206 protein-coding genes and 1 tRNA gene (2 of these 207 only partly in view) are annotated in these 228,754 nt (G+C 67.1%); 115 read left to right on the top strand and 92 right to left on the bottom strand.

Going from position 1 to position 228,754, the window contains the following annotated elements; genetic code table 11:
- From ATO3_RS09530 to ATO3_RS09485, 10 genes are all read left to right on the top strand, one after another.
- On the top strand, positions 1-1,542 hold the 3' portion of the coding sequence (locus ATO3_RS09530) for an ABC transporter substrate-binding protein (RefSeq protein ID WP_088649614.1). The gene continues 27 nt to the left of window position 1, outside the view; the window shows 1,542 of its 1,569 coding nt (coding positions 28-1,569); its start codon lies beyond the left edge, outside the window; it ends in the stop codon at positions 1,540-1,542.
- An 85-nt stretch (positions 1,543-1,627) separates the two neighbouring features.
- A complete protein-coding gene (locus tag ATO3_RS09525; RefSeq protein WP_269845406.1) occupies positions 1,628-2,575 on the top strand; it encodes an ABC transporter permease in 948 nt (315 codons plus the stop codon).
- Positions 2,572-3,471 carry an ABC transporter permease gene (locus tag ATO3_RS09520; RefSeq protein ID WP_088649613.1) on the top strand — a complete coding sequence of 300 codons (900 nt, stop codon included), beginning with the start codon at positions 2,572-2,574 and terminating at the stop codon, positions 3,469-3,471. Before ATO3_RS09525 ends, ATO3_RS09520 begins: the two co-directional genes overlap by 4 nt.
- A gap of 220 nt (positions 3,472-3,691) precedes the next feature.
- A complete protein-coding gene (locus ATO3_RS09515) occupies positions 3,692-4,948 on the top strand; it encodes an ABC transporter substrate-binding protein (protein ID WP_088649612.1) in 1,257 nt (418 codons plus the stop codon).
- A gap of 1 nt (position 4,949) precedes the next feature.
- Positions 4,950-5,882, top strand: a complete 933-nt coding sequence (locus ATO3_RS09510; RefSeq protein WP_233152092.1) for a carbohydrate ABC transporter permease — start codon at positions 4,950-4,952, stop codon at positions 5,880-5,882.
- The gene (locus ATO3_RS09505; RefSeq protein ID WP_088649611.1) at positions 5,872-6,681 is read left to right on the top strand and encodes a carbohydrate ABC transporter permease; all 810 of its coding nucleotides are present in this window, start codon (positions 5,872-5,874) and stop codon (positions 6,679-6,681) included. The genes ATO3_RS09510 and ATO3_RS09505 overlap by 11 nt, the downstream gene beginning before the upstream one ends.
- A gap of 28 nt (positions 6,682-6,709) precedes the next feature.
- A complete protein-coding gene (locus ATO3_RS09500) occupies positions 6,710-7,465 on the top strand; it encodes a glycerophosphodiester phosphodiesterase family protein (RefSeq protein WP_088649610.1) in 756 nt (251 codons plus the stop codon).
- Positions 7,462-8,505 carry an ABC transporter ATP-binding protein gene (locus ATO3_RS09495; RefSeq protein ID WP_088649609.1) on the top strand — a complete coding sequence of 348 codons (1,044 nt, stop codon included), beginning with the start codon at positions 7,462-7,464 and terminating at the stop codon, positions 8,503-8,505. The genes ATO3_RS09500 and ATO3_RS09495 overlap by 4 nt, the downstream gene beginning before the upstream one ends.
- 70 nt (positions 8,506-8,575) lie before the next feature.
- Positions 8,576-9,472 (top strand): MurR/RpiR family transcriptional regulator, encoded by an 897-nt coding sequence (locus ATO3_RS09490; protein WP_233152091.1) that lies wholly within the window; start codon positions 8,576-8,578, stop codon positions 9,470-9,472.
- 236 nt (positions 9,473-9,708) lie between these two features.
- On the top strand, positions 9,709-10,326 hold the full coding sequence (locus ATO3_RS09485; RefSeq protein ID WP_143747251.1) for a hypothetical protein: 618 nt from the start codon (positions 9,709-9,711) through the stop codon (positions 10,324-10,326).
- A 157-nt stretch (positions 10,327-10,483) separates the two neighbouring features.
- On the opposite strand, the gene rpe is transcribed toward ATO3_RS09485, so the two are convergent.
- Positions 10,484-11,176: a ribulose-phosphate 3-epimerase gene (gene rpe, locus ATO3_RS09480; protein ID WP_088649607.1), complete on the bottom strand. Its 693-nt coding sequence runs from the start codon at positions 11,174-11,176 to the stop codon at positions 10,484-10,486.
- 132 nt (positions 11,177-11,308) lie between these two features.
- The gene (gene katG, locus ATO3_RS09475; RefSeq protein ID WP_088649606.1) at positions 11,309-13,477 is read right to left on the bottom strand and encodes a catalase/peroxidase HPI; all 2,169 of its coding nucleotides are present in this window, start codon (positions 13,475-13,477) and stop codon (positions 11,309-11,311) included.
- A gap of 201 nt (positions 13,478-13,678) precedes the next feature.
- Between katG and ATO3_RS09470 the strand changes: the two genes are divergently transcribed.
- From ATO3_RS09470 to ATO3_RS09450, 5 genes are all read left to right on the top strand, one after another.
- Positions 13,679-14,629 carry a hydrogen peroxide-inducible genes activator gene (locus ATO3_RS09470; protein WP_088649605.1) on the top strand — a complete coding sequence of 317 codons (951 nt, stop codon included), beginning with the start codon at positions 13,679-13,681 and terminating at the stop codon, positions 14,627-14,629.
- Between the two features lie 93 nt (positions 14,630-14,722).
- A complete protein-coding gene (locus ATO3_RS09465; RefSeq protein WP_088649604.1) occupies positions 14,723-15,565 on the top strand; it encodes a GNAT family N-acetyltransferase in 843 nt (280 codons plus the stop codon).
- A 353-nt stretch (positions 15,566-15,918) separates the two neighbouring features.
- Positions 15,919-16,932, top strand: coding sequence for a TRAP transporter substrate-binding protein (locus ATO3_RS09460; protein ID WP_088649603.1), 1,014 nt, complete (start codon positions 15,919-15,921; stop codon positions 16,930-16,932).
- Positions 16,929-17,459 carry a TRAP transporter small permease gene (locus ATO3_RS09455; RefSeq protein WP_233152090.1) on the top strand — a complete coding sequence of 177 codons (531 nt, stop codon included), beginning with the start codon at positions 16,929-16,931 and terminating at the stop codon, positions 17,457-17,459. The genes ATO3_RS09460 and ATO3_RS09455 overlap by 4 nt, the downstream gene beginning before the upstream one ends.
- 4 nt (positions 17,460-17,463) lie before the next feature.
- Positions 17,464-18,744, top strand: a complete 1,281-nt coding sequence (locus ATO3_RS09450; protein ID WP_088649601.1) for a TRAP transporter large permease — start codon at positions 17,464-17,466, stop codon at positions 18,742-18,744.
- A gap of 240 nt (positions 18,745-18,984) precedes the next feature.
- Here the strand turns inward: ATO3_RS09450 and ATO3_RS09445 are convergent, their stop codons facing one another.
- Both ATO3_RS09445 and ATO3_RS09440 read right to left on the bottom strand, forming a co-directional pair.
- On the bottom strand, positions 18,985-19,179 hold the full coding sequence (locus tag ATO3_RS09445; RefSeq protein WP_088649600.1) for a hypothetical protein: 195 nt from the start codon (positions 19,177-19,179) through the stop codon (positions 18,985-18,987).
- A gap of 53 nt (positions 19,180-19,232) precedes the next feature.
- On the bottom strand, positions 19,233-19,748 hold the full coding sequence (locus ATO3_RS09440) for a hypothetical protein (RefSeq protein WP_088649599.1): 516 nt from the start codon (positions 19,746-19,748) through the stop codon (positions 19,233-19,235).
- 241 nt (positions 19,749-19,989) lie between these two features.
- Here ATO3_RS09440 and ATO3_RS09435 point away from each other — a divergent pair, with 241 nt between their 5' ends.
- Together ATO3_RS09435 and ATO3_RS09430 are read left to right on the top strand one after the other, a co-directional pair.
- Complete coding sequence (locus ATO3_RS09435; protein ID WP_088649598.1) at positions 19,990-22,356, top strand: Tex family protein; 2,367 nt, start codon at positions 19,990-19,992, stop codon at positions 22,354-22,356.
- 200 nt (positions 22,357-22,556) lie between these two features.
- A complete protein-coding gene (locus ATO3_RS09430; protein WP_233152089.1) occupies positions 22,557-23,789 on the top strand; it encodes a diaminopropionate ammonia-lyase in 1,233 nt (410 codons plus the stop codon).
- A 62-nt stretch (positions 23,790-23,851) separates the two neighbouring features.
- Here ATO3_RS09430 and tviB read toward each other — a convergent pair whose 3' ends face one another.
- Together tviB and ATO3_RS09420 are read right to left on the bottom strand one after the other, a co-directional pair.
- Positions 23,852-25,120: a Vi polysaccharide biosynthesis UDP-N-acetylglucosamine C-6 dehydrogenase TviB gene (gene tviB, locus ATO3_RS09425; RefSeq protein WP_088649596.1), complete on the bottom strand. Its 1,269-nt coding sequence runs from the start codon at positions 25,118-25,120 to the stop codon at positions 23,852-23,854.
- 195 nt (positions 25,121-25,315) lie between these two features.
- Entirely contained in the window at positions 25,316-26,116 is an 801-nt protein-coding gene (locus ATO3_RS09420) for a YdcF family protein (protein ID WP_088649595.1), read from the bottom strand.
- Between the two features lie 289 nt (positions 26,117-26,405).
- Here ATO3_RS09420 and glnT (ATO3_RS09415) point away from each other — a divergent pair, with 289 nt between their 5' ends.
- Positions 26,406-27,743: a type III glutamate--ammonia ligase gene (gene glnT / locus ATO3_RS09415; protein WP_088649594.1), complete on the top strand. Its 1,338-nt coding sequence runs from the start codon at positions 26,406-26,408 to the stop codon at positions 27,741-27,743.
- A gap of 214 nt (positions 27,744-27,957) precedes the next feature.
- Here glnT (ATO3_RS09415) and ATO3_RS09410 read toward each other — a convergent pair whose 3' ends face one another.
- From ATO3_RS09410 to ATO3_RS09405, 3 genes are all read right to left on the bottom strand, one after another.
- Entirely contained in the window at positions 27,958-29,601 is a 1,644-nt protein-coding gene (locus ATO3_RS09410; protein ID WP_088649593.1) for a hypothetical protein, read from the bottom strand.
- Between the two features lie 186 nt (positions 29,602-29,787).
- On the bottom strand, positions 29,788-29,955 hold the full coding sequence (locus ATO3_RS28995) for a hypothetical protein (RefSeq protein ID WP_198963233.1): 168 nt from the start codon (positions 29,953-29,955) through the stop codon (positions 29,788-29,790).
- A gap of 15 nt (positions 29,956-29,970) precedes the next feature.
- Positions 29,971-31,323, bottom strand: a complete 1,353-nt coding sequence (locus ATO3_RS09405) for an ammonium transporter (RefSeq protein WP_088649592.1) — start codon at positions 31,321-31,323, stop codon at positions 29,971-29,973.
- A gap of 359 nt (positions 31,324-31,682) precedes the next feature.
- On the opposite strand from ATO3_RS09405, the gene ATO3_RS09400 reads away from it, so the two are divergent.
- Both ATO3_RS09400 and ATO3_RS09395 read left to right on the top strand, forming a co-directional pair.
- On the top strand, positions 31,683-33,152 hold the full coding sequence (locus ATO3_RS09400; RefSeq protein ID WP_088649591.1) for a glutamine synthetase family protein: 1,470 nt from the start codon (positions 31,683-31,685) through the stop codon (positions 33,150-33,152).
- Complete coding sequence (locus ATO3_RS09395) at positions 33,152-34,348, top strand: cytochrome P450 (protein WP_233152107.1); 1,197 nt, start codon at positions 33,152-33,154, stop codon at positions 34,346-34,348. The genes ATO3_RS09400 and ATO3_RS09395 overlap by 1 nt, the downstream gene beginning before the upstream one ends.
- 382 nt (positions 34,349-34,730) lie before the next feature.
- Here ATO3_RS09395 and ATO3_RS09390 read toward each other — a convergent pair whose 3' ends face one another.
- The 3 genes from ATO3_RS09390 to ATO3_RS09380 are packed head-to-tail and all read right to left on the bottom strand — an operon-like array spanning position 34,731 to position 37,977.
- Positions 34,731-36,254, bottom strand: a complete 1,524-nt coding sequence (locus ATO3_RS09390; RefSeq protein WP_088649590.1) for a GMC family oxidoreductase — start codon at positions 36,252-36,254, stop codon at positions 34,731-34,733.
- A complete protein-coding gene (locus tag ATO3_RS09385) occupies positions 36,251-37,258 on the bottom strand; it encodes an alpha/beta fold hydrolase (protein ID WP_088649589.1) in 1,008 nt (335 codons plus the stop codon). The genes ATO3_RS09390 and ATO3_RS09385 overlap by 4 nt, the downstream gene beginning before the upstream one ends.
- The gene (locus tag ATO3_RS09380; protein WP_158217929.1) at positions 37,255-37,977 is read right to left on the bottom strand and encodes a type 1 glutamine amidotransferase; all 723 of its coding nucleotides are present in this window, start codon (positions 37,975-37,977) and stop codon (positions 37,255-37,257) included. The genes ATO3_RS09385 and ATO3_RS09380 overlap by 4 nt, the downstream gene beginning before the upstream one ends.
- 181 nt (positions 37,978-38,158) lie before the next feature.
- Here ATO3_RS09380 and ATO3_RS09375 point away from each other — a divergent pair, with 181 nt between their 5' ends.
- The 16 genes from ATO3_RS09375 (at position 38,159) to ATO3_RS09300 (ending at position 59,684) form a co-directional block, all read left to right on the top strand.
- The gene (locus ATO3_RS09375; protein ID WP_198963254.1) at positions 38,159-39,505 is read left to right on the top strand and encodes an NAD(P)-binding domain-containing protein; all 1,347 of its coding nucleotides are present in this window, start codon (positions 38,159-38,161) and stop codon (positions 39,503-39,505) included.
- Positions 39,505-41,859, top strand: coding sequence for a DUF1989 domain-containing protein (locus ATO3_RS09370; protein ID WP_088649586.1), 2,355 nt, complete (start codon positions 39,505-39,507; stop codon positions 41,857-41,859). Before ATO3_RS09375 ends, ATO3_RS09370 begins: the two co-directional genes overlap by 1 nt.
- Positions 41,852-42,733, top strand: coding sequence for a phosphotransferase (locus ATO3_RS09365; protein ID WP_088649585.1), 882 nt, complete (start codon positions 41,852-41,854; stop codon positions 42,731-42,733). Before ATO3_RS09370 ends, ATO3_RS09365 begins: the two co-directional genes overlap by 8 nt.
- Positions 42,730-45,162, top strand: a complete 2,433-nt coding sequence (locus ATO3_RS09360) for a GcvT family protein (RefSeq protein WP_088649584.1) — start codon at positions 42,730-42,732, stop codon at positions 45,160-45,162. The genes ATO3_RS09365 and ATO3_RS09360 overlap by 4 nt, the downstream gene beginning before the upstream one ends.
- 25 nt (positions 45,163-45,187) lie before the next feature.
- Positions 45,188-46,552, top strand: coding sequence for a glutamine synthetase family protein (locus ATO3_RS09355; RefSeq protein ID WP_088649583.1), 1,365 nt, complete (start codon positions 45,188-45,190; stop codon positions 46,550-46,552).
- Complete coding sequence (locus ATO3_RS09350) at positions 46,549-47,925, top strand: aldehyde dehydrogenase family protein (protein WP_088649582.1); 1,377 nt, start codon at positions 46,549-46,551, stop codon at positions 47,923-47,925. Before ATO3_RS09355 ends, ATO3_RS09350 begins: the two co-directional genes overlap by 4 nt.
- Entirely contained in the window at positions 47,922-49,073 is a 1,152-nt protein-coding gene (locus ATO3_RS09345; RefSeq protein WP_088649581.1) for an iron-containing alcohol dehydrogenase, read from the top strand. Before ATO3_RS09350 ends, ATO3_RS09345 begins: the two co-directional genes overlap by 4 nt.
- 211 nt (positions 49,074-49,284) lie before the next feature.
- Entirely contained in the window at positions 49,285-49,932 is a 648-nt protein-coding gene (locus tag ATO3_RS09340; protein ID WP_088649580.1) for a helix-turn-helix domain-containing protein, read from the top strand.
- 204 nt (positions 49,933-50,136) lie between these two features.
- Complete coding sequence (locus tag ATO3_RS09335; protein WP_088649579.1) at positions 50,137-51,021, top strand: class II glutamine amidotransferase; 885 nt, start codon at positions 50,137-50,139, stop codon at positions 51,019-51,021.
- Between the two features lies 1 nt (position 51,022).
- A complete protein-coding gene (locus tag ATO3_RS09330; protein WP_408630805.1) occupies positions 51,023-51,733 on the top strand; it encodes a GltB/FmdC/FwdC-like GXGXG domain-containing protein in 711 nt (236 codons plus the stop codon).
- A 4-nt stretch (positions 51,734-51,737) separates the two neighbouring features.
- Positions 51,738-53,060, top strand: a complete 1,323-nt coding sequence (locus tag ATO3_RS09325) for an FMN-binding glutamate synthase family protein (protein WP_088649578.1) — start codon at positions 51,738-51,740, stop codon at positions 53,058-53,060.
- 245 nt (positions 53,061-53,305) lie between these two features.
- The gene (gene glnT, locus ATO3_RS09320) at positions 53,306-54,610 is read left to right on the top strand and encodes a type III glutamate--ammonia ligase (RefSeq protein WP_088649897.1); all 1,305 of its coding nucleotides are present in this window, start codon (positions 53,306-53,308) and stop codon (positions 54,608-54,610) included.
- 3 nt (positions 54,611-54,613) lie between these two features.
- Positions 54,614-55,864 carry a sarcosine oxidase subunit beta family protein gene (locus ATO3_RS09315; RefSeq protein WP_088649577.1) on the top strand — a complete coding sequence of 417 codons (1,251 nt, stop codon included), beginning with the start codon at positions 54,614-54,616 and terminating at the stop codon, positions 55,862-55,864.
- Positions 55,865-55,949: 85 nt separating this feature from the next.
- On the top strand, positions 55,950-56,219 hold the full coding sequence (locus tag ATO3_RS09310; protein ID WP_088649576.1) for a sarcosine oxidase subunit delta: 270 nt from the start codon (positions 55,950-55,952) through the stop codon (positions 56,217-56,219).
- Complete coding sequence (locus tag ATO3_RS09305; protein WP_088649575.1) at positions 56,216-59,149, top strand: sarcosine oxidase subunit alpha family protein; 2,934 nt, start codon at positions 56,216-56,218, stop codon at positions 59,147-59,149. The genes ATO3_RS09310 and ATO3_RS09305 overlap by 4 nt, the downstream gene beginning before the upstream one ends.
- On the top strand, positions 59,142-59,684 hold the full coding sequence (locus tag ATO3_RS09300) for a sarcosine oxidase subunit gamma (RefSeq protein WP_198963232.1): 543 nt from the start codon (positions 59,142-59,144) through the stop codon (positions 59,682-59,684). Before ATO3_RS09305 ends, ATO3_RS09300 begins: the two co-directional genes overlap by 8 nt.
- 80 nt (positions 59,685-59,764) lie before the next feature.
- Here the strand turns inward: ATO3_RS09300 and ATO3_RS09295 are convergent, their stop codons facing one another.
- Both ATO3_RS09295 and ATO3_RS09290 read right to left on the bottom strand, forming a co-directional pair.
- On the bottom strand, positions 59,765-61,033 hold the full coding sequence (locus tag ATO3_RS09295) for an aspartate aminotransferase family protein (protein WP_088649895.1): 1,269 nt from the start codon (positions 61,031-61,033) through the stop codon (positions 59,765-59,767).
- Positions 61,034-61,059: 26 nt separating this feature from the next.
- Positions 61,060-62,061 carry a phosphotransferase enzyme family protein gene (locus ATO3_RS09290; protein WP_088649574.1) on the bottom strand — a complete coding sequence of 334 codons (1,002 nt, stop codon included), beginning with the start codon at positions 62,059-62,061 and terminating at the stop codon, positions 61,060-61,062.
- 194 nt (positions 62,062-62,255) lie between these two features.
- Between ATO3_RS09290 and fabG the strand changes: the two genes are divergently transcribed.
- Entirely contained in the window at positions 62,256-63,035 is a 780-nt protein-coding gene (gene fabG / locus ATO3_RS09285) for a 3-oxoacyl-ACP reductase FabG (RefSeq protein WP_088649573.1), read from the top strand.
- A 254-nt stretch (positions 63,036-63,289) separates the two neighbouring features.
- Positions 63,290-65,239, top strand: coding sequence for a putative bifunctional diguanylate cyclase/phosphodiesterase (locus ATO3_RS09280; protein WP_088649572.1), 1,950 nt, complete (start codon positions 63,290-63,292; stop codon positions 65,237-65,239).
- Between the two features lie 470 nt (positions 65,240-65,709).
- On the opposite strand, the gene ATO3_RS09275 is transcribed toward ATO3_RS09280, so the two are convergent.
- The 3 genes from ATO3_RS09275 to tsaA all read right to left on the bottom strand — a co-directional run bounded on the left by ATO3_RS09275 (position 65,710) and on the right by tsaA (position 70,222).
- Positions 65,710-66,207, bottom strand: coding sequence for a hypothetical protein (locus tag ATO3_RS09275; RefSeq protein WP_088649571.1), 498 nt, complete (start codon positions 66,205-66,207; stop codon positions 65,710-65,712).
- Positions 66,208-66,319: 112 nt separating this feature from the next.
- Positions 66,320-69,562 carry a chemotaxis protein CheB gene (locus ATO3_RS09270; protein WP_158217928.1) on the bottom strand — a complete coding sequence of 1,081 codons (3,243 nt, stop codon included), beginning with the start codon at positions 69,560-69,562 and terminating at the stop codon, positions 66,320-66,322.
- Positions 69,563-69,745: 183 nt separating this feature from the next.
- Positions 69,746-70,222 (bottom strand): tRNA (N6-threonylcarbamoyladenosine(37)-N6)-methyltransferase TrmO, encoded by a 477-nt coding sequence (gene tsaA / locus ATO3_RS09265; protein ID WP_088649569.1) that lies wholly within the window; start codon positions 70,220-70,222, stop codon positions 69,746-69,748.
- A 238-nt stretch (positions 70,223-70,460) separates the two neighbouring features.
- Here tsaA and ATO3_RS09260 point away from each other — a divergent pair, with 238 nt between their 5' ends.
- Genes ATO3_RS09260 through ATO3_RS09250 form a run of 3 tightly spaced genes read left to right on the top strand, consistent with a single transcriptional unit; the run spans position 70,461 to position 72,800 of the window.
- Entirely contained in the window at positions 70,461-71,168 is a 708-nt protein-coding gene (locus ATO3_RS09260; RefSeq protein WP_088649568.1) for an ABC transporter permease, read from the top strand.
- Entirely contained in the window at positions 71,161-71,943 is a 783-nt protein-coding gene (locus ATO3_RS09255; RefSeq protein WP_233152087.1) for an ATP-binding cassette domain-containing protein, read from the top strand. The genes ATO3_RS09260 and ATO3_RS09255 overlap by 8 nt, the downstream gene beginning before the upstream one ends.
- A 26-nt stretch (positions 71,944-71,969) precedes the next feature.
- Positions 71,970-72,800, top strand: coding sequence for a substrate-binding domain-containing protein (locus ATO3_RS09250; protein ID WP_088649566.1), 831 nt, complete (start codon positions 71,970-71,972; stop codon positions 72,798-72,800).
- 60 nt (positions 72,801-72,860) lie between these two features.
- Here ATO3_RS09250 and ATO3_RS09245 read toward each other — a convergent pair whose 3' ends face one another.
- Positions 72,861-73,751 carry a helix-turn-helix transcriptional regulator gene (locus ATO3_RS09245; protein WP_088649565.1) on the bottom strand — a complete coding sequence of 297 codons (891 nt, stop codon included), beginning with the start codon at positions 73,749-73,751 and terminating at the stop codon, positions 72,861-72,863.
- A gap of 166 nt (positions 73,752-73,917) precedes the next feature.
- Between ATO3_RS09245 and ATO3_RS09240 the strand changes: the two genes are divergently transcribed.
- Positions 73,918-75,624, top strand: a complete 1,707-nt coding sequence (locus ATO3_RS09240) for a thiamine pyrophosphate-requiring protein (RefSeq protein WP_088649564.1) — start codon at positions 73,918-73,920, stop codon at positions 75,622-75,624.
- 270 nt (positions 75,625-75,894) lie between these two features.
- Here ATO3_RS09240 and pcaG read toward each other — a convergent pair whose 3' ends face one another.
- The 7 genes from pcaG to ATO3_RS09205 form a co-directional block, all read right to left on the bottom strand.
- Positions 75,895-76,494: a protocatechuate 3,4-dioxygenase subunit alpha gene (gene pcaG, locus ATO3_RS09235; RefSeq protein ID WP_088649563.1), complete on the bottom strand. Its 600-nt coding sequence runs from the start codon at positions 76,492-76,494 to the stop codon at positions 75,895-75,897.
- Between the two features lies 1 nt (position 76,495).
- On the bottom strand, positions 76,496-77,260 hold the full coding sequence (gene pcaH / locus ATO3_RS09230; RefSeq protein ID WP_198963230.1) for a protocatechuate 3,4-dioxygenase subunit beta: 765 nt from the start codon (positions 77,258-77,260) through the stop codon (positions 76,496-76,498).
- Complete coding sequence (gene pcaC / locus ATO3_RS09225) at positions 77,253-77,639, bottom strand: 4-carboxymuconolactone decarboxylase (RefSeq protein WP_088649562.1); 387 nt, start codon at positions 77,637-77,639, stop codon at positions 77,253-77,255. Before pcaC ends, pcaH begins: the two co-directional genes overlap by 8 nt.
- A 201-nt stretch (positions 77,640-77,840) precedes the next feature.
- Entirely contained in the window at positions 77,841-78,320 is a 480-nt protein-coding gene (locus tag ATO3_RS09220) for a DUF6505 family protein (RefSeq protein WP_088649561.1), read from the bottom strand.
- Positions 78,317-79,015, bottom strand: coding sequence for a biotin/lipoate--protein ligase family protein (locus tag ATO3_RS09215; RefSeq protein ID WP_088649560.1), 699 nt, complete (start codon positions 79,013-79,015; stop codon positions 78,317-78,319). Before ATO3_RS09215 ends, ATO3_RS09220 begins: the two co-directional genes overlap by 4 nt.
- Complete coding sequence (locus ATO3_RS09210) at positions 79,012-80,064, bottom strand: Mrp/NBP35 family ATP-binding protein (protein WP_088649559.1); 1,053 nt, start codon at positions 80,062-80,064, stop codon at positions 79,012-79,014. Before ATO3_RS09210 ends, ATO3_RS09215 begins: the two co-directional genes overlap by 4 nt.
- Positions 80,065-80,068: 4 nt before the next feature.
- Positions 80,069-80,257 (bottom strand): DUF6494 family protein, encoded by a 189-nt coding sequence (locus ATO3_RS09205; protein ID WP_088649558.1) that lies wholly within the window; start codon positions 80,255-80,257, stop codon positions 80,069-80,071.
- 86 nt (positions 80,258-80,343) lie between these two features.
- On the opposite strand from ATO3_RS09205, the gene ATO3_RS09200 reads away from it, so the two are divergent.
- Complete coding sequence (locus ATO3_RS09200) at positions 80,344-81,093, top strand: hypothetical protein (protein WP_088649557.1); 750 nt, start codon at positions 80,344-80,346, stop codon at positions 81,091-81,093.
- A gap of 62 nt (positions 81,094-81,155) precedes the next feature.
- Here ATO3_RS09200 and ATO3_RS09195 read toward each other — a convergent pair whose 3' ends face one another.
- Positions 81,156-83,102 carry a 4Fe-4S binding protein gene (locus ATO3_RS09195; RefSeq protein WP_088649893.1) on the bottom strand — a complete coding sequence of 649 codons (1,947 nt, stop codon included), beginning with the start codon at positions 83,100-83,102 and terminating at the stop codon, positions 81,156-81,158.
- 392 nt (positions 83,103-83,494) lie between these two features.
- Here ATO3_RS09195 and ATO3_RS09190 point away from each other — a divergent pair, with 392 nt between their 5' ends.
- The 10 genes from ATO3_RS09190 to ATO3_RS09150 all read left to right on the top strand — a co-directional run bounded on the left by ATO3_RS09190 (position 83,495) and on the right by ATO3_RS09150 (position 93,461).
- Entirely contained in the window at positions 83,495-84,031 is a 537-nt protein-coding gene (locus tag ATO3_RS09190; RefSeq protein WP_088649556.1) for a DUF3305 domain-containing protein, read from the top strand.
- On the top strand, positions 84,028-84,678 hold the full coding sequence (locus ATO3_RS09185) for a DUF3306 domain-containing protein (protein ID WP_088649555.1): 651 nt from the start codon (positions 84,028-84,030) through the stop codon (positions 84,676-84,678). Before ATO3_RS09190 ends, ATO3_RS09185 begins: the two co-directional genes overlap by 4 nt.
- Positions 84,675-85,283 (top strand): TorD/DmsD family molecular chaperone, encoded by a 609-nt coding sequence (locus ATO3_RS09180; protein WP_088649554.1) that lies wholly within the window; start codon positions 84,675-84,677, stop codon positions 85,281-85,283. Before ATO3_RS09185 ends, ATO3_RS09180 begins: the two co-directional genes overlap by 4 nt.
- A gap of 56 nt (positions 85,284-85,339) precedes the next feature.
- Positions 85,340-85,531, top strand: a complete 192-nt coding sequence (locus tag ATO3_RS09175; protein ID WP_088649553.1) for a twin-arginine translocation pathway signal protein — start codon at positions 85,340-85,342, stop codon at positions 85,529-85,531.
- 121 nt (positions 85,532-85,652) lie between these two features.
- On the top strand, positions 85,653-88,622 hold the full coding sequence (locus ATO3_RS09170) for a formate dehydrogenase subunit alpha (protein WP_088649552.1): 2,970 nt from the start codon (positions 85,653-85,655) through the stop codon (positions 88,620-88,622).
- 14 nt (positions 88,623-88,636) lie between these two features.
- A complete protein-coding gene (fdh3B, locus tag ATO3_RS09165; RefSeq protein WP_088649551.1) occupies positions 88,637-89,230 on the top strand; it encodes a formate dehydrogenase FDH3 subunit beta in 594 nt (197 codons plus the stop codon).
- Between the two features lie 215 nt (positions 89,231-89,445).
- The gene (locus tag ATO3_RS09160; RefSeq protein ID WP_088649550.1) at positions 89,446-90,684 is read left to right on the top strand and encodes a formate dehydrogenase subunit gamma; all 1,239 of its coding nucleotides are present in this window, start codon (positions 89,446-89,448) and stop codon (positions 90,682-90,684) included.
- Positions 90,685-91,977: a c-type cytochrome gene (locus ATO3_RS09155; protein ID WP_088649549.1), complete on the top strand. Its 1,293-nt coding sequence runs from the start codon at positions 90,685-90,687 to the stop codon at positions 91,975-91,977.
- Positions 91,974-92,099 carry a hypothetical protein gene (locus ATO3_RS29455; RefSeq protein WP_269845405.1) on the top strand — a complete coding sequence of 42 codons (126 nt, stop codon included), beginning with the start codon at positions 91,974-91,976 and terminating at the stop codon, positions 92,097-92,099. The genes ATO3_RS09155 and ATO3_RS29455 overlap by 4 nt, the downstream gene beginning before the upstream one ends.
- 15 nt (positions 92,100-92,114) lie before the next feature.
- Positions 92,115-93,461, top strand: a complete 1,347-nt coding sequence (locus tag ATO3_RS09150) for a sigma-54-dependent transcriptional regulator (protein ID WP_088649548.1) — start codon at positions 92,115-92,117, stop codon at positions 93,459-93,461.
- Positions 93,462-93,848: 387 nt separating this feature from the next.
- On the opposite strand, the gene ATO3_RS09145 is transcribed toward ATO3_RS09150, so the two are convergent.
- Entirely contained in the window at positions 93,849-95,810 is a 1,962-nt protein-coding gene (locus ATO3_RS09145) for a sensor histidine kinase (RefSeq protein ID WP_088649892.1), read from the bottom strand.
- A 355-nt stretch (positions 95,811-96,165) separates the two neighbouring features.
- Between ATO3_RS09145 and ATO3_RS09140 the strand changes: the two genes are divergently transcribed.
- From ATO3_RS09140 to ATO3_RS09110, 7 genes are all read left to right on the top strand, one after another.
- Positions 96,166-96,711 carry an SRPBCC family protein gene (locus ATO3_RS09140; RefSeq protein WP_088649547.1) on the top strand — a complete coding sequence of 182 codons (546 nt, stop codon included), beginning with the start codon at positions 96,166-96,168 and terminating at the stop codon, positions 96,709-96,711.
- A complete protein-coding gene (locus ATO3_RS09135; protein WP_332888693.1) occupies positions 96,693-97,634 on the top strand; it encodes a YVTN family beta-propeller repeat protein in 942 nt (313 codons plus the stop codon). The genes ATO3_RS09140 and ATO3_RS09135 overlap by 19 nt, the downstream gene beginning before the upstream one ends.
- Positions 97,631-99,256, top strand: coding sequence for a sensor histidine kinase (locus ATO3_RS09130; RefSeq protein WP_088649546.1), 1,626 nt, complete (start codon positions 97,631-97,633; stop codon positions 99,254-99,256). The genes ATO3_RS09135 and ATO3_RS09130 overlap by 4 nt, the downstream gene beginning before the upstream one ends.
- Positions 99,253-99,909: a response regulator transcription factor gene (locus ATO3_RS09125; protein ID WP_158217927.1), complete on the top strand. Its 657-nt coding sequence runs from the start codon at positions 99,253-99,255 to the stop codon at positions 99,907-99,909. The genes ATO3_RS09130 and ATO3_RS09125 overlap by 4 nt, the downstream gene beginning before the upstream one ends.
- 84 nt (positions 99,910-99,993) lie before the next feature.
- On the top strand, positions 99,994-101,475 hold the full coding sequence (locus ATO3_RS09120) for a hypothetical protein (protein ID WP_143747250.1): 1,482 nt from the start codon (positions 99,994-99,996) through the stop codon (positions 101,473-101,475).
- Between the two features lie 209 nt (positions 101,476-101,684).
- Positions 101,685-102,485, top strand: coding sequence for a quinoprotein dehydrogenase-associated SoxYZ-like carrier (locus tag ATO3_RS09115; RefSeq protein WP_158217926.1), 801 nt, complete (start codon positions 101,685-101,687; stop codon positions 102,483-102,485).
- 171 nt (positions 102,486-102,656) lie between these two features.
- Positions 102,657-103,223 carry a hypothetical protein gene (locus ATO3_RS09110; RefSeq protein ID WP_088649542.1) on the top strand — a complete coding sequence of 189 codons (567 nt, stop codon included), beginning with the start codon at positions 102,657-102,659 and terminating at the stop codon, positions 103,221-103,223.
- Between the two features lie 37 nt (positions 103,224-103,260).
- Here ATO3_RS09110 and ATO3_RS09105 read toward each other — a convergent pair whose 3' ends face one another.
- Together ATO3_RS09105 and ATO3_RS09100 are read right to left on the bottom strand one after the other, a co-directional pair.
- Complete coding sequence (locus ATO3_RS09105) at positions 103,261-103,632, bottom strand: hypothetical protein (protein WP_233152086.1); 372 nt, start codon at positions 103,630-103,632, stop codon at positions 103,261-103,263.
- Complete coding sequence (locus tag ATO3_RS09100) at positions 103,616-104,263, bottom strand: hypothetical protein (protein WP_088649541.1); 648 nt, start codon at positions 104,261-104,263, stop codon at positions 103,616-103,618. Before ATO3_RS09100 ends, ATO3_RS09105 begins: the two co-directional genes overlap by 17 nt.
- Positions 104,264-104,404: 141 nt before the next feature.
- On the opposite strand from ATO3_RS09100, the gene ATO3_RS09095 reads away from it, so the two are divergent.
- The 8 genes from ATO3_RS09095 to ATO3_RS09060 all read left to right on the top strand — a co-directional run bounded on the left by ATO3_RS09095 (position 104,405) and on the right by ATO3_RS09060 (position 111,998).
- Positions 104,405-104,611 carry a hypothetical protein gene (locus ATO3_RS09095; protein ID WP_088649540.1) on the top strand — a complete coding sequence of 69 codons (207 nt, stop codon included), beginning with the start codon at positions 104,405-104,407 and terminating at the stop codon, positions 104,609-104,611.
- Between the two features lie 82 nt (positions 104,612-104,693).
- Complete coding sequence (locus ATO3_RS09090) at positions 104,694-105,806, top strand: S-(hydroxymethyl)glutathione dehydrogenase/class III alcohol dehydrogenase (RefSeq protein ID WP_088649539.1); 1,113 nt, start codon at positions 104,694-104,696, stop codon at positions 105,804-105,806.
- 4 nt (positions 105,807-105,810) lie between these two features.
- Positions 105,811-106,818, top strand: a complete 1,008-nt coding sequence (locus ATO3_RS09085) for a quinoprotein relay system zinc metallohydrolase 2 (protein ID WP_158217925.1) — start codon at positions 105,811-105,813, stop codon at positions 106,816-106,818.
- A 207-nt stretch (positions 106,819-107,025) separates the two neighbouring features.
- The gene (gene xoxF5, locus ATO3_RS09080; protein ID WP_088649537.1) at positions 107,026-108,825 is read left to right on the top strand and encodes a lanthanide-dependent methanol dehydrogenase XoxF5; all 1,800 of its coding nucleotides are present in this window, start codon (positions 107,026-107,028) and stop codon (positions 108,823-108,825) included.
- A 197-nt stretch (positions 108,826-109,022) separates the two neighbouring features.
- Entirely contained in the window at positions 109,023-109,544 is a 522-nt protein-coding gene (locus ATO3_RS09075) for a c-type cytochrome, methanol metabolism-related (RefSeq protein ID WP_088649536.1), read from the top strand.
- A gap of 20 nt (positions 109,545-109,564) precedes the next feature.
- Positions 109,565-110,374, top strand: a complete 810-nt coding sequence (locus ATO3_RS09070; RefSeq protein WP_088649535.1) for a substrate-binding domain-containing protein — start codon at positions 109,565-109,567, stop codon at positions 110,372-110,374.
- Positions 110,370-110,906 (top strand): PQQ-dependent catabolism-associated CXXCW motif protein, encoded by a 537-nt coding sequence (locus ATO3_RS09065; RefSeq protein WP_233152106.1) that lies wholly within the window; start codon positions 110,370-110,372, stop codon positions 110,904-110,906. The genes ATO3_RS09070 and ATO3_RS09065 overlap by 5 nt, the downstream gene beginning before the upstream one ends.
- 414 nt (positions 110,907-111,320) lie before the next feature.
- The gene (locus ATO3_RS09060; protein WP_088649533.1) at positions 111,321-111,998 is read left to right on the top strand and encodes a methyltransferase type 12; all 678 of its coding nucleotides are present in this window, start codon (positions 111,321-111,323) and stop codon (positions 111,996-111,998) included.
- Here the strand turns inward: ATO3_RS09060 and ATO3_RS09055 are convergent.
- The 4 genes from ATO3_RS09055 to ATO3_RS09040 form a co-directional block, all read right to left on the bottom strand.
- Positions 111,980-112,657 (bottom strand): ABC transporter ATP-binding protein, encoded by a 678-nt coding sequence (locus ATO3_RS09055; RefSeq protein WP_158217924.1) that lies wholly within the window; start codon positions 112,655-112,657, stop codon positions 111,980-111,982. The genes ATO3_RS09060 and ATO3_RS09055 overlap by 19 nt on opposite strands.
- Positions 112,654-113,349, bottom strand: a complete 696-nt coding sequence (locus ATO3_RS09050) for an ABC transporter permease (RefSeq protein WP_088649889.1) — start codon at positions 113,347-113,349, stop codon at positions 112,654-112,656. Before ATO3_RS09050 ends, ATO3_RS09055 begins: the two co-directional genes overlap by 4 nt.
- Before the next feature lie 73 nt (positions 113,350-113,422).
- Complete coding sequence (locus ATO3_RS09045; RefSeq protein WP_088649531.1) at positions 113,423-114,397, bottom strand: ABC transporter substrate-binding protein; 975 nt, start codon at positions 114,395-114,397, stop codon at positions 113,423-113,425.
- Positions 114,394-114,897, bottom strand: coding sequence for a DUF3280 domain-containing protein (locus ATO3_RS09040; protein WP_088649888.1), 504 nt, complete (start codon positions 114,895-114,897; stop codon positions 114,394-114,396). The genes ATO3_RS09045 and ATO3_RS09040 overlap by 4 nt, the downstream gene beginning before the upstream one ends.
- 259 nt (positions 114,898-115,156) lie before the next feature.
- On the opposite strand from ATO3_RS09040, the gene ATO3_RS09035 reads away from it, so the two are divergent.
- The 6 genes from ATO3_RS09035 to ATO3_RS09010 all read left to right on the top strand — a co-directional run bounded on the left by ATO3_RS09035 (position 115,157) and on the right by ATO3_RS09010 (position 119,615).
- Complete coding sequence (locus tag ATO3_RS09035; RefSeq protein WP_088649530.1) at positions 115,157-116,347, top strand: ABC transporter substrate-binding protein; 1,191 nt, start codon at positions 115,157-115,159, stop codon at positions 116,345-116,347.
- Positions 116,340-117,317, top strand: coding sequence for a YVTN family beta-propeller repeat protein (locus ATO3_RS09030; protein WP_088649529.1), 978 nt, complete (start codon positions 116,340-116,342; stop codon positions 117,315-117,317). Before ATO3_RS09035 ends, ATO3_RS09030 begins: the two co-directional genes overlap by 8 nt.
- Before the next feature lie 66 nt (positions 117,318-117,383).
- The gene (locus ATO3_RS09025) at positions 117,384-117,824 is read left to right on the top strand and encodes a cupredoxin domain-containing protein (RefSeq protein ID WP_088649528.1); all 441 of its coding nucleotides are present in this window, start codon (positions 117,384-117,386) and stop codon (positions 117,822-117,824) included.
- Complete coding sequence (locus tag ATO3_RS09020) at positions 117,821-118,075, top strand: PepSY domain-containing protein (RefSeq protein WP_088649527.1); 255 nt, start codon at positions 117,821-117,823, stop codon at positions 118,073-118,075. The genes ATO3_RS09025 and ATO3_RS09020 overlap by 4 nt, the downstream gene beginning before the upstream one ends.
- A 2-nt stretch (positions 118,076-118,077) precedes the next feature.
- Positions 118,078-118,827 (top strand): ABC transporter ATP-binding protein, encoded by a 750-nt coding sequence (locus ATO3_RS09015; protein WP_088649526.1) that lies wholly within the window; start codon positions 118,078-118,080, stop codon positions 118,825-118,827.
- Complete coding sequence (locus tag ATO3_RS09010; protein ID WP_088649525.1) at positions 118,824-119,615, top strand: ABC transporter permease; 792 nt, start codon at positions 118,824-118,826, stop codon at positions 119,613-119,615. Before ATO3_RS09015 ends, ATO3_RS09010 begins: the two co-directional genes overlap by 4 nt.
- 4 nt (positions 119,616-119,619) lie before the next feature.
- Here the strand turns inward: ATO3_RS09010 and ATO3_RS09005 are convergent, their stop codons facing one another.
- Positions 119,620-120,393 (bottom strand): pentapeptide repeat-containing protein, encoded by a 774-nt coding sequence (locus ATO3_RS09005; protein WP_088649524.1) that lies wholly within the window; start codon positions 120,391-120,393, stop codon positions 119,620-119,622.
- 90 nt (positions 120,394-120,483) lie between these two features.
- Between ATO3_RS09005 and ATO3_RS09000 the strand changes: the two genes are divergently transcribed.
- Positions 120,484-121,110 (top strand): hypothetical protein, encoded by a 627-nt coding sequence (locus ATO3_RS09000; RefSeq protein WP_088649523.1) that lies wholly within the window; start codon positions 120,484-120,486, stop codon positions 121,108-121,110.
- Between the two features lie 738 nt (positions 121,111-121,848).
- Here ATO3_RS09000 and ATO3_RS08995 read toward each other — a convergent pair.
- Together ATO3_RS08995 and ATO3_RS08990 are read right to left on the bottom strand one after the other, a co-directional pair.
- Entirely contained in the window at positions 121,849-122,580 is a 732-nt protein-coding gene (locus tag ATO3_RS08995) for an RlmE family RNA methyltransferase (RefSeq protein WP_088649522.1), read from the bottom strand.
- A gap of 110 nt (positions 122,581-122,690) precedes the next feature.
- Entirely contained in the window at positions 122,691-123,803 is a 1,113-nt protein-coding gene (locus ATO3_RS08990) for a Ppx/GppA phosphatase family protein (RefSeq protein WP_088649521.1), read from the bottom strand.
- A gap of 427 nt (positions 123,804-124,230) precedes the next feature.
- Here ATO3_RS08990 and ATO3_RS08985 point away from each other — a divergent pair, with 427 nt between their 5' ends.
- From ATO3_RS08985 to ATO3_RS08970, 4 genes are all read left to right on the top strand, one after another.
- Positions 124,231-124,539: a virulence factor gene (locus ATO3_RS08985; protein WP_088649520.1), complete on the top strand. Its 309-nt coding sequence runs from the start codon at positions 124,231-124,233 to the stop codon at positions 124,537-124,539.
- A 17-nt stretch (positions 124,540-124,556) separates the two neighbouring features.
- On the top strand, positions 124,557-125,486 hold the full coding sequence (locus ATO3_RS08980) for a methylenetetrahydrofolate reductase (RefSeq protein ID WP_088649519.1): 930 nt from the start codon (positions 124,557-124,559) through the stop codon (positions 125,484-125,486).
- A 90-nt stretch (positions 125,487-125,576) separates the two neighbouring features.
- On the top strand, positions 125,577-126,236 hold the full coding sequence (locus ATO3_RS08975; RefSeq protein WP_088649518.1) for an HAD family hydrolase: 660 nt from the start codon (positions 125,577-125,579) through the stop codon (positions 126,234-126,236).
- On the top strand, positions 126,233-127,294 hold the full coding sequence (locus ATO3_RS08970; RefSeq protein WP_088649517.1) for a methyltetrahydrofolate cobalamin methyltransferase: 1,062 nt from the start codon (positions 126,233-126,235) through the stop codon (positions 127,292-127,294). The genes ATO3_RS08975 and ATO3_RS08970 overlap by 4 nt, the downstream gene beginning before the upstream one ends.
- Before the next feature lie 124 nt (positions 127,295-127,418).
- Here ATO3_RS08970 and ATO3_RS08965 read toward each other — a convergent pair whose 3' ends face one another.
- Together ATO3_RS08965 and ATO3_RS08960 are read right to left on the bottom strand one after the other, a co-directional pair.
- Positions 127,419-128,132 carry a glycerophosphodiester phosphodiesterase gene (locus ATO3_RS08965; protein ID WP_088649516.1) on the bottom strand — a complete coding sequence of 238 codons (714 nt, stop codon included), beginning with the start codon at positions 128,130-128,132 and terminating at the stop codon, positions 127,419-127,421.
- Entirely contained in the window at positions 128,129-129,160 is a 1,032-nt protein-coding gene (locus tag ATO3_RS08960; protein ID WP_088649515.1) for an endonuclease/exonuclease/phosphatase family protein, read from the bottom strand. The genes ATO3_RS08965 and ATO3_RS08960 overlap by 4 nt, the downstream gene beginning before the upstream one ends.
- Positions 129,161-129,508: 348 nt before the next feature.
- Here ATO3_RS08960 and ATO3_RS08955 point away from each other — a divergent pair, with 348 nt between their 5' ends.
- Positions 129,509-130,285: a class I SAM-dependent methyltransferase gene (locus tag ATO3_RS08955; RefSeq protein ID WP_088649514.1), complete on the top strand. Its 777-nt coding sequence runs from the start codon at positions 129,509-129,511 to the stop codon at positions 130,283-130,285.
- Between the two features lie 143 nt (positions 130,286-130,428).
- Here the strand turns inward: ATO3_RS08955 and ATO3_RS08950 are convergent, their stop codons facing one another.
- From ATO3_RS08950 to ATO3_RS08910, 9 genes are all read right to left on the bottom strand, one after another.
- Complete coding sequence (locus ATO3_RS08950) at positions 130,429-130,911, bottom strand: hypothetical protein (RefSeq protein WP_088649513.1); 483 nt, start codon at positions 130,909-130,911, stop codon at positions 130,429-130,431.
- Positions 130,908-131,399, bottom strand: coding sequence for a permease (locus tag ATO3_RS08945; RefSeq protein ID WP_158217923.1), 492 nt, complete (start codon positions 131,397-131,399; stop codon positions 130,908-130,910). The genes ATO3_RS08950 and ATO3_RS08945 overlap by 4 nt, the downstream gene beginning before the upstream one ends.
- Positions 131,400-131,558: 159 nt before the next feature.
- Positions 131,559-132,224, bottom strand: a complete 666-nt coding sequence (locus tag ATO3_RS08940) for a DapH/DapD/GlmU-related protein (protein ID WP_088649511.1) — start codon at positions 132,222-132,224, stop codon at positions 131,559-131,561.
- Positions 132,221-132,727, bottom strand: a complete 507-nt coding sequence (locus ATO3_RS08935; RefSeq protein WP_088649510.1) for a P-loop NTPase family protein — start codon at positions 132,725-132,727, stop codon at positions 132,221-132,223. The genes ATO3_RS08940 and ATO3_RS08935 overlap by 4 nt, the downstream gene beginning before the upstream one ends.
- A 10-nt stretch (positions 132,728-132,737) precedes the next feature.
- Positions 132,738-133,616, bottom strand: a complete 879-nt coding sequence (gene phnE, locus ATO3_RS08930) for a phosphonate ABC transporter, permease protein PhnE (protein ID WP_088649509.1) — start codon at positions 133,614-133,616, stop codon at positions 132,738-132,740.
- Positions 133,613-134,554: a phosphonate ABC transporter, permease protein PhnE gene (gene phnE / locus ATO3_RS08925; RefSeq protein WP_088649508.1), complete on the bottom strand. Its 942-nt coding sequence runs from the start codon at positions 134,552-134,554 to the stop codon at positions 133,613-133,615. Before phnE (ATO3_RS08925) ends, phnE (ATO3_RS08930) begins: the two co-directional genes overlap by 4 nt.
- 174 nt (positions 134,555-134,728) lie before the next feature.
- The gene (gene phnD / locus ATO3_RS08920; RefSeq protein ID WP_088649507.1) at positions 134,729-135,646 is read right to left on the bottom strand and encodes a phosphonate ABC transporter substrate-binding protein; all 918 of its coding nucleotides are present in this window, start codon (positions 135,644-135,646) and stop codon (positions 134,729-134,731) included.
- Between the two features lie 104 nt (positions 135,647-135,750).
- Positions 135,751-136,560 carry a phosphonate ABC transporter ATP-binding protein gene (gene phnC, locus ATO3_RS08915; RefSeq protein ID WP_088649506.1) on the bottom strand — a complete coding sequence of 270 codons (810 nt, stop codon included), beginning with the start codon at positions 136,558-136,560 and terminating at the stop codon, positions 135,751-135,753.
- Between the two features lie 315 nt (positions 136,561-136,875).
- Complete coding sequence (locus tag ATO3_RS08910) at positions 136,876-138,042, bottom strand: alpha-D-ribose 1-methylphosphonate 5-triphosphate diphosphatase (RefSeq protein WP_088649505.1); 1,167 nt, start codon at positions 138,040-138,042, stop codon at positions 136,876-136,878.
- A gap of 430 nt (positions 138,043-138,472) precedes the next feature.
- Here ATO3_RS08910 and ATO3_RS08905 point away from each other — a divergent pair, with 430 nt between their 5' ends.
- Both ATO3_RS08905 and ATO3_RS08900 read left to right on the top strand, forming a co-directional pair.
- On the top strand, positions 138,473-139,627 hold the full coding sequence (locus ATO3_RS08905) for a DegT/DnrJ/EryC1/StrS family aminotransferase (protein ID WP_088649504.1): 1,155 nt from the start codon (positions 138,473-138,475) through the stop codon (positions 139,625-139,627).
- 737 nt (positions 139,628-140,364) lie between these two features.
- On the top strand, positions 140,365-142,878 hold the full coding sequence (locus ATO3_RS08900) for a Hint domain-containing protein (RefSeq protein ID WP_088649503.1): 2,514 nt from the start codon (positions 140,365-140,367) through the stop codon (positions 142,876-142,878).
- 177 nt (positions 142,879-143,055) lie between these two features.
- On the opposite strand, the gene ATO3_RS08895 is transcribed toward ATO3_RS08900, so the two are convergent.
- Together ATO3_RS08895 and ATO3_RS08890 are read right to left on the bottom strand one after the other, a co-directional pair.
- Positions 143,056-143,661 (bottom strand): nucleotidyltransferase family protein, encoded by a 606-nt coding sequence (locus ATO3_RS08895; RefSeq protein WP_088649502.1) that lies wholly within the window; start codon positions 143,659-143,661, stop codon positions 143,056-143,058.
- Positions 143,658-146,066 carry a GcvT family protein gene (locus ATO3_RS08890; protein ID WP_088649501.1) on the bottom strand — a complete coding sequence of 803 codons (2,409 nt, stop codon included), beginning with the start codon at positions 146,064-146,066 and terminating at the stop codon, positions 143,658-143,660. The genes ATO3_RS08895 and ATO3_RS08890 overlap by 4 nt, the downstream gene beginning before the upstream one ends.
- Before the next feature lie 281 nt (positions 146,067-146,347).
- Between ATO3_RS08890 and ATO3_RS08885 the strand changes: the two genes are divergently transcribed.
- Positions 146,348-147,574 (top strand): DUF2254 domain-containing protein, encoded by a 1,227-nt coding sequence (locus ATO3_RS08885; protein WP_088649500.1) that lies wholly within the window; start codon positions 146,348-146,350, stop codon positions 147,572-147,574.
- 63 nt (positions 147,575-147,637) lie between these two features.
- On the opposite strand, the gene ATO3_RS08880 is transcribed toward ATO3_RS08885, so the two are convergent.
- Complete coding sequence (locus tag ATO3_RS08880; protein ID WP_088649499.1) at positions 147,638-148,036, bottom strand: winged helix-turn-helix transcriptional regulator; 399 nt, start codon at positions 148,034-148,036, stop codon at positions 147,638-147,640.
- Between the two features lie 247 nt (positions 148,037-148,283).
- Here ATO3_RS08880 and ATO3_RS08875 point away from each other — a divergent pair, with 247 nt between their 5' ends.
- The 4 genes from ATO3_RS08875 (at position 148,284) to uvrA (ending at position 155,609) form a co-directional block, all read left to right on the top strand.
- Positions 148,284-148,868, top strand: a complete 585-nt coding sequence (locus ATO3_RS08875; protein WP_088649498.1) for an NADPH-dependent FMN reductase — start codon at positions 148,284-148,286, stop codon at positions 148,866-148,868.
- Between the two features lie 455 nt (positions 148,869-149,323).
- A complete protein-coding gene (locus ATO3_RS08870) occupies positions 149,324-151,747 on the top strand; it encodes a GcvT family protein (RefSeq protein ID WP_088649497.1) in 2,424 nt (807 codons plus the stop codon).
- Positions 151,748-151,954: 207 nt separating this feature from the next.
- Positions 151,955-152,515 (top strand): methyltransferase domain-containing protein, encoded by a 561-nt coding sequence (locus ATO3_RS08865; protein WP_088649496.1) that lies wholly within the window; start codon positions 151,955-151,957, stop codon positions 152,513-152,515.
- Between the two features lie 184 nt (positions 152,516-152,699).
- Entirely contained in the window at positions 152,700-155,609 is a 2,910-nt protein-coding gene (uvrA, locus tag ATO3_RS08860) for an excinuclease ABC subunit UvrA (protein WP_088649495.1), read from the top strand.
- A gap of 76 nt (positions 155,610-155,685) precedes the next feature.
- Here uvrA and ATO3_RS08855 read toward each other — a convergent pair whose 3' ends face one another.
- The 5 genes from ATO3_RS08855 to ATO3_RS08835 form a co-directional block, all read right to left on the bottom strand.
- Positions 155,686-156,087: a hypothetical protein gene (locus ATO3_RS08855; protein WP_088649494.1), complete on the bottom strand. Its 402-nt coding sequence runs from the start codon at positions 156,085-156,087 to the stop codon at positions 155,686-155,688.
- 271 nt (positions 156,088-156,358) lie between these two features.
- Complete coding sequence (gene mmsB, locus ATO3_RS08850; RefSeq protein ID WP_088649493.1) at positions 156,359-157,231, bottom strand: 3-hydroxyisobutyrate dehydrogenase; 873 nt, start codon at positions 157,229-157,231, stop codon at positions 156,359-156,361.
- A 5-nt stretch (positions 157,232-157,236) separates the two neighbouring features.
- The gene (locus ATO3_RS08845; protein WP_088649492.1) at positions 157,237-158,274 is read right to left on the bottom strand and encodes an enoyl-CoA hydratase/isomerase family protein; all 1,038 of its coding nucleotides are present in this window, start codon (positions 158,272-158,274) and stop codon (positions 157,237-157,239) included.
- Position 158,275: 1 nt separating this feature from the next.
- On the bottom strand, positions 158,276-159,418 hold the full coding sequence (locus ATO3_RS08840) for an acyl-CoA dehydrogenase family protein (protein WP_088649491.1): 1,143 nt from the start codon (positions 159,416-159,418) through the stop codon (positions 158,276-158,278).
- 149 nt (positions 159,419-159,567) lie between these two features.
- Positions 159,568-160,683, bottom strand: coding sequence for a carboxylate-amine ligase (locus ATO3_RS08835; protein ID WP_088649887.1), 1,116 nt, complete (start codon positions 160,681-160,683; stop codon positions 159,568-159,570).
- A gap of 136 nt (positions 160,684-160,819) precedes the next feature.
- Between ATO3_RS08835 and ATO3_RS08830 the strand changes: the two genes are divergently transcribed.
- A complete protein-coding gene (locus ATO3_RS08830; protein ID WP_088649490.1) occupies positions 160,820-161,659 on the top strand; it encodes a class I SAM-dependent methyltransferase in 840 nt (279 codons plus the stop codon).
- Positions 161,660-161,742: 83 nt separating this feature from the next.
- Here the strand turns inward: ATO3_RS08830 and ATO3_RS08825 are convergent, their stop codons facing one another.
- The 3 genes from ATO3_RS08825 to ATO3_RS08815 form a co-directional block, all read right to left on the bottom strand.
- A complete protein-coding gene (locus ATO3_RS08825) occupies positions 161,743-162,354 on the bottom strand; it encodes a L,D-transpeptidase (protein ID WP_088649489.1) in 612 nt (203 codons plus the stop codon).
- A 149-nt stretch (positions 162,355-162,503) separates the two neighbouring features.
- Positions 162,504-163,010 carry a hypothetical protein gene (locus ATO3_RS08820; protein WP_088649488.1) on the bottom strand — a complete coding sequence of 169 codons (507 nt, stop codon included), beginning with the start codon at positions 163,008-163,010 and terminating at the stop codon, positions 162,504-162,506.
- A 191-nt stretch (positions 163,011-163,201) separates the two neighbouring features.
- Positions 163,202-164,701 carry a CoA-acylating methylmalonate-semialdehyde dehydrogenase gene (locus tag ATO3_RS08815; protein WP_088649487.1) on the bottom strand — a complete coding sequence of 500 codons (1,500 nt, stop codon included), beginning with the start codon at positions 164,699-164,701 and terminating at the stop codon, positions 163,202-163,204.
- A 107-nt stretch (positions 164,702-164,808) separates the two neighbouring features.
- On the opposite strand from ATO3_RS08815, the gene ATO3_RS08810 reads away from it, so the two are divergent.
- The 3 genes from ATO3_RS08810 to coaD all read left to right on the top strand — a co-directional run bounded on the left by ATO3_RS08810 (position 164,809) and on the right by coaD (position 166,805).
- Positions 164,809-165,702, top strand: a complete 894-nt coding sequence (locus ATO3_RS08810) for a LysR family transcriptional regulator (RefSeq protein WP_088649486.1) — start codon at positions 164,809-164,811, stop codon at positions 165,700-165,702.
- 109 nt (positions 165,703-165,811) lie between these two features.
- Positions 165,812-166,246, top strand: coding sequence for a CBS domain-containing protein (locus tag ATO3_RS08805; protein WP_088649485.1), 435 nt, complete (start codon positions 165,812-165,814; stop codon positions 166,244-166,246).
- A gap of 64 nt (positions 166,247-166,310) precedes the next feature.
- A complete protein-coding gene (gene coaD, locus ATO3_RS08800) occupies positions 166,311-166,805 on the top strand; it encodes a pantetheine-phosphate adenylyltransferase (RefSeq protein WP_088649484.1) in 495 nt (164 codons plus the stop codon).
- Positions 166,806-166,977: 172 nt separating this feature from the next.
- On the opposite strand, the gene gap (ATO3_RS08795) is transcribed toward coaD, so the two are convergent.
- From gap (ATO3_RS08795) to gap (ATO3_RS08785), 3 genes are all read right to left on the bottom strand, one after another.
- A complete protein-coding gene (gene gap / locus ATO3_RS08795; protein ID WP_088649483.1) occupies positions 166,978-167,976 on the bottom strand; it encodes a type I glyceraldehyde-3-phosphate dehydrogenase in 999 nt (332 codons plus the stop codon).
- Positions 167,977-168,127: 151 nt separating this feature from the next.
- The gene (locus tag ATO3_RS28990) at positions 168,128-168,271 is read right to left on the bottom strand and encodes a hypothetical protein (protein ID WP_198963226.1); all 144 of its coding nucleotides are present in this window, start codon (positions 168,269-168,271) and stop codon (positions 168,128-168,130) included.
- A gap of 87 nt (positions 168,272-168,358) precedes the next feature.
- On the bottom strand, positions 168,359-169,378 hold the full coding sequence (gap, locus tag ATO3_RS08785) for a type I glyceraldehyde-3-phosphate dehydrogenase (RefSeq protein WP_088649481.1): 1,020 nt from the start codon (positions 169,376-169,378) through the stop codon (positions 168,359-168,361).
- A 228-nt stretch (positions 169,379-169,606) separates the two neighbouring features.
- On the opposite strand from gap (ATO3_RS08785), the gene ATO3_RS08780 reads away from it, so the two are divergent.
- Complete coding sequence (locus tag ATO3_RS08780) at positions 169,607-170,581, top strand: DUF808 domain-containing protein (protein WP_088649480.1); 975 nt, start codon at positions 169,607-169,609, stop codon at positions 170,579-170,581.
- 225 nt (positions 170,582-170,806) lie between these two features.
- Here the strand turns inward: ATO3_RS08780 and bfr are convergent, their stop codons facing one another.
- From bfr to tkt, 3 genes are all read right to left on the bottom strand, one after another.
- Positions 170,807-171,295 (bottom strand): bacterioferritin, encoded by a 489-nt coding sequence (gene bfr, locus ATO3_RS08775; protein ID WP_088649479.1) that lies wholly within the window; start codon positions 171,293-171,295, stop codon positions 170,807-170,809.
- Positions 171,249-171,539, bottom strand: coding sequence for a (2Fe-2S)-binding protein (locus ATO3_RS08770; RefSeq protein WP_088649478.1), 291 nt, complete (start codon positions 171,537-171,539; stop codon positions 171,249-171,251). Before ATO3_RS08770 ends, bfr begins: the two co-directional genes overlap by 47 nt.
- A 169-nt stretch (positions 171,540-171,708) precedes the next feature.
- Positions 171,709-173,727 (bottom strand): transketolase, encoded by a 2,019-nt coding sequence (gene tkt, locus ATO3_RS08765; RefSeq protein WP_088649477.1) that lies wholly within the window; start codon positions 173,725-173,727, stop codon positions 171,709-171,711.
- A 227-nt stretch (positions 173,728-173,954) separates the two neighbouring features.
- Here tkt and ATO3_RS08760 point away from each other — a divergent pair, with 227 nt between their 5' ends.
- The 3 genes from ATO3_RS08760 to ATO3_RS08750 all read left to right on the top strand — a co-directional run bounded on the left by ATO3_RS08760 (position 173,955) and on the right by ATO3_RS08750 (position 175,876).
- Positions 173,955-174,482: a hypothetical protein gene (locus tag ATO3_RS08760; protein WP_088649476.1), complete on the top strand. Its 528-nt coding sequence runs from the start codon at positions 173,955-173,957 to the stop codon at positions 174,480-174,482.
- A complete protein-coding gene (locus ATO3_RS08755; RefSeq protein WP_088649475.1) occupies positions 174,482-174,913 on the top strand; it encodes a cell division protein ZapA in 432 nt (143 codons plus the stop codon). The genes ATO3_RS08760 and ATO3_RS08755 overlap by 1 nt, the downstream gene beginning before the upstream one ends.
- Positions 174,914-175,102: 189 nt before the next feature.
- Positions 175,103-175,876, top strand: coding sequence for an EF-hand domain-containing protein (locus ATO3_RS08750; protein WP_088649474.1), 774 nt, complete (start codon positions 175,103-175,105; stop codon positions 175,874-175,876).
- A 78-nt stretch (positions 175,877-175,954) separates the two neighbouring features.
- On the opposite strand, the gene grxD is transcribed toward ATO3_RS08750, so the two are convergent.
- The 7 genes from grxD to ATO3_RS08710 form a co-directional block, all read right to left on the bottom strand.
- A complete protein-coding gene (gene grxD, locus ATO3_RS08745; protein ID WP_088649473.1) occupies positions 175,955-176,317 on the bottom strand; it encodes a Grx4 family monothiol glutaredoxin in 363 nt (120 codons plus the stop codon).
- A 119-nt stretch (positions 176,318-176,436) separates the two neighbouring features.
- Positions 176,437-176,664, bottom strand: a complete 228-nt coding sequence (locus tag ATO3_RS08740; RefSeq protein WP_088649472.1) for a hypothetical protein — start codon at positions 176,662-176,664, stop codon at positions 176,437-176,439.
- Between the two features lie 284 nt (positions 176,665-176,948).
- Positions 176,949-177,191 (bottom strand): BolA/IbaG family iron-sulfur metabolism protein, encoded by a 243-nt coding sequence (locus ATO3_RS08735; RefSeq protein ID WP_088649471.1) that lies wholly within the window; start codon positions 177,189-177,191, stop codon positions 176,949-176,951.
- A 152-nt stretch (positions 177,192-177,343) separates the two neighbouring features.
- Positions 177,344-179,503 (bottom strand): phosphoribosylformylglycinamidine synthase subunit PurL, encoded by a 2,160-nt coding sequence (gene purL, locus ATO3_RS08730; protein ID WP_088649470.1) that lies wholly within the window; start codon positions 179,501-179,503, stop codon positions 177,344-177,346.
- 192 nt (positions 179,504-179,695) lie between these two features.
- Entirely contained in the window at positions 179,696-180,064 is a 369-nt protein-coding gene (locus tag ATO3_RS08720) for a hypothetical protein (RefSeq protein ID WP_143747249.1), read from the bottom strand.
- Between the two features lie 325 nt (positions 180,065-180,389).
- On the bottom strand, positions 180,390-182,654 hold the full coding sequence (locus tag ATO3_RS08715) for a mechanosensitive ion channel family protein (RefSeq protein ID WP_088649467.1): 2,265 nt from the start codon (positions 182,652-182,654) through the stop codon (positions 180,390-180,392).
- Between the two features lie 689 nt (positions 182,655-183,343).
- Positions 183,344-184,249: a LysR family transcriptional regulator gene (locus tag ATO3_RS08710; RefSeq protein WP_088649466.1), complete on the bottom strand. Its 906-nt coding sequence runs from the start codon at positions 184,247-184,249 to the stop codon at positions 183,344-183,346.
- A gap of 163 nt (positions 184,250-184,412) precedes the next feature.
- Here ATO3_RS08710 and ATO3_RS08705 point away from each other — a divergent pair, with 163 nt between their 5' ends.
- The 10 genes from ATO3_RS08705 (at position 184,413) to ATO3_RS08660 (ending at position 196,022) form a co-directional block, all read left to right on the top strand.
- Entirely contained in the window at positions 184,413-187,832 is a 3,420-nt protein-coding gene (locus ATO3_RS08705; RefSeq protein ID WP_088649465.1) for an indolepyruvate ferredoxin oxidoreductase family protein, read from the top strand.
- Positions 187,833-187,910: 78 nt separating this feature from the next.
- Complete coding sequence (locus ATO3_RS08700; protein WP_088649464.1) at positions 187,911-188,789, top strand: lysophospholipid acyltransferase family protein; 879 nt, start codon at positions 187,911-187,913, stop codon at positions 188,787-188,789.
- A 40-nt stretch (positions 188,790-188,829) separates the two neighbouring features.
- Positions 188,830-189,639 (top strand): glutamate racemase, encoded by an 810-nt coding sequence (gene murI, locus ATO3_RS08695; RefSeq protein WP_088649463.1) that lies wholly within the window; start codon positions 188,830-188,832, stop codon positions 189,637-189,639.
- Between the two features lie 69 nt (positions 189,640-189,708).
- Positions 189,709-190,737, top strand: a complete 1,029-nt coding sequence (gene argC, locus ATO3_RS08690) for an N-acetyl-gamma-glutamyl-phosphate reductase (RefSeq protein WP_088649462.1) — start codon at positions 189,709-189,711, stop codon at positions 190,735-190,737.
- An 18-nt stretch (positions 190,738-190,755) separates the two neighbouring features.
- The gene (gene ccmE / locus ATO3_RS08685; RefSeq protein WP_088649461.1) at positions 190,756-191,199 is read left to right on the top strand and encodes a cytochrome c maturation protein CcmE; all 444 of its coding nucleotides are present in this window, start codon (positions 190,756-190,758) and stop codon (positions 191,197-191,199) included.
- Between the two features lie 157 nt (positions 191,200-191,356).
- A complete protein-coding gene (locus tag ATO3_RS08680) occupies positions 191,357-191,968 on the top strand; it encodes a holin-associated N-acetylmuramidase (RefSeq protein ID WP_088649460.1) in 612 nt (203 codons plus the stop codon).
- Positions 191,959-192,543 carry a holin family protein gene (locus ATO3_RS08675; RefSeq protein WP_088649459.1) on the top strand — a complete coding sequence of 195 codons (585 nt, stop codon included), beginning with the start codon at positions 191,959-191,961 and terminating at the stop codon, positions 192,541-192,543. The genes ATO3_RS08680 and ATO3_RS08675 overlap by 10 nt, the downstream gene beginning before the upstream one ends.
- A 115-nt stretch (positions 192,544-192,658) precedes the next feature.
- Positions 192,659-194,626, top strand: coding sequence for a heme lyase CcmF/NrfE family subunit (locus tag ATO3_RS08670; RefSeq protein WP_088649458.1), 1,968 nt, complete (start codon positions 192,659-192,661; stop codon positions 194,624-194,626).
- The gene (locus ATO3_RS08665; protein WP_088649457.1) at positions 194,623-195,105 is read left to right on the top strand and encodes a cytochrome c-type biogenesis protein; all 483 of its coding nucleotides are present in this window, start codon (positions 194,623-194,625) and stop codon (positions 195,103-195,105) included. Before ATO3_RS08670 ends, ATO3_RS08665 begins: the two co-directional genes overlap by 4 nt.
- A 137-nt stretch (positions 195,106-195,242) precedes the next feature.
- On the top strand, positions 195,243-196,022 hold the full coding sequence (locus tag ATO3_RS08660) for an enoyl-CoA hydratase-related protein (protein WP_088649456.1): 780 nt from the start codon (positions 195,243-195,245) through the stop codon (positions 196,020-196,022).
- A gap of 165 nt (positions 196,023-196,187) precedes the next feature.
- On the opposite strand, the gene gltA is transcribed toward ATO3_RS08660, so the two are convergent.
- Together gltA and gltX are read right to left on the bottom strand one after the other, a co-directional pair.
- A complete protein-coding gene (gltA, locus tag ATO3_RS08655; RefSeq protein WP_088649455.1) occupies positions 196,188-197,483 on the bottom strand; it encodes a citrate synthase in 1,296 nt (431 codons plus the stop codon).
- Positions 197,484-197,582: 99 nt separating this feature from the next.
- Positions 197,583-198,983 (bottom strand): glutamate--tRNA ligase, encoded by a 1,401-nt coding sequence (gene gltX, locus ATO3_RS08650; RefSeq protein WP_088649454.1) that lies wholly within the window; start codon positions 198,981-198,983, stop codon positions 197,583-197,585.
- A 130-nt stretch (positions 198,984-199,113) separates the two neighbouring features.
- Between gltX and ATO3_RS08645 the strand changes: the two genes are divergently transcribed.
- Positions 199,114-201,144 carry a ComEC/Rec2 family competence protein gene (locus tag ATO3_RS08645; RefSeq protein ID WP_332888690.1) on the top strand — a complete coding sequence of 677 codons (2,031 nt, stop codon included), beginning with the start codon at positions 199,114-199,116 and terminating at the stop codon, positions 201,142-201,144.
- Positions 201,145-201,267: 123 nt separating this feature from the next.
- Here ATO3_RS08645 and lexA read toward each other — a convergent pair whose 3' ends face one another.
- The 7 genes from lexA to ATO3_RS08610 all read right to left on the bottom strand — a co-directional run bounded on the left by lexA (position 201,268) and on the right by ATO3_RS08610 (position 206,862).
- Complete coding sequence (gene lexA / locus ATO3_RS08640; protein ID WP_088649452.1) at positions 201,268-201,963, bottom strand: transcriptional repressor LexA; 696 nt, start codon at positions 201,961-201,963, stop codon at positions 201,268-201,270.
- A gap of 149 nt (positions 201,964-202,112) precedes the next feature.
- Positions 202,113-203,285 carry a molybdopterin molybdotransferase MoeA gene (locus ATO3_RS08635; protein WP_088649886.1) on the bottom strand — a complete coding sequence of 391 codons (1,173 nt, stop codon included), beginning with the start codon at positions 203,283-203,285 and terminating at the stop codon, positions 202,113-202,115.
- Positions 203,286-203,326: 41 nt separating this feature from the next.
- Entirely contained in the window at positions 203,327-203,800 is a 474-nt protein-coding gene (gene moaC, locus ATO3_RS08630) for a cyclic pyranopterin monophosphate synthase MoaC (RefSeq protein WP_088649451.1), read from the bottom strand.
- The gene (gene trpC, locus ATO3_RS08625) at positions 203,797-204,609 is read right to left on the bottom strand and encodes an indole-3-glycerol phosphate synthase TrpC (protein WP_088649450.1); all 813 of its coding nucleotides are present in this window, start codon (positions 204,607-204,609) and stop codon (positions 203,797-203,799) included. The genes moaC and trpC overlap by 4 nt, the downstream gene beginning before the upstream one ends.
- Positions 204,606-205,265: a uracil-DNA glycosylase gene (locus ATO3_RS08620; protein ID WP_088649449.1), complete on the bottom strand. Its 660-nt coding sequence runs from the start codon at positions 205,263-205,265 to the stop codon at positions 204,606-204,608. Before ATO3_RS08620 ends, trpC begins: the two co-directional genes overlap by 4 nt.
- Complete coding sequence (trpD, locus tag ATO3_RS08615; protein WP_088649448.1) at positions 205,265-206,284, bottom strand: anthranilate phosphoribosyltransferase; 1,020 nt, start codon at positions 206,282-206,284, stop codon at positions 205,265-205,267. The genes ATO3_RS08620 and trpD overlap by 1 nt, the downstream gene beginning before the upstream one ends.
- Positions 206,281-206,862: an anthranilate synthase component II gene (locus tag ATO3_RS08610; protein WP_088649447.1), complete on the bottom strand. Its 582-nt coding sequence runs from the start codon at positions 206,860-206,862 to the stop codon at positions 206,281-206,283. Before ATO3_RS08610 ends, trpD begins: the two co-directional genes overlap by 4 nt.
- A 229-nt stretch (positions 206,863-207,091) precedes the next feature.
- Here ATO3_RS08610 and ATO3_RS08605 point away from each other — a divergent pair, with 229 nt between their 5' ends.
- Positions 207,092-208,750, top strand: a complete 1,659-nt coding sequence (locus ATO3_RS08605; RefSeq protein WP_088649446.1) for a divergent polysaccharide deacteylase family protein — start codon at positions 207,092-207,094, stop codon at positions 208,748-208,750.
- Between the two features lie 112 nt (positions 208,751-208,862).
- Complete coding sequence (locus ATO3_RS08600) at positions 208,863-209,321, top strand: MarR family winged helix-turn-helix transcriptional regulator (RefSeq protein WP_088649445.1); 459 nt, start codon at positions 208,863-208,865, stop codon at positions 209,319-209,321.
- A 294-nt stretch (positions 209,322-209,615) separates the two neighbouring features.
- Here the strand turns inward: ATO3_RS08600 and ATO3_RS08595 are convergent, their stop codons facing one another.
- Positions 209,616-209,852, bottom strand: a complete 237-nt coding sequence (locus ATO3_RS08595) for a hypothetical protein (RefSeq protein ID WP_088649444.1) — start codon at positions 209,850-209,852, stop codon at positions 209,616-209,618.
- A gap of 45 nt (positions 209,853-209,897) precedes the next feature.
- Between ATO3_RS08595 and ATO3_RS08590 the strand changes: the two genes are divergently transcribed.
- Entirely contained in the window at positions 209,898-210,383 is a 486-nt protein-coding gene (locus ATO3_RS08590) for a GNAT family N-acetyltransferase (RefSeq protein ID WP_088649443.1), read from the top strand.
- A 60-nt stretch (positions 210,384-210,443) separates the two neighbouring features.
- Here the strand turns inward: ATO3_RS08590 and trpE are convergent, their stop codons facing one another.
- The 5 genes from trpE to fabI form a co-directional block, all read right to left on the bottom strand.
- Positions 210,444-211,952, bottom strand: coding sequence for an anthranilate synthase component I (trpE, locus tag ATO3_RS08585; RefSeq protein WP_088649442.1), 1,509 nt, complete (start codon positions 211,950-211,952; stop codon positions 210,444-210,446).
- Positions 211,953-211,963: 11 nt separating this feature from the next.
- On the bottom strand, positions 211,964-213,808 hold the full coding sequence (locus ATO3_RS08580) for a peptidyl-prolyl cis-trans isomerase (RefSeq protein ID WP_088649441.1): 1,845 nt from the start codon (positions 213,806-213,808) through the stop codon (positions 211,964-211,966).
- 134 nt (positions 213,809-213,942) lie between these two features.
- Positions 213,943-215,115, bottom strand: coding sequence for an aminotransferase (locus ATO3_RS08575; RefSeq protein ID WP_088649440.1), 1,173 nt, complete (start codon positions 215,113-215,115; stop codon positions 213,943-213,945).
- Between the two features lie 182 nt (positions 215,116-215,297).
- Positions 215,298-215,801, bottom strand: a complete 504-nt coding sequence (gpt, locus tag ATO3_RS08570; RefSeq protein WP_088649439.1) for a xanthine phosphoribosyltransferase — start codon at positions 215,799-215,801, stop codon at positions 215,298-215,300.
- Between the two features lie 27 nt (positions 215,802-215,828).
- A complete protein-coding gene (gene fabI, locus ATO3_RS08565; RefSeq protein ID WP_088649438.1) occupies positions 215,829-216,635 on the bottom strand; it encodes an enoyl-ACP reductase FabI in 807 nt (268 codons plus the stop codon).
- 118 nt (positions 216,636-216,753) lie between these two features.
- On the opposite strand from fabI, the gene pdxH reads away from it, so the two are divergent.
- The 4 genes from pdxH to ATO3_RS08545 all read left to right on the top strand — a co-directional run bounded on the left by pdxH (position 216,754) and on the right by ATO3_RS08545 (position 218,981).
- Positions 216,754-217,377 carry a pyridoxamine 5'-phosphate oxidase gene (pdxH, locus tag ATO3_RS08560; protein WP_088649437.1) on the top strand — a complete coding sequence of 208 codons (624 nt, stop codon included), beginning with the start codon at positions 216,754-216,756 and terminating at the stop codon, positions 217,375-217,377.
- Between the two features lie 128 nt (positions 217,378-217,505).
- Positions 217,506-218,042, top strand: a complete 537-nt coding sequence (locus ATO3_RS08555; RefSeq protein ID WP_233152084.1) for a cold-shock protein — start codon at positions 217,506-217,508, stop codon at positions 218,040-218,042.
- A 168-nt stretch (positions 218,043-218,210) separates the two neighbouring features.
- Positions 218,211-218,684, top strand: coding sequence for a DUF192 domain-containing protein (locus ATO3_RS08550; protein ID WP_088649435.1), 474 nt, complete (start codon positions 218,211-218,213; stop codon positions 218,682-218,684).
- Positions 218,685-218,904: 220 nt separating this feature from the next.
- Positions 218,905-218,981: transfer RNA gene (locus ATO3_RS08545), tRNA-Pro, on the top strand.
- A gap of 84 nt (positions 218,982-219,065) precedes the next feature.
- On the opposite strand, the gene ATO3_RS08540 is transcribed toward ATO3_RS08545, so the two are convergent.
- Together ATO3_RS08540 and ATO3_RS08535 are read right to left on the bottom strand one after the other, a co-directional pair.
- On the bottom strand, positions 219,066-220,070 hold the full coding sequence (locus ATO3_RS08540; protein ID WP_088649434.1) for a serine hydrolase domain-containing protein: 1,005 nt from the start codon (positions 220,068-220,070) through the stop codon (positions 219,066-219,068).
- A 154-nt stretch (positions 220,071-220,224) separates the two neighbouring features.
- Positions 220,225-220,605, bottom strand: a complete 381-nt coding sequence (locus tag ATO3_RS08535) for a hypothetical protein (RefSeq protein WP_088649433.1) — start codon at positions 220,603-220,605, stop codon at positions 220,225-220,227.
- 567 nt (positions 220,606-221,172) lie between these two features.
- Here ATO3_RS08535 and ATO3_RS08530 point away from each other — a divergent pair.
- Positions 221,173-224,832: a vitamin B12-dependent ribonucleotide reductase gene (locus ATO3_RS08530; RefSeq protein WP_088649432.1), complete on the top strand. Its 3,660-nt coding sequence runs from the start codon at positions 221,173-221,175 to the stop codon at positions 224,830-224,832.
- Between the two features lie 313 nt (positions 224,833-225,145).
- On the opposite strand, the gene ATO3_RS08525 is transcribed toward ATO3_RS08530, so the two are convergent.
- The 3 genes from ATO3_RS08525 to soxR form a co-directional block, all read right to left on the bottom strand.
- Complete coding sequence (locus ATO3_RS08525) at positions 225,146-226,009, bottom strand: glycosyltransferase family 2 protein (RefSeq protein ID WP_088649431.1); 864 nt, start codon at positions 226,007-226,009, stop codon at positions 225,146-225,148.
- Positions 226,010-226,118: 109 nt separating this feature from the next.
- A complete protein-coding gene (locus tag ATO3_RS08520) occupies positions 226,119-227,297 on the bottom strand; it encodes a pyridoxal phosphate-dependent aminotransferase (protein ID WP_088649430.1) in 1,179 nt (392 codons plus the stop codon).
- Between the two features lie 192 nt (positions 227,298-227,489).
- Positions 227,490-227,972, bottom strand: coding sequence for a redox-sensitive transcriptional activator SoxR (soxR, locus tag ATO3_RS08515; protein ID WP_088649429.1), 483 nt, complete (start codon positions 227,970-227,972; stop codon positions 227,490-227,492).
- Positions 227,973-228,065: 93 nt separating this feature from the next.
- Between soxR and ATO3_RS08510 the strand changes: the two genes are divergently transcribed.
- Complete coding sequence (locus tag ATO3_RS08510; protein ID WP_088649428.1) at positions 228,066-228,440, top strand: VOC family protein; 375 nt, start codon at positions 228,066-228,068, stop codon at positions 228,438-228,440.
- Between the two features lie 91 nt (positions 228,441-228,531).
- Here the strand turns inward: ATO3_RS08510 and ATO3_RS08505 are convergent, their stop codons facing one another.
- Positions 228,532-228,754, bottom strand: the 3' end of a protein-coding gene (locus ATO3_RS08505) for a GNAT family N-acetyltransferase (protein ID WP_088649427.1). 374 nt of this gene lie beyond the right edge of the window; only the last 223 of its 597 coding nucleotides appear in the window; its start codon lies off the right edge, out of view — the gene reads right to left on this strand; its stop codon occupies positions 228,532-228,534.

Below are 228,754 nucleotides of genomic sequence, written 5' to 3'. Positions count from 1 at the left end.
GCGGCGGCGCTCGCGGCGGGTGCCGCGTTTGCGCAGGACGAACCGACCAGCGGGGGCACCCTGGTGATGTCGCTCTCCGGGGGCACGCCCCGGGTGCTGAACCCGGCGGTGCAATCGGGCATTGCCACCGGCCTTCCGGGCACGCAGCTCTTCGCCTCGCCGCTGCGCTACGACGAGGGCTGGAACCCGCAGCCCTACCTGGCCAAAAGCTGGGAGGTCAGCGACGACGGCCTCCAGGTGACCCTGCACCTGCAGGAGAACGCGACCTTCCACGATGGCGAGCCGATCACCTCGTCGGATGTCGCCTTCTCGGTCGATGTCATCAAGGAGTATCACCCGTTCAAGTCGATGTTCGCGCCGGTCACCAGCGTCGACACGCCGGACGAACACACCGCCGTGCTGAACCTTGCGCATCCGCACCCGGCGCTGATGCTGGCCATGTCCGGTCAGCTGATGGCGATCATCCCCGAACATATCTACGGCGACGGGCAGGACCCCAAGAACCATCCGCGCAACAACGAGGATGTCGTCGGCTCCGGGCCCTTCAAGCTGGTCGAATTCAAGCCGGGCGAACATGTCATCGTCGAGAAATACGACGGCTACTGGGAAGAGGGGCTGCCCTATCTCGACCGGATCGTCATGCGCATCATCAACGACAGCTCGGCCCGCGCCATCGCGTTGCAGAACGGCGAGCTGATGATGGCCGCCTTTGAAAACGAGCCTACGGTGATCGGCCGGCTGCAGGGCGTCGACGGGCTGACCGTCAGCCAGGACGGCTATGGCGGGATCGGGCCGATCGACTGGCTGGCGATGAACACCACCCACGGCCCGCTGCAGGATCCCAAGGTGCGGCAGGCTATTGCTTTGGCGATCGACAAGAACTTCATCCTGAAGGCGATCATGCGCGGCACCGCCACCGAGGCCAGGACCGGCATCCACCCCGACAGCCCGCTGTATAACCCCGACGTGCCGGCCTATGAGCTGGACATCGACAAGGCCAATGCCCTGCTGGACGAAGCGGGCTACCCGATGGAGAACGGCGAGCGGTTCGAGCTGTCGATCGAGCTTCCGGCCTTCCCCGGCTACCGGGCGCAGACCGAGTATATCAAGCAGGCCCTGACCAAGGTCGGCATCACGGTGAACATGAATGCCTCGCCCGATTTCCCGTCCTGGGCGCAGACCATGGGCAACATGGAATTCGACCTGGCGATGGACAGCGTCTACAACTGGGGCGACCCGGTGATCGGCGTGAACCGGACCTACATGTCGTCGAACATCGGCAAGGGCGTCTGGTCGAACACGCAGGGCTATTCCAACGCACGCGTGGACGAACTGCTGGACATGGCCGCGACCGAGAACGACCCCGACAAGCGCGCCGCGCTCTACAAGGAGTTCCAGGAGATCGTCGCCGAAGAGGTGCCGATCTACTTCATCAACGCCGTGCCCATGCACACGATCTACAGCGACAAGGTCGGCAACCCGCCGGTGAACGGCATCTGGTCGACCTCTTCGCCGCTGGACAAGGTGTACCTGAAAGACTGACCCTCTCCCGCGGCGGTGCTGACGTGCCGCCGCGGACCTCTTCCCGAAAGGCCGAATTCCCGTGCTGAGCGCGACAGCGACACGCTTGTTCTACGCCGTCATCCTTCTTCTGGCGGTCCTCATCCTCAACTTCGCCATGCTGCACCTGGCGCCCGGAGACGTGGCCGACACCATCGCCCAGTCCATGGGCGGCGCCGATGCCGAGGTTCTCGAACAGATCCGCAAGGACTATGGGCTGGATCAGCCCTTCATCGTGCAACTGGGCACATACCTGGGAAAGGTGCTGCGCTTCGATCTGGGCTATTCCTTTTATTACAACATGCCGGTGACAGAGCTGATCCTGCAGCGCCTGCCCGCCACGCTGCTGCTGGTCTTCACCGCGCAGGCGCTGGCGATGGTGGTGGGCGTGATCCTTGGCGTGATCTCGGCCCGAAAGCCCAACGGGATCCTCAGCCATTTCGTCACCTTCTTCTCGCTGCTGGGCTATTCCGCGCCGGTGTTCTGGACGGGGATCCTGCTGCTGATCGCGTTTTCGCTGAAGATCCAGTGGTTCCCGGTGGCCGGGATGCGCGACGTGACGCTTGAGGGCGGGGTCCTTGCACATGTGCTGGACGTAGCGCGGCACATGGTGCTGCCGGTGGTCACGCTGTCGTCGATCTTCCTCGCGCTGTATTCGCGGCTGTCGCGGGCCACGATGATGGAGACGCTGGGCACCGATTACGTGCGCACCGCCCGGGCCAAGGGCCTGCCCGAACGGGACGTGGTCTACCGCCATGCGCTGCGCAATTCGCTGTTTCCCATCGTGACGCTGGCCGGCCTTCAGTTCAGCGCCGTCATCTCGGGCGCCGTGCTGGTCGAGACGGTCTATGCCTGGCCCGGCCTTGGGACGCTGGCCTTCCAGTCGATCCTGGCGCGCGACACGCCGACGATCCTGGGCATCCTGTTCTTCTCGGCGCTGATGGTGATCGTCGGCAACCTGCTGACCGATTTCGCCCTGCGCCTGCTGGATCCCCGGCTGAGGGCGCGGTCATGAGCGACGAAACCGCAATCGAACCGATCGAGCCAATCGCCGAGCTGCCCACCGTCTCGCGCTCGCCCATGGCGGATGCCTGGCGGATGTTCCGGGGCAATTACGCCGCCATGGCGGGCCTTGCGATGCTGATCCTGATCGTGCTGGCCGCGATCATCGGGCCGATCCTCTATCCGACCGACCCGTTCGAGATGGTCTGGGCCCCGTTCTCGCGCCCCGGGGTGGACGGGTTCCTCTTTGGCACCGATTACCTGGGCCGCGACATCCTGGCCCAGATCCTGCAGGGCGCGCGCGTGACGCTGATCATCGGCGTCTCGGCGGCGGTGCTGACCGTGGTGCTGGGTGTGGTGATCGGCTCCATGGCGGGGTTCTACGGCGGGATCATCGAAGAGATCCTGATGCGGATCACCGAGTTCTTCCAGGTGCTGCCGACGCTGCTGTTTTCCATGGTCATCGTGGCGCTGTTCGGGGCGTCCCTGCCCATGATCACCTTCGCCATCGGCGTGGTCAGCTGGACGGCCGTGGCGCGGATCACCCGGGCCGAGTTCCTGCGCCTGCGCGAGATGGAATTCGTCATGGCCAGCCATGCGCTTGGCGCGCGCAGCCGCAAGCTGATGTTCCGGGTTATCCTGCCCAACGCGCTGCCACCGATCATCGTGCAATCGGCGCTGATGGTGGGCTCGGCCATCCTGTTCGAGGCGGGGCTGAGCTTTCTGGGCCTGACTGATCCCAACGTGGTCAGCTGGGGCCAGGTGATTGGTGCCAACCGGCAATACATCCTGGAAGCGGGCTATGCCGTGACCATTCCCGGGCTGGCGATCTTTGTCACCGTTCTGGCGATCAGCCTGGTGGGCGATGGGCTGAACGACGCGCTGAACCCCAAGCTGCGGCGGCGCTGATCCCCGCCGATCCCAAGCGAAAGGCCCGGTCGCAACCCTTCGCCCGGGCCTTTTCATACTGCCTGATCGACCTTCGTCAGACCCGCCAGCCCGCGTTCCTTTAAGGGCGCCGGGCCGGGACGCCTTCAAGAAACATTCATCTGGCTTTGTGCTGGGCGTCACATTCCCCCCCTAGTCAGCAGGGGAGTTCATGCAATTTGGATTGCAAAAGGGGAATGACATGATTGCACAATTGCAAAAAGTTGCGGGGGCGGCCTTTGTCGTGCTTCTCGGCTCCACCACGCTGGGCTCGGCCCAGACGGTCGAATTCTGGCACAGCTTCGGCGGCGAGTCCGGCGAGGCGCTGAACCAGATCATCGCCAATTTCGAAGAGGCCAACCCGGGCATCACGATCGAGGCGCAGGAAGTCGGCAATTACAACGACATCGTCGCCAAGCTGCAGGCCGCCATTCCCGCCAACCGCGCGCCCGACGCGGTGATCATGGAGGTCACCCGTTACGGGCTTTTCGCCGACCGTGGCGTGCTGATCGACCTGGCGCCCTATTTCGACGCCGACCCGCTGAAGGACGAGCTTTACGATTTCGCGCGCGAGGTCGGTGTCTTCGAAGGCAAGACCTACATCGTGCCGTTCAACTCCTCGACGCCGGTTCTGTATTACAACAAGGCGATCTTCGACCGGGCCGGTATCCCCGAGGATGCGCCGCTGAAGACCTATGACGACCTGCTGGCCGTGTCGCAGCAGATCACCGAGGAGCTGGGCGACGAGGGCATCACCGGCATCGCCGCGCCGGGGCAGTTCGCGCGCTGGGGCCTGATCATGGACAATGACAGCGACCTGATCGACAGCACGTCGGGCGAGATCCTGATCGATGCCGAGAACACGATCGAAGCCTATGAATTCATGGCCTCGCTGGTGCATGAGCACAAGGTTGCCTCGCCCGATGGCGTGACCCGCGAGAACGACGGGCGCGACGCCTTCCTCGCCGGCAAGGTGGGCATGATGATCAACTCCACCGGCAATTACGGCCGTTCGACAGCGGCCCTGGGCGATGACCTGGTCGTGATGCCGATGCCCTGCAACAAGGTCTGCGCCGTGCCGATCGGGGGCGCCGGGATCGGGATCCTGTCGACTTCGGAGAAAGAGGTGCAGGACGCCGCCTACAAGTTCGTCAGCTTCGCCGCCTCGCCGGAAAGCAACGCGATCTGGTTCTCGGCCACCGGCTACATGCCGATCAACAAGGCTACGCCGCAGCAGCCCATCGCCGCCGACGCGCTTGAGGGCAAGCCCGGCATCGACGTGGCGATCAACCAGCTCGACTTCGCGCGCGGCCGTCCGCGCCCGCCGGTCGTGACCTGGATGCGCGCCAGTGAATACGACATGTGGCAGGCCATGGCCCTGGGCCAGCGCGACGTGCGCGAGGTGCTGACCGAATTCGCCGACAAGACCCGCGCCGAAGCCGAACGGCTGGAAAAGTAACTTGACCGCCGCAACCGAAGCGAGGCCCGTGACCCGGGCCTCGCATCCCCTCCGCAAGACCCGTCTGCTGCGCCGCCTGACGCCCTACCTGCTGGCCCTGCCGCTGCTGGGCTTCATCGCGGCCTTCACCTATGTGCCCATCGCGTCGAGCCTGAACCTCAGTTTCCGCGAATGGGATTTCCTGTCGCCCACCAAGCCCTGGGTCGGGCTGGACAATTACCGTCTGCTTCTGGACAGCCGGGAATTCTGGAACGCGATGAAGGTGACGGCGATCTTCGCCGTGATCTCGGTGCCCATCCGCCTGGCATTGGCGCTGCTGATCGCCACGCGGCTGATGAGCGAGACATGGGTGTCGCGGCTGATGCGCGGCGCGCTGTTCCTGCCCTCGGTCACCTCGACCGTCGCGATCGCCGTGGTCTTCTCCTGGGTGTTCTCGACCGATTACGGAATGATGAACGCGATCCTGGGCTGGTTTGGCCTGGGCAAGGTGTATTGGATGCAGGACCCGCAGATTGCGCTTTGGGTGCTGATCTTCGTCAACAGCTGGAAACAGCTGGGCTACGACATCATCATCTACCTCGCGGGCCTTCAGGCGATCCCGACCGAATTGTACGACGCCGCCTCGGTCGATGGGGGCCGCAAGTTCCACGTCTTCCGGCGCGTGACCGTGCCGCTGGTGATGCCGACGACATACTTCCTGCTGGTCATCTCGGTGATCGAGGCCTTCCAGGTCTTCACCATCGTCGATGTCATGACCAAGGGCGGCCCAGCCGGCGCCACGGACATGATCGTCAACATGCTCTACCGCGTGGGTTTCACGCTCTTCGACATCGGTCAGGGTTCGGCGCTGGCGGTGATCCTCTTCATCCTGCTGATCGCGCTGGCGGTGTTCAAATCCCGCGTCCTGGGGCGGAAGGTGCATTATGAAAGCTGACAATCCGCTTCTGGCCGTGCTGGCCCTGGCGGCGGGGCTGCTGTTCCTGTCCCCGGTGCTCTACTCGATCTGGATGTCGTTCCAGACGGTGGATGCCTATTACACCGGGACGGTCGACTTCACGCTTGAAAACTACCAGGCTGCTATCGGGCAATACAATTTCGCCCGCTACCTGCTGAATTCGGTGATCGTGTCGGGGGCGGTGACGCTGATCGGGCTGGCGGTGGCGACGATGGCCGCCTTTGCCTTCGCCCGCTACGATTTCCCGGGCGGCAACGTGATGTTCGGCGCCACGGTGGCGACGCTGATGATCCCCAGCCACATCACCCTGATCCCCAACTACCTGACGCTGGCGAAGGCCGGGCTGCTCGACAGCTATGCCGGGCTGATCCTGCCGGCGATCTCCAACGGTTTCGCGGCCTTCTTCCTGCGCCAGTACATCCGGGGCATTCCCCGCGCGCTGGACGAGGCCGCCTACATGGACGGCGCCAATGCGCTGCAGGTGCTGTGGCGGGTGATCGTGCCGATCGCGAAACCGGCGATCCTGTCGATGGGGCTCTACATCTTCATCTCCGAATGGAACAACTACATCTGGCCGCTCGTCGCCATCGGGCGCGAGGACATGTACACCCTGCAGGTCGGTCTGGCGCGGCTTTACCGGGTCAACCCGGGCGAGGACGTGATCGACTGGCCGCTGGTCATGGCCGCCTCCACCATCACTATCCTGCCCGTGCTGCTGGGCTTCCTTCTGGTCGAACGCCACCTGGTGCGCGGGATCATGATGGGGGCCGTGAAATGAGCCGGGCGCGAACCGAAGGACCCAACACATGACACGCATCGCATCGCATCGCGGCGGCACGCTGGAATTCGGCGACAGCACGCCCACCGGCTTCCGCGCCACCTCGCGCCTGCCGCTGGACGAGGTGGAATTCGACGTGCATCCCACCGCCGACGGCGCCATCATGGTCCATCACGACCCGACCCTGGACCGCACCACCGACCTGAGCGGAGAGATCTGCCAGCTTGCCGAGGCGCAGGTCCGCGCCGCGCGCATCGACTATTCGCGCGGCGAAGGGCCGATCTCGCTGGCCGAGCTTTGTGCGATCTTCGCGAAGTCCCACGTGGACTTCCGGTGCGAGATCAAGCCGGGCGTGGGCGGCCGCGCCTATGCCGGTTTCGTGCCCAGGGTGGTCGCGGAACTGGACGGGCAGGGGATGCTGGACCGCACGGTGTTCTCGTCCTTCCTGCTGCGCTCGCTGGACGAACTGGCGGCGGCGACGACGCGACCCCGGCTCTGGCTGGTCAGCCCGCCGGTGCTGATCCAGCTTGGGGCGGAGGCGGTGATCGAGCTGGCGCTGGCCCATGACATCCCCGAGGTCGGCGTGAACATCGACCACGCCTCGCCCGAGCTGATGGCAAGGGTGCAGGCGGCCGGTCTGGAGTTCGGGTGCTGGGCCGCCCATGACACCGCGCAGATCACCAGGGCGCTGGACCTCGGCGTCAAGGTCTTCACGACCGACCGTCCCAGCCTTGCCATCGCGTTGCGCGACGATCATGTCATCCCCGGGGAGGCCGCGGAATGAGCGCGATCACCCTGACCGACATCCGCAAGTCCTATACCAACGGGCCGCAGGTCCTGCATGGCGTGTCGATGGACATCGCCGACGGCGAATTCGTGGTGATCGTCGGGCCCTCGGGCTGCGGCAAGTCCACGCTGCTGCGGCTGATCGCCGGGCTGGAGCCCTGCGAGGACGGCGATCTGCGCATCGACGGCCAGCGCGCCAACGACCTGGCGCCGCAGGACCGCGACATCGCGATGATCTTCCAGAACTACGCGCTTTATCCGCACATGTCCGTCCTGCAGAACATCGCCTTCGGTCTGGAACTGCGCCGCATCCCGAAGCGCGAGCGCCTCGACCGCGCCCGCGCCGTGGCCGAGACGCTGCAGCTGACGCCCTACCTCGACCGCAAGCCCGGCGCGCTTTCGGGCGGTCAGCGGCAACGGGTGGCCATGGGCCGGGCCATGGCGCGCAACTGCTCCACCTTCCTGATGGACGAGCCGCTGTCGAACCTCGACAACGCCCTGCGCGTGGCCATGCGGACCGAGATCAAGGATCTGCACCGCCAGCTTGGCGCCACGATGATCTACGTCACCCATGACCAGACCGAGGCGCTTTCGCTTGCCGACCGGATCGCGGTGATGAAGGACGGCCACCTGCAGCAGTTCGACACGCCCGACGCGATCTACGACCGGCCCGCCAACCGGTTCGTCGCCGGTTTCCTGGGCCAGCCGTCGATGAACTTCGTGCCCGCCGCGCGGCTTCCCGGCTGGACCGGGCGCGGCGATGTCGATCTTGGCGTCCGCCCCGACGCGACCGAGGTCCATACCCGTCCCCCGGCAGGGCCTGCGTTCGAGGCGCGTGTGGGCCTGGCCGAGATGACCGGCTCCACCGTGACCCTCTATTGCGATTGTGCCGAAGGCCGGATCTGCGCCGTGGTGCCGCGCGGCGCGGGGCTGCCGGCAGAGGGCGATACCGTCTGGCTGGCCTTCGATCCGACCAGTGTCCTATGCTTCGACAGCCGCAGCGGCGCGCGGCTGGACGGCTACAGCGTGGCGGCCTGAGGGCGCCTGACAGGGCCGTTCGGCGGCCCGTCCGCCGGATGACCCGCTCGCTACGAAGGAGGAAACGCCCTTGGACGATGCCGATGACATGCCGGGCTTTCTTGGCGACCTGATCAGCCGGCATTCCGGCCGGCTGACCGATGCCGATGGCCGGCTGCTGGACGTGATGCGCCGCGACCCGGTGCGCGCGGCGATGCAGAACGGCAAGGAGGTGTCGCACCGCGCCGGCGTCCACCCGGCCTCGGCCGTGCGTCTCGCCCGGCGGCTGGGGTTCAAGGGTTATCCCGAACTTCGCGCCTTCCTGCAGGCCAACCTTGTCGAGGGGCAGGGCGAATACGAGAACCCCACCGCCCGCATCGCCGCCCGGCTTGAGCGGGCAGAGCAGGGGGGGCTGGTCTCTTCGGTTCTGGACAGCGAAATCGCCGCGCTTCAGGCGTTGCGCGATCAGGTCGGCGACGGCGACATCCGGAGGTTCTCGGCCATCCTGAAGGACGCCGGGCGCATCCTTGTGATGGGCGCCAGCCACGGCGCGGTGCTGGCCAACCTGGTCAGCCTGCGCCTGCGGCGGTCGGGCTACGACGCGGTGGACCTGTCGCCCATGGGCCAGCAGAGGCTGGAATGGGTCCATGGCATGGGCGCGCGCGATGTGCTCTGGCTGATCAACTTCCGCAAGGCGAACCCCGACCTGCAATCCCTGCGCCAGCTTGGAGCCGAACGCGGCGCCACCTGCCTTGCGCTCACCGATCCGCGCGGCGCGCAATTCGATCCCCCGCCCGAGGCGCAGATCGTCGCCTCGCGCGGGGGGGCCGGGGAATCGCAATCGCTGGTGGTGCCGATGACCATCGCCAACAGCGTCATCCTCGATCTCGCCGCCATCGACGAGGGTCATACGATGCGCTCGCTCGCCCGGTACCGCGACCTGCGCGAGGCCGGGCGAAGCCAGGCGCCGGGCAAGGGGACCACCTGAGGCCGGGCAGGCGCTGGTCGCCGCGCTGACGCAGGGACACAAGGCACCACCGTGGCCGCAGTTCTGTCCTGAAACCGCCGTGGGCGGTCGAGACCGAAAAAGCACACCTGCCGGCGCGTGCTGAACGTCTTGTAGGCGGATGGGCGCCGATGGTGGTAGCCTGATCCTGTCCGAACGGCGCAACGACGCCGACTAGGCTTCGAGCAGTCAAGACCAACACACAAAAGGGACCGACAATGAAAGCAATGCACCTTGCCGTTGCCGCCAGCCTGGCGGCCGCGACGCAGTTCGGCGCGACACGCGCGTCGGCCGACCTGAGCTTCGCCAACCGTTTCGTCGACTCGATTTCCGACACCGTGGCGTCGATCAACCCGTTCGGCAGGTCCGACGAGGCCGAGAAATCCGGCCTGCCGGCCGTGGGCGAGAACTTCCGCCTCTACGAGACATCGGGCGACTGGTACATCTTCGTCAACGACACCACCGGGCTTTGCCTGGCCGAGAAGTTCGACGCCAACTTGAACGCCGTGCAGTTCGGCAAGACGCAGGACGCGGACGAAGCCTTCATCGCCGTCTACGCGCAACTGCCCGAGGAATACCGCCAGGGCAGCCAGCGCACCACGCTGGTTGTCGGCGACATGACCAAGACCGGCAAGCTGAGCAAGCGCCAGCGCGTCGGCCAGGCCTATACCGGTGCCTACCTGAAGGCGCCGAACTACGATTTCATCACCGGTGCACCTTACGCGACCAGCATCGTGAAGATGGGCCGGACCGAGATCGAAACCACCATCAGCCTCGACGGCAGCACCGAAGCGCTGCAGGCGACGCTGGATTGCAACGCGGCCCAGGGCGTCTGAGAGCCGACAAAAAGGCCGCTGCAACCGGGACTTACGGGACAGAGAAGTGGGGCCGGCCCGGTGGAGATCTCTCTGCCGGGCCGTTTCCGTTCCCGGCGTAAGCGCGATGTGAAAGACGCCCTTCAACCCATTGATATATGTTCGGGATTGGCGGCGTTCAGCCCGCCTGCGCCGCCTCGGCCGCCTTGCGGATCGCGGCGATATTGGTGCCGTAGGGTGCGGGATCACTGACCGAGCCGCCGCGGAACACGGCGGAGCCCGCCACCAGCACATCGGCCCCGGCCGCCGCAACCAGCGGGGCGGTGGTGGGATCGACGCCGCCGTCGATCTCGATATGGATCTCGCGGTCGCCGATCATCTCGCGCAGGGCGCGGACCTTGGCGGTCATGTCCAGGAACTTCTGCCCGCCGAAACCGGGGTTCACCGTCATCACGCAGACCAGGTCGGTAAGCTCCAGCAGGGGCGCGACCGCCTCGGCGGGTGTGCCGGGGTTCAGCGCGACGCCGGCCTTCATGCCAGCCGCGCGGATCGCCTGCAGCGTGCGGTGGATATGCGGCCCGGCCTCGACATGGGCGGTCAGGATATCGGCGCCGGCCTCGGCGAAGGCGTCGATATAGGGATCCACCGGCGCGATCATCAGGTGCACGTCCATCACCGTCTTCACATGGCGCCGGAAGGCCTTCACCGCCGGGGGGCCGAAGGTCAGGTTCGGCACGAAATGCCCGTCCATCACGTCGACATGGACCCAGTCGGCGCCCTGGTCCTCGATCGCGCGGATCTCGCGCCCAAAGTCTGCGAAATCGGCCGACAGGATGGACGGCGCGATCTTGATGGTACGGTCGAACGTCATTTGGGGCCTCCCCTGGGGCACTGGCGCATCACGCGCGGTCAGGCGCCTCATAAAGAGACGCCCCGGCCGGGGCAAGCCGGGCCGGGGCGTCAGGATGGTTTCAGGCGGCCCCGCAACGGGGGCCGTCAGGGATCACACGTCGAAGCGGTCCGCGTCCATGGCCTTGACCCAGCACTTGACGAAGTCGTTCACGAACTTCTCGGCGTTGTCGTCCTGGGCATAGACCTCGGCATAGGCGCGCAGGATCGAGTTCGAGCCGAACACCAGGTCCACGCGGGTCGCCGTCCACTTGACGTCGCCGCTGACGCGGTCGCGGATTTCATAGGTGCCACCCTCGACCGGGACCCAGCTGTAGGACATGTCGGTCAGGTTGGTGAAGAAATCCGGGACCAGAGCGCCGACATGGTCGGTGAATACGCCGTGCTTGGTGCCCGCGTAGTTGGTGCCCATCATCCGCATGCCGCCCATCAGGCAGGTCATCTCGCCGGCGGTCAGACCCATCAGCTGGGCCCGGTCCAGGAGCATTTCCTCGGGGCTGACGACGTATTCTTCCTTCAGCCAGTTCCGGAAGCCGTCCGCCAGCGGCTCGAGCACGTCGAAGCTTTCGGCATCCGTCATCTCGTCCGTGGCATCGCCACGGCCCGGGGTGAAGGGCACGGTCACGTCGTAGCCTGCCGCCTTCGCGGCCTGCTCGACACCGACATTGCCGGCCAGCACGATCACGTCGGCGATAGAGGCACCGGTCTCGGCCGCGATGGGTTCCAGCACCGACAGCACGCGCGCCAGGCGCTCGGGCTCGTTGCCTTCCCAGTCCTTCTGCGGCGCAAGGCGGATGCGGGCGCCGTTGGCCCCGCCGCGCATGTCCGACCCGCGATAGGTGCGGGCGCTGTCCCAGGCGGTGTTGACCATGTCGGTCAGCGACAGGCCGGCATCGGCGATCTTGGCCTTCACCGCGTCCACGTCATAGCCGGTCGGGCCTGCGGGGATCGGATCCTGCCAGATCAGGTCTTCGGCCGGAACATCGGGGCCGATGTAGCGCACCTTGGGGCCCATGTCGCGGTGGGTCAGCTTGAACCAGGCGCGGGCGAAGGTGTCCTTGAAATACTCCGGATCCGCGATGAACTTCTGGCAGATCTCGTTGTAGACCGGGTCGACCTTCATCGCCATGTCGGCGTCGGTCATCATCGGCATCGTCTTGATCGAGGGGTCCTCCACGTCGGGCGGCATGTCCTCTTCACGGATGTCGATCGGCTTCCACTGGTTGGCGCCGGCGGGCGACTTGGTCAGTTCCCACTCGTAGCCGAACAGCATGTCGAACCAGCCCATGTCGAACTTGGTCGGGTTCGCCGTCCAGGCGCCCTCGATGCCCGACACCACGGTGTCACGGCCCACGCCGCGGCCCTTGGTGTTGAACCAGCCCATGCCCTGCGCCTCGGGGCCGGCGGCCTCGGGTTCGGGGGAGAGGTTGGCCGCGTCACCGTTACCGTGGCTCTTGCCGATGGTGTGGCCCCCGGCGGTCAGCGCGGCGGTTTCCTCGTCGTCCATCGCCATCCGCGCAAAGGTCTCGCGGATCTGGGCGGCGGTCTTCATCGGGTCGGGGTTGCCGTTCACGCCCTCGGGGTTCACGTAGATCAGGCCCATCTGCACGGCCGCCAGCGGATTGGCCATGGTCGAGGGGTCCGACACGTCGTCATAGCGGTTGTCGGACGGCGCCAGCCATTCCTTCTCCGCGCCCCAGTAGGTGTCCTTCTCGGGGTGCCAGATGTCCTCGCGGCCAAAGGCGAACCCAAAGGTCTTCAGCCCCGCGACCTCGTAGGCGATGGTGCCCGACAGGATCATCAGGTCGGCCCACGAGATCTTGTTCCCGTACTTCTTCTTGATCGGCCACAGCAGGCGGCGGCCCTTGTCGGTGTTGACGTTGTCCGGCCAGGAGTTCAGCGGCGCGAAGCGCTGGTTGCCGGTGCCGCCACCGCCACGGCCGTCGGACAGCCGGTAGGAGCCCGCCGCGTGCCATGCGACCCGTGCGAACATGCCCACGTAAGAGCCCCAGTCCGCCGGCCACCATTCCTGGCTGTCGGTCATCAGCTTGCGCAGGTCATCCTTCAGCGCCTCGACATCGAGCTTTTCCAGCTCTTTGCGATAGTTGTAATCGGTGCCCAGCGGCTTGGTCTTGATGTCGTGCTGGTGCAGGATGTCGAAGTTGAGCGCATTGGGCCACCAATCGGTGACGGTCTCGCCCATCTGGGTCATCCCGCCGTGCATGACGGGGCATTTGCCTGCGGGGATATCGTTGCCGTCCATGTTGTCCTCCTTTGCTGACAGGACCGCTATGGCGGTCTCATGGTCGTTGGCTGGTGTCGTTGGCTGGTCCGGCGGCAAAAGGGGCCACAGGCCCCGGATCGCGGCACCGGGTGGAAGCTCGATCGTCTATGTAGAATTCTTCTAACATCGATTTTCATAATGTGAAGTTGTAAAATTTAATCGATCTGATAAGAATTTCTAATGAACAATCTGACCATGAAACACCTCCGGTATTTCGAGGCCCTGTCCCGCCACGGTCACTTCGGGCTGGCGGCAGAGGCCTGTTCGATCTCGCAACCGGCGCTGTCGGTGCAGATGAAGGAGCTTGAGGCGCTGCTGGGCGCGCCGCTGATCGACCGCACCGCGCGGCGCATCCGCCTGACCGGGCTGGGCGAGGTCCTGGCCGAACGCGCGAGAGAGATACTCAGGCAGGTCGACGAGCTCGAGGACCTGGCGCGTACCGCCCATGGCGCGCTGTCGGGGCGGTTGCGGCTGGGGGTGATTCCCACCGTCGCGCCCTACCTGCTGCCACGCCTGATCGGCGCCTTCGCGCGCGAATTTCCCGATCTTGACCCGCGCCCGCGCGAGGCGGTGACCGGGCGGCTGATCGACGATCTGCTGAAGGGCCAGCTGGATGCGGCCATCGTGGCGCTGCCGGTGTCGGAACCGGCGCTGCACGAATACCGCCTCTTTGACGAGGAATTCGTGCTGGTCCGTCCGCTGGCCGATGCCAGCCTGCCGGTGCCCGCGCCCGAGTCCTTGCGCGAGATGCGGCTGCTGCTGCTGGAAGAGGGCCATTGCTTTCGCGACCAGGCCCTGTCCTTCTGCCAACTCACGCCGTCGGTCACGCGTGAACTGATGGAGGGCTCGTCGCTGTCGACGCTGGTGCAGATGGTGGGGGCGGGGATCGGGATCACGCTGATCCCCGAGATGGCCGTCCCGATCGAGACGCGCTCGGCCGCCGTCTCGGTCGCGCGGCTGGGCCCGCCGCCGCCGTCGCGGACCATCGGCATGGTCTGGCGCAAGGCCTCGCCGCTGGCCGATCACCTGGGCCGGGTGGCCGAGGTGGTGCGCGCGGCGGGCGAGGAGCGGGCCGCGCTGCCGGGTGCCACGGGGTCGCAGGATGGAACCGGGCCGGCGGTTGCGACGTAGGCCTGCTGACGCCCCCGTCCGGGGCGCGCCAGGCCCATGGAACAGCGCCCCCGCCGTCAGGGCCGGGGCGGAGAACGGGAAGGAAAGACAGACATGTCCGATCAGGTGACAATCGCGAGGATGACCACCGGGGAACTGGCGCAGGTGATGGACTGGGCCGCCGCCGAAGGGTGGAACCCCGGCCTTGACGATGCCGCGGCCTTTCACGCCGCCGATCCGCAGGGGTTCTTCCTGGCGCGCAAGGGCGGCACACCGGCGGCGGCGATCTCGGTTGTGAACCACGACGACGACCACGCCTTTCTCGGGCTCTACATCTGTCATCCGGAGTTCCGGGGGCAGGGGATCGGCTACCGCACCTGGACCCATGCGCTCGAGACCGCCGGGACCCGCACCGTCGGTCTTGACGGTGTGCCCGAGCAGGAGGCGAATTACCGCGCCTCCGGCTTTCAGCGCACCGGGGCCAGCCTGCGGCACGAAGGGCGCTGGCCCGGGCAGACCTCGTCCGGGATCCGTGCCGCCAGCCCCGGCGATATCGAGGCGCTGACCGCGCTTGATGCCACGGCCGTCGGCCATGCCCGGCGCCGGTTCCTCGCCGCCTGGGTCGGCCAGGACAGCGACCGCCGCGCGACCCGAGTCCTGGAGCGGGACGGAGAGATCGCCGGCTTCGCCACCTGGCGCGCCTGCGCCATCGGCACCAAGATCGGCCCGGTCATCGCGCCCGACACCGCCTCGGCGCTGGCGCTGATCGCCGATATCGCCAACGAACGCCCCGACGGCCCGCTGATCGTCGATGTGCCCGAGGCCAACACCGCGCTACGGTCCGAGCTGGAGGGCGCGGGCTTTCAGATCCCCTTTGCCACCGCCCGCATGTACCGGGGCACGCCGCCGGAGGCGGGCGCATCGCTGCAATCCATCGCCACGATGGAACTCGGCTGACACCGGCGATCCTGGCGCAGGGTTCCGGAGACGGGCCGGCAACGGCCCGGCGACGGGGACGCGCGGCGCACACCCTGTCCCGACCCGGTCCGCAGGCGCGCCCGTGCCGAAGCTTTGCACAGCGCAGGCCTCCCGACCGTCTCTATTCCACGGGCGACATCCGGCGCCTCTTGCCATCGGCAGGGGCTTGACGGCGATATCGTCGGCGGCGATCACAAGCCGACCCATGCCGGTGGCCCCGGCGGATCGAGAGCCGGCCCGGCGCAGCGCGTGATCTGCCCGACCCCGTGGCCGACACGACGCGCCGAAAACAAAAGACTGACAACAAAAGACCGAGAACAGGGAACAGACCGATGAAACATCTCCTTTCCGCCACCGCCCTGACGCTGGCCCTGGCCGGCGCCGCCGCCGCCCAGACCACGCTGACCGTCGCCAACTGGCTGCCGCCCTCGCACCCGCTGGTGTCGGAGCTGATCGTGCCCATGACCGAGCAGATCGAAGAAGCCACCGGCGGCACGGTCGTGGCCAATATCCTGCCCGCGCCGCTTGGGCCGCCGCCCGCGCATTTCGATTTCGCCGTCAACGGCGTGGCCGACATCACCTTCGGCGTGCAGGGCTACAACGCCGGCCGCTTCAAGACCACGAACATCGCCGAGCTGCCCTTCCTGGGCGACAGCGCCGAGGCGATCTCGGTCGCCTACTGGCGCATCTTCGAGGCGATGCTGAAAGACGCCGGCGAATATGACGACGTGAAGGTGCTGGCCGTCTTCACCCATGGCCCGGGCGAGATCTTTCTCAAGGAAGGCGACGTGGCCTCGGCCGACGTGATGCAGGGCCAGAAGATCCGCGTGGGCGGCGGCATCGTGCACGAGGTGGCCTCCGCCCTTGGCGCCGTGCCGGTGGAAGGCCCGTCGTCCAAGGCCTACGAGCTGCTGAGCCAGGGCGTCGCCGACGGCATCCTGTTCCCCTACGAATCCGTCAGCTTCTTCAAGCTGATCCCGCAGCTGAGCGACGCGATCTCCGTGCCCGGCGGGCTTTACAACACCTCGTTCTACATCGTGATGAACAAGGGCAAGTGGGAGAGCCTGACGCCTGAGCAGCAGGAACAGATCGACAGCGTCACCGGCGAGGCGCTGGCGCGCATGGCCGGGCAGATGTGGGACAATGCCGATGCCGCCGGCCTCGCCGCGATGGAAGGCGAGATCGAGGTGGTGACCGCCACTGACGCGCAGATGGAGGCCTGGAAAGCCGCGCTGCAGCCCGTCGTCGATGCCAAGATCGCCGAGGCCGCCGAGACCGGCGTCGATGCCCAGGCGGCCTATGACATGCTCAAGGCCGAGATCGCGAAGGAAACGGGCGGCGAATGAGGCCCGGGCCTTCGATGAACGAAACAGGCGCGCCGGCAGAGACCCCTCTGTCGGCGCGCCGCTTCGACCTGCGCACTCTGCTGGCGCTGATGGCAGGCGTGCTGATGGTCACGCTGATGGGCATGACGGTGGTCGACGTGATCGGCCGCTATGTCTTCAACGCCCCGCTGAGGGGCGCGGCCGAACTGACCGAGCTTCTGCTGGCCTCGGTGATCTTCCTCGGGCTTCCAGCGGTGGCGCTGGCGGATGAGCACGTGACCGTGGACCTTGTGACCGACCGGCTGCCGGACTGGATCCAGCCCTGGCGGCAGGGTCTGATCGGGATCTTCTCGGGCGCGATCCTGGCGGTGGTGGCCTGGCGGATCTGGATCTATGCCGCGCAGATCGGCGGCTATGGAGGTGCGACGACCACGCTACGCCTGCCGCTGGCGCCGCTGGGCTATTTCTGCGCCGCCTGCACCGCCTTTGGCGCGGCGCTGTCGCTGGGTGTCCCGCTGTGGGACCTCTATCGCCGCAGGAAGGGCTGATACTATGGAACATTGGCCCGTGGGGCTCGCCATCGTTGGCGTGCTGCTGCTTCTCGGCGTGCCGATTTCGATGGCGCTGGCCGGCGTCGGGCTGGCCGGCGTGGCGGCGATCATCGGCTGGACGCCGGCGCTGTCGCTGCTGGGCTCGACCTTCTTCGATACGGGCCGCGATTATTCGCTGTCGGTGCTGCCGCTATTCCTGATGATGGGCAATTTCGTGGTGCAATCGGGTATCGCGAGCGAGCTTTACAACTCCGCCTATGCCTGGCTGCGGCATCGCAAGGGTGGGCTGGCGACGGCGACGGTGATCGCCTGCGGCGCGTTCTCGTCGGTCTGTGGCTCGTCCATGGCGACGGCGGCGACGATGACCCGGATCGCGCTGCCCTCGATGCGGAAATTCGGCTACCCGGATCAGCTGTCGACCGCCGCGATCGCCGCCGGGGGCACGCTGGGCATCCTCATCCCGCCCTCGGTGATCCTGGTGTTCTACGGGATCATGACCCAGCAGGACATCGGCAAGCTGTTCCTGGCCGGGCTGATCCCCGGGGTGATCGGGATCATCGGCTATTCCATCGCCGTCCGCATTTCGATCGCGTGGCAGGGGATCGACCTGCCGGTGGAGCCGAAGCTGCCGCTTTTGGACCGGATCCGGGCGCTGAAGGGGACGGCGGGGGCGCTGATCCTCTTTGCCTTCGTGATGGGGGGGATCTACCTCGGGGTCTTCACGCCCACGGAAAGCGCGGGCATGGGCGCGGGGGGCGCGCTGCTGCTGGTGGTGCTATCGGGGCGGTTCAGCTTTGGCGGGCTGGTAGCGGTTCTTTATGATACGATGAAGACCACGGCGATGATGTTCTTCATCCTCTTCGGGGCGCTGACCTTTACCAATTACGTCAACATGTCCGGGATGACGCGGGATATCCAGGCCTTCCTGGCGCTGTTCGGGGACACGCCGATGGTGACGATCCTGGTGATCCTGGTGATCTATCTGCTCCTGGGCTGCGTGCTGGAAAGCCTGTCGATGATCATGCTGACCGTGCCGGTCTTCTACCCGATCGTGGCGGCGCAGGGGATCGACCTGATCTGGTTCGGGATCTTCGTCGTCATGGTGACCGAGATTTCCTACATCACGCCGCCCGTCGGGATGAATGCCTTCGTTCTGAGATCGGTCGTGCCGGATGTGCGGCTGGGGACGATCTTTCGCGGGCTGGGGCCCTTCGTGATGATGGACGTGGTCCGCGTGGCCCTTCTGACGGCGGTGCCGGGGCTGGTGCTGCTGCTGACCTGACAGGGGTGTCCCACGCGTGGGACACTTTTCAGGGTCAGGAATTTCAATGGGTTACAGGTTCGTGTTAACCTGTTGTTAGGAAACGCGCCACAAGCGGAACAGGCGGAAGAAGGGCGTTTCGCGCAGGTTCTATATGCGCGCGCACAGTTGTCCGGCCCGCCTGCACTTGCAGTCTGCAGCTCATGCCGTCACATAGGCGCGGTGACTTGGCCGTGCCGCTCTGTGGGTCGGTCGAGACCTCTACCCGTGCGCCTTGGGCGAGACCACGTTATGCAAACGATGGAACGGGGCCGAGCGCACCGAGGCCGAGGTATCGAGGCTTGATACCTTCTGGCGGGTCGCGATCAGGGCGCGCAGGGACCCGGCGATCACGCAGGCGCTGAGGCCTGCCATGGTGATCGACAAGATGGCTTCGATGGTCATCGTCTCGGTCATCCGTTTCTCCTCTGGTCTCTCCAATATAAGCGCTGGAGCCTGAAAATCCAGTTTCATTCGCCCTGCGGCCGAAAGCCCCTGAGCGTGTCGATCAGCCGCTCGGTCTGTTCGACGGCGCGGCGGGCCTTGCGGGCGCGCCGGCGCACGACCTCGCGGCTGCCGGTGGCGCCGCTGCCGGCCAGGAGGCTGGCGCAGATGGCAAGCGCGGCCCAGGCGCCGCCGACGACGTCCGTCACCACAAAGCCGAGGCTGGCCAGGATCGCGCCGGCGCTGGTGCGCTGCAGCCACTTACCATAGATTTCATCCGTGTCTTCAGCGGCTTCCAGCGCGTCCTTCAACCGGTCGAGCCGGGTTGACAGCAATTCGAGAACGACATGCTGCAGATGCCGGTCCTGCGATGTGGACATCAGGGAGATCAGCCGCGTGCGTTCGGTCGCATCCTCGCAGACCTCGTCCACCAGCCGGTCGCGCATGGCGCTGCCCAGCGTGCCGGGCCGGTCGATATCCAGCGCATAGGCCAGCAGCGCGGCGGCCTTGCCGTGGGGGAAATCGCTGTCCGATGCCGGCATTGTTCTGGGTCCTGGCAAAGTGGAGGGGCGCGACCATCGCCGGCGCACCGGAGCCTGCGGATACACCACGGGCGGCGGCTTGTCGATCTTGGGGGGTGTCCGCGGCTGCCCGGCGGAGGGCCGCGGAATGTGGCGCGGGACCCGATTGCCATCTTGGCGCGGCCCCGGCGGGAGGCTATCACGAGAGCCCCGGTCCGGCGTTGCGGGACCGGCCAGAGACATGTGCCGTGAGGAGCCCCCATTGGACCAGACCGCCCGCATCGCCCGCACCATCGCCTCGGAAATCGGAGCGAGCGCCACCCAGGTCCAGGCCGCCGCCGAGCTGCTGGACGGCGGCGCCACCGTGCCTTTCGTCGCGCGCTACCGGAAAGAGGCGACCGGGGGGCTGGACGACACGCAGCTGCGGACGCTGGCCGACCGGCTGGGCTATCTGCGCGAGATGGAGGCGCGGCGCGCGACCATCGTCGAAAGCATCAAGGGGCAGGGCAAGCTGACCGATGATCTTGCCCGCGCGATTGCCGGGGCCGAGACCAAGGCGGCGCTGGAAGACATCTATCTGCCCTACAAGCCCAAGCGGCGCACCAAGGCGATGATCGCGCGGGAAAACGGGCTGGAGCCGCTGTTGCGCGCCATCGAGGCGGATCGGCGGGCGGATCCTCAGAAGCTGGCCGAGGCCTATCTGGGCGAGGCCGTGCCGGGGGTGAAGGAGGCTCTGAGCGGCGCGCGCGACATCCTGGCCGAGGAGCTCTGCGAGAATGCCGACCTGCTGGGCCGACTGCGCGAGTTCATGCGGACCGAGGCGGTGATCACCGCCCGGGTGGTGGCGGGCAAGGAGGAGGCCGGGGCGAAGTTTTCCGATTACTTCGACCATGCCGAGAAGTGGAAGGACATCGCCTCGCACCGGGCGCTGGCGATCCTGCGGGCGGCGAAGGACGAGGTGCTGGTCGTCGATATCGCGCCGGACCCCGAGGGCGGGGCCGAGAAGGCGCAGGCGATGGTGGCCGCGCAGGTCGGTGTCGCGGGCGACGGGCCGGGCGATGCCTGGCTGCGGGACGCGGCGGGCTGGACCTGGCGGATCAAGCTGGCGACCTCGATGTATATCGACCTGTTGGGCGAGCTACGCGCGCGGGCGCATGAGGAGGCGATCCATGTCTTCGCGCGGAACCTGAAGGATCTGCTGCTGGCGGCTCCGGCGGGGTCAAGGGCGACACTGGGGCTGGATCCGGGGATCCGGACCGGGGTGAAGGCGGCCGTGGTGGATGCGACGGGCAAGGTGCTGGAAACCGCGACGCTGTACCCGTTCCAGCCGAAGCGGGATGTGCGCGGATCCGAAGAGGCGATCCTGCGGATGGTGAAGGCCCATGGCGTGGAGCTGGTCGCGATCGGCAACGGCACGGCGAGCCGCGAGACCGAGCGGCTGGTGGCCGATACGCTGAAACTGCTGCCGGAGGGGGTCGCGAAGCCCACGAAGGTGGTCGTGTCGGAGGCCGGCGCCTCGGTCTATTCAGCCTCGGAGCTCGCGGCGAAGGAATTTCCGGACCTGGACGTGAGCCTGCGCGGCGCGGTGTCGATCGCGCGGCGGCTGCAGGATCCGCTGGCCGAGCTGGTGAAGATCGAACCGCAAAGCATCGGCGTGGGCCAGTACCAGCATGACGTGGACCAGCGGCGGCTGGCCAAGGCGCTGGAAGGCGTGGTCGAGGATGCGGTGAACGCGGTGGGCGTGGATCTGAACATGGCCTCGGCGCCCTTGCTGGCGCATGTCGCCGGGCTGTCGCAGAACCTGGCGGCGTCGGTGGTGGCCTATCGCGACGAACACGGGGCATTCGCCACGCGCAAGGCGCTGCTGAAGGTCGCGGGGCTCGGGCCGAAGGCGTTCGAGCAATGCGCGGGCTTCCTGCGGATCCGGGACGGCGAGGAGCCGCTGGATGCCTCGGCCGTGCACCCGGAGGCCTATGGCGTGGCGCGGCGCATCGTGCAGGCCTGCGGGCGGGATCTGCGCGGGATCATGGGCGATCCGGCGGCGCTGCGGGGCGTGAAGGCGGAGCAGTTCGTGGACGACAGCTTTGGCCTGCCCACGGTGCGCGACATCCTGTCGGAGCTGGAGAAGCCGGGGCGCGACCCGCGGCCCTCGTTCAAGACGGCGAGCTTTGCCGATGGCGTCGAGGAGATCAGCGACCTGAAGCCGGGGATGATGCTGGAAGGCACGGTGACCAACGTGGCGGCCTTCGGGGCCTTCGTGGATATCGGGGTGCACCAGGACGGGCTGGTGCATATCAGCCAGCTGGCGGACCGGTTCGTGAAGGACCCGCACGAGGTGGTGAAGGCCGGCGACGTGGTGAAGGTGCGCGTGACCGAGATCGACGCGCCCCGCAAGCGGATCGGCCTGTCGATGCGCAGCCAGGGCGGCGAGGAGCGCGGCGGTGGCCGGGGAGATCGCGCGGAGCGCGGCGGGCCCCGGTCCGATGCAGGGCCGCGCAAGGGTCCGAAAGGCGGCCCGCGGGGGCCCAAGGGCGGCGCACGCGGCGGCGCGGCCGGGCCGAAGGGCGGCGGCTCTGACCAGGGGGCCCTGGGGGCTGCGCTGTCGGAGGCGCTGAAGGGGCGCAGGTAGGACGGGCGATCCGTGCGGGCGGGCAGGCGGGCTGTGCTCGCCGGCCCTGGCGGGCCGTCTCGCGCGGGGTGACGCCTTGTGCGGGACGGCGGGTTTGCGGGGCGCGCAGGCGCGGTGCGGCGTGGGGCGCGGTGCAGGGGCCTTGACCTTTGGGGCGTTCCGGGCGTCCATGGTGGGCAAGTCCCGAAGGAGCCCGCCTCATGTCCCCCGTTCTCATGCAATCCGATGCGTCGGACGTGCCGTTCCTGCGCAACAGGCAGGCCAACCGCAGCGCGGCCTGGACCGAGGCCCAGGATGCGATCCTGAACGACCAGGGGCTTCTGGCGGCGCGCGACACGATCAGCGGCTGGCCCGGCTACCGGCCGACACGGCTGCATGACCTGACGGGGCTGGCCGACGAGCTGGGCATCAGCGCGCTGCATTACAAGGACGAGAGCACGCGGTTCGGGCTGGGCAGTTTCAAGGCGCTTGGCGGGGCTTATGCGGTGGCCCGGCTGCTGCAGGCGCAGCTGGCAAAGACGCTGGGCCGCCGGGTGGACATGGACGAGGTGACCTCGGGCGCGCATCCGGAGCGGGTGGCGAAGATCACCGTCTGCTGCGCGACCGATGGCAACCACGGGCGGTCGGTGGCCTGGGGCGCGCAGACCTTCGGCTGTGCCTGCGTGATCTTCATCCATGCGACCGTGTCGGAACATCGCAAGCGCGCGATCGAGGCCTATGGCGCCGAGGTGCGGCGCTGCGAGGGCAATTACGACGACAGCGTGCGACTGGCGCAGGAGACGGCGGCGGCGGAGGGCTGGTTCGTGGTCTCGGACACCTCCTATCCGGGCTACATGGAGGTGCCCAAGGACGTCATGCAGGGCTATGAGCTGATGGCGGACGAGGCGTTTGCGGCCCTGCCTGAGATCCCGACCCATGTCTTCCTGCAGACCGGCGTCGGCGGCATGGCGGCGGCCGTGGTGGCCAGCGCGGTGCGGCGCTGGGGCGAGAAGCGGCCGATCATCGTGCTGTGCGATCCCGATCACGCCGCCTGCTGGTACGAAAGCTTCAAGGCCGGCGCGCCGGTTGCCGTGGAGGGCGATCTGGACACGGTGATGGCCGGGCTGGCCTGCGGCGAGGTTTCGGCGCTGGCCTGGGAGATCTTGAAGGACCATGCCGACGCGGTGATGGCGGTGCCGGACGAGATGGCGGTGGCCGCCATGTGCCGTCTGGCGCGACCGACGGCGGGGGATCCGCCGGTGGTGGCCGGGGAATCGGCGACCGCGGGGCTGGCCGGGCTGCAGGCGGCGCTGTCGAACCCGGAAGTGCGGGCGGATCTGGGCCTGAGCGGCGGCGCGCGGGTGCTGCTGTTCGGGACCGAGGGCGACACGGATCCGGAACTGTACCGCGAGATCGTGGGCGCCAGCGCCGGGGACGTGCTGAACCGGGGCTGAGAGAGCTGCTCTTCGGGCCCTTGCAGGCCCGCCTCGCGACGGCTGACGTCAGCGTCCGAGTCTCAGAGCCGCAGGTCGGAGAGCTCGGCCGGGAAGGCGGATTTGAGATCCACCAGCACCGATGCCTCGCGCCCCAGCGCGCGGAGCCGGTCGGCGCCCATCTCGCGAAAGCAATCATGCGCCACGGCGAGGATCACGCCGTCATAGGTGCCGTCCTCGGGCTGGTCCACCAGGTCGAGCCCGTATTCCCGGCGGGCGATGTCGGGATCGACCCAGGGGTCGTGCACCTCGACCGTGACGCCGTAATCCTGAAGCTCGGCGATCACGTCGACGACCCGGGTGTTGCGCAGGTCGGGGCAGTTTTCCTTGAAGCTGAGACCCAGCACCAGGACCCTGGCGCCCAGCAGGCGCACCTGCCGGCGCAGCATCGCCTTCACTGTCTTCTGCGCCACGAAGGCGCCCATCCCGTCGTTGATGCGGCGGCCTGCGAGGATGACCTCGGGCCGGTATCCCAGCGCCTCGGCCTTGTGGGTCAGGTAATAGGGATCGACGCCGATGCAGTGGCCGCCCACCAGCCCGGGGCGGAAGGGCAGGAAATTCCACTTGGTCCCGGCGGTCTCAAGCACCGCCTGGGTGTCGAGGCCCATGCGGTCGAAGATGATGGCGAGCTCGTTGACCAGCGCGATGTTGAGGTCGCGCTGGGTGTTCTCGATCACCTTGGCGGCCTCGGCCACGCGGATCGACGGGGCGCGGTAGGTGCCGGCGGTGATGATCGAGGCATAGAGCGCGTTCACCGTCTCGGCCGTCTCGGGGGTGGAGCCGGAGGTGACCTTTAGGATCGAGGGCAGCCGGTGGGCCTTGTCGCCGGGGTTGATCCGCTCGGGGCTGTAGCCGCAGAAGAAGTCGCGGTTGAACGTGAGGCCGGAGGCGGATTCCAGCACCGGCACGCAGTCTTCCTCGGTCGCGCCGGGATAGACGGTGGATTCGTAGATCACGATGTCGCCGGGCTTCAGCCGGGCCCCGACGGTTTCCGAGGCACGCAGCAGCGGGCCGAGGTCGGGGCGCTTGTGGGCGTCGACCGGGGTCGGGACGGTGACGATGAAGATCGTGGCGGCGGAGAGATCGGCGGGATCGGCGGTGAAGGTTAGGTGGGTGGCGGCGGCGAGGTCTTCGGCCGGGACCTCGCGCGTGGCGTCGCGGCCCGCGCGCAGGGCGGCGATGCGGTCCGGGTCGATGTCGAAGCCGATGACGGGGCGGCTGCGGCCGAATTCCACGGCCAGCGGCAGGCCGACATAGCCCAGGCCGATGATGGCGATGGGAGCGTGGGTCATGCGAGGCCCTCGCGGGACCGGAGGGGAGGTTTCATGGGGCGCGCGCCTGCTGTGATGCCTGTGCGGGATCGGTAGCGGGCCGGGCGGACGGGCGCAAGCATCGGGCGCAGGCATCGGGCATTAGGACCGCTCCGGGCGCGCGGTGCTCGCCGGGCCTTGGACGGCCCGTCTCGCGGCCCATCTGCCGGGACGGGCTTAGCGCCCGGTGAAGCCGTAGGCGAAGAGGCCGACCCATTCCTTGACCGCGACGGTGAGGTCCGACAGATGTCCGGCGAGGTTCCAGCGGGTGCGGTCGCCGAAGGTGGTGGTCTGGTAATCCACGGGGAAGGGGATCATCGCGGGCCAGCCTGCGCGGTCGAAGCTGCGCATGGCGCGCGGCATGTGGAAGGCGCTGGTCACCAGGACCCAGGTCTCGTCCGCTTCGGGCTGTGCCAGGTCCAGCCCGAAGGCCGCGTTCTCGGCGGTGTTGCGCGACCGGCCTTCCAGCAGGACGCGATCCCCGGGCACGCCCAGGGCGTCGAAGGCGCGCGCGGCGGCGCTGGCCTCGGAGGGGTTGTCCTGCACCAGGCCGCGCAGCAGGCCGTTGCCGCCGGTGAAGATCAGCCGTGCCTCGGGGAAGCGGCGGGCAAGGGCGGCCCCGGCGATGAAGCGTTCGGCGCCGTCATGCAGCTGCACCTGGTCCCAGTGGGCGGTGCCGAAGGCATCCTCGGCCCCGCCCAGCACCACGATGCCGTCGATGTCGTTCAGGACCGGGTTGGTCGGGTAGCGGTTTTCCAGCGGGCGAAGCAGGACGTCGCCCACCGGCAGGAAGCCGATGACCAGGCAATAGACCAGCAGCACAAGGGTGAAACGCGTGGCGCCCCGTCGGCGGTCGCGCAGGAGCGCGATCAGGCCCGCGGCGGCGAGCAGCACGATCCAGGTGTCGGCGCGCAGCAGGGCGCCGATCAGTTTGGAGGCGATGAAGAAGAGCGTGTCCATGGTGGTCGGTCCGTGCATTGTTATCTGTCGGCGCGGTTCGGTCCGGGAGTGTGTCAGGCGCGACCTGGGTGCAAGCGAAAACCGGGCGGTGGGCCGGTGTCACCCGGTGTCGCGGGGCGCAGGGCCCGGCAAGGTCGCGCCGGTGAGGGGGTTGGCCGGCGATCCCTTGCTGATCCGCGGTGCCGCGGCTTTGGGCGGATGGCGCCCGGACCTGCCGGAAAGGCGGGGCCGGCGGGGCACGGGCGTTGTCGGTGCGCGGCGGGATTGCTGAGATGGCGCGACGCAACCGAACGGACACTGGACCATAATGACCGATATGACGATCGAGGCGCTGAAGGCGCAGGGCGTGCGCTATTGCATCGCCAGCTATGTGGACATGCACGGGGTTTCGAAATCCAAGATGGTGCCGATCGCCCATGGCGCGGACATGATGGGCGGCTCGGAGATGTTCACCGGCGCGGCCCTGGATGGTGTGCCGCAGGAGGTGCATGACGAGGAGGTCGCCACCCATCCCGATCCCGACAGCTGCATCGTGCTGCCCTGGCAGAGGGACGTGGCCTGGTTTGCCTCGGACCTGTGGTGCGGGGGCGAGAAGTTCGCCGCCTGCAGCCGCAACATCCTGGGCCGGCAGACGGCGGCGGCGGCGAAGATGGGCTATCGGATGAACCTTGGCCTGGAGGCGGAGTTCTTCGTGTTTCAGGACACCGAGGGGGGCGGGTTCGCCCCGCTGTCGGACCTGCCGCATCTGGACAAGCCGGCCTATGACACGGTGCGGCTGCTCGACAACCTGCCCTGGCTGAGCGAGCTGGTGGAGGCGATGAACAGCCTGGGCTGGGATGTCTATTCCTTCGACCACGAGGACGGGATCGGGCAGTTCGAACTGGATTTCGCCTATTCGGATGCGATGACCTCGGCCGATCGGTTCACCTTCCTGCGGTTCATGGCCAACGCGATCGCGCGGCGGCACGGGGCCTTCGCCAGCTTCATGCCCAAGCCGATGGGCGAGCGGACCGGGTCGGGGGCGCATTTCAACATGTCGCTGGCCGATGGCTCGGGCGCGAACCTGTTCCGGGATCCCGAGGATCCGAGGGGCTGCAAGCTGTCGGAGCTGGGGTACCAGTTCACGGCCGGGATCCTGCGGCACCTGCCGGCGATCATGGCGGTCGTGGCGCCCTCGGTGAACAGCTACAAGCGGCTGGTGAAGCAGGGGTCGATGTCGGGCTTCACCTGGGCGCCGATCTATGCCTGCTACGGCAACAACAACCGGACCAACGCGCTGCGGGTGCCGCTGGCGGGCGGACGGGTGGAGCTGCGGGCGGCGGATTCGGCAGTGAACCCCTACCTGGGCGCGGCGATGGTGCTGGCGGCCGGGCTGGAGGGGATCCGCGAGAGGCTGGATCCGGGGGAGCCGAATACGGACAACATGTACCTTCTGGACGAGGCGGAGCTGGAGCGGCGGGGGATCACGACGCTGCCGCGGACGCTGGAGGAGGCGGTGAGTGCCTTCGAGGCGGATCCGCTGGCGAAGGAGGTCTTCGGGGAGGAGATGTTTGCAAGCTGGGTCAGCTTCAAGCGGCAGGAATGGATGTCCTACCTCGATCATGTCTCGGACTGGGAGGTGAAGCGGTATCTGAAGCAGTTCTGAGGAAGTGCCGCCGCCGTCCGGTGTCCCACGCGTGGGACACCCGGTGGGGTGTTTGTTTTCAAGAGGTTGCGGGCGCGAATTTACCGTTTCGTTATCTTTGCGACGGGCGGACTGCGGGGTGGCGGTGGGTTGGCAACCCACCCTACGGCGGGCTCGGCCGGTGGTGGCGGGGGGTGTAGGGTGGGTTTTCAACCCACCGCCACCGGCTTCGGTCTCAGGCGGCGCGGGCCTTGCTTCGGCAGTAGCACGAGGCGTGGATCGGCACCGTGGCGCGCGCCGCCGCGCGGTCGAGAAGGAGCTTGACGTGGCGGGCCTCGGTCAGCTCGCCGCGATGGATCAGGCATTCGTGCAGACCGTGCAGCGACCAGACGTTGTTGGGGTGCTGGCAGGCGCGGGCCAGCGTGTCGTCGAGCCCGAGATCGGCGCGGTAGACGGCTTCGGCCTCTTCAAGCTGGCGCGCCTCCATCAAGAGCGCGCCGAGTGCATGGCGCGTGGGCTGCATCCAGCCCCAGGGTTCGTCGTAGACCAGCGCGTCGTCCAGCGCGACCGAGCGGCGCAGGTGCTCCAGGCCCTCTTCGACGCGGCCCGACTTGAACGCCAGCTCGCCGTCCATCATCGCCTCGCCGATCAGAAGCACATCCTCGGCGGTGTTGTTGAAGACCATGCGGCTTTCGGGCACGGCCTCGCGGGCGGCGACGGCCTCGGCGCGCGTGGCTTCGGCCTCGGCCGTGCGGCCGAGGTTGGCCAGCGCGATGACCTTGGCCTGCTGCATGGCCGCCGTCGTGTAGCTGTAAAGCTCGGCATTGGCGGGCAGGGGCTCGTCGACGATCTCCTGCCACATGCCGAAACGGACCATGACGTGGATCTTCTTGCCCCAGAAGCTTTCGAACAGGTCGGGAAAGTAGGAGATCACGGCGTCGGGCAGCATCTCGATCAGCCTGTCCGAGGCAGCGAGCGCCACCTCCGGCTGGCCGAGGAACATGGCACCATAGGCTTCGAAATGGACGTTGTGGATGCGGTAGACGGTATAGAAATTCTCGCCGCCGTTCTCGGCCTCGTACTTGCGGTCGACCTGGGCGGCGCGGTGGTTGCGCCAGATGACGTTCTGGTAATCGCCGCAGAGCACGTCGATATGGGTGGCCATGTGCACCAGATGCCCGCTGTCGGGGACCAGATCGACGAGCCGGTCGCCGTGGCGCAGGGCGGCCTCGGGGGTGGGCGACATCTCCATCAGGTGGATGTACATGTGCAGCAGGCCGGGATGGTCCCAGGCGCCGGGGAGGCTGTCGAAGGCGGTCTCCAGCGCGGCCTGGGCCTCGAGCGTGGAGGCGCCTTCGGCGGGCTTGCCCTCGGCCAGGTCCCACAAGAGCCAGGGCGTGCGGTTCATCAGCGCCTCGGCGAAGAGGCAGACCACGTCTAGATCGTCCCGGTGCGCGGCGTAGACCTTGCGCATCGCGTCCGAGAAGGCATCGTTCCAGGGGCCGTAATCCTCGATCGTGGGATCCTCGGGGAAGCGGTCGGCGATGGCCTCGATCAGCGCGGCCTCGACCGGCATGAGGCTGTCCTTCAGCGCCACGGCGGCGGCGATGGCGTCATGGGCGCGTTTCAGCGTGGCGACGCGTTCGTCGGGTTCGAAGAATTCCCAGGGCTTGTTGTAATTGGGCCCGATCGCATAGGCGATGCCCCAATGGGCGAGGCCGCAGCCCGGGTCGGCGGCGACGGCCTCTTCGAAGGCGGCGGCGGCGGCTTCGTGGTTGTAGCCGAACAGCCAGACGAGGCCGCGGTCGAAGGCGGATTTCGCGGTGGCGTTGGCGCAGGTGATGGCGCGGCTGTAGGTGCCGAGATCGTAATGCGTCATGGCGGGGTCTCCGGGCGGACGGGATCAGCGATGCGGTCAGGTTAACACAGATCACGGGCGCGTTATGTGACGCAGATCACGCCGGCCGGCGGCGGGGCGCGGGTCTGGCGTCGTGGCGCGTCTATGCCCATCAAAAGGGCGGCCCCCCGAAGGGGACCGCCCGGTGTCACGCGAGAGAGGATCGCGTTACTTGTGGTTGGAGTAGGCGTGCTTTTCGTGCACGGCGGCGACCACGATGGTGCCGACGGTCACCGCCAGCGCGCCGAGCAGGAGCAGCATCACGACGGCCGGCTTGTCGGCGAAGGTGAAGATCGCCTCGGCGCCGTCCCAGCTTTGAAGAGGTGCGGTATTCATGGAATAAGTCCTTTCTTACTCGGCCGGGGTGGCCACGGGATCGGTGGTGTTGACCGGACCGGGGATGAAGTTCTCCGGGTAGGCTTCGACCGGGACCTTGACGATATCGAGGCCTTTTTCCTGGATGTGATCCGGCACGCGCAGCAGGCCGAAGACCTTCAGGATGTAGGAGGCCACGTAACCCGGGATGAAGCCCAGCAGGCCCATCACGATGGCGCCGCCGACCTGGCCGAAGAAGTTCACCGGGGGCGCGCCCTCGATCACGTTGGGGTAGCCGGAGGCGAAGATCCCGCAGGCGACGACGCCGATCAGGCCGCCGATGCCATGCACCGGGAAGGCGCCGACGGCATCGTCGATGCCCATCTTTTCAAGCTTGACGGCCACCATCGGCACGACGAAGCCCCCGAAGGCGCCCAGCAGGAAGGCGAGCGGCGGGTAATAGACATCGAGGCCGGAGGCGGCGCAGAAGATGCCGATCAGCGCGCCGGACATCATCCAGAAGGGATCGCGGGTCTTGACCCAGGCGCCGATGATGCCGCCGGCCATGCCCATGAGCGTGTTGAACGCGAAGGCGGACAGGGTCGTGGGCTGGCCGTAGATGTTGATCCACTGTTCGCCCGGCATGTAGATGATGCAGCCGCCGAGGAAGCCGAAGAAGCCCACGATGATCAGCATCAGGCCGGTGATGGTGAAGGGCACGTTATGCGCCTTGATGGCGTTGGCGGACCCGTCGGGGTTGAACTTGCCCACGCGCGGCCCGAGGTTCAGCAGCACGCCAAGCGCGAAGAAGCCGGCGACCATGTGCACGACGCCCGCGGCGCCCACGTCATGATAGCCCCATTTCACCGTCAACCAGCCGGACGGGTGCCAGCCCCAGGCGCCGCCCAGGATCCAGACGACCGAACCCAGAAGGATCGCGAGGATCAGGAAGCCCGCGGTCTGGATGCGTTCGATGACGGCCCCCGAGAAGATCGAGGCGGTCGTCGCGGCAAAGAGCGTGAAGGCCGCCCAGAAGATGCCGGTGGCGTTGTCGGCCAGGTTCGGACCCATCGACAGGTCCCACGGCAGGCCCGCGGCGCCGTCGGCGGCCGGGATGAAGCCGTTGTAGAAGGCCAGGTAGATGTACCAGCCGAAGAAGTAGAAGGTCGGCACCATGAAGGCAAAGGCCAGGATGTTCTTGATGCCCGAGGCGAGCACGTTCTTCACCCGGCTGGCGCCCATCTCGTAGGCGAGAAAGCCGGCGTGGATCGCGATCATCAGCGCGGTACACCACCAGTAGAAGATTTCGGAGTTGATCGTGCCGCTCATGGCCTGGGCGGCCTCGAGCGCGGCGATCTTCTCCGTCAGCTCGGCGATTTGCTGTTCCATTGTCTCTATCCCTGTCGTTTCCACGGGCGTTACCACGAGCGCGGCCACCCCTTGCGCCAGAGTGAATAATGTTTCCCGACAGACAAAATGGCGACTCGGGGGCAGGGGCCCGAAACCGGGGCTGTGCCTGTTACGGTGACCGACTGATCCGAAAGCGCCCATTCCTTGGGCAGGGCGTGAACGCCGAATGCCGCATTGCGTAACAATTCCACTGTCACGAAGAAAATTTTCCCCTCGGTAATATCAATCATTGGACAGGGCGTGATTCGTCCGCTCTGTCTGAGGGCAGATCCGGGCGCGCTCTCAGGGCTGCGCCGAACGGACAGGGATCAGGACAACAGGGAAAGGAAGAGCCGCGGATGGATATCGAAGACTTTGTGGAAGAGCCCGGCCGCGACGAGCTGGTCAAACAGGTCCGCGCCAAGATCGACGCGCTTGGGATCGAATACCTGTACCTGCAGTTCGTCTCGGTCACCGGCAAGATCATGGGCAAGGGCATCCCGTCGGATCACTGGGAAAGCGTGGCCAAGAAGGGGTTCCAGCTGGTCTATGGCTCGACCATGAACCTCTTTACCAACCGCGCGGGCGATTACATGGGCTACGGTCCGGAGGCGGCGGAACTGGTCGGCATCCCCGAGCCCGAAACCTTCATGCAGCTGCCCTGGGCGCCCGAGATCGGGCGGATGTACTGCACGCTCTTCCGCAACCGTGAGGAAAAGGTTGATCCCGGCGCCTACCTGACCGCCGATTGCCGCGGCAACCTGCGCCGGATGCACAAGGCCTTTACCGAAAAGCACGGTCTGCAGCTGCGCATGGGCACCGAGCCCGAGATGATGTGGCTGAAGTTCGACGAGAACGGCAAGCCGGGGCCGGGCTATTCCAAGCCCTATTGCTATCACATCGACCAGTTCGAAAGCCTGCGCCCGGTGTCGATGCAGGTGATCCGCTATGCAAGGAAGATGGGCCTCGACATGATCCAGGGCGATCACGAAGACGCGCCCGGCCAGCTGGAACTGAACTGGACCTTCGACGATGTGCTGCGCAACGCCGACCGGCTGACCACCTACCGGCAGCTCTGCGCTCAGGTCGCGCGCGAAAACGGGATCTTCGCCTGTTTCATGACAAAGCCCTTCATGGGTGTCTCGGCCTCGGGCTGCCATCACAACATGTCGCTGTGGACCGCGGGCGAGGACGTGTTCAAAAAGACCGGCAACGACCCCGACAACCTGCCGGGAATGGAAGAGAATTACATGTATGTCTCGGGCGGGGATAACACCTTTATGCCCGATACGGACGACCCGCAGATGCCGGGCAAGACGGGGCTCAAGGCGATCGGCGGGGTGGTGCAGCACCTGCAGGCCCTGACGGCGATCGGCGCCTCGACGGTGAATTCCTACCGCCGGCTGTGGGATACGGGCTTCTGGGCGCCGGTCTTCTCCGACTGGGGGTTCCAGAACCGCACCACGGGCCTGCGCGTCTCGGCCCCGGGGCGGTTCGAATACCGCAGCGTGGATTCCATGGTGAACCCCTATCTCATGGGCTCGGCCCTGCTGGCGGCGATGGATGACGGGCTGGACAACGACCTGGATCCGGGCCAGCCGGAAGAGCGCAACATCTACGACGCGATGGCGCAGGGCAAGAAGGTCAAGAAGCTGCCGATGTCCCTGGGCGAGGCGCTGATCCACCTGGAAAACGACGAGGTCGTGCAGCGCGGCCTTCCGGGAGAGATGTTCCGGCTTTACCATGAGTACAAATCCGACGAATGGGCGCGCTTCATGTCCACCGTCACCGATTGGGACAAGGACACCTACATGGAGTGCCTGCCGTGATGATGTCGCTTGACGACGCGCCTTACCTCGATGTCGCCAACCCGGCCTTTTCGCTCCGGTCCGACCCGGTGCGGAAGGCGCGCGAGGAAAGCTGGTTCGCCCGCACGCCCTACGGGCTGGCGGTGCTGCGCCACAAGGAGATGGGCGAGCTCTTGACCCACAAGTCCCTGATCCAGGGCTCGCAGAACTGGCCGGAGCTGAACGGCGTGACCTCGGGCGTGTTCCACGACTGGTGGAACCGTTCGATCCTGGTGACCGAGGGCGAGGACCACTGGCGGCTGCGGCGGCTGGTGAACCCGGCGTTTTCGCCCAAGGTCGTCAAGGCGCTGATGCCGGAGTTCGAGCGCGTCGCCAACGACCTCGCCGACGGGTTCATCGCGCGCGGTGCCTGCGATTTCATGGCCGAGTTCGCCGATCCTTACGCGGCGCGGGTGCTCTGCCTGCTGCTGGGCCTGCCCGAAGACAAGGCGCCGTTCATCCTGCGCACTTCGGCGACGATGGGGTTGGCGCTGGGGGTCAACTTTCCGTCCGAGGCCGCCAATGTCGAGGCGGCGACGATCGAGCTGGGCGATTACATCACCGAAGTTCTGGCCCAGCGTCAGGACGCGCCCGGCGACGACATCCTGTCGATCATGGTGCAGGCCACCGAGGACGGCGACCGGCTGAGCCCGGAGGAGCTGCACAACCTCGCGATGATGCTGGCCTTCGCCGGGGTGGACACGACACGCAACCAGCTGGGGCTGGGGATCTCGATGTTCATGGATCACCCGGACCAGTGGGAGGCGCTGGCGGCGGATCCCTCGCTGGACATGGCGGCGGCGAGTGAGGTCATGCGCATGCGCCCGACGATCACATGGGTCACGCGCGAGGCGATCGAGACCTTCACCTACCGCGATGTGACGATCCCGAAGGGCACGGTGATCCATCTTTATTCCGAAAGCGCGGGCACGGATCCGGCGGTGATGGGCGAGGCCCCCTTCGACATCACCGCGAAACGCGCGCGCAACTACGGCTTCGGCGGCGGCATCCACCATTGCCTGGGCAACCTGGTGGCGCGCAATGACATGGCGGTGGCCTATCGCGTGCTGTCGGCCCGCATGGGGGCGCCGCGCGCGGATGGCAAGGCCACCTGGCTGGCCGACAGCGGCAACACCGGCCCGATCTCTCTGCCCATCGCCTTCGAGGCGCGCGGCTGAGGCACCCTGTTCTGAAGCGGCGGTCCTTGCCGGGCCGTCGGACAGGAGTATTTGTATCCAAGGTGAAGCAGGGGCGTGGCGCCATGCCTCTCCACCAGCGCCAATTCCGGGGGCGGGGCGACGGCCGTCTCAACCGCGGCTCCCTTGCCATACGCCTTCTCCAGCCCCGGGCCTATGCGCGCCCCTGTCTTCTTCTTGGTCCAAATACTCCAACACGCCCGTCCCACCCGCGCATGATCCGTTTGGCGTGCCCGTGTTCTCCACCGCGGCTCCCCAACGTGGCGACAGGCGCCGCCCTGAGCGTCAGGCGTTACCCCCAGTCTTCACCTTTGCAAAAATACTCCATCCCGCCCTCTCGACCGGCGCCACCGCCCGAGTGGCATCAGCGCAAGGCCGCGGCGATCTTCTTCGCGCCCAGCGTGCCGATGATCATCGAGGGCGCGTTGGTGTTGCCCGAGGTGATGCGCGGCATGATCGAGGCGTCGGCGACGGAGAGGCCCGCGACACCGGTCACCGCAAGCGTGGCGGGGTCGACCACGGCCTCGCCATCCGCGCCCATCCGGGCGGTGCCGACGGGGTGATAGATCGAATCCGCCGTGGCGCGGACCACCGCGTCGAGATCGGCATCCGAGGTGGCGGAGGGGCCGGGGCGGAGTTCTTCGCCGGTGATGGCGGCAAGGCCGGGCTGGCGGCAGAGGTCGCGCAGCAGCTTGAGGCCTTCGCGCAGCAGGCGGCGGTCGGTTTCGGAGGCGAGGTAGTTCGGGTCGATCAGCGGTCTGGCCGACGGATCGGCCGAGGCAAGGCGAAGCGTGCCACGGCTTTCGGGCTGAAGCTGGGTCGTGTCGATGGCAAAGCCGTGGCCGCGGTCCTCCGCCGTGGCGCCGTCGAAGGCCAGCGCGTTGATGAAATGCAGTTGTGTGTCCGGTGCGGTGCTGGCGGGGTCGAGCCGCAGGAAGGCGCCGGCCTCCAGCCCCTGCAGGCGGCCGGCGCCGGTGCCGGTGGCCAGATAGCGCGCGCCGGTCAGCAGGTTGTTGGGGAACTTCGCGTGATCCCAGAGCGAGAGTGGACGGGTCATGCGGTGCTTGACCTTGACCTCGAGGTGGTCGTGCAGGTTGCCGCCCACGCCGGGCAGGTCGGCATGAACGGGGATGTCCAGCGCCGACAGGTGATCGGCCGGACCGAGGCCGGAGAGCATCATCAGATGCGGCGTGCCGATGGCACCGGCGGCCAGCACGACGTGACCGGCGCGGATCTCGCCATCGGCCAGGCGCACGCCTTCGATCTTCGCGCCGCCCAGCAGGCCAAGGACCTGCACGCCGGTCTTCACGGCAAGGTTCGGGCGCCCGGCGGCGCGGCGCAGGAAACCGGCGGCGGCCGAGTGGCGGCGGCCGTTCAGCACGTTGAGGCGGAAGAGGCCGAAGCCGTCCTTGCGCCCGTCCACGGTGTCGTGGCGGGCAAAGCCCATCTCGGCGCCGGCTGTCAGGAAGGCATCAAAGGCGGGGCCTGAGGGGGGCGTGGCCGGGGTCATGATCTCTTCGACCTCGGCCAGCACCGGCGCGACCGAGGCCCAGTCCCAGCCGGGGCAGTCCCAGGCGTCGTAATCCGACGGATGGCCCACGACCCAGACCATGGCGTTGATCGCCGACGACCCACCAAGGGCCCGGCCACGGGGCACATACAGGCGCCGGCCGTCCATATGGGCCTGCGGCACTGTCTCGAAATGCCAGTTCCAGTGCGGCGCGCCGATGGCCTTGGCGACACCGGCGGGCATGGTAAGGAACGGGTGGCGGCCGGGCGGGCCGGCCTCGATCAGAAGGACCTCGCAGGTCGGATCGCGGGAGAGGCCTTCGGCCAGCGCGCAGCCCGCCGAGCCTGCGCCGACGACGATGACGTCGGGGCGTGTCACGCGAGCAGCTCCTTCAGCGCGGCATCGACGAAATCGGTGTCGGCCTGGAGCTTGCCGCCGCCGGCGTAATGGCCCCAGATGCTCTCGATCACGCGCAGCTCGGCATTGGGCATCTGCGCCACCTCGGCCGCGTTGTCCTCGGGCGGGAAATAGAAATCGGTGCGCCCGGGCATGATGATCGACCGGGCCGTGATCGCCCCGAGCGCCGCCGCGCGGTCGCCGTTGTAAAGCGGGTTGTCCGAGATGTCGCAGGCCTGCCATGTGGCGATCAGCGAGAGCATGTCATTGGCATCGCGCTTGAAATAGGCGCCGTCCCAGGCGCGCTTGAGGTAATCCTCGAGCGAGGTGAAGCCCAGATCACGCCAGCGTTCCTGCCGGTACCACTCCTGGCTGAGCGCCCAGCCGGCCCAGGCGCGGCCCTGCGCGGTGAAGCCGCGCCAGGGCTGTTCCCTGTAATACCCGCCCATGAAGGCCGCGTCGGTCTTCAGCGCGTATTTCATGCCTTCAAGGAAGACATGGGTATGCGGCGCGGTGATCGCCTGGCCGCAGAAGCACGACATCGCGCGCACCCGGCCGGGGAAGATCGCCGCCCAGTGAAAGCTTTGCTGCCCGCCCATGGACCAGCCGCAGACAAGGCGCAGCTCCTCGATGCCCCAGAGCGTGCGCAGCATCTGCTCTTGCAGCAGGACATTGTCGTAATGGGTGACACGCGGGAAATCGGGCCCGCCCAGCGGCGCGGGCGTGTTCGAGGGCGAGGAGGACAGCCCGTTGCCCAGGGTGTTGGGGATGACGATGAAGTATTTCTCGGGGTCCAGCGCCTTGCCGGGGCCGATCAGCGGCGGCTGGTCGTCATGGGTGCCGGCATAGCGTGTCGGATAGAGGATCACGTTGTCCTTCGCCGGGTTCAGCGTGCCATGGGTGACATAGGCCACGCGGGCGTCGGGCAGGGTCAGCCCCGATTGCAGCGTGAATGCGCCGGCGCTGTAGACCTTTTGATCGCTCATGACAGGGGCTCCGATGGGATGCCGGCGGCGCGGCACCAGTTGGTGAAGAGATGGCGGGCATTGGGGGCGAAGATCTCGGCGTTTTCGGTGACCTGGGCCTCGAAGATCTGCGCGCCGCCCGGCCCGATCTCACGGTCAAGGATCGCGGCGGCCGAGGGCATCTGCGCCCAGTGGCCGATCGTGCCGGGCAGGACCTCGGGGTGGGATTGCATGGAAAAGGCGCGCGGGCCCACGCGGATCGCCTGCACGTGGCACACGGGCGAGGTGGCGATCAGCGTGGCGGTCTCGGGCAGCGCGGTCACCTGCACCCCGTGCCACTGGGCCACGGGGAAGGGGGCGGACATTCCGTCGAACAGGTCGGCCCCGGGCAGCGGGGAGACATCGCACACGCCCGTTTCCACCCCGCCATAGGCGCAGGCCCCGCCAAGCGCGTCGGCCAGAAGCTGGTGGCCAAGGCAGATGCCGAAATAGGGCAGGCCGCGATCGATCACCGCCTCGCGGATCAGCGCCTTCTCGGCGATCAGCCAGGGGTATTTGTCCTCTTCGAAGACATCCATTGCGCCGCCCATCACCCAAAGCGCGTCTATCCCGTCGAGCGGCGGCAGCGGCTCGCCCTCGTCCAGCTCGACCGTGATCACCCGGTGGCCGGCCGCCTCGATCAGCGGCAGGAAGGCCGCCGGATGCGTGCCCCGGTCGTGCTGCAGCACGAGAAAATTCATGTCGCTCTCCGTCAATCCCCGCCGCTGCCCGATCCTTGGGCAAAGGGCCTGTGTCCGCCCCAGAAATCCCATTCGTCGCACGCCGCGTCCAGAAAAAGAAGTTGCTTCTTGGGAAAACTATCTCACCATGAGGAAAAAATCAGCATGAGCAATCATGGGTTCACCAACGGGGAAGCACGAGATGCGGATATGTGTGATCGGGGCCGGGCCATCGGGACTGGCGCAGCTGCGGGCCTTTCAGTCGGCAAAGGAGGCCGGCGCGGAAATCCCCGAGATCGTCTGTTATGAAAAGCAGGCCGATTGGGGCGGGCTCTGGCGGTATGACTGGCGCACGGGGGTGGATGAATATTCCAACCCGGTCCATGCCTCGATGTACCGCTACCTGTGGTCGAACGGGCCCAAGGAGGGGCTGGAGTTCGCGGATTATTCCTTTGACGGCCATTTCGGCAAGCCGATCGCCTCGTATCCGCCGCGCGCGGTGCTGTTCGATTATATCGAAGGCCGCGTGAAGAAGGCCGGCGTGCGCGACTGGATCCGGTTTTCGACCGTGGTGCGCGATGTCACTTATGCCGACGGGATGTTCACCGTCACCGCGCGCAACGGCGAGGCGGATACCGAGACGAAGGAGCAGTTCGACAAGGTCATCGTCGCCTCGGGCCATTTCTCCTTTCCCAACGTGCCGTATTACCCGGGCTTCGAAGGGTTCAACGGCCGCATCCTGCATGCCCATGATTTCCGCGACGCGCGCGAGTTCGAGGGCAAGGACATCCTGATCCTCGGCACGTCCTATTCGGCCGAGGACATCGGCTCGCAATGCTGGAAATACGGGGCGAAGTCGATCACCGTGGGCCATCGCACCGCGCCGATGGGGTTTGACTGGCCGTCGAACTGGGCCGAGGTGCCGGCGCTGGAGAAGGTCGAGGGCAAGACAGCCTTCTTCAAGGATGGCACGTCGAAGACGGTGGACGCGATCATCCTGTGCACCGGCTACAAGCATCATTTCCCGTTCCTGCCCGACGATCTGAGGCTGAAGACGGCGAACCGGCTGGCGGCGAGCGATCTTTACAAGGGCGTGGTCTATACCGGCAATCCGGACCTGTTCTACCTTGGGATGCAGGACCAGTGGTACACGTTCAACATGTTCGACGCGCAGGCCTGGTGGGTGCGCGACGTGATCCTGGGCCGGATCGCCCTGCCGGACGCCGCCGCGATGGAGGCCGACTGGCAGCAACGGCAGGCCGACGAGGATGCGCTGGCCGATGATTACGCCTGTATCGTCTACCAGGGCGATTACGTGAAAGAGCTGATCGCCGAGACGGATTACCCGTCGTTCAACGTCGACGGCGCGAACGAGGCGTTCTTCCAATGGAAGAAGCACAAGAAGAAGGGGATCATGTCGTTCCGCGATCATGGCTATGTCTCGCCGATGACCGGGACGATGGCGCCGCCGCACCATACGCGGTGGAAGGATGCGCTGGACGACAGCCTGGAAAGCTATCTGCAGACCACGGCGGACGCGGCGGAATAATGGGCCTGCTGGAACGGCCGGGCGAGAGGTCGGGTGTCGTGCAGCCCGGTCTGCCGGTCCTGCCGCCCGGGACCGAACGCCACCCCGTCCCCGGGGGCGGGTCCCGGGCGGTGCGTCTGGCCCCCGGCGACGAGGTGATCGTGGTCGACCGCGAAGGCGGGCAGCGCGGTGAGCTGCTGGCCTTCGGGCGGGACGGGGCCGCCGATGCCGGGCTGATCGGGGCCCGCGCCGATATCCCCGCCGACGGGCTGCGCGCGGCGCTGCTGGCGAGCCGGTCCGGTCGCGCCGTGGCCGATGTGCTGAGCCGCGCGGGCTGCGATCTGGCGGACGCGCGGGCCGTGGCGCTGCACGGACCGGAGAGCCGCGTGGGCGACAGCGTGAGTTTCACGGCGCAATCCGATGCGCTGGTCGTGCTCGCCGCCCCCGGCGGGCCGATGGCGCCCGAGGCGCAGGACACGCCCACCGATCTGATCCTCTATGTCCGGCGGGCCAATGCGCGCAACACCGGGCTGCACCTGCCGCCCGATCCGCTGGCCGATGCGCTGATCGACCATCAGATCAACCCGGGCGAGGCCTTTGTCTACGAGGTGCCCGCCGGCGCCTATATCCAGATCCTCGACGTGCAGGGGCGGGAATGTTCGGATTTCCAGGCGTTTTCCGCACGGTCCATCGACCGTGGCACAGCCCGCGAGGTCGACCCGACCGCGACGCGGTCCATGACCGGCTCCATCTACCCGATGCCGGGCCTGCATTCGAAATACTGGAACACCGACCTCGAACCGCTGGTCGAGATCGTGCAGGACACCTGCGGCCGGCACGACACCTTTGGCCTCGCCTGCACCGCGCGGTTCTACGAGGACATGGGCTATCCCGGCCATGTGAATTGCACCGACAACATCAACGCGGCACTTGATCCCTATGGCATTGCCGCGCGCGGCGGATGGCCCGCGATCAACTTCTTCTTCAACACCCAGCTGGACGACACCCACGCCATCGCCACCGACGAACCCTGGTCGCGCCCCGGCGATTTCGTCCTGCTCCGGGCGCTGACCGACCTTGTCTGCGTCTCGACCGCTTGTCCGGATGACATCGACCCGGCCAATGGTTGGCAGCCGACCGAAATCCAGCTGCGCACCTATCGCGACACCGAACGCTTCGCGCGCTCCATCGGGTGGCGCAAGATCCCGGAGGACGACGTGCAGGATACCCGCGAAACCGGCTTTCACGAGGCCTTTGCCCGCCATACCCGCGATTTCGTGGAGTATCAGGGCTATTGGTTGCCGAATTCCTTCCCGAATGTGGGCACGCTGGGCGAATACTGGGCCTGCCGCGACAAGGCGGCGATCATGGATCTGTCGCCCCTGCGGAAATACGAGGTCACGGGCCCGGATGCGGAACAGCTGATGCAGCTGTGCGCCACGCGCAATGTGGCGAAGCTGGCCGTGGGGCAGGTGGTCTATACCGCGATCTGCGCCGAGCATGGCGGGATGATCGACGATGGCACGATCTTTCGGCTGGGCGCGCACAACTTCCGCTGGATCGGCGGTTCGGACGACAGCGGCCTGTGGCTGCGCGAGATGGCGGAGACACACGGGCTGAACGCCCATGTGCGCAATTCCACCGATCAGCTGAGCAATGTCGCCGTGCAGGGGCGCCTGTCGCGCGAGATCCTGAGCGAGGTCTTCTGGACCCCGCCGACGCAGCCCACGGTGGCCGAGCTGGGCTGGTTCCGGTTCACCATCGCGCGGATCGGCGGCTATGACGGCACGCCGGTGGTGATCAGCCGCACCGGCTACACCGGTGAGCTGGGCTACGAGGTCTTTTGCCACCCCAGGGACGCGGTCACCGTCTTCGATGCGCTCTGGGAGGCTGGCGCGGCGAAAGGCATGCAGCCTCTGGGGCTGGCCGCGCTGGACATCCTGCGGATCGAGTCGGGGCTGGCCTTTGCGGGCCATGAATTCGACGACCAGACCGACCCGTTCGAGGCCGGCATCGGCTTTACCGTGCCGCTGAAAAACGACGTGCAGTTCATCGGCCGCCCGGCGCTGGAAACCCGCAAGGCCAGCCCGCAAAAGCGGCTTGTGGGGCTGGAGCTGGACGGCAACGAGGTGCCGGCCCATGGCGATTGCGTCCGGCTGGGCCGCGTGCAGGTGGGTGTGATCACATCGGCCACGCGCTCTCCGATCCTCGACAGGACCATCGCGCTGGCGCGGGTCTTCGTCGATCATGCGGCGGAGGGCACCGCGCTGGAGGTCGGCCAGCTTGACGGCCATCAGAAGCGCCTGAAAGCCCGCGTCGTGCCCTTCCCGCATGTCGACCCGACGAAAAGCCGGGCCAAGGGGAATTATGACTGACACCGTCGAACGCCGCATCCGCACGCTTAGCTGCTGGGACGCCCCGACCGACATCGTCCCGCTGGAGGGCGGGATCACCAACATCAATGCCGTGGTCACTGACGGCGGCCGCAAATACGTGGTGCGGCTGGGCCAGGACATTCCCGAACACGGGGTGATGCGCTGGAATGAGCTGTCGATCGCCCGCGCGGCGGCGGCGGCGGGGGTTTCGCCGCCGGTCGTCCATGCCGAGCCGGGCGCTCTGGTCTTCGACTTTGTCGAGGGCGACGCGCTGGCCGAGGCGGACCTGCATGACGCGACCACTCTGGCGGCGGCCACCGACCTGGTGGCAAAGGTGCACCGCGAGGTGACGCCGATCCTGCGCGGGCCGGTCCTGACCTTCTGGGTGTTTCATGTGTGCCGCGACTATGCGGCATTTCTATATGATAAATCATCGTCCTACATGTCAAAGCTCACGTATCTTCTGGAACAGGCGGCGCTGCTGGAACAGGGGGTCGGCCCGGTGCGGCTGGTGCTGGGGCACAACGATCTTCTGCCGCAGAACATGATCCGGGGCGCGGACCGGCTGTGGCTGGTCGATTGGGAATACGGCGGGTTCAACAGCCCGCTGTTCGACCTGGGCGGGCTGGCCAGCAATGCCGACCTGCCGGCCGAGGCGGAGCAGGAGATGCTCGTGCGCTATTTTGGCGAGGCGCCGGATGCGGCCTTCCTGAAACGCTACGCGGCGATGAAATGCGGCTCGCTCCTGCGCGAGACGATGTGGTCCATGGTGTCCGAGATCACCTCGGAGATCGACTTTGACTATGCCGCCTATACAACTGAAAACATGGCCAGATTTGAAACCGCGCTGGCCGCCTGGAAAGACATGCCATGACAGATCTGCCAAGCACCGCCCAGGTTGTCGTGATCGGCGGCGGCATCATCGGCTGTTCCACCGCCTATCATCTGGCCAAGCTGGGCGTGGATGTCGTGCTGCTGGAACGGCACAAGCTGACGTCGGGCAGCACCTTTCATGCTGCCGGCTTGGTGGGGCAGTTGAGATCTTCTGCCAACATCACGGAATTGCTGGGATATTCCGTCGATCTCTATGACCGGCTGGAGGCCGAGACCGGCCAGGCCACGGGATGGAAACGCAACGGCGGGCTGCGGCTTGCCTGTAACGACGAACGCTGGACCGAGGTCAGGCGCCAGGCGACCACGGCGCAAAGCTTTGGCCTCGACATGCAGCTGCTGTCGCCGTCCGAGGCGCAGGAGCTCTGGCCCCTGATGGATGTGTCGGACGTCATCGGCGCGGCCTTCCTGCCCACCGACGGACAGGCCAACCCGTCGGACATCACCCTGTCGCTGGCCAAGGGCGCCCGGATGGCCGGGGCGCTGATCGTGGAAGAGACCGAGGTCACCGGGCTGAGCATCGAAAAGGGTGTGATCACAGGGGTGGAAACCGCGAAGGGCCGGATCGAAACGCCAAAGGTCGTGGTCTGCTGCGGCCAATGGACCCGCGACTTTTCAAAGCGTTACGGGGTGAACGTGCCGCTGGTGTCGATGGAGCATCAGTATCTCGTGACCGAACTGATCGCGGGCGTGACATCGGATCTGCCGACCCTGCGCGATCCCGACCGGCTGACCTATTGGAAGGAAGAGGTCGGCGGGCTGGTGATGGGCGGCTATGAACCCAACCCGAAGCCCTGGGCCGTGGCGGGCATCCCCGAGGGGTTCCAGTTCTCGTTGCTGGACAATGATGTCGACCATTTCGAACAGATCATGGAAAAGGCGCTTGGCCGGGTACCGGCGCTTGAGACGACGGGCATCAAGTCGATGGTCAACGGGCCCGAAAGCTTCACGCCGGACGGGAATTTCATCCTGGGCGAGGCGCCGGAGCAACCCGGCTTCTTCGTCGGCGCGGGGTTCAACGCCTTCGGCATCGCAAGCGGTGGCGGCGCGGGCATGGCGCTGGCGGAATGGGTCGCCAAGGGGGCGCCGCCATTTGACTTGTGGCCCGTGGACATCCGCCGCTTCGGCCGGCCGCATCGCGACACCAACTGGGTGCGCAGCCGGACGAGCGAGGCCTATGCCAAGCATTACACGATGGCCTGGCCGTCGGAGGAACACAGCTCGGGCCGGCCTGCCCGGCGCTCGCCGCTTTACGCGCAGATTGCGCAGAGGGGCGCGGTCTTTGGCGAGAAGATGGGCTGGGAGCGGCCCAACTGGTTTGCCGAAGACGGCGAAGAGGCGCGCGATGTCTACACCTACGGGCGGCCCAACTGGTTCACCGCCGTCGCGCGGGAACACCGATCCTGCCGGGAGGCGGCGGCGCTGTTCGACCAGAGCTCGTTCGCCAAGTTCCTGCTGAAGGGGCCGGATGCCGAAGCCGCGCTCAGCTGGATTGCCGCCGGGGATGTGGCGGGGCCTCCGGGGCGGCTGACCTATACGCAGATGCTCAATGACCGGGGTGGGATCGAGGCCGATGTGACCTGCGCGCGGCTGTCGGAGGCCGAGTATTACATCACCACCGGGACGGGCTTTGCCACGAGGGATTTCGACTGGATTTCCAGGGGAATACCCGAGGGGATGAACGCGCAGCTGGTCGATGTGACATCGGCCGGTGCCGTGCTGTCGCTGATGGGGCCGAAGGCGCGCGCGATCCTGGAGCAGGTGACCGACGACGATGTCAGCAACGACGGCTTTGCCTTCGGCGCGGCGCGCACGATCTTCATCGCAGGCGCGCCGGTTCTGGCGCTGCGGCTGTCCTACGCCGGCGAGCCGGGCTGGGAGCTGCACCTGCCCAGCGAATATGCCGTGGCGGTGTTCGAGGCGCTGCACGAGGCCGGGGCCGCGCACCGGCTGCGCGATGCGGGCTACCGCGCGATCGAGACGCTGCGCCTTGAGAAGGGCTATCGCGCCTGGGGTGGCGAGATCGGGCCGGACACCACGCCGCTGCAGGCGGGGCTGGGCTGGGCCTGCCGGAAGGACACGCCGTTTCGCGGAAAGGACGCGCTGGAGGCCGCGCGGGGTACGGTGCCCGAGCGGCGGCTGGCCACCTTCACCGCGCCGCCCGACACCGTGCTGCTGGGCCGCGAGACGATCTTTCGCGATGGCGAGCGGGTCGGGTATCTTGCCTCGGGCGGGTATGGCCACACGATAGGTCAAGCGATCGGCATGGGCTTTGTCCGGCACGTCGGCGGGGCCACAAGTGACTGGATCCTCGGCGGAACCTACACGCTGGACGTCGCCGGAGAGAAGATACCGGCCGAAGTGACCCTCAGGCCCCTTTACGACCCGGACAATCTCAGGCTCAAGTCCTGACACCAAGAGTTAAGGAGATGCCCAGATGCCCGGATGCATGACGTTCGACGACCTGAAATCGCAGGTGGAGGCTGGCGCGGTCGACACCGTGCTGGCCTGCATTGTCGACATGCAGGGGCGGCTGATGGGCAAGCGGTTCACCGCCAGCCATTTCCTCGCCAGCGCCTGGGAAGAGACCCATTGCTGCAATTACCTGCTGGCCACCGATATCGAGATGGCCACGCCCGAGGGCTATGCCACCACAAGCTGGTCGAAGGGCTACGGCGATTACGTGATGAAGCCGGACCTGGGCACGATCCGGCCGCTGCCCTGGCTGGAGGGCACGGTGATGGTGCTGTGCGATCTGCTGGATCACCATACCCACGAAGAAATCCCGCAATCCCCGCGTTCGATCCTCAAGGCGCAGGTGGCGCGGGCCGAGGCGCTGGGGTTCACGCCCTTCTGCGCGACCGAGCTGGAATTCTTCCTGTTCGAGGGCACGCTGAAGGAGAACGCGGCAAGGGGCTATGCCGGGCTGAAGACGATCAGCGATTACAACGAGGATTACCACATCTTCCAGACCTCCAAGGAGGAGGCGGTGATGCGGCCGATCCGCAATCACCTTGTCACCGCCGGGATCCCGGTGGAGAATTCCAAGGGCGAGGCCGAGGCCGGGCAGGAAGAGCTGAACATCCGCTACGACAGCGCGCTGAACACCGCCGAATACCACACGATCGCCAAGCACGCGGTGAAAGAGATCGCGTGGCAGCAGGGTGTTTCGGCCTCCTTCCTGCCGAAATGGTCGGCGGACAAGGTCGGCTCTTCCAGCCACGTGCACCAGTCGCTGTGGTCGGGGGGCTCGAACGCCTTTCATGACCCGAACGACAAGCTCGGCATGTCCGAGACGATGAAGGCCTACATGGCCGGTCAGCTGAAATATGCCGCCGAGCTGACGGTGTTCCTGGCGCCCTATGTCAACAGCTACAAGCGCTTTGCCAAGGGCACCTTCGCGCCGACGAAGATCGGCTGGTCGGTGGACAACCGCACGGCGGGCTTCCGGCTCTGTGGCGACGGGACCAAGGCGGTGCGCGTCGAATGCCGGATCGGCGGCTCGGACCTGAACCCGTATCTGGCCATCGCGGCGCTGCTGGCGGCGGGGATCGCGGGGATCGAGGAGGGGCTGGACCTGGCGCCTCCGGTCACGGGCGATGTCTATGACGCGACCGATATCCCGGACATTCCGACGACCCTGCGCGACGCGACCGAGGTGCTGCGCGGCTCGGCCATGCTGCGCGCGGCGCTGGGGGACGCGGTGGTCGATCACTACGTGCGCGGCGCGGAATGGGAGCAGGAGGAGTTCGAGCGCGCGGTGACGGACTGGGAACTCAAGCGCGGGTTCGAACGGGCATGAGCTTCGATTGCATTTCCCCCATCGACGGCTCGCTGCTGGTCTCGCGGCCGTTCCTCACGCCGGATGCCGCCCGCGAGGCCGTCCTGCAAGGGGCAGACGAGCAGCGCGCCTGGGCCGCGCTGCCGCTGAAGGAGCGCATCGCGCGGGTGATGAAGGGTGTCGAGATCATCGGCGAGATGAACGACACCATCGTCCCCGACCTGGCACGCCAGATGGGGCGTCCGATCCGCTACGGCGGCGAATTCGGCGGCTTTCATGAACGTGCCGCCTATATGGCCGAGATCGCGGAACAGGCGCTTGCGCCCATCGAGGTCGAGGACAGCGAGAGCTTCCGCCGCTACATCACGCGCGAGCCGCATGGTGTGGTGCTGGTGATCGCGCCGTGGAACTACCCCTACATGACGGCGATCAACGCCGTGGCGCCCGCACTGATCGCCGGCAATGCCGTGGTGCTGAAACATGCCGCCCAGACCCTGCTGGTGGGCGAACACCTGGCGCAGGCGTTCCACAAGGCGGGCGTGCCGGCGGAGGTCTTCCAGAACCTCGCGCTGGATCACGACACGGTCGAGACGCTGATCGCCGAGAAACGCTTTGGCTTCGTCAATTTCACCGGATCGGTGGGCGGCGGGCAGGCGATCGAACGCGCCGCCGCGGGCACCTTTACGGGCGTCGGGCTTGAGCTGGGCGGCAAGGATCCCGGTTACGTCATGGAGGACGCCGATCTGGACGCCGCCGTCGACACGCTGATCGACGGGGCGATGTTCAACTCGGGCCAGTGCTGCTGCGGGATCGAACGGATCTATGTCGCCGCGTCCCTGTTCGAAACCTTCGTCGAGAAGGCGCAGGCGATTGTCGAGGGCTACAAGCTGGGCGATCCCCTGGATCCCGAGACGACGCTGGGCCCCATGGCCCATGTGCGCTTTGCCGAGACGGTGCGCGCCCAGGTGGAAGACGCCATCGCCAAGGGCGCCACGCCGCTGATCGACCCGCAGCTTTTCCCGAACGCGGGCGAGGCCTATGTGGCGCCGCAGATCCTGATCAACGTGACCCACGACATGGCCGTGATGCGCGAAGAGACCTTTGGCCCCGTCGTCGGCATCATGCCGGTCAGCGACGACCTGGAGGCGATCGCGCTGATGAACGACAGCGCCTACGGCCTGACCGCCTCGCTCTGGACCTCCGACATGGACCGCGCCGAGGCGATCGGGCAACAGCTTGAGACCGGGACCGTCTTCCTCAACCGCGCCGATTACCTGGACCCGGCGCTGTGCTGGACCGGCTGCAAGCAGACCGGCAAGGGCGGCTCGCTGTCGGTGATCGGCTACCACAACCTGACACGACCGAAATCCTACCACCTGAGGACACTCAAATGACGCTGACGGCCAACTGGTCCTATCCCACCACCATCCGCTTCGGGGCGGGCCGCATCCAGGAGCTGGGCGAGGCCTGCAAGGCCGCCGGCATGACCAACCCGATCCTGATCACCGACCGGGGGCTGGCCGCCCTGCCGGTGACGCAGACCGCGCTCGACGTGATGGAGGCGGCGGGCTTTGCGCGCGCGCTGTTTGCCGAGGTCGATCCGAACCCGACCGAGGCCAATCTCGGCGCCGGGATCGCGGCCTACCGGGCGGGCGAGCATGACGGGGTGATCGCCTTCGGCGGCGGCTCGGGGCTGGATCTGGCGAAGACGGTGGCCTTCATGGTGGGGCAGGACCGTCCGGTCTGGGATTTCGAGGATATCGGCGACTGGTGGACCCGCGCCGATGCGGATGCAATCGCGCCGATCATCGCGGTGCCGACCACCGCCGGGACCGGGTCGGAAGTGGGGCGCGCGACGGTGCTGACCAATTCCGAGACGCATATGAAGAAGATCATCTTCCATCCGAAGATGCTGCCCGCGCAGGTGATCTGCGATCCGGAGCTTACAGTGGGCATGCCGCCCGCGATCACCGCCGGCACCGGCATGGATGCCTTCGCCCATTGCCTGGAGGCCTATTCTTCGCCCCATTACCACCCGATGAGCCAGGGCATCGCTCTGGAAGGGATGCGGCTGGTGAAGGACTACCTGCCGCGCGCCTATGCCGATGGCACGGATATCGAGGCGCGGGCGCAGATGATGTCGGCCGCCGCCATGGGCGCCACGGCCTTCCAGAAGGGGCTGGGCGCGATCCATGCGATCTCGCACCCCGTGGGCGCGATCTACAACACGCATCATGGCACGACCAACGCCGCGGTGATGCTGCAGGTGCTGGAGTTCAACCGGCCCGAGATCGAGGACCGGATCGCGGCGGCCGCGGCTTACCTGGGGATCGCGGGCGGCTTCGACGGGTTCAGGGGCGTCGTGGCCGAGCTGATCGCCGGGCTGGGCATTCCGACCTCGCTGTCGGGGCTGGGCATCACCGATCCGGATATCGACGAGCTGACCCGGCTGGCGCTGACCGATCCGTCCTGCGGCGGCAACCCGGTGGCGCTGACCGAGGCGAACCTCAAGCCGCTCATCGCCTCCTGTTTCGAGGGGTGACGCGGATGCGGGCTGTGGTGCGGGCGGTCCGGGCGGATGCGTCCTGCCGGACGCAGGGCAGCCCGCGACAGCTCCCGCCCGCCCGCCCCGCCGTCGCGGGCTGCCCGGCGCGGGGCGGTGAGGGGGCACCTGGCCGGGGCGGCCGGCCGGAGGTTGTACCCGGGGCGGCCAATGGCATAAAACCCCCCAACCGCCTGAGGAGGGGCGCGTCATGACCAAGAAGACCAGCGTCCGCGACACCCATCTGACCCAGGATCCCCATGCCGTCCGCGAGGTGCGCGAGAAGAAGCTGGAGGTCGCCATTGGCCGCCAGGTCCGCGAGCTGCGCAAGCGGCAGCGGCTGACCGGGTCGGAACTGGCCACCCAGACCGGCCTGTCGGTGGGGATGCTGTCCAAGATTGAGAACGGCGTGATCTCGCCCTCTCTTGCCACGCTGCAGACGCTGGCCAACGCGCTGCGCGTGCCGCTGGTGCAGCTGTTTTCTGGCTTCGAGGAGCCGCGCGGCGCGATGCACGTCAAGGCGGGCGAGGGGGTGGAGATCGCGCGGGCCGGGACCCGCGCGGGCCACCAGTACCGGCTGCTGGGCCATATCGGCTCGAACGACAGCGGCGTCGTGGTCGAACCCTACTTGATCGACCTGAACGACGAGAGCGACCGCTTTCCGACCTTCCAGCATGAGGGGATCGAATTCCTCTACATGCTGGAGGGCACCGTGGATTACCGCCATGGCGATCAGCTGTATCTGCTGGAGCCGGGCGATTCCCTCGTCTTCGACGCCGACGCGCCGCATGGGCCCGAAGTGCTGATCGACCTGCCCGCGCGCTACCTGTCGATCATCACCTATCCGCAGCAGAAGTGACGCCCCTATCCGGGTGACCGCTCCTGATTTTCAACGGCCTTGCGGCCGGCCTCTGCACAACGGTTGAGCAGCGGTGGGGGGTCTGGCGTGCCCGGCAAATTGATTTTCTGTGTGGTGAAATTTCTTTCTTGCAGGGAAAGCGCAGCCGGATTAATCCTCTGCCCAAGGGGGGCCGTGAGCCCCGGGCGAGATCGGAGACGCGCCATGTGTGGCATTGTTGGCCTCTTTCTGAAAAACGACGACCTGTGCCCGAAGCTGGGCGAGATGTTGACGGACATGCTGATCACCATGACCGACCGTGGCCCGGACAGCGCCGGGATCGCGATCTATGGCGCCGAGGGCGAGGGCGTGAAGATCACCGTGCAGTCGGATGACACGTCGGCGTTCGACGGGCTCGACGCCCGGCTGGCCGAGGCCACGGGCACCACGCCCGGGATCCGGGTGATCGACACCCATGCCGTCGTGACGCTGCCCGAAGCGGCGGCGGATGCGGCGGTTTCGGCGCTGGAAGAGATGGGCCTGCGGATCATGGCGCGCGGCGCCTCGATGGAGATCTTCAAGGAGATCGGTCTGCCCCGGGACGTGGCCGCCCGCTTCGGCCTGCGCGAGATGGGCGGCAGCCACGGGATCGGCCACACGCGGATGGCCACCGAAAGTGCGGTGACCACGCTGGGCGCGCATCCGTTCTCTACCGCGTCGGACGAATGCCTGGTGCACAACGGATCGCTGTCGAACCACAACCGCCTGCGCCGCGAGCTGGCGCGCGAGGGCTTTGTCACCCGCACCGAGAACGACACCGAGGTCGGCGCGGCCTATATCTCCTCGCGCATCGCGGGCGGCGCGAACCTGGGCGAGGCGCTGGAGGGCACGCTGCAGGACCTCGACGGGTTCTTCACCTTCGTGATGGGCACCCGCAACGGCTTTGGCGTCGTGCGCGACCCGATCGCCTGCAAACCGGCGGTGCTGGCCGAAACCGAGGATTACGTGGCCTTCGGATCCGAATACCGCGCCTTCGCCGACCTGCCGGGGATCGAGAGCGCCAAGGTCTGGGAGCCGGAGCCGGCCACCGTCTATTTCTGGGAACGCTGACATGGAGGCTGCCCTGATGCCATCCGAGACCGGGGTGAAGACCCTGGACATGAGCGCCATGGAGCTGCGCGAGATCAACGAGACGCTGCAATCCGCGGCCGGCTCGAACGAGGCGTTCGAGGTGACCAACACGCGCGGCGCCCATGCCATCGCGGTCGGGCTCGATGCACCGATCCACGTCACCGTGAAGGGCTCGACCGGGTATTACTGCGCCGGCATGAACAAGCAGGCGACGATTCACGTCAAAGGCTCGGTCGGGCCCGGTGCGGCGGAAAACATGATGTCCGGCACGGTGATCGTGGACGGCGATGCCTCGCAATACGCGGGCGCCACGGGCCACGGCGGGCTGCTGGTGGTGAAGGGCAATGCCTCGTCGCGCTGCGGGATCTCGATGAAGGGGATCGACATCGTGGTGCATGGCAACATCGGTCACATGTCGGCCTTCATGGCGCAGAAGGGCAACCTTGTCGTGCTGGGCGATGCGGGCGACGCGCTGGGGGACAGCCTTTACGAGGCGCGGCTCTTCGTGCGCGGGTCGGTCAAGTCGCTGGGCGCCGATTGCGTCGAGAAGGAGATGCGGCCCGAACATCTGAAGATCCTGGCCGACCTGCTTGAAAAGGCCGGGGCCGATGCGAAGCCGGAAGAGTTCAGACGCTACGGCTCGGCCCGGAAGCTCTATAATTTCAACATCGACCATGCCGGAGACTACTGAGGCCATGGACAAGACCCCCCGGACACTTCCGCGCCAGTCGTGGACCTTCTCCAACGAGGTCAATTCCGAGATCCGCCGCGCGGCGGAGACCGGCATCTACGACATTCGCGGCGGCGGCGCGAAACGGCGTGTGCCGCATTTCGACGACCTGCTGTTCCTGGGCGCGTCGATGTCGCGCTACCCGCTGGAGGGCTATCGCGAGAAATGCGAGACCGGCGTCACGCTGGGCACGCGCTTTGCCAAGAAGCCCATCGAGCTGAAGATACCGATCACCATCGCGGGCATGTCCTTCGGCTCGCTTTCGGGTCCCGCCAAGGAGGCGCTGGGGCGCGGGGCGACGATGGCCGGCACCTCGACCACCACCGGCGACGGCGGCATGACCGAGGAAGAGCGCGGGCATTCGGAAAAGCTGGTCTATCAGTACCTGCCCAGCCGCTACGGGATGAACCCCGACGATCTGCGCCGCGCCGATGCGATCGAGGTGGTCGTGGGGCAGGGCGCGAAGCCCGGGGGCGGCGGCATGCTGCTGGGGCAGAAGATCACCGAACGGGTCGCCGGCATGCGTGACCTGCCGCAGGGAATCGACCAGCGCTCGGCCTGCCGGCACCCGGACTGGACCGGGCCCGATGACCTGGAAATCAAGATCCTGGAACTGCGCGAGATCACCAAGTGGGAAAAGCCGATCTACATCAAGGTCGGCGGCGCGCGGCCCTATTACGACGTGGCGCTGTCGGTGAAGGCGGGTGCGGATGTGATCGTGCTGGACGGGATGCAGGGCGGCACGGCGGCGACGCAGGACGTCTTTATCGAAAACGTGGGCCAGCCGACGCTGGCCTGTATCCGCCCCGCGGTGCAGGCGCTGCAGGACCTGGGCATGCACCGAAAGGTGCAGCTGGTGGTCTCGGGCGGCATTCGCACCGGCGCGGATGTGGCCAAGGCGCTGGCGCTTGGCGCGGATGCGGTAAGCATCGGGACCGCGGCGCTGATCGCGCTGGGGGATAACGATCCGAAATGGGAAGCCGAGTACCAGGCGCTGGGATCGACCACCGGGGCCTATGACGACTGGCACGAGGGGCGCGATCCGGCCGGCATCACCACGCAGGATCCCGAGCTGATGGCGCGGCTCGATCCGGTCGCGGCGGGGCGGCGGCTGCGCAATTATCTCAACGTGCTGACGCTGGAATGCCAAACTCTGGCACGGGCCTGCGGCAAGAGCCACGTGCACAACCTGGAGCCCGAGGACCTTTGTGCGCTGACGATCGAGGCGGCTGCCATGGCGCAGGTGCCGCTGGCGGGCACCAACTGGATCCCCGGCAAGGGGATCTGAGCGCGGGACACGGTGGGTTGAAAACCCACCCTACACCCGCGGCGATGACGCCAAGGGGACGGGGCCTTGCCCCGCCTGCAGCGGACAACCCGGGCCGGAACGCGGCATGGCGCCCACCGGCCCGACAGGAAGGCCGGGCCCGCCCGGATCGGACGCAGAGCCGACCGGCACAACGGGGCACCGGACCGTGACATGACCGTAGGGTGGGGTTTCACCCCACCGCCGCGGAAACAGGGAAGAACCAGATGACCGACCTCGCCGCCTTCGCCCGGGAAAAGGGCGTTAAGTACTTCATGATCTCCTTCACCGATCTTTTCGGCGGCCAGCGCGCCAAGCTGGTGCCGGTCCAGGCGATCGCCGACATGGCCGAAGAAGGGGCGGGCTTTGCCGGCTTTGCCACCTGGCTCGACATGACGCCCGCGCATCCCGACATGCTGGCGGTGCCGGACCCGGATACGGTCATTCAGCTGCCCTGGAAGCCGGACGTCGCCTGGGTCGCCGCCAACCCTGTGATGGAAGGTGCCGAGGTCGCGCAGGCCCCGCGCAACGTCCTGCGCAAGCTGGTGGCCGAGGCCACGGAGGCCGGTTATCGCGTCAAGACCGGGGTTGAGGCGGAATTCTTCCTGCTGACGCCCGAGGGGACCGAGATTTCGGACCCCGCCGACACCGCCGAGAAACCCTGCTACGACCAGCAGGCCGTCATGCGCCGCTATGACGTGATCGCCGAGATCTGCGATTACATGCTCGACCTCGGCTGGGGTCCCTACCAGAACGACCACGAGGACGCCAACGGCCAGTTCGAGATGAACTGGGACTTCGACGACGCGCTGGTGACCGCCGACCGCCATTCCTTCTTCAAGTTCATGGTCAAGTCGGTGGCCGAGAAGCACGGGCTGCGCGCGACCTTCATGCCCAAGCCCATCGCCGGGCTGACGGGCAACGGCTGCCACGCCCATATCTCGGTCTGGACACCGGATGGCGCCACCAATGCCTTTGCCGACGATACGATGGAGCTGGGCCTGTCCGAGAAGGGCCGCAATTTCCTGGGCGGGATCATGGCCCATGCCACTGCCATGGCCGCGATCACCAATCCGACGGTGAACAGCTACAAGCGCATCAACGCGCCGCGCACGACCTCGGGCGCGACCTGGGCACCCAATACGGTGACCTGGACCGGCAACAACCGCACCCACATGGTCCGCGTGCCCGGCCCGGGCCGGTTCGAGCTGCGTCTGCCGGACGGTGCGGCCAACCCCTATCTGCTGCAGGCCGCGATCATCGCCGCCGGGCTCTCGGGGCTGCAGACGCAGGCCGATCCCGGCAAGCGTCATGACATCGACATGTATGCCGAGGGCCACACCGTCACCGATGCCCCGAAACTGCCGCTGAACCTGCTGGACGCGATCCGGGCATTGGACGCGGATGCGACATTCAAGGACGCTTTGGGACCAGAATTCGCCGCCTCCTATATCAAGATGAAGCACCAGGAGTGGGACAGTTTCGTCTCGCATTTTTCCGAATGGGAGCGCGAGCATACGCTCGATATCTGAGACATGAGCTATTCCGGTTTCCGCATCCTGCGCGAGGCGCTGCGCGGCCATCGCGGCTGGCGCCCGCTGTGGCGCGATCCCGAACCGCAATCCGAATACGACATCATCATCGTTGGCGGCGGCGGGCACGGGCTGGCCACGGCCTATTACCTGGCCAAGGTCTTCGGCCAGGCGCGTGTGGCCGTGCTGGAAAAGGGCTGGCTTGGCTCGGGCAACATCGGGCGGAACACGACGATCATCCGCTCGAACTATCTGCTTCCGGGGAACCAGCCGTTCTACGAATTCTCGATGAAGCTGTGGGAAGGGCTGGAGCAGGATTTCAACCTGAACGCCATGGTCTCGCAGCGCGGCGTGCTGAACCTGTACCATTCCGACGGCCAGCGCGACGCCTACCGCAGGCGCGGCAACGCGATGATCCTGTCGGGCGCCGATGCCGAGCTGCTGGACCGCGACCAGGTGCGCGCGATGTACCCGTTCCTGAACTTCGACAATGCGCGCTTTCCGATCAGGGGCGGGCTGCTGCAGCGGCGCGGCGGCACGGCGCGGCACGATGGCGTGGCCTGGGGCTATGCGCGCGGGGCGGACCGGCGCGGCGTGGACATCATCCAGAATTGCGAGGTCACCGGGTTTGTCATCGAAAACGGCGTTTGCCGGGGCGTGGAGACCTCGCGCGGCACGATCCGGGCCCGCAAGACCGGCGTGGCCGTGGCCGGATCCACGGGGCGGGTCATGGCGAAGGCCGGGATGCGCCTGCCGATCGAAAGCTTCGTGCTGCAGGCTTTCGTGACCGAGGGGCTGAAGCCCTGCCTTGACGGTGTGATCACATTCGGGGCCGGGCATTTCTATGTCAGCCAGTCCGACAAGGGCGGGCTGGTCTTTGGCGGCGATCTTGACGCCTACAATTCCTATGCGCAGCGCGGCAACCTGCCGGTGATGGAAGACGTGGCCGAGGGGGGCATGGCGCTGATGCCGATGATCGGGCGCGCGCGGCTGCTGCGCAGCTGGGGCGGGATCATGGACATGTCGATGGACGGCTCGCCGATCATCGACAGGACGCCGGTCGAAGGGCTCTACCTGAATGCCGGCTGGTGCTACGGCGGGTTCAAGGCGACGCCGGCCTCGGGCTATTGCTTTGCGCATCTGCTGGCCAAAGACGCCCCGCACGAGACTGCGACGGCCTTCCGGCTGGACCGGTTCGAGACCGGGCATGTGATCGACGAAAAGGGCGTGGGCGCCCAGCCGAACCTGCATTGAGGGCGCTTGCGATGAGATCCGGATTTCGACCTGCCGCGTGGCGGCCTCGCCCGGCCCTTGCAGGCCGGTCTCGGGAGGGCGTGACATGCTGATCCCGCATCCTTTGCTGGGCCCGCGCGACGCGCAGGAGTTCACCTACCTGGGCGATGCCCGCCTGATCGACCGGCCCGATGGCATGGCCGAGGGCGCCGGGGCGGCGTTTCACGATTACCTCTACCTGCGCGACAACCCCGCCGGGCCGCATCGCGAGCTTTGGTATCACGAACATGGCGACCGGTCCTGGCTGGTGGTGACACGCGACACCACCACGCACGAGATCCTTGGCGCCGAGCTGGTGAAGGGGCCGGGCCGATGAAACGGATCGACGGTGGGCTGATCGACCGGGGTCAGATCCTGACCTTCACCTTCGACGGGCGCAATTACATCGGCCATGGCGGCGACACGCTGGCCTCGGCCCTGCTGGCCAACGGCGTTCAGCTGATGGGGCGCAGTTTCAAGTACCACCGCCCGCGCGGGGTGCTGACCGCCGGCTCCGAAGAGCCCAACGCGCTGGTCGAACTGCGCTCCGGCGCCCGGCAAGAGCCGAACACGCGGGCCACGGTGGCCGAGCTTTACGACGGGCTGGAGGCGCGGAGCCAGAACCGCTGGCCCTCGCTGGCGGTCGATGCGCTGGCGGTCAACGACCTGGCCGCGCCGCTGCTGACGGCGGGGTTCTACTACAAGACGTTCATGTGGCCGAAAGCGTTCTGGGAAAAGCTGTACGAGCCGATGATCCGCCGCGCCGCTGGGCTTGGCGCGCTGTCGATGGCGCCCGATCCGGACGGCTATGACCGGGGGTTCCTGCATGCCGACCTGCTGGTGATCGGCGGTGGTGCGGCGGGGCTGGCCGCCGCGCTGACGGCGGGGCGCAGCGGCGCCCGGGTGGTTCTGGCGGACGAGGATTTCCGGCTGGGCGGCCGGATGCTGGCCGAGAGCCAGCTGCTGGATGGCCAGCCTGCCAGCGACTGGGTCGCGCAGGCCGAGGCCGATCTGCGGCGGATGGACAATGTCCGGATCCTGCCGCGCACCACGGTCTTCGGGGTCTATGACCATGGGATCCATGGCGCGGTGGAGCGGGTGGGCGATCACCTGGCGGATCCCGGCCCGGTGCGGCAGAGGCTGTGGCGGATCACGGCGAAACGCACGGTGCTGGCGGCGGGCGCGATGGAACGGCCCATAGCCTTTGCCGACAACGACAGGCCGGGCATCATGCTGGCCGGCGCGATGCGCGCCTATCTCAACCGCTGGGCCGTTGCGCCCGAGGGGCGGGTGGCGATCTTCACCTGCTGCGACGACGGGCACCGCACGGCTCTGGACCTGGTGGCGCGGGGCGTGAAGGTTTTCGCGGTGATCGACAGCCGGGCGGAGGCGCCACGCTTCGGCGATTACAACGTGATGCGCGGCGCCGTGGTGACCGGCACGCAGGGGCGGCGGGCGCTCAGGACGATCGAGGTCACGCAGTCCGATGGCACGTCGACCTGGCTGGAATGTTCGGCGCTTGGGGTCGCGGGCGGCTGGAACCCGACGCTGCACCTGACCGGGCATCACCGGTCGCGGCCCGTTTGGGACGCGACGATCGCGGCCTTCGTGCCGGGGCAGGGTGGCCCTGCGGGCCTTGCCGCCGCTGGCGCGGCGGCCGGGCGCGGCGGCTGCGCCGCCGCGATGGCCGATGGCGCGCGGGTGGCCGGAGAGGCCCTCGCGGCGCTCGGGATGTCCGTGACCGGCGCGGATCTGCCCGCGACCGAGGATCCGCCGCAGGCCATCGCGCCGCTCTGGCATGTGCCGGGCAAGCGCCGCGCCTGGGTCGATCAGCAGAACGACGTGACGGTCAAGGATATCCGGCTGGCGCATCAGGAGAACATGGTCTCGGTCGAGCATCTCAAACGCTGGACCACGCTGGGCATGGCGACCGATCAGGGCAAGACGGCCAATGTTACGGCGCTGGCGGTGATGGCCGAGCTGACTGGCAAGTCGATCCCCGAGACCGGCACCACGACCTATCGCCCGCCCTTCACGCCTGTGTCGATGGGTGTGCTGGGCAGCGGCGATACCGGGCCCGGGTTCCGCCCGCGCCGCCTGCCGCCGACCCACCGCTGGGCCGAACGCGAGGGCGCCGTCTTTGTCGAGGTTGGCCCCTGGATGCGCGCGCAATACTTCCCGCGGGCCGGAGAGACCCACTGGCGTCAGAGCGTGGACCGCGAGGCGCTGGCCGTGCGCCGCGACGTGGGCCTGTGCGACGTCACCACGCTGGGCAAGATCGACGTGCAGGGCGCCGATGCCGGGGCGTTCCTCGACCGTATCTATTCCAACGCCATGGCCAGCCTGAAGGTCGGCCGCGTCCGCTATGGGCTGATGCTGCGCGAGGACGGCATCCTGTACGACGATGGCACCTGCGCGCGGCTGGCCGAGGATCATTACGTGGTCACCACCACCACCGCGAATGCCGGCCCGGTCTTCCGCAACATGGAATTCGCGCGGCAGGCCTTGTTTCCCGACATGGATGTGCAGCTGGTCTCGACCACCGATGCCTGGGCGCAGATCGCCGTGGCGGGGCCGAAATCGCGCGCGCTGCTGGAACGGATCGTGGACGGGTTCGACCTGTCCAGCGACGCCTTTCCCTTCATGGCCTGCGCGCCGCTGACCGTGGCCGGCGGCCTGCGCGCGCGGCTTTTCCGGATCTCGTTCTCGGGGGAGCTGGCCTATGAACTGGCGGTGCCCGCGCGCTATGGCGGCGCGGTGATGGCCCGGTTGATGGAACTGGGCGCGGATCTGGGCGTGACGCCCTACGGGACCGAGGCGCTGGCCGTGCTGCGGATCGAGAAGGGCCATGCCGCGGGCGCCGAGCTGAACGGGCAGACCACCGCCGCGATGCTGGGGCTGGGGCGGATGGTGTCGGTCAAGAAGGATGCCATCGGCGCGGTGATGTCGCGCCGTCCGGGGATGGCGGGGGACACCCGGCGGCTGGTCGGGCTGAGGCCCGTGGATGCCGAAGAGCGGGTCGTGTCCGGCGCCCATCTCTTCACCGAAGGCGCGGTGCGCAGCATGGACACGGACGAAGGCTGGATCACCTCGGCCTGCTATTCCCCGCATCTGCAGACCATGATCGGGCTGGGGTTCCTGAAAGACGGGGCGGATCGCATGGACGAGGTGATCGTTGCCGCCAACCCGCTGGAAGGCTCGGAGGTGCGGCTGAAGGTCGTCTCCGCCCATTTCGTGGACCCCGAGGGAGACCGGCCGCGTGACTGATCTGATCCCCGAACCGGCGCTTGGCGCCGATGCCCCGATGCGCCGCGAGATCGGGGCGGTGACCCTGACGGAGCGGACGGATGTCGGGCTGGCCTCGCTTGCGCTGCGGGCGGCGGCGTCCGAACCCGCGCCGTTCGGGCTGATCCTGCCGGGGCCGGGGGACAGTGTGGTCCTGCAGGACAAGGGCGCCTTCTGGACCGGGCCGGGGCAATGGATGATCGAGGGGTCCGAAAACGGAGATTTCGCCGCGACGGTGGCCGCAGAGGCGCCGGGTTGTTCGGTGACCGAGCAGACGGATGGTTGGGTCGTGCTGGATCTGGTCGCTCCGGCGGAGGCGCTTGGGACGCTGCTCGAACGGCTGGTGAACCTGCCGCCCGAGGCACTGACCCCGGGCAAGGCCACACGGACCCTGATGCATCACATGAGTGTCGTCCTGATCCGGCGGTCGGATAGCCGGCTGACCGTGATGGGGATGCGCTCGCTGGCCGGGTCGCTCTGGCATGCGCTGGAGGACACGGCAGCGCGCTTGGCGTAGGGTGCCCGCCTGGGGCGTGTCCCGGGCATCCTCGCCCCCGTTCACACCCGCACCGGTTCAGGCGGACCTGCCCAAATGGATCACCCGGCCACAACCCTCTCGAATGCGCCCAGGAAATGATCCACCTCCTCCGCGCTCAGGCACAGGGGCGGGCGGATCTTCAGCGTCGCGCCATGTTTGCCGGCCGCGCCGATCAGCACGCCTTCGTCCCTCAGCCCGTTGATGATCCCGCTTGTCCGGTCCGGATCCGGCCGCCCGCTTTCGGCCTTGCGGATATCCACGCCCAGGAACAGCCCGGCGCCGCGGATCTCGCCCAGGCACCCTGTCTCCTTCGCCAGCCGGCCCAGCCCGGATTTCAGCCGCCCTCCGGCCCAGGCCGCGTTCTCCTCAAGCCCCTCGTCGGCGATCACCCGCAGCACCGCCAGCCCCGCCGCCGCCGCCACCGGGTTGCCCCCGAAGGTGTTGAAATAGCCCACGTCCCGGCAGAACATCGCCAGATGTTCCGGCCGCGCGGCCAGGCCCGCCATGGGGAAACCGTTGCCCATCGGCTTGCCCATCGTCACCATGTCCGGCACCACGCCGTGGCGCGCGAAGCCCCAGAAGGCCGATCCGGTGCGCGCGAACCCCGGCTGCACCTCGTCCGCGATGAACAGCCCCCCGGCCAGCCGCACGGCCTCCACGCCCGCGTCCAGGAAGCCCTGCGGATCGGCATAGACCCCGTCCGAGGAAAAGATGCTGTCCGCCAGAAGCGCCGCCACGCGATGGCCCCGCGCCTGCAGCGCCGCCATGGCCCGGGCCACGCTTTCTCCGAAATTGCGCGCGGTCTTCGGGGTCGGCGCCGGGATGCATTCCACCCAGTCGGGCTTGCCCCCGCGTTTCCAGGCCGACGGCGAAACCTGCGTCGTCAGCTCTGTGTTGCCGTGATAGGCCGTCTCGGTCACGATCACGCCGCGGGCGCGCGTGGCGGCCCGGGCCACGCGGAGCGCCAGGTCATTGGCCTCGGACCCCGAACAGGTCAGCACCACGTTTTCCAGGCTCTCGGGCAGCTTCGCCTTCAGCGCGTCGATATAGGTGTCGACCACTTCGACCACGTAGCGCGTGTTGGTGTTCAGACGCCCGATCTGGTCGCAGACAGCGGCGACCACCTGCGGGTGCGAATGCCCGACCGAGGGCACGTTGTTGTAGCAATCCAGGTAGCGCCGCCCGTCCTTCGCCTCCATCCAGGCGCCCCGGGCCGCGACCATCTCGATCGGTTCGCGGTAGAACAGGACCGAGGCCGCGCCCAGGTTGCGCAGCCGCCGCGCCACCGCCGGATCCGCCTGGGTCACGCCTGGGCGAAAGGCGTTCATGTCAAGGATCTGGCGCGTCTCCTCGCTCACGCCGGGGCCTCCGCCAGGTAGCCCTCGGCAAGGTCCAGCGTGCCCTGGGTGAACCTTTCGTGCCCGGCCCAGGCGGCGGTCTCGGTCTCGGCGTGGCTGGCGATCCAGGCGGTCAGCAGCAAGCGGCGGAACAGGATGAAGGTCGGCAGCATCGCCTCGTGCTCGGCCCCGAAGGGCGCGACGGACCGGTAGCCCTTCAGCCAGGCCGCCTGCAGGTCGGGGATGTAGGGCTCTGTTTCCAGGAAGGAAATCGCCGCGGCGAAGTCATAGGCGAACCAAGAGAACCCGCAATCGTCGAAATCGATCACCCCCAGCCGGTCGCCATCGGCCAGCAGGTTGGCCAGCCGCAGATCGGCATGGACCAGCCCGAACCGGTCGGGCCCCGCGCCATAGGCCGCGAGATTGGTGCGCAAGCGCCCGGCAAGCCGCTCCAGCAGCGCTTTGCCTTCCGCATCCAGCCCCAGCGCCGCGCGCCAGTCGCCCCAGAGCGGGTCGGGGCCAAAGGCCGTCTCCCAGTTCCAGGTCTTGCGCACGAACCCTTGGGGCGGCGTCCAGCCCCGCACCTGCCCGTGCAGCCGCGCCGAAATCGCGCCCAGCATCTCGAACCCCGGCACCAGCCGCGCATCCGCATCCGGTTCCGCCCCGGACATGAAGCGAAAGCCGACCACGTGCCGGGTCTGTTCGCCATCCTCGAAGGCCGCCACGTGACCGCCATCGCGGATCCGCAGCGGCTCCGGCGTCTCCACCGTGCCTGCCGCGCGCAACGCCTCGATCCAGGCCAGCTCGCTCTCGATCTCCGCCCGCGTGTGGTAGGCCGGCCGGTGCACCCGCAGCACCACGGGCTCGGCCGCGGCCGGGTCGCGCGCCAGGAAGGTGGCGTTCTCCGACAGGGTCAGCAGCTCCACCTCGGTCCCGGGCCCCAGCCCCCATTCCGCCGTCAGCCCCAGCGCGCCCCGGCGCAGCGTTTCGACAAAGGCGTCATCGTATAATCCGGTCATCTCCCTGCCTTATTCTTCGGCGGTCCCATCCCTCGCTAGGCCCTGCATGGCCTTCGCACAAGCCCGGCCCTTGCCGCGGCCGCCGTGCTCCGGGTTCAGTTGGTCGGGCCTGCTGCAAAAGCAGCCGAAAGGCGCACGCAAATCAACACTCAGGACCGGCGCCTCGCGGCGTCTCACTACGGGAGAAGACATTCATGCTGACATCGATCGCAGGCAAGTCGGTGATCGTGACCGGCGGGTCCAAGGGCATCGGCCGGGGCATCGCAAAGGTCTTCGCGGCGCAGGGCGCCAGGGTCATGATCGCCGCGCGCGGGGCCGAATCCGGCGCCGCGGCGGTGGCCGAGATCGAAAGCGCGGGCGGCACCGCCGCCTTCTGCGCCACGGATGTGGCCGACTGGGCCAGCGTGCAATCGATGGTCGAGACGACGATGGCCACCTTCGGAGGCGTCGACATCCTGTGTGCCAATGCCGGGATCTTTCCGCAGATCAAGCTGATCGACATGGCGCCCGAGGATTGGGACACGGTGATGAACGTGAACCTCAAGAGCACCTTCCTCTGCGTGAAGGCCTGCATCCCCGCCTTCGAGGCCGCCGGAAAGGGCCGTGTCGTCGTCACCTCCTCGATCACCGGCCCGGTCACCGGCTTTCCCGGCTGGGCCCATTACGGCGCCTCGAAATCCGGCCAGCTGGGCTTTCTCAAGACCGCCGCGATGGAGCTGGCCCGGTACAACACCACGATCAACGCCGTGATGCCGGGCAACATCTTCACCGAAGGTCTGCAGGACCTGGGGCAGGAGTACCTCGATACTATGGCCACCTCGATCCCGCTCAAGCGTCTTGGCGCGGTCGAGGATATCGGCAATGCCGCGCTGTTCTTCGCCTCGGACGAGGCGGGCTATATCACCGGCCAGCAGATCGTCGTCGACGGCGGCCAGATCCTGCCCGAAAGCCTGGAGGCCATCGACGAGATCTGATCCCGGGCAGGGGCGCGCGCCCCGGGGCTTGCGTGGCGGCGGTTGCCTGGGCCGCGGCCCCGGTCACCGCAGGGGCCCCGCGCTGCAAACTGCTGCGATTACCTGAATATCCCGTGGTTATTTAAGATTTTGTTAACCACTTTGGGTGCCAGATACGGCCCGAGTTCAACGGGTAGGATAGGCGCCCGCATGTCGGTTCAACGGAAGATCCGCGCGGGCCGGCGCGGTGGCGGGGTCGGTGAAGGAGCGTGGCAATGCCGCACCGCAAGGTGATCGCCAGGGTGGCCCTGGTGCTCTACTCCCTTCTGGTCCTGTTCTTCACGCTCTACATCCTGAGTGCCGGTGCCAGGCCACCACCCGGTGCTCTGCCCGCCGGCGCGCTGCCGCCTGTCTCGCTCTCCGATATGCTGCTGTCGCCGCTCGCCGGCCTTCTCGTGCTTGGCGCGCTGCTGCTGATCGTTCTCTACCTGCAGCCCGACCGCAGCCTGGCGCCGGCCCCCTCCGCCGCCCTGTCCGAGGTCGAGGCCTTCTTTCAGCAGCGTCCCGAGGTCACCGTGATCCTCGACCGCGACGGGCGCATTTCGCGGACCAACGACGCCTTTCGCAAGATGGTGGGGCTCAGCGAACGCCAGCTGCAGGGGCGCCGGTTCCGTGAACTCAGGGCGCTGGACGGCGTCACCGATTACGGTTTCTGGGAAGACGCGCGCCAGGCCGCCGACAGCGGCAAGACCTGGAGCGAACAGACCTGGGGCCAGCGCGAGGACGGCAGCCTGTTTCCCGAGCAGATCGTTGTCCGCGCCCTGCGCGACGGCTCCGGCGCGGTGACCGGGTACACCTTTGCCGCCTTCGACGTGTCCGAGGTCGTCATGACCAAGAAGGAGCTTGAACGCTCCGCCCTTCAGGATCCGCTGACCGGCCTGTTCAACCGCCGCTACCTCGAGGCGGAGTCGGAACAGGCCATCGAACGCTGCCGCGAGGCCGGCCACCGGCTGGGCCTGCTGCTGCTCGATCTCGACGATTTCAAAAGCCTCAACGACCGCTGCGGCCATCTCTTCGGGGACGAGGTGCTGGTCCATGTGGCCGAAACCCTGCGTGGCATCGTGCCGCTCGGCGACATCATCGCGCGGCTGGGTGGTGACGAATTCGTCGTGGTGGCCGAGGACGTGTCCGGCGCCGATGCCGTGCGCGACCTGGCCGAGGAGATTCGCGCCGCCCTGTCGCTGCCCTTTGCCATCCAGGACGAAACCCTGCGCCTCAGTGTCAGCGTCGGTGCCAGCCTCTTTCCCGATGACGGCGACCGGTTCGATGCGCTGCTGGGCCGGGCCGACATGGCGATGTACCAGTCCAAGCAGCTGGGCCGGAACCGCGTTTCGCTCTTTGCCGCGGCCCGCGCCGCGCTGGCCCGTCCCACCCCGGCCGAGGCCCATGCCGCCGACCTGGGCGAGGCGGTGGAGGACGATTGCTTCGTGCCTTATTTTCAGCCCCTCGTGGATCTCGACACGCGCGAGGTCATCGGGGCCGAGGCGCTGTGCCGCTGGCAGCATCCGCGCCACGGGCTGCTGCCGCCGGCGGCCTTCATCTCGACCGCCGAGGGCAACGGGCTGATCCGTGACATCGACCGGGCGATCATCCGTAAGGTCTGCGCCCAGATGGCCGAGTGGCGCGAACGCAGCCGCGGGTCGCTGCCGATCTCGCTCAATGTCTCGGCCGCGACGATGACCGAGCCGGGCTTCGTGCGCTTCCTCAGCGATTGCTGCCAGGAATTCAACGTGGCCCCGCAGGAACTGGTCGTGGAGCTGACCGAGAGCATGTTGCTTCTGGCCGACGACCCGGGGCGGCGCAGCCTGAAGCGGATTCGCGAGCTGGGGGTCGAGGTGGCGCTGGACGATTTCGGAACCGGCTTCTCGACGCTCTCGCTGCTGAAGGACCTGCCGGTGACGCGGCTGAAGATCGACCGCAGCTTCGTCGTGCATATCGACAACAACCGCCGCGACCGCGAGATCGTGTCGTCCATCGTGTCGCTGGGCCATGCGCTTGGCGCCGACGTGGTGGTCGAGGGGGTCGAGACCGAAAGCCAGGCGGAGGCGATCGCGGGGATCGGCGACATGATCGGGCAGGGCTACCTTTTCGGCAAGCCGATGCCGGCCGCGGAACTCGCCGCCTGCGCCACCTGGAACTGCGACTACGTGGCCACGCGCGCCTGAGGCGCCGAGGGTCCCCGGGAACCGCGACGCGCACAGCGCGGGACAGCCGGATCCTTCCCGTTTCGGGCCCGAAGCGTGGCCTTGGGCGATCCACCCCGGCGCGGGATCACCGGGATCGAAAGAGCGCAGCCCTGCGCGCCGCCCGGTTCAGGGCGTTTCACAAATGATTGCAGGATGTTGAGTGGCTCGCCTTTCGGTGGCATCCACGCCCGCCGGCAGCCTGAACCAGCCCGAAAAGGACATTCCAGGGCCGGCACCTGACCCTACAAATGCATAGACCCTGCCGGCCGCCGCCGCAGGGGTATATCGGAACCAGGGAAGAAGGGATGTGATGGCCGGAAATGCGCCAACCCGGGGACAGCGCGTGGCCTGCAGGGACGTCGGGATCACGCCGCGCGGCGCGGGGCCGGCCTGTCGGTAGGTGCTCTGGCAGGAGATGCGCGGAGCGAGAGAGACAGGGTGGGTGCGCTTCAGATCCGGCTCGGAACGCGATCCGGTTCGGCGATCTTGTCCTGCGCAGGCTCTGCCTGGGCCTGCACGGTCAGCGCCTCGTGCTGCTCCGGCTCCTCCAGCGCTTGGGCCACGGGATCGGGGCGATAGCCGGGCGCCAGGATCGAGGTCAGGGCGCCAAGCGCGCTGGCAAAGCGGACCACGATGGTCTGGTAGCCATCCATCACCCGCGTCGCGATCACCCGGATGCCCTTCAGCACCACGTGGTCGAGCTGAAAGCTGACCGAGGAATCGGCCAGCACCGTGGGATCGGGACGGCGCGGCAGGTAGTCGCGCAGGCGGTCCACGAAAGTGGCGCAAAAAGCCTGTTCCAGCGGCGAAGCCGACCGGAACCTGATCTGGTGAAGGACATTCCCGAAGGAGAGGTCCATCCGGGCAACGAACCATTGCCCGGTGCCGAGGTCGCGAAACAACGATATCGCAATGGCGCTGTCGTCTGTCTGAAAAGAAGTCGGCATCTGCCCGTGGCCCAATCTTCTGTTAGCTACGTCTATTGTTACTCACGGTTGTGCCGCCACAACCTTGAGATTTCATTAACGGGAAAGAGCGATTGGGGCGGAAATTAGGTCCTCACTCCGCCGTGTCGGGGATCGCCTTGGGGGCCGGATCCAGCAGCTTGATCGACCCGTAAAGATGCGTGGCCTCTCCCGCCGCGTCCAGCGCGACCTTGCCGCGCCCGCGGCAGGGCAGGCGGGTGCCGTCGCAGATCTCCAGCTCTTCCTCGAAGGAAAAGGCGGTCTTGTCGCTGATCGCCTCCTGCAGAACCTTCTGCACCCGCTCGCGAGCGGGTTCGGCAAAGCGGTCCAGCAGGGCCTCCATCGATCCGGGCGTGTCGTCCGGACAGCCAAGCACGGCGTAAAGGGTCGGACTCCAGGTGGAGACGTCGCACTCTATGTCGTGGCAGAACGAGCCGACATGCGCCTCGGCGTTGATCTCCTCGTGATGCTGGGCCAACAGTTCGTCGTAGAAGGCGCGCGAGCGATCGCGCATGACGCCGATCACCGTTGCGACCTCGTTGGACTGGTTGGTGATCGTGTAGCCCGCCGCCTCGACCACGGCGGTGGCGCCGTCGCCGCGGATCAGCCGGGCCCGGAACTGGAAACTATGCCCTTCTTCCAAGGCCTTGTCGATCTGAGAGCGTACGTTGTCGCGGTCCTCGGGGTGGTAGAAGGACAGGGTGTTTTCCAGCGGCCGGCGGGTGCCGTCGTAGTCGACGCCATGGATCCGCGCGGTCTCCTGCGACCAAAGCGTCGTTCGGGTGGACGGGTCGAACTGCCAGGTGCCGACGGTGCCGAAATGGCTGAGGACGCGCAGCACCGGGCGCACGATCGCCTCGTCGGTGACCGCCAGGACGATCAGCCCGATCAGCTGGTCGTCCCCCGAGATCAGCGGCGCCACCGACAGCGTCATCGACCCGTGGTCGGATTCGAAGTTGAACCGCCGCGGCTTGCGGTCGATCAGCGCCTGCGAACAGATCTCGATCAGCGGCGGATAGCCCGCCGGCAGGTTGATCTGGCTGAGGTGGCCGTAGGAATGGCCGCGGTCGCGGATGTCGAAGTCTTCCAGCGCCTGCGCCGAGGCATGGCGGATCAGCAGACCCTGGTCCAGCATCAGCGCCTTGGCGGGCAGCGAATGGATCAGCCCGCGCAGCTCGGCCGAGATCCGTTCGAGCTGAGACGTGTTGACGAGCAATTCTTCGTTAACCGTTATCAACTCCTCGTTGGTCGACTGCAGCTCCTCGTTCGTGGTCTCCAGCTCCTCGTTGGTGGACTGCAGTTCCTCGTTTGCCGATTGCAATTCCTCGTTGACCGATTGCAGCTCCTCGTTCGAGGTCTGCAGCTGCTCGATCGTGACCTGCAACGTCTCGCGGCTCCGCGCCAGTTCGGTTTCCAGGTGGGTGACGTAATCGCTGCTCTCGCCGCGGTCGGGGTCGGCCTCGGGGCGCATCTCGGTCAGGAAGCCGATCAGCACCAGGTCCTCCTCGCGATCATCCAGCGCGGGGAGGGGGTAGGCCACCATGCGGACCATGTCGAAATCCCGCCCCGACACGTTGTGCCACTGGCCATAGCGCATCTCGCGCTGTTTCAGCGTCACCAGCGTCATGCTCGCCGCCTCGAAGGCCAGCGGCTTGTGCAGCACGGTCAGCGTCATGCCCCCGGCGATCGGGCGCGTCATCTCGGTGAACGGGGCGATGTCGCCGTAGATCTTCAGAACCGACCGGTCTCGGTTTGTCACCAGCCCGTTCTTGACTACCGCCCGGGCCAGAACGTCGAAGCGCGCCCAGCTTTCGGCGGTGTGATCCCCCGACACCGGCAGGTCGTGATGGCGCGCGGTCTCCTGCGTGGGCGACACGAGGCTCTTCGAGACCTTGGGCGCCAGGCGGTTGTTGCGCTTGCGGAAAACCTTGGCCGTCGGCTCGATCTGGACAAAGATGTCCTCCTGCACGCCGGTCGTCTCGGAGGTGCCCAGCAGCAGCAGGCCATCGCTTTTCAGCGCGTATTGGATCCGGGTCAGCACCCGCTCCTGCAGCCGGGCCGAAAAATAGATCAGCACGTTGCGGATCGACACCAGGTCAACCGAGATGAAGGGCGCGTCCTGGAACACGTTGTGCCGCGAGAACATGACGAAGTTCTTCAGCTTCGGCTTCACCTGCAGGGTCTCCTGACCGAACTCGAAGTAGCGGTTCAGGAATTCCTTCGGTATGTCGCTGGCGGCGGCGGCCGGGTAGGCGCCCTTGCGCGCCACGGCCAGGGCCTGCTGGTCGATGTCGGTGGCAAAGATCTGCAGCGCGTCGCCCTCGATCTCGTCCAAACCGCCCATCGCCTCGACCACGAGGATCGCGATCGTATAGGCCTCCTCGCCGGTGGCGCAGCCGGGGATCCAGATGCGGATCGGCTCCTTGTTTTCGGTCTGCGCGATCCGCTCGCCAAGGTACTTGCCCAGCGCCCTGAACTGCTCGGGATCGCGGAAGAAGGACGTGACCGAGATCAGCAGGTCGCGATACAGCGCGTCGACCTCCTCGACCGACCGGCGGCACAGTTCCACGTAGCTCTCGAAATCTTCGATTCCCTTGGCGATCATGCGGCGGTGGACCCGGCGGTTGATCGTGCTTTCCTTGTACTGGCGGAAGTCGACCATCGTGTGGGCCAGCAGGATCTGATAAAGATCCGTGTTCCGCGACCGGTCCTCCTGGATCAGCTTCAGCGTCGACAGGTTGCGCGGGCGCTCCAGGATCAGTGCCAGGTGCTGGCCGATCTGCTGGGGCGGCAGGGTCAGGTCGATGCAGCCGGTGCGAATCGCGGAAACGGGCATGCTGTCGTATTTCGACGATCCCGGCTCCTGCGCGATGGTGATGCCGCTGGCCTCGCGAATCGCCTGCACGCCATAGGTGCCGTCGGACCCGGTGCCCGACAGCACGACGCCGATCGTATGCTCGCCCTTTTCCTGGGCCAGCGACTTGAACAGCCGGTCGGCCGAAGGTTTGGGCGCCGCCGAATGCCCCATCGGCTTGCGCAGGACAAAGGCGCCGCCCTCGAAGACCACGTCATGGCCCGGCGGCGGGATGTAGATCGTGTTGGGCTGGGGAACCGTGCGTTCCTGGATCTCCTCCACCGCCAGCGTCGTCTCGCGCGAAAGCAGCTGCACCAGCATGCTTTTGTGCGTGGGCGACATGTGCTGCGCGATCACATAGGCGCAATCCTGGGATGTGGGCAGGTTCTGGGCCAGCAGCGACGTGGCCTCCAGACCGCCGGCGGAGGCCGCGATCGCCACGATGTCTTTCGGTGCGTCAAGCTGTTCGCTGTCCGGTGCCACGCTCGATCCTCTCCACACGCTTAAGGATGTGTTATTCGATCCTGAGTTGTTGTCAACTTAGCATAATCTTCTCAGGGCTGTAGCGTAAAATACGGTCAGCGGCAGCCAAGCTCCGTCTCAGACGGATTATTATCCGGCGCCGGGCCGGTCCGGCCGCTTGTGGCGATCCGTTTATCGTATAAATCAGGGTTTTGGCGGGGCCTTGGGCGAAAAGGCGCAGCGGTCCGGCTTTATGTCGATCAGCGGGGTTCCGTCGAGGCAATCGAGGCTGCGCACCACAAGCACGTTGCCCTCGACCCGCAGCAGGTCCACCAGACAGGTCCCGATCGGATTCGGCCGCACCGGAGAGCGCAGGGCGAAGGTGCCGTAGGTCCGGTCCGTGTGGCCGGGATTCTGCACCACAAGATCGCGTCGCGACTTGTCGAGCCAGTAGAGCACCTCGATCCGGGCGAAATCTTCGATCCCCTCCAGCGCCCGGTCCCAGGGTGGAAAGATCTCGATCCGGCATTCGGGGCCGTCGGGCTTGCCCTGGCGGGGGCACTGGCTGCGCTCGGTAAAGGGGGTGTGGATCCGTCCGATGAAATGCAGGGTGGCATCGCCGGGCTCCGGCGCGGTCACGGCAACCTCCAGCGGGCGGATATCGGTGTCTTGTGCGGTCATGGGCGGCCCCCTTGGTTCAGGCACGGCCAGACTGCCGCCCGCGCAGAGCGCTGGCAAGCGGCGCGGGTGTCGCGGGGCAGAGGGTGCCTGTCCAATCCCCGCCGAACCCGGTCTTCGGCCCTGCACCGGCCCCGCCGGCGCGGCTTGACGAGGCGTCGAAAGATTGCCAAGAGCGCAGGGTGGATTTACTGTCCTTTTTGTGCAAAGTTTCCCCGGAGCGAGGGGAGAGAGGAAGATAATGCAGTCCGAACACGGCATACTTGCCGCTGCTCTGGGCCTGATCCTGAGCGGTGACGCCGATCTGATCGAGATCGTCGTGCTGTCGCTGCGGGTCACGCTCAGCGCCGTGCTGCTGTCCTGTGTCATCGGCCTGCCGCTGGGGGCCGCCGTCGGCGCCTGGCGGTTTCCGGGCCGCGGACTGATCGCCGTGGTGCTGAACGCGCTGATGGGCCTGCCGCCGGTGGTGGTGGGGCTGGCCGTCTACCTCATGCTCTCCGCCGCGGGCCCCTTCGGTCCGCTCCGGCTGCTGTACACGCCGTCCGCGATGATCATCGCGCAGACCATCCTCGTCACCCCCATCGTCGCCGCCCTGACCCGGCAGGCGGTCGAGGACATGGACCGCGAATATAGCGAACAATTCGCCTCTCTCGGTGTCGGGCCGATGCGCCGTCTCTCGGCGCTGCTGTGGGATGCGCGGATCGGCCTGCTCACCGTGGCGCTGGCGGGCTTCGGCCGCGCGGTGGCCGAGGTCGGCGCGGTGATGATCGTCGGCGGCAACATCAACCACGTGACCCGGGTGATGACCACGACCATCGCGCTCGAGACCTCGAAGGGCAACCTGCAGCTTGCGCTGGCGCTTGGTGTCGTGCTGCTGATGCTGGCGCTGATCGTCAATGCCGGGGTGATGGCCGTGCGCGGCGTCTCGGCGAGGGCGGCCCATGCGTGACATGCCCACAGAATTGTCTCCCGTTCCCTGGGCACATACGCCCGCCGCCGCGCCCGTGCTCGAGACGCGCGGCCTCGGTTTCGTCGCCGGAGGCCGGTCGCTGATCCGGGGCATCGACCTTGGCATTCGTCCTGGCCGGCGCACGGTGATCATGGGCGCCAACGGTGCGGGCAAAAGCCTTCTGCTGCGCCTGATGCACGGGCTGATCCGCCCCACCAAGGGCGAGGTCCTCTGGCGCGGCGCCCCTCTGGACCGCACCGCGCGTGACGCGCAGGCCATGGTCTTCCAGCGCCCCGTCATGCTGCGCCGCTCGGTGCGCGCCAACCTGCGGTTTGCCCTGTCGGTCCGCGGCTTCGCGGGCGCCGAACGGGCCGAACGCGAGATGCAGGCGCTGGAACAGGCCCGGTTGCAGGACCTTGCCCATCGCCCCGCCCGCGTCCTGTCGGGCGGCGAACAGCAGCGCCTGGCACTTGCCCGCGCGCTGGCCACCGCGCCCGAGATCCTGTTCCTCGACGAGCCGACCGCCAGCCTCGATCCCGCCTCCACCAAGGCGGTCGAGGACCTTGTCGCCCGGGCCCATGCCTCGGGCGTGACGGTGGTGATGGTCACCCACGATCTCGGCCAGGCCCGCCGGCTCGCCGACGACGTGATCTTCCTGCACGAGGGCACCATCGCCGAAGCCGGGCCGGCCTCGGTCCTGCTGACCGCGCCGCGCTCCGGCCCGGCCCGCGCCTGGATCGACGGGCGGCTCTATCTCGACGACCGCAAATCCTGATCCCATCCCCAATGACGGAGTTTTCCATGTATAGACGCAGTGTCGTCCGCCTTGCGGCTGCCGCCACCCTGGCCCTCGGCCTCGGTGTCCAGGCGCAGGCCCAGTCGGACGAGTTCATCATCGTCCAGTCCACCACCTCGACCCAGAATTCGGGCCTCTTCGACCACCTGCTGCCGATGTTCCAGGACAAGACCGGGATCGAGGTCCGCGTCGTCGCCGTCGGCACCGGCCAGGCGATCAAGAACGCGGCCAACGGCGACGGCGACGTTCTCTTCGTCCATGCCAAGCCCGCCGAGGAGAAGTTCGTCTCGGACGGCGACGGCGTGGTCCGCTACGACGTGATGTACAACGACTTCGTCATCGTCGGCCCCGCCGATGACCCGGCCGGCGTCTCCGGCTCCTCCGACGTGACCGCCGCGCTCACGCAGATCGCCGAGGCCGGCGCGCCCTTCGCCTCGCGCGGGGACGACAGCGGCACCCACAAGGCCGAGCTGCGCCTCTGGGAGGCCGCCGGTGTCGACGCACCCGCGTCCTCGGGCGAATGGTACCGCGAGACCGGCTCGGGCATGGGCGCCACGCTGAACGCCGGCACTGCCATGGGCGCCTATATCATGACCGACCGCGCCACCTGGATCGCCTTCGGCAACAAGGGCGATTACGAGATCGCAGTCGAGGGCGACCCGCGCATGTTCAACCAGTACGGCATCATCCTGGTGAACCCGGAAAAGCACCCCAATGTGAAGGTCGAGGCCGGCCAGACATTCGTGGATTGGGTGATCTCGCCCGAAGGCCAGGACGCCATCGCCGACTACAAGGTCGACGGCCAGCAGCTGTTCTTCCCCAACGCCGGCGAATGACGGCCTGACATATGCCAAAGGGCAGGGCGGTTCCGCCCTGTCTGCCCCTGGGGGCCGCGTCTATGGCGAGACCCAGCGCACCTTGCCCGTCTCGCCCAGGTCGTAGCCCCCCATCGCCTCGGCCTTCGCGGCAAAGGCTTCGGTCCGGGCGAATTCCATCAGCCTCTGCACCGGCTCCCGGAAATAGGCGCGCCGGTCGATCAGCAGGTCGAACCGTTCCTCCAGGATCGGCCGGAAGGCCAGGTGGAACTGACGGGCCATCGCCTCGATCCCCAGCGCCGCATCCGCCTCGCCGACCGCCACGGCCGCCGCCGCGTCGCTTTCGGTCCGCGCAGGCGTCGGGCCGCCCTCGAATTCTTCGCGGGTCATGCCGTGCTCGGCCAGCAGCAGGTCAAAGAGCGCCGATGCCCCGGCGCCCTCCTGCCGCATCATCACGCGCCGGCCCTTCAGGTCGCCGAAGCCCTGCACCGCCCCGGCCGCGTCCGGCGTCAGGATCAGGCCACGCGCCCGCACCGCCCAGCCGATCAGCACGCAATCGCTCAAGCCCCGCGCCGCCACCGTCCGGATGTTCCAGCCGTCCTCCTCCGGCAGGTGCAGCCCGCCAATCGCGGCCTCGCCCCGCGCAAAGACGCCGATCCCCTCGGTCGAGCCATTCAGCAGCGTCGCCAGCCCGCATCCCGATTCCCGCACCGCCCAGTCCAGCAGCGGATCGTGCGAGCCGGTCAGCACCGCCGGCCGCTCCGCCGGGGCCAGCGTGCCTTCGCCCTCGATCCAGGCCATCAGCTCGGATCGCGGAAACAGCAGCTTGCCGGTGATCCGCCGATGCGGGATCTCGTCCGCGGCGGCCAGGTCATAGACCTTGCGTTCCTTCACGCGCAGCAGGTCGGCCACCTCGCGGGTGGTCAGGTACAGCGGCGCATCGCCGAGGGTCGTGTCCGGTGCAGATGTCATTGCGCCTTTCTGCCCCATCCCTCGCGCCGCGCCAAGCCTCTCGCCGACCCTGTCGCGTGCCCCCGGCCGCCGATCCCGGGGCGCGCAACCCGAACGAGAGTTGCCGCACGGTGCTCTCGCTGTAAGCTGGCACCGTGCAAGGGTGATCATGGGTGGAGTGCAGCGGATGGATCGGATCAACGCGGGGGCGGCCCTGCTCGCCCGGTTGGGACAGCTGGGGGTGAAATACGTCTTTGCCAATTCCGGCACGGATTTCCCGCCCCTGATAGAGGCCTTCGCCAATCCCGGAGACGTCTCGCTGCCGCGCCCGGTGCTGGTGCCGCATGAAACCGCCTGCCTCGCCATGGCGCATGGCTACACCCTGGCCACCGGCCAGCCGCAGGCGGTGATGGTGCATACCAACGTGGGCCTGGCCAATGCCGTGATCGGCGCGCTGAACGCTCGGGCCGACAATATCCCGATGCTGATCTTCTCGGGCCGCACGCCGGTGACCGAGGCCGGGCATTTCGGGTCCCGCACCGTGCCGATCGGCTGGGGGCAGGAGATGGCCGACCAGGCCGCGCTGGTGCGCGAGGCCTGCAAGTGGGACTACGAGCTGCGCTTTCCCGGGCAGGTCCATGACATGGTCGACCGCGCCCATGCCATTGCCTGTTCGGTGCCGCGCGGCCCGGTCTACATGTCGCTCCCGCGCGAGGTGCTCTGCGCCGAGACGGATCTGCCCAGCGACCGTCGCCCGCAGATGCGCCCCGCGATCCCGGCGGCGCGCAGCGCGGATATCGACGCCGCCGCCCGCCGTATCGCCGGCGCGCGCTTTCCGGTGATCTTCGCGCAGCGCGGGGCCGGGTCGGATGCGGCCTTTGCCCGCCTGTCCGAGACGGTGGAACGCTGGGCGATCCCGGTCTGCCAGTACTGGGCGCTGCAGCTCGCCATTCCCACCGATCATCCGATGGCCGCGGGGCCCGATCCCGCGCCGCTGCTGGCCCAGGCCGACGTGATCCTTGTGATCGACGCGCTGGCCCCCTGGAGCCCGTCAGAGATCTCGGAAGGCGGGGCGCTTGTGCTTCCGTCGCCCGACACCGTGGTGATCCAGCTTGGCCAGGATCCGCTGTTCGCGCAGACCCCGGTGCGCAATTTCCGCGTCGACCTGGCCCTGCCCGGCGACACGGGCGAGACGGTGATGGCGCTTTGCGACGCGCTGGACCGGCGCGATCCGGGCGACCGCATCGCCGAACGGGTCCGCGTCGCCACCGCCAACGCCGCCGGGTGGGAGGCGCGCGATGCCGAGGTTGCCGCCGATACCAAAGCCGGGACCCTGACGAAGCGGTGGCTGAGCGCCCGCATCGCCCGCCTGTCGCGCACGCGCCCGGTGACGGTTTTTGGCGAGCTTGGCGCGCGTCTGCCCAGCATGCGCCTGTCCGATCCCCAGTCCTGGTTCGAAAGCCCCCATTCCGGCGGCCTCGGCTTCGGCGTGCCGGCGGCCCTGGGCTATCACATGGCCAACCCGGAACGGCTCTGCGTGGCGATGACGGGCGACGGATCCTGGATCTTCGCCAATCCGCTGGCCTGCCTGCAGGTGGCGCGGTCGATGGGGCTGTCGATCCTGGTGGTGGTGGTCAACAACGGCGAATGGCACGCGGTGCGCGCCGCGGTCGAAGGCCTCTACCCGGACGGCGCGGCCGCGAGGTCCAACACGATGCCGCTGACCGATCTCTCCCCCTCCACGGACCACGCCGCCGTCGCCACCGCCTGCGGCGCGCTCGGCCTGCGCGCCGGCACGGTGGCCGAGTTCGAGGCGCTGCTGCCCGAGGCCGTGGCCCATGTGACCGAAGGGCGGGGCACGGTCGTCATCGACGCGCAGGTGGTGCGGGTGTGAGGGCGGTGACCCCGGAGGCTGGTGCGTGGCGGCCAGGTTGCATGGGGGCGCTGCCCCCGTCGCCCGCTGGGCGACTCCCCCGGAGGTATTTGGGCCAAGAAGAAGCAGGGGCCGGGGCACTTATGAACAGAGTGTTAAGACGCCGCTGCAAGCCCTTGAAATAAAAGGGGGCGGATCGTGTCCCACGCGTGGGACATTATTCGCCCGTACCCGCCATTGTCGCGCCATCGGTCGGGGCGACAATAGCGACGGGCCGGGTCAGGCAGGGGCTCAGAGGTCCAGGAACACCGTTTCCCCATCCCCCTGAAGGCGGATATCGAAGCGATAGGTCCCGTCTCCGGTCTTCTTGGCGATCAGCGTCTCCGCACGGGGACGCTGTTCGATCCGGGCCAGCAGCGGGTCGGCGCTGTTGTCCTCGTCCTCGAAGTAGATCCGGGTCTGCAGCCCGATGTTGATCCCCCGCGCCACGACCCAGAGCGCGATATGCGGGGCCTGCTGCCCGCCCGCGCGGGTCGGCGTCGGGCCCGGCTTGACGGTGCGCAGGGTGAATTCCCCGCTCTCGGCATCGGCGCCAAAGCGGCAATGGCCCGTGACCTTCGGATCGGCACCGGGCTGGCCGGGGTAAAGCCCGGCGGCATCGGCCTGCCAGCTCTCGATCATCGCGTCGCGCAGCGCCCAGCCGGTGCCGTCGATCACCTGGCCGACGATCTCGATGATCTGGCCCCTGGCACCGTCGGTGATGGGCGAGAGGCCGATCTCGGTCTCGAAGGCGCCGGCATTGCCGCAATAGCTCGGCATCAGCCCGATGTGGACGTAAGGCCCGGCTGTCTGCGACGGGGTTTCCACCAGTGTGTCGAGTTTCTGGACCATCTCACATCCCCTCCGGCTTGTTTTCGAACATGGTCTGACGCCGCCCGCGCAGGACGATGTCGAACTTGTAGGCCAGGTAATCCATCGGTTTCGACCGGGCCATGTCCAGCGGCGCCACGAGACTGTCGAGCTGGCTGCGGGACTTGATCGTCGCCGCGATCGGGCAAAGCGGGATCAGGGGATCGCCCTCGAAATACATCTGCGAGATAAGCCGCTGCCCGAAGGCATGGCCGAAGACCGAGACATGGATATGCATGGGCCGCCAGTCATTGGCCCGGTTCGGCCAGGGATAGGCGCCGGGGCGGATGGTAAGGAATTCGTAACAGCCGTTGTCGTCGGTGATGGTCCGGCCGCAGCCGCCGAAATTGGGATCGAGCGGCGCGAAATAGGTGTCCTTCATGTGCCGGTAGCGTCCGCCGGCATTGGCCTGCCAGATCTCGACCAGGGTGTTCGGCACGGGGCGGGCGTTCTCGTCCAGCACGCGGCCGTGCATGAGGATGCGCTCGCCCACGGCCGGGGCCTCGCCCCTGGTCCAGTTCAGGATCAGGTTGTTGTCGAGCGGCCCGAGGAGGTCGTGGCCGAAGGTCGGACCGGTTTCTTCGGTGATCGTGCTGTCGAGCGAGAGCAGCGGCCAGCGCGGCGCGCGTGTCACGGAGGTCTTGTAGTCGACATCATAGGCCGGTGGATGGGCGGCGCGGTTGCGCGGGATGAGGGGGCCACCGTCCCTGATCCTGTCCTTGATCGCGTCTGTCGTCGTGTCAGTCATCGGCGGGTTCCTCCATCTCGTCGAGCACCTGCTTGGCCAGCTTGATCGCGTGGTTGGCCCTGGGCACGCCGGCGTAGATGGCCACGTGCAGGAAGGCCTCGATGATGTCGTCCTTGCTGGCGCCGGTGTTGGCGGTGGCGCGGACATGCATCGGGATTTCCTCGAAATTGCCGGTCGCGGCGAGCAGCGCCAGGGTCAGCATGGAGCGTTCGCGCGGCGTGATCCGGTCGCCGGCCCAGACCGTGCCCCAGGCGCCCTCGGTGATGAGCTCCTGGAAGGGGCGGTCAAACTCGGATTTCTGCGCCTCGGCCCGGTCCACATGCGCATCGCCCAGCACAGAGCGGCGCACGGACATGCCCGTGGCGTAACGGTCGGACATTGGGATGTCTCCTCCTCGTGGGGCCGCCGCACGTGCCCCACGTGCAAGGGGCCGGGCGGCGGGTGAGCTCAGAGTGACATGGAATGATCGCGTATGGAAAATGGAAAAAGGCGCGGTTTGATTGTCGGAATGGTTATCTATCGCGCCGCCACGGGGGGGCTCGTCGCGCCCTTGCTGGCGCGCCTTGCAATCTCAGGGGGATCACTCGTCGGCGGAGCCGTGGACCGCGAACTGGCCCAGGTCGGCCTCGCGCACCTCGATCACGCGGTAGGCCTCGCGCACGCCGGCGCCTGTCAGCTCGCGCGAGACGGTCAGCAGCGTGTTGTCGTCGTGATCTTCGCACAGATCGGCCATCTGCGCGATCTCTTCGGCCGCGACGGGGCGGGCGGCCTCGACCGAGGGGGCGCCGTAATAGGTGACGAAATGCGCGGCCAGCTGGTCGGTCAGGCGCTCGGCCTCGGCCGGTTCCACCGCCGCCACGGCGACGAAGGTCACGCGTCCGCCGGTTTCCAGCCCGAACCAGCCGTTGGCGAAGGCCTGGCGCGCCTTGCCGACCAGGTCGCCCTCGCTCCAGTCCGAAAACTCGAACCCGCCAGAGATACACCATTCCCCGGTGCGGGCCGAAGAGGCGAAGACGCGGGTGTCGCTTTCGTCGAAATGGGTCGCGCGGGCGAGTTTCATGGGCGGGTCTCCAGAAGCGTCGTGAGCGGGATCAGGTGAGTTGTCCGGGTGTCGCGCAGCAGCATGCCGAAGCTGTCGTCGGTGCCCAGGAAATGGCCCTCGTGCGGGCCCTGGCGGATTTCGGTGCCGATACCGTGGACAAGGCCCGACCATTCGGCGTGCAGCGGCGCGGCGCCGTCCTCTTCCCAGCGCTGCAGCCAGACCAGCGTGTGACGGGCCCAGGCCTCCAGCAGGAGCGTGGCGGAGATCTCGCCGCAGCCTTCCTCGGACAGCGCGGTCTCGTCCGGGGCCTCGCCCGGCGCGTCCAGGTCGAGGCGCAGGCGCAGGGACAGCGCGATGACGAGCCAGCCGGGCAGGGCGGCGGGGTCGTCGGCGGGCGCCGAGGCGGAAAGCCCGCCGCAGCGCCCGCCATTGACGTAGAGCGCGCCGTCCCAGCCGAGGTGCACGGCGACCTCTGGCGGGGCCAGCGCGCCAAGCGCGTTCTGCAGTCCCACGCCGCAGAGCGGCAGCATCACCATCGCCGCTCCCAGGGGCACCTCGGGCGCCAGCACAAGCGCGGCCTCGGCCGTCTCGTCGGTCACGCGCCAGCACAGCAGGCCGGCATCGCAGCCAGCCCGCGCCTTCTCGCGCGCGGCCCCGGCCGGGTCGGAGGAGACTTCGGTCTCCCACAGCAGGGGCGGCAGCGTCAGGGTCATGCCACGCCGGCCTCGACCAATGCGTCGGCGACGGTGCCGAAGGCGGCCGCGCGGGCGCTGTCGGGGTCCGACACGACGATCGGCGCGCCCCCGTCCGAGGCGAGGCGGATCTGCAGGTCCAGCGGGATCTCGGCCAGCAGCGGCACGCCGAGCTTGGCGGCCTCGGAGGCCACGCCGCCATGGCCGAAGACATGTTCCTCGTGGCCGCAGTTCGTGCAGATATGGGTCGACATGTTCTCGATCATGCCGAGGATGGGCACGTTCAGCTGCTTGAACATGTCGATGCCCTTGCGCGCGTCCAGTAGGGCGACGTCCTGCGGGGTCGAGACGATGACCGCCCCGTCCACATGCGCCTTCTGCGCCAGGGTCATCTGCACGTCGCCGGTCCCCGGCGGCAGATCCACCAGCAGCACGTCGAGCGCGCCCCATTGCACCTGGCTCAGCATCTGCTGCAACGCGCCCATCAGCATCGGGCCGCGCCAGACCACCGCCTGATCGTCGTTGGTCATCAGGCCCAGCGACATCATCGTGACGCCGTGGTTGCGCAGCGGCAGGATCGTCTTGCCATCGGGCGAGGCCGGACGGCCCGACACGCCCAGCATGCGCGGCTGCGACGGCCCGTAGACATCGGCATCCAGCAGCCCGACGCGGCGCCCCCTCTGTGCCAGCGCGCAGGCGAGGTTGGAGGCCACGGTGGACTTGCCCACGCCGCCCTTGCCGGAGGCCACGGCGATGATATGCGCGATCCCGGGGATCCGCTCGGGCCCCTTCGGTTCGGGCTTTTGCGGTTTGAGATCCGGCGGCGGCGGGGTGGCGGCCGTCATCACCACAGAGACCGGGCCGGCGCCCTCGACCCCGGCGATCTTCGCCTCGGCCGCGGATTTCACCGGCTTGTAGGCCTCGGCCCGGCCGGCGGGCACGTCCAGCACGAAGCGCACCGCGCCCTCGGCCGACACGGTCAGCGCGCGCACCACCCCGGTGGCGACGATGTCACCGCCGCCGGCCGGATCCTCGATGGTCTTCAGGGCGGCGAGAATGGCCTCGCGCATGCGGTTATTCTCCCTCGATCTTGCCGGTGACCTCGTGGGTCAGGTCCAGCTCCTCGATGGTGATCACCGTCTTCACCGCGTAGGTCTTGCCGGCCTCGCCCTTCTCGCGCATGGCCTCCTCGATCGCCTGCTGCGAGGTCACGCCGACCTGCTTGAGATATTTCCGCATGGACATGTTGAAGGGGTCGCTCATTGTCTCGTCTCCTCTCGGGTGTCGGCTGGTGTGCCGTTGATCTCAGCCTGTTGACCGGCGCCTCGCCCCGGTCCTAGGCTCGTTACATGAAACTCCGGCGTTCGATAACAGCGATCGCGTTTTGCCTGGCCGCGATGCCGGTCCGTGCCGGAGACGGCCCCGTGCGGCTGTATGCGCCGCCCGTGTTGGTCGAGACCGGTGTCTTTCAATATGTACTGCCGCGCTTCTCTCTCAAGACGCAGGTGCGGGTCGAGCTGGTCGAGGATCCCGGCGCGGCCCAGGTGGTGCTGGGCGACGATGGGCGCGCGCTGTTCCGCGGCGCGGGCGCAACATGGCGCCTGGCGCGTCCGGGGGGCGGTGAGAACGCCGAACGTTTCGCGGATTGGCTGCGCTCCGAGATCGGGCAGCGCACGCTGCTGGCCTATGCGCCCGAGGGCACGCCGCTGTTCGATCCGCCGCCCGAGACCGAGGAAGAGGTGGCCGAGGTGGTGATCGACGGCGATGCCGTGTTGGGGCTCGAGGTCTCGCGCCGCGCCTGCGCGCGCTGCCACGCGGTGGAGGACGCGGGCCGGAAGAAAGGCATCGGCTCCACGCCGTCCTTTTCCGTCCTGCGCGCCTTCGCCGATTGGGAGGAACGCTTCGGTGCCTTCTACGTGCTCAACCCGCATCCGGCATTCACCCGGATCGCCGAGGTGACGGCGCCGTTTCCCATCGACCGCCCGTCGCCCATCGCCCCGGTGGACATGACCATCGAGGAGCTGGAGGCCGTGATGGCCTATGTCGCGCGGCTGCGCCCCGCCGACCTGGGCGCGCCGATCCGCGCGCAGGAGTTCTGAGCCGGCGCGAACCGGGTGCGGTGCGGGTACGGCAGGGCGAGGGCATGGGGGCAGGGCGGCGGTCAATGATCCCGCCGCTTGCTGAGGTAGTCGTCCGTGGTGCGCACCCGGGGCCGCTCGACCCCCGAGAAGGGATTGTTCTCGGAGTGGTATTGCGCGTTCACCCGGCAGTCGTCGCACATCTGGATCAGCTTGATCTTGTCGCCGCCGGCGAACATCGCGTGGGCGGCCAGCTTCTCGGTCACCCGCTCTACCGTGGATTTCACCCCGAAGAGCGCGCCGCATTCGATGCAGGCAAAGGGCTCTTCCTCGTTCAGCACCACCTGGTCCAGCGCCGTGTCCTCGAGGTTCAGGCGCGGCTCGTAGGTGATCGCATCCTCGGGGCAGACATTGGCACACAGGCCGCATTGCAGGCAGGCGTCCTCCTGGAAGCGCAGCTGCGGCAGGTCCGGGTTGTCGCCCAGGGCGCCGGAGGGGCAGAGCGACACGCAGGACAGGCACAGCGTGCAGGCGTCGGTGTCGACCAGCACGGCGCCATAGGGGGCGCCGTCGGGCAGGGGCAGGGTCTCGGCAGGGCCGTGCAGTGCCCGGGCGGCCTGACGCGTGACCTGCCGCCGCGTGCCGATAGGGCGGACGGGCTGGTGGGTCACGGGCTCGGGCGTGGTGTCATAGAGCCGGTCCGACAGCGCGTCGGGATCGGCGATATCCAGCAGCTCGACCCGGCCGGCGCCGATCGCGGCGGCCAGCGCCACCTCGGCGGCCAGCGCGTCGGCCTCGGCCCTGGGCCCCGGCAGAAGCGAGACGCGTGCGAAGCCAGCGGCGAGCGCGGCCACCGCCTCGGCATGGCCAAACGCGCCGATCGCCGCCATCTCCATCGGGACCACGTCCGCCGGCAGGCCCCGGCCATAACGCGCGGCCAGCCGGATCATCTCGGACCCGTGGGCATCTACCACCAAAAGCCGCGGATCGCGCCCGCCCGCGGCCAGGTAGCTCTGCGCCAGCAGCTGCACCCGGCGCAGCGTCTCGTCCACCGGCGGCGCATCGTAGCTGATCGCGCCCGAGGGGCAGGCCGAGGAACAGGCGCCGCAGCCCGCGCAGATCATCGGGTCGATGCTCACGTGCTCGCCGGCCGGCAGGATCGCGCCGGTCGGGCACAGATCCAGGCAGCGCGTGCAGCCGGTCTGCCCGGCCCGTGAATGGGCGCACAGCAACGGCTCGGCCCGGACGTACAGGGGTTTTTCGAAGGTGCCCACAAGGTGCGAGGCCGCCATCACCGCCGCCGCAACCGCCGGCGCATGGGCGGGATCGGCGCGCAGGTAACCCTCGCGCTTTTCATGGGCGGGGAACAGCGGCGTGCCCCCGGTCAGGTCCAGAATGATGTCGCATTCCGCCGTGCCCCCGTCGCGCGGCGCCGACAGCGTGAATGCGCCGCGTCCGCCCGGCACAAGCTCCTGCACCGCGTCCAGCGATACAGAGAACCCGCCCAGGGCGCCCTGGGCCTTGCGCAGCCGGCCCACGGTGACGTCGAAGCGGCGGTCCTCCGGCAGGTGTTCGACGCTGGGAAGCAGCACGGTCACGCCCAGGTGATCCGCCAGCTGCGCCGCCGCTTCCAGGGCCACCTCTTCGGGCCCGAGGATCAGGCACAGCCCCTCGGACGCGATGTCCACGGTCCGTTCCGGCGTGATCTCCATCCGCGCCTCGGCCAGCAGCGCGGCCATCTTCGGCAGGGTCGGGGCATCGTCTTCGGTCCATCCGGCGCGGTCGCGCAGGTCGACCAGCGGGGCGGGGTCCACCCCCAGCTCCTCGGCCAGATCGGCAAAGACGCGGGCCTCCTGCTGACAGGCGATCATGACGTCTTCCGCCTGCAGCGCCTGGGCCGCGCGGCCGATGTCGGCGGTGCACAATGCGGCACAGGGCGGTGCCACCTGCAATCCCGACGCGGCGGCCAGACCCTCGGAATCGATGGTTTGGCTGCCGGAACATGTACATGTTATCAACTGCTTGACCATGATGGGCTCCATCGCTGCGGCGCCCTTTGGCGCGTGGCTTTGCGCGGTTTGACCCGGTGCCGGACCAATGCGCCCGAGAGCCTAGACACGATTGCAATCCGGCAGCAACCGGTTTTCCGGCCCGGGACGCGGCCGGGCCGGGGTTCCGCAGGGGCATGCGTTAACCCCTTGATTCGCGGGCATCGCCGCCCTCAATTCCCGAGCACTTCACTCAAGATGGACAAAACGTCCCCAACCCGCAGAGCCCCTTCGCCGGCCTGCCCAAAATGACCCGTTTTGGCCCGGAATGCCGCCGTATACGGATTTGCCCTTTCGCGTGCTGCGCCGGGTGATTCAATCTGAGCGCCGAGGAGACAAGCCACGTGATCCGTAGCGACAGACCATACCGTTCCATGCCCGTCGGCGTGGTGATGCGCCGACGCCCGGGGGTGACCCGCTGGGCGCGCTGGGATTGGCGCGCGGTGGCGGTTCTGCCCGGCGCGCGCCCGGCGGACTGGCAGGAGCTGCGCCGCGAGGGCGAGGTCGTCGAGTATCACGCCGCCACCCCGATCCTAGAGCTTCACGGTGCCGAGACAGAGGCCTATGTCCACGGTCTGGGCGCCGATGTGCCCGGTGTTTTCGTGATCCTGCGCAAGGGGTCGGGCGATCGTCCTCTGAACGTGGTGCGCGTCACCGCCTCGCCCTACGAGGCGCAGGATTACGGCGACAACGGCGAGGATATCGTCGAGAAGGTGCCGATGCCGCCGGGTCTTGCCGCCTGGGTGCAAAGCTTTGTCGAGGCGTACCACCAGGACCAGGCCTTCGTGAAGCGACGCCGCGACAAGGCGCGGGTCGACAGGGTCGAGGACGGCAAGGGCGACGCGCGCATCCCGCAGGCCGCCGATGTCTATCGCTCGCCCGCCGCCGCCCGCCGGAGGCGCCTGTCATGAGCGATTTCTGGGCCCGCCGCAAAGCCGGGGTCGCCGCAGAGGCCAGGTCCGAGGCGCTGGCCACCCGCGAGGCCGATCGCGCCGCACAGGCCGCCGCCGTGGCCGAGCGCAGCGACGAGGAGCTGCTGGCAGAATTCGACCTGCCCGATCCCGACACGCTCGACAGCGCGGACGACCTGCGCCGGTTCCTCGGCCGCGCGGTGCCCGAGCGCCTGCGCAGCCGTGCCCTGCGGCGGATGTGGCGTCTGAACCCCGTGCTCGCCAATCTCGACGGGCTGGTGGATTATGGCGAGGATTTCAACGCGCCCGAGATGACCCGCCCGATCCTCAAGACCGCCTACGAGATCGGCCGCGGCTTTCCGGCGCCCGAGACCAGTGTCGCCGCCGCGCCACCGGCAAATGATGTCCCCACCGCACCAGGGGCCGACGGCGCGCCCGCCGCGTCAGCGGCCACCGATACCCCCGCCGCGTCAGCGGCCACCGATCGCCCGGCCGCGCCAGCGGCCGCCTCCGAGCAGGTCGCGCAAGCCGCCGAGGGACCCGAGGCCGCGCCGGACCAGGACGGCACCGCCCGTCCGCCGCGCCGCATGCGCATCCGCTACGACACAGCAGAGACCACAGACACCACGACGGGAAGCCACGCATGAGCGCCGCCGCCGAAATCACCAAGATCGCCACCGAAGACCGCCTGCGCGGGGATCTCTACAATTACCTCGGCGTCCTGCTCTCGGCCCCGCCCGACCAGACGCTGCTTGACCAGACCGCCGGGCTTGAAGGCGACAACAGCGATCTTGGCCAGGGCATCGCCGCGCTAGCGCGGCTGGCCCATGTCACCCGGCCCCAGGCGGTGGAGCGCGAGTTCAACGCGCTGTTCATCGGCCTCGGCCGGGGCGAGCTGCTGCCCTATGCCTCCTATTACCTGACCGGGTTCCTGAACGAGAAACCGCTCGCCAGCCTGCGCCGCGACATGGCGGCGCGCGGTCTTGCCCGGTCGGACACCGTGTTCGAACCCGAGGACAACATCGCCTCGCTGATGGAGATGATGGGCGCGATGATCGTCGGCCGCTTCGGATCGGCGGCGTCGCTGTCGGACCAGAAGACATTCTTCAACCGCCATATCGCCCCTTGGGCAGGCCATTTCTTCGCCGACCTCGAGGGCGCGAAGAACTCGGTCTTCTACGCCCCGGTGGGCACCATCGGCCGGGCCTTCATGGAGATCGAGGGCGAGGCTTTCAGACTGAGCGGGTCGTGATCCCGCGCATCCCGGCGGGCGACCGCCACGCAACACGTGAGAAAGGAGAGCTCACAATGACGAAGAAGGAAGAGGCGCCCAACCGCCGTGACTTTCTGAAGCTGGCCGGCACAACGGCGCCGATCGCGGCGGCCGTGACCGTGGCCGGTGCCGGCACCCAGGTCGAGGCGGCGGAGCCCGACCCGCAATCCGACCGGATGCAGGACACCGCGCATACCCGCGCCTATTTCGACAGCGCCCGGTTCTGACGGGACAGCCACAGCCGGCCTCGCGGCGTCTCCCGGATCAGCCCGGTGAGCCCGCGCGGCCCCAACCGCATCCAAGCGAGCGGGCCATGCCGGCCTGGCAAGCAAGGGGAGACCAAAGAGAATGCTGAGGAAAAAGACCAACGGGGCGGCCCGCCGCCCGCAGCGGACCAGCCTCCTGTCCGACATCGCCAGCAAGGGCGTCGACCGCCGCAGCTTCCTGCGCGGCTCGGGCCTCGCGATCGGCGGGCTGGCCGCAATTTCCGCCACCGGCGGCACCGTGAAATCCGCCGCCGCGGCGACCGCCGCCGCTACAGGCGCGGTGGACCTGAAGAAATCCGTCTGCACCCATTGCTCGGTCGGCTGCACCGTCATCGCCGAAGTGTCCGACGGTGTCTGGATCGGGCAGGAGCCCGGCTGGGACAGCCCGTTCAACCTTGGCTCGCATTGCGCCAAGGGCGCCTCGGTCCGTGAGCACGCCCATGGCGAGCGCCGGCTGAAGTACCCGATGAAGATGGTGAACGGCGAATGGACCCGTATCTCCTGGGACCAGGCCATCGACGAGATCGGCGACCAGATGATGTCGATCCGCGAGGAAAGCGGCCCTGACAGCGTCTACTGGCTGGGCTCCGCCAAGCATTCCAACGAACAGGCCTACCTGTTCCGCAAGTTCGCGGCCTATTGGGGGACGAACAACGTCGACCACCAGGCGCGGATCTGTCACTCGACCACAGTTGCGGGTGTCGCGAACACATGGGGCTACGGCGCCATGACCAACAGCTACAACGACATCCACAATTCCAAGGCGATCTTCATCATCGGCGGCAACCCCGCCGAGGCGCATCCCGTGTCTCTCCTGCACGTGCTGCGCGCCAAGGAACAGAACAACGCACCGCTCATCGTCTGCGACCCGCGCTTCACCCGCACCGCGGCCCATGCGGACGAATACGTGCGCTTCCGGCCCGGCTCGGACGTGGCGCTGGTCTGGGGCATCCTGTGGCACATCTTTGACAACGGCTGGGAAGACAAGGAATTCATCCGCACCCGCGTCTGGGGCATGGACGAGATCCGCGAAGAGGTCGCCCAGTGGACCCCCGAAGAGGTCGAGCGCGTCACCGGCGCCCCGCCGAGCCAGCTCAAGCGCGTGGCGCGCACCCTGGCCAACAACCGTCCCGGCACCGTGATCTGGTGCATGGGCGGCACCCAGCACACCAACGGCAACAACAACACCCGTGCCTATTGCATCCTGCAGCTGGCGCTGGGGAACATGGGCACCGCCGGCGGCGGCACCAACATCTTCCGCGGCCATGACAACGTGCAGGGCGCGACCGACCTCGGCGTGCTCGCCGACACGCTGCCGGGCTACTACGGCCTGTCCGACGGCGCATGGGCACACTGGGCGCGGGTCTGGGAAGAGGATCTCGACTGGCTGAAGGGCCGCTTCTCGGACGCGGAATTCGACGGCACCAAGGTCATGAACCTCAACGGCATCCCGGTCAGCCGCTGGATCGACGGGGTTCTGGAGGAGCCCGACGCGATCGACCAGCCCGACAACACCCGGGCCATGGTCTTCTGGGGCCACGCGCCCAACTCGCAGACCCGTCTGCCCGAGATGAAGACCGCGATGGAGAAGCTCGACCTGCTGGTCGTGGTCGATCCCTATCCGACCGTTTCGGCCATCCTGCATGACCGCACCGACGGCGTGTACCTGCTGCCGGCGGCGACGCAGTTCGAGACCTACGGGTCCGTGACCGCGTCCAACCGCTCGCTGCAATGGCGCGAGAAGGTGGTGGAGCCGCTCTTTGAATCGCTCCCCGACCACGTGATCATGCACAAGTTCGCCACCAAGTTCGGCTTCGACGACCGGCTGTTCCGGAACATCGAGGTCAACGGCGAAGAGCCCCTGATCGAGGACCTGACCCGCGAGTTCAACAAGGGCATGTGGACCATCGGCTACACCGGCCAGTCGCCGGAGCGGATGAAGATGCACATGGAAAACCAGCACACCTTCGACCGCACCACGCTGCGCGCGATCGGTGGCCCGGCCGACGGCGACTTCTACGGCATGCCCTGGCCGGCCTGGGGCACGCCCGAGATGAACCACCCCGGATCGGCCAACCTCTATGACATGTCGCTGCCGGTGGCCGAAGGCGGCATGGGCTTCCGCGCCCGCTTTGGCGTGGAACGCGACGGCGACAACCTGCTGGCCGAGGGCGTGGCCCCCGTCGGATCCGAGATCCAGGACGGCTACCCCGAGTTCACCATGCAGATGCTGATCGACCTCGGCTGGGACAGCGACCTGACCCCCTATGAACGCGGCATGATCGAATGGGTGTCGGGCTATATCGACACCCGCCCCAATGCCGAGGAAGTCGGCGAGACCTCGCAGACCGGAGAGATCCCGTCGGATTACAATGAGAAGGTCGGCGGCGTGAACTGGAAGACCGACCTGTCGGGCGGGATCCAGCGGGTCGCCATTGCCCATGGCTGCGCGCCCTATGGCAACGCCAAGGCCCGCGCCGTGGTCTGGACCTTCCCGGATCCGGTGCCGAAACACCGCGAGCCGCTCTATTCCAACCGCCGCGACCTGGTGGCAGATTACCCAACCTACGACGACAAGAAGTTCTGGCGGGTGCCGACCATGTACAGCTCGATCCAGCAGGAGGATTTCTCGGAAAGTTACCCGATCATCCTGACCTCGGGCCGTCTGGTCGAATACGAAGGCGGCGGGGACGAGACCCGGTCGAACCCCTGGCTGGCCGAGCTGCAGCAGGACATGTTCATCGAGATCAATCCCCGCGACGCAAACAACCTGGGCATTCGCGACGGCAACCAGGTCTGGGTCGAAGGTCCGGAGGGCGGCAAGGTCCGCGTGATGGCGATGGTGACCGAACGGGTGGGCACCGGCGTGGCCTTCATGCCCTTCCACTTCGGCGGCCATTACCAGGGCGAGGACCAGCGGTCCAAGTATCCCGATGGCGCCGATCCCTATGTCCTGGGCGAAAGCACCAACACCGCGCAGACCTATGGGTACGACAGCGTCACGCAGATGCAGGAAACCAAGGCCACCCTCTGCAAGATCTGGGCCGCGTAAGGAGTATATGAGACATGGCACGCGCAAAATTTCTCTGTGACGCCGAACGCTGCATCGAGTGCAACGCCTGTGTGACCGCCTGCAAGAACGAGCACGAGGTGCCCTGGGGCATCAACCGGCGCCGGGTGGTGACGATCAATGACGGCAAGCCGGGCGAACGCTCGATCTCGGTCGCCTGCATGCATTGTTCCGATGCGCCCTGCATGGCGGTCTGCCCGGTGGATTGCTTCTACCAGACCGAAGAGGGCGTGGTCCTGCATTCCAAGGACCTCTGCATCGGCTGCGGCTACTGCTTCTACGCCTGTCCCTTCGGGGCGCCGCAATACCCGCAGGCCGGCAATTTCGGCTCGCGGGGCAAGATGGACAAGTGCACCTTCTGCGCCGGCGGCCCGGAAGAGAACAACTCGCAGGCCGAGTTCCAGAAGTACGGGCGCAACCGGATCGCCGAGGGCAAGCTGCCGCTCTGCGCCGAGATGTGTTCGACCAAGGCGCTTCTGGCCGGTGATGGCGACGTGGTCTCGGCCATCTACCGCGAACGCGTGGTGGCCCGCGGCTTCGGCTCCGGCGCCTGGGGCTGGGGCACGGCCTACGACCAGAAGGGCGGCTAAGCCGTCCTGACCCGATGACGCGGCACGCCGCGACGGAACACGGGGGCAGGGCGGTCCGGTATCGCCTTGCCCCCGTGGCCGTCTGCCGGCCCCGCCGCCCATTGTCTCCCGAGACGCACTGGCCCGCCGGTGCGGCGAGGTGGCCCCGCCGCGGTGATCTGACCTGATCCGGGGCGGAGCGGCCGATCTTCACAGGCCCAAGGAGGACCTGGCACATGACGAACAGAACCAGTGGCTTCGGATGGTTCCTGGCCCTATTCGCGGTCTTCCTGGTGGCGGCGGTCATCCTGCAGCCCGCACCGCCCCCGGACCCGGCCGAAATGGCCCGGATCGAGGCGCGCCTCGCCACCGGCGGCGCGCCCACGCTCGAGGATATCCTTGCCCGGCAGAACGGCGAGACGGTCTCCAACGACTACCGCAAGATCAACATCGGCAGCCCCGAACAGGCCGCCGCCATGTCAAGCCAGCTCGGCACGCTGGGCGGCGCCTCGGACCCCGACCTCTGGCGCGCCCTGCGCTTCGACGAGGCCGACATCCGCGTCTCGGCCGGCGGCGATGTCGCCAAGACCCTGGTCCAGGACGGCGGCATGACCTGGTACGAATTCCGCGAGGGCCCGCTGATCACCTATGGCGGCTGGCTGCTTCTGGGCACGATTGCCGTGCTCGCCATCTTCTACCTGATCCGCGGCCGCGTTCGCGTCGACGGAGAGATGACCGGCCGCACGGTTGAGCGTTTCCAGTTCGTCGAACGCGCCGCGCACTGGACGCTGGCGGCGTCGTTCATCCTGCTGGGGGTGACCGGCCTTCTGACGCTCATGGGGCGGAAGTTCATCGCGCCGCACTTGGGGCTGGAAACCAACGCCCTGCTGCTGACCTGGTCCAAGCTGATCCACAACAACGTCGCCTGGGCTTTCATGCTGGCGCTGGTGGTCGTCTTTGTCATGTGGGTCTGGCACAACATCCCGGACCGCACCGACATCGTCTGGTTCAAACAGGCCGGCGGCATCATCGGCCACGAGCACCCCCCGGCGAAGAAGTTCAACGCAGGCCAGAAGGTGATCTTCTGGTCGGTCATCCTGCTGGGCGGCTCGATCTCTCTGTCGGGCCTGTCGCTTCTCTTCCCCTTCGACATGCCGCTTTTCGCCAAGACCTTCGCCATCATCAACGACATCGGCGTTCCCGGCTGGTTCGGCTACGATCCGCTGCCTGTAAGCCTCGCGCCGCAGGAAGAGATGCAGCTGGCCCAGGCCTGGCACGCCATCGTCGCCTTCGTCCTGATGGCGATCATCATCGGCCATATCTACATCGGCACGCTGGGGATGGAGGGCGCCTTTGACGCCATGGGCTCGGGCGAGGTCGACGAGGCTTGGGCGCATCAGCACCATTCGATCTGGCTGGACGAGGTCAAGGCCCGCGAGAAAGAGGCTCCGCGGGGCGCGACCCCGGCGGAATAGATGCGGATCCTCCGGGCGGCAGGGCTGTCCCTGCTCGTCGCGGGTCCGCTCGCGGCGCAGGACTTCACCTCGCTGAAAGGGCACGGCGGGCCGATCATGGCCATCGCCGTGGCCGCCGACGGGCGGGTGGCGACGGGCTCTTTCGACAATTCCGTGGGTCTCTGGCAGGGACGCGATCCGCTCTGGCTGGAGGGCCACGCCGCGGCGGTCACGGCCCTGACGGTCACACCCTCGGGCGAGGTGATCTCGGCCGGGGACGATTTCGCCATCCGGCGCTGGGGCACCGGGGCGGCCGCCGAGATCGGCCGTCACGCCGGCAAGATCCGGGGCCTCGCCGTCTCGCCCGACGGCACCTGGCTCGCCAGCGGCAGCTGGGACGGCACGCTGCACCTCTGGTCGCTGGGCCCCGGCACGGCCCGCGCTCTGCCGGACCCGGGCGCCGGTGTGAACGACGTGGCCTTCTCCTCCGACGGCACCGCGCTGATTGCCGCCACCATGGACGGGCGTCTGCTGCGCTATGATCTGGCGGAGACCGGAGGGACACCGGATCCCCTCGTCCGGCATGGCTTCGGCGTCAACGCGATCTCGCGCGGGGACGGGTGGATCGCCTACGGCGCCGTCGATGGCGGCACGCGGGTGATCGACGCCGGGACCGGGGCGGAGATCGCGGATTTCACCCTGGATCGCCGGCCGGTCCTGGCGATGGCCCATCACGCAGGCACCGGGCAACTGGCCGTGGGGGACGGGCAGGGCTACATCATGATCGTGGACACCGAGAGCTGGCAGATCGCGCGCGACTACCGCGCCACGACAGAGGGCCCCGTCTGGGCGCTGGCCTTCTCTCCCGATGGCTCGATGCTCTACGCCGGCGGGCTGGACGACGTGGCCTACGGCTGGCCCGTGGCACTACTCGACACGTTCGACGCCACCATGGGGCAGAAGCGCAGCTTCCTGCGCGACGCGGACACGATGGACAACGGCGAGCGGCAGTTCATGCGCAAATGCTCGATCTGCCACGCCCTGACCGACGGCCCCTCGCGCAAGGCCGGCCCGACGCTGCACGGCCTCTTCGGACGCCGGGCCGGTACGCTGCCCGGCTACAGCTATTCCCCGGCGCTGGGTGGCGCCGACATCACCTGGGGCCCCGAGACGATCGACGCGCTGTTCGACCTTGGCCCCGATCACTACATCCCCGGATCCAAGATGCCGATGCAGGTCATTTCGGCCGCCTCGGACCGGGCCGATCTGGTCGCCTTCCTCAGGGACGCGACCGCAAAGGAGACATCCGAATGAAAGCCATCTTCACCGGTATCGTGGTCATGGCGCTGATCGCCGTGGGTGCTTATTATGGCCTGCACGAGCTGGGCTACAGCTCTCAGGCCCGGTTCTCGGGGGACAACGTGCGGCTGGACTGAACAGGCGGAGTGAGAATGGCAGAGCCCGTTGCCGAACCCTATGGCGAAACGCTCGCCGGCGCGTCGATCCTGGTGGTCGACGACGAGGTGGGGATGCGCAATTTCCTCACCAAGATCCTGGCGCCGCGCTGCAAGCGGGTCGAGGCGGCGGCCTCTCCGGTGGAGGCGTCCACCTGGCTGGACGAGGCGCCTTTCGACGTGGTCATCCTGGACAATATCCTGCCCGGGAAGAAGGGCCTCGACTGGGTGACCGAACAGCGGCGCCTTGGGTTCTTCGCCGACACGGTGATGATCACCGCCTATGCGGATCTCGAAACCGCCATCGCCGCGCTCCGCGCCGGGGTGAGCGATTTCGTCCTGAAGCCGTTCCGCGCCAACCAGATCCTGAACGCCGTGGCCCGCACGCTGGACCGCAAGAAGCTGCGGCAGGAGAACCGGCTGCTGCGGCATGAACTTTCGGCGGATGCGACGGCCGGGCGGGGGCCGTTCATCGGCCATTCCGTGGCGCTTGGCGAGGTGCGGCAGATGCTGCACAAGCTGGCCCCGCTGTCGACCCCGGTGCTCTTCACCGGCGCGTCCGGGACAGGCAAGGAAATCGCCGCGCGGACCCTGCACGCCCTGTCGGACCGGGCCGAGGCGCCCTTCGTCGCGGTCAACTGCGCCACCATTGCGCCCGACCGGATCGGGGAGGAGCTGTTCGGCGTGATCGAGGGCGGCGACAAGCGCGCGGCCGGGCTGTTCCTGCTGGCCGACGGGGGCACGCTGCTGCTGGACGAGGTGGCGATGATGCCGCCGCAGCTGCAGGTGATGCTGCTGCGCGTGCTCGAAGACCGGCGGATCCGGCCGGTGGGCGCCGAAAGGGACATCCCGCTGAACCTGCGCTTCTGCTTCGCCACCAACGACGACCTGCCCCGCGCGGTGGAGGAGGGACGCTTCCGCGCCGATCTCTACCACCGGATCAACGTGGTGACGATCGACATGCCCCGGCTGCAGGAACGGTCCGAGGACATCGTGGAGCTCGCGGCGCATTTCATGCGGCATTTCTCGCAGTCCCTGGGCATGCCGGCGCTGGAGCTGGACGAGGAGACGCTGCTGAAATTGCGCCGCTACGACTGGCCAGGCAACGTGCGCGAGCTGAAGAACCTGATCGAACGCTCGGTCATCCTGGGCGCCTTCCCGCCGGAATTCGCCGGCGACGGCGAGGTGACGGGCGAGCGGGCGATCGAGACGCTGGACCTAGTGGAGCAGCGCCACATCCTGCACGTGCTCGACCGCTGCGACGGCAACCGGGCCGAGGCGGCGCGGCGGCTGGGGGTGTCGCGCAAGACGATCGACCGGAAATGCGCCTCCTGGGCGATGTGAGGACCCTTTTCTGAGGCCGTGGCCCTGGCTGTGGCGTCCGGCCGAGTATTTGGACAAAGGTGAAGACAGGGGCGCGGCGCGACATGTGTCCCACGCGTGGGACAGTGGGCCGATTCAATGAAATCAATGGCTTGCAGGGGCGTGTTAACCTTCTGTCAAGAGATCCCACGCCGGGGCAGCGCGCGACGTCATGTCTTCATCTTTGCATAAATACCTCATTCCGCCCCCTCCATCCCGCGCCTCGGCCGCAGAAAAGGGCACCCCGACGACCCGTGCCCGCAGCCCAAGGTCAGATCCCTCGCACTGCGCCCCTGTCTTCTTCTTGGACAAAAATACACCGGACCGCCCGTTCCCCCCGGGCGCTCCGGTCCGGAACAGGGCGTTTGCTCAGACGGCGTCCGCCGCGTCCCCGGCCTCGGGCAGCCAGACACGGAATTCCGCGCCGCCGCCCCTGGCATTGGCCGCCGTGATGATCCCGCCGGCGCGTTGCACCAGGGTCTGGCTGATCGACAGGCCCAGCCCGGTGCCTTCGCCCTGTTTCGTGGTGTAGAAGGGATCGAACACGCTGTTGCCCATTCCGCCGGGCAGGCCGGGGCCGGTGTCGCGGACCACCAGCTCGGCCCCCGGAACCCCGTCGCGCGAACAGGGCAGCAGGCCGATGCTCAGCCGTCCGGTCCCGCGCATCGCCTGGGCCGCGTTCACCACCAGGTTCACCACCACCTGCTGCATCTCGCCCCGGTCGATCCGCACCGGCGGCGTCCAGGGATCGAAGTCGCAGACCACGTCGATCTCGCCCCGCGACAGCACGTGATCGACCAGCAGCAGGCAATCCTCGATCACGGGCGCCAGGTCCACCGTCTCGCCCGCGCCGGAAAATTCCCCCGGCCGGGCGAATTGCAGCAGCTTGCCGACGATGGCCGAGATCCGCGTCACCTGACCGTCGATCAGGCCCAGCTCCATCTCGATCTCGCGGGTGTTGGGGCCCAGGGTCTCGCGGATCACGTCGACATTGCCCTGGATCACCGCGACCGGATTGTTGATCTCATGCGCCACCCCGGCCGTGATCTCGCCGATGGAGGCGAGCTTTTCCGACATCACCAGCTGGCGAAAGGTCTCCTCCAGCTTCTGGTTGGCCCGGCGCAGCTCGGCGGTGCGCTCTTCCACCCGCAGGTTCAGCTCGTCCGCCCAGGCGCGCAGCCGGGCGTCGCGGTCCTGCACCTCGTCCAGCAGCTGGTCGAGGTGCGCGGCGACCTGGCCGATTTCGTCGCGCGAGCGCAGATCGCCGTTGCGGGCCGACAGGTCGCCGTCCTCGACCCGTTTCATCGTCTCGGTCATGCGTTCCAGCGGGGCAAAGATCCCCTTTGCCAGCCACAGGAAGACCGGCGCCGACAGGCCCAGCAGCCCGATGAACGCCGCCATCATCCAGAGGAAGGCCGCGCGCTTGGCGGCGGTGAAGGGCGCCTCGAGAAAGCCCACGTAGAGCATGCCGACCCGGTCGCCGAAGCTGTCGGTGATCGGCAGGTAGCCCGAGATGTACCAGTCGTTGACCACGAACGCCCGGTCGAGCCAGGTCCGCCCCTGGTCCAGAACGGCCGAGCGCACCGCCGCCGAGACCCGCGTGCCAAGCGCGCGCACGTCCTCGAAGAGGCGCACGTTGGTCGAGATCCGCACGTCTTCCAGGAACAGGGTCGCGGTGCCCTGGCGGTCGCCCCCGGTGACCGCGTTGAGATAGACCAGCGCGTTGACCCGGTCGATGAACTGCAGGTTGCGGTTCAGCAGGATGCCGCCCACCAGCACGCCCTCGCGGCCCGCCTGCGTCACCGGGGCGGCGGCGTGGATCACCATGCCGCGATCCTCGACGCTGCGCTCGGTGGGCACGGCGGCCTCGGTCTCGATCAGGCCGATCCGGGCAAGGCCGTCAAGCTGGCCGGAGAAGGCGGCAAGCATCCCGGGCGGGAAGATGTCGATCTGGCTGTCGGGCCGGCCGGCAAGGGCATGGGCGATCACCGGCCAGCGGTCGGCGGCGGGGGCGGCGGCCTCGCGCGGCAGGAAATAGAGGAAGTCCAGCGACAGCCTGTTGCGCGTGGCCGAGAGAAAGGCGTCGGGCGCGATCTCCATCGCCTCGGCGAAGGCGCGGCTTTCGGCGACACCGCGCAGCCCGGTGGCGGTGCCAGTCATCAGCTGGCTGAGGTATTGTTCCGCGATGCGCAGGTCGCTTTCGACATTGGCGATCAGCACCTCGTCGTAATCCGCCGTCCAGCGGGTCATCCCGAGGAACAGCAGGAACGGCATCAGCACCGCAAGCGGCAGCAGGGCCAGGACCAGCAGGCGCAGGCGGACCGAGGCGATCACGGATCAGACCGGGCTGAAACGGGGCGGAGCATCATGCGCCATCTGACGCAGGATGCCGCGCGAAGGCAAGCCTCGGGGTCCGGGCGTGACCGCCACGGCGGCCCCCGGTGGGGGCGGCAGGCCGGTCTCGCGGGGTGCCCCGATAGGGCGTCGGCAAGGGGGCATGGCAGACAGGCGGCGCGCCCGGCGCGTGCCGGGGGATTAGGACAGGGACGGCGTTGCGTGCAGGCGCCGGTGCGGATGCGACTTTGGCAGCATGGTATGCAACGGCATCCTCTGGCACCTCTTGGGGGTCGCGGGCGGATCGCGGCCCGGCGCGGGGAAAGGCGCCGGACAATCGGAGGGAGGACAGATGAGAGGCATTCTTGGGGCCGTGGTGACGGCCGCCGCGCTTGTGGCCGTGCCGGTGGCGGCAGTGGCACACGGGCCATCGCGGCAGAAGATAACCGAAACCGTTGCCGTCAGCGCCCCGCCCGAGGAGGTCTGGGCCCGGATCGGCGACTTCCAGGACATGTCCTGGCATCCGGCGGTGGCGAAGACCGTCGGAGAGGGCGGCAACGAGATCGACGCGACGCGGGTGCTGAGCCTCGGGTCCGAGGACGGGCCGGTGATCAACGAGGTGCTTTACAAGTACGACGCCGACAAGCGCACCTATTCCTACCGCATCACCGAGGTCGACGTGAACGTGCTGCCGGTGACGAATTACTCGTCGCACCTGACGGTGAAGGACGGCGCGGACGGCGGGTCGCTGATCGAATGGCGGGGCGCGTTCTATCGCGGCTATCCCAACAACGATCCGCCGCCGGAGCTGAACGACGAGGCGGCCATCGCGGCGGTGACGGATGTCTACCGCGCCGGGCTGGAGGCGCTGGCCGCGGAATTCGGAGCGGCGAACTGAGGTCTCTGAGAGGGGCCGTTGCGGGTCTCGTCTCCCTGGCGTCTGCCGGGGCGGCGGGGCCCATGGCCTATGTCACCAACCAGTCGGACCAGACGCTGAGTGTCGTGGATATCGGCGCCGGAGAGGTGCTGCGCAGCGTCGATATCCCCGGCGCGCCGGCCGGCGTGGCCGTGGCGCCCGACGGCCGGGTCTGGGTGAGCAGCCCGGAGGCGGGGCGGGTGTCGGTCTACGACCCCGGCTCCGGTGATCTGCGGGCGGTGGAACTGGGCGGCGGGCCGCTGGGTCTGGCCGTGAACCCGGTCAGCGGGGCGGTCTACGCCGCCGACTGGCATGGCGACCGGATCATGGTGATCGAGGAGGACGCCGTCGTGGCGGAGTGGCCCACGGGGGACAGCCCTTCGGGCCTGGCGGTGACGCCCGACGGACAGACGGTGCTGAGCGCGGACCGGGACAGCTCGCAGCTGTCGGTCTTCGCGGCCGACGGGAGCCTGCGCGCGGTGGTCCCGGTGGGGGAGCGCCCCTTTGGCGTGACGGTGGATCGCGACGGGCGGCTGGCCTACACGGCGAATGTCGGCTCGGACGATGTCTCGGTCGTGGATATCGCGGATGGCGCGGTGGTGGCGGTGATCCCGGCGGGGATGCGCCCCTACGAGGTGGCGCTGACCGGAACGCGGGGCTTCGTGACCAATTCCTACGGCGACAGCGTGACGGTCTTCGACCTCCGCAGCCGCGAGGTGCTGGCCGAGATCGACGTGGGCGAATATCCTGAGGGCATCGATGCCAGCCGGGATGGCCGGCGCATATACGTGGCGAACTGGATGACGGATACGCTGAGCGTGGTGGATGCCGAAACGCTGGAGGTGATCGACGATATCGCGGTCGGCTCGGGGCCGCGGGCCTTCGGCAGTTTCCTCGCGGAATGAGACGGCTGGCCCGCCGCCGGATCGCGGTCACGATGGGGGTGGCCTATGGCGCGGCGCTGGCGGCGCTGGCGGGCTTTGCGGTGCTGACCTTCCTGGGCTTCCACGCCGCACAGGTGCAGATCGAACGCGCCGGCCAGTCCCTGCGCCAGCTGGAAACCGCCCGGATCATCGAGGCGAGCTTCAACCGCTACCTTCTGGATGTCGGCCGCCGCCCGCTGGAGGAGGACGGGCGCGACAGCCCCGCCGCCGGCAACCTGCGCGGCACGCTGCTGGTTCATCGCGGCATCATCGCCGAAGAGATCGGCCATGCCTCGGGCGACGCCGAACAGGTGCAGGAGCGCCGCGAGATGGTGCGCGCGCTGCAGATGCTTACGATCTTCGAGGATATCGAGCGCAAGATGATCTTCGCCCGCATCCGACAGGCCGAGGCGGGCCAGCCCCTGAACCCCGTCGAGGTCGCCGAGCTGATCGCGCTGGACGAGGCGGCCTTTCGCGGCATCCTGACCTCAATCATCGAGGACGAGCGCGCCGAATCCGCCGCAGCCCTGACCCGGCTGGAGGCGTTGCGCGCGCGCTACCTGACGATCGGCGCGCTTCTGGTGGGGCTTTGCCTGCTGGCGGCGCTGGTGATCGGCATCTTCGCCTATCGCCAGCTGCTGCGCCCGATCCGCGCCCTGACCGGCGCGGTGGAGGATTATCCGGCCGCCCCGGTGCGCGCGCCGGACACGCTGCCGGGCGAATTCGCCATGCTGGCCAACAGGTTCAATTCGATGCTGGACCGGATCGAGACGGAACAGGACCGCCTGCGCACCCGGGTCGAGGCGGCGACGGCGGATCTGGCCAATGCCAATGCGGAACTTACGCGGATCGACCGCGACCGCCGCGCCTTCTTCGCCAATATCTCGCATGAGCTGCGCACGCCGGTCACCGTCCTGCTGGGCGAGGCGCAGGTGGCGCTGAAGGCCGGGGCGGGCGAGCGCGCGGCGCTGGAGAGGATCTCGGCCAATGGCGGGTTCCTGCGGCGGCGCCTGGACGACCTGCTGTCGCTGGCGCGGTCCGAGGATGGCACGCTGACGCTGGGCCGCGCCCCGTTCGAGCTGTCGGATGCGGTGACCGGCGCGGTTGATCAGGCCCGCGGCTTTGCCACGGCGAGCGAGGTGTCGCTGGAGCTGCGGATCGCGGGCGAGCGGGAACTGATCGGCGATGCCTCGGCCCTGCGGCAGGCGGTGCTGGCGCTGATCGACAACGCGATCAAGTTCTCGGGCCCCGGTGACGTGATCACCGTGGAGGTGACGGAGCGGGCCGTGTCGGTGCGCGATCAGGGCCCGGGCTTTGGCGAGGGCGACCCGATGGAGCTTTTCGATCGTTACGTGCAGGGCGGCTCGGGCCGGTTGCGCGGGGGCAGCGGTCTGGGGCTGGCCATCGTGCGCTGGATCGCGGATCATCATGGCGCGCGGGTCGAGGCCGCGAACCGCGCCGGGAGCGGCGCCGAAGTGCGCCTGGCCTGGGAGCGTCCGGAGGAGGCCCGGTTGGAGGAGGACACCATGCGCAACAGCGGGAGCCGGCCTGTCAGGGCCGGAGACCAGCCATGCCGGAGTACGCCATGCGGGGAGGGGTCATGAGCACGCGGCTTCTGCTGGTCGAAGATGACGTGGGTGTCGCGCGGATGCTGGAACGCGGGCTTGCGCAGGCGGGCTATGACGTCGACTGGGAGCGCACGCTGCAGGACGCGGTGGCGCAGGTCGGGCGGCTGGCGCATGACCTGGTGGTGCTGGACCGGATGCTGCCCGACGGCGACGGCGCCGATCTTTGCGCCGCGCTGCGCACCTTCGGCCACCCGGCGCGGGTCTGCATGCTGACCGCGCGCGACACGCTGGACGACAAGCTGCGCGGGTTCAACGCCGGCGCCGACGATTACCTCGTCAAGCCCTTCGAATTCGACGAATTGCTGGCCCGGCTTCATGCGCTTGGCCGTCGCGGCCCGCCCGAACGGCCCGAGCTGCGGCGCGATGCCGGCGCGCGGGTGCTGGCGCTTGGCGCGCGGCGGGTGACGCTGACGCGGCGGGAATGGGCGCTGGCCCAGCCGCTGATCGACCACCGGGGCGAGACGGTGCGCCGCGAGGATCTGCTGGCGGCCGCCTGGGGCGGGGAGGACAAGGTGTCGGGCAATTCCGTCGATGTCTATGTCGGCTACCTGCGCCGGAAACTGGCCGAATTGTCCGAGGATATCCGGATCGAGACCGTCCGGGGAGAGGGCTTTCGTCTCGTTCAGTGAGGGCCAATATAAGGTGACCTAGGGGAAACCATTTGGTACCCCTTAAGCAAAGCCAGGACTGGCCAGGGGAGGAACACACGCGCCATGACGGAAAAGTATCTATGGGCCGGAGGAGCGGCAGTGGCCGGGATCGTGCTCGGCTTCGCGATGAGCAGCGGGTCGGAGCAGGATGCCCGGATGACCGCGCAGATGGACGAGATGCAGGCCGGGCTGGCCCGGGCGCTGGAGGATGTCTCGGTCAAGGTGGATGCGCTGGCGGGTGGGATCCAGGCCAACGAGACGGCGATCGCCGCGCTGACCGGCACGCTGGAGGACCAGTCGACCGGGACGGCGGCGAGCCTCGAGGCGCTCGGCGCCAAGGCCGAGGCGGAGTCAGCCGCGCTGCAGGAGCTGCGCGGCGCGCTGGAGCAGCTGTCGGGCGACCAGGCCAGCCTGTCCGACACGGTGACCGGCATGACCGGCGACATGGACAGCATGCGGGGCGATCTGATGGCCGCGATGCAGGAGACCCTGACGGCCGCGGCCGCCGCCGTGGGCATGGGCGGCACCTCGCCGCAGGCGCCCGGGTCCGCCGGGACCGGCGCCACCCGGACGGCCGCCGCGCCGCCCGACGGGACGGAGGAACCGGCGGCGGCGGACACCGCCGGGGCCGCAGAGCCCGTAGATGACACGGCCGAGGCTGAGGCGCTGGCCGCCGCGGTGGGCGATGACGGCATGATCCTGTCGATCGGCGAATCCGCCCAGCTGGGCGAGACGCGGATCTTCCTGTCGCGCGTGTCTGAGGCCGGCGCCCATCTGCGCATCCGCGGCCAGGATCCGGTGACAGCCGGGATCGACGGCGCCGCGGCGGATGTCGGCGGCGGCTGCGCCGTGGCGCTGGCCGGATTGGTGGGGCGCAAGGCCTATCTCACCACCGCCTGCGCGGACGAGGCCGCCGGGACCGGCGTTGCCCAGGGCGAGTTGCCCGAACCCGTGGACATGGCGCTGGCGGTTGGCCAGACCGGGCTCTTCGGCGACATGCGCGTGTTCCTGTCCCGCCTCGACGGCGGCGCGGCCCATCTGCGGATCTTCACCCTCACCGGCATGAGCGAGGAGGCCACCGTCGGCACGCGCCAGCCGCATGTCATGGCGAATGGCTGCGGTGTCGCGCTGAAGGGGCTGGACGGCCGCGTTGCGCATCTGCATGCCGCCTGCGGCGATGACGCGGTGTCGCTGGCGGACATCGCCACGCTGGTCGCCGCGCCGGCGCCCGTGCCGGAAATCGAAGCGGCGCCCGAGACGCCCGAGACGGCCGCGACGGAGCCCGAGGCAGACCCGGAGCCACGGCTGGCCGACAGGCTGAGCGAGACCGGCCTGATGCTGAAGGTCGGTCAGACCGCCACGGTGGGTGATGCGCGGATCTTCGTGCAGCGGCTGCCGGATAACACCGCGCAGCTGATGCAGGTCGGGCAGGGGCCGCTGTCGCTTGACATCTTCCGGCCGGCCGAGCTGGACAACGGCTGTTCGCTGGTGCTGCTGGGCGTGCAGGACGGCGCGGCCTATGTGGAGCCCTCCTGTCCCGAGTGACCGGCGCAGAACGCCAGGACCAGACCGCCCGGGGCCGCGTGTCCCGGGCGTTTGCGTTTCCGGGCGTCTACGACCATGACCCTATCGACAGGCCGGTCCGCCCCGTGCCAGCCTTGACCCACAGGAGGAGCGCAGGGAGGAGAACCATGCGTCTTTTGAACCGGAACCGTGACGCCCGGAGCCGCCCTAGGGCAGCGTGGATCGGTGCCGTGGCCCTTGCCGGCCTGATGGCCGCGCCTGTCGCGGCCCAGGACAGGATGGCCGGGCCGGAACAGCCCGGAGAGACCTGGGCCGATATCCGCGATGCGATCTTTGCCGAGGACGCGGTGATCGAACCGGCGGGCGAGGCGATATCGCTCGACCTGCCGTACCGCGCCCATGACGCCGCCGCCGTTCCCACGCGCCTGCGGATCGATCCGGGGCCCGACCGGCAGGTGGTGCGCCTGACGCTGATCGTCGACGAGAACCCGGCGCCGGTGGCCGCCACGTTCGAGCTTTCCCCGGCGATGGGCCCGGTGGTCGAGCTGTCGACGCGGCTGCGGGTCAACGCCTATTCCAATGTCCGCGCAGTGGCCGAGCTGGACGACGGAAGCCTGATCCAGTCGGCGCGCTACGTGAAGGCCTCGGGCGGCTGTTCGGCCCCGGCCAGCAGTGACCCGGTCGCGGCCGAGGCGACGCTGGGCCGGATGAAGATGCGGCTCTTCGAGGCGCAGCAGGGTGCCGATCCGCACCGGCTGGACGCGCAGGTGATGATCCGCCATCCCAACAATTCGGGCTTCCAGCTGGACCAGGTCACGCAGCTTTACGTGCCGGCGCGTTTCGTGGACCGGATCGCGATTTACCAGGGCGACGACCTGCTGTTGAAGATGGAGGGCGGCATCTCGCTCAGCGAGGATCCCTCGTTGCGGTTCCGCTTCACGCCCTCGGGCGAGGGGCCGCTGCGGGTCGAGGCCGGGGATACGGACGGGGCCGATTTCGACGGGCTTTTTCCGCTGGATCACGCCTTCTGACGGCCTTCCTGTCGCCGGGACTTTCCCCTGGATCCGGGCGCGGACGTGAGGGGCCTGACCCCATGGGCGCGAGTTGATCCATATCAAGTCGCGCAAGACGGTATCGCTTTAGGGTGATCGGCACACGTCTGTCGTGGTGGTGGTGGTGGTGGTGGCGATCCGGGGATATCCATGGGCCGACAGAATGAAAGGGCCCTGATCCGGGGCAGCCTGCCGGGCAGGGGGATTGCCGTGCAGCAGATCCGGACCGGCCCCGCGCCGAGGCGCCAGGGGCTTGGCGGGCTGAGTTTCTTCGACGACGACTGGACCGGCACCACCCATGACCTGGTGATCGCGGTCGGTCTGATCCTCGACCCGGAAAGCGGACGGACGGAGCCCGCAAACATCGGGATCCGCGACGGGCGGATCACCGGCATCACGCCCGATGCGCTGAAAGGCGATCAGGTGCTGGATGCCTTTGGCCTGATCGTGGCCTGCGGATGGATGCAGCCGGCACCGGTGCCCGGCGGATCAGCCGGCAGCCCAATGCGCCCTGCGGCGACGATCGGGCAGAGCCGCCTGATGCCCGGGATGATCGCCGATATCGTGGTCTTCGATCCGGTTGCGCTGCCTCATGTGACGGCGCAAGGGGCGATCTGCGAGGTGGTCCACGTGATCGCCCGTGGCCGTGAGGTGATCCGCGACGGCTCGGTACTGCCGCAGGGCCGCCCGGCCGCGCCGCATTATCCCTACCGGTAGTGCACTGGCGCCCGCCCCCGCGACGGGACGGGGCCGCCTACTGAAAGCAGAGAATATCCGCCTCGATCTGCGCGCGGCGCATGTCGGCGACCATCGCCTTGTGCCGGGCCGACGCCCGCAGGGGCGCGACCTTCTCGCCGCCGACCTGCAGCGTGCGCAGGATCGTCTCGGCGCTGACGTAGCGTTCATAGGGCAGAAGCCGCGCGATATGGTCGATCGAGCAGGAGCATTTCTCGAGGATCTCGCGGGTCTCGCCGTTGGAACTCATGCAGCCGAAGACGTAATCGGCCCGCGCGACGGTGGGATAATCGTTCACGACCGGGGTCTGGGCGGCCACGGGCGCGGTCATCGAAAGGGCTGCCGCGACAACCAGAGCCATGCGGCGGAGCGGATCAGCCTTCGGCATCATAGGTCACCTCCTCGAGGAAGACGGGGGCCTCTGCCGGGCCGGCCTTGGCGCTGAGCTGGCCCAGCATGCCGGGCAGGGCGTCGTCGATCACGAAGCTGAACTCGAGATTGGCATAAGGCCCCAGTTCGGCGGTGTTCGGATCCTGCGCCAGCGGCTGCATGACCAGCCGGGTGCCGCCCGGGACCTCCTCCTCGGTCAGGCCGCTGGCCAGCCCCTCGCGGATGCGGTTGCGCAGGTAGTTGGAACTGCCGCCGGTGGCCTCGGACACATCCTGCAGCACCTGCTCCAGGAAGATGATCAGCACCGGGTTTCCGCTGACCGAGCGGAACGGGTCCAGCGTGCGGCTGCGGCCGTCGCGGGTGAGTTCGGCCTCGACGTTGCGGCTCTGGGGCTCGGTTCCGGCGCTGGTGCGCAGGGCGATGTGGCCGTCGGTTTCGGTGGTGTCGCCGCTGGTGGCGTCGGTGCGGATCGTGTGGACGTCGTAGTCCAGCGTCGATCCCTCCTCGACCCGGGACATGTGCGGTGTGCCGAACAGCAGGGCGGTCTGGTTGCTGGTGCTGGTTTCGGCGGGCGCGGCCAGTGGCCAGGCCAACAGCAGCGCCAGTGCGGCCGCACTTGCGGTTTTCCTCATCTCAGGGTCTCCTCTTCCCCTTTGGTATAGGTAGCATCGCGGCACGGCCTGACGCAAACTGTCCCGACCGGAGATGGCCGGGCCCCTGCAGGATTGCCCCAAAGGCCGCCGTCGGACGGAGGGCCTGGGAGGTGCCCGATCATGCTGGAGCTGATTGTCATGGCCTGTCTGGCAAAAGATCCCACCCATTGCCGCGAGCATAACCTCACGCTTCTGACGCCGGGGCTGAGCCCGTCACAATGCCTCTATTCCTCGATCCCGCGCGTGTCGCGCTGGCAGGTCATGAACGAGGCGTGGCAGGTCCGGTCCTGGCGCTGCGCCATGATCACCACGGAAGAGTCGACCTGAGCCAGTCCGACCATCGGCTAACTTGGCAGCGGCGTCACGGGGCGTTAGCCTCCCCGCGACGTTCAACCGGAAGGACATCCCCATGAAGACGCGCGCCGCGGTGGCTCTCGAGGCCGGCAAACCCCTGGAAGTGATGGAAGTGAACCTGGAAGGCCCCAAGGAGGGCGAGGTTCTCGTTGAAATCAAGGCGACGGGCATTTGCCACACCGATGAATTCACCCTCTCGGGGGCCGATCCCGAGGGGCTGTTCCCCGCGATCCTGGGCCATGAGGGCGCCGGTGTCGTGCTGGAGGTCGGCCCGGGCGTGAAAAGCCTGAAGCCGGGCGATCACGTGATCCCGCTGTACACGGCCGAGTGCCGGGAATGCGAATATTGCCTCAACCCCAAGACCAACCTTTGCCAGAAGGTCCGCGCGACCCAAGGACAAGGCCTGATGCCGGACGGCACCACGCGGTTCTCGATGCTCGATGGCACGCCGATCCTGCATTACATGGGCTGCTCGACCTTCGCCAACCACACGGTCCTGCCCGAGGTGTCGCTGGCCAAGATCAACCCCGACGCGCCCTTCGACAAGGTCTGCTACATCGGCTGCGGTGTCACCACCGGCATCGGCGCGGTGATCTTCACCGCCAAGGTCGAGATCGGCTCGCGCGCGGTGGTCTTCGGCCTGGGCGGCATCGGGCTGAACGTGATCCAGGGGCTGCGGCTGGCCGGCGCGGACCAGATCGTGGGCGTCGACCTGAACCCGTCGAAGAAGGAGATGGCCGAGCGCTTCGGCATGACCGACTTCGTGAACCCCAAGGATGTGGACGGTGACCTGGTCGCCCACCTGGTCGAGCTGACCAAGGGCGGCGCGGATTACACCTTTGACGCCACCGGCAACGTGGGCGTGATGCGCACGGCGCTGGAATGCGCACACAAGGGCTGGGGCGAATCGATCATCATCGGCGTGGCGCCGGCGGGGGCCGAGATCTCGACCCGTCCGTTCCAGCTGGTGACGGGGCGGTCCTGGCGCGGCACGGCCTTCGGCGGCGCGCGCGGCCGGACCGACGTGCCGAAGATCGTCGACTGGTACATGGACGGCAAGATCGACATCGACCCGATGATCACCCACACGCTGTCGCTGGAAGACATCAACAAGGGCTTCGACCTGATGCACGCGGGTGAATCGATCCGCGCCGTGGTGGTCTACTGATCCTGTGCTGCCGCTGCTGGTCCTGGCGTGCCTGACCGGTGCGCCGGGTCACTGCGAGGTAAGAGAGCAGGGCGCCTGGCCCGATCAGGCGTCCTGCCAGCGGGCCGGGCGCGAACATGTGCCCGCGCCCGGCTGGACCAGGGAGGCCTGGACCTGCGGGGACGGGGCCTTCTGGGTGGCCGAGGTGGCGCCGGGGGTCTACGTGCATCGCGGACAGGTGGCCGAGCCGGGGCCGGGCAACGGGGCCGACACCGCGAATATCGGCTATGTCGTCGGAGAAGAGGCGGTGGCCGTCATCGACGCCGGAGGCTCGGACGCGGTGGCGCGGGCCCTGCTGGACGACATCCGCGCGCGCACCGATCTGCCCGTGTGGTACCTCGTGCTGACCCACATGCATCCCGACCACGTGATGGGGGCCGGCGTCTTCCTGGAGGCCGGCGCGACGGCGATTGCTCATCCGGCCTTTGCGGCCGGCCTCGCGGCCCGGTACGACCATTACCATCAGGCCTATGCGCGGGATGTCGGGCCGGGCTGGAGCGCCGCTGAGGGCCCGCCGCCGGTGAGCGAGACGCCCGAGGCCATCGACCTGGGCGACCGCGTGCTCGAGCTGCGACGGCATGGCGTTGGTCATACGACAAACGATCTTTCGGTCTTCGACCGTGACACGGCGACGTGGTTCCTGGGCGACCTGGCATTCCTGACGCATCTGCCGTCGATCGACGGTTCGGTCACGGGCTGGCAGCAGGCGCTGCGCGCGGCCGCCGATCGTCCGGCCGCCCGAGTCGTGCCGGGTCATGGGCCGGTCTCGGCCCCCTGGCCCGACGCCGCGGCGCCGACGCTGAGCTACCTGTCGGACCTGGCCACCGGGCTGCGCGCCGAGATCGCCAAGGGCACCGCACTGATCGACGTGGTGACCGGCGAAAGCGATGCGGATCTGCCGGGATGGTTGCTTTCTCAAACCTACCATCCTCGTAACATCACCGCCGCCTGGCGCGAACTGGAATGGGAATGACAAGCGCTTCCCTACCTAAGTCTTAGTTTCTGAGATTCCCTGTTGCAACGAGGGCGTGTGTCGGTTCACATCGGTATACGGGGATGATCAAGGTTCCACCAAGTCATTGGATGGACGCGCCTTTTTCACGATCACCCCTCCACGACCCGCTCGGACCCGCGCCAGGGAGGATTGGCCGCTGGCCCGTGCATCTGAATGGGAGGAACCATGAAAAAGATTGTCGCATGCCTGCTCGCCGGCACCATGATGTCCGGGGCGGCACTTGCAAATGACAGTGTAATGTCGCTGCAGTCGAACCCGAATGACTGGGTGCTGCAGACCGGCGATTACGCCAACACGCGCTATTCGAAACTCAGCCAGATCAACCGCGACAACGTGGGTGATCTGCAGGTGGCCTGGAGCTTCTCGACAGGGGTTCTGCGCGGCCACGAAGGCGGCCCGCTGGTGGTGGGTGACATCATGTATGTCCACACCCCGTTTCCCAACAAGGTCTATGCGCTGGACCTGAACGCGGACGGCCGCATCATCTGGAAGTATGAGCCCAAGCAGGACCCGGACGTGATCCCGGTCATGTGCTGTGACACGGTGAACCGCGGCCCGGCCTATGCCAACGGCATGATCTTCCTGCACCAGGCCGACACCACCGTCGTGGCGCTGGACGCCAAGACCGGCGCGGTCAAGTGGTCGGTCGTCAACGGCGATCCGTCCAAGGGCGAGACCAACACCGCCACCGTCCTGCCGGTGAAGGACAAGGTGCTGGTGGGCATCTCGGGCGGTGAATTCGGCGTGCAATCGCACATGACCGCCTATGACATGGAAACCGGTGAGCAGGTCTGGCGCGCCTATTCCATGGGGCCGGACGACCAGATCCTGTTCGATCCGGAAAACACCATGGAACTGGGCAAGCCCGTGGGCGCCGACAGCTCGCTGAAGACCTGGGAAGGCGATCAGTGGAAGATCGGCGGCGGCGCGACCTGGGGCTGGTACTCCTACGATCCGGAGCTGGACCTGGTCTATTACGGCACCGGCAACCCGTCGACCTGGAACCCGGCGCAGCGCCCGGGCGACAACAAGTGGTCGATGACCATCATGGCCCGCGATCCGGATGACGGCATGGCCAAGTGGGTCTATCAGATGACCCCGCATGACGAATGGGACTATGACGGCGTCAACGAGATGATCCTCACGGATCAGGAATTCGACGGCGAGATGCGTCCGCTGCTCACCCATTTCGACCGCAACGGCCTGGGCTATACGCTCGACCGTGAAACCGGCGAACTGCTGGTGGCCGAAAAGTTCGACCCGGTCGTGAACTGGACCACCGGCGTCGACATGGATCCGAACTCGGAGAATTACGGGCGTCCAGAAGTGGTCGCGCAATATTCGACCGAGCAGAACGGCGAAGACGTGAACTCCACCGGCATCTGCCCGGCGGCACTGGGAACCAAGGACCAGCAGCCGGCGGCCTATTCGCCCAAGACGGAACTGTTCTACGTGCCGACCAACCACGTCTGCATGGACTATGAGCCGTTCCGCGTGTCCTACACCGCCGGTCAGCCCTACGTGGGCGCCACGCTGGCGATGTACCCGGCGCCCAACAGCCACGGCGGCATGGGCAACTTCATCGCCTGGGACAACATCAACGGCGAGATCGTCTGGTCGCTGCCCGAGGAGTTCTCGGTCTGGTCCGGCGCGCTGGCCACCGCGGGTGACGTTGTCTTCTACGGCACGCTCGAAGGCTACCTGAAGGCGGTCGATGCGACCAGCGGCGAGGAGCTCTATCGCTTCAAGACGCCGTCGGGCATCATCGGCAACGTGATGACCTACAGCCATCGGGGCAAGCAGTACGTGGCGGTCTATTCCGGCATCGGCGGCTGGGCCGGTATCGGTCTGGCGGCGGGCCTTGTGAACCCGAACGACGGCCTTGGCGCCGTGGGCGGCTACGCGGGCCTCAGCAGCTACACGGCTCTTGGCGGCCAGTTGACCGTCTTCGCCCTGCCTGACTGAGGACGGCGGATCGAGACCTCAGGCGGTGGCTAGACCAGTTTCCAGCGCCGTCCGCAAGGCCCTCTCAGATCCTGAGAAAAAGACCAAAGTCCTGCTTCGCAAGCTCCGCGGATCGGGCAGGATTGATCCGAAAAGACGTGCAGTTCCGCGCCCGGCGCCGGCAGAAGCCGCCCGGGGCTGACTTAGAAAGGACCCAGATGAAACCCATCTCGCACGCCCTCTCCGCCGGCCTGGCCCTTGTTCTGGCCACAGGCGCCGCCATCGCGCAGGAAAACGAGGTCGACAACATCACCGCGGCCTACGAGGAAGGCGGCAAATATTTCACCGAGGACGATGTGCCCACCTTCAACGTGAAGGAAGACGGGACGGTCGACTGGTACACCTTCTCGGGCTTCCGCCGCTACCACGCGGAATGCCATGTCTGCCACGGGCCGGACGGCGAAGGGTCCAGCTATGCGCCGGCGCTGAAGGACAGCGCGATCGACATGGATTACTACGATTTCGTCTATGTCGTGGTCGAGGGCCGCAAGGTTGTGGACGCCGCGGACAACCAGGTGATGCCGGCGTTCGGGCTGAACAAGAACGTCATGTGCTACCTGGACGACATCTATATCTACCTCAAGGCGCGCGGCGCCGACGCGATCCCGCGCGGACGTCCGCCCAGCAAGGACCCCAAGTCCGACCGCTTCACCGAGGACGAGAATTCGTGCATGGGCTGAGCCTGAGACGCGGCCTTCGGATGGCGCTGGCCGGGCTTTGCCTGGCCGGTGCCGGCGCGGGTGTGGCGCGGGCCGAGACGGATACCTCGGATCTGGTGTCGCAGGATTATTTCCGGGTCTGCGCCGATCCCGCCAACACGCCGTTTTCCAACCAGGAGGAGACGGGGTTCGAGAACCGCATAGCCGCGCTCTTCGCGGAGAAGCTGGGCCGGCCGGTGCAATACACCTGGTTCCCGCAGGCCACCGGCTTCGTGCGCCAGACCCTGGCCAGCGGGCGCTGCGACGTGGTGATCGGCTTTGCCCAGGGGCACGAGCTGGTGCTGAACACCAACCATTACTACACCTCGGCCTACGCGATCGTGGTGCCGTCGGACAGTGACCTGGCCGATGTGGATCACCTGGGCGATCCCCGGCTGCAGGACCTGGTGATCGGGGTGACAGCGGGCAGCCCGCCAGCCACCCACATGGCCCGGCAGGGGCTGATCGGCAAGGCCAGGGGTTACAAGCTGATGGTCGACCGCCGCGCCGAAAGCCCGGTGGAGCTGATGATGGCCGACCTGGAGGCGGGCGAGATCGATGCCGCCGTGCTCTGGGGGCCGCTTGCGGGCTGGTACGCGGGTCAGTCGGACATGGACCTGGTGGTGACGCCGCTTCTGAAGGAAGAGGGTGCGCCGCGGCTGTTCTACCGCATCACCATGGGCGTGCGGCAGGGCGAGCTGACCTGGAAGCGCGAGCTGAACTCGCTGATCCGCCGCAACCAGGACGAGATCGACGCGATCCTGACCGACTACGGCGTGCCTTTGGTCGACGAGTTCGGTCGTGCGGATTGAGGCCGTCCTTGTCGCGCTTTTGATCGCCGCCCCGGCCTGCCAGGCCGGCGGCGTGCCCGAGCCCGCGGGCTACCGGACCGAGGCCTACCGCGCGCCGGTGCCCGACACGCTGTCGGGTGCGACGGTGGTCGATGCCGCGCAGGCCCGCAGCCTCTGGGAGGATGGCGAGACAGCCTTCGTCGATGTCTTTCCGCGCCCACCGAAACCGGACAACCTGCCCGAGGGCACGCTGTGGATCGACAAGCCGCGCGAGACGGTGCCGGGCGCGGTCTGGCTGCCCAACACGGGCCATGGGCTCCTGCCGGAGGATCGGCGGGCCTATCTGGAGGACGGGCTGGCGGCGGTGACGGGCGGGGACCCGGAGGCGCCGGTGCTGTTCTTCTGCCAGGCCAACTGCTGGATGTCCTGGAATGCCGCGAAACGGGCGGTTGAGGAGTTGGGCTATACGGCGGTCTATTGGTTTCCCGAAGGGCTGGACGGATGGGCGGCCGAAGGGTTGCCGCTGGAGCGGATGCAGCCCTGGGCGCCGTGATGTCCCACGCGTGGGACACTAGGTGGTCCAAGCGAAATCAAGGACTTGCAGCGGCGGATTAACCTTTTGGAAAGGTTTGGCGCTGTGCTTCGCAGGGCAGAAGCGGTGGCAATGTCGGATTGAGGTATTTTGACCAAGAAGAAGACAAGGGGCGGTGCTGCGCTTCGCCGCAAGCTCTCTGGGGGAGGTTGCAGACAAGGGGCGGTGCCTGCCACCGCGCGGAACGCCCGCTTTCCTACTGGGGAATTTACCTTCGGGGATCGCCATTGATGCGCCTTTGGTTCAGGCACCGATGGCGACAGGCAGGGCCGCCGGCTGCACATGCAATCCCGGGTGGGCGGGCCACCATCGCTTGACAGGATCGGGGAACGGCGTGCAATGGACGCGACCATTCCCCTCTGAAAGCCTGTCGCCGTGATCTCGAACCCCTATGACGCCGCAGGTTTCCACGAGACCGCCATTGCCAGCGGCCGGCACCGTGACGCCGTCGGCGGACGGTGGGAGGAGACCGGGCGGATCCAGATGCAGATCCTGCAGGACGCGGGGCTGGAGCCGGGGCATCACCTGCTGGACATCGGGGCCGGGGCGCTGCGGCTGGGGTGCAAGGCGGTGCCCTGGATGGAAGCGGGCCATTACTGGGCCACGGATGCCTCGCGCGCGCTGATGCTGGCGGGGCGTCAGGCCGAGCTGGAAGATCCCGGGCGGCTGGGCATGGACCGGCTGATCGAGGATGCGCGTTTCGATTTTCCCGGGGTGCCGGACCACATCACCCATGCCATCGCATTCGCCGTCTTTCCGCATCTGCCCATGGCCTTCCTGCGCCGGGCGCTGGTGAACCTGGCCCGGTTCGACCGGCTGGAGCGGGTCCTGTTCACCGTCTTTCTCGTCCCCGATGCCGCAACGGCGGCGCGGCCCTGGCGCCAGCCCGACGGGGTGGTGACCCATGACATCCGGCCGCCTTATCACGTGCTGGAGGCGGATGTGGTGCACCTGGCGGGCAGCGCCGGATGGCAGGTCACGCGCGGCGATGTGATGCTGCCGCGGGGACAGGTGCTGTTCACCGCCAGGCGGGATCAGAACATCTCGCGATAGGCGGTCTCGACGCGCTGGGGATCCAGCCTGTCGTCGCGCGAAAGCGGCGAGGGGCGGTCGTGGCGCAGCGTCGCGGGGCGGCCGTCGATTTCCAGGATGCGGTCGGTCAGGGCCAGCGCCTCGCGCCGGTCATGGGTGGTCAGCAGCGCCGTGGCGCCGGTCAGGTCGAGGGTCCGGCGCAGGAGGGCGCGCATCTGCTCGGTCGAGGCGGGATCGAGCGAGACCAGCGGTTCGTCGAGCAGGATCAGCGCGGGCGAGACCGCCAGGGCACGGCAGAGGGCCGCGCGCCGCTGCATGCCGAGAGAGACCTTTTCGGGATACTGGTCCGCCGCATCGGCGAGGCCGGCCTCGGCCAGAAGGGCGCGCGCGCGGGAGAGGTCTCCGGCCCCGGGGATCAGCGCGATGTTCTGCGCCAGCGTGCGCCAGGGCAGCAACCGGGGCGCCTGGAACACCATGGCGATCCGGCCCGGAGGCAGGGCGATCGTGCCGTCATAGGCGCGGTCGAACCCGGCGATCAGCGACAGCAGCGTACTTTTGCCGATGCCGGAGGGGCCCAGCAGGCAGGCGCGTTCGCCGGGGGCAAGCGTGAAGGACAGCGGGCCAAGCACGGGCGTGCCCGAGAAGGACTTGCCGCGCAGGTCGATGGTCAGGCCTGTCATCGGCGCCACCGGCGCGTGGCGGTTTCCCAGGGCGCCAGGATCAGCCATTCGATGGCCTGAACGATCACGATGAAGCCCAGCGCATAGGCAAAGATCCCGGCCACGTCGAACAGCTGGAACTGCGAGTGGATTTCGAACCCCACGCCGTTGGGGCGGCCCAGAAGTTCGACCACCAGCACGATCTTCCAGACCAGAGCCAGCCCGTTGCGGGCGGCGGCGGCGAAGAACGGGGCAAGTTGGGGCAGGATCACGTGGCGCAGCCGGGCGCTGCGGGGAAGCTCATAAAGCTGGGCCATCTCGGCGAGGTCGGTCGAGAGCGACCGCGCGCCTTCGCGCAGGGTGGCCGCGACATTGGGGATCTTGTTGAGCGCCACGGCGGTGACGGCGGCGGCCTCGGTCAGGCCGAACCAGACGTAGCAGAGCACGATGGTGACCAGCGCCGGGACATTGAGGAAGAAGATCACCCAGGACCACAGCAGCCGGTCGGCCGCCGGTGTCGTGCCCAGCCAGATGCCGATGGCCGAGCCGATGGTCATGGCCAGCAGGAAGGCGGCGGCGACGCGGCCCAGCGTGGCGGCCATGTCCTCTATATAGCCCAGGCGCAACTCGCGCTGGAACGCCTCCCAGACGGCGAGGGGGCTGGGCAGCAGGTCGGACTGGATCAGGGCCGAGGCTAGGGTCCAGACCGCCATCAGCAGCGCAAGCGAAAAGAGGGGCCAGGCGGCCCCCCGTGCCCGGCCCCCCCGTGCCCGACCCGTCAGGATGTCAGCCGGCATTCGGCGAGGCGGCCGTGGGATCGTTGAAGATCTCGGGCGTGAAGGGCCCGGCCTCGGCCTTGAAGCCTTCGCCGCCAAGTTCGGTCAGCAGGTCGTAGAGCTTGTGCGCCGCGTCGGTGTTGGCCTTGGTCCAGGGGCCGGGGCGACCGGCCTGGAAGGCATCGCGCAGGGCCACGAATTCCTCGTCCGAGGAGACGCGCATCATCGGGCGCAGGGCGTCCCAGGCGGCATCCTCGGCCAGCGCGGCGCGCCCGGCTTCGGCGGCGCGCATCATCGCGGCGACAAGGTCGCTGTCGGTGCGGTCGTCGTTCCAGACGAAACCGATCATCGGCGGCGGCGGGTCGATCCCCAGTTCGACCATCGCGTCGTGCACGCCGACCAGTTTCGGCATGCCGACGGCCTGAAGCTTGGCCGCGAAGTGCCAGTAGGTGGAGACCGCGTCGACCGCGCCCGATTCCAGCTGTTGCGACATCAGGGGCGGTGCGCCGAAGAGGATCTCGGCCTCCTGGGTGATGTCGAAGCCGCAGTCGCGGGTGGCGAGCGCCTGCAGGATGATCCAGCTCTTGTCGGTTTCGCCGCCGACCACGCCGATCTTCTTGCCCTTCAGGTCGCAGATCGTGGTGATGCCGGGCCGCGCCATCAGCGCGCCCAGGGTGTTGGAATAGGGGACGAATTCGATCGGCACGCCGTGGTCGCGCTGATAAAGCGCCCAGACCCAGTCGTCGACGATCATGTCCACGTCGCCGGACTGGAACGCCACGGAGGTGGCAGCGCCGCCGGCGAGCGGGACGGTGTCGAGGGTGAAGCCGTTTTCGGTGTCGAAGCCGTTCGAGGTGATCGTTTCCATCAGCCAGTTCACGGTGCCGAACTTCAGCACGGCGATGCGCAGGCTCGGCAGGTCCTCGGCCGCGGCCGGAAGCGCGAGCCCGAGGCTGGTGACGGCGGAGAGCAGAAAGCGTTTCATTTCAAGATCCTGTTTCTGAGGATGTAGCGGACGCCGCGGTGCCAGCTGTCGTCGGTATTGCCGCGGATGTCGGCGGAGCCTCCGCCGACGAGGTTACCCGTTTCGGCGTCGCGCAGGTAGAGGGTGAAGGAAAGGATCAGGTTGGAGGTCTTCTGGAACTCGCCGGACATGGCGAGATCGGCGCCGAGGTCCTGTGCGAAGGCGCTGTCGCAGCCGTTGCATTGCGCGAGGTTGGTGTAGCGGTCGGCCTCTTCCGCGATGGGTGCTGTGTCGACGAAGGTGAAGCGGCCGCTCTCGGTCATGGTCTCGACGATCTGCGCCTCGGCGGCCTGCAGGCGCGCGGCTTCCGCTTCGGTCACCGGTTCCATGCTGGTGTTGAGCAGGGTGATGCCGAAGAAGGCGACCGATTGCGGATCTTCGGCCCGGGCGGGCAGGGCCGCCAGGCAGAGCAGGGCCAGCAGGGCGGCCAGGGCCCGGGGCAATGTCGGTGGACTGGTCATCGGGCGCATCCTCTCCTCCTGCGAATGGCCGGGGTATCCTACCTTGGCACAGAAATGGGCCAAGATCCTGCGGTGACAAGAAAATCCGACCAAGGTCGGGGGTGCGCTCTCAGATTGTGAGAAGGCGCGGGCAGGGCGGAGGGCGGCGGCTTGACGCGGGGCGTGCGCGGCGGCTTCATCGGTTCGAGAGGAGGCGTGGTGCGCGCCCGGGCCGGACCCGGGGGAGGTGCCGCGCGACGGGACGCAAGGGGGGAGGACCATGCGGAACACCATTGTTCGCGCCGCCTGCGTGGCGCTGGCCGGGCTGGGCTGGGCGGGTGTCGCGCTGGCCGAGGTGGTGGAGGCCCGGGTGGGGCTGGTCCTGGTGCAGGACGCGGCGCCGCTGCCGCTGACCCGGCTGGAGGAGCCTGCGGAGAACGACGGCATCGCCGGGGCCGAGGTGGGGTTGGCGGACAATGCGACGACCGGGCGGTTCCTGGGCCATACCTATGCGCTGGAGGTGCTGACGCCCACGCCGGAGGAGGCCGTGGCGGCGGTTGAGGCGGCACGGGCCGGGGGCGTGGGGTTTTTCGCCATCGATGCAAAGGCCGCGCTGCTGGAGGAGATCGCGGCGGCGGTTCCCGAGGCGCTGGTGCTGAACATCGGCGCCGAGGATGACGCGCTGCGCCTGTCGGGGTGCGAGGCAAACCTGTTTCACGTCATTCCCAGCCGGGCGATGAAGGCGGATGCGCTGGCGCAGTACCTGGTCTGGAAGAAATGGGACCGCTGGCTGCTGATCCATGGGTCCCACCCCGAGGACATCGCCATGGCCGAGGCATACCGGCGGGCGGCGGGCAGGTTCGGCGCCGATATCGTCGAGGAACGGGTCTATGAAGACACCGGCGGCGCGCGGCGCAGCGACAGCGGCCACGTGCTGGTGCAGCGGCAGATGCCGGTCTTTACCCAGAACGCCAGGCGTCACGACGTGGTGATCGCGGCGGATGAAAACGAGGTCTTCGGGCTGTACCTGCCGTACCGCACCTGGGATCCGCGTCCCGTCGCGGGCGATGCCGGGCTCAGGGTGCGCGACTGGCATCCCGGATCCGAAGGCTGGGGCGGCACGCAGTTGCAGACCCGGTTCGAGAAACACGCGAACCGCTACATGTCGGGGCGCGACTACCTCGCCTGGCTGGCCGTGCGCATCGTGGGCGAGGGGGTGACCCGCACCGAAAGCGCCGATCCGCAGACGATCCGCGCCTACCTCCGCTCGGACGAGTTCGAGATCCCCGGCTTCAAGGGCCTGCCCCTTAGCTTCCGGCCCTGGAACCAGCAGTTGCGGCAGGGGATCCTGCTGGCCGATGGTCCGCTGGTGGTCTCGGTCTCGCCGCAGGAGGAATTCCTGCACCAGACATCCCAGCTGGACACGCTGGGCTACGACGAACCCGAAACGGAGTGTTCCCTTGATGATTAAGCCGATGACAAAGTTCCTGGCCGCGACCGCAACCGCTGCGCTTCTGGCGGGCCAGGCCATGGCCTACACCGCCTATGTCAGCAACGAGAAGGGCAATTCCGTCACGCTTATCGACACCGAGACGATGGAAGTGATCCGCACCGTGGAGACCGGCCAGCGGCCGCGCGGCATCACCATCTCGCCTTCGGGGCATGAGCTGTACCTGTGCGCCTCGGACGACGACACGGTGGAGGTCTATGACCCCACGACGATGGAGCTGCTGCACACGCTGCCCTCGGGGCCGGACCCGGAATTGTTCGTGCTGCACCCGTCGGGCAACCCGCTGTACATCGCCAACGAGGACGACAACATCGTCACCGTCGTCGATGTCGAGACCAGGCGCGTTCTGGCCGAGATCCCGGTGGGGGTGGAGCCCGAGGGCATGGGCGTGTCTCCGGACGGGAAATACGTGGTCAACACGTCCGAGACGACGAATATGGCCCATTTCATCAATACCGAGACCTATGAGCTGGACATCAACACGCTGGTCGACAGCCGCCCGCGCTTTGCCCAGTTCACCGAAGACGGATCGAAGCTTTATGTCTCGGCCGAGATCGGCGGCACCGTCAGCGTGATCGACCCCGCGACCGGCGACATCATGAAGAAGATCACCTTCGAGGTGCCCGGCATCGTGCCCGAGGCGCTGCAGCCGGTGGGCGTGCGGGTGACGCGCGACGGCAAGACCGTCTTCGTCGCGCTCGGCCCCTCGAACCGGGTGGCGGTGATCGACGGCGAGACGGACGAGGTGGTGGATTACCTGCTGGTGGGACAGCGGGTCTGGCAGCTGGGGTTCACGCCGGACGAGAAATACATCATCTCGACCAACGGCAATTCCAACGACGTGTCCTTCATCGACGTGGAGGCGCGCAAGGTCGTGAAATCGGTGCAGGTCGGCGAATTGCCCTGGGGCGTCGTCGTCTCTCCGAACTGACGAGCGACAGCCCGGCCGCGTGGCCCAGCCAGTGAACCATTACAAAGAGTTACCCGGGAGGATGACATGAAACACCTGATTGCCGCCGCAGCCCTTGGCCTGTTTGCCGGGCCCCTGGCCGCGGCGCCGCTGTGCGACGATTTCGGCTTTGCCGGGCTGCTGGCCAAGTGCAACCGCGAGGAGCTGCCGAAGGTCACGCTGTCGGCCGGCAAGCCGCTGGCCGAGGCGCCGATGGCGCTGCAATCGGGCGCCTATTACACGATGTATATCGAGGCCGACGGATCGCAGGAGCTGGCGCTGGTGGGTCCGGAATTCTTCCGCGCGATCTGGATCAACGAGGTGGTCATCAATGACCTCGAGATCCGACCGATGGCGCTGGACAGTTTCGAATTCGATGCAGAAGGTACGGTCCGGTTTACCTTCATTGCCATCAAGCCCGGGCGCTATGAACTGAAGATTCCCGGGTCCACCGGCGACACCCAGAAAGTGGAGATTTCGATCCAATGACCCGTGTTCTCGTGATGGCCGCCGCGCTGGCTGCCGGTCTGTCCGCCCCTGTCTTTGCCGACGACGCCCCGACCGAGGCGGAGATGGAGGCGATCCTCGACATTCTCGACAACATGGAATGCGAGATGGATCCCGACGACATCGAGGTCGAGGCGGACGGCTACGAGCTGGACGATGTCTTCTGCTCGGACGGGCAATACGACATCGAGCTGTCGAAGGACTTCGAGGTGGTGGAAAAGCGCAAGGAGTGAACTTGCCCGATCATGACGCCGCGCCCGCGCTGGATGTCGCGGGCGTCAGCCATTCCTACGGAACGCGCGTGGCGCTGGACGACGTGTCGCTTCGGGTGCCGCGCGGGCGGTTCGTGGCCTTGCTGGGCGTGAACGGCGCGGGCAAGTCGACGCTTTTCAACCTGGTGACCCGGCTGTTCGTGACGCGGGTGGGCGAGATTTCGATCTGCGGCCACCCGGTGGAACGGGATGCCCGCGCGGCGCTGGCCCGCACCGGTGTCGTGTTCCAGAGCCGGGCGCTGGATGCCTCGCTGACCGTGGCGCAGAACTTCCGCTATCAGGGCGCCCTGCACGGGCGCGCCTGGGGCGCGGTGCGGCCCAGGATGGAGGCGCTGCTGGACAAGATCGGAATGGGCGACCGCGCCGGCGACAAGGTCGGACGGCTGTCGGGCGGGCAGGTGCGGCGGGTCGAGATCGCGCGCGCGCTGCTGCATTCGCCTGCGCTGCTTCTGTGTGACGAGGCGACCGTGGGGCTGGATGTGAAATCCCGCGCCGATATCGTGGCCGACGTGCACCGGCTGACGGCGCAGGAGGGCGTCGGCGTGCTGTGGACCACGCATCTGATCGACGAGATCTGGCCCCAGGACCCCGTGGTCGTGCTGCACCGGGGCCGCGTTCTGGCCCGGGGACCGGCGGCCGAGATCGCCGGGGCGCAGGGCCTGTCGGAGGCGTTCCTGGAGATGACCGCCGAGCGCGGGGGCGACGCGGCATGAGCGGCTGGTGGATCTGCGCGCGCGGTATCTTCTGGCGCGAGATGCTGCGGTTCTTCCAGCAGAAGGAACGGTTTTTCGCGGCGCTGGTCCGTCCGCTGGTCTGGCTTTTCATCTTTGCCGCCGGGTTCCGGGCGGTGCTGGGCCTGTCGATCACGCCGCCCTACGAAACCTATGTGCATTACGAGGTCTACGTGGTGCCGGGGCTCTGCGGGATGATCCAGCTGTTCAACGGGATGCAATCGTCGCTGTCGATGGTCTACGACCGGGAAACCGGCGCGATGCGGACCCTGCTGGTCAGCCCCTATCCCCGGGGCTTCCTGCTGACGACGAAGCTGTTCGCGTCCGTGCTGGTGTCGCTGCTGCAGGTCTATACCTTCCTGCTGATCGCGCGGATCTGGGGCGTGGACCCGCCCTGGCTGGGCTATCTTGCGGCGGTGCCGGCGCTGGTGCTGTCGGGGCTAGTGCTGGGGGCGATCGGGCTCTTCATCTCGTCCGCCGTGAAGCAGCTGGAGAATTTCGCGGGGGTGATGAACTTCGTCATCTTCCCGATGTTCTTTGCGTCGTCCGCGCTTTACCCGCTGTGGAGGGTGCGCGAGGGGTCGGTGCTGCTCTATCAGATCGCGCAGCTGAACCCGTTCACCCATTGCGTGGAGCTGATCCGCTTCGCGCTGTATCTGCAGGTCAACTGGCTGGCGCTGGCCGTCGTCCTGGGCTGCGGCGCGCTGTTCCTGGGCGCGGCCCTTTGGGCCTACAACCCGTCGCGCGGGCTGATGGCGGCGCGGCGATGACGGGTCAGTCGCGAAACGCGCGGTCGAGGTTGCGGGCGGTGTCCAGCTGTCCGTCGGCGAGCCCGTCGAGGCCGATCAGCCGGGCCGAGGTGACATCGGCATTTTGGAAATCGGCGCCTGCCACCCGCGCGCCGGTCAGGTCGGCGCCGCCCAGCGTGGCCATGGCCAGATCCGCCCCGGTCAGGTCGGCGCCCTTGAGCGAGGCGAATTCCATGTCGGCCCGCATCAGCTGCGCGCCGCGAAAGCTGGCGCCGTCAGCCTCGGCATGGTTGAGCACGCCGCGCATCAGCCCCATGGACTGGTTCTTCATGTCGGCCGAGAAATCGGCGAGGTCGAACTTGGCCTCGCGCAGGTCGGCCCCGGTGAAATCGCAGGCCAGTCGCGCGCCGGTGAGATTGGCGCCGCGAAGCGTCGCGCCGGTCAGCTGGGTCTGGAACAGCGTGGCCTCGCGCAACGAGGCGCCGGTCAGGTCGGCCTCCATCAGCCAGGCCTGGCTCAGCTCGGCCTTGTCGAGGATGGCGCCGCTGAGGTTGGCGTGGTTCAGCCGCGCGGCGCGCAGGGTGGCGCCGGTGAAATCCAGCCCCGAGAGGTCGAGCCCGTTCATCCACTCCTGCGTGAAATCGGGATGGTCGGCAGAGAGCCTCTCGATCACCTCGTCGCGGGTCAGCTTCGCCTCGGTCATCGCGGGGCTTTGCAGGTCGACCCCGTCGAGCGGCGATTGCGCCCGGCCCGGTCCGGCGAGAGCCATGGAGAGGCAGAGGATTAAGATGAACCGCATGGCGCTGCTCCGATATGGGGTCATTCCCCGTCGGCGGGACGAGACCGCTCCGTAGCATAGCGTACAAGAGGATATGGGAGGATCACGAAGATGACAGGCACGACCAAGGTATGGGCACTTCTGGCGGCCCTGACGCTCTTGCCGGGCGCGGCTGCGGCCTTCGGCGACGAGAACTGGCCCTGCGTGCAGCGCAAGGTGGAACATCTGTCCTGGGGCCAGATGTGGACCGGCCCGGCCCTGCCCGAGACGCCGCGCTGGCGCCAGGACGAGACGCTGGCCGAACTGGTGCCGCTGCTGACCGCACGCGGCGTGCCGCTGGAGGAGGTGGCGCCGCTGGTGGCAGATATTGGGCCCACCGAGACCGAAAGCCGCGACGAGCGGCTGACCCGTCTCTTTGCCGGGGTGTTCCAGGAGATCGACACCGAGCGTTACAAGATCATCGGGGGCATCAGCCGCTTTGCCGAGAAACATCGCGGCCTGTCGCAGCAGATCGATGCCAAGCGCGAAAGGGCGCGGGAGCTGGAGGCCGTGGCGGAAGAGACCGACGACAACGACGCCTGGGACGCCTTCGAGGCGCTGGAAGACGAAATCTATTGGGACACGCGGATCTACCAGGACCGGCAGAGGTCGATCACATATGTCTGCGAAAGCCCGGTCCTGCTGGAAAAGCGCGCTTTTGCCGTGGCGCAGATAATTCTCGGTGAACTGGGAAAATAGGCACTCTTGTCATGCAAGCTTCCCGCAAAGCGAGAGCGGGTGGCGGGGATTTGCCGATGCCGGTTGTGGATCCGGATTTTTCTTTGAATTTCAGAATTTTGTCCTGCAAATCTGGTAGGCGGTTATCCGCCTATCTTTCGCCTGATGCAAATTAATACGACAACCGGTAGAAATATTTGTCATCAAGGCGCCGGTTCGCGACTCTTTTCGAAGCAAGCTTTGGTTGGCGCTGCACATATGCAGCGATCGATGACATCGTGCGCTGGCGGTCAATTAAAGAAGAAACGAGTGGGCCGTAGGGATAAAAGAGCGCCGAATTAAGCTTCGGTTGAATTTCAAGAAGGTATGACACAATGGCGGTCAGGGTGTTTCGCTGTGACAGCTGCGGACATCGCATGCGTTTCCGAGGGGCGCATTGCGGGAAGTGCTACGCGGAGAAGTTACCAATGAAAAAAGCGGGCCCGGTATTGGGGCTCGTCGCAGTTCTGATGATCATGGTCCTTCTGCTTGTGGGACTTTCATTGGGATGAAAAAGCCTGCGCAAGGGAAGGCAGGGTAGGCAAGGCACAGCGGCGAGGCCGGCCTGTCGCCGAGCCTCGTCCTGCTGCTGACCGGTCAGGCACGGACAGGTCGTCCCGCCGGCCCGGGTCCGGTGAGCCAATACAGGGGCGCCAAGCATCCGCGCCAGGTTTTTCCGTCGGAAATGAACGGTTTCCCCGGTTTTCGCCCTTCGGCGTCTTACCCCCGGAACCCCGTCGCCACGACGAATTTCTCGGAACTGTCCGAGCGGGACGCCGGCGGCTTCACGTTCACCACCTTTTCGAACTTCTGCTTGAGCAGCTTCTGAAGTTCCCCCTCGGCGCCGCCGGCCAGGACCTTGGCGACGAAGGTGCCGCCGGGTTCCAGCACGTCGAAGGCGAAATAGGCCGCCGCCTCGCAAAGCGCGATGATGCGCAGGTGGTCTGTCTGCTTGTGTCCCGATGAGGAGGCCGCCATGTCCGACATCACCACGTCCGCCGGGCCGCCCAGCCACTCCTTCACCTTCAGGTCCGCGTCGTCTTCCATGAAGTCGAGCTGGTGGATCTCGCAGCCCGCGATTGGCTCGACCTCCTGCAGGTCGACGCCCAGGATCCTGCCGACCGCCTTGCCGGATTTCTCGCCCAGGGCGTTGACCCGCGGCACCGCCACCTGGCACCAGCCGCCGGGCGCGCAGCCAAGGTCTACGACGCGGGCGCCGGGGACGAGGAAGCGGTACTTGTCGTCCAGTTCCAGGATCTTGAAGGCGGCGCGGCCGCGATAGCCTTCGGCCTGGGCGCGTTTCACGTAAGGATCGTTCAGCTGTCGCTGCAGCCAGCGGGTCGAGGACAGCTTGCGGCCCCGGGCGGTCTTGACCTTGACGGTCAGCTCGCGCTGGCCACGGCCGGAGGTGTTCTTGCCCGTGGGCGACTTTCCGGTGGGTTTCTTGACCATATCGAAGGCTTCCCTTGGCTGTCGAAGGCGGGGGCTCTGCCCCCGTCCGGCCCTGCGGCCGGACCTCCCCCGGAGGTATTTTCACAAAGATGAAGACAGGACGGATACGCCTAGAACGGCCCGTCTTCAAGCACCCCGTCCGCGGACATCTGGGCATAAAGCAGCCCCTCGCGCAGGCCACGGTCGGCGACCGAGAGCCGGTCGGTGGGCCAGCAGCGCAACAGCGCCTGCAGGATGGCCGAGCCGGACATGATCAGCGCGTGCCGGTCTTCGCCGATGCGGGGATCGCGGCGGCGGCCGGTGGGGCCGAGATCGAGGTAGGAGCGGATCACCTTGTCGATCTGGTCCGAGGTCATGCGCAGCCCGTCGACCTTGGTGCGATCGTAGCGTTTCAGGCCCAGATGCGAGGCGGCGACCGTGGTCACCGTCCCGGAGGTGCCGACGATCTGGAACCCCTCGCGGGTCTGTTCGTCCTTGTACGGAGCGAATTCGGCGAGGTTCTCTTCGAAGAACCAGGACATCAGGGCAAAGCGCGCGGCGTCGTCTTCGACATCGGCGAACTGGTCGCGCAGCGTGGCCACGCCCAGAGGGACCGAGATCCAGTCGACGACCTTGGCCGCCGGGAAGGGGCTTTCGGCCGGGTGAAAGCCCGCGTGCAGGCGCATGATCGCGGCCGGGCGGTCGCGGCGCGGAACCGAGGAGATGTCGATCCAGACCAGTTCCGTGGAACCGCCGCCGATGTCGACCACCAGCAGGTTGTCGGTGCGGGTCGAGACCAGCGGCGCGCAGGAGATCACGGCGAGGCGGGCTTCCTCCTCGGGGGCGATGATTTCGAGCTTCAGGCCGGTTTCGCGCCTGACCTGCGCGATGAAATCGCCGGCGTTCTTGGCGCGGCGGCAGGCTTCGGTGGCGACAAGGCGCATCCGGCGCACCTTGTTGCGCTTGAGCTTTTGCTGGCAGATCCGCAGTGCCTGCAGCGTACGCGCCATCGAGGCGCGCGACAGGCGCCCGGATCTCTCCAGCCCGGTACCCAGCTGTACCGATTTCGAAAAGCTGTCGACGACGTGAAAGCCCGAGCCCTTCGGCTGAGCGATCAGCATGCGACAACTGTTGGTGCCCAGGTCCAGTGCGGCATAAAGCTCGCACTGGTCGGGCGGGTTTGGCGCAGGGCTTTCGACCGGTTTCGGGAACGCGCCCGCACCTTTGGGACGCCTGGGCGCCATGGTCACGCCCTCCGATATCTAGTTGAGCATGAGCATAGGATGCGGGGCGGCGTGGCGCAAGATCGCGTCGCATGTGCCGCCGCGGCGTTTGCGGGAATCTTGCCCGGAAAAGGGGCATTTGGCGGGGAACGAGGCGGCTGTCCGGGACGCCGGGACGGGCCGCCGCGGGGCGGCGAGGCCTCGGCGATGGGTCTGCCGGACCCGGCTGGACGGCCGGTTGCGGGGGCCGGCGCCCGCCCGGGCCTCGGGGGCAATAGGCGTACTGGCGCCGGGCGGGAGGCGTTGCACATGGTGACCAAGATGTGAAGGATGCCGGCGCGCCGCGACCAAATCGGAAACGGCGTCGCTGGCGCGTCGCGTCAGGTCGAAATCGTGCACCTGTGGGGCGGATCTTTACCCTAGACAGGCCAGAAGAAGGACAGATGCAATGCCGGATGTTACCATCGTTTACTGGCGCGACATTCCCGCCCAGGTGATCGTGGGCAAGGGACGGCGCGGCACCAAGCGGCCGCTGCACGAGCGCTTTGAACAGGCAATCGACCGCGCGGCGATGAAGTCCGGCATGGCCGGGACCGATGATTACCTGGCCGAATGGCGCAAGGCGCCGGCCTACGCGGTCGAAGGCACGCCGGAGGAGGCGGCCGAGGCCGAGGCGGTGCGGCTGGAGACGGAGTACGACAAGGCGCGGATCCGCGCCCTGGTGGACAATGGCGGCTGGGCCGAGGCCCGCGAGTAGCAAGAAGGGAGGCGCAGATGGCGCTGTTGAATTTCCGCAAGGACGCCGGCCGTGTGGCGGCCCCGATCGATCCCAGGGTACAGGATTTCCTGCAGGATTATTCGATCGAGGTCATGCCGCGCACGGCCGCGAAGGTCGAGGATTTCCGCGCGCTTCTGCCCGAACGGACCCGGGTCTACATTGCCCACATAGACGGCACCCCGATCGAGGAGATGGTCGGCACCGCCGCCCGCCTGGCCGCCGACGGCTACCAGGTGATGCCGCATTTCCCCGCGCGCATCATCCGCGACCGCGCCATGCTCGAAGACTGGATCGCCCGGTACCAGGGCGAGGCCGGGGTCACCCAGGCGCTGTTGCTGGCCGGCGGCGTGTCGGAGCCGCACGGCGATTTCGACAGCTCCATGCAGCTGATGGAGACCGGGCTGTTCGACAAGGCGGGCTTCACCCGGCTGCACGTGGCCGGCCATCCCGAAGGCAACCGCGATATCGACCCCAACGGCGGGATGGCCAATGTCGAGGCCGCGCTGCGCTGGAAACAGAACTTTGCCGAGCGCAGTGACGCGCAGATGGCCATTGCCACGCAATTCGCCTTCGATGCCGGGTCGATCATCGACTGGGCCGATGGCGTGAAGGCCGCGGGCGTCGATCTGCCGATCCATATCGGCATCGCGGGACCGGCCAAGCTGCAGACGCTCATCAAGTTCGCGATTGCCTGCGGTGTGGGCCCGTCGCTGAAGGTTCTGCAGAAACGCGCCATGGATGTCACCAAGCTGCTGTTGCCTTATGAGCCCACGGAGGTGATAAGTGCCCTGGCCGCGCACAAGGCGGCCAATCCGGACTTCAACATCGCCCAGGTCCACTTCTTTCCCCTGGGCGGCATCAGGACAAATGCCGAATGGGCCATCGAGAACGGCGGGACCTCGGCCGTTCCCGCGGCCAGGGCGTAAGCAGCGGCGCGACCCGGATCACCGGTCCGGTTGCGGGCGTGATCGGCGTCAACACTATGCTCGGGGCAGCACCATGATCGGGGGCGGGCCATGACGGCACTTCTGTTCGACCTGGACGGAACGCTGATCCATTCGGACGCGCTCCATATCGATGTGTTCGGCGAGATCTTCGCCGAACGCGGGCTGTCCTATTCGCCGCAGGTCTATGCCGAGAAGATCCACGGCCGGCACAACCTTGAGATCTTTCCCGACCTTTTCCCGGGCGAGGATCCGCAGGCGCTGTCGGACGAGAAGGAGGCGCGCTTTCGCGACCGGCTGACCGGACACGTGCCGCCGATGCCCGGGGCGGAGGCCCTGCTGGAGCGTGCGCGCAAGACTGGCTGGGACGTTGCCGTGGTGACCAATGCACCGCGCGACAATGCCGAGCACATGTTGCGGGCCATCGGCCTGCGCGACGCCTTTGAACTGCTGATCATCGGCGACGAATGCGCGCGCGGCAAGCCTGATCCGGAACCCTACCTTGCCGCCATGCGCGGCCTCGGCGTCTCGCCGGAGGCCTGCGTGGCGTTCGAGGACAGCCCCTCGGGCATGCGCGCGGCGCGCGCCTCGGGGGCCTACGCGGTGGGCATCCGCAGCTCTGCCGGGGAGGACACCCTGCGCGCGGCCGGGGCCCATGAAACCATCGAAGATTTCACCGACGCGGCGCTGGAACACATCCTCGCGCGTTTTGACAGAAAGGCCATGACATGACCCGCACCATCGTAGAATCCAAATCGAAGACCGCCATCATCGGCTTCGACCAGCCCTTCTGCGTGATTGGCGAGCGGATCAACCCGACGGGCCGCAAGAAGCTGGCCGCCGAGCTGGAAGCCGGCGATTTTTCCACCGTCGAGAAGGACGCGCTGGCGCAGGTGGCCGCCGGGGCCAACATTCTCGATGTGAACGCGGGCGTGGTCTATAATTCGAACCCCAACCCGAACGAGACCGAGCCGCCGCTGATGGTCGAGATCCTGAAGCTGGTGCAATCGCTGGTCGACGTGCCGCTGTGCATCGACAGCTCGGTTCCCGGCGCGCTCGAGGCGGGTCTGGAGGTCTGCGAGGGCCGCCCGCTGCTGAATTCGGTCACCGGCGAGGAAGAGCGGCTGGAGCAGATCCTGCCGCTGGTGAAGAAGTACAACGTGCCGGTGGTGGCGATTTCCAACGACGACACCGGGATTTCCGAGGATCCCGACGTGCGCTTTGCGGTGGCGAAGAAGATCGTTCAGCACGCCGCGGATTACGGCATTCCCGCCCATGACATCGTGGTCGACCCGCTGGTGATGCCGATCGGGGCCATGGCGACGGCCGGGCACCAGGTCTTTACCCTGGTGCGCCGCCTGCGCGAGGAACTGGGCGTGAACACCACCTGCGGGGCGTCCAACATCTCGTTCGGGCTGCCGAACCGGCATGGGATCAACAACGCCTTCCTGCCGATGGCGATGGGCGCCGGCATGACATCGGCGATCATGAACCCGGTGGCGCTGCCGGTGGCGCAGTCGAAGATCGCCGAGAAGAAGGCCGAGGTGGAAGCTGCCGGCATCGTCCTGCCCGCGGATATGGACGACGAGACCTTCGTCACGCTGTTCGGGCTGGGATCGACCAAGCCGAAGCCGGGCAAGGAGATGGAGGCGATCCGCGCCGCCAACCTGCTGTTCGACCGCGACGCGCATGGCGCGGGCTGGATCGCCTTCAACAAGGCGCCGTCGGCGGATGGCTCGGCGGCCGGTGGCCGGCGCGGGCGTCCGGGCGGGCGGCGTCGGCGCGCCTGACGGGGCGGGCTGGGGGCGCTGCCCCCGTCGCCTGCGGCGACTCCCCCGGAGGTATTTGGGCCAAGAAGAACAAGGGGCGTGGCGCCGGATGACGGGCCGCGCCTCTTTTTTCTTAAAGGCAGGCTTAGCCGCGTTCGGATCGCAGGGCGTTGGTGAGATCCAGATGGTCGTGATTGATGTAATCGATCCCGAGGTCGAACATCCGGCGGTAGACCTTCGGGTCGTCGGAATTCGAATAGGCCATGATCTGCAGCCCGGCGTCGCGGGCGGCCTGCACCACCGGGGCGCGCAGGCTTTCGGCGTGCAGCTCGATCATGTCGGCGCCGTGCAGCGCGCGGGCGACCGAGACGTTGCGCGCGATGGGAGAGATCACCATGTGCCGGATCTCGGGTGCGGCGCGGCGCATCCAGGCGCGCATCTCGGCCTCGAATGAGAAGGTGAAGGTCCGGTCCTGCATGCCTGCCTCGCGGATGATCGCGGCGGCGCGGTCGCAGTCGCACCACTTGACCTCGGCATAGGCCTCGAGCCCTGCTTGTGCGATGGCGTCGAGATAGGCGTCGAACTGGGGCACGCGGGTGCCTTCGAATTCGGCCCCGAACCAGCGGCCCGCATCCAGCGCGTCGATCTCGGCCGAGGACAGGGCGTGGAACGGGCCGGTGCCGTCGGTCGTGCGGTCCAGCTTCTCGTCGTGCATGACGTAGAGCACGCCGTCGGCGCTTTCGCGGATGTCGAATTCGATGACCTGCGCGTCCATGTCCACTGCCTTGCGGAGGGCGGGAAAGGTGTTTTCCGGCGCCCAGCGGGAGGCGCCGCGATGGGCGACGAGGGCGGGGCTCATGCGATCACCCGGGTCGAGAGCATCTCGTGGTCGGACAGGTAGAGGCCGGCGGAGGAGACCGCGGGCCAGATCCGCGGCCCGAACGGGGCGACGTCGCGGACCATGAGCCAGTCCAGGATCATCAGCGGATAGCGCGCGGCGCGTCCCGGGGGGCAGCGGGTGGTGAAGCCCGGGGTCATGCTGCCGCGCCAGTCGAAGCGGGCTTCGGCGAAATGGGTGAAGGCGGGTTCGACGGCGGCGGGGTCCGCGATGATCTCGGCCGCGGTGCGGGTGCCGTCGGCCAGCCAGTTGGTGTTCAGATCGCCGCCGATCACCGCCTTGCCGGCGCCATATTGCCGCTCCAGCCCCTCGATCAAGCGGCGGGCCTGGTCGGCGCGCAGCGAGGGATCGCTTTCGCTTTCGAAATGGGCGGCGGCGAGGGTGAGGGGGCCCTGGGCCGTGTCGATCTGCGCGGCCATGGCCATGCGGCCGCCGACCCGGTGCTGGCCGTCGTTCTTGGGCGTGGACACGTACCAGAGCCCGCCGTCGTCCAGCGGGATCAGGCAGGGCGCGCGCAGCGGGAAGCGGGACAGGATGGCATTGCCGTGCAGACCGTGCGTATTCGGGATATCGGCGAATTCGGCCGTCTCGAACGGATCGCCCGAGCCGAGCTCGACGAATTCGGTGCCATAGATGAACCCCATGCCCAGGGCGGCGGCCAGGTCGCGCGTGGTGTGGCGCTGGCCGGAGCGGGCCATGCCCATGTCGACCTCGGTCGCCAGGACCACGTCGGCGCCGGCGGCGCGCAGCAGCGTGGCGCTGTCCTCGACCCGCTTGCAGCGTTCCATGTTCCAGGCGCAAACCGTCAGCTCGGACGGAACGGGCGGGGCGGCGGGTGGCTGGGAAAGTTCGATCGTGGTCATGCAGGGCCAGTCGGACAGCATCCGGTCATGGGCCGCGCGGTTCCCGCCGGTGGCCTTTGCCGCATCGCGCAGCTCCTGCGAGGGCGTTTCCAGGGCGGGGACGGTCTGCGTCAGGATCGGGCGCATGAGGGGACTCCGGTCAGGTCTGTGATGGCGGCTTGGCACGCAGACGCAGGGCAGGCAAGAGTTTCGGGCACAGGTCTGGCGATTGCCGGGCGGTTGGCGCCGGGATGAGGCAGGGGATTGGCGATAAAGCGCTTTTTCCCGCGTTCGCGGGGCGAACTGTCATCTGGATGTCATGTAAACAGGGTCTGCACTTTCTCCGTCCGTGCGGTGGCACAGCCGGGCCGCGCGCATGGTGCGGTGGCCCGGGCAGAAAGAAATCGGACGGCAGGAGCGGGGACGTGACCTTTGGGTGAATGTGAAGGATCCTTTGGAGCGAGGTCGGGGCTCTGGCCATGAACGGCGTGCCGCATGGAGACTGACACCACCCGGTTCGACGGGCTGGCCGAGGCCTATGACGCCTATCGCCGGCCCTATCCACGGGCGCTGTTCCGCGACCTCGCCGGGATGGTCCCGGCCAGCGCCCATTGCGCGGTGGATGTGGGCGCGGGCACCGGGATCTCGACCGAGGGGCTGTTGCAGCACCTGCCGGGCTCCTGGATGGTGATCGGGGTCGAGCCGGGGGACGACATGCGCCGGGTGCTGACCCGGCGGCTGCAGCGCTGGCCCAACGTGCAGGCCAATCCCAGCGTGGCCGAGGCGATCCACCTGCCGGACCGCAGCGCCGGACTGGTGTCCGCCTTTACCGCCGTGCACTGGTTCGAGCCCGGGGCCTTCTTTGCCGAGGCGCGGCGGTTGCTGGTGCCCGGCGGGATCCTGGCGCTGGGGCGTAACCGGCGGCGGCCCGAAGGCGCAGTGGCCGAGATCGACGCCTTCGTGCGGGAGCATTCCGAGGTGCTGCGCGACATGACCCGGTGGGAGAAGGCGAAGATGCCGCTGCAGGCGCAGGTCGAGGCGGTCGAGGGGTTCCATGACGTGCAGCTGCGCAGCTACGCCTGGTCGGAACGGGTGAGCATGGGCGACCTGCTGGATCTGTACCTCACGCGGGCGACGGTGATGGAGGTGGTGCGCGGGATCGGGCTGCGCGCGTTCCGCGACCGGTTCGAGACGATCTGTGCCGCCCATCACGGGCTCGACCCGTTCGAGCTGCGCTGGGACGCGACGCTGCTGACGGCGCGGCGGGGATAAGCCGGCGGGAGGTGGCAGGTTAGGCGCGGTGTCGCCCGGCTTGGCAAGGACATCTGCCAGAACAAGGTGCCGGGGCGCTTGACCGGGAGCGCCGGGACGGTCTGCCCTCAGCCTCAGCCTCAGCCTCAGCCTCAGCCTCAGCCTCAGCCGATCAGCAGCACGACGGCGCCCACGATGAAGGGAATCGGCCAGGACAAGGCCACGCGCAGCCACATCGCCCGGGCGCCCATCATCGGGATCTCGTAGGTCAGGATCTTGGTGGTCGAGAACAGCGCCCACGAGGTGACGTAGGTCAGCACCGCGGGCACGCTGGCCCCGGCCTTGAGCGCCGCGGCTCCGATCGCGAAACTGACGAAGGCGCCGCCCGGCGTCGGCGGGCCAAGGCAGGCGGCCAGCAGGATGCCCTTCCACCCGCCATCGGCGCCAAAGAAGGCCTGCACCTGGTCGTCGGGCAGCAGTTCGGCGAAGAGACCGGCGCCGACCAGCGCCACGACGATGCGCGGCAGGGTGAAGGCGAGGGTGGCTTTCGTGGCGGCCAGCGCCTCGGGGCGACGCTCGGGGCCGAGTTTGTGCCAGAACCAGGCCGACAGACCCAGCAGGAGGACGGTGCCGATCAGGATGTTCATCGCAGGCGCCTCACGGCGAGGCCGAGCAGGATCGGCAGCGGCAGGCAGATCAGCACGCGCAGGAACACGAGATCCGCGGGCAGGAAGGAGAGCTCCCAGATCAGGGTGCGGTTGAGGCCGTAGAGGCTCCATGCCGTGATGCAGGTGAGCGCGGCGGCCAGATCGGCGCCGGCGGCCAGCATGCCTGCGGCGAGGGGGAAGGTCATCATCGGGCCGCCCGGGATGATGGCGCCGGCCAGCGCGGCATAGACCAGCCCAAGCGCGCCGCTGTCGGGGCCGATCCAGCCGGCGACCTTTTCCCGTGGCAGCAGAACGGGCAGGGCGGAGGCGACGAAGATGCCGCAGAGAATCTTGGGCAGCAGCACGGCGACGAAGCCCAGCCCGTCGCCCGAAAGCAGCAGGACCCGGTCCCAGCCCTTTGTCACGCCCACGGCCAGCCCGGCGCCCAGCGTGAGGGCGCAGAGCAGGAGGAAGCCGCCGTCGATCACCTTGCGCTTCGGCGTGTCGGCGGAGGGCTTCGCCGGTCCGGGGCGGGGACTGCTCGCCAGTCCTTCCGGACTGTCTCGCGATGTCGGGCCTGTCTCATGGGAACGGCTGGTGTCGGATGACGCCCCATCTTTCATGCGTGGTCCTTCATGGGGCGATGTTCAGGCATCCCGCGCCGCCGAGGGCAAGTCTTCGGGCCTGGTCTCGTAGGCGTCGAGGAACTGGTCGACCGAGAGTGCCCGGATATCGGGCAGGGCGGCAGCGAACCTCTCGCGCGGCCAGTCCCACCAGGCCAGGCGCATCAGCCGGTCGGACTGGGCCTCGGTAAAGCGGCGGCGGATCGGGCGGGCGGGCACGCCGCCGACGACCGTGTAGGGCGGCACGTCGCGCGTGACCACGGCACCGGCGCCGATCACCGCCCCGGTGCCCACGGTGACACCGGCCGTGATCGTGACCCCGTGGCCGATCCAGACATCATGGCCGATCGTCACCCAATGCGCCTTGCGCCACTGGAAGAAGTCCGCGTCGTCTGGGCCCATGCCATAGGCCTCGGAGCGGTAGACGGAATGATGCTGGCACACCCGCCATGTGGGATGGTTGCCCGGGTTGATCCGCGCCCCCATCGCGATGGAGCAATACTTGCCGATCGTGGTCCAGACGACGTGGCAATCCTGCACGATGTAGGAGAAATCTCCCATCGTCACGTCTTTCAGCATCGTGCCGGCGCCGACCTCGGTCCAGGCGCCGAGGGTGCAGTCGATCACGCGGGCGCTGTCGTGGATGGTCGGGGTCTCGGCGAGATGCGGCTTCGATCCGGCTCCGCTCATGTCAGGGTCTCCAGGTAGGCGTTGATCTCCCGCGTGGAGCGGAAGTGTTTCTTGGGCAGGCGCGCGCCCTCGTGCAGGGCGCGCATCCGGGCGCGGCTGCTGTGCCGGGTGGTCCAGATGAAGCGCAGGAATTCGGGCAGCATCGAGAGTTGTTCGGGGCAGTCCGCCTGCATGTCGGCACGCACGCGGCCGCTGTCGCGCCAGCAGCGGCGGATCACTCGGAACACGCGCAGCCCGGTGGGCAGATCGAGCCAGATCAGCAGGTCGGCGCGGGCGAGACGGTCGGCATAGGTGGTGGAATGCCCGCCTTCGAAGACCCAGGCGTCCTTCGCGATGATCTCGCGCACCATGGCCGTCTTCTCGGCCGGATCGCGTTCCACCCAGCCGGGTGTCCAGTGGATGTGATCCATGAAGTAGACGGGCAGGCCCAGCCGGTCGCCCATGGCCCGGGCCAGCGTGCTTTTGCCCGAGCCCGGGGCGCCGATGATCATGATGCGTTGCATGGAACGTGGCTTAGCGTGCCCCGGTCCATTCGCCAATCAGGCGGGTGCGGATCTTCGCCGAGAGCCAGTCGATCACGTAGACCATGGCGATGATCAGAAAGATGATCATCCAGGCCTCATCCCACTTGTAGGCCGCGATCCGGTCCGACAGCAGGAAGCCGATGCCGCCCGCGCCGACGATGCCCAGGATCGTGCCGGAGCGCACGTTGCTTTCGAAATTGTAGAGGATGACCGAGATATAGACCGGCAGGACCTGCGGCAGGATCGCGTAGCGGATCGTCTGCAGCCGCGATCCGCCCGAGGCTTTGACCCCGTCGACCGGCTTCTGCGAGGTGTTCTCCAGCGCCTCGGAGAAGAGTTTCGCCAGCGTTCCGATCTCGGAGACCGCGATGGCCAGGATCCCGGCCAGCGGCCCGAGCCCGAAGGCGCGGATGAAGATCAGGGCAAGGATCAGTGTCTCGAAGGCGCGGATCACGTCGTAGCCGCGCCGCACCGACATGCGGAACCAGAAGACGCGGTTGATCGTCTTCGCGCCGAGGAAGCTGAGCGGGAAGGCCACGATGGCGCCCAGCAGCGTGCCGAGGAAGGCCATCGACAGCGTCTCGCCCAGGCCCTTGAGGATGTCGGACCATTCGGCCCAGGTGTCCCAGACATGGGGCGGGAACATGAAGGACAGGACCCGGCCGAAACGGTCCATGCCGGTCCAGATCCGCTGGGGCGACATGTCGAAATCGTAAAGGCACCAGCAGAAGAGGCCGATGAAGAACGCCCAGAGGGCGAACTTGCGCAGGCGCAGGGGCAGGGGATCGCGGAAGGCCGTGGGATGGGCCTCCATCGCGGCCTGCACCTGGGCCTCGGTGATGCCGGAGGTTGCGCGGGTGTCGGTCATGGGCGGGTCTCCAGGCCAATGATGCGGTGGCGCAGCTTTTCCGAGCCGAAGTCGATCACGACCACGGTCACCAGGATGATGAGGAACAGCGCCGAGAGGTCGGTATATTCCTGGAAGGACATGGCGGTGCGGAATTCCTGACCCAGCCCGCCGGCGCCGACGTAACCTATGATCGACGAGGCGCGGACGTTGATCTCGAACCGCAGCAGCGTGTAGCTGACGATGTTGGGCAGGACCTGCGGCACGGCGCCATAGCGGATCTGGTCGAACCAGGTGCCGCCGGCGGCGCGGACGCCTTCCAGCGGGCCCATGTCGATGTTCTCGTTCGCCTCCGAGTAAAGCTTGCCGAGCGCGCCGGTGGCATGCAGCCCGATGGCCATGACCCCGGCCATGGGCCCGACCGAGAAGCAATAGACGAAGATCAGCGCCCACACGAGCTCGGGCACAGTGCGCGCGATTTCGAGGTAGCGGCGCGAGATCCAAAGGACCCAGCGGTTGGGTGCAAGGTTGCGCGCGGCGGGAAAGGACAGAAGGAAGCCGCCGATGACGCCCAGCGTGGTGGCCATGAAGGCGATCAGGACGGTCTCGAGCAGCAGGCGCAGCCAGATCTGCCAGCGCCAGAACCAGTTGGCCAGATCGGCCCCAAGGCTGTCCCAGCGCAGGACGGGAATGGTCTGCGAGATGTATTCGCCCAGGCGAGGGATGCCGGCGGGGATGATCCAGCGCCAGTCGCGCGAGCCGTCGGGCAGGGTGACCTGGGTGACGAGGAAGAAATCCCCGAGCCAAGCGGTGACGGTGAAGAGCACCAGGAAGATCGCCGCGCCGAGCGCCCAGCCGATCCGGGTGCGGCGGCGCAGGGCGGCGTAGTCGGCCTCGAACTGCGCGAGATCACCGGAGGCGGGGAGAGGGCTCGCCGGATGGGCGGTGAGCAGGGTCATGGGCGATTTGATCCCGGGATGGTGGTCGAGGAGACGGCGCGTGGGGAACGGTGGGTTGAAAACCCACCCTACGGGGGCTGCGGGGTCCGTGCCGATATCCGTAGGGTGGGTTTTCAACCCACCGTGGCGCCAAGCGGCGGACGGCGGGGACAGGCCCCGCCGCCCCGGTGCCGATCAGGAGCCGCGGCGCTGCTGCTTGATCCAGGCGCGCATGTCCACGATCCACTGGTAGCGGTCGTGATCGACGCGGGTGAAGCCGGCCTCGGGGTTCGGGTCGTCCTCGGAGAACGAGGAATAGAGCGCATAGCCCTCCGGATCGTCCTGCGGGAAGCTCTCGATCGCGGCGGTGACCTCCTCGATCATCTCGTCGGGCAGGTTGGTGCGGAAGGTCCAGGGGCCCGAGGTGATCTCGGGGCTTTCCCAGATCTTGCAGATCACGCCCTCGTCGATCATGCCCTTGTCCACCATGCGCTGGTAGACGCCGGCCGCATCGTTGTCCTGGTAGGTCGAGGCCGTGTCGAAGGTGCCGTTCACGACACCTTGCACCCCGGCCTCATGGCTGCCCGAGAAGGTGACCGTGCCGAAATGATCCTCGGGCTTGAAGCCCTCGCGTTCGATCATGTTGAAATAGGGCACGGCATAGCCGGAGGTCGAATCCGGGTCGGCGAAGGCATGGACCTTGCCCTTGGCGTCTTCCAGCGAGGTGATGCCGCTGTCGCAGCGGGTCACGACGATCGAGTAATAGCCCGTCGAGCCGTCCTGTGCGATCGCCGTCAGCGTCGGGCGCACGCCGCCGTCGGTTGCGGTGTAAACGGCCGCGTAGGAAGACGAGCCGAAGCGCGCCACCTCGATCTGGTCGGCGGCCATGGCCTGGATCACGCCGTCGTAATTGCCGGCGGTGAAGATCTCGACCTCCACGCCCAGCTTGTCTTCGAGATAGACGCGCAGCGGCTCGTTACGCATCAGCCGATCCTGTTCGTTCTCGCCCGACAGGATGCCGAACTTGATGACCTGGTAATCGTCCTTCCAGCCCTCGGCCAGGACCGGAGCGGCCATGGCGGCGAGGATCGCGGTGGTGGTGAAGAAACGCATGTGAAATCCCCCTGGATTGCGTCTGGTCTGTGGGTCTTGCGGTCTGTGGGTCTTGTGGTCTGAAGGTCCGGCCCGCCGGATCGCCCGGCGCCGGACGGGATGGGTCAGGCGGTCACGCGGGCCCGGCCCCGGGCGGCGGTGGAGGTCACCGCCTCGTTGAACTCGGCCAGCCCCTCGGTGCCGTAGATGTCGCGCACCACGCCGTCGGTCAGCTGGGCCGCCGAGCCGTCGAACATCACCCGGCCCGCGCGCATGGCGACGATCCGGTCGCAATAGGCCCGCGCGGTATCCAGCGTGTGCAGGTTGACCAGCACCGTGATCCCCTCGTCGCGGTTGATCGCGGCCAGTCCGTCCATCACCCGCGTCGCGTTCGCGGGATCCAGCGAGGCGATCGGCTCGTCCGCCAGCATGATCTTCGGCCGCTGCACCAGCGCCTTGGCGATGGCCACGCGCTGCTGCTGCCCGCCCGACAGCGTCCCGGCCCGCTGCAGCGCCTGCGGCACCAGGTCCAGCCGGTCCAGCGCCATCAGCGCCATGGTCCGTTCCTCGTCGGTGAACCGCATCGCCATCGCGCTGAGAAATCCGTGATCCGCCAGCCGTCCGATCAGCACGTTGGTCAGCACGTCCAGCCGGTCGACCAGGTTGAACTGCTGGAAGATCATCGCGCAGTCGCGGCGCCAGTTGCGCAGGGCGCGGCCCTTCAGGGTGGTGATCTCGGTCCCGCCGAAAGCGACCGAGCCTTCGGTCGGCTCGATCAGCCGGTTGATCAGCCGCAGCAGCGTGGATTTGCCCGCGCCGGAGCGCCCGATGATGCCGACGAACTGGCCCTGGCGGATATCGAGAGAGACCCCGTCCACGGCCCGGGTTTCGCCGAAGGTTCGGGTCACGTTGTCGAGGCGGAGGCTGGTGGTCATCTAGGGCTCCCGTTGAAGTCGGGACGTGCCTATTGGGCCCGGATGACAGGCGATTGACGCTCAGGTGACAAGGGCTGTCATACTCGACACCGCTCTGTCACGGGTCTGTCATCAGCCGCGGCCGGCGGGGCAGGGAGGACACCGCAGTCGGCGCGAAGGTTTGCCGCGGGGCAGGCGGCAGCAGTTGGGGGTGGATCCTGAACCGCCCTCCCGGAACCATCCGGAAGGGCGGCGACCTCGTCTTGGCCATCCAGGCGAGCCGAGGCATGGCCGGCGTGCCGGGCGCGCGCGGCTCGGCCGCCCGTCAGCCGCCTGTCACAGGGGCAGGGGCATCTGAAGCGTTCCGTCGAAATGCACCATGCGCCCGGCCGACCAGGCCGCCACGCAGCGGCCCGAACTGGCCGGGTCGAAGATGGCGAGATCGGCGCGCAGCCCGGGCTCCAGCCGGCCCCGGTCGGACAGGCCCAGGGCGCGGGCCGGCGTGTCGGTGGCCATGGCCAGCGCGCCGGGCAGGCCGTTTGGATCGGTCTCGGCCAGGATAAGCAGCGCGGGCAGCAGCGCCGCCGGGTGGTAATCGGCGGCCAGGATGTCCAGGTACCCGGCCGCATGCGCCTCGCGCGCCGAGAGGTTGCCGGAATAACTGAGCCCGCGCAGCGCGTTGGGCGCGCCCATGGCGGTCACCAGACCATGGTCGCGGCAGGCGGCAGCGGCCTCGTCGCTGACCGGGAATTCGCTGATCCGCACGCCAAGGCCCGCCATCAGCGCCACCTTCTCGGCCGTGTCGTCGTCATGGCTTGCCATCGGCACGCCGCTGCGGGCACAGAGCGCGGCAATCTCCTGCAAGGTCGTGGCGATGACCTCGGCCGGGCGGGTCCGGTCGACGATCTTGTCGGCCACCAGCTGCTCGGCTTCCTCGTGGTCGATGCCCCGGGAATAGGCCAGCTGCGCCGCGAAGCGTTCCAGATCGCGATACTGCCCCTGGCCCGGCGTGTGATCCATCAGAGAGATCAGGTCGACCGCGCCGTCCTCGATCAGGGCCTCCACCACGGAGAGCGCATCCTCGAAGGTGATGTCGAACCGCGCATGGACCCGGTGATCGATCCGCAGCCGGTCCTTCGCCGCGCCAAGCGCGCGGATCACGTCCGACGTATGATCGAACGACCGCCGCTGCCCTTGCGACGCCCCGGCGGTGAACGAGACCGCGGCATAGGCCGTGGTCACCCCGGCCGCCGCCAGCCGCAGGTCGAGCGCATTCAGCGCCACCTCGGTCGGGAAATGCACCCTCGGACGCGGCTCCAGCTCCTGCTCGATCATGTCGCCGTGCATGTCGATCAGCCCCGGCGTCAGCAGCATGCCCTGGCAATCGACCGCCACGCCCTCGACCGGATCCTCGGTGATCTCCTCGATCCGTCCGTCCGCGATCCGCAGGGCGCCGGAATAGACCCGGTCCGGCCCCACCAGGGTTGCATTCGAAAGCCACATGTTGCCGTCCTTTCCTTCTCGTTCGTCTTGCCGCGTCAGGCGCGGGGGATGGTCGCGCCGGGCCGGAGGGCGGCGCAGGCGCCGGGAGTAGCGGCGCGATGCGACAGCACCGTGACGCCTGCGTGACGGCGGATGACACCCCGGGCGTCTGGCGCGGGCCCGCCACGCCCCGCACATGAACCCCCCGGGGCCCGATGCCGTTCCGCCTTGGGCTACAAAGCAGGCGGCGTCATGTTGACGCTGCGTTATGCGACCACCCACTCGCTGGGTCCCGTGGCGCCACCCATATACCGGCGCGCCCTTGGGCGAAACCGGCCCGGCGCCGCACCTTCCGCGCTCCCGACCGCCGGAGGTCCGTTGACCGGAAAATGTCCTTTTGTTAAGCATTTATCACGACGCTGTGAGCGCGTCCCGACGAAAGGTCCCCTGTTTGAGTATCGATTCAAAGCTGACCGCCCGCACCATGATCGACGTCTCCCTGTCGCAGGTGCAGCGCCCTCTGCTTCCGCCAGCCGCAAGCATCGCCGCCTATCTAGAGCGGATCGATGCCGCGCGCTGGTATTCCAACCGCGGACCTCTCCTCGAGGAGCTCGAGACGCGGCTTTGCAATTATCTGAAACTGCCGCCCTTTTCGGTTTCGTTGCTGGGCACCGGCAGCGCGGCGCTCGAGGCGGCGATCATTGCCCATGCCGGCACCGCCCGGCCGGACCGGCCGCTGGCGCTGATGCCTTCCTATACCTTCATCGCCACTGCGCTTTCGGCGATCCGCTGCGGATACGAGCCCTGGTTCGTCGATGTCGATCCCGAGACCTGGATGCCCGATCCGAAGGCCCTGGCCAGCCACCCCGAACTGCATCGCGTGGGGCTTGTCATGGCGGTCACCGCCTATGGCTGCCGCCCCGACATGGAAGCCTGGGTCGCCTTCCAGGCCGAAACCGGCTGCCCGGTGGTGATCGATGGCGCCGGCGCCTTCGAACAGTTCGAGGCCGATCCCTCGCTCGTGCGCTCCGAAGTGCCGGTCATGCTAAGCCTGCACGCGACCAAGACCTTTTCCACCGCCGAGGGCGGCGCCGTGTTGTGGCGCTCGCCGGATGGCTGGGCGCGGCTGGCGCAGGTGGCCAATTTCGGCATGAGCGATGAGCGCCGCTGCGAGATGGACGGGTTCAACGGCAAGCTCAGCGAGTATCACGCCGCCGTCGGTCTCGCGCAGCTGGATCACTGGCCCGAACGGCGCGCCCGATTCGTCGCCCTGGCCGACAGCTATCGCCGGGCCGCTGCCGTCTCGCTCTCGATGCCCGGCACGCTGCGGCTGAGCCCCGAGGTCAGCGGGGCCTACGTGCTGATCGACTGCATCGATCCCGAGAGGGCGGACCGCGTATGTTCGTCCCTGGCCGCGCTGGGGATCGCCTCGCGCCGCTGGTACGGTCGCGGCCTGCATGGCGAGCCGCTTATGCAGGGCCGGGGCCACGATCCGATGCCCGTGACCGAATGGCTGAGCGGCACCCATATCGGCCTGCCCGCGGCGGTGGACCTGACCGATGCGCAGATCGCGCTGGTGGTCGAAACCCTCTCGCGCGTGAACTGAAAACCGGGACGGTCCGCGCGATCGGGCCGTCCCCATCACGTCCCGCCCGGGCCGGGGCCGCAGGTCCGCCACGATTTCCGACAGCTCTAGTCAGCGATTCCCTGCAAGGGGTGGCGGGTCTGTTTTCAATCCCCTCCTGGTGTCGCGATTGGCCCCGCTTTCCGGACAATCCCGCGGCTGCCGATTGAGGGGCCTCGGACCGATCTGCCCGAATATTAACACAAATTCAGATGGAGCCCTTCGCCGTGCGGTTCTGCCGACGATGGTGTCGGGTGTCGGGCTGTATTGGGGAAACCGATTTAAAAACAGTTGGTTGGTGTCCCAGGCGCACCGCCTGGGTTCAATTCCTGTCCGCAGCGCGTCCGGATCACGTCCGGATGACCTGCTCGCACCGAATGAGATCGGGGCTTTTTTGGGACAATTTTCACTTTGAGCGATGAAAATGCGGCGATAATCAGATCCTGCCCACTCGGGGGCGACTTCTGCCGGCTGCAGGACGCGGCCGTTGGTGACAGCGCCGGCGTTCGGCGTTCAGGGGACCATTTTCGACCGGAGACGCGGGAATGCGCCGTCTCGACCGGCTCTGTCCGACAGCTTGGGCAGGGAAGGCAGCGCTGTGCCTTGTGCAGCGTGCCCGTCGGGGTCGGCACAGGGTCCGTCACATCGTTTGCAGGGGTGCCCGGGGCTGCAGCGCGCCGGTCAGGCGGGCCGGTCTTCGGACCGGGAAGGAGTGAACGATGACGAAGACGACGACGCATGATGTCGAGGCATTTGAGAACACCTATTCCGCCAACGTGATCGGGCTGTGGGATTTCCTGCCCTTTGATCCCAAGGCGGATACCGGCCTGGACGACGGCATCGCGCAGGACGGCAGCTTTCACGGCGCCTGGGCGCAGAACGGCGAACTGGTCACCAACGGCTGCAGCTTCTTCCAGGTCAACGCCGAGGATACGCCCTTCGACCTGCACGAGGGCAGCCTGGTGCTGGAGTTCAACCAGACCTGCCACACCGGGACCTCGCCCGACACGCTGGTCAGCCGTGGCGACCATGCCACCCGCTACGAGGACGGCTTCCTCGACATCCGCGTCACCGCCGACGGCGCCATCGAGGTGCAGCAGGTCTCTTACGGGACCGAAATCTGCGTGGCGACGTCGGACGGGCTGGCAAGCCCCGGCGACGACCTGCGGCTGACCTACAGCTGGTCGGACAAGGGCGGCGCGCTGAAGGTCGTCAACCTCAGCGCCGAAACCGAGGAGACGATCGAGATCGGCACGCCGATGTCGATGAATGTCGATCACGCGAACGGCGAGAATTTCATCTTCGGCGCGCGGGAATACGAAGAAGGCTGCTACGACCAGGGCTTCGAGGGCACGATCGACTATGTCGCGGTGATGGATGCCGATGTCCTGGGCCACGGCGGCCACGACGGCGACGGCATCGTCGAGGGCACCGAGGGCGACGACCTGATCGACCTGGGCTATACCGGCGATCCCGATGGCGACCGGATCGACAACGGCGATGCCATCCTGCCGGGCCAGGGCCCCGATGACGATATCGTCGACGCACGCGGCGGCGACGACGAGATCGAGGCGGGCGAAGGAGACGACACGATCTATGCCGGGGCCGGCGACGACACGGTCCACGGCGGCGCGGGCAACGACACGATCTACGGCGACAGCACGCTCGACAGCGCCACCGGCTCCGGCCGCGAGGTCTTTCGCTGGTCCGAGGCGCCCGATCCGAACGGGCCTGCGCCCATCGACGACGGCGATGACCTCAGCGGCGGGTTCACGCAGGACACCGGCTCGGTCCAGGTGTCGTTCAAGGTGCTGAACGCCGATCCCGGGGTGACCAACACCTATGACGACGTGGCCCAGGCCACCGACGGCATCGCCCCCGATGGCGAGGCGGATGCGACCAGCGGCTTTTCCTCGGTTCTGAACGGCAATCGCAACGACGCCGACTACCGGCTGGATTTCTCCGGGGCGGTCAGCAACGTGGCCTTCCGGATCAACGACATCGACGGCGACGGCATCGTCAGGGTCACCGCCTTTGATGCCGACAATTGCCCGGTCGAGATCACGCTGACGGCGGGCTGCAACCTGCGGCTCTCCGACACCGATACCGTCACCGGCGCCGACACGGCCAGCCAGGCCTGGGGCGACAATTACCTCGACCCGACGGCACTGGACAATTCGGTGCTGGTTCAGATCCCGGGTCCCGTCTCGCGGATCGAGATCGCCCATGACCAGGCCGGTCACGACAATTCCGGCATCACCATCACCGACGTGCATTTCGACGCGCCCGTGCTAATCGAAGAAGGCAACGACACGCTCTTCGGCGGCGAAGGCGACGATGTCATCTACGGCGAGGGCGGCGACGACCGGATCACCGGCGGCGAGGGCAACGACAGGCTCTACGGCGGTGAGGGCGACGACACCTTCTTCGACATCACCCCGGGCGACACGATCGACGGCGGCGAGGATCCCGACGGCAAGGACATCGACGTGCTCGACCTGACGGGCGCGGCCAGGGCGGCGAACCCGGGCGGCACGCTGTCGGTCGACTATGCCGATGGCGACCCCGAGGCCGGCACGGTCCGGTTCTACGACAAGGACGGCAAGGAAACCGGCACCGCCACCTTCGAGAACATCGAAAAGGTCGTCATCTGCTTTACCCCCGGCACCCGGATCGCCACGCCGCGCGGCGAGAAGCTGGTGGAAACCCTGCGCGAGGGCGACCGGATCATCACCCGCGACAACGGCATCCAGGAAATCCGCTGGATGGGCCGGCGGCACCTGACCGCGGGCGAGCTTTCGCAGCGCCGGCATCTGCGCCCGATCCGCATCCGCAAGGGCGCGCTTGGCAACGACCTGCCGGAACGCGACATGTTGCTCAGCCCCAACCACCGGGTGCTTGTCGCCAACGACAAGACCGCGCTTCACTTCGACGAAAGCGAAGTGCTGGTCGCGGCCAAGCACCTGACCGGGCTCGACGGTGTCGAAGAGGTCGAGGTCGGGCAGGCGACCTACCTGCACATGATGTTCGACCACCACGAGGTGGTGCTGTCGGACGGCGCCTGGACCGAAAGCTTTCAGCCCGGGGATTATTCGCTGGCCGGGATCGGCAACGCGCAGCGCACCGAGATCTTCGAGCTTTTCCCCGAGCTTGAAACCACCGAGGGGCTGAACGATTACCACGCCGCCCGTCGCGCACTGAGGAAACACGAGGCGCGGGTGCTCTTTCCCTGAGTGCCCGCCTCTGGTGTGATCCGGTCACCAGGTGGTCCCTCGGTGACCGCATCGCGGGGGCCTGAGCCTTTCAGGTGCCGCCCCATCCAGATCTTACCCGATCTCACGCGAATGCGGGGCTTTGTCCCATCGTCATCGCCTGATCCCGATCTCCGGGGCGCCGCCGTCCGGGGTCACTCACTTGCCCCTGGCCGCGCGCCACGCGGCCCAGGCTTCGGGCGTGTCGAGGTCGGCCAGAGCCTGCTGGCCGGGCAGGGGCACAAGGCACATGCGGTCCCCGGCGGCGGCGACCACCGATCGCCCCCCTTCGTCCCCCGCAAGGGCGGCGAGGTCGGGAAACAGCGCCGCCGCGAAGACGATGGGATGCCCGGCGCGCCCATCCTCCGTCGCGCCGCGCCACACCTGCATGTCCGGCCGATCCTTGACCGCCTGCAGGACGGTCCGCAGATCCGCGGCCCGCAGGTCCGGCAGATCGGCCAGCAGAACCATCACCGCCCGCGCGCCTTCGGGCAGCGCGCCGATCCCGGTGCGGATCGAGGCGCCCATGCCCTCGGCCGCCTCCGGCACCTCCACCGGCACGATGTCGAGCCCCTTGAGCGCGCCATGACGCGGATGCGGCTGCGGTGGCAGGGTGACCAGCACCGCGCCATCGGTCGCGGCCCGCGCCATCCGCGCCATGCGGGCCACCAGCGGCTGGCCGTCGACCTCCTCCATCAGCTTGTCGCGCCCGCGCATCCGGTTCGACGCCCCGGCCGCAAGCAGCAGGATCGGGATATCGCTCATCCCCGCATCCTTGCGCCATCGGCATCGAAGAGCGGCGTGGAGTAAAGCGTGGCCGGGCGCATCTGGCCAAGGATCTCGATCTCGACCTTCAGCCCATTGGCGATCCGGTTTGCGGGCAGAAAGCCGATCGCCACCGATTGCCCGGCGAAATGCGAATAGCCGCCCGAGGTGCAAAAGCCCTGCACCGCGCCCTCCAGCCAGATCGGCTCGTATCCCTGCACATCCGCGTCATCGGCCTCGACGACAAAGGTGGCGAGGCACCTCGTCGGGCCGCTGGCGCGTTCCGCCTCGGCAGGCGCCCGCCCGATGAAGTCCACCGGTTTGCTCCAGGCGATGAACCGGTCCAGCCCGGTCTCGGCCGGGGTGTAATCGGGGGAGAACTCGCTCATCCAGCTGCCGAACCCCTTGTCCAGCCGCAGCGACATCATCGCCCGCATTCCGAAGGGCCGCATGCCGTGCGGCTGCCCGGCGGACCAAAGCACCTCCCACAGCTGGCGCTGTTCCATCGCGTCGCAATAGATTTCGTAGCCCAGATCGCCGGTGTAACTCACCCGCTGCACGATACACTCCGCCGTACCGACCACCATCCGCGCCACGTCGAGAAACCGCATCTGCGCCACCGGCGCTCCGGTGCAACCCGCCAGTACCTCCAGCGCCTTCGGCCCCGCCAGCTGGAACCCCGTCCGCCGGTCCGAGACGTTCTCGATGGTCACACCGTCTTCCAGGTGGCTGTCGAACCACCGCATGTGAAACGCCTGCGCCCCGTAGGAGGCGGTCAGCTGGAACTCCTCTTTCCGCAGGCAGGACATCGTGAAATCTCCGATCAGCTTGCCCTTCTCCGACAGCATCGGCGTCAGCGCGATCCGACCCGGCGGCGGCACACGCCCCGCCATCACCCGGTCGATCCAGGCCCGCGCCCTCGGCCCCGTCACGGCATATTTGCCGAAGTTCTGCACCTCGTTGATACCCACCGCCTCGCGCACGGCCTTCACCTCGCGCGCCGTGGCGTCAAACGCGTTCGACCGCCGGAAGCTGGGCGTCTCATAGCGCGGCTCGTCTTCTTCGGCGAAGTAGTTCACGACCTCCAGCCCGTATTGGGCGCCCCAGACCGCGCCCATGGCGTCAAAGACGTCATACATCGGTGTGCGCCGGATCCCGCGCGCCGCCGGCAGTTCCTCGTTCGGGTAAGAGACGGAAAACCGCTTCTGATAATTCTCGATCACCTTCGGCACAGTATAGCCCGGCGTGGTCCACGGCCCGAACCGCGCGACATCCATGGCAAAGACATCGCGCTCCGGCTCGCCCTCGATCATCCATTGCGCCAGCGTCAGGCCCACGCCGCCGCCCTGGGAAAACCCGGCCATCACCGCGCAGGCGGACCAGTAGTTCCGCATCCCCGGCACCGGACCGACCAGCGGGTTGCCATCGGGGGCGAAGGTAAACGGCCCGTGGATCACCGATTTCACGCCCGCGCGTTCCAGCACCGGGAAGCGGCGATAGGCGAAGGCGATCGACTGTTCGATCTTGTCGAAATCGTCCGGCAGCAATTCGTGCCCGAAGTCCCACGGCGTGCCGCCCACGGCCCAGGGCTGGCAGGGCTGTTCGTAGAACCCGATGCACAGGCCCCGGCCTTCCTGCCGGGTATAGCTCTCTCCGGCCGGGTCCATGACATGGGGATGTTCCGCGTCGCGCTCGTAGATTTCGGGGATGTCGTCGGTCACCAGGTACTGATGCGCCATCGGCAGCAGCGGCAGGTAAAGGCCCGCCATCGCCGCCACCTCCCGCGCCCAGAGCCCGCCGGCATTGACCACGTGTTCGGCGTGGATCGTGCCCTTTTCGGTGACCACGTCCCAGGTGCCGTCCGCGCGGGGATTGGTCTCGACCACCTTGCAATGGGTCTCGATCCCGGCCCCGGCCATGCGCGCGGCCTTGGCATAGGCATGGGTGGTGCCCGACGGGTCCAGGTGCCCGTCCAGCGGATCGTAAAGCGCGCCGATGATGCCGTCTGTATTGGTGATCGGCGCGATCTTCGCGATCTCCTCCGGGCCGACGATTTCGGTCTCCAGCCCCATGAAACGATGCTTGGCGCGTTCGGCCAGCAGCATGTCGAACCGGTCGCGGTTGTCGGCCAGCGTCACGCCGCCCACGTGATGCAGCCCGCAGGACAGGCCGGTGATCTCCTCCAGCTCCTTGTAAAGCCGGATCGTGTAGCCCTGCAGCGCGGCCATGTTGGTGTCGCCGTTGAGCGTGTGAAACCCGCCCGCCGCGTGCCATGTGGAACCCGACGTCAACTCGGACCGTTCCAGAAGCATGACATCGCTCCAGCCCAGCTTGGTCAGGTGGTAAAGCACCGAGGCGCCGACAACGCCGCCTCCGATGACCGCGACGCGGGTGGTTGTCTTCATCACATTGATCCTTCAGCCTGGCGTGGAAACTGTCGGCGCGGGACCGGCCGGAAACAAGCCCAGACGCGACAGCACATGTCGCTTCGGGACCATCCCGGCGCCATGACGGGCAGGGAACAGAGCGCACGGCCAAGGCGCCGCTCCCGGCGTCATTGCGGAACAGGTCCCAATCCCGGCCCCGGACACCGTCCCGGCACATAAAACGGGACTTTCGCCGTGCGATAGGCCAGAACACGACCGATCGACAGGCCCGCGCGGCGGGCGGAGACAGAGGAAAGCCCATGCTGCGAACGTTTCTGCGCGTGTTTGCCCAGCTCTTGCGGCGCCTTGTCTCCCGGGTGCTGATCATCGCCTCGCTGGCGCTGGTGGCGCTGGCGGCGGCGGTTTTCATCGGGCCGGTGGTGCCCGACGTGGTGGTCGAGAAACTGGGCGTCGATTCCCTCGATACCATTCTCAACATCCTCGCCTCCTCGATGCTGGCGGTGACGACCTTTTCGCTGTCGATCCTCACCGGCGCGATCCAGTTCGCCTCGTCCTCGGTCACCCCGCGGACGCGGCTGGTGCTGCGCGACGACACGCTGACCAATGCGGTGCTGTCGAACTTCGTCGGCGCCTTCGTCTTCGCGCTGCTGGGTATCATCCTGCGCGCCACCCCCTTCATGGGACGCTCCGAAAGCGCGCTGCTGTTTCTGATGACGGTGCTGGTGGTTCTGATCGTGATCGGGTCCATCATGCGCTGGATCGATCACCTGGCCTCGCTGGGCTCTGTCGATGCCTCGCTGGAATCCTTCGAGACAATCGCGCATCGCGTCATGTCCGATTTCGTGTCCCGCCCCGCCTTGGGCGGCCATGTCATGGACCGGGACGAGATCCTGTCCCATTCGGGCAAGCCCGCCCTGGTGGCCGAACGCGCCGGGTACCTGGAGCAGATCTTCGAGGATTACCTCCAGGTCGAGGCCGAGGAATGCGGCGTGGATCTGTATATTCCCGCCCGGCCCGGCGATTACCTGCTTCCGGGCATGCCGCTGGCCTGGATCGACGGAAACACCCCGGACAAGGCCGCCGGAGACCGGCTGCGCAGCGGCTTTCGCATCACGTCGAACCGGCTTTTCGAACAGGATCCCCGGCTGGCGGTGATCGTCCTGACCGAGGTCGCCAGTCGCGCGCTGTCGCCGGGGATCAACGATCCGCAGACCGCCGTGGACGTGGTCCACCGGCTGAGCGCGGTGTTGATGGACTGCGCGCCGAAACCGGGGGCCGAGGGGCAGGAGGATCCCGCCGGCGACAAGGACAGGATCGTCAACACGCGCCTTTACATGGCCCCGACAGAGCCCGACGTGTTCTTTCGCACCAGCCTGGAGATCATCGCCCGCGACGGGGCCGACCGGGCCGAGGTGCGCGAGGCGATCGAGGCGGCGCTGGACCGCCTGCAAACCTACGGCGGGCCCGTTGTCAAAGAGGCCGCGCGCGCCTCCCGCGACCGGCTGGTGCAGGGCCCGGCGGACTGACCCGGGCCGCGACCGTCCCTGCGCCGACACGAGCGCGTCGACCGAGGCCCGCGAGCCGAGCAGTCAGACCGCGGCCGGCTGCTTCTCCGGCTCGGCCTCCTCGGCCTCTTCGAACCGCGCCCGGGCCTGCGCCACCGCACATTCATTGCGCACCGCCCAGGCTGTCAGCGCCTTGAGCGGCTCCATCAGGGTCTCGCCCAGCTCCGTCAGGGCGTAATCCACCCGGGGCGGGACGCTTGGCGTGACCACTCTTTCCACCAGCCCGTTGCGCTCCAGCTCCCTCAGGCAGGTGGTGAGGGATTTCTGCGAAACCCCGCCAACCGACCGTTTTAGCTCGGAAAATCTGTGCGGGCCCGCGCTGAGATGCAGCGCCACGATGACCGACCACTTGGATCCGATCGTCTGCAGCAGGTTGCGCACGGCGGGGCAGCGGGGGTCGCCATGGCGGGGAAGCGGTTTCATCTGGGTGACCTCGGTTTCGTCTGGGTGCCTGCGGTAACGGGAACGTGCCGTCTTGTGGTGCGTTGACCCATCGTTATCTAGGGTCCGTATCCCGGTATCGCCTGGATACCACGGTTTCCGAATGTAACCAAGTTGAACGCTCGGAGATCCGGAACAAGAGCGCGGCCCGATCCGGATGGGAGGGTCACGGACCGGTCGCCGCGCACGAGAGACACGACACAAAGACACAAGGACCAGGAGTTATACCATGTCCATGAAGCTGAAAATCGTCATCGGCTCCACCCGCCCGGGCCGCGTTGGCCCCACCGTCGCCGATTGGGTGACAAAAGCCGCCAAGGATCACGCCGGCTTCGACGTCGAGCTGGTCGACCTCGACTCCTTCAACCTGCCGCTTCTGGACGAGCCGAACCACCCGGCGATGCAGGACTACCAGCACGATCACACCAAGGCCTGGTCCGCCGCAATGGCCGACGCCGACGCCTATATCTTCGTGACGCCGGAATACGATTACTTCCCGCCCGCCGCCCTGGTGAACGCGCTGCAGGCGCTGTCGGTGGAATGGCGCCACAAGGTCGCCGGTGTCGTCAGCTACGGCGGCATCTCGGGCGGCACCCGTGCCGCGCAGGAACTGCGCAGCCTGATCAGCACGGGCAACATGATGCCGCTGCCGCAGGTGGTCCCGGCGCCGATGGTCTGGAACTTCATCGAAGATGGCACGCTGAAGCCGAATGACGAGATGAGCAAGGGCCTGACCGGCCTTCTGGACGAGCTGCAGAAATGGGCCGGCGCCCTGAAGCCGCTGCGCAGCGAAGACGTGGCCGCCGCCGCCTGACCAAAGGGCTTCCCCTGCACGAGAAAATAGTTAACGATTTGTTAACGTTTTTGTGCAGGGAGCCCGTTTTGTCTTATCGAGTTCTAATCGGATTTGTAGCTGTAACTTCAGTTTTGTCCTTTTTGCCGGTGTCCGATGGCGTTTCGGCTCAGCACATGTCGATGAGTGTTCCGTCATCCTCTTCCCAACCCGAAAGCCTGCTTCTTCGCCTCGAGTCCGTGGGCGGCCTTACGACCTTTTCGCAGTCCTGCTGCAAGACCTGCCGAAAGGGGAAGGCGTGCGGGGATTCCTGCATCTCCAAAAGCAAATCCTGCAACGTCGGACGGGGCTGCGCCTGCAACGGCTAGGGGGGCCAAGCTGCGCCAAATGACTGTTCGCGACCTGTCATGTCGGGATCAGACGATCCCGGCGTGACCCGACGCGGTTCTGTTGGGGGCAGTCAAAAGGATGCCCCCATGAAGACCCACGCCCAGGCCGTCGTGATCGGCGGCGGATTGATCGGCTGCTCGATCCTCTATCACCTGGCCCGCGCCGGCTGGCGCGACGTGGTCCTGCTGGAACGGGACGAGCTGACCTCGGGCTCCACCTGGCATGCCGCGGCCAATATCCACGGGCTGCACGACAACACCAATATCTCGCGCCTCCAGCACTACACGATGCAGCTTTACAAGCAGCTCGAGGCCGAAACGGGCCAGGGTTGCGGCGTGTTCCAGGCCGGGTCGCTTTACCTCGCCCAGACCGAGGCGCGCGAGCACCAGCTGCGGCTTCAGGCGGCGAAGGCGAAGCTTTACGGAATGAATTTCCACGAAATTTCCCGCGACGAGGCCGAGCGCCTGCATCCGCTGGTGGATTTCGACGGCATCCGCTGCATCATGTACGAGCCCGACGGCGGCAACGTCGATCCCTCGGGCGTGACCCAGGCCTATGCCGCCGGTGCCCGCCGGATGGGCGCCGAGATCCACCGCTTCACCCCCGTCACCGGGACCGAGCCGCAGCCAGACGGGTCATGGATCGTCCGCACGCCGAAGGGCGACATCCACACCGGATGGGTCGTCAACGCGGCCGGTCTCTGGGCGCGCGAGGTGGCCGCCATGGCCGGGATCGCCCTGCCGCTGCAGCCCACCGAACACCAGTATTTCGTGACCGAGACCATCCCCGAGATCGCCGCCATGGGCCGCCGTCTGCCCTCGGTCGCTGACCGCGACGGCGAATATTACCTGCGCCAGGAAGGGCAGGGGCTTCTGGTCGGCGCCTACGAGCGCGACGTGCGGCTCTGGGCGGTGGAGGGCACGCCCGGAGGCTTCGGTCACGAGCTCTTTGCCGATGATCTCGAACGTATCGAGGAGAACTTGATGCGCGCCATCGCGCGCGTTCCGGCGGTGGGGAATGCGGGGATCAAGCGCGTCATCAACGGCCCGATGATCTGGTCGCCCGATGCCAACGTGCTGTTCGGCCCTGTCCCGGAACTGAGACAGTATTTCGCCTGCTGCGGCATCATCCCCGGCTTCTCGCAATCGGGGGGCATGGGGCTGATGGCGGCGCAATGGATCACGCAAGGCGAGATGGAATACGACCTTTTCGCCTGGGACATCGCCCGGTTCGGCGACTGGGCCACGCCGCAATTCACCCGCGCCCGCGTCGCCGACCAGTATGCCCACCGCTTCGCGATCCACTTCCCGAACGAGGAACGCGCCGCCGGCCGGCCCGCCCGAACGCGTCCCATATATGAGACACAACTGCAGATGGGCGCGGTCATGGGGCTGAACGCCGGCTGGGAACATCCGCTCTGGTTCGCCGACACGCCCGGGACGCAGGACACCAACGGATTCACCCGCCAGAACTGGTGGGCGCCGGTGGGGGCCGAGGCCTGTATGCTGCGCGACCGGGCCGGGATCATCGACATTTCCAACTTCGCCACCTACGCGGTCGAGGGGCCCGGTGCGCGCGACTGGCTCGACGCGCTCTTCGCCAACCACATGCCCGTGGACCCGGGCCGCTGCTGCCTCACGCCGCTGATCTCGAAACGCGGCGGCATCGCCGGGGATTTCACAATCGCCTGCCTCGCCCCCGACCGCTACCTTGTCGTTGGCTCCGGCATGGCCGAACGCTACCACCTGCGCTTCTTCAGGCAGGTCCCGCTGCCCGGGGGCACCACCTTCCGCTCCACCACCACCGAGACCTGCGGCTTCAACGTCGCCGGCCCGCTGGCCCGCGACCTTCTGCAACCGCTGACGGACACGTCGCTGGCCACCGCCGATTTCCCCTTCTTCCGGGCCCGCGCGATCACGGTGGCGGGTATTCCCTGCACGGCGATCCGCGTCTCCTTCACCGGCGATCTGGGATGGGAACTGCACTGCGCCACCGAACACCAGCCGGCGCTTTACGCGGCGCTGCTGGGTGCGGGCCGCCCGTTGGACGCGGGCCCCGTCGGCAGCCGCGCCCTGATGGCCCTGCGGATCGAGAAGGGCTATGGCTCCTGGGGCCGCGACTATTCCCCCGAATACTGGCCGCAGGAGGTCGGGCTGGACCCGCTGGTCAGGCTCGACAAGGCCTTCCTCCACCGCGATGCCGTCGCCGAGGCCCTGTCGCGCGCACCGCGCGAGCGGATGGTGATGCTCGAACTCGACAGCGCGGCCACCGACGCCTCCAACGCCGACGCCACCGGCGGCGAGCCGGTCTTCTCCGGCGAGACCGGCGTCGGCCGCATCTCCTCCGGCGCCTACAGCCACCATCTGGGCAAATCCCTGGCGCTGGCCTTCGTCAAGGCCGACGTGCCCGACGAGGCCGAGTTGTCGGTCATGCTTCTGGGCCGTCCGCACGCGGCCCGGATCCTGCCCGACCCGCTGTTCGATCCCAAGGGCCTGCGGCTGCGGGCGTGAGACGTCCCGGCGGCCGGATTGTCGGTGAGGGCGGGAGCCTCCGGCGGGAGGTATTTGTCTCCAAGAAGAAGCAGGGGATCGCGCGGGACGGCTGGATCTGCGCGATGCGGCCCTGTCTTCACCTTTGTCCCAAATACTCGATCCCGTCTGCGCAACCCGCGCCACATCGACTGGACGCGCGCGCTGGGATCGGATTTCCTGCGCGCCATGGTCAGCCTCAATCGCGTCGTCATGCAGAAATCGAGCCGTGCGCTCATCAAGGCCCTTGGGCCCGGGACGCTCGACGTAGCCGAGGTGTCGGGCAAATGGGGCAGGGGGTTCGCCTTCCGCTCCTACCGGCAGTTTCTTTACCCCGAGTGGGACATCTGCGCCGGGCCCTACCGGGAAGGCGGCAAGGACCTGAGGTTCGATCTTGTCCTTGCCAACCAGGTCTGGGATCATCTCGACCGCCCCTATGCCGCGACAAAGAACGTGCGCAAGATGCTGCGCAAGGGCGGGCATTTCTGGCTCGCCGTGCCCTTTTTCGTCCCCTTCCATGCCGCGCCGATGGACAATTCCCGCTGGTCCGCGCGCGGGCTGAAGAACCTGCTGATCGAGGCGGGCTTTGACGAGGACGCCATCGAGGCCGATCAATGGGGCAACCGCAATGCCGCGCGGCGCAACCTTGACGACGGCCCCTGGCCGCCGGACTACGACGCGGCGCGCGACAGCCTCGACAACGACCCCGACATGCCGATCTGCGCCTGGGCGCTCGCGCGGAAGACCTGACTGCCCCCCCGGCTCTGGTTTCCGCCAGATCCCGCCCTATATCGGCGTGGGCCATGCCCCGTGCGCTTGCGATGCCGCGCGAAGCAGTGGTAAACGAACGATCTGAAGGTTTACCTTTTGTTCTCCATTTTCGCTTGGCCCCCGAACCGGGATCGCCTACCTTTGCCGCAGTAAGGGGTCTGCCATGCCTGAACAGAAATTCATCGAGGTCCGCGGCGCGCGCGAACACAATCTGAAGTCCATCGACGTGGACATTCCGCGCGACGAACTCGTGGTGATCACGGGGCTTTCCGGCTCGGGCAAGTCGTCGCTCGCCTTCGACACGATCTATGCCGAGGGCCAGCGCCGCTATGTCGAATCGCTCTCGGCCTATGCGCGCCAGTTCCTCGACATGATGGAAAAGCCGGACGTCGATCACATCTCGGGCCTCAGCCCCGCGATTTCGATCGAGCAGAAGACCACGTCGAAGAACCCGCGCTCCACCGTCGGCACGGTGACCGAGATCTACGATTACCTCCGCCTGCTCTTCGCCCGCGCCGGCACGCCCTATTCGCCCGCCACCGGCCAGCCGATCGAGGCGCAGCAGGTGCAGGACATGGTCGACCGGATCATGGCGATGGAGGAGGGCACCCGCGCCTACCTGCTCGCCCCCATCGTGCGCGACCGAAAGGGCGAATACCGCAAGGAGATGCTGGAGCTGCGCAAGCAGGGCTTCCAGCGGGTCAAGGTCGACGGGACGTTCTACGAGCTGGACGAGCCGCCCACGCTGGACAAGAAGTTCCGCCATGACATCGACGTGGTCGTGGACCGCATCGTCGTGCGCGAAGGCATGGAACAGCGCCTGGCGGACAGCCTGCGCACCGCGCTCGACCTCGCCGACGGCATCGCCATTCTCGAAACCGCGCCGAAACCTGGCGAGGCCGGTTCGCAAGAGACGGACGAGCCGGAGCGGATCACCTTCAGCGAAAACTTCGCCTGCCCGGTTTCCGGCTTCACCATCCCCGAGATCGAGCCGCGCCTGTTCTCCTTCAACGCTCCCTTCGGCGCCTGCCCGGATTGCGACGGGCTGGGGATGGAGCTTTTCTTCGACGAACGCCTCGTCGTGCCCGACGCCACGCTGAAGATCGCCGATGGCGCGCTCGCCCCCTGGCGCAAGGGCAAGTCGCCCTATTTCCTTCAGACGATCGAGGCCATCGCCCGCCATTACGAATTCAACCGCAACGACCGCTGGAAGGACCTGCCGGCCCATGTCCAGCAGGTCTTCCTGCACGGCTCCGGCGACGAGGAAATCCCTTTCCGCTACGACGAGGGCGGGCGGATCTACAATGTCACCCGCAGCTTCGAAGGCGTCATTCCCAACATGGAACGCCGCTACCGCGAGACCGACAGCAACTGGATCCGCGAGGAATTCGAACGCTACCAGAACAACCGCCCCTGCGGCACCTGCCACGGCTACCGCCTGCGCGAGGAAGCCCTGGCGGTCAAGATCGGCCCCTCGGCCGACCCGGACAAGCGGCTGCACATCGGCCAGGTCGTGCAGATGTCGATCAAGGAAGCCTATGACTGGACCCTCTCGGTCCCCGACGATCTGTCGCCCCAGAAGAACGAGATCGCGCGCGCCATCCTCAAGGAGATCCGCGAGCGGCTCGGCTTCCTCAACAACGTGGGCCTCGAATACCTGACCCTGTCGCGCAACGCCGGCACGCTTTCGGGCGGCGAGAGCCAGCGGATCCGGCTCGCCTCGCAGATCGGCTCCGGCCTGACCGGCGTGCTCTACGTGCTGGATGAACCCTCCATCGGCCTGCACCAGCGCGACAACGACCGGCTGTTGCAGACGCTCAAGAACCTGCGCGACCAGGGCAACACGGTCATCGTCGTCGAGCACGACGAAGAGGCGATCCGCGAGGCCGATTACGTCTTCGACATCGGCCCCGGCGCCGGCGTGCACGGCGGCGAAGTGATCAGCCACGGCACCCCGGCCCAGATCATCGCCGATACGAAATCCCTGACCGGCCAATACCTTGCCGGCACGCGCGAGATCGCCGTGCCCGCCGAGCGGCGCAAGGGCAAGAAGGGGAAGAAGAAGGTCACTGTGGTCAAGGCCACCGGCAACAACCTGCAGAACGTCACCGTCGATTTCCCGCTGGGCAAGTTCGTCTGCGTCACCGGCGTCTCCGGCGGGGGCAAGTCGACCCTGACCATCGAGACCCTGTTCAAGACCGCCTCGATGCGGCTCAACGGCGCCCGCCAGACGCCCGCGCCCTGCGAGACGATCAAGGGGCTGGAACATCTCGACAAGGTCATCGACATCGACCAGCGGCCCATCGGCCGCACGCCGCGCTCGAACCCGGCCACCTATACCGGCGCCTTCACGCCGATCCGCGACTGGTTCGCCGGCCTGCCCGAGGCCAAGACGCGCGGCTACAAGCCCGGCCGCTTCTCCTTCAACGTCAAGGGCGGCCGCTGCGAAGCCTGCCAGGGCGACGGTGTCATCAAGATCGAGATGCACTTCCTGCCGGATGTCTACGTCACCTGCGAAACCTGCGGCGGCGCGCGCTACAACCGCGAAACGCTTGAGGTCACGTTCAAGGGCAAGTCCATCGCCGACGTGCTCGACATGACGGTGGAGGATGCGCAAAGCTTCTTCCAGGCGGTGCCCTCGATCCGGGACAAGATGGATGCGCTGGCCCGCGTGGGGCTCGGCTACATCAAGGTCGGCCAGCAGGCGACGACGCTTTCGGGCGGCGAGGCGCAGCGCGTGAAACTGGCCAAGGAGCTGTCGAAACGCTCCACCGGCCGCACGCTCTACATCCTGGATGAGCCGACCACGGGCCTGCATTTCGAAGACGTGCGCAAGCTTCTGGAAGTGCTGCACGAGTTGGTCGAACAGGGCAACACGGTGGTGGTGATCGAACACAACCTCGACGTCATCAAGACCGCCGACTGGCTGATCGACATCGGCCCCGAAGGTGGCGATGGCGGCGGCACCGTGGTCGCCACCGGCACGCCCGAGCAGGTCGCCGAGATCGAGGCCAGCCACACCGGCCGCTACCTCAAGCCGATGCTGAACCCCAAGCGCGTCGCGGCCGAGTAACCTGGGCATTCCCACCGCGGACATGAAAAGGGCCGGGTCAACAGACCCGGCCCGTTCCCTGCGCGCGGCGATATCCTCAGTTCAGGATATCGGCCACCGCGCCCACGAGGTTCAGCACCTCCATGGTGTTCTGATCCACCTTGTACACGTAGTTGCCGGCGCGCACGTAATTGCCGCCCGACAGACCGTAGCGGCCCGGGTTGTTGATATAGACGTAATCGTTGATCACCTGGCCCGGCCCATACCGCTTGGCCTGGCCCGGCGGCACGCAGGGCGGATTCTTCTTCGCGAGACCGGGCGGACAGCCGGCGGCCTGGGTTGTCTGCACCGGGTCGATCCGCACGACATTGGCGTTGCCCTTGCTCTTGTTGCCGTGCCCGTTTCCGTTGCCATGCCCGTTGCCTTTGCCCTGGGCCAGAACGGCCCCCGCGCTCAGGGTCATGGACCCGGCCAGCAGGGCGATCAGTATGGGTTTCATGGGACGTCTCCTTCCGTCTTGCGACGCAGCCCTCATCGCGGCGCGTCCTTACAATTTTAACACGAAAACATCCCATCTGTTCCGTCGCTCGGCGATGTACAAAATGGACAAAGGGCGACATTCCGCCGATTCCGCTTTGTACAAAACGGAACAAACGCCGTGGCTTTCTTCTTGGAGACAAATACCTCCGGGGGTCTGGGGGCAGCGCCCCCAGCGCTCTCGGCCAACGCTCAGCCGGGGTTGCTTTCCCTGCTCTGGACCTCCGCCTGCCTCACTCTCGCCCGCGCTTTTCGAACCGCGGCAGCATCGCGCTGAAGTCCCGGCCCGACCCGTCCTCTTCCTCGACGAAATGCGCGTAAAGCGCCTGCGCCAGCGCGCCCATCGGGGTGTCCGCATCCGCGCTTTCGGCGGCCTGCTGGCTTAGCCGCAGGTCCTTCAGCATGAGATCGGCAGCAAAACCAGGCACATAGCCATTGTCCGCCGGCGAATTCGGCCCCACGCCCGGGGCCGGGCAATAGGCATTCATCGACCAGCTGTACCCCGAAGAGGTCGACACCACGTCGAACATCTTCTGCCGGTCCAGCCCCAGCTTGTCGGCCAGGGCAAAGGCCTCGCAGGTCGCGATCATGGTGACGCCCAGGATCATGTTGTTGCAGATCTTCGCCGCCTGTCCGGCGCCCGAGTCTCCGCAATGCACCGCCTTCTGTCCCATGATCTCGAACAGCGGCTGCGCCTTGGCAAAGGCCGCCTCCGAGCCGCCCGCCATGAAGGTCAGCGTCCCCGCCGCGGCCCCGCCAATGCCCCCCGACACGGGCGCGTCAACGGCAAGAAGTCCCGCCTTTTCAGCCAGTTCCGCGATGTCCCTCGCGCTCTCCACATCCACGGTGGAGCAATCGACAAAGGCGGCGCCCTTGTCCATCACGGGCACGATCTCGGCCGCCACGGTGCGCAGGATCGCGCCATTGGGCAGCATGGTGATCACCACGTCCTGCCCCGTGGCCGCCGCCGCCGCGCTGCCGGCCTCGGCCACGCCCTCGACCTCGAAGGCCGCCGGGTCATAGCCCGTCACCTCGTGCCCGGCCTTCGCCAGGTTGGCCGCCATGGGCGCACCCATGTTGCCCAGTCCGATGAACCCGATCTTCATTGTCGTCACTCCCCCTCGAATGTCAGCTCGTCTTCGCCCAGCGGCGCGAGCATCGCGTCGATCCGCGCCTGGTCCAGCGTGGCCAGCCCGTCCCGCCAGGACGGGCTGCGGTCCTTGTCGATGATCTGCGCGCGGATGCCTTCCAGGAAATCCCCGTGCTCCATCGCACGCCAGGTGAACCGGTATTCCAGCGCCAGCGCCTGCTGGATCGTCAGGTCCGGGCCGCCGCCCAGCCGCTCCAGCATCTCCAGCGTCGCGGCCATGGCCAGAGGCGATCCACGGCGCAAGGCCTTGGCCGCGCCGGTGGCGAGCTCGCTGCCAGAGGCCGAACATCTCTCAAGGATTTCAGACAGATCCGTGCCGGAGAAAAGGGTAACTACCTCGGCCTGCATGGATTTCAGCGGCGCCGCCGGCGCCGCCGCCTGCGGGATGACATCCGGCGTGCCGCTCTCTTCCAGCGCGGCGATCACGGCGGGCCAGTCGTCTTCCGGCACATAGGCATCGGCAAAGCCCACGTGGATGGCATCGCCCGGACCCATGCGCGCGCCGGTCAGCCCCTGGTAGGCGCCCAGCCGCCCCGGCGCCTTCGCCAGAAGATAGGTGCCGCCCACGTCGGGGATCAGCCCGATGCCGCATTCCGGCATGGCCATGCGGCTGCTGTCGCCCACGATCCGGTGCGACCCGTGACAGCCGATGCCGACCCCGCCGCCCATGGTGAACCCCTGCATGAAGCTGACGACCGGCTTGGGAAAATCCGCCAGCCGCGCGTTCATCAGGTATTCGTCGCGCCAGAACCGCCGCGCATAATCGTAATCGCCCTGGATACCGTGGGCATGCAGCTGCGCGATGTCACCGCCCGCGCAGAAGGCCTTATCGCCCTCGGCGTCGATCACCACCAGGGCCACGGCATCGTCCCCGGCCCAGACTTTCAGCGCGGCGTCCATCTCAAGGCACATGTCCCATGTCAGCGCGTTCAGCGCCCTGGGGCGGGTCAGGGTGATGCGACCCGCCCGGCCGGTGATCCGGATATGTATGTCTGACATCTCAACGCTCCGCGAGCAGGCTGCGCGCGACGATCAAGCGCATGATTTCATTGGTGCCTTCCAGGATCTGGTGGACCCGCAGGTCGCGCACGATCTTCTCGATCCCGTAATCGGCAAGATAGCCATAGCCGCCATGCAGCTGCAGGCATTGGTCTGCGATGCGCGATCCGGCCTCGGTCACGAATTTCTTGGCCATGGCGCAATAGCGGGTCGCATCCGGTGCGCCCTGGTCCAGCTTCCAGGCGGCCTGGCGCAGGAACACCCGCGCGGCCTGAAGCTCGATCTCCATGTCGGCGAGGCGGAATTGCAGGGCCTGGAACTGGTCGATGCTCTGGCCGAAGGCCTTGCGGTCGCCCATATAGGCCAGCGTCTGGTCCAGCGCGGATTGCGCGGCACCCAGAGAACAGGCGGAGATGTTCAGCCGCCCGCCGTCAAGTCCTGCCATGGCATAGGAAAATCCACGGCCTTCCTCGCCCACGAGGTTCGCGGCGGGCACCGGGCACGCATCGAACTGCACCTGCGCCGTGGGCTGGGATTTCCAGCCCATCTTCTCCTCGAGCGCGCCGAAGGACAGGCCGGGTGTGCCTGCCTCGACCAGCATGGTGGAAATGCCTTTCGGCCCGGGGCCCCCGGTGCGCACCATGCAGAGATAGGCATCGGAATAGCTGCCGCCCGAGATGAAGGCCTTGGTGCCGGTGAGGCTGTAGCCCTCGTTGGTGCGCTCGGCCCGGGTGGTCAGGGCGGCGGCGTCGGAGCCGGCGCCGGGTTCGGTCAGGCAGTAGGACAGCACCGTTTCCATCGACATGACGCCGGGCAGGACGCGGGCCTTGAACTCGGCGCTGGCAAAGCTGTCGATCATCCGTGCGCACATGTTGTGGATGGACAGGAAGGCCGCAACAGAGGGGCAGGCCATCGACAGCGCCTCGAAGACCAGCGTCGCGTCGAGCCGTCCGAGGCCCGAGCCGCCGCTGTCTTCGCTGACATAGATGCCGCCGAACCCGAGCGCCGCCACCTTGGGCCATAGATCGCGGGGGATGGTCCCCTGGCGTTCCCAGTCGCGGGCATATGGCGCGATCTCGTCCTGGCCGAAGCCATGCGCCATGTCGAAAATGGCCTGTTGTTCCTCACTCAGGGCGAAATCCATGGCGCGCCTCCCCTCGACACCTGTGGTTTGAAAACCTGTTTCTTTTCTATCCGTTGCCGCGTGGCCGCGGCAAGGTGCAGCGCCGCAAAGCCACTTTGCGAAATGACGGGTGCGGCGGAGAAAATTCGGCGAATTTTCTCGGGCCCGGCTCAGAGGTCGGCGTGGAATTCCTCGATCAGGTGCTGCACCACCGCGCGGCCGGGATCCTCGCCGCGGGCGCCCGCCTCGGCATGGACGCGCCTCTGGCGGGCGGAGGAGGTGCCGTTTTCGGCGATGCGGCGCAGCTTGGCGATCCATTCCAGCGTTCCCAGCGCTTCGGCATCCTCGGCCAGCAGGCCGGTCAGCTCGTCCAGCAGCTGGGTCATCGGCTTGATCTGGCGGTCGCCGAAATCGATCAGGCCTTCGGTCACGCCGTAGCGTTGCGCGCGCCAGCGGTTCTCGGCGATCAGGAACCGATCGTATTCGCGCCAGCGCAGATTGCGTTCGCGCAGCCGCATCAGCATCCGGATCAGCGCCTGTACCAGGGCCGCCAGAGACAGCGCATGGTCGAGCCGGGGCGAGACATCCATGATCCGGGTCTCCAGCGTCGGGAAGCTGTTCGACGGGCGAAGGTCCCACCAGATCTTGGAGGTGTCCTCGATCACGCCCAGGTCGATGAGCGCCCCGGTGGTGCGCTGGAACTCGTCCCAGCTTTCGAAGCGGGGCGGCAGGCCGGTGCGGGGCAGGTTGTCGAAGACGGTCAGCCGGTAGGAGGCTAGATGCGTGTCCTCGCCGCCCCAGAAGGGCGAGGAAGCGGACAGCGCCAGCAGATGCGGCAGGAAGTAACAGAGCTGCGGCATCAGGTCGATGCGGCGGGCGTCGTCCTCGATGCCCACGTGCACATGCATCCCGCAGACCAGCATCCGCCGGGCCACGTTGCCAAGCGCATCCTGAAGGTCGTCATAGCGCTCCTTGCGGGTGTGATGCTGGACCTTCCAGTCGGCGAAAGGGTGGCAGCTGACGGCGATGGGGGCAAGGTTGTGCTCGGCCGCGCGGTCCGAGACGATCCGGCGCAGGCGGCGCAGGTCTTCCTGCGCGGCGGTGATGCTGGAACAGACGCGCGTGCCGACCTCGATCTGGCATTGCAGGAATTCGGGGCTGACCTGGCCCTCGGTATCGGCCTGGCAGGCCGTCATCAGCGCCTCGGGCGCCTGGGCGAGGTCGAGGCTGTCCTTGTCGACGAGAAGGTACTCCTCCTCGATGCCGATGGTGAAATCCTGTTGAATGGCGCCGCCCCCCGTTCCGCGGGGACAGTGAAGCCGGAAGCGACCGATCTGCCAAGGAAAATCCGTGGCCCGCGCTTGCGCCCGCCGGCCGGCGCGCCTAAGCGGGAGGGAACCGGTGACAGGAAAGGCAGGGGCCATGGCCAGGCGCAAATTCCCGAAGATGAACGACATGCTCGACGAGCTGGACGTGGCCCTGGTCGACAAGAACGAGATCCGCGCCGAACGCGCGCGGCTGGAGGCATTCGAGGCGCGCGGAGGGCTCAACGGGCCGGCCTATGCGCTGTCGCCGGGGATGGAGGCCTTCGACATCGCGCCGCTGGAGCGCGACTACATGGCCCATGCCGCTGACCTCGAGCGGCTGCGCACGGCAAGCACAACGGGCTACACGCCCGCCAACGGCTATTACGACACGCCGGATGCCGAGGCGCTTTACCTGATGATCCGCCGGCACGCGCCGAAGAGGGTGATCGAGGTCGGATGCGGCAACTCCACCCGTGTCACGCGCCAGGCGCTGATCGACGGGGAGATCCGCGGCACGATCACCGCCATCGACCCCTGGCCGCGCGCGGATATCGCCGGGGTGGTGGACCGGTTCGAACAGGGCCACGTCGAAGGCGTCGATCCGGCGCTCTTTGCCGAGCTGGAGGCCGACGACGTGCTCTTCATCGATTCGAGCCACGTGGTGCGGATGTCCAACGATGTCGCGCATCTCTTCTGCCGGATCATCCCGTCGCTGCCCGCGGGCGTAGTGATCCACGTGCACGACGTGTTCCTGCCCTATGAATACCCCAAGCGGTTCTTCTACGACTGCCCGGGCTGGGGCGAGCAATACATGCTGCACGCGCTGCTGCAGGGCGGCGGATACGAGATCCTGTGGCCGGGTTTCTACCTGCAGAAGGAACGGCCCGATGCGGTGGCCGCCCTGCCGTTCCTGGGCGGGGGCAGGGCGCAGAGCTTCTGGATGCGCAAGCTCTGAAACGCAGAAAGGACCCCGCACGGGATCCGTTTCAATCTTATCAAAAGGGGCGCCGCCCGGGATCGACCGGGCGCGGCGGATCGTCAGACCAGGCGAACCTGGGTGCCGATCTCGACCAGCGGATAAAGCTGTTCGACATGCTGGTTGTAAAGACCGATGCAGCCCGACGAGCTCTGGCGCCCGATCTTGCGGGTGTCATGCGTGCCGTGCACCAGGTAGGCCGGCCAGTCGAGATACATGGCGCGGGTGCCCAATGGGTTGCCGGGATCGCCGCCTTCCATGCGTTCGGGCAGGGTGGGATCGCGTTCGCGCATCGACGCCGTCGGCGTCCAGCTGGGGAACTCGGTCTTGCGCACGATCGTGGAATAGCCGCGGCGGGTCAGCTCCTCGCTCAGCGGCACCGAGGAGGGGTAAAGGCGGTAGGTCACCCCGTCACCGCCCCAGTAATGCACGGCGCGGCTGGTGATGTCGGCCAGAAGGCAGCCGACGCCCAGCTGGTCGAAATGGTCCTGCCAGTTCTGGGTGGTGAAGGACGAGATGTTGCGCTGCACCGGAACCTGGTCGCGAATGGCCGGTTCGGCCTGCGGAAAGGCATCGCTGGATTGCGCACGGGCAAGCGCCGGCGTGGCCAGGGTGGCGATACCGCTCAGGATCAGGCTGCGGCGGGACAGAGGCTTGTTGTGCTGGTCGGACATGTGGGCTCGGACCTCATCACGGTTACATAATGCACTTTTTTGAATGTGACTTACGCGTTTCCGGGCGATCAGGAAAGTGCGGGCTTCGGCAAAGCGGGGGGGCTCACGAAGAATTCACCGTCTTTGCCGCGCCCCGTGGTCTCGGAGCCTCAGTGCGTGTCGGGGTGACGGCCGCGCCGGGTCGGGGCATAGCCGGTGCTGCGCCCCGGAGAGGGCTGAGGCGGCGCGCTGCAGGGCTGGTCGGCCATGGCGAGGAAATCGGCAAAGCTTGTCTCGGGCTGGCCCAGAAGCGACAGGGCGTCAGCCTCGTGCTCCTGGATGCGGGGGATAACGCCCTTCATCGACCCGCGCGGCCGAAGCACCCGCTGTGCGATGTCCTGGGCCGCCCGATGCGGGGCGTGGTAGACAATGAGCGTTTCGGCGCCGTCCCAGGCAAAGAGATCAAGCTGTTTGGCCTGAAGAGACAGGAGCCCGGATGCGCTGCAATCGAAGCCCGTGACCTCGGTCAGGTCGAACAACTGCTTCTGTCCCGGCCGGAAATCCGGGTGGCGCAGGCAAAGGCGACAGGCTCCGATCATCGCGCTGGCCGTAAGACGGCCATGGGCGCTGAAGAAAACCAGCCCGCGACGCGGGAAGACACGCAACTTCATCGTCATATCAAGGCGTTACCTCGAAACAAGCAGGGGGCAGGCCTGCTGCCCACCCCCAGTTAATAACGCCAATAATCGCCGGTCAACGAATGGTTTCCATATGGTTAACGCAGCTTTCTGTCACGTCAACGCGCGCCGGTTCCCTGCGGCCGGCGCCGCCTGTGGGCCGGGCCCGGTCAGCCGGGCCCGGGTCTGCGTCAGTCCATGGCCTTGAAGTTGAACTCGCCGCCTTCCTTGATGCCCGAGAACCAGCGCGCCGTGACGGTCTTGGTCTTGGTGTAGAAGCGGAAGGCGTCGGGGCCGTACTGGTTCAGGTCACCGAAGGCCGACTTCTTCCAGCCGCCGAAGGTGTGGTAGCTCAGCGGAACCGGGATCGGGAAGTTGATGCCGACCATGCCCACGTTCACCCGGTGGGCGAAGTCGCGTGCGGTGTCGCCATCGGCGGTGAAGATCGCCGTGCCGTTGCCATAGGGGTTGTCCATGGTCAGCTTGAGCGCCTCTTCGTAGGTCTCGGTGCGGACCTGGCTGAGGACGGGACCAAAGATCTCTTCCTTGTAGATGTCCATCTCGGGCGTGACGTTGTCGAACAGCGTCGGGCCGACGAAGAAGCCCTCTTCATACCCCTGCAGCGAGAAATCGCGCCCGTCGCGCACCAGGGTCGCGCCCTGCTCGACGCCCGAGGTGATAAGGCCTTTGATCTTCTGCTCGGCCGCCTTGGTGATGACGGGGCCGTAATCGACATCTTCGCCGGCGGTGTAGGGGCCGACCTTCAGCTTGTCGATGCGCGGCACCAGGCGTTCGATCAGCGCGTCCGCGGTTTCGGCGCCCACCGGGACGGCGACCGAGATCGCCATGCAGCGTTCGCCGGCCGCGCCAAAGCCCGCGCCGACCAGCGCGTCGGCGGCCTTGTCCATGTCGGCGTCCGGCATGACGATCATGTGGTTCTTCGCACCGCCGAAGCATTGCGCCCGCTTGCCGTTCGCGGTGGCGCGGCCATAGATATACTGCGCGATCGGGGTGGAGCCGACAAAGCCCACCGCCTGCACCGTCTCGTTGTCCAGGATCGCGTCGACGGCTTCCTTGTCGCCGTTGATCACCTGCAGCACGCCATCGGGCAGGCCGGCTTCCTTGATCAGCTCGGCCAGCAGCAGAGAGGTCGAGGGGCAGCGCTCGGACGGCTTGAGGATCATCGCGTTGCCGCAGGCGAGCGCCGGCGCCATCTTCCACAGCGGGATCATCGCCGGGAAGTTGAAGGGCGTGATGCCCGCGACCACACCGAGCGGTTGGCGCATGGAATAAAGATCGATGCCCGGGCCGCCGTTGTCGGTGTATTCGCCCTTCAGCATGTTGGGCGCGCCCATGCAGACCTCGACCACTTCCAGCCCGCGCTGCACGTCGCCGCGCGCGTCGGGCAGGGTCTTGCCGTGTTCGCGGCTGACCAGCTCGGCGAGCTTGTCCATGTTCTCGTTGATGAGCTGGCCGAACTTCATCATCACCCGCGCGCGGCGCTGAGGGTTGGTGGCGCCCCAGGCGACCTGTGCCTCGGCAGCCTTGGCGATGGCCTCGTTGATCTCTTCGACCGAGGCGAGCGGGACCTTGGCCTGCACCTCGCCAGTGGCGGGGTTGAAGATCTCGGTGAAGCGGCCCGATGTGCCAGTCACGCGCGCGCCGTTGATGTAATGCTGGATCTCTTCCATCGGGTGTCTCCTCGGGATGGTCGGATTTTGGGCACATCCTAATCTTGCAGAAACGCGCTGAACAGGGGCAAGATCCCAAAGAGGTTTTGCAATATTGCAGGGGTGAGATGGAACCGCACTGGGACGACATGAAGGTGTTCCTTGCCGTCACCCGGGCCGAGAGCCTGTCGGGCGCGGGCCGGCGGCTGAAGCTGGACCCGGCCACCGTCGGGCGGCGGATCGCCCGGCTGGAAGCGGCGGTGGAGGCGCCGCTGTTCCTGAAATCGCCGCAGGGCTACACGCTGACGCCCGCCGGAGAACGGTTGCTGGCCCATGGCGAGCGGGCAGAGCAGGCGATGCGGGCGGGGATGGATGCGATTGCGGGATCCTCGGACCGGCTGACCGGGCAGATCCGCATTGGCGCGCCGGATGGCTGCGCGACCTACCTGCTGCCGCAGGTCTGCCTGTCCATCGCGCGCGAGAACCCGGACCTGGACATCCAGGTCGTGGCCCAGCCACGGGTCGTGAACCTGTCGCGGCGCGAGGCGGACATGGCGATCACCGTCAGCCCGCCCACGGCGGGGCAGCTGCTGGTGAAAAAGATCACCGATTACCGGCTGCACCTGGCCGGCGCCGAGGATTTCCTGGCGCGGCACCCGATCCAGGCGCGCGCCGACCTGCGCGGGCTGCCGATGGTGGGTTACATCCCGGACATGATCTTCGATGCCGAACTGGACTACCTGCATGAACTGGGTGTCGATCGCGTCGCCCTCGCATCGAATTCGGTGCCCGTGCAGCTGCGGATGACCGAAGGTGGACAGGGGCTTTGCGTGGCGCATGATTTCGCGCTACCGTTCCACCCAAGGTTGCGCAGGGTCCTGAGCGAGGAGATTGCGCTGAAACGGGCCTTCTACCTGGTCCGGCACCAGAGCGATCAGCGAAGCGAGCGGCTGAACCGCTTCTCGGCCGTTTTAGCCGAGCGTCTGAAAGCCGAAGTTTACCAGCTCGAAGGTGCTGCTTGACTTTAACTTTTATTGCGGCAACGCTTTTGATTAAGAAAGAAAAATACCGGCCCGATCAGCGGCGCCGTGAGAGGATGCCAACAGAGCCATAGCATGTGGAGGAGACGCCATGCTCGTGCACCAGATTATCAAGTCCAAGCCCGAGGCGGGCGTCGTGACGGTTGGGCCGGATACGTCGATCGCGGATGTCGCGAAGATCCTGGCCGACAAGCGGATCGGGACGGTCGTGGTCAGCGAGGATGGAAAGGTGGCGCTTGGCATTCTGTCGGAGCGCGACATCGTGCGCGAACTGGCCCAGTCCGGGTCCTCGTGCCTGTCGCGGCTGGTGTCGGATTACATGACCCGCGACGTGGTCACCTGCAACAGCCGGTCTGCCGTGTCCGAGGTGTTGTCCAAGATGACCGAGGGCCGGTTCCGCCACATGCCCGTGGTCGAAGATGACGCAATGATCGGGCTGATCTCGCTCGGCGACGTGGTCAAGGCACAGCTCCAGGCCCTGGAAATGGAGAAAGATGCGCTCGAAGGCATGATCATGGGCCACTAGGCCGCTTGCATCCCCTGCGAAATTTTGTTTCGTTGCAACCCGGTGCGGCAGTGGGAGGCATGTCATGCGCGTCGGGTTGTATCCGGGAACCTTCGACCCGGTCACTCTGGGTCATATCGACATCATACGCCGCGCCTCCGCGCTGGTGGACAAGTTGGTGATCGGTGTCGCGATAAACCGCGACAAGGGTCCACTGTTTACGCTCGAAGAGCGTGTGGCCATGCTGGAACCCGAGCTGGTGCTGCTGTCGGAGCAGACCGGGACCGAGATCGTGGCCCATCCGTTCGAGAACCTGCTGATCGATTGCGCCCATGACGTGGGCGCGACGATCATCGTGCGTGGTCTTCGGGCGGTCGCGGATTTCGAATACGAATTCCAGATGGTCGGCATGAACCGGGCGCTCGACGATTCGGTCGAGACGGTGTTCCTGATGGCCGAGGCGCGCCACCAGGCGATTGCCTCGAAGCTGGTGAAAGAGATCTGCCGGCTGAAGGGCGACGTGTCGAAATTCGTGCCCCAGGCGGTGAACGATGCGCTGATCCGGAGGATGCACGGCTGACCGCGGATCTCAGTGACGCCATGTAAGTTATTGGATTTGCGTATTTTCGGCCGGGATGTTCCCGGCCGAAAGCGTTCCGGGGCAGGCCTTGGGCCGCGCCCCTCGGGCCCCGAATAAGAAACGGCCCGGTCGAAGGACCGGGCCGGGGAAAAGATCAGACCTGAAAGACTTCTCAGACCGCGGCCATGGCGAGCGCCGTGTCCGCCATGCGGTTCGAAAAGCCCCATTCGTTGTCGTACCAGGTCAGGATCCGCACCATGGTGCCGTCCATGACCTTGGTCTGATCCAGGTGGAAGACCGAGGAATGCGGGTCATGGTTGAAATCCATCGAGACGTTGGGCTTGTCCGTGTAGCCCAGGATACCCTTCAGCGGGCCGTCGGCAGCGGCCCTTATCGCGTCGTTGATCTCTTCGATGCTGGTGGCGCGGGCGGCGTTGAAGGTCAGGTCCACGACCGAGACATTCGGCGTTGGCACCCGGATCGCCACGCCGTCGAGCTTGCCGTTCAGCTCCGGCAGCACGAGGCCCACGGCCTTGGCGGCGCCCGTTGAGGTCGGGATCATCGACATGGCCGCGGCGCGGGCCCGGTACAGGTCCTTGTGCATCGTGTCCAGTGTCGGCTGGTCGCCGGTGTAGCTGTGGATCGTGGTCATGAAGCCCTTTTCGATCCCAATGGCATCGTTCAGCACCTTGGCCACGGGCGCCAGGCAGTTGGTCGTGCAGGACGCGTTCGAGACCACTTCGTGTTCGGCCGTCAGCTGGTCGTGGTTCACGCCGTAAACCACCGTCAGGTCCGCGCCGCTTGCCGGCGCCGAGACCAGAACCTTCTTCGCGCCGTTCGACAGATGTGCGGCGGCCTTGTCGCGGGCCGTGAAGATGCCGGTGCATTCCAGCGCGATGTCGACACCGTCCCAGGGCAGGGCGGCGGGGTCACGCTCGGCGGTGACCTTGATCGGGCCATAGCCCACGTCGATGGCGTCGCCCACGACCTTCACCTCGGCCGGGAAGCGTCCGTGCACGCTGTCGAACTGCAGAAGGTGGGCATTGGTTTCGACCGGACCCAGGTCGTTGATGGCGACGACCTCGATGTCGCTGCGCCCGCTTTCCACGATACCGCGCAACACGTTGCGTCCGATGCGTCCGAATCCGTTGATGGCAACTTTGACCGTCATCTCTATCTCCCGGCTGGCGGGCCGCGCGGGACCCGCGATGACACCTGATCTGGCGCCTCCTGAAGCACCCTGAACTGGTTAGCGCTAACAAGCAAGGCTTGCACCACAGCCCCCCACTGTTGTCAACCAGGGGGCCGGGATCACGCCCTGCTCAGCGCCAGAAGGCCATCCATTCGATGAGGTTATAAAGCTTCTTTCCCAGAAAAACGATGTGTTCGGTGCCATAGAAGGCCACGTCGGCGGTCACGGCCGAAACGATCACGATCCCGAGGAACAGGGCAAGGCGGTCGGTCATGGGCAGGCAGGTCCGAAGGAAAAGGCCCGGCCAGATATGCCTGACCGGGCCCGAAGCCACAAGTTCGCGAATGTCCCCGACCGAGGGTCAGGCGGCCAGGGCCGCTTTCTGCAGCCGGCCCATGGCCACGGCTACGTCGGCCATGCGCGCCGAGAAGCCCCATTCGTTGTCGTACCAGGCCAGCACGCGTACCATGCGGCCATCGACGACGCGGGTCTGGTCGGGCGCGAAGATCGAGCTTTCCTCGGTGTGGTTGAAATCGACCGAGACCTTCTGCTCTTCATCATAGGCCAGCACGCGGCCCATCTTGCCCCGCGCGGCGGCGGCCACGGCGGCGTTGACCTCTTCGGCGGTCACATCACGGCCGGCGCGGAAGGTCAGGTCCACCGCCGAGACATTCGGCGTGGGCACGCGGATCGACGAGCCGTCGAGCTTGCCGCGCAGCTTGGGCAGAACCTCGCCCAGGGCCTTGGCGGCGCCGGTGGTGGTGGGGATCATCGCCATGGCGGCGGCGCGGGCGCGATAGAGATCCTTGTGCCGGCGGTCGATGGTCGACTGGTCCCCGGTATAGGAATGCACGGTGGTCATGATGCCGTGCTCGATGCCGAAGGCTTCGTCCAGCACCTTGGCCAGCGGGGCCAGGCAATTGGTGGTGCAGGAGCCGTTGGAAACCATGGTGGTGTCGGCGCTCAGCTCATGGTCATTCACGCCGTAGACGACTGTTTTCTGGACATTTTTCGCAGGAGCCGAGATCAGCACCGCGCCGGCGCCCTGGTCCAGGTGGACCGAGGCGGTGTTGCCGTCGTTGAACTTGCCGGTGCATTCCAGGACCACGTCGCAGCCCGACCAGTCAATCTCGGACGGATCATAGGTCGAATACATCTCGATCGGTCCGGCGCCGAGGTCCATCGTGCCGTCGCCCACGGTGATCTGGCCGGGAAAGCGGCCATGCACGCTGTCGTAGCGCATCAGGTGGGCCGCGGTGTCCAGCGGGCCAGTCGCGTTGACCTTGACGACGCGGATGTCCTCGCGCCCGGACTGCGCAATGTGGCTGAGGGTGCAACGTCCGATGCGGCCAAAGCCGTTGATGCCGACATGAATGGTCATTCAACTCGCTCCGAAAAAGGGATGTGGTTGAGAAGGATATAGACGCTGCAGCACAGCGCGAAAAGGCAAAAGGGACGTATTTTCATAATGTTAGCGCAAACCAGGTCCGGTTGCGCTAACGCTTGCCTTGGGATTGAATTGCTCTAGGGTCTCAACCGCAATACGGGGGTGCGCATGCGTGCGTGCCTTCGGCGGCACAGGACCAAGGGCAACGGGGCGGCACGGGCGATGAGCGGACTTCTGGCATTGTTGGACGACGTGGCGGGTATCGCCAAGGTCGCGGCGGCTTCGGTGGATGACGTGGCGGGGCAGGCGGCCAAGGCCGGGGCCAAGGCCGCCGGCGCGGTGATCGATGATGCCGCGGTCACGCCGAAATACCTTCACGGCTTCTCGGCGGCGCGCGAGATTCCGATCGTCTGGCGGATCGCCAAGGGGTCGTTCTTCAACAAGCTGGTGATCCTGCTGCCCATTGCTCTGCTGCTGGCGCAATTCGCGCCCTGGGCGATCTCCCCCTTGCTGATGCTGGGGGGCTGTTACCTCTGTTTCGAGGGGGCGGAGAAGGTCGTGCATTCCTTCCTGCCCCATGACGGCCATCCACCCGAGGTGAACCCGGTCGACAGCGATCCGGCGCATCTTGAGGAGAAGAAGGCGCGCGGGGCGATCAAGACCGATTTCATCCTGTCGGCCGAGATCATGACCATCGCGCTGTCGGCGATCCCCGAGGGGCACTGGGCCTTTGTCGGCGTGGTGCTGGCGCTGGTCGGGATCGGGATCACCGTCGTGGTCTACGGGTCGGTGGCGCTGATCGTGAAGGCGGATGACTTCGGATTGTATCTCGCCGGGACTGACTCGGGTGTCCTGCGGGCCATCGGCAAGCGGATCGTGTACGTGATGCCCTATTTCATGAAGGTGCTGACCATCGTCGGCACGGCGGCGATGCTCTGGGTCGGCGGGTCGATCATCATCCACGGGCTGGAAGAGCTGGGCTATGGCGCGCTCGGCCACTGGATCCACGATGTGGCGGTGGCGGTCGGCCACGCTGTGCCCGAGAACATCACCCCGGCGGTGGAATGGAGCGTGACGGCGCTGTTCGACGGGATCTTCGGGGTTCTGCTGGGGGCGCTGCTGATCCCGGTGGCGGAATACGTGGTTCAGCCGGTGATCGGGCTGTTCGGCGGGGCCGAAAGCAAGGCGGATCACTGAGATCGGAGCAGGCGGGCCGGGGCGATGCGCCTGGAATGACCGCTGCAGCGCGGTGTGCCCGGGTCGTCTGTGCGATGTCGTGAAAGGCGTGGACCCCAACGCGGATCGGCGCGCGGCGGACTGACCGCCGCCTGCGCCTGTGTTATTTCCGGTGTCGGGATCCCGCGATCATGCCCGTCCCGGTAAGCCGAGGGCGGGTCCCGATCGGACACCGCCCGGGCAGGATCAGCTTTCGACTTCGTCCACCGGTTGGGCGTTGAGCTGGCCGTAGTTCTGGGCGCCGATCGTGTCGTGCAGCTCGATCTGCGTTTCCAGGAAGTCCACGTGGCCTTCCTCGTCCTTGAGAAGCTCTTCGAACAGCATCTTGGAGACGTAATCGCCGACCTCTTCGCAATACTTGCGGGCCTCGGAATACAGCGCCACGGCGTCCATCTCGCCGGCCAGATCGCAGGTCAGCGTCTCGCGCACGTTCTCGCCGATGCGCAGGGGATCCAGCGTCTGCAGGTTGGGGTGGCCTTCGAGAAAGATGATGCGATCGATGATCTTGTCCGCGTGGGTCATCTCTTCGATGGATTCGGCGCGCGATTTCTTGGCCAGCTTGCCATAGCCCCAGTCGGCCTGCAGCCGGTAGTGGACCCAATACTGGTTGATCGCCGTCAGTTCGGCTCTAAGAGCCCTGTTGAGATACTCGATGACCTTGGTGTCGCCCTTCATGCGCCTTGTCCTTCTCGCGGTGCCTTGGTTTCAGCCCGCGAAGGATCGCGGGCACTTCCAAGTTAGCGCTTTCACGCATGGTCGCAACAAACAGATGCATACATCTGCCGCAGTCAGGTTTTTTTCCCAGCGCATGATAGATCTTGCCGGGCGTGATGATGGTCGCCGGATCGGATTTCCGCATCCAGTCGATCGCCGAGTGGATGTCGTGATCGCTGATCCGCTGACAACTGCAAATGATCATCTTGTCGGTCCTGCTCTCGCTCTCGGACCCATTGATGACAGAAACACTCGGATTGTCAATTCCGAGCGAAAGACTCGCCTTCACGATCCCGCGCGGACCCGGCGATGGGCACGAAAAAGGGCCCGCCGGAGGTGACCGGCGGGCCCTTGGGCACTTGGCGTCGGGAGTGTCAGGCGAGCAGAGCCTTGACCTTCCCGACCACGGCCTCGGCCGTGATTCCGAACTTCTCGAAAAGCTCCTCGGCCGGGGCGGAGGAGCCGAAGCTGTCCATGCCGACGAAATCGGCCTTGGCTTCGCGGCCGCGCTCGCCCAGCAGCCAGCGGTCCCAGCCCTGGCGCACGGCGGCCTCGATGCCGACGCGGACAGCGCCCGCCGGAAGGACGCGCTTGCGATAGGCTTCGTCCTGCTGCGCGAACAATTCCATGCAGGGCATGGAGACGACGCGCGTGCCGATGCCCTCGGCCTGCAGCGCCTCGCGCGCCTCAAGCGCGATCGAGACCTCGGAGCCGGTGGCGATCAGGATCGCCTGGCGCTTGCCCTCGGCTTCGGCCAGCACATAGGCGCCCTGGGCGGTCAGGTTCTTCGGCTTGTACTCGCCGCGCACCGTCGGCAGGCCCTGGCGGGTCAGCGACAGGACCGACGGGGTGGCCTCCTGCGTCAGCGCGATTTCCCAGGCCTCGGCGGTTTCCACCGTGTCGGCGGGGCGGAACACGAAGGTGTTCGGCGTCGCGCGGCTGATCGCCAGGTGCTCGACCGGCTGGTGGGTCGGGCCGTCTTCGCCGAGGCCGATGGAATCGTGGGTCATCACGAAGACCGTCGGCACCTTCATCAGAGCGGCCAGGCGCATCGCCGGGCGGGCATAGTCGGTGAAGCACATGAAGGTGCCGCCGTAGGGGCGGATACCGCCATGCAGCGCCATGCCGTTCATCGCTGCGGCCATGCCGTGTTCGCGGATGCCGTAGTGGATGTAGCGGCCCTTGCGGTTGTCGGTGTCGAAGATGCCCAGATCCGCGGTCTTGGTGTTGTTCGATCCCGTCAGGTCGGCCGAGCCGCCGATGGTCTCGGTCATGACCGGGTTGATCACTTCCAGCACCATTTCCGAGCTCTTGCGCGTGGCGACCTTGGGCTGGCTTTCGGCCATCTGCTTCTTCAGCGCGCGAATCGTGGCCACGAAGCGCTTGGGCGCCTCGCCGGCGATGACCCGCTCGAACCGGGTCCGCTTGCCGGCGCTGGCGGCGGCCAGGCGCTCGTCCCAGGCGGCTTTCTCGGCGGCGCCGCGCGTGCCGATGGATTCCCAGGCCTTCTTCACCTCGTCGGGCACCTCGAAGGCGCCGGCCGGCGCGCCATAGGCGGCCTTGGCGTCGGCGATCAGCTGCGCATCGGTCAGCGCGCCGTGGCCCTTGGAGGTGTCCTGCGCCGAAGAGCCGAGCGCGATATGCGTCTTGCAGGCGATCATCGAGGGCTTGCCGGCCTTCTTCGCGGCCGTGATCGCCTCGTCGATGGCCTGCGGGTCATGGCCGTCGATTTCCTGCACGTGCCAGCCGCTGGCCTTGAATCGCGCGACCTGGTCGGTGCGGTCGGCCATGTCGACGGTGCCGTCGATGGTAATGTTGTTGTTGTCCCAGAAGACCACCAGCCGGTCGAGCTCTTGCCGGCCGGCAAGCGCGATCGCCTCCTGGCTGACGCCCTCCATCAGGCAGCCGTCGCCGGCGATGACATAGGTGTAGTGATCCACCAGCTGCTTGCCGAAATTGGCCCGCAGCGAGGCCTCGGCGATGGCGAAGCCGACCGAGTTCGCAAGACCCTGGCCCAGCGGGCCGGTCGTCGTCTCGATGCCCTTGGCGAGGAAGTTCTCCGGGTGCCCGGCGGTCTTCGAGCCCCACTGACGGAAGTTCTTGATCTGGTCGAGCGTGATCTCCTCGGACCCGGTCAGGTAGAGCAGCGAATAGATCAGCATCGACCCGTGGCCGGCCGACAGTATGAACCGGTCGCGGTCGGGCCACTCGGGATTGGCGGCGTCGAACTTCAGGTGCTTTTCAAAGAGCACGGTCGCCACGTCGGCCATGCCCATCGGCATGCCGGAATGGCCGGAATTGGCCGCGGCGACGGCGTCCAGCGTCAGGGTCCGGATCGCGGCCGCCTTGGCCCAATGCTCGGGGTTGGCGGTGCGCAGCGCAGTGAGATCCACCGGGGCTCTCCTTGAATTGATCTCCATTGGCCGCTCAATACCAAGCGGGGGGCAAAGTGCAAGGCGCGAGCGCGCGCATCAGGAGTGCCGCTCAAGTGCTTGATTGCAATAGACGGGCAATTCTTGTTGGCATTCGGTAAGATGGGCTTCGCGGAAGGCGAACGCGATTCGCGGGGCCTGATCGGGGCAGGAACGAATGAAAACCGCACGGACGCAAGGTGACGGGCATGAGTGACATCGACGAATTGCAGGGGCGGATCGTGGCCGCCATGCAGCGGATCCGCAGTGGCCTGGGCGAGCTGGGACCCATTGTCGAGGTCCCCGATCCCGCGATTGCGCAGGCGCTGGAAACCGCTCTTGAAGAAGAACGGCTGGCCAATGCCCAGCTGGAAGAGCGCATGCGCAGCCTGATTGACCGCCATGCCGGCGAGGTCGACGCGCTGAAGCGCGAGGTCGAGGCGCAGTCGCTTGCGATGGCCCGTCTGGACATGGACATGCAGCGCCTGCGCCAGGCCAACGACCAGCTGCGCGACAGCAACGCAAAGCTGCGCGCGGCGAACGAGGAGGGCGTCGGCGCGCCGGAGTTGATCAACAAGGCGATGCTGGCCGAGCTGGAGGCGCTGCGCGCCACCCGCGCGACCGAGACGGCCGAGGCCGGGGCGATCCTGGCCAGGCTGCAGCCGCTGCTGGCCGCCGCGGCGGATCCGGCCGGGGATGAGCCGAGTGAAGAGCCCCTCAGCGGGGAGGAGACCTGATGCCCGAGGTGACGATCCAGATTGGCGGACGCAGCTTCGCCGTGGCCTGCCAGGAAGGCGAAGAGAGCTATCTGCATTCCGCCGCGTCCATGCTGGACGAGGAGGCGCAGGTCCTCGCGCAGCAGATCGGCCGGATGCCGGAAGAGCGGATGCTGCTGATGGCGGGGCTGATGCTGGCCGACAAGACGGCGGCGGTCGAGGATCGCATCAAGGAGGTCGAGGCGACGCTGGCCGAACGCGACGCCGAGCTGGCGGCCCTGAAAGACCTGCCGCCGCCCGAGCCGGAGCGGATCGAGGTGCCCGTCGTGCCGTCGAGCGTGACCGACACGCTTGCGGAACTTGCCGCCCAGGCCGAGGCCCTTGCGGCAGAGGTCGAGGAGAAATCCGTGGCGGACCCGGCTGCAAGCGACGACGAGGCGCCCCGGGGCTGATCCGCGCGGCCGCGCCTTTGAAGATCCTGGGCCGTTGTCCGGCATATTCGTCGTTGTGGGGGCAGGGGGACGGCGCTGGTGCGCCGGCAGGTTTCCGGCAGCTCAGGGTGGTTTCTGCGCATTCCCACCGACGGAAATGCCAGGCTGCCGCGTTTGAAGGGGACAAAACCTTCAAACAGGAGCAGACCCATGAAAACGCTTTTGATCGCATCCCAGGCGCTTGCCGTCTCGGCGGCCGCGGCCTTTGCACAGAGCGCACCCGACACCGAGGCGCCCGCCGCGCCGCCGGCCCAGGGCATGCAGGAGGACGCGCCGGGTATGGGCCACCGCGGTGACGGGATGGGCCATGGATCCCGCTCTGGGCCTGGCATGAAGGGTCACGGGATGATGGGACAGATGGGCGAGGGGCGCACCGGACCCGGCATGCAGGGGCATGGCATGATGGGCCAGATGGGCGGCGGCATGATGGGTATGGCGCCCGGCTATGTCATGGTTCCGGGCTACGTGATGGTGCCGGGCTATGTGCCGATGATGCCCATGATGCCGATGATGCCGGGCATGGCGCCGCAGATGCATCACGGGATGATGCAGCAGGGTCATGGCGACGGTCATGGCACGCCGGATCGGAAAGGCTACGGCCATGACGGCGACCGCAAGGGGTGGCACGGCGAACGGGACCACGGCGACCGTCGCGGAGGTTTCCGCCAGCCGCCGTTCATCAGCGAGCTGATGGAGGACGGAGAACTGTCGCGCGCGGAATTCGATGCCAAGGCGGACCAGATCTTTGAGCGGCTGGATGCAAATGGCGACGGGGTCATCACCCGCGAGGAGCTGCCGCGCTTCGGTCGCCACTGGGGCATGGCGGACGGCGAGGGCGCCGCATCCGGTGCAAGCACGGACGCCGCCGCGCCGGAGAGCACGCCCGACAGCACGGATCCCACGGCGGGCGGCTCCGGCAACTGAGATCCGGGGATCGCCCCCGGATGCAAAAAGGCTCCCGGGATGACCGGGAGCCTTTTCTGTTGGATCAGCGGCGACGCCTCAGGCGTTGGCTTCGCGGATCTTGTTTGCGGCGTCCTTGTCATAGGCCACGCCGTTTTCCTCGAAGAGCGTGTCCAGCTCCCCGGACAGCGTCATCTCGGTGATGATGTCGCAGCCGCCGACGAATTCGCCCTTTACGTAGAGCTGCGGGATCGTGGGCCAGTCGGAATACTCCTTGATGCCCTGACGGATCTCTTCGTCGGCAAGCACGTTCACGTCGGTGAAATCGATACCCATGTAGTTCAGGACTCCGGCCACGCGGCTGGAGAAACCACACTGGGGCATCGACTTGGTGCCTTTCATGTAAAGCACCACGTCATTGGATTTGACGGTTTCGTCGATGCGGGTCTTGGCGTCGGTCATCGGTGATGCATCCTCGGTGCTGGGTTGCGCATGGCGCGTCTCGGTAACTTCCCTCGACACATAAGACCCAATCAGGGCCGGGGCAACCATGCTGCCAAACGCAACCGACGCGGTGCGGCCTACTTGCTCTGCGGTTCGGGCAGATCGTAGCTGGGCGCCGTGGTGTCGATCGGGTAGCGCGAGCGCAGGTTGTTCGAGGCGCCGTGGATTCGCCAGCGCCGGTACTCCAGCCAGGCGGCGCGCAGGAAGACGGCGACGAATGGCAGCAGCAGTACGATGACGATCAGATGTGTCTCTCCGCCTGCCATGGCCTTGGCTGCGGTAAATGGACCTTCGGACGTGTTCATTGACCCTCCTGTCGGTGGCTCATTGATACACAAGGTCGGGTGAATCGGGCTCTATTGCAACACTTAAGTGAATATTTGCTCACCAAGCCGGCTCACGCAGCGTCATGCAGCCGCGGCCGGGCGAAACTGCCCGGCGAGCGGGTGGGATCCGGCGATTCTCCACATGTCCGCGCGGCTTTCGGACCTGCAGGGCAGGGGCGGCGAAAGGTTGCCGTGCCGGGCCCATCCGGGCCCGCGCGACGACTATGGTCCAAGGGACGGTGGTCTAAAGGACAGTCCCGGGCTCAGGCCGGCGCCTTGGTCGTCAGGGCGAGGGCGTGCAATTCGCCCTGCGCACCGTCCATCTTGCCCTTCAGCGCGGCATAGACGGCACGCTGCTGCTGCACCCGGTTCTTGCCGCGAAAGCTTTCGTCGATGACCTCGGCCGCGTAGTGATTTCCGTCGCCGGCAAGGTCGGTGATGGTGATCTTTGCCTCGGGAAAGCTCTCCCGGATCAGCGCTTCGATTTCATGGGCTTGCATGGCCATGGATGCGGTCTCCCTGCTCGGAGTGGGACTTTAGGACGGGGCCCGTCCCGGCGCAAGGCGCGGGGGCGGGCCGGTGAGGATAGGGCGCAGAAGGGCGTGACCCGAGCATCCCGGGCACGTCACGCGATCCCTGCGGCCGGGGATACAGCGCCTTAGCCGAGCGCCTCTGCGAAAGCGCCACGGTAGAGGGCGGAGAGCTCTTGGAGCGGGGCCTCCGCCTTGCCGAAGCGAACGGTATCGCCGGTGAACTTGCCCACGGTGGCGATCTTCACCCCGGCCTGACCGGCGCGGATCATCAGCTCTTCGGCGCAATCCCAGTTGCAGGCGATCAGATAGCGCGCCTGGTCCTCGCCAAAGAGCGTCGGCGTCGCGTCGTCGTCAAGCTGCACGCCCACGCCGCTGGCCTCGGCGATCTCGAAGGCCGCCATTGCCAGCCCGCCGTCGCTGAGGTCGGTGCAGGCGCGGATCAGCGAGACGTTGTCGCGGATGAACTCGCCGTTGCGCTTCTCGGCCTCCAGGTCCACGGCAGGCGGCGTGCCGTCCTCGCGGTTGAAGACCTCGGCCAGAAGGGCGGAGCGGCCCAAGTGACCGGTGCTTTCGCCGACCATGATCGCCAGGTGGCCTTCGCGGGCCGTGCCTTCGATCAGCTGGTCCGACGACGGGATCAGCCCGACCGCCCCGATCGTCGGCGTCGGCAGGATCGGCTCTCCGTCGGTCTCGTTGTAAAGCGAGACGTTGCCCGACACGATCGGCATGTCGAGCGCGGAACAGGCCGCGCCGATGCCCTGGATGGCGCCGACGAACTGGCCCATGATCTCGGGCTTTTCGGGGTTGCCGAAGTTCATGTTGTCGGTGCTGGCCAGCGGCCGCGCGCCCACGGAGCAGAGGTTGCGGTAGGCTTCGGCAACGGCCTGCTTGCCGCCCTCGACCGGGTCGGCCACCACGTAGCGGGGTGTCACGTCCGAGGTGAAGGCCAAGAGCTTGTCGGTACCATGAACCCGGATCACCCCGGCACCCAGGCCCGGGTTGCGCACCGTGTCGGCCATGACCATGCTGTCGTATTGTTCATAGACCCATTGCTTGGCCGCGTAGTTCGGGCTGCCGATCAGGCCCTTGAGCCCGTCGATCGGGTCGATCTGCGGCACGTCGGCCATCGGCTCGGGCGGCTCGGACGCCTCCCACGGGCGGTCGTATTCCGGAGCCTCGCCCGACAGCGCCTTCAGCGGCAGGTCGGCCTTCATCTCTCCGCCATGCATGATGACGAAGCGGTCCTCGGGGATCGTCTCGCCCACGATGGCGAAATCCAGGTCCCACTTGTCGAAGACGGCCTTGGCCACGGCCTCCTTCTCGGGGCGCAGCACCATGAGCATGCGCTCCTGGCTTTCCGACAGCATCATCTCGTAGGCGGTCATCGCGGTCTCGCGCGTCGGCACCTTGTCGAGGTCGAGCTTGATGCCAAGGTTGCCCTTGTCGCCCATCTCGACCGCCGAACAGGTCAGGCCAGCCGCGCCCATGTCCTGGATCGAGATCACCGCGCCGGTGGCCATCAGCTCCAGGCAGGCCTCCATCAGGCGCTTCTCGGTGAAAGGGTCGCCGACCTGCACGGTGGGGCGCTTCTCTTCGATGGTATCGTCGAATTCGGCCGAGGCCATGGTGGCCCCGCCGACACCGTCGCGGCCGGTCTTGGCGCCGAGGTAGACCACCGGCATACCGACACCGGAGGCGGCGGAATAGAAAATGCTGTCGGTCTCGGCGATGCCGGCGGCAAAGGCGTTCACGAGGCAGTTGCCGTTGTACGCGGAATGGAATCGCACCTCGCCGCCCACGGTCGGCACGCCGAAGGCATTGCCGTAGCCGCCGACACCGGCCACCACGCCGGAGACCAGCGTCTTCGTCCGGGGATGCGACGGCTCACCGAAGCTGAGCGAGTTCATCGCGGCGACGGGCCGTGCGCCCATGGTGAAGACATCGCGCAGGATGCCCCCGACGCCGGTGGCCGCCCCCTGGTAGGGTTCGATGTAGGAGGGGTGGTTGTGGCTTTCCATCTTGAAGACCACGGCCTGGCCATCGCCGATATCGACGATTCCGGCATTTTCGCCCGGTCCGCAGATCACCTGCGGCCCCTCGGTCGGCAGCGTCCGAAGCCATTTCTTCGATGACTTGTAGGAGCAATGCTCGTTCCACATTGCCGAGAAGATCCCGAGCTCGGTGAAATTGGGCTCTCGATTGAGGATTCGCAGGATGTCCGCGTATTCCTCGGGCTTGAGCCCATGAGCTTCGATCAGTTCCGGCGTGATGGCGGGCTCCGACATGGCGCGCGCTTCCTTTGTCCCATTCCCGTTGGTCTGGTCCTTTACCGAAGCGTTGGCCAAGGTGAAAGCCTTTCGCGCGAAAGCCTCCCGCCGAAGCAAGGAGGCTTGTGCGCCGGGCCTACGGGACAGGCAGGGCCTGTCCCGATCCGATCCGGTTGGTCAGCAGCTTTAAGTCGCGATTCCGGCCGCTGTTCAGTTGCCGGACTGCTGGGCGCCGTTGGCGTCGATCCAGCTGCGCAGTTGATCTGCGGTCCAAAGCACTTCCAGCTGGCCGGTCGACTTCCAGCGGTCGTCCAGCATGAAGCGCCAGCCGGCGTAATCCGAGATGAAGGAATCGTCGAAATTGACGAGGATCATGCGGCTGCCATTGACGTCGGTGGTTGCCTCGCCGACGACGCCGATGCGGATACCGTCCGAGGTGTAGACAGGGTTGCCAATGAACTCGAGTGTCTTTTCATAACTGCTTTCGGTCGATCCGGCTGTGTCCTCGGACACCACCTGGGCGGTTGCGCCCGCTGCCATGCCGAGTGCCAAGATAGAAGTCATAACAAGGCGTTGCATTGTCTTTCCCCTTCGGTGCTTTTCTCGAAGTATAACTCGAAAGACCTGATTTGGTTGCACAAATTTTTTAATAAATCCAAATCGCTCGGGGCGCGCAGGAGGCGGGGCGGGTTAAGTGACCTTACGTAAACGAAAATTCCCGCTTTATGCCCTGATCTTGAGGGGCAGCCGGACCGTGAACCAGCATAACTTATGCCAATGAGGCGGACGGGGATGGTGGGGGCGGTGGCCGGGACTGAGCGGTCCGGAGACTCTGTCCGCGCCGCCGGTGGAGGCGCGGACGAGGGTATTTGGGCGCCGGGGCGATCCGGAGAATCGGGCGGGCTTATTTCTCGCCCTGGTTTTCCTGCTGCTGGATCGCGGCACCCGCGGCGGCGGCGATCGCCGCCTGGTCGTCCTCGGTCAGGTGTTCGTCATCCCGTGCGGGAATTGCGACGCGCACCTCGCGGCGGGCAAATTCGATCCCGGCCTCTTTGAAGTAGTCCTTCACGCGGTTGTAAATCTCCTTGCGGATCGTGAACTGAGTGCCGGGCTTGGCCATGAACTTGCCCCGGATCACCATGCCGACATCGTCGAAATCGAACACGCCCTGGCTCTTGAACGGCTCGAGGAAGTCGTCCTTGTAGAGCGGGTCGGACAGCATCTCGGCGCCGATCCTCTTGAAGATCTTCTTCACCTTGTTGGGATCGGTGTCGAAGGGCACGGTGAATTTCAGCTTCATGATGACCCAGTCGCGGCTGAAGTTCGTCAGCTTCTGGATCTCGCCATAGGGGATCGTGTGCACGGGCCCGCGATGGTGGCGCAGCTGGAAAGAGCGGATCGAGATCTTCTCGACCGTACCGGTGGTGCCGCCGCCGACATCCACATATTCGCCGACGCGGAAGGCGTCGTCGATCAGGAAGAAGATCCCCGACACCACGTCCGACACCAGTTTCTGCGCGCCGAAGCCGATGGCCAGACCCAGGATCCCGGCCGAGGCCAGAAGCGGCGTCGTGTCGATCCCGAGCGAGCCGATGGCCAGCAGGGCGAAGACGACGATGATCGCGACCTGAACGGCGGCCAGCACCAGCGGGAGCACCGTCGTCAGCCGCGAACGGCCCGCGCCACCGCCTTCGCCGCCGCTCTCCGTCTCGGCCGGGCTGGCCATGGACGTCTGCTCGCGGGCGAGCCTGCGGTTGACCCAGAGCGCGGCCAGTTCGAAGGCGATGTAGCCCACGGCACAGGTCATCACGAATTCGATCAGGTCGGCGCCAAAGCTTTCCTGGCCGGTCAGCTTGATGTTCCAGATGTCGCGGATGATCATCGCCACCACGGCCACCAGGATGACACGGCCGATGCGGATATAGCTGCGCTTGGTCGCCTCGTGGGCCTGTTCGGCCACCGGACCCTCGCCGATCATCGGCGGAACCAGGTGCCGGGTCAGCCCGCGGATCATCGTGTCGAGAAGCGGTGCCACCAGCAGCCAGAACATCGTCTTGTAATGCGCGCCGCCCAGCAGCATCGTGACCTGGTTCATGCCGATCAGGGTGTTGACGATGATCCACATGATCACCGCGACCGTGATCGCGTACCAGGGATAGGCGCGCGAGATCATCCGCTCGTACCGCGTCGGGTTTTCAACGTCGCCCAGCATCATGCCCTGCAGCGCCTCGCGGGCCTGAAGGGCGATGATGATGATGTAGACATAGACCGCGCTGTCGAACCAGAAGCCGATGCGGGTCTGGCCGGCATGGACGCCGAAGAGCGCGTTGAAGTCCACGACGAAGATCGTCAGCCCGCCCAGCAGGACGAGACCGACGATGTTGCGCTTCAGATAGGTGGCCCAGTGGTCGTTGACCGCCAGCAGGCGCTTGTCCGGCCGACTGGGGGCCAGCACGAAGCGGGCCACGGCGGCAGCCAGGCGCGGCATCCAGATCAGGTAGGTCACGAAGGGCGCGGCGAAGGTGATCTGTTCGGGGGTCAGGATCAGGCGACCCATGATGCGCGTCACAAGGTAGAAGGCGGCCAGCCCGATGATCTCGCGGATGAAGCGGCGGGCCAGGAACTTGACCGTCTCCAGCAGGTTGTCCTCGGTCCCGGCATCGGCCTCGGGCGCCTTCTGCCAGCGCTTGAACTGCATGGCGACGAGTTTCTCGGCCCCGTAGGCGACGCCCAGGATGACCGCCATCAGCAGGAACATCAGCAGCGCGCCCCCGACACCGTAGGTCGAGAAGAAGCCGCCGATGGCCCGGCCCTGACCGGAGATCAGCACGGGCAGGCGCTGAACGGCGGTCGTGATGGAACTGCTGAAGGCCTGCCAGCCCACGAAGACGTCATGGGTGAATGTGTCCGGCTCTGTGGTGCCCGATTGCTCCTGAGCGACCGCGTCGAGCCGGTCCAGCAGCATGCCGCGCACCTGGTCGTCCGACATCCGCGCCACCATGGCCTGCACCGCGTCGGGTGTCAGCGGATCGGGCAGGGCGGGGGGCGCAGAGGACGCCCCCGAGGACGACGCCGTGGAGGCAGTGCCTGGCACCATCTGGGCCTGGGCGCCGACTGCAGCGGTGAGCACCGCGCAGGCGATCGTCAATATTCGGAACAGGGATAGCATGGATGACCACCTTGGGTACGCTGGATCGTTAACAATCGCGCTTACCGTATCAACACTTCGGCCTGCCGCAACAAGACCCGCGGCGCAGGGCCGGATTTGCCAATGTCTGTGTGAAAGTAGCGACGTTTGACGCCATTGTTGCCGTCCACGCCCGGCGCCTGCCGCAGGTCTGTCACGGCCCTTGCACCGGCCTGCCATATTGCGCCGCCGCGCGCGCCATGGACCGGCTGCGGGCCGGCGTTGACGCAAGGTGAGTCGCGCCGCCGCGCGCCTTGGGGAGCCGTGCGGGACCGAGCCCCGATGTCCCCCGGCGGGCGCAGCGCCAAAAAAAAGGCCGAGCACTAAGCTCGGCCGAAGTCCAACAGGGAGGTATGAAGATGCTGCTCAGGTGAGCGTTAGCACCTTCAACTGCGCATTTAGGGGGCGCGCCGCGAACGATCAAGTGTGAACGAACGAATCGAGTTCAAGCCTGTCATGCGCTCATTGCATGGCTCGCGGCCGCCCTCGGCCCCGGATCGGCCCGCGCGAAGCCTAAGCATTTGATATCGGGGCATGCCGCGTGGATCGGTCCCTTGGACCGAACAGGCGCGGGCAGAGTGAGGGACGGGGAAGGTCAGGCCACAGCTCTGGCTCCCACCCGTGGGTGTGACGCAAATGCAACGTGGCTGGTGACCCCGGCGCGCGGGGACTCAGACCTGTTCGAGCTCGCGCAGCTGCTTGCGGTGGGCCATGACCTCGTCCTGGATGAAGTCGCGGAAGGCGGCGATGCGCTGGGAATGGCGCAGTTCCTCGGGGTAGGCGAGGAAGGTCGGCACCGGTGCCGATTCGATATCGGGCAGCACCCGGACCATCGCGGGGAAGTCCTGCGCCAGGTAATCGGGCAACACGCCGATCCCCAGGTTGTTCAGCACGGCCTGCAACACGCCGAAGTAGTTGTTCACCGTCAGCAGGGAGCGCGGGTTGAACGTCATCAGGTGCTGCGTCAGCAGCGCGCCGGCGGCCACCTGGGCGGACCGCGTGTTCTGCGAGATCAGCCGGTGTTCGGAGATATCGGCGATATCCTCCGGCTCGCCCTCGCGATCCAGGTAATCGCGCGACGCATAAAGCCGCATCTGCACGTTCATCAGCTTCTTGCGGATCAGGTCGGCCTGCGAAGGCTCCTTCATGCGGATCGCCACGTCGGCCTCGCGCATGGGCAGGTCGAGCACGCGCTCTTCCAGCATCAGATCGACCTTCAGGTTCGGGTATTTCTCGTAGAGTTTGGGCAGGCGCGGGGCCAGCCAGAGCGTGCCGAACCCGGTCGTGGTGGTCACGCGCAGCTCGCCAAAGACCTCTTCCTCGCTGTCGCGGATCCGCGCGGCGGCGGCCTCAAGGCGCTTGGACATCGACCGGGTCGCGTCGAACAGCAATTCACCCTGTTCGGTCAGGATCAGCCCCCGCGCATGGCGGTGGAACAAGATCGCGCCCAGGCTTTCCTCGAGCGCGCGGATCTGGCGGCTGACCGCAGATTGCGACAGGTTGAGCTTGTCCCCGGCATGGGTCAGGCTGCCGGCGTCCGCCACCGCGTGAAAAATTCTCAGCTTGTCCCAGTCCATACCGCCGCTCACATCTACACGAGACCGTGTCGCCGATCATCGTACCTATGGTTTAAGATACCCTTGTACAGGGTGCTTTAATAGAAAACACTGTTCAGGTCAGTATAGTTGACCTAACATTGGTCTCGCTTGATGAATAAATGACCCGGACGGGAGGAGCCAGATGACTCACCAAAAGATTTCCCTCAACGACCGGTTCGACCTCGAAAAAAGCCCGGTGTTGCTGAATGGCACACAGGCCTTGGTCCGGCTGATGATGATGCAGAAGGCGCGTGACAGGGCGGCGGGACATAACACCGCAGGCCTCGTTACCGGTTACCGTGGCTCGCCGCTGGGCGCCGTGGACATGCAGATGCTCCGCGCCGCCAAGCCGTTGGCCGCGTATGACATCACCTTCCAGGCGGGCATGAACGAGGATCTCGCCGCCACCGCGCTCTGGGGCAGCCAGCAGGCCGCCCTGCGTGGCGAGAACAAGTTCGATGGCGTCTTTGGCCTTTGGTACGGCAAAGGGCCGGGCGTGGACCGGTCGGGCGACGCGATGAAACATGCCAACATGGCCGGCACCGCGCCGCTGGGTGGCGTGCTGATGGCCATGGGCGATGACCATACCGGCGAAAGTTCGACCGTGCTGCACCAGTCGGAATGGGCGATGCTGGATGCCTATATTCCGGTCGTCAGCCCCGCCGGCGTGCAGGAGATCCTGGATTACGGCATCTACGGCATCGCGCTGTCGCGCTTCGCCGGTCTCTGGGTCGGCCTGAAGACGATGAAGGACACGATCGAGACGACCGCCGTCGTCGATGGCAGGCCCGATCGGGTGCAATTGGTCACGCCGCCGTTCGACATGCCCCCGGGCGGGCTGAACATCCGCCTGCAGGACACGCCCGCCGATCAGGAAACGCGCATGATCGACCACAAGCGTTTTGCGGCCGAGGCGTTTTCCCGCGCCAACGGCATGGACAAGCGCATGTGGGGCAAGCCCGGCGCCAAGATCGGCTTTGTCGCCGCGGGCAAGAACTGGCTGGATCTTGTCCATGCCATGTCGCTGCTCAACATCGACGAGAACGAGGCCGAGCGCCTGGGCATCTCGCTTTACAAGGTCGGCCAGACCTTCCCGCTGGACATGAAGGGCTTCCACGACTGGGCCGAGGGGCTCGACCTGATCGTCGTGGTGGAAGAGAAGCGCAAGCTGATCGAGGTGCAGATCAAGGAGGCGATCTTTGACGACCGCCGCGGCCGCCGCGTCTATGGCTGGTACAAGGGCGGTTCGGGCGCGATGCACCGCGAAGAGCTGTTCCCGACCCGTGGCGCGCTGGATCCGATCCTGATCGCGCAGAAACTGGGTGACATCCTCGTGGAAGAGGGGCGCGAGACCGAAGGCATCAAGGCCGGCATCCGCGCGCTGGAAGAGGCGCGGCGCAACGACAACGCGCAGGAAATCGCCAACCGGGTGCCGTATTTCTGCGCCGGCTGCCCGCACAACACCTCGACCAAGGTGCCCGACGGGTCGCGCGCCTATGCCGGGATCGGCTGTCACTACATGGCGCAGTGGATGGACCGCGAGACACTGGGGTTCACCCACATGGGGGCCGAGGGCGCGAACTGGATCGGCGAGGCGCCGTTCTCGACCACCAAGCACGTGTTCCAGAACCTGGGCGACGGGACCTACAACCATTCCGGCATCCAGGCGATCCGCGCGGCCAAGGCTGCCGGGACCAACATCACCTACAAGATCCTCTACAACGACGCCGTTGCCATGACGGGCGGCCAGGCGAACGAGGGCGGGCTGTCGCCCCAGCGCATCGTCGACGAGGTCCGCGCCATGGGCGTGAAGGAGGTGGTCGTCGTCTATGACGAGAAGGAGGATGTCGACAAGTCGACCTTCCCCAAGGGGCTCGAATTCCACGAACGCGCCGAGATGGAGAGCGTCCAGAAGCGCCTGCGCGAGGTCGAGGGCGTGTCCGTCATCGTCTATATCCAGACCTGCGCAGCCGAGAAGCGGCGCCGCCGCAAACGGGGCAACTTCGCCGATCCGGACAAGCGCGTCTTCATCAACACCGATGTCTGCGAGGGCTGCGGCGATTGCGGGGTTCAGTCGAACTGTGTCGCGATCGTCCCGAAAGAGACGGAACTCGGTCGCAAGCGGGCCATCGACCAGTCGGCCTGCAACAAGGACTTCTCGTGCCTCAAGGGGTTCTGCCCCTCCTTCGTGACACTGGAAGGCGCCAAGGTGCGCAAGGAGGCCACGACCGAGCTGACGCTGCCCGACATGCCGGACCCGGTGCTGCCCACGATCGACGGCACCTGGAACGTGGTGATCACCGGCGTCGGCGGCACCGGCGTGGTGACCATCGGCGCCGTGATGGCGCAGGCGGCACAGATCGACGGCAAGGGCGCCGGCATGATGGAGATGGCCGGCCTCGCCCAGAAGGGCGGCGCGGTGCATATCCATTGCCGCATTGGTGAAAAGCCCGAAGATATTAGCGCCATCCGGGTCGCCACGGGCGAGGCGGACGCGCTGATCGGCGGCGACCTGGTGGTCAGCGCCGGGGCCAAGACGCTGGGGCTGACGCGGCCCGGCCGCACCGGCGCCGTCGTCAACAGCCACGAAATCATTACCGGCGATTTCACCCGCAACACCGAATTCTCTCTGCCGTCGGACCGGCTTGCCCTGGCGCTGGAGGCACGGATGAAGGAGCGGCTGTCGCTTTTCGATGCCTCGGACCTGGCCAAGACGGTGCTGGGCGATTCCATCTATTCCAACATGATGGTGTTCGGCGCCGCATGGCAGCAGGGTCTTGTGCCGCTGTCGCATGAGGCGATCATGGAAGCGGTGGAGCTGAACGGCGCCGCGGTGGAGCGCAACAAGCGCGCCTTCGAGATCGGTCGCTGGGCGGTGCTGAACCCGCAGGAGGCGAAGGACATCCTGACCGACAAGGTGGTCGAGATGCCGAAATCGCTCGAAGACCGGATCGCCTTCCGCGCCGATCATCTGGTGAAGTACCAGTCCAGGCGGCTGGCGAAACGCTACCGCGACATGGTCGACGGGATCGAGGACAAGGGCCTGAAGGAGGCCGTGGCGCTCGGCTATCACAAGCTGCTGGCCTACAAGGACGAATACGAGGTCGCGCGCCTGCTGCTGGACACCCGGAGCAAGGCCGAGGCCGAATTCGGCGGCGCGTTCCGCATGACCTACCACATGGCGCCGCCGGTGCTGTCGAAGGAGGGCGACGACGGCCGTCCGGCCAAGCGCCAGTTCGGCGAATGGATGCGGGTGCCGCTGCGGATGCTGACCTGGATGAAGATCCTGCGCGGCGGGCCTCTGGACATCTTCGGCCGCAGCGACGAACGCCGCATGGAACGGGCGCTGATCGCGCAATACGAAAGCGACATGGCCGAATTCCTGCCCCATGTGACCCCCGCTACCCGCGACGCGGTCGAAGCGCTGGCCCGGCTGCCGCTTGAGATCCGCGGCTTCGGCCCGGTCAAGCTGGCCAACGAGCAGAAGGCCGCAAAACGGCGCGAAGAGCTGCTGGCCGCCATCCGCTCCGGCGGGCCGGACATGAAGAGTGCGGCGGAATAGGGACTGTCGCAGCGTAAGCGAAGGCAGTAGATTGAACCCCTGACCGATGTATCGGTCAGGAGGTTCACGGAGAGACAGATGCCGTCGCGTCGTCACGTTGTTCGCGATATCACCTACGCGAATTCGGCCGCCACCAAGTCCGGCCGCGCCATGATCCGCATCATGGAAAACACCACAGGGCGCATGCGCCTGATCCGCCGAGCCGACGGGTATGAAGCGGATGTCGCGGCGGGGCGGGATTTCTGGGGCGTGATGGTCGACCGCTACGGGCTGACGCTGGACGTGATCGGCGGATCGCTCGATCACATCCCCCGGACCGGGCCGCTGATCCTGATCGCCAACCATCCCTACGGGATCCTCGACGGGCTGATGATGGGGCATATCCTGTCGGTCACGCGCGGCGATTTCCGCATCCTTGCGCACCGGGTCTTTCGCAAGGCCGAGGATCTGAACCGGATCATCCTGCCGATCTCGTTCGATGAGACCAAGGAGGCGGTGAAGACCAATATCGAAACCCGAAAGGAATCGCTGCGCTACCTGGGCGAGGGCGGGGCGATCGGCGTCTTTCCGGGCGGCACCGTCTCGACCGCGGCCAAGCCGTTTTCGCGGCCCATGGATCCGGGCTGGCGCGGCTTTACCGCGCGCATGGTCGCCAAGAGCGACGCGACCGTGGTGCCGATCTTCTTCGAGGGCGCCAATTCCCGGCTGTTCCAGCTGGCCAGTCACATTCACTACACGCTGCGCATGGGGCTTTTGATCAAGGAGTTCCGCAAACGGGTCGATGCGCCCGTGCGTGTGGTGATCGGGGACCCCATCGGGCGTGACCGTCTGGATCCGCTTGCAAAAGACAGCAAAGCGATGATGGATTTCCTGCGCAAATCGACGTATGAGCTTTCGCCAAGGCCGCTTCGTACCGACGAATACGGCTTTGAATTCGAAGAAAGACACCGCGCCTGATCTCTCGGGCGCACATCCCTTGGAGCCAGCTGCGAACCCCATGTCCGTCGGCATTTTCGATTCCGGCCTGGGCGGCCTGACCGTCCTTGATGCCGTCGCCAAGCGTCTGCCCGACGTGCCGTTCCTCTATTACGCGGATTCGGCCAACGCGCCGTATGGCGTGCGCGAACCCGACGATGTCTATCAGCTGACGAAAACCGCCGTGCGCTGGCTGTGGGACAATGGCTGCGACCTGGTGATCCTGGCGTGCAACACGGCCTCGGCGGCCGGTCTGCGGCGAATCCAGGAGGAAGGCGTGCCGCCGGGCAAGCGCGTGCTCGGGGTCTTCGTGCCGTTGATCGAGGCGCTGACCGAACGGCAATGGGGCGACAATTCCCCGCCGCGCGAGGTCGCCGTGAAACACGTGGCGCTGTTTGCCACGCCCGCGACCGTGCGCAGTCGGGCGTTTCAACGGGAACTGGCCTTTCGCGCCATCGGTGTCGATGTCGAGGCGCAGGCCTGCGGCGGTGTGGTCGACGCGATCGAAGAGGGCGACCTGATCCTGGCAGAGGCGCTGGTGCGGTCCCACGTGGATGCGCTGAAGCGCAAGATGCCCGAGCCCGAGGCCGCGATCCTGGGCTGCACCCATTACCCGATGCTGGAAGAGACCTTTCAGGAGGCGCTGGGGCCCAAAGTTGAGGTATTCTCGCAGGCGAACCTCGTCGCCTCCAGCCTGGCCGATTATCTGGAGCGCCATCCCAACATGCTGGGCGGGGGCGCGGCCGGCTTCGTGACCACGGGCGATCCGCGCAAGGTCAGTGACCGGGCAACACAGTTTCTCCGACGACAGATTGCCTTCACGGCGGTCTGACGCTGCCCAGAACCCCTTTCGCGACCGGCCCGGACCGGTTCATCCCCATTCGAAGTCCGAGACCATATCATGACCCATTCCATCGCCATCCTTGGCGCCTCTGGCTATACCGGCGCCGAACTTGTTCGGCTGATCGCCGGCCATCCCTCCATCGAAATCAAGGCCCTGTCGGCGGACCGCAAGGCCGGCCAGACCATGGCCGAGGTGTTCCCGCACCTGCGCCATCTGGATCTGCCCGCGCTGGTGAAGATCGAAGAGATCGACTTCGGCCAGATCGACCTGTGCTTCTGCGCGCTGCCGCACAAGACCAGCCAGGCGGTGATTTCGGCCCTGCCGCGCGACCTGAAGATTGTGGACCTTTCGGCCGATTTCCGGCTGCGCGATCCGGCGGCCTACGAGAAATGGTACGGCAATCCCCATGCCGCGCTGGAGCTTCAAAAGGAGGCCGTCTATGGCCTGACCGAGTTCTACCGCGACGAGATCCGGTCCGCGCGGCTGGTGGCCGGTACGGGCTGCAACGCGGCGGCCGGGCAATTCGCGCTGATGCCGCTGGTGAAGGCCGGGGTCATCGACCTCGACGACATCATCATGGACCTCAAGGCCGCCGTCTCGGGCGCGGGGCGGTCGCTGAAGGAGAACCTGCTGCATGCGGAACTCTCCGAAGGCTATCACGGCTATTCCATGGGTGGGACACATCGCCACCTCGGCGAGTTCGACCAGGAGTTCACCAAGGCCGCGGGCCGCGATGTGCGGGTGCAACTGACCCCGCACCTGCTTCCGGCCAACCGGGGCATCCTGATGACCTGCTACGTCAGGGGCGACGCGCAGGAGATTCATGATACGCTGGCAAAGGCTTACGCGGACGAACCTTTCGTTCTGACGCTCCCCTTCGGCGAGGCGCCCAGCACGCATCACGTGCGCGGATCGAATTTCTGCCATGTCGGCGTAGTGGCCGACCGGCTTCCGGGCCGGGCGATCGTGGTCTCGGCCATCGACAATCTCACCAAGGGGTCATCGGGTCAGGCATTGCAGAATGCGAACCTGATGTTAGGTGAGGATGAGACGTCGGGGCTGATGCTGGCCCCGATCTTCCCGTGACAACGTGAGGGACCTGTCATGAAGGGGCTGAAGAAACGGCGGCGAATCCAGCTGATCATCGGCGCTTTTGCCGCCTTGGCGCTGTCCACGGCGCTGATCGGCTATGCCCTTCGTGACGGGATCAACTACTTCCGCGCGCCCAGCCAGGTGATGGAGGAGCCGCCCGAACCGGGGGAGGTCTTTCGCCTGGGCGGGCTGGTCGAGGACGGAACGCTGGTGCGCGGCGACGGCGAGACGGTGCGCTTTGCCGTGACCGATGGGGGTGCCTCGATCCCGGTGACCTATACCGGGGTGCTGCCGGATCTCTTCGAGGAGAACCAGGGCATGATCGGGACCGGGCGTTACGTGAACGGTGTCTTTGAAGCGACTGAAATCCTTGCTAAACACGACGAAACCTACATGCCGAGGGAAGTCGTGGACGCGCTGAAGGAACAAGGCGTCTACAAGGAGCCGGGCAGCTGATCGCCTGATGCGCCGGGCCCGCTTGGATCGGGCAGGTCGTCCGGTATGGGGCAGCGCGCAACGCACGACAGCTCCACGCGCGCAACGCACGATGGCCCCGCGCGGTCTTAAGGATTTGCAGGGAACGTTCTCGCGGTTTCAAACGCGAGAGGCGGCCATGCAGACAGTGCGAGAGATTGCCGAAGAGATCGTCGCCCGCGAGGGCGGCTATGTGAACGACCCCGACGATCCCGGCGGGGCAACGAACTACGGGGTGACCATCCATACCATGCGGCGGCTGGGGCTGGACCTGACCGGCGACGGCGCGGTGGACGTGGCGGATGTGAAGGCGCTGAGCCGGGCGCAGGCGGTGGACATCTTCATCCGCCATTACTTTCAGCGCCCCCGGATCGCCGAACTGCCCCGAGAGATCCAAGCCAGCGTCTTCGACATGTATGTCAACGCGGGCGCCAACGCGGTGAAGATCCTGCAGCGGATGCTGCGCGAGATGGGCTATGCGATCACCGTCGACGGCGCGATCGGACCCCAGACCATCGGCGCGGCCGTGGATGCCGCGCATCCCGATCCCCTGGCCCTGCGTGACGCCTATGGCGTGGCGCGGCGGAACTATTACTTCCGCCTCGCCGATCAGCGCCCGGCGAGCCGTAAATACGCGCGCACCCGCGCCGGCGGCAAGGGCGGCTGGATCAAGCGGGCCGAAGAATTCCTGTCGCCCCGGTTCCACCTGAGCAGCGCGGATTTCAATCGGAGGGTCGCGGCATGGGGCTGATCGAGAGCGCGATGAGGCTGATTTTTGGCGGCGGCCGCAATGCCGTGACCGAGACGGTGGAGCTGTTCCGCGAGAATACCGACCGCGGCGCAGGGCGGGCCGCAACGGTGCAGGGGCAGGCCATGACCCAGATGGCGGCAGAGTTCCGGCCGGGACGGCGCGGTGTCTTCGACGCGGTGATGGACGGGGTGAACCGGCTGCCGCGCCCGGCGATGGCGCTGGGGACGCTTGGGCTCTTCGTGGCGGCCATGGTCGATCCGCTGTGGTTTGCCGAGCGGATGCAGGGCATCGCGCTGGTGCCCGAGCCGCTGTGGTGGCTGCTGGGGGTCATCGTGTCCTTCTATTTCGGCGCGCGGCACCAGGTGAAGGCGCAGAACTTTCAGCGCGAGATCGCCGAGACGATGACCCGCGTGCCGGAGGTGGTCGGCAACGTGGCCGCGCTGCGCCAGATGCGGGCCGGCAGCCCCGGCGTGGCCGATACCGGCCCGGATGCCGGGCTGGCGCTGGCCGCGGTGGCACCGGCCGAGAACCCCGCGCTGGAGGCGTGGAAAGCCGGTCGCGCCCGGGCGGCCTGATCCCCCGACCTGACCCTGACCCGACCCTGACATGACGCAGGCGTGACCATGCGCCCCGGGGCCGTCCGGCGGAATTCCGTTGGCGGCGCCGGGGCGTCGACTTATACCAGTGGGCATGATCACTGAACTCGGTCACTTTGCCCTCGTCCTCGCCTTCCTGGTCGCCATCGTCCAGGCCGTTGTTCCCCTGATCGGCGCCGCAAAGCGCTGGCCCGGCTGGATGGCCGTGGCGGAACCGGCGGCGACCACGCAGTTCCTGCTGACCGCGTTCAGCTTCCTGGCGCTGACCTGGGCCTTCGTGACCTCCGATTTCTCGCTGCGGCTGGTGGTGCTGAACTCGCATTCGGCCAAGCCGCTCATCTACAAGATCAGCGGCACCTGGGGGAATCACGAGGGGTCTATGCTGCTCTGGGTCCTGATCCTGACATTTTTCGGCGCCATGGCCGCTTGGTTCGGATCGAACCTGCCGCCGACGCTGCGCGCGCGGGTCCTGGCGGTGCAATCGTCGATCGCTGTGGCCTTCTTCGCTTTCATCCTTTTCACGTCGAACCCGTTCCTGCGCATGGCGGTGCCGCCCTTCGACGGGCAGGATCTGAACCCGCTGCTGCAGGACCCGGGCCTCGCCTTTCATCCGCCGTTCCTTTACCTCGGCTATGTCGGGCTTTCGATGTCCTTCAGCTTTGCCGTCGCCGCCCTGATCGAGGGTCGCGTCGATGCGGCCTGGGCACGCTGGGTCCGGCCATGGACGCTGGCGGCCTGGATCTTCCTGACCATCGGCATCGCGCTCGGCTCCTGGTGGGCCTATTACGAGCTGGGCTGGGGCGGCTTCTGGTTCTGGGACCCGGTCGAAAACGCGTCCTTCATGCCCTGGCTCTTTGCCGCGGCGCTGCTGCATTCCGCCATCGTGGTGGAAAAGCGCGAGGCGCTGAAGAGCTGGACGGTGTTGCTGGCGATCCTGGCCTTCGGTTTCTCGCTGATCGGCACTTTCATCGTGCGGTCGGGCATCATCACCTCGGTCCATGCCTTCGCCAATGACCCCGAGCGCGGGGTGTTCATCCTGGCGATCCTGGCGGCGTTCACCGGGGGCGCGCTGACGCTTTTTGCCGCGCGCGCCCAGGCGATGGAGGCCAAGGGCGTCTTTGGCATGATCAGCCGCGAAAGCGCGCTGGTGATGAACAACATCTTTCTGGCGGTCAGTTCGATGGTGATCTTCGTCGGCACCGTCTGGCCCGTGGTGGCCGAGCTGGCCTTCGACCGGAAACTGTCGGTCGGGCCGCCGTTCTTCGACATGGCCTTCACGCCGTTCGTCATCGCGCTGGCGGTGATCCTGCCGGTGGGCTCGATGCTGCCGTGGAAGCGGGGGTCCCTGGCGAAGACCATGCTGCCGCTCTGGCCGGTGCTGGGCCTGTCGGTGGCTCTGGCCGGGCTGGCCTATGCGATGACCACGGGTGAAAGCGCCGTCGGCCCGCTGGGTGTCCTGCTGGGCGTCTGGGTCTTCGGCGGGGCGCTGGTGGACCTTTGGCGGCGCACAGGGCGCGGCACGGGGCGGCTGCGTCGTCTGCGGCGGTTGCCGGGGGCGGATTGGGGCAAGGCAGTGGCGCACGCCGGGCTCGGCATCACGATCTTCGCCATCTGCGCGCTGGTCGCCTGGCAACAGGAAGACATCCGCGTGGCGCAGCCGGGCGAGCCCTTTACCGTTGGGCGGTACGACCTGATCCTGCATGACGTGACATCGGCGCGAGGCCCGAACTACCTGTCCACGGTGGGCGAGATTCATGTCTTCCGCAACGGGGAGGAGATCACGCGGCTGTTCCCGGAGAAGCGCAACTATCCGGTGGCGCGCATGCCCACGACGGAGGCGGCGATCGACTACCGCTTCCTGCGCGATCTCTACGTGGTGATCGGCGACGCGCAGGCCGGCGGCGGTTGGACCGTGCGGACCTATATCAAGCCCTTCGCCAACTGGATCTGGGGCGGCTGCATCATCATGGCGCTCGGCGGGTTGCTGAGCCTGACGGACCGGCGGTTCCGGGTGGCGGCGGGCGCACGGAAGGCGCCGGCGGCCGGGGTGCCGGCGGAATGAGGGCACTGCGCTGGATCTGTATCGCGCTGGCGCTGCTGACGGCGCTGCCGGCGGCGGCGGTGCAACCCGACGAGGTGCTGGACGATCCGGTTCTGGAAGAGCGCGCACGCGAGATTTCCAAGGGTCTGCGGTGCCTGGTGTGCCGGAACGAGAATATTGACGAATCCAATGCCGACCTGGCACGCGACCTGCGCCTGCTGGTTCGCGAACGTCTGGTCGAGGGGGATAGCGATGACGAGGTCGTGGCCTTCGTCACCGACCGCTATGGTGAATATGTCCTGCTGAAGCCGCTGACGACCGGGTCGAACTGGCTGCTTTGGGCGGCGGGGCCCATCATGTTCCTGCTGGCGCTCGCGACCGGTCTTGTGTTCCTGCGTGGCCGGGCGCGGGCGGCGGCTCCGCAAGAGGCCGGGCTGAACGCGGCCGAAGAAGCGCGGCTGCAGGCGATCCTGGACGAGGACGGCCGCGCCGGCCGCTGAGCCCTGCGACGGGACCTGAGGTCCGGAGGCGGGCCCGCAAGGGTCCGATGACGGGCGCGCGATCCTGACGCCGCGTTCCGCTGGCAATGCCTGCCCCCACCGATCACGATGCGCCGCGACAGGGACGGAGACCTTCCATGGACTATACCACCATCACGCTTCAGATCCGCGACGCCATCGCCGTGATCACGCTGAACCGGCCGGACAAGTACAATGCGCTGACTGGCCAGATGCGCGCCGAGCTGACCCACGCCGTGCGCCATGCCCCGCAGGAGGGCGCGCGCGTGCTGGTGATGACCGGCGCGGGCAAGGCCTTCTGCTCGGGCCAGGACCTTGGCGACCGCGCCAACGCGGCCAACCCCGATCTTGAACGCACCCTGCGCGAGGAATATGCCCCGCTGATCCTGGCCATCACTGACTGCCCTTTGCCCGTGATCGCCGCGGTGAATGGCCCGGCCGCCGGCGCGGGGGCGAACCTTGCCCTGGCCGCCGACGTGGTGATCGCGGCCGAGAGCGCCTATTTCCTTCAGGCCTTCACCCGCATCGGCCTGATTCCCGACGCCGGCGGGACCTGGGTCCTGCCGCGCCAGGCCGGGTTCGCGCGGGCCATGGGGGCCTCGCTGTTTGCAGAGAAGATCCCGGCGCGCCAGGCCGAGGCCTGGGGGATGATCTGGGAAGCGGTGGAGGATGACGCCTTCGACAGTCACTGGAAGTCCCGCGCCGCGCAGCTCGCCCAGGGACCGACAGAGGCCTACAAGGCGGTCAAGGCCGCGATCCGGCAGAGCTTCGAGAACGATCTGGAGACGCAGCTTTCGGTGGAGGCGCGACTGCAGGGGGGCTGTGGCAAGACCCGGGACTTCCAGGAAGGCGTGCTGGCGTTCCTGGAAAAGCGGCCGGCGACGTTCGAAGGGCGGTAACCGGGGCAGGGGCTCTGCCCCTCTGCGCCTGCGGCGCATTCACCCCGGAGGTATTTGGGCCAAGAAGAAGACCGGGGCGTCGTGGGCGGTTTCAGAGGACCGGTATCAGATGACATGAAAAAGGCGCCCGGGTGGGGCGCCTTTTCTTTTGTGCCTGGCGGCCGATCAGCGGTTTTCGATGTCCACGTAGTCGCGCAGCGTCTCGCCGACATAAAGCTGGCGCGGGCGGCCGATCTTCATCTCGGGATCGGACAGCTGTTCCTTCCACTGCGAGATCCAGCCCACGGTCCGCGACAGCGCGAAGATCGGGGTGAACATCGAGGTCGGGAAGCCCATCGCCTCGAGGATGATGCCCGAGTAGAAATCGACGTTGGGGAACAGCTTCTTGTCGTGGAAATAGGGGTCTTCCAGAGCCTGCTTTTCCAGTTCCTTGGCGACCTGCAGGACCGGGTTGTCCTCGATCCCCATGAGATCCAGCACCTCGTCCGCGGATTGCTTCATCACCGTCGCGCGGGGATCGAAGTTCTTGTAGACGCGGTGGCCGAAGCCCATCAGGCGGAAGGGATCGTTCTTGTCCTTCGCGCGCGCGATGAATTCCGGGATCTTGTCGACGGTGCCGATTTCCTTGAGCATCTCCAGGCAGGCCTGGTTGGCGCCGCCGTGGGCGGGGCCCCATAGGCAGGCGATGCCAGCCGCGATGCAGGCGAAGGGGTTGGCGCCCGAGGAGGAGGCCAGGCGCACCGTCGAGGTCGAGGCGTTCTGTTCGTGATCCGCGTGCAGCGTGAAGATCCGGTCCATTGCACGGCTCAGGATCGGGTCGACGACATATTCCTCGGCCGGGACGGCAAAGCACATGCGCAGGAAGTTCGACGCATAGTCGAGATCGTTGCGCGGGTACACGAAGGGCTGGCCCACGTGATACTTGTAGGCCCAGGCCGCGATCGTCGGCATCTTGGCGATCAGGCGGATCGAGGCGACCTCGCGCTGCCAGGGATCGGTGATGTCGGTGGAATCGTGGTAGAAGGCCGACATTGCGCCGACCACGCCGACCATGATGGCCATCGGATGCGCGTCGCGGCGGAACCCGCGGAAGAAATACTGCATCTGTTCGTGCAGCATCGTGTGGTTCGTCACGCGGCTTTCGAAATCTTCCAGCTGCTTGGCCGTCGGCAGATCACCGTAAAGCAGCAGGTAGCAGACCTCGAGGTAATGCGATTTGGACGCGAGCTGGTCGATCGGGTAGCCGCGATGCAGAAGCTCGCCCTTGTCGCCGTCGATGAAGGTAATCGTGCTCTTGCACGCCGCGGTGGACGTGAAGCCCGGATCGTAGGTGAAGACGCCGGCGCCGCCGTAGAGCTTGCGGATATCGACCACATCGGGCCCGGCCGACGGCGAAAGCACCGGCAGCTCGTGGTCGGCGCCATCAAGCGTCAGAGCTGCGGTCTTGTTGGTATCGGTCATGGGGACTCCCTTCTTTCAGGGGCGGGGCCCGGAATGGTCCCGCGCTGGATAAAGCCTGCACGACAAGGCGCAGGCCCGATTGGTGCGGGGCGGCCCGGTTCAGGCCGCCGCATCGGTGAGACGGGCAATCGTTTCCTCACGGCCCAGAAGCACCATCATGTCGAATACGGAGGGCGTTGCAGCCCGGCCCGCGAGCGCCGCCCGAAGGGGGGCGGCCAGTTTGCCGAACTTCACGCCCTGAGCGTCGGCGAAGGCGTTCAACTCGGCCTCCAACGTATCACGCGACCAGCTAGCATTTTGCAGATGCGGCGTCAAATCGCTCAGCATACCACGGGATACAGAATCCAGCGCCTTGGCGGCCTTCTCATCGGCTTCTATCGGGCGATCGGTTAACGCGAAGTGTGCCTTTTCAAGAAGATCAGGGAAAGTCTTCGCGCGGTCCTTCAGACAGAACATCGCGGCTTGCAGGGCATCTGCCTTGGCGGCAGGCAGTGCAGGCTGGCCCGCGGCCTGCAGATAGGCCTCGATTTCGCGCCGCAGCGCGGCATCCTCGCTGATGGCGATATGCTGGCCGCAGAGGTTCTCAAGTTTCTTGGTGTCGAAACGGGCCGGGCTCTTGCCGATTCCGTCGAGGTCGAACCACTCTTTCGCCTGCGCGTCGGTGAAGAATTCGTCGTCCCCGTGGCTCCAGCCGAGGCGGGCGAGGTAGTTGCGCATTCCGGCGGCCGGGTAGCCCATGGCCTGGTATTCCTGCGCCCCGAGCGCGCCGTGACGTTTCGACAGTTTCTTGCCGTCGGGCCCGTGGATCAGCGGGATATGCGCCCAGACCGGGACATCCCAGCCCATGGCGTCGTAGATCATCATCTGCCGCGCGGCGTTGTTGAGGTGATCGTCGCCGCGGATCACGTGGGTCACGCCCATGTCGTGGTCGTCCACCACCACCGCCAGCATGTAGACCGGAGAGCCATCGGCGCGCAGAAGCACCATGTCGTCGAGCTGATCGTTGCGGATCGTCACGTCGCCCTGGACCTGGTCGCGGATCACCGTCTCGCCGGTCTGCGGGGCCTTGATGCGGACGACATAGGGCGCGTCGGGATGGGTCGCGGGATCGGCATCGCGCCAGGGCGAATGGAACAGGGTGGACTTGCCCTCGGCCCGGGCGGCCTCGCGGAAGGCGGCGATCTCCTCCTGGGTGGAGAAACACTTGTAGGCCTTGCCCTCGGACAGCAGCTGCAGCGCGACCTCGGCATGACGCGGGGCGCCCTCGAACTGGCTGATCACCTCGCCATCATGGTCGAGCCCGAGCCAGTCGAGGCCCTGAAGGATCGCGGCCGTGGCCTCCGGGGTGGAGCGTTCGCGGTCGGTATCCTCGATTCGCAGCAGGAACTTGCCGCCGCGCCCACGGGCGTAGAGCCAATTGAACAGCGCGGTGCGGGCGCCGCCGATATGCAGGAAGCCGGTGGGCGAGGGCGCGAAGCGGGTGATGACGGGAGAGGTCACGGGGAGCTGTTTACCTTTTGCTAACCAAGCCGATGGTAGGGTTCGGGACTGTCTAGCGACCCCGGAATGAAGGGGCAAGATGCGCGAACTGGCCTGGGTTGAAACAGCCCTTTGGGGACAGCGGGGTCATTTGTTTCCCTGGTCACCGGTTTGCGTCGCGGCCGGAATAGGGCTCTATTTCGGGCTGCGGATCGAGCCCGGCCTGACCGTCTATGCGGTTCTGGCCGGGTTCGTCCTTTGCGGGGGCTTTGTGTCCTGGCGCTGGCCGGGGGCGTTCACGCCATTGCTGACCGGCCTGGTGCTGGTGGCGCTCGGGGTTTGCCTGGCCGGCGCCCGGGCCCACCGGGTCGAGGCGCCGAAGCTTGATTTCCGATATTACGGCCCGGTGGAAGGGCGGATCGTGGCGCTGGATCGCTCGGCCTCGGACGCGGTGCGCATGACGCTGGACCGGGTGGTGCTGCGCGATACCGATCCCGCGCGTCTGCCGGGACGGGTGCGGCTGTCGGTGCACGGGCCGGAGGCCGATCTGGTGCCGGGGCAGCGGGTGATGACCACGGGCCACCTGTCGCCGCCCTCGGGGCCGGCAGAGCCCGGCGGCTTCGATTTCCGCCGCCACGCCTGGTTCCTGGGGCTGGGCGCCGTGGGCTACACGCGGGCGCCGGTCGTGACGGCGGCGCCGCCCGACCGGGGGGAGCTGTCGATGCAGATCTTCGGCCTGCGCATGGCGATCTCGGACGCGATCCGGGCGCGGCTTCCGGGCGATACCGGCGGCTTCGCGGCGGCGGTGACGACGGGCGACCGGTCGGGCATGGGCCAGGCCGCGCTGGAGGCTTTGCGGGCCTCGAACCTTGCGCATCTTCTGGCGATTTCGGGGCTGCACATGGGGTTGCTGGCCGGCGTGGTGTATGGCGGGCTGAGGTTCGCGCTTGCGCTGATCCCGCCGATCGCCCTGCGCTGGCCGATCCGCAAGATCGCGGCGATCGGGGCGCTGGCGGCGGCGGCCGTCTATCTTGCGCTCTCGGGCGGCAACGTGGCGACCGAGCGCGCCTTCATCATGGTGGCCACGGCGCTGGTGGCCGTTCTGTTCGAAAGGCGGGCACTGAGCCTCCGGGCGGTGGCCATGGCCGCGCTGATCGTGCTGACCCTGCGGCCCGAGGCGCTGATGTCGCCGGGGTTCCAGATGTCCTTTGCGGCGACGACGGCTCTGGTCTCGGTCTTCACCGCCCTGCGCGGGCGCGACACGGCGCGGCTGCCGGTCTGGGCGAAGCCCGCGATGGGCGTCTTCCTGTCCTCGGCGATTGCCGGGTTGGCCACGGCGCCGGTCTCGGCCGCCCATTTCAACGCCATGGCGCCCTATGGGCTGCTGGCCAACCTGGTGTCGGTTCCGGTGATGGGCTCGGTGGTGATCCCGGCGGCGGTGGCGGCGGCCTGCCTCGCGCCCTTCGGGCTGGAGGGGATCGCGCTGCATGTCATGGGCCTGGGCCTGGACTGGATCCTGGCGGTCGCGACCGAGGTTGCCAGCTGGGAGGGGGCGCGTCGGCCGGTGATCGCGCCGGGGCCCGCGGTTTTGCCGGTCCTCTCGCTTGGGGCGCTCTGGATCATGCTCTGGCAGGGGCGGCTGCGATGGGCCGGCGCGCTTCCGATGGTTCTGGCGCTCGGGCTCTGGTCCGGGGCGGAACGGCCGGTGGCGCTGGTCGCGGATACTGGCGGGCTGGTGGGCGTGATGACCGAAGCGGGCCGCGCCTTGAGCAAGCCGCGCGGCGCGGGTTTCGTGGCCGGTATCTGGCTGGAAAACGACGGGGATCTTGTCGATCAGGCCACTGCCGCGGCGCGCTGGCCGGACCCCGGAGAGGGATTGATCCGCCGCTTCGCGCTGGAGGGCGGGACGCTGATCCATGTGCCCGGCAAACGCGCGGCGCGGGCGTTCGAGGGATGTGCGCCGGTCGATATCGTGATCTCGACCGAGCGGCTGGACGGGACATGCGACATCTTCGACATGCGCCGGCTGCTGGACACCGGTAGCCTGTCCGTCCTGCCCGGGCCCGGGGGCCTGCGCGTGGTCACGGCGCATGAGGTTTCGGGTCAACGGCTGTGGAACGGCGCGACAGTGAAACGGCGGCAATATGCGAGGCTGGATCCAAAGGTCCCCACGCCGGAGTGATCCGTGTGCCGTCGGACAGGGACCGAAAAAGGCGTTTCTGAGGCCATACACCCGCCGGGTTCGGCCAACTGGCGGGGGCTGCCGGACATTTCAGGGCCGGCCTCATCGCCCCACGCCTGCAGCTTAGTATGAGCGGATCAGCCCCACGAGCCGGCCCTGCACCTTCACCTGGTCTTCCGGGAAGACGCGGGTTTCATAGGCTGGGTTGGCGGCCTCAAGCGCGATGGCATTTCCCTTGCGGACATAGCGTTTCAGCGTGGCTTCGTGATCCTCGACCAGGGCCACGACGATGTCGCCGTTATCGGCGGCGGAGGTTTCGCGGATCACCACGATATCGCCGTCGTTGATCCCGACGCCGATCATCGAATCGCCTTTGACCTCAAGCGCGTAATGCTCGCCCTGCGAGAGCATCGAACTGGGCACCGCCACGTTGTGATGCACCTGGCTGATCGCCTCGATCGGGACGCCGGCGGCGATGCGCCCCATCACCGGAAGCTCCACCGCCGCATAGGCGGTAGGTTCGATATTGGCGGCCACGTGGCTTTCGCCATGGTCGCCGTCGATCACCCGGGGATGAAAGCCCGCCGACGGCGCGCCGCCCAGGCTCTCGGGAAGCTTCAGGATTTCCAGCGCGCGGGCCCGGTGCGGCAGTCGGCGGATGAAACCGCGTTCTTCCAGCGCCGTGATCAACCTGTGGATGCCGGACTTGGATCGCAGGTCCAGCGCTTCCTTCATTTCATCGAAACTTGGCGGAACACCGTCGCGTTGAACACGCTTGTTGATGAAATCCAGCAAATCCAACTGCTTCCGTGTGAGCATCCGCCGCTCCTCCTGGATGTTCGGTTGGGGATGTTCTACGCATGTTCCCGTTTTGTGTCAACACTCGTGTCAGGCGCGTGACAATTGTGCTCAGGCCGAGGGGATCGCGGATCGGCCGAACCATCGCCCCCTGCGATCCCATACCGGGCTCAGAGCGGGATGTAGTCCACCATCTCTCCGACCTCGCGCGCGCTGTCATGAGGCGGACGCACCAGTAGCGCGTTGGCCTTGGTCAGCACGCTGAGAAGCGAACTGTCCTGCCGGTCGAAGGCGTGGATTCCGGCGGCATCCAGCGTGGCGCGCATGTAATGTTCGCGCGGTCCATTGGCCAGAAGCGGTTGGCTCAGCGGTGCCTGCAGCCGCGCGGGGGCCGAGGCGCCGAGGCCCAGCATCTTGTTCAGCATGGGCCGCAGGAAGACCTCTCCGCAGACCAGGGCCGAGACCGGGTTGCCTGGCAGACCGACCATGGCGGAGCCGGAGATATGCCCGGCCATCAGGGGTTTGCCCGGGCGCATCGCAACCTTGTAGAAGCTTTGTTCCATGCCCAGCTCGGCGGCGACATCGCCCACCAGATCGTAATCCCCGACCGAAGCGCCGCCGATCGTCACCACCAGGTCCGCGCCCCTGGCCAGCTCGAACGCCGTGCGCAGCGAGGCCGCGGTGTCCCGGGCGATCGGCAGCATCCGGACCGAGGCGCCGGCAAGGTCCAGCATGGCCTTCAGCCCGTAGGTGTTCGACACCATGATCTGGTCGGGGCCGGGGTCCTCGCCGGGCTGGACCAGCTCATCCCCGGTGGAGATCAGCGCGATCTCGGGCTGGCGCCGCACCGGGACCAACGGGATGTTCATCGCCGCCAGCAGGGCGATGTCCGAGGGGCCGAGGCGCCGGGGCGCTTCCAATGTCGCGCCGACGCGGAAATCGGTGCCGGCGGGGCGGATGTTGTCCTTGTCGCCGGGCTCGTCCAGCAGCGAGATCAGCGCGCCGTCGCGGCGCACGTCCTCCTGGATGACCACGTGATCGGCGCCCTCGGGCACCGGGGCGCCGGTGAAGATCCGAACCGCCTGGCCTGGGCCCACGCGGCCCTCGAACCGGCGGCCGGCCGCGCTTTCGCCGACGACGCGGAACTGCGCGTCGCGCATCGCCTCGACCGCCTTGATCGCATAGCCGTCCATGGACGAGGCCGGAAAGGGCGGCTGATCGCGCCGCGCGGCGACCGGCTCGGCCAGCACGCGTCCACAGGCGTCGGCCAGGTCGATCTGCTCGATCTCCACCGGCTCGACCAGGGAGAATAGCTTTTCCATCGCCTCGCCGACCGGGATCAGGCCGCTGGCGGGGCCGGACCGCGTGGGGGCTTTGGCCATGCTCATGGCGCCTCGTAGCGGCCGGATTTGCCGCCGTCCTTGAGCCGCACGTGGATGCCGCCGATCTCCATGCCCTTGTCGGCCGCCTTGACCATGTCATAGACCGTCAGTGCCGCCGTCGACACGGCGGTCAGCGCCTCCATCTCGACGCCGGTCTGGCCGGTGGTCTTGACCGTCGCCTCGATCCGCACGCCGGGCAGGTCCGGGTCGGTCGTCAGATCCAGGCTCACCTTGGTCACCGGCAGCGGATGGCATAGCGGGATCAGCTCGGCCGTCTTCTTCGACCCCATGATCCCGGCCAGCCGCGCCACGCCCAGCACGTCGCCCTTCTTGGCCGTCCCGTCCGAGATCAGCGCCAGCGTCTCGGGCTTCATCCTGATCCAGCCGGCGGCCACGGCGATGCGCGCGGTGACCTCCTTGTCGGAGACATCCACCATGTGGGCGTCTCCCTTCGTGTCGAAATGCGTCAGCATCACCGGCCCCCGGCCAGAAGCGGATCGGCCAGCAGCTTGCGGGTCGCCTCGGTCACGTCGTCCTGGCGCATCAGCGCTTCGCCGATCAGGAAGCAGCGCGCCCCGTAGCGCGCCAGCTCGGCCAGGTCGTCGGGGGTCGTCAGGCCGCTTTCCGACACCAGAAGGCTTTCGGTCGGCGCGAATTTCGACAATTTCCGCGTGGTGTCGAGCGTCGTCTCGAAGGTGTTGAGATCGCGGTTGTTGATGCCGACCATCTTGGGCTCCAGCGGCAGGCAGCGTTCCATTTCCTCGCGGTTGTGCACCTCGACCAGCACGTCGAGCTCCCAGGCCTTCGCGGTTTCGGCCAGCTCGGCGGCCTGCGCGTCCGAGACGCTGGCCATGATGATTAGGATGCAATCGGCGCCAAGCGCGCGGGCTTCGACAACCTGGTAGGGATCGTACATGAAATCCTTGCGCAGGATCGGCAGATCGACCGCCGCGCGCGCCTGCGAGATGTATTCCTTGGCGCCCTGAAAGCTGGGCGTGTCGGTCAGAACCGACAGACAGGTGGCGCCGCCCAGGTCATAGGCCTTCGCCAGCGCGGCCGGATCGAAATCCTCGCGGATCAGACCCTTGGAAGGGCTGGCCTTCTTGATCTCGGCGATCAGCCCATAGCCGTCGCGGCTGGCGCGGATCAGCGCGTCGCCGAAGGGGCGCGGGTGCGGCGTGTTGCGCGCCTCGGCCTCCAGGGCGTCAATCGGCTTGGCCGCCTTGTCGGCGGCGATCTCGTCAAGCTTGTAGGCCTTGATACGGTCCAGGATGGTCTCGGTCATGGGGCCTCCGGGGTGGTCCAGTTGATGGGGGTGTGGCCCTGCTCGGAAAGCCAGGCGTTGGTGCGGGAAAAGGGGCGCGATCCAAAGAACCCGCGGCGCGCCGACAGCGGCGAGGGATGCGCGGTTTCGATCTTCAGATGCGGGGCGTCTATGGTGCGCGCGATCTTCTGGGCGGGCTTGCCCCACAGCAGGAAGGCGCGGGGCCGGTCCTGAAGGCGGGCCAGAACCTGGTCTGCCAGACGCTGCCAGCCCAGATCCTTGTGGCCATGCGCCTCGCCCGCCGGCACGGTCAGGACGGTGTTCAGCAAAAGCACGCCCTGGCGCGCCCAGAACCGCAGGTCGGCATTCGGCGGACAGGCGCCAAGGTCGTCCTGCATCTCCTTGTAGATATTGGACAGGGACCGGGGCAGGGGGCGGACATCGGGCGCGGCCGAGAAGGCCAGCCCATGGGCATGGCCCGGTGTCGGATAGGGATCCTGGCCCAGAATGACCACCTGCACCGCGTCCGGCGGACACAGGTCGAGCGCGGCGAAGACCTGGCTGCGCGGCGGCAGGATCTGCCGCGTCTCACGCGCCAGCGCCGCGTCGATCGCGGGCCAGTCGGTGGTGAAGAACGGCAGGTCGGCCCAGCCCTGCGGCCGGGCATCATCCAGCATCAGGCGGCCTCCTGCGTGAGCCTGGCAAGGGCGGCGATCTTGCCGCGCGCAGCGCCGCTGTCGATGGAGCGGGCGGCCATGGCGGCGCCTTCCTTCAGGTCGGCGGCGGCATCGGCCACCACCAGGGCGGCGGCCGCATTCAGCAGCACCGCGTCGCGATAGGCCGACGGCGCGCCGGCCAGCAGCGCCTTGAGCGCGGCGGCGTTCTCGGCCGGGGTGCCGCCGACGATCGCCTCGAACGGATGCACGGGCAGGCCGGCCTCCTCGGGATGCAGCTCGCGGTCGGTGACGGTGCCGTTCTCCAGAGCCGAGACCCAGGAGACGCCGGTGATCGTCAGCTCGTCTGTCCCGTCCGAGCCATGCACGAGCCAGGCCTTTTCGGACCCCAGCTGTAGCAGCGTCTCGGCCATCGGGCGGATCAGCTCTCGCGAGAAGGCGCCGGTGAGCTGGCGCTTGACTCCGGCAGGGTTGGTCAGGGGCCCGAGGATGTTGAAGATCGTGCGCGTGCCCAGCTCTTGCCGGGTGGGCATGACATGGGCGATGGCCGGATGATGCAGCGGCGCCATCATGAAGCCGATGCCGGCCTCTTCCAGCGCCTTTTCAACCACTTTCGGGCCGACCATCACGTTGATGCCCATCTCGGTCAGCGCATCGGCCGCCCCGGATTTCGAACTTAGATTGCGGTTGCCGTGCTTGGCCACGGTCACGCCCGCGCCGGCCACGACAAAGGCCGTGGCGGTCGAGATGTTCAGCGTGCCCTTGCCGTCGCCGCCGGTGCCGACGATGTCCATCGCGCCCTCGGGCGCCTTCACGGGATTGCATTTCGACCGCATCACCTTGGCGGCGGCGGCATATTCCTCGACCGTCTCGCCGCGCGTGCGCAGCGCCATCAGCAGCCCGCCGATCTGGCTGGGCGTCGCCTCGCCCTCGAAGAGCTGGCGAAACGCGGCTTCGGCCTCGTCCCGGGTCAGCGGTCGGTCCGCCGCGGCCCCGATCAGCGGTTTCATCGCGTCGCTCATGCCGGGACCTTCAGCTCTTTCAGGAAATTGCCAAGCAGCTGGTGCCCGTGCTCGGAGGTGATGCTTTCGGGGTGGAACTGCACCCCGTGGATCGGCAGGCTCTTGTGTTGCAGACCCATGATCGTTCCATCCTCAAGCTCGGCGGTGACCTCCAGCGTGTCGGGCAGGCTGTCGCGTTCGACCACCAGCGAATGGTAGCGCGTCGCCTCGAACGGAGAAGGCAGCCCGGCAAAGACGCCCTGTCCGCCGTGCCGGATCTGTCCCATCTTGCCATGGACGATCTCGTGGCAGCGCACCACCTTGCCGCCGAAGACCTGGCCGATGGTCTGGTGGCCAAGGCAGACGCCCATCAGCGGCGTGCCCGTCTCGGCCGCGGCCTCGGTCAGCGCCAGGCAGATGCCGGCCTCGTTCGGGGTGCAGGGGCCGGGCGACAGCAGGATGCCGGCGGGGTTCATCGCCATGGCGGCCTGCACGTCGAGGGCATCGTTGCGCTTGACGACGATATCGGCGCCCAGCTCGCCCAGGTAGTGGACGAGGTTGTAGGTGAAACTGTCATAGTTGTCGATCAGCAGCAGCATGGCGCAATCCCTCACGCGGGGGCTGGAGACGGGACCCCCGCTCGCGATATTGTGGTTTTGGCATAGATGGTCAGGGTTGAAGGTCGGCGTCAAGGGCGCGGCCGGACGCCGTGGGGACCGGAGGCCCCGGGACCGGACAGCGCCGCAGGGACGGCACCGGCAGGATCAGAGGCTTCATTGGCAAGGCAAGGCGGGGGCGCAATCGGTGGCACGCGGGTATTTGAGTGGGATGATCTGGGGCGGTGTGGTCTGCGGCGTGGGTCTGGCGGTGCTGTCGCTGGCGGCCCCCTTGCCGCAGCCGCCCGAGGCGGAGACGCGGGCGCCGGCAGACGGGGGGACGCGGCCCGGCCCGGCCGAGACGGGCTCGGGCATCCGGGGCGACGGCCGCGATGCCGACCTGGTGGAGGTGCCGCCCACGGCCCCGGCCGGCACCGAAAGCGCGCCCGACACGCTGGCCTCGCTCGACCGCGCCGATACCGAGCCCGCCGCGGTTCCGCAGGTTGGCGGCCAGAGCGATGCGCTGGGGGATCCGGCGGCGGTGCCCGAGGCGCCCGCGGTCGATGTCGATCCCGGCGAGGCACCGGTTGTGCCCGCGCCCCAGGCCGCCGCGCCCTCCGAGCCGGGGCAGGAAGTCGACCTGACCGTCTCGACCGAACCCGCGGCCCTGCCGCAGCTGGACGCCGGGGGCACATCGGTCCAGGCGCCCCCGGCGCCGGCCGCCGACAGCCCCGAGGCCGGTGTCGCCGCGCGCGAGGGCGAGGCGCCCCGCGCGTCTTCGGCCCGGACCACGGCACCGGCGCAGCCGGATACCGAGGTGGGCCTGTCGATTTCCATCGAGCCGGCGCAGCCCGACGCGCCCGATGTCACCGAGGAGACCGCCTTCGGCACCCCGCCAACCGCCGGTGAGGCCCCGGAGATCGAAAGCCAGCCCGACAGCGCACCGGCCGAACCCGACAGCGATGCCCTTGGCGCTCCGGAGCAGGGCTCGGCCCCCGCGACGGTCGATGCACCGCCGCCGCCCGAGGAGGACGCGCCCCGCATGGCCGGGCTGCCCCAGATCGGGGGCGCAAGCGACACGGACGACCGCTCCGCCCCCGCGCTGGAAGACACGGCACCCCGGGTCGCACCCGATGCGCCCTCGCGCCTGCCCACAATCGGCGAGGACAACGGCGCCGCGCCCGACACCCCGGCGCCTGTCGACCCCGACACGGCCGGACTGCCGCCGATCAAGGCCCACGCCCAGCCCTTCGAGGCCCCCGAGGGCGTGCCTTTGATGTCCATCGTCCTGATCGACGGGCCCGACAGCATCGGGGCCGAGGCGCTGGCCGATTTCCCCTATCCCCTGACATTCGCCGTGGACCCGACAGAGCCGGGCGCGGCCGAGAAGATGCGCGCCCATCGTGCCGCCGGTTTCGAGGTCGTGGCCCTTATCGACCTGCCCGCCGCCGCCCAGCCGGCGGATGCCGAGGTCGCGATGGCCGCAGCGCTCGGCACGCTGGACGAAACCGTGGCCATTCTGGAAGGCACCGGCACCGGCATCCAGGGCAACCGCCCGCTGTCGGACCAGGTGACCGAGATCGTCTCGCAGACGGGCCACGGGCTGATCACCCAGGACAACGGTCTGAACACCGTACCAAAACTGGCCGAGCGCGAGGGCGTGCCCACGGCCATCGTGTTCCGGGACTTCGACGGTGCCGGGCAATCTCCGGTGGTGATGCGCCGTTTCCTGGATCAGGCGGCTTTTCGCGCAGGTCAGCAGGGTTCGGTCGTCATGCTTGGACGGGTCCAGCCCGACACGGTATCAGCTCTTCTACTGTGGGGCCTGCAGGATCGTGCAAGTCGGGTATCCCTTGCGCCCATATCCACTCTTCTGACAAAGGTGCGCTGAGTTACAATTTGGGTATATTCGGAGAACACCGGGAACCTTGGGTTTACTCGTATGTTGTAAGGACACCAATCATGCCGACCGTGCGAAAGGTCGGCTTTCCCTAGAGATCGCAATGAACGACTACAATCTAAATGACGACCAGGTGCTAGAGCTGCGCCATAACCTGATGCGGATCGTCCGCATCTTCATGATCAGCGAACGTCGGTTTCCCGTCGGTGGGCGCAATGCGCGCTACAGCCCTCATGATTTCCACACCCTGAGCTACCTTGCCGAACACAAGGCCGCCCGCGCGGGAGAGATCGGACGTTTCCTCGAGGTCGCACCAACCACGATGACGGGCGTGATCGATCGTATGGAAGCCGCCGACCTGATCGAGCGGGTGCCGGACGAATCCGATGCCCGTGCCACGCGGCTGATCCTGACGGACGCCGGCTGGGCGATGCATGCCTCTATTGTAAACCAGGATATCCTGAACATTTCGGCCATGATGGGCGCGCTGGACCAGTGCGAACAGGCCGAGTTCCGGTCGATGGTGACGCGCATCTCCGCGCGGATCGAGCACCTGATCTGACCGCAGGGTCACAGGTGGGGCGTTGGGTATCGACGCCTCTGCGGGATATGTGAATTGTCCCGGGTGATCCATTTAAGATTATCCGCTGCGCCAGTCCGGTCGGATCGATTCCCTCCAGATGCCAGAAGGCAACTGCCTCAGTACCCAGCCCCTCCACACGCGGTCCGGTTCCCGGGGGCGCGTGCAGAGCCGCAAGGTAAGGGCGGTGGCCTTGAAAGCGTTCCCTGTTCTTAGCTCGGGATGGCGCCGGATGGTGCGACCGTCAGCCGTAAGCGCGGCGCGATCGCCGCACGGTTAATGCGTGTCCGCCACCTGCCATCCGGCCACGAAGATCGCGCGCACAACAGACGTCAACAGCACTGCGAAATACCGCCACAGCTGAGTCGAGAGCCGCCCGCGGATGACCCGAAACCCGCCGTCCACGGCAGGATTAACCATGTTGTCCCGTACCAGGGCCGTCGATGCCTTCACATTCTCGTGCGTGGCGCGGTATTCCTGCGACGCATGGCGCCAGATGCAGGGCGGTCGCATGGGCGGCTCCTGCAGGGCAGAGGCAGGATGGGTGATCGGCGGAACATGACAGGCAAGACAGACGAGACACCGCGCCGGATCGGCCCCCACGACATGGCACTGCCGGAGTTGCTGGCGCTGATCCGCGAGAGCTTTGCCGACATGGACCGCCGGATCGACCCGCCGTCCTCTATGCTGCGGATGACGACTGACAACCTGTCGCGCGCCGCCGCAGAGGGAGAGATCTGGGCCATCGGCACCCCGGTGCTGGCCTGCGTGATCCTGTCGGAGACACCCGGCGCGCTCTACCTGGGGAAGCTGGCGGTCGACCGGGCCGCGCGCGGGCGCGGATACGCGCGAGTGCTGATCGCGCGGGCCGTCCAGAGTGCGCGGGAGAGGGGGCTGCCGGCGCTTGAACTGCAGACGCGGGTCGAGCTGACCGAGAACCACGAAACCTTCGCACGGCTGGGCTTTGTCGAGACCGGGCGCACGGCCCATCCGGGCTATGACCGGCCGACCTCGATCACCATGCGCCGCCCGGTGACAGGCTGAGCGCGGACCACTGGTGTACCGCGAGACCGTCCGGCACCGGACGGGCGAGCTGCCCGCGTCTCAGCGGTTGCCGCGATCGAACCGCGCCGCATCCGCCGCCGCCCGGCGGATCGCGTTGGACTTGTGCACAGTCTCTTCGAATTCCGCCTGCGGGTCGCTGTCATAGACGATGCCGCCGCCGGCCTGGATGTACAGCGTCTCGTCCTTCAGCACGGCTGTCCGCAGCGCGATGCACATGTCCATGTCGCCGCCGGCGCTGAAATAGCCCACGCCGCCGCCGTAGACGCCGCGTTTCTCGGGCTCCAGCTCGTCGATGATCTCCATCGCGCGGACCTTCGGCGCGCCGCTCACCGTGCCCGCGGGCATCCCGGCAAAGAAGGCATCCACAGCGTCCTTGTCCGCGTCCAGCTCTCCAACCACGTTCGACACGATATGCATCACGTGGGAATAGCGTTCGATGATGAACTTCTCGGTGGGTTTCACTGTGCCGATCTTCGCCACGCGGCCCACGTCGTTGCGGCCCAGGTCCAGCAGCATGAGGTGCTCGGCCAGCTCTTTCCTGTCGGCCAGCAGATCCGCCTCCAGTGCGCGATCCTGGTCCGGCGTCGCGCCGCGCGGACGGGTCCCGGCGATCGGTCGGATCGTGACCTCGCGGCCGAAGACCCGCACCAGGATCTCGGGGCTGGCGCCGATCACCTGGAAACCGCCGAAGTTGAAATAGAACATGAAGGGCGACGGGTTCGTCCGCCGAAGCGAGCGATAGAGCGCGAAGGGCGGCAGCCGGAACGGCTGGGACCAGCGTTGCGAGGGCACCACCTGGAAGATGTCGCCGGCGCGGATGTACTCCTTCGCCGTCTCCACGGCAGCCCTGTAGCCTTCGGGCGTGAAGTTCGATTGCGGCTCGGCCTCGGTATCCGCCTCGCCCATCTCGCGGCTGTCGCCGGGCAGGGCGCGGTCGAGGTCGCGGATCGCGTCCATCACCCGCTCCGCCGCCTGGGCATAGGCCGCCCGGGCCGACAGCCCGTCCGACACCCAGGCCGGCGCCACCACGATGACTTCGCCCTTCACCCCGTCCAGCACGGCCACGACGGAGGGCCGCAGCATCACCGCGTCGGGCAGGCCCATGGGATCGGGCGGCACGTCGGGCAGGTGCTCCACCAGCCGCACCGTGTCATAGCCCAGGTAGCCGAACAGCCCGGCCGCCGATTGCGGCAGGTTATCGGGCAGGTCGATCCGGCTCTCGCCGATCAGCGCGCGCAGGTTGTCGAGCGGGTTGCCCTCCTGCGGCGTGAACCCGTCGGGATCGTAGCGGGCCGCGCGGTTGATCTCGCTCGTCTCGCCCCGGCAGCGCCAGATCAGGTCCGGCTTCAGCCCGACGATCGAATACCGCCCGCGCACCTCGCCGCCGGTCACCGATTCCAGCATGAAGGCGTTTTCCGCCGCCCCGGCCAGTTTCAGCATCAGCGTCACGGGCGTGTCGAGATCCGCGGCCAGCCGCGCATAGACCACCTGGCTTTCACCGGCCTCGTAGGCCCTGGCGAAGCTGTTGAAATCCGGGGTCAGTTCCATGTCGGCGGGCCCTACTGAAAGCTGTTGAGAACCGCGTTCACGGCGTTCTGGTCGATCTGCGGGTTGGCCCGGACCTGGGTGTCGTAGGTGAAGGCCTGGAACAGCGCGTTCGACAGCTGCTGGTCGAGCTGGCCGGTCAGGGCCTCGCGGATCTGGGCGGTCTGCCCGTCCTGCGCCGGTTCCAGCATCGCGTCGAGCCGCACGATGACCACGCCGGCCTCGCCGCTGACCACCCGCACCTCGCCTTCCTCGTCCATCTCGAACACCTCGGCCATCATCGAGAAGGGCGCACCGGGGATGAAATCGGACCGGGTCAGTGCCGCCTCGCTGGTGGCGGCCAGACCCGCGTCCTCGAAGGTGGCGCCGTCCTGCAGCCCGGCCAGGATCCCGTCGGCCTGCTCGGTCAGGCGCGCCTCGATCTCGGCCCGGGTCCAGGCGTCGTCCACCGCGGCCAGCGCGTCCTCGAAGGGGCGCGGGCGCTCGGGCAGGGTCTCGTCCAGGCGCATGGCGATGATGGACCCGTCGTCGAGGAATTTCACCTCGGGGAAATCATCCTCGGTCAGCGCGGCGGCGGCCTCGCGGAAATCGGGGTAGGCGGCGACGCCGGATTCCAGCCCCTCGGACCAGTCGATCTGGCCCAGCTCCATCTCGGTCTCCGCCGACAGGTCCTCGAGCCGCGCGCCACCGGCGAGCAGGTCGTTGATATCCTCGGACTGCGCCTCGATCACACGGCGGGCGCGGTCGCTGGCCAGCTCGTCGCGCAGCTCGGGCTCGGCCTCTTCAAAGGCGGTCTGGCGGGCCGCGACGACACCGTTCACCCGGAACAGCGCGGGGCCGAGGGGCGAGGGCAGGGGGCCGACCACGGCACCGAAGTCGGCGTCGAAGACCGCGTCGCCGGCCTCGCCCAGCTCATTGCGGGTCAGGTCGCCCAGGTCCACGTCCAGAAGCGACAGGCTACGGTCCGAGACCAGCTGTTCGAAGGTGGTGCCGCCGACTTCAAGCTGCGCGGCCGCTTCCTGCGCGGCGGCCTCGGTCTGAAAGACCAGCCGGTCGACCAGGCGCCGCTCGGGCACGTCGTATTCCTCGATCCGCTCTTGATAAAGGTTGCGCAGCGCGGCCTCGTCGACCTCGACACTGTCTAGGATCATCTCGGGCGACAGCAGCGCATAGGTGATCGACTTGCTTTCGGGCAGGCGGAACATGTCGGGGTTGTCGTCGTAAAAGGCCCTCAGCTCTTCCTCGGTCGGTTCGGGCAGCGGCTCGGCCAGGTCGGCCTCGGTCAGCGGGGCCCAGGTGAAGCTGCGGCGCGCGCCGATGAACTCGACGATCGCGTCGGTCATCTCGGACGGCATCTCGACGCCCGAGACGATGGCGTCCTGCAGCAGGGTGCGGCCGGCCTCGTCGCGCAGGTCGGATTCGAACTCGCTCTCGGTCATGCCGATCCCGTCGAGCGCCAGGCGATAGCTGTCGCGGTCAAAGGTGCCGCCCGGTCCCTGGAAGGCCGGCACGCGGCGGATCTCTTCGCTGAGGGTCTCGTCGCCGATCGACAGGCCCATGTCCTTTGCCTCTCCGTCCAGCGCGGCAATCATCACCAGCCGGGACACCGCCTGCTGGTCCAGCCCGATGGAGCGTGCCAGCTCCATCGTGACCGGCTGGCCGATCTGGGCCTGGGCGGCGCGCATCTCCTGCTGCATCTCGCGGGCGAATTCGTCCGTGGTGATCTGCTCGCTTCCGACCTTGCCGATGGTGCGGATGGTGCCGGTCAGGTTGGTCGCGCCGAAGCCGGCCAGGCCCACGATGAGCATCGCCATCAGGACCCAGACGGCCATCTTGCCAACCTTGTTGCCCTTTGCCATGTCGCCTCTCCCCGGTGATCGTGTTGTGGGTGTCACTTTGTTTTCGCGCGCCATTCCATACGCGGGGCAGGCGGCGGGGACAAGGCGTCGCAGCGGCTGCCGCCCTGATCAGATCGTGAGGCCGCGCGCCCGGCTCAGCCCGGGATGCCGGCCAGCCGGTCGTAAAGGCGCCCGATCCCGGCGCGGTCGAGATTGGCAAAGGCCACCCGCAGCTCGCGCGCGCCGCGCGGATCGTCGTCGGCGCGGAACATGGTGGAGGGCAGCAGCAGCACGCCATGCTCGCGCACCAGCCAGGGCGCCAGCTGATCCGAGGGCATGTCGAACGGGTGCCGGAAATAGGCGAAATAGGCGCCCAGCCCCAGCAACTCCCAGCCCTTGGCGGCGATCTGCGGCAGCCCGTCGGTGATGGCGGCGCGACGGTCGAGGATCTCGGCGCGCTCGCCCGCCAGCCACTGGTCGAGGTTACGCAGCCCCCACAGTGCCGCGATCTGGCCGATCTGGCTGGGGCAGATGGTGACGCTGTCGATGAATTTCTCGATCTCGGCCAGGTGGCTTTCGGCGGCCGTCACGGCCCCGACACGGTGGCCGGTCAGGCGATAGGCCTTGGAAAAGGAATAAAGCTGGATCAGCGTGTCGGACCAGTCGGGATCGGCAAAGAGGTCATGCGGCGCATCCGGCGCGGCATGGAAGTCGCGATAGGTCTCGTCGAGGATCAGCTTGATGCCGCGCTCCCGGCACAGATCGAACAGCGCGCGCAAGAGCGGCGCGGGGTATTCGACGCCGGCGGGATTGTTGGGGCTGACGATAGCGATGGCCTTCGTGCGCGGCGTGATCAGCGCCGCCGCCTGATCCGGATCCGGCAGCATGTCGGCCCCCGTCGGCAGCACCACCGTGCCCAGGCCGCACATGTCCAGCCACATGCGGTGATTGAAGTACCACGGCGACGGCAGGATCACCTCGTCCCCCTCGTTGGTCAGCGCCATGATCGAGGCGGCGAAGGCCTGGTTGCACCCGGAGGTGATCGCCACCTGGCGCGCGCCGATCTCTCCGCCATAGGCGCTCTGCCACCGCGCGGCCAGTTCGGCCCGCAGCTCGGACAGGCCAAGGTCCGGCCCGTAAAGATGCGCGGCATCGTTGTGCAGCGCGGCCTCGGCCATGGCCTGGCGCAGCGGTTCCGGCGGCGGATCGACCGGGGCGGCCTGGCAGACATTGATCAGCGGCCGCTCGGGCGGGAAGGTCACGCCATCGAGCCAGCGCGAGGCGGCCATGACCGGCGGGGCGAAGGTGGATCTGGTACGGCTGTGCATTCTTCTGAACCCGTGGCTCCGGTTGCGATGTCGGTCTGGAGTATTTGGCCAAAGGTGAAACAGCAGGACGCCCCAAGGACCAGAGCGCGCCGCGGGATTTCACGCCACATCAGGGTAGCGCGCGACCCGGGTCTTCATCTTTGCACAAATACTCCCCACTGCCGGATCAACCGGCGCCGAGGTCAATCCTGGCCGCGATACGGTTCCACGTATTGCAGCGCCATGTCCCAGGGGAAGAAGATCCAGGTGTCCTGGCTGACCTCGGTGATGAAGGTATCGACCATGGGTCGGCCCTTGGGCTTGGCGTAGACCGTGGCGAAATGCGCCTTGGGGTACATCTTGCGCACAACGTCGAGCGTCTTGCCGGTGTCGACCAGGTCGTCGACGATCAGGATGCCGGTGCCGTCGCCCATCAGCTCTGCGTCCGGCGTCTTCAGCACCTTGGTGTCGGCCTGCTTCTGCCAGTCGTAGGACTTGATCGAGATCGTGTCGATCGTGCGGATGTCGAGCTCGCGCGCGACGATCATCGCGGGCGCCATGCCGCCGCGGGTGATCGCCACCACCGCGCGCCAGTTGCCGTCGTCGGGCCCGTGCCCGTCCAGCCGCCAGGCCAGCGCCCGGCTGTCGCGGTGGATCTGATCCCACGAGATGTGGAAGCCCTTTTCATGCGGCAGACGGTCGTTCATGGCGGCCTCCTCGGGCTCGGCTCTCTGTCAGCTCTTGTCGATATCGGGGGCGTCGACGGCCTTCATGCCGACCACGTGATAGCCCGCATCCACGTGCAGCACCTCGCCGGTCACGCCGCCGCCCAGGTCCGACAGCAGGTAAAGCGCGGAATTGCCCACGTCTTCGGTCGTCACGTTGCGGCGCAGGGGCGAATTCAGCTCGTTCCACTTCATGATGTAGCGGAAGTCGCCGATGCCGGAGGCGGCCAGCGTCTTGATCGGGCCGGCCGAGATCGCGTTCACGCGGATGCCGTCCTTGCCCAGGTCCTCGGCCAGGTACTTGACCGAGGCCTCGAGCGCGGCCTTGGCGACGCCCATCATGTTGTAATGCGGCATGACCTTCTCGGCGCCGTAATAGGTCAGCGTCAGGGCCGCGCCGCCGGGCGACATCATCTTCTCGGCCCGCTGCATCACGGCGGTGAAGGAAAACACCGAGATGTCCATCGAGGTCAGGAAGTTGTCGCGCGTGGTGTCAAGATAGCGGCCACGCAGCTGGGTCTTGTCGGAGAACGCCACGGCATGGACGATGAAATCCAGCCCGTCCCAGCGCTGGCCCAGGTCCGAGAACAGCGTGTCGATGCTGTCGGCGTCCGACACGTCGCAGGGCAGGACGATATCGCTGCCCAGCTGGGCGGCCAGCGGATCGACGCGTTTCTTCAGCGCCTCACCCTGGTAGGAGAATGCCAGCTCGGCGCCCGCGTTGGCGCAGGCGCGCGCGATGCCCCATGCGATGGACTTGTCATTGGCAAGCCCCATGATCAGTCCGCGTTTTCCCGCCATCAGACCTGCTGCCATCGCCAAAGCTCCACCTTCGTTTGGATTGGGCCCGACCTTTATGCGATTGGCTGTCACCCTGCAAGGCGCTAGCTATGAGCCGCGCGCAAAGCCCGTGCAGCCAAGGAAAGGACCTATCATGACCCGCCTGAACGACAGGAGCGACCGCGACGGCATCTTTGCCGGGGATCAGCCCTTTGAAATCGTGCGCCGCTGGATGGCCGAGGCAGAGGCGAGCGAGCTGAACGATCCCAATGCGATCGCGCTGTCGACGGTGGATGACACCGGCCTGCCGAACGCCCGGATGGTCCTGTTGAAGGAGGTCGAGGACGACGCCTTTGTCTTCTATACAAATTACGAAAGCGCCAAGGCGCGCGAGCTCGACAGCGCCGGCAAGGCCGCCTTCGTGATGCACTGGAAGTCGCTGCGCCGCCAGGTGCGGGCGCGGGGCATCGTCACCAAGGAGAACGGGCCCAAGGCGGATGAATATTACAGCTCGCGCTCGATCAAGAGCCGGCTGGGCGCCTGGGCCTCGGCGCAGTCGCGGCCGCTGGACAGCCGCGGAACGCTGATGGCCGAGGTCGCGAAAGTGACCGCGCGTCACGGTCCGAACCCGCCGAGACCGCCCTTCTGGGGTGGCTACAGGATTGTGCCCGTGGAGATAGAATTCTGGGCCGACGGCGCCTTCAGGTTGCATGATCGCTTCGTCTGGCGAAGGTCAAACGCAGGCTCCGATTGGGTAATCGAGCGTCTGAATCCGTGAAACTCACGTTACGTGAGTTTATATCCTGTTGAGTAGGTTGGAGATTTTCTGCTTGAAAGTGACCTGACTGATCCGGCAAACCTAGCAGCGGGATGACACTACACTCAAAACTAAGAACAGGTACCCAATTGGCTGATGTGACAAGTGATGCACGTCTGGTTCAAGGTAGCGTGAAATGGTTCGACCCGGCAAAGGGTTACGGTTTCGTTGTCGCTGACAGCGGCGGGCCGGACATTCTTCTCCATGTCAACGTTCTGCGTAATTTTGGGCAGTCGTCGGTGGCGGATGGAAGTCGAATCGAGGTTCTGGCACACAGCACGTCGCGGGGGGTGCAGGCCACGGAAGTGACCTCCATCACGCCCCCGGACAGCGGGACGACTGCCGAACTTTCGGATTTCGCGATGCTCGATCCGGAGGAGGTGCGTCAGGCCCCTCTCGAACCCGCGAGGGTGAAGTGGTTCGACAAGGGAAAGGGCTTTGGCTTTGCCAATATCTTTGGTAAGGCCGAGGACGTGTTCCTGCATATCGAAGTGCTTCGCCGGTCCGGTCTTGCGGATCTGCAACCGGGCGAGGCGCTGGCGATGCGCGTGATCAACGGGCGTCGGGGTCGCATGGCGGCCGAGGTCTTTTCCTGGGAAAAGGCAACGCCCCTGAACGAAGGCTGATCCGGCCCGTCCCGCGTGGAACCGGACCGGGTCCGGGCCCTGCGCCGGGACGGGATGTCCGGGCCGTCGGGCTCATCGGCGATCCGGGCGTCGGGCCCGGGAGAGGCATCCGGGGCAGGGCGGCTCGGTTCCGGGCCGCATCCTCCAGGCAGAAGCGAGGACGAGAGAATGCGCATATCGGTGGCGCTGGCGGGAATTTTGTTGGCCGGCGTGGTCGGGGTGCAGGGCGCCCTGGCCGCCTGCAGCCCCGAGGTGGTCGGGCTGCGCGGCGATTGGGGGCAGCTGCGGTTCAACGTGACCGTGGCCGACGACGATCCGTCGCGCGCGCAGGGCCTGATGGATGTCGAAGAGATGCCCAACAGCACCGGCATGCTCTTTGTTTTCGATCCGCCGCGGTCGGTGTCCTTCTGGATGAAGAACACGCTGATCCCGCTGGACATGATCTTTACCGACGAGACCGGCACCGTGGTGCGCGTGCATTCGAACGCGATCCCGGGTGATTTGACGCCGATCCCCGGCGGCGATGGCATCTACACCGTGCTCGAGATAAACGGAGGGCTCGCGGACCGCTACGGCATCGCCGAGGGCAGCGAACTGCAGCACCCGGTCTATGGCGAAGAGGCCGCCTGGCCCTGCGAGTGACCGGCTGGGAGGAGGCAGGCTTTCCGATCCTGTCGACAGCGCCCGGCCCTCGCGCCGCGGCGCCGTCTGCGCCCACCCGCCCACCCATGCGCAGCCGTCCCCGCGGCACGAGGGCCGGGCGGGGGCGGAGGCGCTGAGGCGCAGGTCGCCGATCCTGGCGCGGGCACGGTCGAATCGGCCTTTTCAAAGCCCTGGTCAGCGTCTAGGAAGGCGCATGGTCCGGGGCGTGGCGCAGTCTGGTAGCGCACCTGTTTTGGGTACAGGGGGTCGTGAGTTCGAATCTCGCCGCCCCGACCATCTTTCCTGACAATCGGCGGTGTTCATGGGGCCGCTGGCCCGCGTGGCCCTGCGGCGTGCATGTCGGTATCGCCATGCCTCCGGTCAGGCCAGCCCGGCAATGGGCCCCTCGATCAATCCTATGAGATCGCCGAAATACCCGCCCGAGCGCGCCGGGCGCATCGGGTCCGAACTGATCGCCACGGCAAGGCCGCGTTCGGGATGGGCGGCGATGATCTGCCCGCCGTAGCCCCGGGCAAGCATCCAGCCCGTCCGGCTGACGAACCAGCCCAGCCCGTAGCCCAGCCCGCTGAACGGGGACCGCGTCCGCGCCCTGGCGCTGTCCCGGGCCCAGTCGGCAGAGACCACCTGCCGGCCGTCATAGACCCCGCCGTCACGCATCATCAGCGCCACCTGCAGCATCGCGCGCGGGCTCAGCGCCATCTGGTTGCCGCCCATGTAATAGCCCTGCGGATCGCGGGTCCAGGCGGGGATCTCGACCCCCAGCCCCTCTCCCAGCCTCTGGCGCATCAGCGTCGCCAGGCTTTCACCCGTGACCTCGGCCAGCGCCGCGCCCAGGACATGGGTCGTGCCGGTGGAATAGATCATCCGCCCGCCATTCTCGGCCACGCGCGGCTGGCGCAGGACATAGGCCACCCAGTTCGACGACGCGATCCAGGCGCCGTAGTTCGGACCCGAGGTGCTTTGCAGCCCCGCGCGCAGGGTGACGAGGTCGCCGAAGGTCAGATCCGCGACGCCGTCGGTCGCGTCCGACGGGATCAGGCCCGGCGCGGCCTCGCCCAGGGTGGTGGAAAGGCTGGCGATCTCGCCGCGTGCGATGCAGCTGCCGAGGATCAGCGCCACGAGGCTCTTGGAGCAGGACTTGATATTGGCCGGCGTCGCCAGGCCCCGGCCGCGCGGCGCCTCTTCCAGCAGGGTCTCGTCGCCGCGCTGGATCAGGATGGCGTGCAGCTGGTCCATCCCGGCGGCGGCCTGCCGGATCGCGTCGATCTCCGGGGCAACGTCTTGTGCAGCGGTTTGGGCGCGCAGCAGCGCCGGGGAAGCGAGGGCGAGGGGCAGGGCCAGGGAGAAGGTACGGCGAGAGAACATGCAAGGTCCGTGGTCGGGTGTGGATGAGGTCTGTGACTTAGCGGGACCTGAGCAGAAGATCAGGGTTCGCACCGACAGCACATCAACATGTCCTCGCGCGGGTGTGATCAGGGCCGGGCCTGCAGCGGCCGGACCACCATATGTAGGGGGGCATCTACTCCGGCGTGCCGCCGGCCTTGCGATAAAGCGCATTGATCGTCTGCCCAAGCCGTTCGTCCGGCAGGCGGATCTGCAGCTCCTGCTGGTTGCGGCGCGGCACGTTCAGAAAGATGTCGTTCTGCACCAGATAGCCGATCCCGTCGAGCGGCTCGCTTGTGGTGAAGCGGATCACCAGCTCGGGCAGGTCGTCGAGCATGCCATCGTAGCTGAGGATGATCGCGGCGGTGGTGTCGGGCGGCAGCAACTCGCGGCATTCTGCGAAATTGCGGTCGGGGCGGACATAGGATTGCGCCGGGCCCTCGCAGGCGGCGCGGAACGCGGCGTAGAGCGGTTCGGGAAATTCGGAGAATCGCGCCCGCCCCGTGGCCGGATCCACAGCATCTTGTGTGGCACACCCTGCCGCGAACATAGGCATTGCGAGCAGGACTATACGAAGACCGTGCCCGATCGCGCGGGTTTTCAGCCTTGCGGCTGTGACAATTCGATCCCGAATCCGGAAGCAATTCCATCCACCGGCGCCGCGCGCGGTCTGGGGACAAGTCAAAGCGATCTCTCAACTCCTGTCGGCAAGAGGCTTGAAAGCAAAGCCCAAACGGGCCTGCCCCCGAGGCGGGTTCCGATGTGAGTGAATCATGGCCGGGGGACCGGCGGCAACGGTTAACTTGTGGTCAACGCAAAAGTTTGGGCCGCGGGGCAAAAAACTCCGTTGACCCGACCCGTTAATATACGTCAATTTGTGCGAGCGAACCGACCAGCCACTATATGTAGCGCAGACTACAAGGGGTCAGCGGGTCGCAAAGGGACAGTAGACCAACACCAGCACATGGCGGCTGACGTCGCGACGAAACCCCCGGCCCACAAGGGGGGGTGAGACAGGTTTTGTGTCGCTTCTGCAATCAGGTACCGGATGCAGTGCCGCATCCGGGGCACGGGGACAATAGCGATGAAGATCGAACGTAAATTCACCGAGGCAGGCAAGGACGCATACGCGGCCCTTGATTTCGTGGCAGCCACCTCCGAGATCCGGAACCCGGACGGGACCATCGTGTTCCGGCTCGAGAACATCGAGGTTCCGGCCTCGTGGAGCCAGGTCGCCAGCGACGTGATCGCGCAGAAATACTTCCGCAAGGCCGGCGTGCCGACACGGCTGAAGAAGGTCAAGGAACGCGGCGTTCCCGAATTCCTGTGGCGCTCGGTGCCCGATGGGGACGACGTTGAGACCACGGGCGAAACTTCGTCCAAGCAGGTCTTCGACCGTCTCGCAGGCGCCTGGGCCTACTGGGGCTGGAAGGGTGGCTATTTCACCACCGAGGACGACGCCCGCGCCTATTACGACGAGATGCGCCACATGCTGGCCGCCCAGATGGGCGCGCCGAACTCGCCGCAATGGTTCAACACCGGCCTGTACTGGGCCTATGGCATCGACGGGCCCAGCCAGGGCCATTACTACGTCGATTTCAAGACCGGCAAGCTGACCAAGTCCGCCAGCGCCTATGAACATCCGCAGCCCCACGCCTGCTTCATCCAGTCGGTTCAGGACGATCTGGTGAACGAAGGCGGCATCATGGATCTCTGGGTCCGCGAGGCACGCCTGTTCAAATACGGATCCGGCACCGGCACCAATTTCTCGCACCTGCGGGCCGAGGGGGAATCCCTGTCCGGCGGCGGCAAATCCTCGGGCCTGATGGGCTTTCTCAAGATCGGCGACCGCGCGGCCGGCGCGATCAAGTCGGGCGGCACCACGCGCCGCGCGGCCAAGATGGTGATCTGCGATGCCGATCACCCCGACATTGAGGATTTCATCAACTGGAAGGTGCTCGAAGAGCAGAAGGTGGCAAGCATCGTCGCCGGTTCCAAGATGCACGAAGAGAAGCTGAACGGCATCTTCGAGGCCATCGCCGCCTGGGATGGCGCGCTGGAGGATGCCGTCGATCCGGCGAAGAACGACAGCCTGAAATCCGCGATCCGCGCGGCGAAAAAGTCCTCGATCCCCGAGACTTACATCAAGCGGGTGCTGGATTATGCCAGGCAGGGCCACACCTCGATCGAATTCCCGACCTATGACACGGACTGGGATTCCGAAGCTTACAACACCGTGTCGGGCCAGAACTCCAACAACTCGATCCGCGTCACCGACGCCTTCCTGCACGCCGTCGAAAAGGACGCCGACTGGCAGCTGATCAACCGCAAGGACGGCAAGGTCGCCAAGACCGTGAAGGCGCGCGATCTGTGGGAACAGGTCGGCCACGCCGCCTGGGCCTGTGCCGATCCGGGCATCCAGTACCACGACACGATCAACGCCTGGCACACCTGCCCCGAAGACGGGGAGATCCGCGGCTCGAACCCATGTTCGGAATACATGTTCCTCGATGACACCGCCTGCAACCTGGCGTCGATGAACCTGCTGACCTTCCTCAAGGACGGCGAGTTCAGGGCCGAGGACTACATGCACGCGGCGCGGCTTTGGACCGTGACGCTGGAAATCTCGGTGACCATGGCGCAGTTCCCGTCGAAGGAAATCGCACAGCTCTCCTACGATTTCCGGACCCTGGGCCTGGGCTATGCCAATATCGGCGGCCTGCTGATGAACCTCGGGATCAGCTATGACAGCGATGAGGGTCGTGCCCTGTGCGGCGCGCTGACCGCGATCATGACCGGCGTGTCCTATGCGACCTCGGCCGAGATGGCCGGAGAGCTGGGCGCCTTCCCGAGCTACGAGCGCAACGCGGCCCACATGCTGCGGGTCATCCGCAACCACCGCACCGCGGCCTACGGGCTGAGCGAGGGCTACGAAGGGCTGGCGACGCCGCCCGTGCCGCTGGACCAGGACAACTGCCCCGACCAGAAGCTGGTCGCCCTGGCCGAGAAGGCCTGGGACGAGGCGCTGCGGCTGGGCGAGGCGCATGGCTACCGCAACGCGCAATCCACCGTGATCGCGCCGACCGGCACCATCGGCCTGGTGATGGATTGCGACACCACCGGGATCGAGCCCGACTTCGCCCTGGTGAAGTTCAAGAAACTTGCGGGGGGCGGCTACTTCAAGATCATCAACCGCTCGGTTCCCGCCGCGCTTGAGAAGATGGGCTATGCCTCGACCGAGATCGAGGACATCATTGGCTATGCGGTGGGCCACGGCACCATCGCCACCGCGCCCGGCGTCAACCACCTGACGCTGGCCGGCCACGGCTTTGGCGAGGCCGAGTTCGCCCGGATCGAAGCCGCGCTGGAAAGCGCCTTCGACATCCGCTTCGTCTTCAACCAGTGGACCCTGGGCGAGGAATTCTGCAGCGGCATCCTCGGCATCCCGGCCGAGAAGCTGAACGACCCGACCTTCGACCTGCTCAAGCACCTGGGCTACACCAAGGCGGATATCGACGCGGCCAACGACTACGTCTGCGGGACCATGACGCTGGAAGGCGCCCCGCACCTGAAGGACGAGCACCTGACCGTCTTCGACTGCGCCAACCCCTGCGGCAAGAAGGGCAAGCGCTATCTCTCGGTCGACAGCCACATCACCATGATGGCCGCCGCCCAGTCGTTCATCTCGGGCGCGATCTCCAAGACGATCAACATGCCCAACGATGCGACGATCGAGGATTGCCAGAAGGCCTATGAACGCTCCTGGGCGCTGGGTGTGAAGGCCAACGCGCTCTACCGCGACGGCTCCAAACTGTCCCAGCCGCTGGCCTCCGCGCTGGTCGAGGATGACGAGGACGCCGCCGAGACCCTGGAAACCGGCACGCCCCAGCAGAAGGCGCAGGTGCTGGCCGAGAAGATCATCGAAAAGGTGGTCGTAAAGGAGATCGTGCGCTCGCACCGCGAGAAGATGCCGGAGCGCCGCAAGGGCTATACCCAGAAGGCGATCGTCGGCGGCCACAAGGTCTATCTGCGGACGGGTGAGTACAAGGACGGCTCGCTCGGCGAGATCTTCATCGACATGCACAAGGAAGGCGCCGGCTTCCGGGCGATGATGAACAACTTCGCCATCGCCGTGTCGGTCGGGCTTCAGTACGGCGTGCCGCTGGAGGAATTCGTCGACGCCTTCACCTTCACCAAGTTCGAACCCGCCGGCATGGTCCAGGGCAACGACTCGATCAAGAACGCGACCTCGATCCTCGACTACATCTTCCGGGAACTGGCGGTCTCCTACCTCGACCGTACGGACCTGGCGCATGTGGCCCCCAAGGGCGCGACCTTCGACGACATCGGCCGGGGCGAAGAGGAAGGGGTGTCCAACATCTCCGAACTCTCCGACACGGCGGCGACCAAGTCGCTTGAGGTGCTCAAGCAGATCTCGTCCACGGGCTACCTGCGCAAGCGCCTGCCGAAGGACTTCGTTGTCTTCAACGGCGGGGCGGCGGCTGCCGCGCTCGATACCGTGTCCTCCGTCCAGACGCTGGAGACCGGCACCGGCGGCACCGCAACGGTGACCGCGACCACGACCGAGGTCTCCTCGGGCTCGGTGTCGATGGATGCACGGACCAAGGCGCGCATGCAGGGCTACGAAGGCGAGGCCTGCGGCGAATGCGGCAACTACACGCTGGTGCGCAACGGCACCTGCATGAAGTGCAACACCTGCGGCGGCACATCGGGCTGCAGCTGATCACGCGTTAAGGCGCCACTTTGCGCCCAGGGGCCGGGGATCGCCACGGCGACCGGCCCCGACGAAACAGAATACCGGAGCCCTGCTGTCCCTTGTGGGTCTCTGGTGTGGAGTGGGACGGAATATCAGTCCTTCCACTCTGTCCCGGGGCGGGTGCGCTCGCCCTAGACGTCGGCCAGGCCGCAGGCAGAAAAAGACGGGCGGTAAACTAGAATGAGCCTGGATGACGAAACTTCGGAGGGCCTTGCGCCCTCCGTTTTTATGTATCGAGGCAGGGTGTTAGGGCGCAAAGCTCAGGTGAGCACGGCACCCGTCAGGGCCCCGGATCCGTCCCGCGCCAGGCCGACAGCGCCCCGCGCCAGCGCCCCTTGGCATCGTTCCATTTCTCGGGCCTTGTCAGGTTGCGGATCGACACCAGCCGCCGCGCCGCGTTCAGCACCCCGCGCAGGTAGGGAGCCGAGCGGCCGTGTTTGGCCATCACGTAGACCTGCGACCGCGCCAGGTGGTAGCCCTTGAACCGTGACAGCGCGGCCGACGGCGCGGTGCTGCCGGCCGAGGCGTGGAACACATGCGCCGTGGGCACGTAGATGAGCGGCCCGAACCTCTGCGACAGGCGCAGGGTCATGTCGTCGTCTTCGTAATACAGAAAGATCTTCGGATCGAAGCCGCCGATGGCCCGGAACGGCGCGGCTCGGGCAAAGATCGCGGCGCCGTTGAGCGAATGCAGCGCGACCTCGGTGTCGGGTCGGGCCGGGGGGATCAGCCGGTCGCGCCGCGCCGGAATGCGCGAGGCGTTGACGCGGAAGATCTCGCCGCTTTCCTTCAGGATCGCCGGGCCGAAGGCGGGGCTGTCGGGGTGGCGTTCGGCGGCGTCGAGCAGCGCGGCGATGGCGCCCGGCTCCAGGCGCGCATCGGGGTTGAGAAAGAACAGGAAGTCCGTCCCGGCCGCCTCGGCGCCCAGGTTGCAGGCGGCGCCGAAGCCCAGGTTGCGGCCCGGCTCCAGCAGGGTATGGCCTTGCGTCCGCGCCCAGTCGCGCACCCCGTCATCGGGGCCGTTGTCGACGGTGATCAGCGGCACGTCCGCCGGCAGGCTCGCGGCCATGGCCGGCAGCACGTCAAAGCTGGAATAGGCCACGGTGATGACGCTGACCCGTGGATTGGCTGCGGCCTCCGGCATGGGGATCCTCGATCTGGCCTGGTTCTGGCGGTGCCGTGCCGGTCTAGGCGCGCGCGCCGGGGGCGTCAATTCGCCGGGCCCTTTCAGGCCCGTCTCATGACCTCCGGGATCAGACCCGCGCGGCGGCGAAGGCGCAGAGCGTCTCCAGCGCCGCGGCAAAGCGGTCGTCCTCCACCGTCAGCGCGACCCGCAGGTGCCCCGCCGCCGCCTGGCCAAAGCTTTCGCCCGGCATGACCGCGATGTGGTGCTCCTCCAGCAGCTGCAGCGCGAAATCCTCGCCGCTGAGCCCGGTCGCGCGGATGTCGAGCATGACATACATCGCCCCCTGCGGCGGGATCACCTTCACCGCCTGCTGCCGTCCGAGGATCTGCAGCGCCAGGTCGCGGCGGCGCCGGAAGGGGGCGGCAACCTCGGCCTCAAGCGCGGCGCCCTGGTCGAAGGCAAAGACCGAGGCATCCTGGATGAACCCCGGCACGCCGTAGGTCGTGTGCGTCGAGAGGTTCACCAGGTGGGCGATCGCCTCTTCCGGGCCCAGGATCCAGCCGCAGCGCGAGCCGGTCATCGCATGGGATTTCGACATCGACCCCATGACCAGCGTGCGCTCGGCCATGCCGGGCAGGGCGCGGGGCGAGATATGCTCGCCCTCCCAGACCTGGCTGTCATAGACCTCGTCCGAGATCAGCCAGAGGTCATGCGCCTGCGCGACACCGGCGATCTCGTCCATCGTCTCGCGGGAATAGATCACGCCGGTCGGGTTGTTGGGCGAATTGATCAGCAGCGACCGGGCGCCGGGGGCAAAGGGCTCCAGGTCTTCCGCGCGGGGCTGGAAACTGTTGCGCGACCGGGTCGCCACGGGCTGGGGCACGGCGCCCGCGCCGCGGATCGTGCCGGGGTAGGTGGCGTAATAGGGATCGATGAACAGCGCGGTGTCGCCGGGATCGCAGGTGGCGATATGGGCGGCGAACAGCGCCGATTGCGCGCCCGGCGTGATCAGCACGTTGGCCTCGGTCGTGGGCACGCCGGTGCGGGCCGTCACGCGCTCGGCCACGGCCTGGCGCAGGCTGCGGGTGCCGGGCACCTCGGCATAGCCGGTGTGCCCGCCCCGGGCCGACCCGTGCATGGCCTCGAGGATCGCGGGATCGGTGCGGATGTCATGTTCGCCGATGGTCAGCTCGACCACGGGGAGCCCCGCGTCAATCATCCGCCGGGCGCGGTAGAACACGTCCCAGCCGTCAGAACCGCCGCCGGTGATATGGGTGATACGGGAGGAAAGTCTTGCCTGCGTCATGGGGCGGACAGGCCACAACGCCGGGGCGGTGTCAATCGGGCCCGGACCACCGGTCAGGGGGACGCGGCGTCCGGGGCACGGCGGCCTGACTTTGGGCAACCGCCGCCGCGCCGGAAAGACGAATGGCGAAGCGGCGGGAGCCAACCGGTTGCCGCTCCGGATTTTGCACGCGCCGGGGCTGCCGAGCCGCGCCTAGATATCTTCCGATCTGTCCCCCATCAGGTAGCGCGGCCCGTCGCCCAGGGCCGCGGCCTTGTCGCGCTCATTGTACAGCGCGCAGCTGTCCAGAGAGAGACAGCCGCAGCCGATGCAGCCGTCGAGCTTGTCGCGCAGCGCCTCCAGCTGGGCGATGCGCGCATCCAGGTCCGCGCGGAACTCGCGCGAGATCCGGCCCCAGTCCGCCTTCGAGGGCGGTCGGTCGGCGGGCAGGGACTGCATCGCCGCGCGGATCCGGGAAAGCGGAAAGCCCAGCGACTGCGCGATCCGCACGAAAGACAGCCGCCGCAGGTCCGCCCGGGTGAACCGCCGCTGGCCCGACGCGGTGCGGTAGGGGGCAACCAGCCCTTCCTCCTCGTAGTAGCGGATCGCCGAGACGGCGAGGCCGGTGCGGGTGGCGATGTCGCCGATGCTCAGGCCGGAGGGCCGGAGAGGGCGGGGGCTGGTTCCGTGAGCCATCTGATAGCCTTGCCGGTTTTGGGGCTTGACCTAAAGTTCACTTGAGGAATTACGGTGAGCGCCGTCGATGTTCAAGTGCAAAGGAGAAACGCAATGCGGTTGGAACATGTGAATGTCTCGGTCCCCGATCCCAGGGCCACGGCGGCGGTGCTGTCAGAGCTCTTCGACTGGAAGGTCCGCTGGGAAGGGCCGGCCCTTGGCGACGGGTTCACCGTCCATGTGGGCGACGACAGCGGTTATCTCGCGCTCTATGCGCCGGCCGAAGGACAGACGCCAATCGGCGATACCTACCACCTGACAGGCGGGCTGAACCACATCGGGGTCGAGGTCGACGACCTTGCCAAGGTGGAGGCGCGGGTGAAGGCCAAGGGCTACGTTCCCCACAGCCACGCGGATTGCGAGCCGGGACAGCGGTTCTATTTCGACGGACCCGACGGGATCGAATTCGAGGTGGTCGCCTACGACTGACCGCGCCGGCCGGCCCGGGCCTGCGCCTGCGCCGGCCGCCGCTGGCGTAGTACGGTCGTCGCGGGGGCGGCCCTGCGCGCCCCGGACCGGATCACAGCGCGCGGGTCATCAGCACGGCGTCCTGCGCCCCGGTCTTCCAGGCGTCGTTGACCAGCCGCTCCGAGGCCATGGCCACGAACCCGGCCGAGCCGTAAAGCGCGATGGCCGTGGCGTTGCTGTCCAGCGCGATCAGCCCGATCCGCCGCGCCCCGGCCGCGCGCGCCGCATCCAGCGCGCCGGCCAGCAGCACCCGGCCCAGCCCGCGGCCGCGATGC

Source organism: Marinibacterium profundimaris (genome assembly GCF_002210095.1).
GTDB lineage: Bacteria > Pseudomonadota > Alphaproteobacteria > Rhodobacterales > Rhodobacteraceae > Marinibacterium > Marinibacterium profundimaris.
This window is presented reverse-complemented; position numbering and strand designations above follow the sequence as displayed.

Coding starts and splice junctions, on each gene's coding strand:
- ATO3_RS09520 (WP_088649613.1), top strand. CDS start 2,572: ATGAGCGACGAAACCGCAATCGAACCGATCGAGCCAATCGCCGAGCTG.
- ATO3_RS09515 (WP_088649612.1), top strand. CDS start 3,692: ATGATTGCACAATTGCAAAAAGTTGCGGGGGCGGCCTTTGTCGTGCTT.
- ATO3_RS09505 (WP_088649611.1), top strand. CDS start 5,872: ATGAAAGCTGACAATCCGCTTCTGGCCGTGCTGGCCCTGGCGGCGGGG.
- ATO3_RS09500 (WP_088649610.1), top strand. CDS start 6,710: ATGACACGCATCGCATCGCATCGCGGCGGCACGCTGGAATTCGGCGAC.
- ATO3_RS09495 (WP_088649609.1), top strand. CDS start 7,462: ATGAGCGCGATCACCCTGACCGACATCCGCAAGTCCTATACCAACGGG.
- ATO3_RS09485 (WP_143747251.1), top strand. CDS start 9,709: ATGAAAGCAATGCACCTTGCCGTTGCCGCCAGCCTGGCGGCCGCGACG.
- rpe (WP_088649607.1), bottom strand. CDS start 11,176: ATGACGTTCGACCGTACCATCAAGATCGCGCCGTCCATCCTGTCGGCC.
- katG (WP_088649606.1), bottom strand. CDS start 13,477: ATGGACGGCAACGATATCCCCGCAGGCAAATGCCCCGTCATGCACGGC.
- ATO3_RS09470 (WP_088649605.1), top strand. CDS start 13,679: ATGAACAATCTGACCATGAAACACCTCCGGTATTTCGAGGCCCTGTCC.
- ATO3_RS09465 (WP_088649604.1), top strand. CDS start 14,723: ATGTCCGATCAGGTGACAATCGCGAGGATGACCACCGGGGAACTGGCG.
- ATO3_RS09460 (WP_088649603.1), top strand. CDS start 15,919: ATGAAACATCTCCTTTCCGCCACCGCCCTGACGCTGGCCCTGGCCGGC.
- ATO3_RS09455 (WP_233152090.1), top strand. CDS start 16,929: ATGAGGCCCGGGCCTTCGATGAACGAAACAGGCGCGCCGGCAGAGACC.
- ATO3_RS09450 (WP_088649601.1), top strand. CDS start 17,464: ATGGAACATTGGCCCGTGGGGCTCGCCATCGTTGGCGTGCTGCTGCTT.
- ATO3_RS09445 (WP_088649600.1), bottom strand. CDS start 19,179: ATGACCGAGACGATGACCATCGAAGCCATCTTGTCGATCACCATGGCA.
- ATO3_RS09440 (WP_088649599.1), bottom strand. CDS start 19,748: ATGCCGGCATCGGACAGCGATTTCCCCCACGGCAAGGCCGCCGCGCTG.
- ATO3_RS09430 (WP_233152089.1), top strand. CDS start 22,557: ATGTCCCCCGTTCTCATGCAATCCGATGCGTCGGACGTGCCGTTCCTG.
- tviB (WP_088649596.1), bottom strand. CDS start 25,120: ATGACCCACGCTCCCATCGCCATCATCGGCCTGGGCTATGTCGGCCTG.
- ATO3_RS09420 (WP_088649595.1), bottom strand. CDS start 26,116: ATGCACGGACCGACCACCATGGACACGCTCTTCTTCATCGCCTCCAAA.
- glnT (WP_088649594.1), top strand. CDS start 26,406: ATGACCGATATGACGATCGAGGCGCTGAAGGCGCAGGGCGTGCGCTAT.
- ATO3_RS09410 (WP_088649593.1), bottom strand. CDS start 29,601: ATGACGCATTACGATCTCGGCACCTACAGCCGCGCCATCACCTGCGCC.
- ATO3_RS28995 (WP_198963233.1), bottom strand. CDS start 29,955: ATGAATACCGCACCTCTTCAAAGCTGGGACGGCGCCGAGGCGATCTTC.
- ATO3_RS09405 (WP_088649592.1), bottom strand. CDS start 31,323: ATGGAACAGCAAATCGCCGAGCTGACGGAGAAGATCGCCGCGCTCGAG.
- ATO3_RS09400 (WP_088649591.1), top strand. CDS start 31,683: ATGGATATCGAAGACTTTGTGGAAGAGCCCGGCCGCGACGAGCTGGTC.
- ATO3_RS09395 (WP_233152107.1), top strand. CDS start 33,152: ATGATGTCGCTTGACGACGCGCCTTACCTCGATGTCGCCAACCCGGCC.
- ATO3_RS09385 (WP_088649589.1), bottom strand. CDS start 37,258: ATGAGCGATCAAAAGGTCTACAGCGCCGGCGCATTCACGCTGCAATCG.
- ATO3_RS09380 (WP_158217929.1), bottom strand. CDS start 37,977: ATGAATTTTCTCGTGCTGCAGCACGACCGGGGCACGCATCCGGCGGCC.
- ATO3_RS09375 (WP_198963254.1), top strand. CDS start 38,159: ATGCGGATATGTGTGATCGGGGCCGGGCCATCGGGACTGGCGCAGCTG.
- ATO3_RS09370 (WP_088649586.1), top strand. CDS start 39,505: ATGGGCCTGCTGGAACGGCCGGGCGAGAGGTCGGGTGTCGTGCAGCCC.
- ATO3_RS09365 (WP_088649585.1), top strand. CDS start 41,852: ATGACTGACACCGTCGAACGCCGCATCCGCACGCTTAGCTGCTGGGAC.
- ATO3_RS09360 (WP_088649584.1), top strand. CDS start 42,730: ATGACAGATCTGCCAAGCACCGCCCAGGTTGTCGTGATCGGCGGCGGC.
- ATO3_RS09355 (WP_088649583.1), top strand. CDS start 45,188: ATGCCCGGATGCATGACGTTCGACGACCTGAAATCGCAGGTGGAGGCT.
- ATO3_RS09350 (WP_088649582.1), top strand. CDS start 46,549: ATGAGCTTCGATTGCATTTCCCCCATCGACGGCTCGCTGCTGGTCTCG.
- ATO3_RS09345 (WP_088649581.1), top strand. CDS start 47,922: ATGACGCTGACGGCCAACTGGTCCTATCCCACCACCATCCGCTTCGGG.
- ATO3_RS09340 (WP_088649580.1), top strand. CDS start 49,285: ATGACCAAGAAGACCAGCGTCCGCGACACCCATCTGACCCAGGATCCC.
- ATO3_RS09335 (WP_088649579.1), top strand. CDS start 50,137: ATGTGTGGCATTGTTGGCCTCTTTCTGAAAAACGACGACCTGTGCCCG.
- ATO3_RS09330 (WP_408630805.1), top strand. CDS start 51,023: ATGGAGGCTGCCCTGATGCCATCCGAGACCGGGGTGAAGACCCTGGAC.
- ATO3_RS09325 (WP_088649578.1), top strand. CDS start 51,738: ATGGACAAGACCCCCCGGACACTTCCGCGCCAGTCGTGGACCTTCTCC.
- glnT (WP_088649897.1), top strand. CDS start 53,306: ATGACCGACCTCGCCGCCTTCGCCCGGGAAAAGGGCGTTAAGTACTTC.
- ATO3_RS09315 (WP_088649577.1), top strand. CDS start 54,614: ATGAGCTATTCCGGTTTCCGCATCCTGCGCGAGGCGCTGCGCGGCCAT.
- ATO3_RS09310 (WP_088649576.1), top strand. CDS start 55,950: ATGCTGATCCCGCATCCTTTGCTGGGCCCGCGCGACGCGCAGGAGTTC.
- ATO3_RS09305 (WP_088649575.1), top strand. CDS start 56,216: ATGAAACGGATCGACGGTGGGCTGATCGACCGGGGTCAGATCCTGACC.
- ATO3_RS09295 (WP_088649895.1), bottom strand. CDS start 61,033: ATGAACGCCTTTCGCCCAGGCGTGACCCAGGCGGATCCGGCGGTGGCG.
- ATO3_RS09290 (WP_088649574.1), bottom strand. CDS start 62,061: ATGACCGGATTATACGATGACGCCTTTGTCGAAACGCTGCGCCGGGGC.
- fabG (WP_088649573.1), top strand. CDS start 62,256: ATGCTGACATCGATCGCAGGCAAGTCGGTGATCGTGACCGGCGGGTCC.
- ATO3_RS09280 (WP_088649572.1), top strand. CDS start 63,290: ATGCCGCACCGCAAGGTGATCGCCAGGGTGGCCCTGGTGCTCTACTCC.
- ATO3_RS09275 (WP_088649571.1), bottom strand. CDS start 66,207: ATGCCGACTTCTTTTCAGACAGACGACAGCGCCATTGCGATATCGTTG.
- tsaA (WP_088649569.1), bottom strand. CDS start 70,222: ATGACCGCACAAGACACCGATATCCGCCCGCTGGAGGTTGCCGTGACC.
- ATO3_RS09260 (WP_088649568.1), top strand. CDS start 70,461: ATGCAGTCCGAACACGGCATACTTGCCGCTGCTCTGGGCCTGATCCTG.
- ATO3_RS09255 (WP_233152087.1), top strand. CDS start 71,161: ATGCGTGACATGCCCACAGAATTGTCTCCCGTTCCCTGGGCACATACG.
- ATO3_RS09250 (WP_088649566.1), top strand. CDS start 71,970: ATGTATAGACGCAGTGTCGTCCGCCTTGCGGCTGCCGCCACCCTGGCC.
- ATO3_RS09245 (WP_088649565.1), bottom strand. CDS start 73,751: ATGACATCTGCACCGGACACGACCCTCGGCGATGCGCCGCTGTACCTG.
- ATO3_RS09240 (WP_088649564.1), top strand. CDS start 73,918: ATGGATCGGATCAACGCGGGGGCGGCCCTGCTCGCCCGGTTGGGACAG.
- pcaG (WP_088649563.1), bottom strand. CDS start 76,494: ATGGTCCAGAAACTCGACACACTGGTGGAAACCCCGTCGCAGACAGCC.
- pcaH (WP_198963230.1), bottom strand. CDS start 77,260: ATGACTGACACGACGACAGACGCGATCAAGGACAGGATCAGGGACGGT.
- pcaC (WP_088649562.1), bottom strand. CDS start 77,639: ATGTCCGACCGTTACGCCACGGGCATGTCCGTGCGCCGCTCTGTGCTG.
- ATO3_RS09220 (WP_088649561.1), bottom strand. CDS start 78,320: ATGAAACTCGCCCGCGCGACCCATTTCGACGAAAGCGACACCCGCGTC.
- ATO3_RS09215 (WP_088649560.1), bottom strand. CDS start 79,015: ATGACCCTGACGCTGCCGCCCCTGCTGTGGGAGACCGAAGTCTCCTCC.
- ATO3_RS09210 (WP_088649559.1), bottom strand. CDS start 80,064: ATGCGCGAGGCCATTCTCGCCGCCCTGAAGACCATCGAGGATCCGGCC.
- ATO3_RS09205 (WP_088649558.1), bottom strand. CDS start 80,257: ATGAGCGACCCCTTCAACATGTCCATGCGGAAATATCTCAAGCAGGTC.
- ATO3_RS09200 (WP_088649557.1), top strand. CDS start 80,344: ATGAAACTCCGGCGTTCGATAACAGCGATCGCGTTTTGCCTGGCCGCG.
- ATO3_RS09195 (WP_088649893.1), bottom strand. CDS start 83,102: ATGGTCAAGCAGTTGATAACATGTACATGTTCCGGCAGCCAAACCATC.
- ATO3_RS09190 (WP_088649556.1), top strand. CDS start 83,495: ATGCCCGTCGGCGTGGTGATGCGCCGACGCCCGGGGGTGACCCGCTGG.
- ATO3_RS09185 (WP_088649555.1), top strand. CDS start 84,028: ATGAGCGATTTCTGGGCCCGCCGCAAAGCCGGGGTCGCCGCAGAGGCC.
- ATO3_RS09180 (WP_088649554.1), top strand. CDS start 84,675: ATGAGCGCCGCCGCCGAAATCACCAAGATCGCCACCGAAGACCGCCTG.
- ATO3_RS09175 (WP_088649553.1), top strand. CDS start 85,340: ATGACGAAGAAGGAAGAGGCGCCCAACCGCCGTGACTTTCTGAAGCTG.
- ATO3_RS09170 (WP_088649552.1), top strand. CDS start 85,653: ATGCTGAGGAAAAAGACCAACGGGGCGGCCCGCCGCCCGCAGCGGACC.
- fdh3B (WP_088649551.1), top strand. CDS start 88,637: ATGGCACGCGCAAAATTTCTCTGTGACGCCGAACGCTGCATCGAGTGC.
- ATO3_RS09160 (WP_088649550.1), top strand. CDS start 89,446: ATGACGAACAGAACCAGTGGCTTCGGATGGTTCCTGGCCCTATTCGCG.
- ATO3_RS09155 (WP_088649549.1), top strand. CDS start 90,685: ATGCGGATCCTCCGGGCGGCAGGGCTGTCCCTGCTCGTCGCGGGTCCG.
- ATO3_RS29455 (WP_269845405.1), top strand. CDS start 91,974: ATGAAAGCCATCTTCACCGGTATCGTGGTCATGGCGCTGATCGCCGTG.
- ATO3_RS09150 (WP_088649548.1), top strand. CDS start 92,115: ATGGCAGAGCCCGTTGCCGAACCCTATGGCGAAACGCTCGCCGGCGCG.
- ATO3_RS09140 (WP_088649547.1), top strand. CDS start 96,166: ATGAGAGGCATTCTTGGGGCCGTGGTGACGGCCGCCGCGCTTGTGGCC.
- ATO3_RS09130 (WP_088649546.1), top strand. CDS start 97,631: ATGAGACGGCTGGCCCGCCGCCGGATCGCGGTCACGATGGGGGTGGCC.
- ATO3_RS09125 (WP_158217927.1), top strand. CDS start 99,253: ATGAGCACGCGGCTTCTGCTGGTCGAAGATGACGTGGGTGTCGCGCGG.
- ATO3_RS09120 (WP_143747250.1), top strand. CDS start 99,994: ATGACGGAAAAGTATCTATGGGCCGGAGGAGCGGCAGTGGCCGGGATC.
- ATO3_RS09110 (WP_088649542.1), top strand. CDS start 102,657: ATGGGCCGACAGAATGAAAGGGCCCTGATCCGGGGCAGCCTGCCGGGC.
- ATO3_RS09105 (WP_233152086.1), bottom strand. CDS start 103,632: ATGATGCCGAAGGCTGATCCGCTCCGCCGCATGGCTCTGGTTGTCGCG.
- ATO3_RS09100 (WP_088649541.1), bottom strand. CDS start 104,263: ATGAGGAAAACCGCAAGTGCGGCCGCACTGGCGCTGCTGTTGGCCTGG.
- ATO3_RS09095 (WP_088649540.1), top strand. CDS start 104,405: ATGCTGGAGCTGATTGTCATGGCCTGTCTGGCAAAAGATCCCACCCAT.
- ATO3_RS09090 (WP_088649539.1), top strand. CDS start 104,694: ATGAAGACGCGCGCCGCGGTGGCTCTCGAGGCCGGCAAACCCCTGGAA.
- xoxF5 (WP_088649537.1), top strand. CDS start 107,026: ATGAAAAAGATTGTCGCATGCCTGCTCGCCGGCACCATGATGTCCGGG.
- ATO3_RS09075 (WP_088649536.1), top strand. CDS start 109,023: ATGAAACCCATCTCGCACGCCCTCTCCGCCGGCCTGGCCCTTGTTCTG.
- ATO3_RS09070 (WP_088649535.1), top strand. CDS start 109,565: ATGGCGCTGGCCGGGCTTTGCCTGGCCGGTGCCGGCGCGGGTGTGGCG.
- ATO3_RS09055 (WP_158217924.1), bottom strand. CDS start 112,657: ATGACAGGCCTGACCATCGACCTGCGCGGCAAGTCCTTCTCGGGCACG.
- ATO3_RS09050 (WP_088649889.1), bottom strand. CDS start 113,349: ATGGCGGTCTGGACCCTAGCCTCGGCCCTGATCCAGTCCGACCTGCTG.
- ATO3_RS09045 (WP_088649531.1), bottom strand. CDS start 114,397: ATGAAACGCTTTCTGCTCTCCGCCGTCACCAGCCTCGGGCTCGCGCTT.
- ATO3_RS09040 (WP_088649888.1), bottom strand. CDS start 114,897: ATGACCAGTCCACCGACATTGCCCCGGGCCCTGGCCGCCCTGCTGGCC.
- ATO3_RS09035 (WP_088649530.1), top strand. CDS start 115,157: ATGCGGAACACCATTGTTCGCGCCGCCTGCGTGGCGCTGGCCGGGCTG.
- ATO3_RS09030 (WP_088649529.1), top strand. CDS start 116,340: ATGATTAAGCCGATGACAAAGTTCCTGGCCGCGACCGCAACCGCTGCG.
- ATO3_RS09025 (WP_088649528.1), top strand. CDS start 117,384: ATGAAACACCTGATTGCCGCCGCAGCCCTTGGCCTGTTTGCCGGGCCC.
- ATO3_RS09020 (WP_088649527.1), top strand. CDS start 117,821: ATGACCCGTGTTCTCGTGATGGCCGCCGCGCTGGCTGCCGGTCTGTCC.
- ATO3_RS09010 (WP_088649525.1), top strand. CDS start 118,824: ATGAGCGGCTGGTGGATCTGCGCGCGCGGTATCTTCTGGCGCGAGATG.
- ATO3_RS09005 (WP_088649524.1), bottom strand. CDS start 120,393: ATGCGGTTCATCTTAATCCTCTGCCTCTCCATGGCTCTCGCCGGACCG.
- ATO3_RS09000 (WP_088649523.1), top strand. CDS start 120,484: ATGACAGGCACGACCAAGGTATGGGCACTTCTGGCGGCCCTGACGCTC.
- ATO3_RS08995 (WP_088649522.1), bottom strand. CDS start 122,580: ATGGTCAAGAAACCCACCGGAAAGTCGCCCACGGGCAAGAACACCTCC.
- ATO3_RS08990 (WP_088649521.1), bottom strand. CDS start 123,803: ATGGCGCCCAGGCGTCCCAAAGGTGCGGGCGCGTTCCCGAAACCGGTC.
- ATO3_RS08985 (WP_088649520.1), top strand. CDS start 124,231: ATGCCGGATGTTACCATCGTTTACTGGCGCGACATTCCCGCCCAGGTG.
- ATO3_RS08980 (WP_088649519.1), top strand. CDS start 124,557: ATGGCGCTGTTGAATTTCCGCAAGGACGCCGGCCGTGTGGCGGCCCCG.
- ATO3_RS08975 (WP_088649518.1), top strand. CDS start 125,577: ATGACGGCACTTCTGTTCGACCTGGACGGAACGCTGATCCATTCGGAC.
- ATO3_RS08970 (WP_088649517.1), top strand. CDS start 126,233: ATGACCCGCACCATCGTAGAATCCAAATCGAAGACCGCCATCATCGGC.
- ATO3_RS08965 (WP_088649516.1), bottom strand. CDS start 128,132: ATGAGCCCCGCCCTCGTCGCCCATCGCGGCGCCTCCCGCTGGGCGCCG.
- ATO3_RS08960 (WP_088649515.1), bottom strand. CDS start 129,160: ATGCGCCCGATCCTGACGCAGACCGTCCCCGCCCTGGAAACGCCCTCG.
- ATO3_RS08955 (WP_088649514.1), top strand. CDS start 129,509: ATGGAGACTGACACCACCCGGTTCGACGGGCTGGCCGAGGCCTATGAC.
- ATO3_RS08950 (WP_088649513.1), bottom strand. CDS start 130,911: ATGAACATCCTGATCGGCACCGTCCTCCTGCTGGGTCTGTCGGCCTGG.
- ATO3_RS08940 (WP_088649511.1), bottom strand. CDS start 132,224: ATGAGCGGAGCCGGATCGAAGCCGCATCTCGCCGAGACCCCGACCATC.
- ATO3_RS08935 (WP_088649510.1), bottom strand. CDS start 132,727: ATGCAACGCATCATGATCATCGGCGCCCCGGGCTCGGGCAAAAGCACG.
- phnE (WP_088649509.1), bottom strand. CDS start 133,616: ATGACCGACACCCGCGCAACCTCCGGCATCACCGAGGCCCAGGTGCAG.
- phnE (WP_088649508.1), bottom strand. CDS start 134,554: ATGACCCTGCTCACCGCCCATCCGGCGAGCCCTCTCCCCGCCTCCGGT.
- phnD (WP_088649507.1), bottom strand. CDS start 135,646: ATGCGTTTCTTCACCACCACCGCGATCCTCGCCGCCATGGCCGCTCCG.
- phnC (WP_088649506.1), bottom strand. CDS start 136,560: ATGACCACCAGCCTCCGCCTCGACAACGTGACCCGAACCTTCGGCGAA.
- ATO3_RS08910 (WP_088649505.1), bottom strand. CDS start 138,042: ATGTGGCTTTCGAATGCAACCCTGGTGGGGCCGGACCGGGTCTATTCC.
- ATO3_RS08900 (WP_088649503.1), top strand. CDS start 140,365: ATGACGAAGACGACGACGCATGATGTCGAGGCATTTGAGAACACCTAT.
- ATO3_RS08895 (WP_088649502.1), bottom strand. CDS start 143,661: ATGAGCGATATCCCGATCCTGCTGCTTGCGGCCGGGGCGTCGAACCGG.
- ATO3_RS08890 (WP_088649501.1), bottom strand. CDS start 146,066: ATGAAGACAACCACCCGCGTCGCGGTCATCGGAGGCGGCGTTGTCGGC.
- ATO3_RS08885 (WP_088649500.1), top strand. CDS start 146,348: ATGCTGCGAACGTTTCTGCGCGTGTTTGCCCAGCTCTTGCGGCGCCTT.
- ATO3_RS08880 (WP_088649499.1), bottom strand. CDS start 148,036: ATGAAACCGCTTCCCCGCCATGGCGACCCCCGCTGCCCCGCCGTGCGC.
- ATO3_RS08875 (WP_088649498.1), top strand. CDS start 148,284: ATGTCCATGAAGCTGAAAATCGTCATCGGCTCCACCCGCCCGGGCCGC.
- ATO3_RS08870 (WP_088649497.1), top strand. CDS start 149,324: ATGAAGACCCACGCCCAGGCCGTCGTGATCGGCGGCGGATTGATCGGC.
- ATO3_RS08865 (WP_088649496.1), top strand. CDS start 151,955: ATGGTCAGCCTCAATCGCGTCGTCATGCAGAAATCGAGCCGTGCGCTC.
- uvrA (WP_088649495.1), top strand. CDS start 152,700: ATGCCTGAACAGAAATTCATCGAGGTCCGCGGCGCGCGCGAACACAAT.
- ATO3_RS08855 (WP_088649494.1), bottom strand. CDS start 156,087: ATGAAACCCATACTGATCGCCCTGCTGGCCGGGTCCATGACCCTGAGC.
- mmsB (WP_088649493.1), bottom strand. CDS start 157,231: ATGAAGATCGGGTTCATCGGACTGGGCAACATGGGTGCGCCCATGGCG.
- ATO3_RS08845 (WP_088649492.1), bottom strand. CDS start 158,274: ATGTCAGACATACATATCCGGATCACCGGCCGGGCGGGTCGCATCACC.
- ATO3_RS08840 (WP_088649491.1), bottom strand. CDS start 159,418: ATGGATTTCGCCCTGAGTGAGGAACAACAGGCCATTTTCGACATGGCG.
- ATO3_RS08830 (WP_088649490.1), top strand. CDS start 160,820: ATGGCCAGGCGCAAATTCCCGAAGATGAACGACATGCTCGACGAGCTG.
- ATO3_RS08825 (WP_088649489.1), bottom strand. CDS start 162,354: ATGTCCGACCAGCACAACAAGCCTCTGTCCCGCCGCAGCCTGATCCTG.
- ATO3_RS08820 (WP_088649488.1), bottom strand. CDS start 163,010: ATGACGATGAAGTTGCGTGTCTTCCCGCGTCGCGGGCTGGTTTTCTTC.
- ATO3_RS08815 (WP_088649487.1), bottom strand. CDS start 164,701: ATGGAAGAGATCCAGCATTACATCAACGGCGCGCGCGTGACTGGCACA.
- ATO3_RS08810 (WP_088649486.1), top strand. CDS start 164,809: ATGGAACCGCACTGGGACGACATGAAGGTGTTCCTTGCCGTCACCCGG.
- ATO3_RS08805 (WP_088649485.1), top strand. CDS start 165,812: ATGCTCGTGCACCAGATTATCAAGTCCAAGCCCGAGGCGGGCGTCGTG.
- coaD (WP_088649484.1), top strand. CDS start 166,311: ATGCGCGTCGGGTTGTATCCGGGAACCTTCGACCCGGTCACTCTGGGT.
- gap (WP_088649483.1), bottom strand. CDS start 167,976: ATGACGGTCAAAGTTGCCATCAACGGATTCGGACGCATCGGACGCAAC.
- ATO3_RS28990 (WP_198963226.1), bottom strand. CDS start 168,271: ATGACCGACCGCCTTGCCCTGTTCCTCGGGATCGTGATCGTTTCGGCC.
- gap (WP_088649481.1), bottom strand. CDS start 169,378: ATGACCATTCATGTCGGCATCAACGGCTTTGGCCGCATCGGACGTTGC.
- ATO3_RS08780 (WP_088649480.1), top strand. CDS start 169,607: ATGAGCGGACTTCTGGCATTGTTGGACGACGTGGCGGGTATCGCCAAG.
- bfr (WP_088649479.1), bottom strand. CDS start 171,295: ATGAAGGGCGACACCAAGGTCATCGAGTATCTCAACAGGGCTCTTAGA.
- ATO3_RS08770 (WP_088649478.1), bottom strand. CDS start 171,539: ATGATCATTTGCAGTTGTCAGCGGATCAGCGATCACGACATCCACTCG.
- ATO3_RS08760 (WP_088649476.1), top strand. CDS start 173,955: ATGAGTGACATCGACGAATTGCAGGGGCGGATCGTGGCCGCCATGCAG.
- ATO3_RS08755 (WP_088649475.1), top strand. CDS start 174,482: ATGCCCGAGGTGACGATCCAGATTGGCGGACGCAGCTTCGCCGTGGCC.
- ATO3_RS08750 (WP_088649474.1), top strand. CDS start 175,103: ATGAAAACGCTTTTGATCGCATCCCAGGCGCTTGCCGTCTCGGCGGCC.
- grxD (WP_088649473.1), bottom strand. CDS start 176,317: ATGACCGACGCCAAGACCCGCATCGACGAAACCGTCAAATCCAATGAC.
- ATO3_RS08740 (WP_088649472.1), bottom strand. CDS start 176,664: ATGAACACGTCCGAAGGTCCATTTACCGCAGCCAAGGCCATGGCAGGC.
- ATO3_RS08735 (WP_088649471.1), bottom strand. CDS start 177,191: ATGGCCATGCAAGCCCATGAAATCGAAGCGCTGATCCGGGAGAGCTTT.
- purL (WP_088649470.1), bottom strand. CDS start 179,503: ATGTCGGAGCCCGCCATCACGCCGGAACTGATCGAAGCTCATGGGCTC.
- ATO3_RS08720 (WP_143747249.1), bottom strand. CDS start 180,064: ATGCAACGCCTTGTTATGACTTCTATCTTGGCACTCGGCATGGCAGCG.
- ATO3_RS08715 (WP_088649467.1), bottom strand. CDS start 182,654: ATGCTATCCCTGTTCCGAATATTGACGATCGCCTGCGCGGTGCTCACC.
- ATO3_RS08710 (WP_088649466.1), bottom strand. CDS start 184,249: ATGGACTGGGACAAGCTGAGAATTTTTCACGCGGTGGCGGACGCCGGC.
- ATO3_RS08705 (WP_088649465.1), top strand. CDS start 184,413: ATGACTCACCAAAAGATTTCCCTCAACGACCGGTTCGACCTCGAAAAA.
- ATO3_RS08700 (WP_088649464.1), top strand. CDS start 187,911: ATGCCGTCGCGTCGTCACGTTGTTCGCGATATCACCTACGCGAATTCG.
- murI (WP_088649463.1), top strand. CDS start 188,830: ATGTCCGTCGGCATTTTCGATTCCGGCCTGGGCGGCCTGACCGTCCTT.
- argC (WP_088649462.1), top strand. CDS start 189,709: ATGACCCATTCCATCGCCATCCTTGGCGCCTCTGGCTATACCGGCGCC.
- ccmE (WP_088649461.1), top strand. CDS start 190,756: ATGAAGGGGCTGAAGAAACGGCGGCGAATCCAGCTGATCATCGGCGCT.
- ATO3_RS08680 (WP_088649460.1), top strand. CDS start 191,357: ATGCAGACAGTGCGAGAGATTGCCGAAGAGATCGTCGCCCGCGAGGGC.
- ATO3_RS08675 (WP_088649459.1), top strand. CDS start 191,959: ATGGGGCTGATCGAGAGCGCGATGAGGCTGATTTTTGGCGGCGGCCGC.
- ATO3_RS08670 (WP_088649458.1), top strand. CDS start 192,659: ATGATCACTGAACTCGGTCACTTTGCCCTCGTCCTCGCCTTCCTGGTC.
- ATO3_RS08665 (WP_088649457.1), top strand. CDS start 194,623: ATGAGGGCACTGCGCTGGATCTGTATCGCGCTGGCGCTGCTGACGGCG.
- ATO3_RS08660 (WP_088649456.1), top strand. CDS start 195,243: ATGGACTATACCACCATCACGCTTCAGATCCGCGACGCCATCGCCGTG.
- gltA (WP_088649455.1), bottom strand. CDS start 197,483: ATGACCGATACCAACAAGACCGCAGCTCTGACGCTTGATGGCGCCGAC.
- lexA (WP_088649452.1), bottom strand. CDS start 201,963: ATGCTCACACGGAAGCAGTTGGATTTGCTGGATTTCATCAACAAGCGT.
- trpC (WP_088649450.1), bottom strand. CDS start 204,609: ATGACCGAGACCATCCTGGACCGTATCAAGGCCTACAAGCTTGACGAG.
- ATO3_RS08620 (WP_088649449.1), bottom strand. CDS start 205,265: ATGCTGGATGATGCCCGGCCGCAGGGCTGGGCCGACCTGCCGTTCTTC.
- trpD (WP_088649448.1), bottom strand. CDS start 206,284: ATGAGCGACGCGATGAAACCGCTGATCGGGGCCGCGGCGGACCGACCG.
- ATO3_RS08610 (WP_088649447.1), bottom strand. CDS start 206,862: ATGCTGCTGCTGATCGACAACTATGACAGTTTCACCTACAACCTCGTC.
- ATO3_RS08605 (WP_088649446.1), top strand. CDS start 207,092: ATGATCTGGGGCGGTGTGGTCTGCGGCGTGGGTCTGGCGGTGCTGTCG.
- ATO3_RS08600 (WP_088649445.1), top strand. CDS start 208,863: ATGAACGACTACAATCTAAATGACGACCAGGTGCTAGAGCTGCGCCAT.
- ATO3_RS08595 (WP_088649444.1), bottom strand. CDS start 209,852: ATGCGACCGCCCTGCATCTGGCGCCATGCGTCGCAGGAATACCGCGCC.
- ATO3_RS08590 (WP_088649443.1), top strand. CDS start 209,898: ATGACAGGCAAGACAGACGAGACACCGCGCCGGATCGGCCCCCACGAC.
- trpE (WP_088649442.1), bottom strand. CDS start 211,952: ATGGAACTGACCCCGGATTTCAACAGCTTCGCCAGGGCCTACGAGGCC.
- ATO3_RS08580 (WP_088649441.1), bottom strand. CDS start 213,808: ATGGCAAAGGGCAACAAGGTTGGCAAGATGGCCGTCTGGGTCCTGATG.
- ATO3_RS08575 (WP_088649440.1), bottom strand. CDS start 215,115: ATGCACAGCCGTACCAGATCCACCTTCGCCCCGCCGGTCATGGCCGCC.
- gpt (WP_088649439.1), bottom strand. CDS start 215,801: ATGAACGACCGTCTGCCGCATGAAAAGGGCTTCCACATCTCGTGGGAT.
- fabI (WP_088649438.1), bottom strand. CDS start 216,635: ATGGCAGCAGGTCTGATGGCGGGAAAACGCGGACTGATCATGGGGCTT.
- pdxH (WP_088649437.1), top strand. CDS start 216,754: ATGACCCGCCTGAACGACAGGAGCGACCGCGACGGCATCTTTGCCGGG.
- ATO3_RS08550 (WP_088649435.1), top strand. CDS start 218,211: ATGCGCATATCGGTGGCGCTGGCGGGAATTTTGTTGGCCGGCGTGGTC.
- ATO3_RS08540 (WP_088649434.1), bottom strand. CDS start 220,070: ATGTTCTCTCGCCGTACCTTCTCCCTGGCCCTGCCCCTCGCCCTCGCT.
- ATO3_RS08530 (WP_088649432.1), top strand. CDS start 221,173: ATGAAGATCGAACGTAAATTCACCGAGGCAGGCAAGGACGCATACGCG.
- ATO3_RS08525 (WP_088649431.1), bottom strand. CDS start 226,009: ATGCCGGAGGCCGCAGCCAATCCACGGGTCAGCGTCATCACCGTGGCC.
- ATO3_RS08520 (WP_088649430.1), bottom strand. CDS start 227,297: ATGACGCAGGCAAGACTTTCCTCCCGTATCACCCATATCACCGGCGGC.
- soxR (WP_088649429.1), bottom strand. CDS start 227,972: ATGGCTCACGGAACCAGCCCCCGCCCTCTCCGGCCCTCCGGCCTGAGC.
- ATO3_RS08510 (WP_088649428.1), top strand. CDS start 228,066: ATGCGGTTGGAACATGTGAATGTCTCGGTCCCCGATCCCAGGGCCACG.